Source organism: Paraburkholderia podalyriae (assembly GCF_014397785.1).
Taxonomy (GTDB): Bacteria; Pseudomonadota; Gammaproteobacteria; order Burkholderiales; family Burkholderiaceae; genus Paraburkholderia; species Paraburkholderia podalyriae.
In genome coordinates this window covers 1-230686 of record NZ_VZQQ01000006.1, presented here as the reverse complement: position 1 = coordinate 230686, position 230686 = coordinate 1, and the positions used below count along the sequence as shown (strand labels likewise).

The following is a 230686-nucleotide window of genomic DNA, read 5'->3' as shown; positions in this document are numbered from 1 at the left end:
TTCGTCCGCGCCAGCCGGCGAGCGGCCGGCCACGCTGCGTGTCGGTCCTGAACCGTTCGTGCCCGTCGAACTCGCGCACATGACGCAGTTATGGGGAAGCGAGTCGACAGTCAAGGCGTTGCTCGGTTCATTCGTCTCGTCGCTGCGCGACGACATCAACGCGCTTGCGACGTTGCTCGAACGCGCGGATGTGCGACGGGTGCACGAGTGGCTGCATCGTGTGACGGGAGCGGCGAACGTGCTGCAGTATCCGCCGCTCGTACAGGTACTCGAAGCCTATTGCCGCGACATTGCTGCGAAGCCCGAGCAGTTGCGTGACGGGGGGCATGCATTAATCCGCCGATGCGAGGCGATGCTCGATGGCATCGAACAACAGGCCGCATTGCTCGACTAACAAGCGGTGCGCCGTAACTTTGCGCAAATGCGCGGGCAATTCAAACGGCCTCGACCAAAAATCGGGACAAAAAAAACGCGGCCGAAGCCGCGTTAAAGATTTGGAGACATCCTTCGATGAAGGAGTCACTTCTCGCGAATCGAAGCATACCAGGAATGACCTGATTTATTCATTACGAATCGCGCAACTAACTTTTCGGTTAAATCGATTAAAACGGTCTTGCAGCAGGCCTTGCGTTTGAATTACGCCCGGTTCGAGTTAAAGCGGACTAACAAACCACCGTCCCGGCGTCACCGGCTTCAAATGAATTGCACTAGTATGTGGAAGCTCCGCACGGCCGACACTGGCGCCGCGGCGGCGCGTCAATGTCCGGAGAAGACCATGATTTCGCTGCGAAAATTGAATCTGGCCGTGGTGTTGTGGGTGCTTGCATCGGGCGCTGCGTTCGCAGACGCCGTTGCGCTAAAAGCGGATCTCGAGCCGTCGAGCGAAGTGCCGCCGCGCGTGAGTCACGGGCACGGCACACTGAATGCGACCTTCGACACGTCCACCCAATCGCTGCAGTGGACCGTTACTTACGACGGCTTGAGCGGTCCGGTCACCGCCGCGCATTTCCACGGTCCCGCGCCGGTCGGCCAGAACGCGAAGATCCAGGTGCCGATCGACAAGCATGCGCTCGCGAGTCCGATCAACGGCACGACGAAGCTGACCGAGCAGCAGGTCACCGATCTGATGGCGGGGCAGTGGTACTTCAATATTCATACCGCGCAGAATCCGATGGGCGAAATTCGCGGGCAGGTGTTGCCGGCGAACTAGGCGCGGCACTCGCGGGCCGAGCGCGCGAGCCACGGCCCACGACCACCGTCACGCGACTAGAGCCCGCCGTCCAACGGCGCCCCCGCCAACGCACGTACCATGACGGGACTTCAACGAAGGGGCATGTCCCGATGAGCTGGCAAAGCGCGCTCGCGTGCTGGTACTTGCGCAGGCAGTTCCGGCCCGAAACTCTCAAACCGTTGATCAACGTCGAACGGGCGCGCGCGCTGACCTCGACGCGCGTATGGTCGCCACGCGTGCCTCGCGGCTGGCATCTGCGCGAAACGTATGGCGTGAGCGACGCACCGCTCGTGGGCGAATGGCTGGAGCGCGTGGACGGCGGCACGGCCGGCGGCGCGGAGCCCACGGTGCTGTATTGCCACGGCGGCGGCTACTACTTCTGCTCGCCGCGCACGCATCGGTCGCTGACGTTCGCTCTCGCGCCGCGCGCCGACGCGCGGCTCTTCTCCCTCGACTATCGCCTCGCGCCCGAGCATCGCTTCCCGGCCGCGCTCGACGACGCCACCGCCGCCTATCGACAGTTGCTCGCGATGGGCATCGCACCGAGCTCGATCGTGATCGCTGGCGACTCGGCCGGCGGCGGTCTCGCGCTCGCCACACTGGTCGCGCTGCGCGACGTCGGCGCGCCGATGCCCGCCGGCGGCCTGCTGTTCTCGCCGTGGACCGATCTCGCGGCGACCGGCGCGAGCCTGCGCACCAACGACAGCGTCGATCCGATGTTCTGCGGCGCCTCGATCGAGCGCGCGGCCAAGGTCTATCTCGGCGACGCATCAGCCACGCATCCGTACGCTTCGCCGGTCTACGCGGACCTGCGCGGTCTGCCGCCGCTGTTCGTCCAGGCGGGCAGCACCGAGGTGCTGCTCGACGACGCGCGCCGCGTCGCCGACAACGCGCATGCGGCGGGTGTCGATTGCGAATGCGAGGTGTGGAATAACGTGCCGCACGTGTGGCCGATGTTCGCGCCGTTCATGCCGGAGGCGAACCGCGCGCTCGACCGCGCGGCGGCGTTCGTGCGACGCGCGACGAGCCGCGCCGCGAATCGGGCTCAGGTGTCGAGCGTGACGTCGAGCGTCCGATAGACGGCCTCGATCGTTTGCTGGCCGTATTGTCGCTCGAGCCGCCGCACGGTGAAGTGGCCATGCGCGACCTGCTGGAAGTGATCGATAAACACGGTGTTGACCATCGCGCCGAGTACCGCGCCGATTGCCGGAATCGACTTGGCCGCGATCTGTTCGCTGACCTGCACCGAAAAGCGCGCGGCGATCGCGTTGAGCAGCCGCAGCAGTGCCGCCGTGCCGTGTGTCGTGAAGCCCTTGCTGGCCACTTCGGACGACGCTTTCGACACCGCCTGCGCTAGCGCGCCACGCATGAAGAAGTAGCCGAGGTCGGCGTCGTCGTCCTCGCTCGATGTGCCGCCCATGCCGAGTACGGTCAGGCATTGCAGTTGCGTTTCGACCGAGCTCAGGTCCTCGCCCTCGCTGCGCGCGATGTCGCAGATCGAGCGGAACATCAGCGTGGTCGTGACCGGCAGCTCGACCGGCAGCGCGACCAGTCCAAACGCACCGCCGGCCGCACCAGTCGTCGCGACCGCGAATTTGTGCAGCAGGTTGTTGGGCTTGTCAGGCGCGAGCAGCTTCGCGTCGTCGCGCCGGCCGAGCGTGCGCAGTGCGATCGACAAACATTTGCGCAACGCGGCCTGCGTCGCATCGGACACCTTTTCGTTGGCGAACGCCGGGATGCGCGACAGCAGCTTCTCGATCGGCGCGCCGACGACGCTCGCGAGCTTCATCGTGAGCGCGGGGCTTTCGAGCTGGTGTTTCGCCCGCCGCAGCGCGGTGAGGTCCTGCTCCGATAAGGATGGTGCTGCAAGCGAATTCGGCTGCATGAGCCTCCCTGGCATGTCGTGTCGTCGGGTACTTCGGGTCAGTCTACCGCGTTGCAAGCCGCGTTCCGGTCACGCCTGGAGCATCGCGCCGTGATATGATCCACAATTCTTTGACACGTCAACTTTTGCTCCATCAAAAATGGCTGTCCATACCGCCGCCCCTCACTCGAGCGGGCAAGTTTTACCGTTCCGCGAATCCCTGCTGGCCATGCTCGGCATCTCGTTCGTCACGATGCTGGTCGCGCTCGACCAGACCGTGGTCGGCACCGCGCTGCCCACCATCGTGTCAGAACTCCGCGGCTTCGAACTGTATGCGTGGGTCGCCACGTCGTACCTGCTGACTTCAGTGATCACCGTGCCGGTCTTCGGGCGGCTCGGCGATTACTACGGGCGCAAGCCGTTTGTGATTGCGTCGATCGTCGTGTTCACCGGCGCGTCGGTGCTATGCGGTGCGGCCAACAACATGCTGAATCTGGTACTCGCGCGCGGGCTGCAGGGTATCGGCGGCGGTATGCTGGTCGGCACCGCGTTCGCGTGCATTCCCGATCTATTCCCTGATTCCGTCGTACGGCTGCGCTGGCAGGTGTTGATGAGCTCGGCGTTCGGCATCGCGAACGCGGTCGGGCCGTCGCTCGGCGGTTTTCTGACGCAGTACTACGGCTGGCGTTCGGTGTTCTACGTGAATCTGCCGGTCGGCCTGCTATCGCTGTTTTTCGTGTGGCGTTTCCTGCCGCATCTGCGACACGTCGAGCACACCGGCAAAATGCGCCTCGACTGGCCCGGTGCACTGCTGATCGCGATCGCGCTCGGCTCGCTGCAGCTGTTCGTCGAATTGCTGCCGAAGCACGGCATCACGCTGAGCGCGTTCGCGCTGCTCGGGCTCGCCGTCACGTCGGCCATCGCGCTGTGGAAATGGGAAAAGCGCTGCCCGACCGCAATCCTGCCCGTCGACATGTTCCGCAACCGCAGCCTCGCCGCGCTGTTCACACTGGCAGTGCTCGGCGGTTTCACGATGTTCTCGCTGCTGTTCTACGCGCCCCTGCTGTTCCAGGGCGGCTTCGGCATGTCGCCGAAAGAGGCGGGCATTGTGATCACGCCACTCGTCGTGTTCATCACGATCGGCAGTATCGCGAACGGGCGCGTCGTGTCGCGGGTGAAGAATCCGAACCTGATGCTGTACGTCGGCTTTGCAATGGTCGCGCTGTCATGCCTTGGCATCGTCGTCGCGACCCGTTCGATGCAGCAATGGGTGCTGATGTCGTTCATGGTCGTCGGCGGCCTCGGGCTGGGCTTCGTGATGCCGAACCTGACGATCTTCGCGCAGCAGACCGCGGGCCGCGAACATCTCGGCATCGCGACCGCGCTGCTGCAGTCGCTGCGGATGATCGGTGGCATGATCGGCACCGCGTTGACCGGTACGCTGGTGACTCACATGTACAAGAGCGGCGTGCGCAATGCTCTCGAAGGCGCGGGCGCGTCGCACTGGTTCGCCGATCTCGGCGATCCGCAGATCCTGATCAATCGCGATGCGCAGACCACGCTCGTCAACCAGTTGACGCACGCGGGCCACAACGGCGCGATGCTGCTCGAAAGCGCGCGCGAGGCGCTGGTCGCGGCGATTCATCTGGGTCTCGCGGTGGCCGCGGTGATCGCCGTCGTGTCGGTGTGGCAAACCCGCCGCGTACCGCCGATCAAGCTGCAGCGCAAGCTCGAGCCGGTGATTCACGCAGACTGATTTTTGGACTTGGGGTTGGACAGGCAGATTATGGAAGAACAGGACCGCGTCGCCATCATGCAGCAATTCGGCCGCACGTATCGGGCGTTTATGTCGGCATTCGAGGCCCAGGTGGGTCATCCGTTGCCACGCTGGCGCATTCTGCTCGCGCTGCACGAGCAGGCCGGCGAGTCGTCGCAGAAGCGGCTGGTCGAGCGGCTGCGCGTCGATCCGGGTGCGTTGACGCGACAATTGAAGGCGCTCGAAGGCATGGGCTGGATCGCGCGCAGCATGGATGCACGCGACAACCGCGTGACCAACGTGCGCCTGACCGAAGCGGGGCACGCCGCAACCGAGGAGAGCCTGCCGCGTCGCAATGCGTTTTTGCACGACACGATGGCCGGGTTGCCGGATGAGGCGCTCGGGGCGTTGTCGAGCGCGCTGAAAATGCTGGAGACGCGCATCGGCGAAGTGACGGCCAACGCCAGCGCCGCGAGCGTGGACGTCGCGGCGGCGCAGCAGAGCGCTGGCGACGAGGCGGCGCAACGCGTGTGATCTTCTGCTCCGGGCGGGGCGATAAAAAAGGCTGTGAGCCCAAGGGCGCACAGCCTTTTTTTTGGTCGAACAACTCGCGCTTCAATGAGCGCGGCGCAATCCAGGCCAATCAGAAGAACGTCTCGATCACTTCCTTCACGCGATACTGCGGATCGACGACCAGCACCTGCTTCCACTTGTCGAACGTCAGGCATGGATGCGAGATGTCGAACGCGATCATGTCACCCACTTTCAGATCGGCGCCAGCGGGAATCCGCAGATACGCGTGCTGATCCATCAGGCCGAAGATTTCCCAGCCCTCGCTCGCGGCGATGTCGCGCGGCGCTTGCTGGCCCGGACGATAGTGACGCGCGGGCTCCGGCATACCAGCGTCGAACGCGGAGTCGCGTTTGCCGAGGCCGATGATCGCGCGATCCGGCTCGGGAATCGACTGCACGTACGCCCACAATTGCAGCGCCGGCAGCAGCCCTTCGCCCATTTTCTTCGCGACCGGATTGCGCTTGAAGATGTCGGTCTGCGCCTTGCGATAGATGCCCACGTCATGCGTCAGATAGCAGCCCGGGCGCAGCACGACCTCGACCTTGCCGGTTTGCGTCGCCTGCGCGAACTCTTCGGCGACCACGTCGTACCACGCCGATCCCGCGCCCGATAGCACCGCCGGTGAGCGCGCGAAACGCCTTTGCTCGACCAGTTCGCGCGTTACCGCGACCGCGCCTTGCAGGAACGCGCGGACCTCGGCTTCTTCCTTCAGCACGCCTTCGTACAGTTCGACGCCCGCGAGCTTGAGCACGTCCGGATAGCGCGCGATCGCGTCCAGCACCGCGTTGCGCTGCGCTTCATCGCGCACGCCGGTGCGCCCGCCCGGCACGCCGAGTTCGAGCAGCACCTGCAGCGGCTTTTTCACCGACGTGAAGAATTCGCCGAGCTGCTCGACGCCTTCGACCGAATCGACGAGGCAGAAAAATTCGAAATCCGGATCGCTGAGCAATTCGGCGATCATCATCATGTTGCGGCGGCCGACCAGTTGGTTCGCCATCAGGATGCGCGAGACGCCGCCGTGGTACGCCGCGCGCACCTGATGAGCGGTGGCGAGCGTGATGCCCCACGCGCCGGTTTCGAGCTGACGGCGAAACAGTTGTGGCGCCATCGTGGTCTTACCGTGGGGCGCGAGCTTGACGCCGTATTCGGCGACGAACGCCTGCATCCACTTCAGGTTGTGCTCGACGCGATCCGCGTACAGCACTGCGGCCGGCAGGCTGACGTCTTCGGCGAGCAGGTTCCACTCGAGGCGCGCGGCGTCCGTCAGTTGGATGCTCGTGCCCGGAACCATGCCCAAGCCCTTGCTATAAGGATCAATCGTCGCGCCCTGATAGTTTGTAACTTTCATGTCTCCGTGCTCCATCGTCCGGGTAAATTGAGTCAGATTTGACTTTATCATGTTACCGAAAGTACGATGTCTGAAGGAATGTTATTTAGTACCATGGGTTTCGAAGGCTGCCGGAAAGGGCCGCGAAAGCCGTGCCGCGAACCCCACCGCCTGCCATGAACAGTAGCGCCGAACCGCTCGCTTTCGACATCGTCGCGCGCATCGCCGAATGCGCGCCGGAGTTGCGCTCGGCCGAACGCAAAGTCGCCGCGCTGATCCTCGACGATCTCACCGGCGCGTCGCGCGCGAGCATCGGCGCGCTCGCGCAGCAGGCCGAGGTCAGCATCGCGACCGTCACGCGCTTCGCGAAGGCGGTCGGTTGCCGCGACGTGCGCGAACTGAAGCTGCGGCTCGCGCAGGCGGCCGCGGTCGGTCAGCGTTTTCTCGAGCGCGGCGCAGCAAGTGACGCACCCGAGCCGATCGCCACGCGCGTGTTCGACGAGCTGCAAACGGCGCTCGCGCACAACCATCAGCTACTGCGCGCGGCGCCGCTCGCCGAAGCGGCGACCGCGCTGCGCAATGCGCGCATGATCTACGTGTTCGGCATGGGCGGCGGCTCGACCGCGCTCGCCGACGAAATGCGCTTTCGGCTCGTGCGCCTCGGCCGCCCGGTCGCAACCTATCAGGACGGGCTGTTGCAGCGCATGGTGGCGAGCACGGTGTCGCGCGAGTGCGTGGTGATCGCGCTGTCCGCCACCGGCCGTGTGCCCGAGATGGTCGAGAACTGCGAGATCGCGCGCAGCTACGGCGCGACGGTGGTCGCGCTGACCGCGCCCGCGTCGCCCCTGGCGAAGCTCGCCGACTGGCTGATCCCGATCGTCGCGTTCGAAACCGATTTCATTTACAAGCCGTCGTCATCCCGTTACGCGCTGATGATGGCGCTCGATGTGCTCGTCACCGAACTTGCGGTCAGTCAGGGCGACGAGAGCCGCGAATTGCTGCGCCGCATGAAGCACGCGCTCGACGCGCACCGCGGCGGCGGCGATCGACAACCGTTAGGAGATTGATCCATGCACTCGCATCCCGAAGCCGCCGATACGCTGATCGTCGGCGCGCAACTGTACGACGGCACGGGCGCGCCGCCCGTCGAGCGCGACGTGGCGATTCGCGACGGGCGCATCGCCGCGATCGGCAATCTGTCGAACTGGCTCGCCGAAGAGGTGATCGAGGCCGAGGGGCGCGCGCTTGCGCCTGGCTTCATCGACGTACACACGCACGACGACACGCACGTGATCCGCTCGCCGCAGATGCTGCCGAAGATCACCCAGGGCGTGACGACGGTGATCGTCGGCAATTGCGGCATCAGCGCGTCGCCGGTATCGCTGAAGGGCGATCCGCCCGATCCGATGAACCTGCTCGGCGAGCGCGACGTGTTCCAGTACCCGACCTTCGCCGACTATGTGAACGCGGTGGACGCCGCACGGCCGGCGGTGAACGTCGGCGCGCTGATCGGGCACACGGCGTTGCGCAATAACCAGATGGACCGGCTCGATCGCGCGGCGACTGCACAGGAAATCGAAGGCATGTGCGCGCAGCTCGAGGAAGCGCTCGCGCACGGCGCGCTCGGTCTCAGCTCGGGGCTCGCATACGGTTCGGCGTTCGCCGCGCCGACCGAGGAAGTGATGGCGCTCGCCGAGCCGCTCGCCGCCGCGGGCGCGCTGTACACGACCCACATGCGCACCGAGTTCGACGCGATTCTCGACGCGATGGACGAGGCCTATCGCGTCGGCCGTCATGCGCGCGTACCGGTCGTGATCTCGCATCTGAAGTGCGCGGGGCCGTCGAATTGGGGGCGAAGTGTCGAGGTGCTGAAGTCGCTCGAAGGCGCACGCGGCGCGCAGCCGGTCGGTTGCGACTGCTATCCGTATAACCGCAGTTCGTCGACACTCGATCTGAAGCAGGTGACGGGCGACATCGACATCACGATCACGTGGTCCGAGCCGCATCCGGAGATGGCGGGCAAGCTGATCAAGGAAGTCGCGGCCGCATGGGGCGTCTCGCAGCAGGAGGCGGGCAAGCGCCTGCAGCCGGCCGGCGCGGTCTATCACAACATGTCCGAAGACGATGTGCGACGCATCCTGTCGCATCCGGCGACGATGGTCGGCTCGGACGGCCTGCCGAACGATCCGCTGCCGCATCCGCGGCTGTGGGGCGCGTTTCCGCGCGTGCTCGGCCACTATGCGCGCGATGCCGCTTTGCTGCCGCTCGAGGAAGCGGTGCGCAAGATGACGAGCCTGTCCGCGCGCCGCTTCGGACTCGCTCAACGCGGCGAAGTGCATATCGGCTATCACGCCGACCTCGTGCTGTTCGATCCGGCGAAAGTCCACGACATGGCAACGTTCGACAAGCCGCAGCAGCCCGCTGCCGGCATCGACGCGGTGTGGGTCAACGGCGTGCTGTCGTATCGCGACGGCGCGGTGACGGGCGAGCGGGCTGGTCGGTTCGTCTCGCGCGGCGCGCCGTCGAAGGGCGATGCGCAGGGCGCGTTCTAATTTTTATCGATTGATGGTGGTACGCGCGGCGAGGGCGCCGCGCGTACCCGACTTTTTAAGGAGTGTGACGATGAAGCGATATGGCGTGGAAGGCGGAAAGGGAACGGGCGGTCAGGTTATGCCGTTCGCGCGTGCGGTCGAAGCGGACGGCTGGCTGTTCGTGTCGGGCCAGACGCCGATGGAAAACGGCGAAGTGATCAACGGCGGCATCGTCGAGCAATCGCGCAAGGCGATCCAGAACGTGTTCGCGATTCTGAAGGAAGCCGGCTATGGCGCCGAGCACGTCGTGCGCTGCGGCGTGTGGCTCGACGATGCGCGCGACTTCGCGTCGTTCAACAAGGTATTTCGCGAGTATTTTGGCGAGAATCCGCCGGCGCGCGCGTGCGTGGTGTCGTCGATGGTGATCGACTGCAAGGTCGAGGTGGACTGCGTCGCTTATAAGAAGCCGGCGGCCTGATCGCTTTGATGGCTTTCATGCGACGAGGGCGCTGCAGGCCGTGATGGCCTGCGGTGCCCTCGTCGCGTTTAACGCTGTTTTTTGTGCTGCGTTACTGCCGCGCAAGCCGCATGTTGTCCGGCATCGGCAAGTTGTAGTTGGTGCGGAACGGGTTGATGTCGAGCCCGCCGCGGCGCGTGTAGCGCGCGTACACCGCGAGCTTCAGCGGTTTGCACATCTTCATGAGGTCGACGAAGATCCGCTCGACGCATTGCTCGTGAAAGCCGGTGTGATTGCGATACGAAATGATGTAGCGCAACAGGCCCGCGTGATCGATCTGCGGCCCGGCGTAGTGGATCTGCACGCTGCCCCAGTCCGGCTGACCGGTCACCGGGCAGTTCGACTTCAGCAGGTTCGAGAACAGCGTTTCCTCGACCGGCGCTTCGTCGTGCGCCGCGCTCAAGAGTGACGCGTCCGGCTGATAGACGCTCGCCTCGAGTTCCAGCCGGTCGAGCGACAGGCCGTCGAATTCTTCCATTTTCAGCCTGCCGAATTCGTGCGGCGTGCTCAGATGTGCCGACACCGTCGCGCCGCACGACGCGGACACGTCGCGCTTGATCGTGTCGCGCACGCTCTCGGCCGAGTCGAACGCAGTCTGCGCGAACGAGCCCAGATACAGCTTGAACGATTTCGACTCGACGATGTTCGGCGAGTCGGCCGGCACGAAGAACGTCGCGACCGCGATCTGCGGTTTGCCGCGCGCGTTCAGCCACGACAGCTCGTAGGCGTTCCAGATGTCGGTGCCGAAAAACGGCAGTCGCGCGCTGATGCCGATCGCCTCGCGGGCATGGCTGCGCGCGATCGGAAACAGCAGCGTCGGATCGTATTGTTCGGTGTAAGTCGAGGACTTGCCGAGCGGGGATTGTTCGGGTGTCATGATGCGTTCACGATGCCACTCAGCACGTGCCCGGTCGCCGTTACGACGCGGGCCGATTCGCAGTGGCCGATCTGGTCGTCGAAGAAAAAGTCGGGCTCGAACTCGCGCAGAAATGCGCTTTTGTCGAGGCCGCCGAGGAACATCGCTTCGTCGATTTCGATGTTCCATGCCATCAGCGTGCGGATCGCGCGCTCGTGCGCGGGGGCCGAGCGCGCCGTGACCAGCGCCGTGCGAATGCGCATCGGCGCGGCCGCGTCCGCGAGTTTTTGCAGCCGGTGCAATGCTTCGAGCAGCGGCTTGAGCGGACCGTCCGCGAGCGGCAGATGCTTGTTGTCGATCTCGTGACCGACGAAGGCGCGCAGGCCGTCGGTCTGGAAGATGCGTTCCGCTTCGTCGGAAAACAAGACCGCGTCGCCGTCGAACGCAATGCGGATTTCGTCCGGGTACTTGCTCGCCATTTTCGCCGATTCCGGCAATACACGTGCGGACGGGAAGCCAGCGGCGAGCGCATCGCGCACGTCCTGCTGATTCGCCGACAGAAACAGCGACGCGTTCAGCGGCTTCAAATAACCGAATGGCGCGCGGCCGCGCGTGAACACGCCGCGCTCGATCGCGAGCCCGTGTTCGCGGCAGGAATGAAACGCGCGCAGACCGCTGATCGGATCGCTGCGCGACAGGATCACCACTTCGACGCGATGATCGCCGGCGTTCAGCGCGAGCAGTTTGCGGATCAGCGCAAACGCGACGCCCGGTTTCGCGGGCACGTTCAGGCGCTCACGCTGCAATGCTTCGTAGGCCTTCAGGTCGCCCGCCTCGTAGACGCAGTTTTCTTCCTCGAAGTCGAACAGCGCGCGCGACGAGATTGCGACCACCAGTTTGTCGACAAGCGAAAGCGCCATCGGTGCATTCCGGTCCGAAGAGATCACGCGAGGAAGAGGCGATAGACAGGATTTTTCGTCTCTTCCCAGCACGGATAGCCGAGCGTTTCGATGAAGCGCTCGAACGCGTGGTGGTCGCTTTCGGGCACCTGAATGCCGACCAGAATCGAGCTGTAGTCCGCGCCCTGGTTGCGGTAGTGGAACAGGCTGATGTTCCAGTTCGGCGCCATCGACGACAGGAATTTCATCAGCGCGCCCGGACGCTCGGGAAACTCGAAGCGGAACAGACGCTCATCGCGCGCGAGCGGCGAGCGGCCGCCGACCATGTAGCGGATGTGCTGCTTCGACAGTTCGTCGAAGGTCAGGTCGACGGTCGCGAAGCCGTGCGCTTCGAATGCGCCGGCGATCTGCGCCGACTCGCTGCGATTGCGGATCTGCACGCCGACGAAAATATGCGCCGAGTTCGCGTCGGCGATCCGGTAGTTGAATTCGGTGACGCTGCGCGTGCCGACCAGCTCGCAGAAGCGCCTGAAGCTGCCGCGCTCTTCGGGGATCGTCACCGCGAATACCGCTTCGCGTGCTTCACCCACCTCCGCGCGTTCGGCGACGAAGCGCATGCGGTCGAAGTTCATGTTCGCGCCCGACGTGATCGCGATCAGCGTCTGGTTCTCGATGCCTTCCCGTTCGGCGTACTGCTTCGCGCCGGCCACCGCGAGTGAGCCGGCCGGTTCGAGCACGCTGCGGGTGTCCTGGAACACGTCCTTGATCGCGGCGCACAGCGCATCCGTGTTCACGAGTAGCACTTCGTCCAGATATTCGCGGCACAGGCGGAAGGTTTCTTCGCCGACGAGCTTCACTGCGGTGCCGTCGGAGAACAGACCGACTTCGTTCAAGGTCACGCGCTCGCCTGCCTTCAACGACGCGGCCATCGCACAAGAATCATCGGTCTGCACGCCGATCACCTTGATCTCGGGGCGCACCGATTTGACGTACGCGGCGACCCCGGCCGCGAGACCGCCGCCGCCGATCGGCACGAAGATCGCGTGAATCGGCCCCTGGTGCTGGCTCAGGATTTCCATCGCGACGGTGCCCTGGCCCGCGATCACGTACGGATCATCGAACGGATGCACGAAGCTCAGGCCGCGTTCTTCCTGCAGCTTGACCGCGTGGCCGTAGGCATCGCTATACGATTCGCCAAACTGCACGATCTCGACGGTCGGCCCGCCATGCGTGCGGATCGCGTCGAGCTTGAGCTGCGGCGTCGTCACCGGCACGACGATGATCGCCTTCACGCCCATGCGTGCCGCCGATAACGCCACGCCCTGCGCATGATTGCCCGCCGACGCGGTGATCACGCCGCGTCCGAGCGCCTCGGCCGGAATATGCGCCATCTTGTTGTACGCGCCGCGCAGCTTGAACGAGAACACCGGCTGGTTGTCCTCGCGCTTCAGATAGACCGGGTTGCGCAGGCGTGCCGACAGGTTCGGCGCGCGTTCGAGTTCGGTCTCGCGCGCCACGTCGTAGACGCGCGCGGTCAGGGTCTTTTTCAGGTAGTCGTGGGAAGCCATGCGGGTGGCGCGGTGCGCTGTGTAAGACGGGAAAGCGTCAATGATAGCGCCAACGGTGCCCGCTCTGGCCGTTCCGCGCACGGCGGGGAAGGATGCCGCGCCGCTGACCCGGGCATTTCGAACCGCGTGATCGCAGTTGACCAAACCGTCCGGACGGTCAATCAGGCGGCATGCGAATCGTCGCCGGATTCCCCCGCCAAAACCCCCGAATCGCCGCCGCCGCCCCGCTTCCCGCCGTCAACGCGTGGTGGAATGATGCGGTAGAATTCCATTTTGGAATAAGGATCGGAAGATGCACTGGCAGCCTCGGATCGCCCATTTGATGCCGGTCCCGCGCGAATCGTGCCCCGCGGCGGAGCGGCATGTCCGCCACGCGCGATCGTGTAGCTGTCTCTGAGTGCCGCGAAGCGACCGCCGTGAGTTGGCCGCCGGTCGTGTTCGCTCCCCTGGAAGCCCTAGAAGATTTCAAGCATTGCGCCCCACGCGCACTGTCGGCCGACGCCTCGTGACGAGCGCGTCGGGCTGACCTACCGAGTCGTCCAAACATGAACGCACCTCAAGTTTTCGATCCGCACGGCGCCACTGCTGCGGTGGCCGCCGATCCCGAAGCGCGTCTGCGCGAAATTCCCTACAACTACACGTCGTTCTCCGACCGCGAAATCGTCATCCGCCTGCTCGGCAACGACGCCTGGGACGCGCTCGCCGTACTGCGCGCCGAACGCCGTACCGGCCGCTCGGCGCGCATGCTGTACGAAGTGCTCGGCGATATCTGGGTCGTGCGTCGCAATCCGTATCTGCAGGACGACCTGCTCGACAACCCGAAGCGCCGCGCGCTTCTGATCGAGGCGCTCAATCACCGTCTCGCCGAAATCGAGAAGCGCCGCCGCGCCGATCTGCGCGAACACGGCGACGAAGCCGGCGTCGAGCGCGCCGCGCGCGTCGAAAAGCTGGTGCAGGCCGCGCGCCGCGCGATCGACGAGTTCGCCAGCGAATTCCAGCAGACCTACGACCTGCGCCGCCGTTCTACGCGCGTGCTCGGCAAGGTCACGCAGAAAGACAACATCAAGTTCGACGGCCTGTCGCGCGTCTCGCACGTGACCGACGCGACCGACTGGCGCGTCGAATACCCGTTCGTCGTGCTGACGCCGGATTCCGAAGCCGAGATCGCCGGCATGATCAAGGCCTGCTTCGAACTTGGCCTGACCGTGATTCCGCGCGGGGGCGGCACGGGCTACACGGGCGGCGCGGTGCCGCTCACGCCGTTCTCGGCCGTCATCAACACCGAAAAGCTCGAACAGCTCGGCCCTGTCGAAATGACCCAACTGCCGGGCGTCGATCGCAAGGTGGCGACGATCTTCTCGGGCGCGGGCGTCGTCACGCGGCGCGTGACCGAGGCGGCCGAGCAGGCCGGCTTCGTGTTCGCGGTCGACCCGACCTCGCTCGACGCGTCCTGCGTCGGCGGCAACGTCGCGATGAACGCGGGCGGCAAGAAGGCGGTGCTGTGGGGCACGGCGCTCGACAACCTCGCGTGGTGGCGCATGGTCGATCCGGAAGGGAACTGGCTCGAAGTCACGCGTCTCGCGCACAACATGGGCAAGATCCACGACATAGACGTCGCGCGTTTCGAGCTCAAGTGGTTCGACGGGAACTACGCGCCGGGCGAGAAGCTGCTGCGCACCGAAGCGCTGGACATCAAGGGCCGTGTGTTCCGCAAGGAAGGCCTCGGCAAGGACGTCACCGACAAATTCCTGGCCGGTCTGCCGGGCGTGCAGAAGGAAGGCTGCGACGGGCTCATCACGTCGGCGCGCTGGGTGCTGCACAAGATGCCCGCGCATACGCGCACCGTCTGTCTCGAGTTTTTCGGCCAGGCTCGCGAGGCGATTCCGAGCATCGTCGAAATCAAGGACTACCTGTTCGAGACATCGCGCCAGGGCGGCGCGATTCTCGCGGGTCTCGAGCATCTGGACGAGCGCTATCTGCGCGCGGTCGGCTATGCGACGAAGAGCAAACGCAACGCGTTCCCGAAGATGGTGCTGATCGGCGATATCGTCGGTAACGATGCGGACGCGGTCGCGCAGGCCACGTCGGAAGTCGTGCGCATGGCCAACGGCAAGAGCGGCGAAGGTTTCGTCGCCGTCAGCGCCGAGGCCCGCAAGCGCTTCTGGCTCGACCGCAGCCGCACCGCCGCGATCGCCAAGCACACCAACGCGTTCAAGATCAACGAAGACGTCGTGATTCCGCTCGACCGCATGGGCGAGTACACGGACGGCATCGAGCGCATCAATATCGAGCTGTCGCTGAAGAACAAGCTGCAACTGGTCGACGCGCTCGAAGTGTTCTTCAAGGACGGCAAGCTGCCGCTCGGCAAGAGCGACGACGCGAACGAAATCCCGAGCGCCGAGCTGCTCGAAGACCGCGTGCAGCAGGCGCTCGATCTACTCGCGCGTGTGCGCACGCGCTGGCAATTCGTGCGCGACAAGCTCGACCTGTCGCTGCGCGAGGCGCAGCACTATCTGGTCGGCCTCGGCTACGAATCGCTCGCCGAAAAGTTCGCCGATCGCGTCGACGCGCAACCCGACGCAACCGTGTTCCACCTTGCGCAGGACCGCACGATTCGCGTGTCGTGGAAGCAGGAAATCCGCGCCGAATTGCGGCAGATTTTCAACGGCGGCGAGTTCGAGCCGATCCTCGACGAAGCCCAGGCGATCCACAAGCAGGTGCTGCGTGGCCGCGTGTTCGTCGCGCTGCACATGCACGCGGGCGACGGCAACGTCCACACGAACCTGCCGGTCAACTCCGACAACTACGAGATGCTGCAGGACGCGCACACGGCGGTCGCGCGCATCATGAAGCTCGCGCGTTCGCTCGACGGCGTGATCTCCGGCGAGCACGGCATCGGCATCACGAAGCTCGAATTCCTGACCGACGACGAGATCGGCGAATTCCGCAAGTACAAGCAGCGCGTCGATCCGCATGGCCGCTTCAACGCGGGCAAGCTGCTCAAAGGCGCGGACCTGCGCAACGCGTACACGCCGAGCTTCGGCCTGATGGGCTACGAATCGCTGATCATGCAGCAGTCCGATATCGGCGCGATTTCCGAGTCGATCAAGGACTGCCTGCGCTGCGGCAAGTGCAAGCCCGTCTGCGCGACGCACGTGCCGCGCGCGAACCTGCTGTACAGCCCGCGCAACAAGATTCTCGCTACGTCGTTGCTGGTCGAGGCGTTCCTGTACGAAGAGCAGACGCGCCGCGGCGTGTCGATCAAGCACTGGGACGAATTCAACGACGTCGCCGATCACTGCACCGTGTGCCACAAGTGCGTGACACCGTGCCCGGTGAAGATTGACTTCGGCGACGTGTCGATGAACATGCGCAACCTGCTGCGCAAAATGGGCAAGAAGAAGTTCAACCCGGGCAACGCGGCGGGCATGTTCTTCCTGAACGCGACGAATCCGCAGACCATCAACCTCGCGCGCACCGCGATGATGGGCGTCGGCTACAAGGCGCAGCGCCTCGGCAATGAAGTGCTGAAGAAGTTCGCGAAGAAGCAGACCGCGCATCCGCCCGCCACGGTCGGCAAGCCGGTGATCACGCAGCAGGTGATCCACTTCATGAACAAGAAGATGCCGGGCAACCTGCCGAAGAAGACCGCGCGCGCGTTGCTCGATATCGAGGACAATAAGATCGTCCCGATCATCCGCAATCCGAAGACGACCACCGCCGACACCGAAGCGGTGTTCTACTTCCCGGGCTGCGGCTCCGAGCGGCTGTTCTCGCAGGTTGGTCTCGCGACCCAGGCAATGCTGTGGGAGGCGGGCGTGCAGACCGTGCTGCCGCCGGGCTACCTGTGCTGTGGCTATCCGCAGCGCGGCTCGGGCCAGTACGACAAAGCCGAGCAGATCGTCACCGACAACCGCGTGCTGTTCCACCGCGTCGCCAATACGCTGAACTACCTCGACATCAAGACGGTGGTGGTGTCGTGCGGCACGTGCTACGACCAGCTCGCCGGTTACGAATTCGAAAAGATCTTCCCGGGCTGCCGGATCATCGACATCCACGAGTATCTGCTGGAAAAAGGCATCAAGCTCGATGGCGTGAACGGCGTACGCTACATGTACCACGACCCGTGTCATTCGCCGATCAAGACGATGGACCCGGTCAAGCTCGTCAATCAGCTGATGGGTTCGGAGCAGGACGGCTACAAGATCGAGAAGAACGACCGCTGCTGCGGCGAATCGGGCACGCTCGCGGTCACGCGTCCCGACATCTCGACCCAGGTGCGCTTCCGCAAGGAAGAAGAAATCCGCAAGGGCGCGGCGAAGCTGCGCGGCATCCCACTCCTCGCGGAAGCGGGCGCGAACGCGATCAATCCGGCGAATGCGTCGGCCGGCGCCGCGGGCGCGCCGAACGGTTCCGTGCTGAAGGCCGGCGACGGTCCGCAGCCCAATCACGGGAACGCGGGCGCGACCGACGTGAAGATCCTCACGAGCTGCCCGTCGTGCCTGCAAGGGCTGTCTCGCTACAACGAAGACGCGGGTACCGAGGCCGATTACATTGTCGTCGAGATGGCACGCCACGTGCTTGGCGAGAACTGGATGGCGGATTACGTTCAACGGGCGAACAATGGCGGAATCGAGCGCGTGCTGGTTTAATGGCACGACCAACGATTTTTGCCGAGGACGACGATGGACTGCGTTTTTTGCCGTGAAGACGGCGGCGATGTGCTGTGGCAGGACGACTCGTTGCGCGTCGTCCTCGCCGACGAACACGACTACCCGGGCTTTTGCCGGGTCATCTGGAATGCCCACGTCGCCGAGTTTTCGGATCTTTCGGTCGACGAGCGCGATCACGTGATGAAGGCCGTGTACGCGGTCGAGCGTGCGCAGCGACGCGTGATGCAGCCCGCGAAGATCAACCTCGCGAGCCTCGGCAACCAGGTGCCGCACGTGCACTGGCACGTGATTCCGCGTTTTTCGAACGACGCCCATTTCCCACTGCCGATCTGGGCGCCGCGCCAGCGCACGGTGTCCGAGGCGATGCTGTCGTCGCGCCGTGCGCAAGCCACGCTGCTGCGCGAAGCCGTACGGCAGGAAATCGAACAGGCGCTGCGCTGAGCGTCGCTGAAATCCGTCGCCGCGCACCGCCGGGCTCCCGTCGGCGTGTGGGGCGGCCGACCCGCCGTTATCACCCGCCGTTATCTGATGAGGCCAACATGAGCGGATTGACTCCCGAGACGCCGGTGCCGACCGGCGTGGTCGTGCATTCGAAGTCACGCGTGCTCGAACTGCAGTACGCGAACGGCGAAGCGTATCGGCTGCCGTTCGAGCTGCTGCGCGTGTATTCGCCGTCGGCGGAAGTGCAGGGCCACGGGCCCGGCCAGGAAACGCTGCAGACCGGCAAGCGCGACGTGACGATCACGATGATCGAAGGCGTCGGCAATTACGCGCTGCAGCCGACCTTCTCCGACGGACACGCCACCGGCATCTACTCGTGGGACCTGCTGTACGACATGGCAGTGCGTCAGGATGAACTCTGGCGCGCGTATCTCGCCAAACTGGCAGCGGCCGGCATCGACCGCGATACGCCGATGGTACCTGCCGCTGCTGCGCACGGGCACTGTCACTGATACGATTCGCCCCCGAACGCCGCTCGAGCGGCGCAACATTCAAGAACACGCGAAAGGACGAGCGCGATGAGCAAAACCCACTTCGGCTTTCAATCGGTCGACGAACAGGACAAGGCGCAGAAAGTGGCGGGGGTGTTCCACTCGGTGGCCGCCAACTACGACTTGATGAACGACCTGATGTCGGGCGGATTGCACCGGGCGTGGAAGGTGTTCACGATCGCCCAGGCGAACGTGCGGCCGGGCTACAAGGTGCTCGACCTCGCGGGCGGCACCGGCGACCTGTCGAAAGTGTTCGCGAAACAGGCGGGCGAGACGGGCGAGGTCTGGCATACCGACATCAATGAATCGATGCTGCGCGTGGGCCGCGACCGGCTGCTCGACAAGGGCATCATTACCCCGACGCTGCTCTGCGATGCCGAGAAAATCCCGTTTCCGGACAACTACTTCGACGTCGTGACCGTGGCTTTCGGGCTGCGCAACATGACGCATAAAGACATCGCGCTCGCCGAAATGCGTCGTGTGCTGAAGCCGGCCGGGCGGCTGCTCGTGCTGGAATTCTCGAAGGTTTGGGATCCGCTGAAGAAGGTCTACGATCTGTATTCGTTCAAGGTGCTGCCGTGGCTCGGCGAGCGCTTCGCCAAGGACGCGGAAAGCTACCAGTATCTGGCGGAGTCGATCCGCATGCATCCGGACCAGGAAACCCTAAAAACGATGATGGAACAAGCTGGTCTCGACGGCGTCAAATATTACAATTTGTCAGCTGGCGTGGTAGCTTTACATGTGGGGACCAAATACTAGGTTTCCTAACCCATCGTTTTTTAAAGGAAAGTGCGAAATGCCCGATTCGATTGTGTTATCTACTCGTAAGGTAAGGGGGGCGCTGGCGAGAAGAATCGGACTGATCGCGATGGTCGGTCTGCTCATGGCCGGCACCCTTGCCTCCCTCGACGCCGAAGCGCGCCGCATGGGCGGCGGTCGCAGCTTCGGCCGTCAATCGAATAGTCTGCAGCAGCGCCAGACGACCCCGCCAACCCAGCCGGCGCAGAACAATCAGGCCACGCAGCAGCGCGCGCAACCGGCGCCCGCGACTACGCCCACACCGCCCGCCGCGCCGAACCGTAATCGCTGGCTCGGGCCGATCGCCGGTATTGCGGCCGGCCTTGGCATCGCCGCGTTGCTGTCGCATTTCGGGCTCGGCGAGGCATTCGCCGGCATGTTCGCCAATGTGATCGTGATCGCGTTGATCGCGATGGTCGCGATCTGGCTCATCCGCCGCTTCATCGCCCGCAAACGCAATGCGGCGCAGCCGGCCTACGCGGGCACGGCGCCGTCGCTGAACGCCAACAGCACCGGGTATATGCAGGAGCCGCAGTACACCGCGCCGCCCACCGGCGCGTATCTCGAGCCGCAAGGCAATCCGTTGACCACGCCGTCCGTCGGCGCGACGCCGTCGGTGCCGGCCGGCTTCGATTCGGAAGCGTTCCTGCGTAACGCGAAGGTGTACTTCGTGCGCCTGCAGGCCGCGTGGGACGTCGGCAACGTCGAGGACATCCGCGAATTCACGACGCCGGAAATGTTCGCCGAGGTGCGCGTCGATCTCGCGTCGCGCGGCACGCAGCCGAACCGGACCGATGTCGTGCAACTGAACGCCGAGCTCCTCGGCGTCGAGGAGCGCGCGAACGAGTCCTTCGCGAGCGTGCGCTTCTCCGGTTTGATCCGCGAGGAGCCGGGCGCGGCGGCCGAGCCGTTCGTCGAGGTATGGAACCTGTCGAAGGCGAACCGCGCTGGCGAAGGCTGGCTGCTTGCCGGCATCCAGCAGGTCGAGCAACACTGACATGCCGAAGCATCGAGTCGCGTTTGCCTCGCAAAACGCTGGCCGCGGCACGGCGATTCCTGGCCTCGCGCATGGCTTAGGCCGTTCGGCATAGCAGGCCGCGAAGCGAACGGACGCTACAATGGGAACCCGCGCAAGCACCTCGCTCGCGCGGGTTTTTTCTTGCCACTTTCGATGACCCTCGCCGCCAAGCCCTTCGCTGCTGCTGTCAATCATCTGCTCGCCCGCGAATCGTGGGCCCGCGAGCGCCTCGCCCCGTACGCGGGCAAGACCGCTCACCTGTCATGTCCACCGGTTGTCCTCGCGCTGCTCGTGCAGCCCGACGGTTACCTCGGCACGCTCGACGAAGCCGATGCGCATCAGTTCGACGTGACGATCTCGGTGCCGTCCGACGCACTGCCGGCGTTCCTGCAAGGTGGCCAGGCCGCGGTGATGAAGCACGTGAAGATCGAGGGCGACGCCGAGTTCGCGACCGTGATCGCGAAGCTCGCCGAGCATCTGCGCTGGGAGCCGGAGGAAGATCTCGCGAAGTTGATCGGTGATGGGCCCGCGTGGCGCATCACGTCGCTCGTGCGCTCGGTCGGCGAGCAGGTGCAGCGCACCGGCCGCAACCTGCTCGACACCGCCGCCGAGTATCTGCTCGACGAAAATCCACAGCTGGTACGCCGCACCGCGCTCTCGGACTTCAACCTCGAGCTGGCGCGCGCACGCGATTCGCTCGCGCGCGTCGAGAAGCGGATCGAGCGTCTCGAACAGAAGGTCGAAGCCCGCGGCGCGCAAGCGCCGGGCGGCGCCGCCACGTCGCGCGGCACGCGCTAGTCACCGGGCACAGCCATGCGTTTTCTGCGTTTCCTCAAGATATTTTTTACGGTCATCCGCTTCGGCCTCGACGAAATGATGTTGAGCCGCATCAACGACCGGCGCGTGCGTCTGCTGCTGCGTATCACGACGCTCGGCCGTAAGTTCGATGCGCCGCCGGGCGTGCGTCTGCGGCTCGCGCTCGAAAGCCTCGGGCCAATCTTCGTCAAGTTCGGCCAGGTGCTGTCGACGCGTCGCGATCTTCTGCCGGTCGATATCGCCAATGAACTCGCCAAGCTGCAGGACCAGGTGCCGCCGTTCGATTCGGCGGTCGCGATCGCGCTCGTCGAGAAGTCGCTCGGCGCGCCGGTCGACGTGCTGTTCGACGATTTCGAGCGGGTGCCGGTCGCGAGCGCATCGATCGCGCAGGTGCATTTCGCGAAGGTGAAGGCCGGCCAGCATGCGGGCAAGGCGGTCGCCGTCAAGGTGCTGCGCCCGAACATGCTGCCGGTGATCGAATCCGACCTCGCGCTGTTGCGTGACATCGCTGTGTGGGCCGAGCGTCTGTGGGCCGACGGCAAGCGCCTGAAGCCGCGCGAGGTGGTCGCCGAATTCGACAAATACCTGCACGACGAGCTCGATCTGATGCGCGAGGCCGCCAACGGCAGCCAGTTGCGGCGCAACTTCCAGGGGCTCGACCTGCTGCTCGTGCCCGAGATGTACTGGGAGTTCTGCACGCCCACGGTGCTCGTGATGGAGCGCATGGTCGGCGTGCCGATCAGCCAGGTCGATACGTTGCGCGCGGCGGGCGTCGATATTCCGAAGCTCGCGCGCGAGGGCGTCGAGATCTTCTTCACGCAGGTGTTCCGCGACGGCTTTTTCCATGCCGACATGCATCCCGGCAACATCCAGGTGAGCCTCGATCCCGCGCACTTCGGCCGCTATATCGCGCTCGACTTCGGCATAATCGGCGCGCTGTCGGACTTCGACAAAAACTACCTCGCGCAGAACTTCCTCGCGTTTTTCAAGCGCGACTACCATCGCGTCGCGACGCTGCATCTGGAGTCCGGCTGGGTGCCGCCGAGCACGCGTGTCGAAGAACTCGAAAGCGCGATCCGCGCGGTCTGCGAACCGTACTTCGATCGCGCGCTGAAGGACATTTCTCTCGGCCAGGTGCTGATGCGCCTGTTCTCGACATCGCGGCGCTTCAACGTCGAGATTCAGCCGCAGCTCGTGTTGCTGCAAAAGACGATGCTGAACGTGGAAGGCCTCGGCCGCTCGCTCGATCCCGAACTTGATCTGTGGAAGACCGCGAAGCCTTACCTCGAGCGCTGGATGAACGAGCAGATTGGCGTTCGCGGCTGGTACGAGCGTCTGAAGATCGAGGCGCCGCAGTGGAGCAAGACGCTGCCGCAGTTGCCCCGCCTCGTTCATAACTTGCTGGCCGAACGTCACCATCCGGTGGGCGGCGCGAACGACGACGTGATCCGCCAGATCCTGCTCGAGCAGAAGCGCACTAACCGTCTGCTGCAAGGCCTGCTGCTGTTCGGCGTGGCGGTCGGCGTCGGCGCGATGCTGGCGCGCGCGTTCCTGGTACTGGCTTATGGTGGATAGAACCCGATGAGCGATCCGACCCAACCCTCCGGGCCCGATTTCGCGACCCGCGATCCCAACTCGCCCGAGTTCTGGGACGAACGCTTCGAGCGTCATTTCACACCGTGGGATCAGGCGGGCGTGCCGTCCGCGTTTCGCGCGTTCGCCGAACGGCACCGCCACGCCGCCGTGCTGATTCCAGGGTGCGGCAGCGCGTATGAAGCGGTATGGCTTGCGCGTCAGGGCAACCCGGTGCGCGCGATCGATTTCTCGCCGGCCGCCGTCGCGGCGGCGCGCGAGCAACTCGGCGCACAGCATGCATCGCTCGTCGAGCAGGCGGATTTTTTCACCTATATACCGCCGTTCGCACCGGCGTGGATCTATGAGCGCGCGTTCTTCTGCGCGCTGCCGCCGGCGCGCCACGCGGACTACGCGCAGCGCATGGCCGCGTTGCTGCCGGCCGGCGCGTTGCTCGCGGGCTTGTTTTTCATCGGCGCGACGCCGAAAGGGCCGCCGTTCGGCGTCGAACGCGGCGAGCTCGACGCGCTGCTCACGCCACACTTCGAGCTGATCGAAGATGAGGCGGTCGACGACTCGATCGCCGTCTTCGCCGGACGCGAGCGCTGGCTTACCTGGCGGCGTCGCGGATAACGCCACGCGCGACGCGCGCCGCGCTTGAGAGGTCCGCGGGTCGCCCCCATCTGCCGCGCTGGTGGGCGCGGCACGCGTCGGCTTCCCCGAAATGCGGGGAACGGACATCGTTTGCGGCTATAATTCGAGGCTTTGCAAGCGTTTACAAGATTTCAGTAGGGATTTGGAGTAGGAAACGATCATGCCGATCTACGCTTATCGATGCGGGTCATGCGGTTTCGGGAAGGACGTGCTCCAGAAGATGAGCGACCCCCAGTTAACGCAGTGTCCCGAGTGCGGAAAAGACACTTTTAGCAAACAACTCACCGCCGCCGGCTTCCAGTTGAAAGGCTCCGGCTGGTACGTGACCGATTTCCGCGGCGGCAAGAGCACGCCGGCCGCCTCTGAAGCGTCGGAAGCGAAGTCCGAGCCGGCCGCAGCCGCTGCCCCGGCTACATCGGCTGCCCCGGCCGCTCCCGCAGCCCCTGCCGCTGCGCCCGCCGCTGCGAGCCCGAGCGGTTCCGGCAGCGCCTAGTGGGACTGCCGCCCCGCGCGGGCGGCGTATCTACCGCGCATGGGCTTCGGCCCGCGCAGCTTTCTGGCGGTACACATGACGACGAAGAAATTCACGCTCAAATCGGTGTTTCTGACCGGCCTGCTGGTGCTGGTGCCTCTGGCCATCACACTGTGGGTGCTCGGCCTGATCATCGGCACGATGGACCAGACCTTGTTGCTGCTACCGAGCTCATGGCAGCCGGAGCGCGCGATCGGCTATCGTTTGCCCGGCCTCGGCGCGGTGCTCACGCTCGCGTTCATCTTCGTCGTCGGGCTGTTGACGCAGAACTTCATTGGGCAGAAGCTCGTGAAGTGGTGGGAACTGCTGGTCGCGCACATTCCGGTGGTCGGCCCGGTCTACACCAGCGTCAAGCAGGTGTCCGACACACTGCTGTCGAGCAGCGGCAATGCATTCCGCAAGGCGCTGCTGATCGAGTACCCGCGCCGTGGTTCCTATACGATCGCGTTTCTGACCGGCATTCCGGGCGGCGACGTGGTCAACCACCTGAAGGAAGACTACGTCAGCGTCTATGTGCCGACCACGCCGAACCCGACGTCCGGCTTCTTCCTGATGGTGCCGAAGAGTGAAGTGATCGAGCTCGACATGACGGTCGACGCTGCGCTCAAGTACATCGTCTCGATGGGCGTCGTGGCGCCGTCCGCGCCGCCGCCGGCGCCGGTGCGCCGCACCACCGTCGAGCCTCCGCTGTAATGCCGGCGCGCAACGCTTCATGCAGGATCGTCTGCGGCGCGCCGTTCAACCAATGCATAACGAAAGACAAACATCATGTCGATGAGATCTGAATACTGCGGTCTGGTGACCGAAGAATTGCTGGGCCAATCCGTCTCGCTGTGCGGCTGGGTCAGCCGCCGCCGCGACCATGGCGGCGTCATCTTCATCGACCTGCGCGATCGCGAAGGGCTCGTTCAGGTCGTCTGCGATCCGGATCGCGCTGACATGTTCAAGATCGCCGAAGGCGTGCGCAACGAGTTCTGCGTGCAGATCAAGGGCGTCGTGCGCGGCCGTCCGGAAGGCACGACCAATGCCTCGCTGAAGAGCGGCAAGATCGAAGTGCTGTGCCACGAGCTGATCGTGCTGAACGCGTCGGTCACGCCGCCGTTCCAGCTCGACGACGACAACCTGTCGGAAACCACGCGCCTCACGCATCGCGTGCTCGACCTGCGCCGTCCGCAGATGCAGCACAACCTGCGTCTGCGCTACCGCGTCGCGATCGAAGTGCGCAAGTACCTCGACGAGCAGGGCTTCATCGACATCGAAACGCCGATGCTCACGAAGAGCACGCCGGAAGGCGCGCGCGACTACCTCGTGCCGTCGCGCACGAACCCGGGCCAGTTCTTCGCGCTGCCGCAGTCGCCGCAGCTGTTCAAGCAGCTGCTGATGGTCGCGAACTTCGACCGTTACTACCAGATCACCAAGTGCTTCCGCGACGAAGACCTGCGCGCCGACCGTCAGCCGGAATTCACGCAGATCGACTGCGAAACCTCGTTCCTGTCGGAACAGGAAATCCGCGATCTGTTCGAGGCGATGATCCGTCACGTGTTCAAGACGACGATCGGCGTCGAGCTCGACCAGAAATTCCCGGTCATGGAATACGCGGAAGCGATGCGCCGCTTCGGTTCGGACAAGCCGGACCTGCGCGTGAAGCTCGAATTCACGGAGCTCACCGACGCGATGCGCGACGTCGACTTCAAGGTGTTCAGCACCCCGGCCAACACGAAGGACGGCCGCGTCGCGGCGCTGCGCGTGCCGAAGGGCAGCGAGCTGTCGCGTGGCGACATCGACAGCTACACGGAGTTCGTGCGCATCTACGGCGCGAAGGGTCTCGCGTGGATCAAGGTCAATGAAGCGGCGAAGGGCCGTGACGGTCTGCAAAGCCCGATCGTCAAGAACCTGCACGACGAAGCGCTGAAGGCGATCATCGAGCGCACCGGCGCGCAAGACGGCGACATCATCTTCTTCGCGGCGGATCGCGCGAAGGTCGTCAACGACAGCCTCGGCGCGCTGCGTCTGAAGATCGGTCATTCGGAGTTCGGCAAGGCCAACGGTCTCGTCGAGTCCGGCTGGAAGCCGCTGTGGGTCGTCGACTTCCCGATGTTCGAATACGACGAGGGAGACAACCGCTACGTCGCCGCGCATCACCCGTTTACGAGCCCGAAGGACGAGCACCTCGAGTACCTCGAAACGGACCCGGCGCGCTGCCTCGCGAAGGCCTACGACATGGTGCTGAACGGCTGGGAAATCGGCGGCGGCTCGGTGCGTATCTACCGTGAGGAAGTGCAGAGCAAAGTGTTCCGCGCGCTGAAGATCAACGCGGAAGAAGCGCAGGCGAAGTTCGGCTTCCTGCTCGACGCGCTGCAATACGGCGCGCCGCCGCACGGCGGTATCGCGTTCGGTCTGGACCGCATCGTCACGATGATGGCCGGCGCCGACTCGATCCGCGACGTGATCGCGTTCCCGAAGACGCAACGCGCGCAGGATCTGCTCACGCAGGCGCCGAGCGAAGTCGACGAGCGTCAGCTGCGCGAGCTGCACATCCGCCTGCGTACGCCGGAACCGAAGGCATAAAACCGCGGCCGCTTCGCGCGACCGGCCAGCGGGCCGGCGGCCGCAAAAAAGCCACACAAGCGAAACGAAAAGGCGCTGAGGTGATCTCCACCTCAGCGCCTTTTTCATTTTTTGCGTTACAGTGAAGCCACCGCTTTCCAGACCCTTTCGACCGTCATCCGACATGTACCGCGCGTCTCGTCGCGCCCAGTTTTGAGCCATGCCGAAACCGCCGAAAATTCCGCAGTCCGTCCTCGTCATCATTCATACGTCCGCGCTCGACGTGCTGCTGCTCGAGCGCGCTGATCATGCGGAGTTCTGGCAGTCCGTGACGGGTTCGAAAGACCGGCTCGACGAACCGCTCGCCGACACGGCGGTGCGCGAAGTCGGCGAGGAAACCGGCATCATGATCGGCGGCGCGCTAGTGCCGCGTAGCGCGTTGTTCGACTGGCAGTACTCGATCGACTACGAGATCTACCCGGAATTTCGTTACCGCTATGAAGCAGGCGTGCTCTACAACACCGAGCACTGGTTCAGCCTGCAGGTGCCCGAGCGCATCGACGTGACGCTCGCGCCGCGCGAACACACCGCTTATATGTGGCTGCCGTATGAAGAAGCCGCATCGCGCTGCTTTTCGGCGTCGAATGCCGATGCGATCCTGCAGTTGCCGCGCCGGCTCGCCGCGCGCCCGGACGACCCGCAATCCGGTTCGCTGGCTGGGGAGCGTGGCCGGTGAGCGCAGGCGGCTCGGGCCGTTTCGCGCGTCTGCGGCACACGTTGCTCGGCCGTCGCTACTGGCAGCGCTACCGCTTTACCGGTAACAACGAGGTCGAGCTGCTGCGCTCCGGCGACGATTTCTTCGACGCGCTGATCGGGCGCATCGACGCCGCCGAGCACGACGTCGCGCTCGAAACCTACATCTTCTGCGACGACGAAGCCGGCCGCGCGGTCAGCGAGGCGTTGCTGCGCGCTGCCGCGCGCGGCGTCAGAGTGCGCGTGATCACCGACGGCGTCGGCACCGCGCGCCTGAAGATGTTCGAGCAATGGCCGGCTGGCGGCATCGAGCATCGCATCTATAACCCGCATCTGTTCGGCCGCTTCGGCTTTTCGCGCACGCATCGCAAGCTCGCCGTGATCGACGATCAGATCGCATATTGCGGTGGCATCAATATCGTCGACGATTATGAGAACAACGGCGAGAAGCTGCCGTATCGGCGCTGGGACTTCGCGGTCGAGCTGCGCGGGCCGGTGGTCGCCGACGTGCGCGACGCCATCGAGGTGCAGTGGCGGCGGATTCGCGTCGGCCATCGGCCGCTCGATTCGATGAAGCCCGACTTGTCGCCGCAGGGCGCCAACTCGCTCGGCAGTCTGCGCAGGCGCCGGCGGCGGCGCAACGAAGAACGGTGGGCCGGCGGCGAGCCGTGCGTCGCGTTCGTCGCGCGCGATAACCTGATCAACCGTCGCGCGATCGAAAAAGCCTATCTGGTCGCGATCGGCCAGGCGCGCCACGAAATCCTGCTGGCCAATCCGTACTTCATGCCTGGGCGCAAGCTGCGTCGCGCGCTGGTGTTCGCGGCGCAGCGCGGCGTGCTCGTGAAGCTGATCATCGGGCGCAAGGAGTTCAAGGCGCTCGATTACGCGGTGCCGTTCCTGTACCACGCGCTGCTGCGCGCGGGCGTGCAGATCGCCGAATATGAGAAGACGCTGCTGCACGGCAAGGTCGCGGTGGTCGATTCGAACTGGGGCACGGTCGGTTCGTCGAATCTCGACGCGCTCAGCCTGATGCTGAACAACGAAGCGAACGTCGTGCTCGTGAACGATCCATCGATCGCCAAACTCCGCGACGCCATTCTCGACGCGTTCACTGACGCACGCCCGATCGATGAAGCGCACTACGAATCGCGACCGGCACGCGTGCGCGCGCTGAGCTGGATCGCGTACACGAGCTACCGCGTCGCGATGAAGCTGCTGACGGTAGGCGGCTACGACTAATACCGGTCACAAGGCGAACGCCTCTAAAAATCTGATTGATCTGATGGTCGAAAGCCGCCAAATTAAAACGCGGTTAGAAACCGGTTTCTAATAAAGTGCTTGTTTCGCGGACGGCAAGCACTCAATAATAGTACGGCCGTTCGATTTTAAATTCGGTCACGTTAGAACAGTAAAACAGCTATGCGAAAAGGCGAACAAACCCGAGCCGCGATTCTCGATGCAGCACTCGATCTGGCAAGCCGGGACGGACTGGAAGGTCTGACCATTGGGTTGCTGGCCGAGCGCATGCAGATGAGCAAGAGCGGTGTGTTCGCGCATTTCGGGTCGCGCGAGGATCTCCAGCTCGAGGTCGTGCGCGAATATCACCGCCGTTTCGAAGACGAGGTGTTTTTCCCGAGCCTGCGTGAGCCGCGTGGTCTGCCACGCTTGCGCGCGATGATCTCCCGCTGGTACGAGAAGCGCATCCAAGAAGTCACGACCGGATGCATCTACATCAGCGGTGCCGTCGAATACGACGATCGCGCGGACAGCCAGGTGCGCGAGCAACTGGTGTCGAGCGTGACGATGTGGCGCGCGGCGCTCATGCGCGCGATTTCGCAGGCAATGGAAGAAGGGCACTTGCGTGCCGATACCGATCCGCAGCTGATGCTGTTCGAACTGTATAGCGTCACGCTCGGCCTGCATCACGACGCGCGCTTCCTGCATCTGCCGGACGCGGTGCGTCTCACGTGGGCCGCGCTGGAAAAACTGATTAATTCGTACCAGAGCGAAAGCCGTTAGCGGCGTCGCCGGAACCTACCGGAAGCGCGCGGCGCAGAAGGTCCGACCACGGACCCGGCCAACGGCCAGGCCTTTTGTCAAAACAGGGAGAGAGAGTCATGGGACAGTACGCCGCGCCGCTGCGCGACATGCAATTCGTGTTGCACGAACTGCTCAACGTCGAGGCCGAACTTCGGCACATGCCGAAGCACGCCGAACTCGACACCGACACGATCAACGCGGTGCTCGAGGAAGCCGGCAAGTTCTGCTCCGAAGTGCTGTTCCCGCTCAACCACAGCGGCGACCAGGAAGGCTGCACGTATGCCGGTGACGGCGTCGTGACCACGCCGAAGGGCTTCAGGCAAGCCTATAGACAATACGTCGAAGCCGGCTGGCCGGCGCTCGGCTGCGACCCGCAATACGGCGGCCAGGGACTGCCCGCGTTCGTCAACAACGCGCTCTACGAAATGCTCAACTCGGCGAATCAGGCGTGGACGATGTATCCGGGCCTGTCGCACGGCGCTTACGAATGCCTGCACGCGCACGGTACGCACGAGCTGCAGCAGCGCTATCTGCCGAAACTCGTCGCGGGCGTCTGGACCGGCACGATGTGCCTGACCGAGCCGCATTGCGGCACCGATCTCGGCATTCTGCGTACCAAGGCAGAGCCGAACGGCGACGACTCGTACTCGATCAGCGGCACGAAGATCTTCATCTCGAGCGGCGAGCACGATCTGGCGGAGAACATCATTCACCTCGTGCTCGCGCGTCTGCCGGATGCGCCGACGGGCACCAAGGGCATTTCGCTATTCATCGTGCCGAAGTTCGTCCCGAACGATGCGGGCGAGCCCGGCGAGCGCAATGGCGTGAAGTGCGGCTCGATCGAGCACAAGATGGGCATCCACGGCAACGCGACCTGCGTGATCAATCTCGATAACGCGAAGGGCTGGATGGTCGGCGAGCCGAACAAAGGCCTGAACGCGATGTTCGTGATGATGAACGCCGCGCGTCTCGGTGTCGGCATGCAGAGCCTCGGTCTCACCGAAGTCGCGTATCAGAACTCGCTCACGTACGCGAAAGAGCGACTGCAGATGCGTTCGCTGACCGGTCCGAAGGCGCCGGAGAAGGCCGCCGATCCGATCATCGTGCATCCGGACGTGCGCCGCATGCTGCTCACGCAGAAGGCCTACGCAGAAGCCGCCCGCGCGTTCTCGTACTGGTCGGCGCTGCAGATCGACAAGGAGCTGTCGCACGCCGACGAAGCCGAGCGCAAGCAAGCCGCCGACCTCGTCGCGCTACTCACGCCGATCCTGAAGGCGTTCCTGTCGGACAACGCGTTCGAAAGCACCAATCACGCGATGCAGATCTACGGCGGTCACGGCTTCATCGCGGAATGGGGCATGGAGCAGTACGTGCGCGACGCGCGCATCAACATGCTCTACGAAGGCACCAACGGCATCCAGTCGCTCGATCTGCTCGGCCGCAAGGTGCTCGGCGACATGGGTGCGAAGATGAAGAAGTTCGCCAAGCTCGTCGCCGAATTCGTCGAAGCCGAAGGCATCAAGCCGGAGATGCAGGAGTTCGTGAACCCGCTCGCGGACATCGGCGAAAAGGTGCAGAAACTGACGATGGAAATCGGCATGAAGGCGATGCAGAACCCCGACGAAGTCGGCGCCGCGGCCGTGCCGTATCTGCGCACGGTCGGCCACCTGGTGTTCTCGTACTTCTGGGCGCGCATGGCTCGTATCGCACTCGACAAACAGGCGTCGGGCGATCCGTTCTACAAGGCGAAGCTCGCGACCGCACGTTTCTACTTCGCGAAGCTGCTGCCCGAAACGGCGATGACTATCCGCCAGGCGCGCGCCGGTTCGAAGCCGATGATGGACGTCGAAGAAGCGTTGTTCTGACGCTCGCACATCGAGCGAGGCCACACACATCGCGCGAAGCATGGCTGACGCTTCGCGCCATCGCACTACTCCCCGGAGAAACGACGTGAGCAATCTGATCATTCGCAAGGTAGCCGTGCTCGGCGCCGGCGTGATGGGCGCGCAGATCGCCGCGCACCTGATCAACGCCAAGGTGCCCGTGCTGCTGTTCGACCTGCCCGCCAGGGAAGGCCCGAAAAACGGGATCGCGCTGAAGGCGATCGAGAATCTGAAAAAGCTGTCGCCGGCGCCATTCGGCGTGAAGGACGACGCGCAATACATCCAGCCCGCGAACTACGACGACGACATCGCGAAGCTCGCCGAATGCGACCTCGTGATCGAAGCGATCGCCGAACGCATGGACTGGAAGCACGACCTGTACAAGAAGGTCGCGCCGCACCTCGGCCCGAACGCGATTTTCGCGACCAACACGTCGGGGCTGTCGATCACCGCGCTGTCCGAAGGTTTCGCGGACGACCTGAAGGCGCGCTTTTGCGGCGTGCACTTCTTCAATCCGCCGCGCTACATGCATCTGGTCGAACTGATCCCGACCGCGACGACGCGTCCGGAAATTCTCGATCAGCTCGAAACCTTCCTGACCAGCGTGGTCGGCAAGGGCGTCGTGCGCGCGAAAGATACGCCGAACTTCATCGCGAACCGCGTCGGCGTGTTCTCGATCCTTGCGGTTATTGCCGAAGCCGCGAAGTTCGGCCTGCGTTTCGACGAAGTGGACGACCTGACCGGCGCGCGCCTCGGCCGCGCGAAGTCGGCGACGTTCCGCACCGCCGACGTGGTCGGTCTCGACACGATGGCGCACGTGATCAAGACGATGCAGGACACGCTGCCGGACGATCCGTTTCTGCCGGTCTACGAAACGCCGGCCGTGCTCGCCGAACTGGTGAAGAAGGGCGCGCTCGGCCAGAAGACCGGCGGCGGCTTCTACCGGAAGGAAGGCAAGGCCATCAAAGTGCTCGACCCGCAGACGGGCGAGTATGTCGACGGTGGCGCGAAGGCCGACGAAATCGTCGGCCGCATCCTGAAGCGTCCGGCCGCCGAGCGGCTGAAGCTGTTGCGCGAAACGCAGCATCCGCAGGCACAGTTCCTGTGGTCGATCTTCCGCGACGTTTATCACTACATCGCCGTGCATCTGGAATCGATCGCCGACAATGCGCGCGACGTCGATCTCGCGATCCGCTGGGGCTTCGGCTGGAGCGAAGGCCCGTTCGAAGGCTGGCAGACGGCCGGCTGGAATCAGGTCGCCGAGTGGGTCCAGGAAGACATCGCGGCGGGCAAGGCGCTCGCCAACGTGCCGCTGCCATCGTGGGTGCTCGAAGGCGCGGTTGACGAGAAGGGCGGCGTGCATACGGCTGAAGGCTCATGGTCGCCGGCCACTAAGACCTTCGTGCCGCGCTCGTCGCTCGACGTGTACCGCAAGCAGGTGTTCCGCGCGCCGCTCGTCGGCGAAACCGGCGCCGATCCGAAGACCTACGGCAAGACGCTGTTCGAGACCGATGCGGTGCGCGCATGGGTAGACGATCGCGCGGGCGAGAACGACGTGCTGATCGTGTCGTTCACGAGCAAGATGAACACGATCGGACCGGCGGTGATCGACGGTCTGACGCAGGCGATCGAATTGGCCGAGAAGGACTACAAGGGCCTCGTCGTATGGCAGCCCACATCGCTGAAGCTCGGTACGCCGGGTGGTCCGTTCTCGGCGGGCGCGAACCTCGAAGAAGCGATGCCCGCGTTCATGATGGGCGGCGCGAAGGGCATCGAGCCGTTCGTGAAGAAATTCCAGCAGGGCATGCTGCGCGTGAAGTACGCGAACGTGCCGGTGATCTCGGCGATCTCGGGCATCGCGCTCGGCGGCGGCTGCGAACTCGCGCTGCATAGCGCGAAGCGCGTCGCGCACATCGAGAGCTATCTGGGTCTCGTCGAAGTCGGCGTGGGTCTGGTGCCGGCGGGCGGCGGCCTGAAGGAAGCGGCACTGCGCGCGGCCGAAGCGGCGAGCCAGGTCGGCGCCACGAACGACCTGCTGAAGTTCCTGCAGAAGTCGTTCGAGAACGCGGCGATGGCGAAGGTGTCGGCCTCCGCGCTCGACGCCCGCGCGATGGGCTACCTGAAGCCGTCCGACACGATCGTCTTCAACGTGTTCGAACTGCTCGACATCGCGAAGAAGGAAGCGCGCGCGCTCGCCGCGGCGGGCTACCGTGCGCCGCTGCGCGCGACCCAGGTGCCGGTCGCGGGCCGCTCGGCGATCTCGACGATCAAGGCGTCCCTCGTCAACATGCGCGACGGCCGCTTCATCAGCGAGCACGATTTCCTGATCGCGAGCCGCATCGCGGAAGCGGTGTGCGGCGGCGACGTCGAAGTGGGCAGCCTCGTCGACGAAGAATGGCTGTTGCAACTCGAGCGTCGCGCGTTCGTCGAGCTGCTCGGCACGCAGAAGACGCAGGAACGGATCATGGGCATGCTGCAGACCGGCAAGCCGGTGCGCAACTAAGCGGCTTGCCGACAAAGGAGATTCCCAAATGGCAAAGCAATTGCAGGACGCATATATCGTCGCCGCGAGCCGTACGCCGATCGGCAAGGCGCCGCGCGGCGTGTTCAGAAACACGCGTCCGGATGAGCTGCTGGTTCACGCGATCAGGTCGGCCGTCGCTCAGGTGCCCGGCCTCGACACCGGCGTGATCGAAGACGCGATCGTCGGTTGCGCGATTCCGGAAGCGGAGCAGGGTCTGAATGTCGCGCGGATCGGCGCGCTGCTCGCCGGACTGCCGAACACGGTCGGCGGCGTCACGGTGAACCGCTTCTGCGCGTCGGGTCTGACCGCGCTCGCGATGGCCGCGGACCGCATCCGCGTCGGCGAGGCGGATGCGATGATCGCGGGCGGCTGCGAATCGATGAGCATGGTGCCGATGATGGGCAACAAGCCGTCGCTGTCGCCGCATATCTTCGATCGCGACGAAGACGTCGGCATCGCGTACGGCATGGGCCTGACCGCGGAGAAAGTCGCCGAGCGCTGGAAGATCAGCCGCGAAGCGCAGGACGCGTTCTCGGTCGAATCGCACCGCCGCGCGATCGCCGCGCAGCAAGCCGGCGAATTCAACGACGAAATCGCCGCGTACATGCTCACCGAGCGTTTCCCCGATCTCGCGACCGGCGAGATCAGCGTGAAGGCGCGCGAGGTGAAGCTCGACGAAGGTCCGCGCGCGGACACGTCGATGGAGGGCCTCGCGAAGCTGCGCGCGGTGTTCGCGAACAAAGGCTCGGTCACGGCCGGCAACAGCTCGCAGACGTCGGACGGCGCGGGCGCGTTGATCGTCGTGTCGGAAAAAATCCTCAAGCAGTTCAACCTGACGCCGCTCGCGCGCTTCGTCAGCTTCGCGGTGCGCGGCGTGCCGCCGGAAATCATGGGCATCGGCCCGAAGGAAGCGATTCCGGCCGCACTGAAAGCCGCGGGCCTGGAGCAGGACGACCTCGACTGGATCGAGCTGAACGAGGCGTTCGCCGCGCAGTCGCTCGCGGTGATCCAGGACCTCGGCCTCGATACATCGAAGATCAACCCGCTCGGCGGCGCGATCGCACTGGGCCATCCGCTCGGTGCGACCGGCGCGATTCGTGCGGCGACTGTGGTGCACGGCCTGCGCCGCCGCAACTACAAATACGGCATGGTGACGATGTGCGTCGGTACTGGCATGGGCGCGGCGGGCATCATCGAGCGTCTGTGAGCCGCTGATCGAACGGGGGATCCTTCTGTGATCCACCAAGGACCGCGCAACGGTTCGCAGGCCGCGCGGCTTGCGAACCGTTTTTTGCATTCAGCAGGAGCACAAGGAGATGAACGGGATGACGACGGATATTCTGGTCGAGCGCGCCGACGCGGTACTGACCATCAGCTTCAACCGGCCCGGCAGGAAAAACGCGATCACGGCCGCGATGTATCAGACGATGGCCGACGCGCTCGTAGAAGCGCAGGGCGACGCGTCGGTGCGCGCGATCCTGATTCGCGGCAGCGCGGGCATGTTCAGCGCGGGCAACGATCTCGAGGACTTCATGAAGTCTCCGCCGGTTGGCGAAACCCCGCCGGTGTTCCAGTTCCTGCGCGCGCTATGTTCGGCGGAAAAACCGGTGGTGGCGGCGGTCGCGGGGCCGGCGGTCGGCGTCGGCACGACGCTGCTGCTGCATTGCGATCTGGTCTACGCGGCCGACACCGCGAGCTTTTCGCTGCCGTTCACGCAGCTCGGGCTGTGCCCGGAGGCAGCGTCGAGCCTGCTGCTGCAGCGCGCGGCGGGCTATCAGGCGGCGGCGGAAAAGCTGCTGCTCGGCGAGGCGTTCGACGCGGCCGAAGCGCACCGCATGGGCTTCGTGAATCGCGTGCTGCCGGCGGGCGAAGTCGACGCGTTCGCGGCGTCGCAGGCCGCGAAGCTGGCGGCGCTGCCGGCGTCGTCGTTGCGCGTCACGAAGAGCCTGATGAAGCGCGCAAGCCAGCAGGAACTGCAGACGCAGATGACCGAGGAAGCGGTGCACTTCGGCAAGATGCTGCTTGCGCCCGCAGCGCGCGAGGCGTTCAAGGCGTTCTTCGACAAGCGCAAGCCGGATTTTCGGCAGTTCGACTAGCGGCGGGCGGCGCAGGCGGGATTCGGGTGCGTTGCCGGTGAATCGCCGCTGCGCAGCTTCAATCGCTTAAACCTGCGGCTGCCACGTGTCGTAATCGACGTAGCTGCCTTCGCGGCAGAAGCTCACGAGCCGCACGCCTGCCTCACGCGCGATCGCAATCGCGAGCGACGACGGCGCCGAGATCGTCGCGACCATCGGCACGTCGACGCGCGCGGCCTTGCGTACCAGCTCGTAGCTCGCGCGGCTCGATAGAAACACGAAACCGTCGCGCGTATCGGCGCGGTCGAGCACGAGCTGGCCGATCAGCTTGTCGAGCGCGTTGTGGCGGCCGACGTCCTCGAATGCATAGTGGATCGCGCCTTGCGCATCACACCACGCGGCCGCGTGCAGGCCGCCCGTCAAACGAGTGAGCGCCTGGTGCTCGGGCAGCGCGCGCGCGGCGCGTGCGATCGCATCGGGCGCGAGCCGCTGCAAGAAGCCAGTGTCGGGTACACGCTGCGGTTTCAGATCCAGCAGATCGATGCTTTCGATGCCGCACACGCCGCAGCCGGTGCGCCCGGCGAGCGCGCGGCGCCTTTCCTTCAAACCGGCGAACGCCTGCTGCACGACCTGCAACTGCACCTCGGCATGCGGCAACTCGCCGTGCTCGTGCAGTTCGACCTCGATGTCCTGAATGTCGCTGCCGCGCTCGACGATCCCCTCCGAAATCGCGAAGCCGACCGCGAACGCTTCGAGATCGCGCGGCGTGCACATCATCACCGCGTGCGAGATGCCGTTGAACACGAGCGCGACCGGCCACTCCTGGCCGACGTGATCGGTGGCGGTTTCAACCACCGCGCCGCGATGGCGGCGCACTTCGAGTTGCACCGCGCCGGGTTGTTCGTCGGTGTCGAGGGCGTGGGGCTGATCGTTCGCCCGCCCGGTCTGGCGCCCGTTTTGCTGTCCGTTCAAGCTGCTTCACTCCTGTACCATGCCGCGCGTTCAAGTGCCCGCCGGGCTCGCCGTATGCTCTGCGGCGGCCGTCGCGCGGGCCGCCGTCGCGCGAATAAGGTTCTAAAATACCTCAAGCGACGCCCGCACGCTGTCCGCCATCGACAAGGAGCACTGACATGGGACTCAACGAAGCACCGCTTCTGTTCGACTTCGAAGTCGCGTCTTCGGAGAATTTCACTTATATCCCGATGTCGGTGCGCTTCAATCTCGACCGTTTCGGGCTGCGCATCACGCTCGCGCAATGGCAGCAGCTGCCGCTCGAAGACCGCAAGCTGCTCGCGCGTTTCCCGGTCGAAGACGATACGCAGATCGAGCCGAATTTCGATCACGCGCTGTTCGAAATGCTGCGCACGCACGCGAACGTCGAACCCGAGTGGTTCACGCCGGAGGAGTCGCCGGCCTGGCGTCAAACCGACAGCGTGCCCGACGGTGTCGCGCATCAGGCGGGGCTGGCCGGCCTCGCCGCGCCGAGCGTCGTGCGCTGGGCCGAGCTCGATCCATTCAAGCGCTATGTGCTCGCGAAGCTGTCGCGCAAGCCCGAGGCGAACCACGATTTCGTGCCGGCGATGAAGGAATTTGGAGCGGCCGGCTAGGTGCGGCCGGCTAGGCGCGGCCGGCCAGGTGCGGCCGGCCAGGCGCCCCGGAACTACGTGCAGCCTTTCCCCAATCCTCAGTTTTTTTCACGCCGACCCTCAACCCGCTTCCGATCGCTGCCGATATCCAAAGGTTGGCGCGTAAAAGAATTGCATCGATGCGGCCCGACGCACCGACCGCGAGCGCGCGCTCCCGCCCTCGGAACGATTGAACGTTCGGAACCCATGATTCCTTATTTTTCGAAGCGGCTGCTGATCAATATCGCAGTCGTGGTCGTCGCGGTCGGTGCGAACGCGTTCGTCGCGTACACGCAGATTCGCGGGCAGCGCGACGCCGATGCGCGCCTGCAGCGCTCGACCAGCGTGCACCAGAACCTCGATGCGTATCACGCCGCGCTCGCTAATGCGCTAGCCGCGCTGCACCGCCTGAAGGCATCGGGCAAGCCGGTGCCGCCCGACGCGGCCGCTTCGATGACGGAAACACTCGCGAGCCGCGAGCGCGCACTGCGCGACGAACTCGCGAGCGAGCCGTACATGTCGGCGGCGCTCGCCAGCCTGAGCGCGGCGCGGCACGGGTTGCAGGACGATATCGAGCACGCGCTGCGCAGCGACGCGAGCGGTGTGCGCGGCGCCGCCGGCGCGGCGTCGGACGCGGCCCCTTTCGACGCGCCATTCGACGCATCCGTCGACCGCTCCGTCGACACCGCGCCGCCAGATTCGCATCTCGGCCTCGCGCTCGAGCGTGTCGAAGTCGCGCTCGCCACGTTGCGCAGCGAGGAAAACCGCTCGTTGCAGACCTCGCTCGCGGCATCGGCGAGCGACAGCGAGCGCGCGATGTTCGTGCTGCTCGTGACGATGCTCACCGGCAGCGCGCTACTGTTCCTGACCGTCGGCGCGCGCGAGAACAGCGCTCGCGAGAAGCTGCGCAGCGCCCGCGCGCTGGTGCGCAACGACGAGCGTTTTCGCAGCCTGTTCGACGATCACACGGTGCCGATGTACATCATCGATCGCGACACGCTGCGCTTTCTCGCCGTCAACAAGGCCGCGATCCAGCAATACGGCTACACGGAAAGCGAGTTTCTCGGCATGACGATCCGGGCGATCCGCCCGAACTCCGGAATCGGCCGCCTGGAGACGCATCTGCACCGCAGCGCCGACCTCCGTCAGAGCCACACGATGGCGGGCGTCTGGCGGCATCGGCGCAAGGACGGCTCGATCTTCAGCGTGAACGTGTCGTATCACGCGCTGAACTTCATGGGCCGCGACGCCTCCTTCGTGCTGGCGGACGACGTGACCGACCAGATCAACGCCGAAGCAGAAGCGCAGCGCTCGAATCAGATGCTCGAAGCGGTGATCGACAACATTCCGCAGCGCATCTTCTGGAAGGACCTGAACTCGCGCTATCTCGGTTGCAACATGGCGTTCGCGCGCGATGCGGGGCTCGCGTATCCCGAGCAGGTGGTCGGCAAGACCGACGCCGATCTGGCGTGGCGCGCGTTCGCCGATCTGTTGACCGGGCACGATCGCGAAGTCGTGAGCACCGGCGTGCCGAAGATGAACTTCGAGGTCGACTTCGTGATCGACGGCGTGCATCGCACGACGGTCACGAGCAAGCTGCCGTTCACCGACGGCGACGGCCAGGTGATCGGCGTGCTGGGCTCGTACACCGACATCACCGAGCGCAAGCGCGCCGATCTCGCGCTGCGTCTGCAAAGCCGTGCACTCGACGCGAGCGTCAACGCGATCCTGATCACCGCGCCGTCGCCGTCGGGCAATCTGATCGAATACGTAAATCCGGCGTTCATGCGCATCACCGGCTACGATCCCGCCGAGGTGATCGGCCACGACTGCCGCGTGCTGCAACGCGACGACCGTGACCAGGAAGGCGTCGCGTTGATCCGCGAGGCGCTCGCGGCGAATCGCGAGGTCAGCGCGGTGGTGCGCAACTATCGCAAGGACGGCGCGCTGTTCTGGAATCAGCTGTTCATCGCGCCGGTGCCGAACGCGGAAGGCGTGATCACGCATCATATCGGCGTGATCAACGACGTGACCGAGCTGATCCGCTATCAGGAACAGCTCGAATACCAGGCCAACTACGACGGCCTCACGCGGCTGCCGAATCGCAACCTGCTGCGCGACAGACTCGAACATGCGCTCGTCGTCGCGCAGCGGCACCATACGGGCGTCGCGGTCGTGTTCCTCGATCTCGACGGCTTCAAGAACGTCAACGACAGCCTCGGCCATAGCGTCGGCGACCGGCTGCTCGGCGTGGTCGCCGAACGGCTCGCGCGCTGCTCGCGCACCAGCGACACGGTTGCGCGCCACGGCGGCGACGAGTTCGTGATCGTGATGACCGACACCGTCGACGAGCAATCGCTGATCACGTGGATGGAGCGCGCGCGTGCGTCGATCGCCGAGCCGGTGTGGCTCGACGGCACCGAGCTGTACGTCGGCTGCAGCATGGGCGCGAGCCTGTTCCCACAGGACGGCGAGGATGCCGAAACGCTGATGAAGAAGGCCGACGTCGCGATGTACCGCGCGAAGGACATGGGACGCAACACTTTCCAGTTCTATCAGCCGGAGATGAACGCGAGCGCGGGCGCGCGCCTGAATCTCGAACGACGCCTGCGCCGCGCGCTGCGCGACAAGGAGTTCTTGTTGCACTATCAGCCGCAGGTCGATATCGGCAGCGGACAGATCGTCGGTATCGAGGCGCTGGTGCGCTGGCACGATCCCGAGGTCGGGCTCGTGCCACCGTCGTCGTTCATTCCGCTGGCCGAGGAAAGCGGGCTGATCGGGCCGCTGTCGGAGTGGGTGCTGCGCGAGGCATGCCGCCAGAACAAGGCGTGGCAGGATCAGGGCTTGCCGCCGGCACGCGTGTCGGTGAATCTGTCCGCGCGCGTGTTCCAGCAGCGCGATATCGCGAAGCTCGTCATGCAGGTGCTCGACGAGACAGGGCTCGAACCGAAGTATCTCGAACTCGAGCTGACCGAAAGCACGATCATGCGCAACGCGGAAGAAGCGGTGTCGATGCTCAACGAGCTGCACGCGCTCGGCATCGGTCTCGCGATCGACGACTTCGGCACCGGCTATTCGAGCCTCAGCTATCTGAAGCGCTTCCCGGTGGACCGGTTGAAGATCGACCGCTCGTTCGTATCGGATATCGGTGTGTCGGGCGACGACGAGACGATCACGTCGGCGATCATCGCGCTCGCGCATTCGCTGAAGCTGCAGGTGATCGCCGAGGGCGTGGAAACGTCCGCGCAACTCGAGTTCCTGAAGGAACGCGCGTGCGACGAAATGCAGGGCTTCTATTTCGCCAGGCCGCTATCGACGGAAGCGATTTCCGAGCTGCTGCACGGCGGGTTGGTGCGGGAGCTGGAGCCGGCGTGAGGCGAGCGTGACGTGCGGTGCCCGGTGTCGCCGCCGGGCGCCGCGTGGTGCCGCGTGGTGCCGCGTGTTGCATTAGCCGCCGGTCACTCCGCCGGTGTGTCCTTGAACACTGGCAGGCTTTCCGCGAACGCGGAAAACTTCTCGAGCCGCGGATGATCGTCCTTGCTGACCGTCTCCGGCAGCATCATGTGCGTGAACTGCCATGCGACGGCGACGGCCACGTCCGCCGCGCTGAACTGCTGCTGTGCATCGGGCAGTGGCCCTTCTCCCAACTCGTGTTCGAGTCCGGCATAGGCGGCGAGCAGTTGCGCGCGCACGCGCTCGACCCACGGTTCATGCTGCTTCTCCTGAGGCCGCAGATTGCGCTCATAGACGATCTGCACGCTCTTTTCGCACGCGGCGAGCGCGAGACCCGTCAGACGCGCGGCGCGCAACGCCGCGTCGGCTTGCGTCGGGAACAGCTGGGTGGGACCGGCGAGCGTCGCCAGATACTGCAGGATCACCGTCGAGTCCATCAGGATTGCGCCGTTTTCGGCGACGAGCGTCGGCGCCTTGACGACCGGGTTGATCTTCGCGAATTGGTCGTAGGTGCGGAATACCGAAATCGACTGGTGTTCGAAGTCGAGCGCGAGCAGCTTCATGCAGATGGCGACGCGCCGCACGTAGGGCGAGTCGAGCATTCCGATCAGTTTCATCTCGTTTCCATTAGAAGAGCGACTATGGGGCGCCCGGGCCTCGTGCGCTGATCGGCTGAAACGGCTAGCGGGTGGCGCGGCGCGTGACGCGTGGAACCGCTAGCTTAAGCATCCTCGCAGACTCAGTCCAGCACGGGCAGCGCGCGCGGACGGCGGTCGCTGTCGGTGGCGACGTAGGTGAGGATCGCTTCCGTGACCTTGACGACTTCCTGCGAGAGCCTCATTCGCTGCGCGTAGACCTCGACCGACACCGTCACCGACGTATTGCCGGTCTTCACGATGTCCGCGTAAAAGCTGAGCAGATCGCCGACGAACACCGGCTGCTTGAACAGGAAAGAATTGACCGCGATCGTCGCGACCCGCCCATTCGCGCGACGGCTTGCCGGAATCGAGCCGGCGATGTCGACCTGTGCCATGATCCAGCCGCCGAACACGTCGCCATGAATGTTCGCGTCCGATGGCTGCGGCATCACGCGCAGCGCGCACGGCTTGGACGGAAGTTGAAGAAGATCGGTCATCGGGACATCCTTGGGAAACGTATTCGACCGTGGGCCATGAAAAGCGGCACCAGCCGGCTTCTGCGACAATACGAAGATCAGGAATTGTACGGGAAAGCGCCCAGCGAAGCGCGCGAGCCGCGCGCCGCTGCGAACTCTGGCAGTTCCACACTCTCCTCACGATTTATGCGCCGCACGCCTTCGTCCGAACCCTCGCCGATTTCCACCCAACCCCGCAACGACTGGCAGACGATCCTGTCGCTGCTGCCGTATCTCGCGACCTACAAATGGCGGGTCGGCTTCGCGCTCAGCTGCCTGATCGGCGCAAAGGTCGCGAACCTCGGCGTGCCGATCGTGATGAAGCGTATCGTCGACAGTCTCGCGTCGGTCCGGCATCTGACCGCGCTCGGCCGCGCGCAGGACGCGCCCGGCATCGTACTGCTCGGCGGCGTCGGGTTGCTGGTGGTCGCGTATGCGGTGGTGCGGCTATCGACGTCGCTCTTCACCGAGTTGCGCGAAATGCTGTTTTCGAAAGTGACCGAAAGCGCGGTGCGCCAACTCGCGCTGAAGGTGTTCCGCCATCTGCACGGGCTGTCGCTGCGCTTTCATCTGGAGCGGCAGACGGGCGGCATGTCGCGCGATATCGAACGCGGCACGCGCGGCATCACGCAGCTGATTTCCTATTCGCTGTACAGCATCCTGCCGACGCTCGTCGAAGTCGGTCTCGTGCTCGGCTTTTTCGTCGTCAAATACGAGGCCTATTACGCGATCGTCACGTTCGTCGCGCTCGCGGTGTACATCGCGTTCACGGTGAAGGTCACCGAGTGGCGCACGCACTTTCGCCGCACGATGAACGAGCTCGATTCGAAGGCGAATTCGCGCGCGATCGACTCGCTGCTCAACTACGAGACCGTCAAGTACTTCGGCAACGAGGAGTGGGAAGCGAGCCGCTACGACGAAAACCTGAAGCGCTATCGCGCGGCGGCGATCAAGTCGCAGCGCTCGCTGTCGGCGCTGAACTTCGGGCAACAGGCGATCATCGGCACGGGGCTCGTGTTCATCCTTTGGCGCGCGACGCAGGGCGTGATGGCCGGGCGTCTGACGCTCGGCGACCTGGTGCTGATCAACACCTTCATGCTGCAGCTGTATATTCCGTTGAATTTTCTCGGCGTGGTTTATCGCGAGCTGAAGCAGAGCCTGACCGACATGGACCGCATGTTCTCGCTGCTCGGCGCGCCGCAGGAAGTGCCCGACGCGCCCGACGCGGTGGCCTTGCAGGTCAGCGGCGCGCAGCTGCGCTTCGACGATGTGAGTTTCGCGTACGAGCCTGCGCGGCAGATTCTGCACGGCGTGAGCTTCACGATCGCGGCCGGCACGACGACGGCGGTGGTCGGCCATAGCGGCTCGGGCAAGTCGACGCTCGCGCGGCTGCTGTTCCGCTTCTACGATCTCGACCGCGCGACGGGCGGCGCGATCCGGATCGACGGGCAGGATATTCGCGACGTCACGCAGGATTCGCTGCGCGCGTCGATCGGCATCGTGCCGCAGGACACGGTGCTGTTCAACGATTCGATCTACTACAACATCGCGTACGGGCGGCCGTCGGCGACGCGCGACGAAGTGATCGCGGCGGCGCGCGCCGCGCATATCCACGAGTTCATCGAGAGTCTGCCGAAGGGCTACGACACGCCGGTTGGGGAACGCGGACTCAAGCTCTCCGGCGGCGAGAAACAGCGCGTCGCGATCGCGCGGACAATACTCAAGAATCCGCCGATCCTGCTGTTCGACGAAGCGACGTCCGCGCTCGATTCGCGCTCCGAGCGCGCGATCCAGCATGAGCTCGACCTGATTGCGCGCGAGCGCACGACGCTGATCATCGCGCACCGGCTGTCGACGGTCGTGCATGCGCAGCAGATCATCGTGATGGACAAAGGGCGCATCGTCGAGCGCGGCACGCACGCCGAGCTGTTGCGCGCGAACGGTCTGTTCGCGCAGATGTGGGCGTTGCAGCAGCGCGCCGCGCAGACACCGGAGGTGGTGGAAGGGGCGGAAGCCGTCGGCGCGAGCGAGAGCCCGGCGAAGTGAAGCTCAGCGCGAGCGCAACAGCCGATCGAGCACTTCCAGCTGCGCCTGCGTGCCGACGTTCTCCCACACGCCTTCATACAGCTCGCCGCTCGCGAGCCCACGCGCGATGGTCCCGCGGTAATACGGGCTCAGCGCGCGCCGCGTGCCGCGCGGCAGATGCCGGAACATGCGCGTGTCGTACAGCCCGAAACTGCCGAACGTGACGCGCGGCTGCGCCTCGAGCGACAGCATGCCGTCGACGAGACCAAAGTCGCCGTTCGGGTGAAACGCCGGATTCGGCACCATCACCAGATGCATGCCGGGTTCGGGCAGCGCCTTCAGCTGGCCGGCGCGTGCGTGCAGCGCGGCGTAGTCGTACTCGCTGTACACGTCGCCGGCCACCGCGACGAACACGTGGTCCGCGCCGTCGTCTGCTAGTAGCGGCAGCGCCTGCGCGATGCCGCCCGCGGTCTCCAGCGCCTCGTGCTCGGGCGAGTAGCGCAACTCGACGTGCCAGCGCGAACCGTCGCCGAGCGCGGCTTCGAGCTGCGCGCCGAGCCACGCATGATTAATCACGATGCTGCGGATGCCGGCGCGCGCGAGCCGTTCGATCTGCCACACGATCAGCGGCTTGCCGCCCACTTCGAGCAAGGGCTTCGGGCACGCGTCCGTCAACGGACGCATGCGCTCGCCGCGGCCCGCGGCGAAAATCATCGCTTTCTTTACGGACATCGTCATCGGTCAGAAGGTGTAGCCGATTTCCTGCGCGCGGCCTGCGAGGTCGTCGAGCAGTTTCGCGAACCCGCGCAGCGGCGCGTAACGCTCCGCCACCTTGCGTGCATAGCCGATGAAGCGCGGCAGGTCGTTCATGTAGTGCGCCTTGCCGTCACGGTAGTTGATGCGGCAGAACAGGCCGAGCACCTTGATGTGCCGCTGCAGTCCCATCCATTCGAGCTGGCGGTAGAACTCGCCGAAATCGGCATCGACCGGCAGGCCGGCTTTTTTCGCGCGCTCCCAGTAGTACGCGAAGCAGTCGAGCTCGAACGCCTCGTCCCAGCTGAGGAACGCGTCGCGCAGCAGCGATACGACGTCGTACGTAATCGGTCCGTACACCGCGTCCTGGAAGTCGAGCACGCCGGGGTTCGCCGGGTTGGGCGCCGAGGCGATCATCAGATTGCGCGGCATGAAATCGCGCAGCATGAAGCTTTGCGGCTGCGCGCGCGCGCTCGCGATCAGCAGCGCGAACGTGCGATCGAGCTGCGCGCGCGTGGCGGCGTCGACCTCGCGGCCGAGGTGCCGGCCGATGAACCACTCGGGCATCAGCTCCATCTCGCGGTGCAGGAACGCTTCGTCGAACGGCGGCAGCACGTCTTCGCGCGACGTGAGCTGCCAGCGGATCAGCGCGTCGAGCGCGTCGCGCATCAGCGTGCGAGCCGCGCGCGTGTCGCACGCGGCCTGCGCGTCGGTTAGCGCGCCGAGGTACGACGCGGTGCCGAGATCGGTGACGAGCATGAAGCCCGCGTCGAAGTCGACCTCGAGCACGCGCGGCACGTGTACGCCGGCGGCCTCGAGCAATTGCGCGATCTGCGCGAATTCGCGGCATTTTTCGGGCGGCGGCGCGTCGACGGCGATCAGCGTGGCCGCGCCATTGCCTTGCGCCGCCTTACCGGCGAGCCGGAAATAACGGCGGAAACTGGCGTCGGACGAGGCCGGAACGAGGGTGTCGGGCTCGAGCGCATGGCGCGCCGCGTGGCCTTGCAACCAGGCCTTGAGCAGGGAGAGACGGGTGTCGGTGAAGTCTTGGGTGGAAGGCAGCGTCATGAAAAGCGGCGGCAAATTCTTGGGGACAACGTCTTGCCATATAATACCCCACGACTTTTTTGACGCGACTCACACGCCAGCTTTCGCGTGCTCCGTTTCACCGCCCGCCTTATCACTCGGCAAATTGGGAATCCAGACATGCAGCCGACTCTTCGGGTCGCGGTGTGCAGGCGGTGGATCGTGACGGCGGAAGCTTGCGCACGGGTCGACTCGCCAAACGATACATGCCGCCTAGACAGCTTTCCGATACCACTCCTTCCTGTGCAGTAGTGCCGCGCAAAAGGCGGCTCGTCGCGGCGTTGATCGCCGTTCCGGGTCTGATGCCCGCGCTTGCGCACGCCCAGTTGACGGGGGAAGCTGCGCAACCGCAAGCGGTCTACCCGCCGTGGGGCATGCAGCTTGCCCCGCAGCTCGAAGAGCATCCGTTGCAAACGGGCCAGCGGCCGGCCACCTTCGTGCTCGGCGACCACGCGAGCGGCACGATCGACCAGGATCTGGCCGCCAAGGGCTCGGCCGAAGTGCGCCACAACACGGCCGTGATCAAGGCCGACGCGCTGCACTACGACCAGGACACGGACATGGCCGATGCGTACGGCAATGTCCACGTGATCAATACCGGCAATACCTTCATCGGACCCGAAGCGCATCTGCGCGTCGATTCGACCGAAGGCTTCATGACCGCGCCGAAGTATCGCTTCACGCTGACGGGCGGCTCGGGCAGCGCGCAGCGCGTCGACCTGCTCGACGCCGAGCGCTCGGTGTTCACGAAGGGCACCTACACGGCGTGCGCGTGCACGGACAATCCGGCCTGGTACATCAAGGGCAGCGAGTTCGATTTCGACACCGGCGCGGACGAAGGCGTCGCCTATAACAGCGTGCTGTTCTTCCAGGGCGTGCCGGTGTTCGCGTCGCCGTGGCTGTCGTTCCCGCTGTCGGGCGATCGGCGCAGCGGCCTGTTGCCGCCCACGTTCTCGCTGAGCTCGACGAACGGCTTCGAGCTGTCGGTGCCGTATTACTTCAACATCGCGCCGAATCGCGATCTGACGGTCACGCCGCGTCTGATCTCGAAGCGCGGTGTGCAGTTGCAGAGCACGTTCCGCTATCTGTCGCCGACGTATTCCGGGTCGATCACCGGTGAATTTCTGCCCGACGATCACCTGACGAAGACCAACCGCTACGCGCTGTACATCCAGCACAACCAGAATTTCGGTAACGGCTTCGGCGGCTACATCTATTACAACAAGGTTTCGGACAACACCTATCCGGAAGACCTGTCGTCGTCGGTCAACCAGTTCATGAACGGCACCCAGCTCCTGTATCAGCAGGAAGCCGGGTTGACCTACAACAACGGACCGTGGTCCGTGCTCGCGCGTGAGCAGCACTGGCAGACGCTGCAGCCGTCGGTCGCGCCGTACGGCCGCGAGCCGCAGTTGAACGTGAAGTACGCGAAGTACAACATCGGCGGCTTCGATTTCGGCGCCGAGGCCGACTACACGAACTTCCGCATCACCACCGCGGATCTGAGCGAAGGCCAGCGGGTGCTGTTCAACCCGTACCTGTCATATTCGGTGGTGGGGCCGGGCTACTTCGTCACTCCGAAGGTGCAGTGGCACTTCGCGTCGTACAACCTGAACAACATCGGCACCGATCTGGCGAACGTGCCGGGGGCGCAGAAGAATTTCACCGAGTCGATCCCGACCTTCACGTTCGACACGGGACTGATCTTCGAGCGCTCGGTGCGCATTTTCGGCGCGGACTATATCCAGACGCTGGAGCCGCGCCTGTACTACGTGTACACGCCGTACCGCAACCAGAACAACGCGCCGCTGTTCGATACCGCCGAATCCGACTTCGGTCTCGCGGAAATCTTCACGCCGAATACGTTCGTCGGTAACGACCGGATCGCCGACGCGAACCGCGTGACCGTCGGTCTCACGACGCGCTTCATCAACCCGTCCACCGGCGACGAACGCGCGCGCTTCGTGATCGCGCAGCAGTATTACTTCCAGGATCAGCGCGTCACGCTGACGCCGACCCAGACCAGTACCCAGGCCACGCACTCGGACCTGATCGCGGGTGCGTCGATCAAGCTGGGCGCCGGTTTCGCTTCGGAAACGGCGTTCCAATATAATGCGGACAATAACCAGCTCACGAAAACGAGTGTCGGTTTCGGGTTCAGTCCGGAGAGCGGCAAGGTCATCAACGTCGCATACCGCTATACGCGCGCCAACACCACGCTCGACAACCAGCCGATCAATCAGGTGCTGATTTCGGGCCAATGGCCGCTGTCGCACCGGATGTACGGGGTCGGCCGGTTCAATTACGACCTGGGTGGCCACCGTGTCGTCGACGGCCTGATCGGCCTCCAATACGACGCGGACTGCTGGACGCTCGGCGCCGGCATCCAGCGCTATGCGAACGGCCTGAACACGTCGGGACAGAATCAGTCGAGCACGCGGTTTCTGGCGCAGTTGACGTTCAAGGGCTTGTCGAGCGTCGATAACGGGCTGATGACCGCGTTCCGCAGCAGCGTGGCCGGCTATACACCGCTGCCGCCGCCGCCGCCGCCGGAGTCGCGGTTCACCAACTACGAATGACGGTCGCCCGGTCATTCACGGCTTGCGAAAAGACGGGCGAAGCGCCCGACATCATTGGAGTATCTGTGGCAATCATGAAACAGCTTCGCTTGGCAATACTCGCGGCGGGTCTCGCCGCCGCGGCGTCCTTCGTTCCAGTTGCGTCGGTACAGGCGCAGGCATTGGGCGGCAATAGCGGCCAGACGGTCGATACCATCGCCGCGGTGGTCAACAACGGTGTCATCACGCAGCGCGAACTCGACGAACGGGCCGGCCTGATCGCGCACCGGCTGAACCAGCAGAACGCCCCGGTGCCGCCGGCGGACCAACTGCGCCAGCAGGTGCTCACGCAGATGGTGCTCGAGCGCATCCAGCTGCAAAAGGCCAAGGAAGACGGCATCACCATCGACGACGCAGCCGTGCAGCGCACGCTCGAGCGTCTCGCGCAGGCGAACAACATGTCGGTCCAAATGTATCGCGCGCGCATCGAGGCGCAAGGCGTGCCCTGGACCACCTTCTCGAACGACGCCCGCACGGAGCTGACGCTGTCGCGTCTGCGCGAGAAGGAAGTGGATAGCAAGATCACGGTGACGGACGCCGAGGTCGCGAACTACATCGCCAGCCAGCGCGGCCCGGGCGTCGGCCAGACGAACGACCTGCACGTGCAGCACATTTTCGTGAAGGCGCCGCTGAACGCGTCGGAGACCGACATCGAGGCGGCGCAGAAGAAGGCCGAAGGGCTGCTCGCGGAAGCGAAGGGCGGCGCGGATTTCGAAAAGCTGGCGAAAGCCAATTCGCAGGCGCCGGACGCGTCGAAAAACGGCGGCGATCTCGGCTTCCTCGCGCCGTCGAAGCTGCCGCCCGAGTTCGTGAAGGCCGCGTCGGCATTGCGTCCGGGTGAGGTCAATCCGGATCTGGTCCGCACCAACGACGGCTTCGAAATCGTGCGCCTCGTCGAGCGCCGCGCCGGCCAGGGCAACAGCTCGGACGCGCCGAAGCTCGTGCAGACGCATGTGCGCCACATTCTGCTGCGCGTCGGCGACGGTCTATCCGAACCGCAGGCACGCCAGAAGCTGCTCGACATCCGCAACCAGATTGCCGCGGGCGGCGACTTCACGAAGTTCGCGCGCACTTACTCGCAGGACGGCTCGGCGTCGCAAGGCGGTGACCTCGGCTGGATCAGCCCGGGCGAGACGGTGCCCGAGTTCGAGCGCGCGATGAACTCGCTGCAGGACAACCAGATCAGCGAGCCGGTGCGCAGCGAATACGGCTACCACCTGATCCAGGTGCTCGGCCGCCGCGATGCGGAAGGCTCGGTTGCGCAGCAGATGGATCTCGCGCGTCAGGCCATTGGCCAGCGCAAGGCGGAACAGGCTTACGCCGACTGGCTGCGCGAGCTGCGCGACACCGCATACGTCGAAGTGAAGCCGACCACGGCGAGCGTGCAGTAACGGAGCGAAGGCCATGACGAGCGCTACCCAGTCCACCCTCCGCCCGCTGCAGATCGCGATCACGACCGGCGAGCCCGCCGGCGTCGGTCCCGAGCTGACCGCGCAGGCGCTGGCGGGCGCGGCGGCGCATTGGCCTCACGCGCAGTTCACCGTGCTCGGCGATGCGCGGCTACTCGCTGAGCGGGCGGGCGCGGTCGGCGTCGATTGGGCCGCGTTGCTCGCTCAGGGTCCGCGCGTGCGGCTCGAGCATCACGCGCTCGGCACACCAGCGCGGGCGGGCAAGCTCGACGCCGCGAACGGCCGCTATGTGCTCGATCTTCTCGATGCGGCGATCGACGGCGCGGTGGCCGGCACGTTCGACGCGATCGTCACCGCGCCGCTGCAAAAAAGCACGATCAACGACGCCGGAGTGCCGTTCACCGGACACACCGAATATCTGGCCGAGCGCACCCATACGCCGCGCGTCGTGATGATGCTCGCGGGCATCGGCAAGCGGCCGCTGCGCGTCGCGCTCGCGACCACGCATCTGCCGTTGAAGGACGTGTCGGCCGCCCTGACGATCGAAAGCCTCGTTGCAACGCTGCGCATCATCGATCACGACCTGCGTCACCACTTCGGCTTGCCCGCGCCGCGCATCCTCGTGACGGGGCTCAATCCGCACGCGGGCGAAAACGGCTATCTGGGCCGCGAGGAAATCGACGTGATCACGCCGGCGTTGCAGCAGGCGAACGGCGAGGGCATCGACGCGCGCGGTCCGTATCCGGCTGACACGCTGTTCCAGCCGCGCTATCTCGACGAAGCCGACTGCGTGCTCGCGATGTTCCACGACCAGGGCCTGCCGGTGCTGAAATTCGCGACGTTCGGCGAAGGGATCAACGTGACGCTCGGCCTGCCGATCATCCGCACGTCGGTCGATCACGGCACCGCGCTCGATCTGGCCGGCACCGGCCGCGCCGACGCGGGCAGCCTGATGGCCGCGATCGACACGGCGGTGTCGATGGCGCAGCATCGTCGCGCGGGCTGACGCGAGGGTGATGTGAGCGGGTGCGGCGCGCGTGACGCGCCGCGCGGCGATGGGTTCCCTCCGGTACGTCTTTCATTCTCAAGCAGTTTTCTTTCTAGCGTTTCTTCGATGTCCACCAGCAGACAGCAAGGCCGGCACCAGGGCCATCTCGCACGCAAGCGTTTCGGTCAGAACTTTCTGGTCGACATGGGCGTGATCGATTCGATCGTCAACGTGATCCGGCCGCAGCGCGGCGAGCGCATGGTCGAAATCGGTCCGGGCCTCGGCGCGCTGACCGAGCCGCTGATCGAGCGGCTCGCAACCCCCGAGTCGCCGCTGCACGCGGTTGAACTCGACCGCGATCTGATCGGCCGTCTGAAGACGAAGTTCGGCGACCTGCTCGAACTGCACGCGGGCGACGCGCTCGAGTTCGACTTCGGCTCGCTCGCGGCACCCGGCGACAAGGCGTCGCTGCGCATCGTCGGCAATCTGCCGTACAACATTTCGAGCCCGCTGCTGTTTCATCTGGCGACGTTCGCGGAGCGCGTGATCGATCAGCACTTCATGCTGCAGAACGAGGTGGTCGAGCGGATGGTCGCGGAGCCGGGCACGAAGGCGTTCGGCCGCCTGTCGGTGATGCTGCAATACCGCTACGTGATCGACAAGCAGCTCGATGTGCCGCCCGAGTCATTCCAGCCGCCCCCGAAGGTCGATTCGGCGATCGTGCGGATGATCCCGTACGAGCGGCACGAACTGGCGGTGGTCGATGAAAACGTGCTCGGCGAGGTGGTGACGGCGGCGTTCTCGCAGCGTCGCAAGATGCTGCGCAACGCGCTTGCCGCACTGCGCGATACCGTCGATTTCGATGCGCTCGGCTTCGATCTGCAACGCCGCGCGGAGGACGTGCCGGTCGCCGAATACGTGAGCGTGGCGCAGGCGGTGGCGGCGCACTCGGCGGCTGCGGCTGCGCCGGAATAAGCGCGGCGCCGCGCTCAAGCCGCTTGCCGCTTCGCCGGCGCATTGACCAGCGCGATGCCGGCCAACACGAGCAGCGCGGCGATCAGAAAGCGCGCGCTGAACGACTCGCGCAGAAGCAGTACGCCGAAGGTCACGCCAAAGAGCGGCGTCAGAAACGAAAACACCGACAGACGCGACGCAATATAACGCGTGAGTAGCCAGAACCACAGCAGATAGCTGACGAACGCGACGATCACTGCCTGATACGCGAGACTCGCGAGCGCGAGCGGCGTCACGTTTTCCACGCGCACCTGGCCGAGTCCGAACGCCAGTGCGAGCAGCACCACCGCCGACACCATGAGCTGATAGAACAGGGTCTTGCTCGCGCTCGTATGCGCGAGCCGCGAACCGCGCACCACGACGGTAGTCGCGGCCCATGCGATGCCGGCGAGCACACCGAGCGCATCGCCGGCGGCGCCCGCGAGCGTCGAGCCGTGAGACGCGCTTGCGCCCGGACCTGCGCCAGGACCGGCGTGTGGACCGGCATGCAGGAAGCCGTCCGCGAACGCGAGCGCCATCCCGGCAAACGCGACGATAATGCCCAGCCACTGAATGCGGCGCATCCGTTCGCCGTCGACAAACCAGTGCAGGCCGAGCGCCGTGAAGCACGGTGCCGTGTAAAGAAACACCGCCATGCGTGACGCGCTCGTCAGCGTCAGGCCGAGAAAGATGCAAATGAATTCGGTTGCGAACAGCATGCCCGCGAGCAGGCCCGCGCCGAGCGTGCCGTCGTCGCGAAAGAGCGGTGTGCCGCGCGAGCGCGCCCACGCCCACACGAGCACCGCCGCGATCGTCGAGCGCAGCCCCGCCTGAAAGACCGGCGGCACCGCCGCATTGGTGGTCTTGATCGCGACCTGCTGAAGTCCCCAGATGGCACAGAGGCCGACCATCAGGAGGATCGCAAAGCTATCCGGGGCGCGGCGCGTGGGCAGGACGGTGGTGGTGCTCATGGACGATGTGGTGGCGATGCGGCGACGTGAAGAGGGCGCGGCGAGCCGGCGGGTCCGGTGCGCGACGCAGGCCATACGATAGCAAGCACCGGCGGTCAAAGTCGATCGCAGCGCGACTCCTGCGCGCCACCGGGCATCAGTCGACGCGTCCCTTCTTCTGGATCAGCTCGATCTTGTAGCCGTCCGGATCGGCGACGAACGCGATGACCGTCGTGCCGTGTTTCATGGGTCCCGCCTCGCGAGTCACCACACCCCCGCGTTTCTTCACTTCATCGCACGCCGCATACGCGTCGTCGACCTCGAGCGCGATGTGGCCGTAGCCGGTTCCGAGGTCGTACTTGCTCGTGTCCCAGTTGTGAGTGAGTTCGATCGCCGCGCCTTCCGATTCGTCCTCGTAGCCGACGAATGCGAGGGTGAACTTGCCGTCCGGATAGTCGCTCTTTCGAAGCAGGCGCATGCCGAGAACTTCCGTGTAGAAACGGATCGACGCGTCCAGATCACCGACTCGAAGCATGGTATGCAAGATTCGCATGAATAGTCCTTTAGTGGTTGGTCGATAAATGCATTGACTTGCGGCAATTGTAAATGATTGCCTCAAACCTCGGCGCGAAGCGGCGCGGCGCGGCCGTCCCGCGGATTCCGGCACCACGCTCCGCATCCCTGCTTCGGTCCGACATATTCGGACAAAAAAGAGGCGGCAATAGGGGTTGTGTCCAGTTGCCCGATTGATATTCGTGCCCAAAACTCATCTTCAATCCGATTTGTCAGATCGTGGTCTGATATATCGGACAACCCAGCGTGACCCGGCGAGTTTCGAGCGTGCCGAAAGGCGCTGAAGCCGATTCGTCCGCTCCGGAATACTCCTCTGCGCTTAGGACCCTGCACATGAAACTTGCCCAACGAGGCGCCAAAGCCGCCTTTCCGTTCGCAATCGCTGGCTTGCTGGCAATCACTGGCTGCACCAAGGTCTCCACGCCGGAGCAGAGCGCAGCGGCATCGCCGTCGACGCTTCAGGCCGTGTTGCAGCGGGGCACGCTGCGCGTCGGCGACTGTCTGACGTTCGCGCCATTCGGGTTCTATAACAAGGACGGCCAACCGGACGGCTATGACGTGGACCTCGCGAAGGAACTCGCGAAGCAGATGGGGGTGAAGCTCGAGGTCGTGAATACGACGAGCGCGAACCGGATTCCGAACCTGCAGACCAGCAAAGTGGACGTCGTGTTCTGCAATTTCACGCGGAATCTGGAGCGCGCGAAGGTGATCGAATTCACGGCCCCCTACGTGGTGGCCAGCGAAGCGCTGCTGGTCAGAAAAAATAGCGGCGTTCAGTCGGTCAAGGACATGGGCGGTCGCACGATTGCGACGGTCAAGGGCTCGACCAACGGCGACGAAGTTCGCTCGCTGAATATCCCGATCAAGATCCAGGAGTACGACAGCTCGCAGGCCGCGATTCTCGCCGTCAAGCAGGGGCAGGCCGACGCGATGATCGAGGACAACAACTTCCTTGCGTATCAGGCCAAGCTCGACCCTGAGCTCGCGGTGACGAACGAAGCGCTGGTGCCGCTCGAATACAACGCGTTCGGGGTCAAGGCCGGTGATCAGGAATGGCTCAATTACCTGAATCTGTTCCTCTTCAACATCAATGCATCGAAGCTGAACGCGCAGCTCTACAACAAGTGGTTCGGCACCGATCCGCGCTACCCGCTCAATCCGCAATTTTAACGAGCGGCAGATGCCGATATCTGACGAAGCCCGAACGGTGGAGAGTACGCGATGAGTTACGAGTGGCTGACTTTGTGGGGCTACGTACCCGAGTTCCTGAGCGCGAGCTGGCTGACCTTGCAGGTGACCGTGCTGGCATTCGTCCTGGCGGTACTGCTTGGTTTGCTGACCGCGCTCGCCAGTGCTTCTCCGCTCGCGCTGATTCGGTGGATTGCTCGTGGCTACGTTGAGATCATCCGCAATACGCCTGTGCTCCTGCAGATCTTCATCGTTTTCTTCGGCTTGCCATCGGCGGGTATTTCGCTCGACGCATACTGGGCGGGCGTCATTGCACTCGGCGTGAACGTTGGTGCCTACCTGTCGGAAGTGTTCCGCGCCGGCATACAGTCGGTGCCGCGCGGCCAACTCGAGGCCGCCGGCATTCTCGGACTGGAGCCCGCGCAGATCTTCGCCGAGGTCGTGCTGCCGCAGGCCACCCGCGCGGTCTATCCGGCCATCGTCAACTACCTGATCCAGTTGCTGCTCGGTACCTCGCTGCTGTCCGCCATTGCGTTGCCGGAGTTGACCGGCACGGCGACCGTGATCAACTCGCGCACGCTTCTCTACCTTCAGACGTTCAGCGTGACGCTCGTCGCGTATCTCGTGCTCAGTAACGTACTGTCCTGGCTTGCGGGCCAGCTCGGAGCGCGGATCTTTCATCCTCCCCTCGCGATGCCGGCGCGCACCGGTTTCGGCGGAGGTTTCATGCGCCGGACGAAGCGGGCCTGATTACCGGATTGGAGTTGGATCATGTCAGTCGAATTGCTGAAAACCAGTTTCTCCATCCTGCTGCAAGGTCTGTTGATGACGCTGCTGCTCTCAGTTACGGCCATCGTGGGCAGCACGCTGATCGGCCTTTTCGCCGCGGTATTGCGCTCGTTCGGACCGTGGGGCACGTCCCGCATCGCCCGACTCTATACCGAGCTGTTTCGTGGCACGCCGGTACTCATCACGCTGATGTTCATCTATTTCGGCGTGTCGTACTTCGGTTATGCGATCGACGTGTTCGCAGCTGGCGCGATCGGCTTGAGCGTGTACCAGGGCGCGTACATCGCCGAAGTCTTCCGCTCAGGGATCGAGTCGGTACCCAAGGGCCAATGGGAGGTATCGCAAATCCTTGGCTTGACGCGGGCTCAGGCGTTCTCGTTCGTCGTGCTGCCGCAGACCGGCAAGATCGTGCTGCCGCCGCTCGTCGGTCAGTATCTGTCGCTGATCAAGGACACGTCGATCGTCAGCATGATCGGCATGTCCGAGTTGATGCACGGTGGCCAGGCCATCGTCGACCGGATCGGAAAGCCCGTCGAAATCTACGGACTCGTCGCGCTCGTTTACTTCGCCGTGTGCTTCCCGCTCTCGCAATGGGTACGCCACCATGACCGCAGGAGATTGTCGTGAGTAACCAAAGCCAACCCAGACCCATCATTTCACTGACGGGCGTCAGTAAAGCATTCGGTTCGACCCGCGTGTTGAACGAAATCAACCTCGAGGTGCGCTCGGGTGAAGTGCTGGTGCTGATCGGCGCGTCCGGCTCGGGCAAGAGCACCGTGCTGCGCATCATGGCGGGACTGGAGACGACCGACTCCGGTGAGGTCTGGGTCAACGAGGTGCCGTTGCATGATCCGCGTCGGGCACGGGAGATTCGTGGCCACGTCGGCATGGTCTTCCAGCAGTTCAATCTGTTTCCTCACAAGACCGCGCTCGGCAACGTCACGCTCGCGCTGATCAAGGCGCGCCGCATGCGTCCGGCCGACGCGCGCAAGCGCGCGATGGACGCGCTCGAGCGTGTCGGGCTCGCGGACCGCGCGGAACATTATCCGAGCCAGCTGTCGGGCGGTCAGCAGCAGCGCGTGGCAATTGCGCGAGCGCTCGCGGTCGAGCCCGGCATCATGTTCTTCGACGAGGCGACGTCCGCGCTGGACCCGGAACTGGTCGGCGAGGTCACCGAGGTGATGCGCGGACTCGCGCGCGACGGCATGACGATGGTCGTCGTCACGCATGAAATGGGCTTTGCCCGCAAGACCGCCGACCGTGTGGTGTTCATGGACAAGGGCGTCATCGCCGAGCAGGGCGACCCGGAGCAGATCTTCGTCAATCCCGCGAACGAACGCACCCGGCAGTTTCTGCATAGAGTTCTCGACCATTGACCAGCGCGGTGTGAAAGTCGCTTTCGCGGGTCTGCCGCGCGATAGACTCACGTCGCTTGAAAGACAACCGGTCGAATGAACGCGTTACGGAGTGAATGCATGGCTGTTACAGAATCGTCACGGGCGAGAGGCGTGGACCGCGTCATCGCGATGTTCAGGCAATTGCATATCGCCCAACGCCCACTGACGATGCGCGAGTTGATTGAGGCGACCGGTGCACCGCGTTCGAGCATCTACGAGCTCGTTGCGATTCTCGCGGAGGTGGGCTGGCTCGAAACGGCCGCGGATGGGAGCGTGTTCTTCGGGCGTGAGATGCACTACTACGGGTCCGACTATGCAACGCACAACGATCTGATTAGCCGCGCGCATCAATCCATTCTGGCATTGGTGAGGAAGTACGACGAGACCGCGCAGCTGTGCATGCTGGAAGGCAACAAGTACACGGTCGTGTTGTCCGAGAACAGTGCGCGGCCATTCAACATCAGTTCGGACATCGGCGTCAGAGTGCCGATTCCATGGACCGCCACCGGACGTCTGCTGCTAGGTCACCTGAACGCCGACGAGATTCGCGCACTGATTCCGGCCGAAGATTTCATCCTCGACAACGGGGTGAATATCGAATTCGACGAATTCCTGAAGGACGTGCAGGCCGCCAAAGAACAGGGCTATTGCTGCACCGAAGGACTCTCGAATGCGTTCAGGCTTTGCATGGCGGCGCCGATTCGCGATCGCGCGAGCCTGCCGATTGCGGCGCTGTGTTTCATGACCGGCCGCGACACGAGCCCGGACAGACGCGGTGCGATGCTCGACGATCTTTTGCAGTCCGCGAAGGCGCTCTCGCAGCGATAGCGGGTTGCGTTCATGTGCGGGTGAGCGGGCGGGCGGTTTGCTGCCCGGCCTCAAAGCGTCGGCAACAACTCCGGCGGATGCGACTTCAGTGTCTGCCGCGCCTCGCGGAATTCCGGAAAAATCGATTCGACCGTCTGCCAGAAGCGCGGACTGTGATTCATCTCGCGCAGATGCGCCAACTCGTGCGCGACAACGTAATCGATGATCGGCAGCGGGAAGTGAATCAGCCGCCAGTTCAGGCGGATCTTGCCGTCGCTCGAACAACTGCCCCAGCGAGTCGCCGCCGAAGACAACGCATACGCGCGATAGTCGACGCCGAGCTTCTGCGCGTAAAACGCCAGACGCTCGCCAAACAGCCGCTTCGCTTCGCCTTGCAGCCAGCCCTGCACACGATCCTTGATCTGCTGCTGATCGGCTTGCAACGGTAGCGGCAATTGCAGCGACCCGTGTTCGGCGCTGAACGCGAGCATGCCTTGCGGCGCGCCGAGCGTCACGCGCACCGGCTGACCGAGGTAGGGCACTTCGGCGCCGTTTTTCCAGTCGATCTTCGGCAGCGCGCGCCGCTCGACGCGCGTTTGCCATTCGATCAGCTTCGTAAAAATCCAGCGCTGTTTTTCGGTGATCGCGGTTTCGATATCGGCGAGCGTGACCCAGCGCGGCGCGGTGATCGTGAGGCCGCTGCTGTCGATCGCAAAGCCGATCGAGCGGCGCGCGGAACGCTTGAGCGCGTAATGCAGCGTGCGTGAGCCGATGGAGAGACTGCGCAGCTTGCTGCCGTCTGGCGCAAGCGGCGCGGCGGGCGGCAGGGCCGGCGCTGAGCCTAATGAACCCGGTGCGGAAGGTGAAGGAGACGACGACGTCGACCCCGGCTCGGCGAAGAGCGGGAGATCGAGCTGCCGGTTTTCGAGCGCCGCGGCGGGCTGCGGCGTGGGAGACTTCTGCATCGGCTTCGCTTCGCGCAATACGCCTTCGGGCTTCGAGGGCGGCGCGTCAGATGGGAGCGGCGGCGGAACCATTGGCCGCCGCGCTATAGGCAGTCGGATCGATGCGGCGCATCTCGGCTTCGATCCACTGCTCGACGCGCGTGTTCACTTCGTCGGGCGTGAGCCCCGTCGTGTCGATCGGCTTGCCAATCGACACCGTGACTATACCCGGATATTTAAGAAACGAGTTGCGCGGCCACACGCGGCCCGCGTTGTGCGCGATCGGCACGACGGGCGCACCGGTCGCGATCGCGAAGCGCGCGCCGCCGGTCTTGTACTTGCCCTGCTTGCCGGTCGGCGTGCGCGTGCCTTCCGGAAACATGATGACCCATGCGCCTTCGGCCATGCGGGCCTTGCCCTGGTTCGTGACCGATACGAACGCGTATTTGCCTTCCTTGCGGTTGATGTGAACCATCTTCAGCATGCCGAGCGCCCAGCCGAAGAACGGCACATACAAAAGCTCGCGCTTGAACACGTAGCACAGCGGGCGCGGCATGATTGCCGGAAACGCGAGCGTTTCCCACGCCGACTGATGCTTCGACAGCAGCACGGCGGGCCCGTTGGGCAGGTTCTCGAAACCTTCGATACGGTAGCGGATGCCATTGAGGTAGCGCACCGCCCACAGCGTGAGGCGACACCAGCCGGCCGCCATCCAGTAGCGGTTTTCCGCGCGCAGGAACGGGAAGGCGATGAAGCACGCGGTCGCGTATGGCACCGTGACCACAACGAAATAGATCAGCAGCAGCAGGGAGCGGATAAAGCGCATCGGCGTGGTCGGAGAGGGTTGGGAGCGCGGTGCGCGCGTTTATTCCTGAGCGTCGGCGAGAAAGTCGAGCGCGAACGCGCGCAGGTCGTCGTGAACGATCGTGCCTTCGGGCAGGCCGCCCGCGGCGAGGGTCTTGCGACCCTTGCCGGTCAGCACCAGATGCACCGGATGACCGAGCGCCGCGCCCGCCTGCAGATCGCGCAGAGAATCGCCGACCGTCGGCGTATGCGCCGGATCGACCTCGAACCGCTCGGTGATCATCTTCAGCATGCCGGGCTTCGGCTTGCGGCATTCGCAGTGATCTTCCGCCGTGTGCGGGCAGAAGAACACCGCTTCGATGCGCGCGCCGACCGCTGCCGCCATCCGGTGCATCTTCAGATGCATCGCGTTCAGCGCGTCCATGTCGAACAGACCGCGGCCGATGCCCGACTGGTTCGTCGCGATCGCGACGCGATAGCCCGCCTGGTTCAGTCGCGCGATCGCTTCCAGCGCGCCGGGCAGCGGGACCCATTCGTCCGGCGACTTGATGAACGCGTCGGAGTCGACGTTGATCACGCCGTCGCGGTCGAGGATCACCACTTTCTTAATCGGCATGGCGCGGTGCTCAGGCGGCGAGTCGGGAAATATCGGCGACGCAGTTCATCTGCTGATGCAGCGCGCCGAGCAGAGCCAGGCGGTTCGCGCGCAACGCCGGATCTTCGGCGTTGACCATCACGTCATCGAAGAACGTGTCGACCGGCTCGCGCAGCGCGGCCAGTGCGGTCAGCGCGCCGGTGTAGTCGCGCACGGCCAGTTGCGATTGCACGCGCGGCGTCACCTGTTCGAGCTGCGCGTTGAGCGCCTTCTCCGCTGCTTCGGTGAACAATCCAGGCTGCACGGCGCCGTTCGTCACGCCTTCCGACTTCTTCAGGATGTTCGAGATACGCTTGTTGGCCGCCGCCAGCGATGCCGCTTCAGCGAGCAATGCGAATTCGCGCACCGCGTCGAGGCGCGCGACGAGGTCGTCGAGCCGGGTCGGGTTCAGCGCGAGCACCGCGTCGATTTCGCCCGCCGCATAGCCGCGTTCGCGCAGCAGGCCGCGCAGGCGGTCCATGCTGAACTCGTAGATCGCGTCGGTCGAATCGGCGACGTTCGGCACGCTGGCGAATTGCGCATAAGCGGCGCGCAGCAGCTCGACGTAGTCGACGTTCAATTGCTTCTCGACCAGAATGCGCAGCACGCCGAGCGCATGACGGCGCAGCGCGAACGGGTCTTTCTCGCCGGTGGGTTGCAGGCCGATGCCCCAGATGCCGACCAGCGTTTCGAGCTTGTCCGCGAGCGCGACGACGGTGCCGGTCGCGGTGGTGGGCAAAGCGTCGCCGGAGAAGCGCGGCTGGTAGTGTTCCGAGCACGCCAGCGCGACTTCTTCCGGCTCGCCGTCGTGGCGTGCGTAGTACGTGCCCATCGTGCCTTGCAGCTCGGGGAATTCGCCGACCATGTCGGTGATCAGGTCGGCCTTCGCGAGGCGCGCGGCGCGCTTCGCGAGCGCGACGTCGGCGCCGATCAGTGTCGCAATCGCGCCGGCCAGTCCTTCGAGCCGCTCCACACGTTGCAGCGCCGAGCCGAGCTTGTTGTGATAGACCACGTTCGCGAGCAGCGGCACGCGATCCGCGAGCGGCTTCTTCTTGTCCTGCGTGAAGAAGAACTTCGCGTCGGCGAGACGCGGACGCACCACGCGCTCATTGCCTTCGACGATCTCGACCGGCGTCGCGGTCTCGATGTTCGACACGATCAGGAAGCGCGAGCGCAACTTGCCGTTCGCGTCGGTCAGCGCGAAGTACTTCTGGTTCGTTTGCATCGTCAGGATCAGGCATTCCTGCGGCACCTGCAGGAATTCGTCCTCGAAGCGGCACTCATAGACGACCGGCCATTCGACCAGCGACGTCACTTCGTCGAGCAGCGCTTCGGGCATCACGACCTTGTCTTCACCGGCTTGCGCGAGGAGTTGCGAGCGGATCGCTTCCTTGCGCTTCGCGAAGCTCGCGATCACGCGGCCCCTGTGTTCGAGCGTTTCGGCATACGACCGCGCGTGCTGGATCTGCACGAAGCCTTCGGACAGGAAGCGGTGGCCGAGCGTGGTGTCGTCGGCGTCGATGCCGAGCGCGCTGACCGGCACGATTTCCTCGCCGTGCAGCGCGGTCAGACGATGCGCCGGACGCACGAACTGCACGCTCGAACCGTCCGGACGCTGATAGGTCATCGGCTTTGCAATCGGCAGCTTCGCGAGCGTCTCGTCGAGCGCGCCTTGCAGGCCATCGGCGAGCGTCGCGCCCGGCGCCGCGTAGCGCAGGAAGAACGCTTCGGCCTTGCCGTCCGGCGCGCGTTCGAGGTCGCCCACCGTGAAGTCGGCGAAGCCGAGCGCGGCGAGCTTTTTCGCGAGCGGCGCGGTGGGCTGGCCGTCTTTGTCGAGCGCGACGGAAACGGGCAGCACTTTTTCGCGCACGTGTTTTTCCGGCGCGACCGCGCGCACGTTGTGAATCGTCACCGCGAGGCGACGCGGCGTCGCAAAGCGTTCGAACGACGGCTGCTCGCCTTCGATCAGGTCGCGCGCCGCGAGGCGCTGCGCAATGCCTTCGGCGAAGGCGTCGCCGAGACGCGCGAGCGCCTTCGGCGGCAGTTCTTCGGTCAGCAGCTCGACGAGCAGGGTAGCGTGTTGAGATTGAGTCATTGGTTGAAGTTCTCGTCAGTCCTGGTCGATCTTGCGTTCGACTTTCAGCGGCGGCGCCCACGCGGGCATCGCGGCGTCCTGCGCGTCGGTGGTGAGGCCGGGCACACCGTGCACCGGATTGCCGAGCATCGGAAAGCCGAGCTTTTCGCGCGAGTCGTAATAGGCCTGTGCGACCACACGCGACAGCGCGCGAATCCGGCCGATGTACGCCGCGCGTTCCGTGACCGAAATCGCGCCGCGCGCGTCGAGCAGGTTGAACGTGTGGCCGGCCTTGAGTACGAGTTCATAGGCGGGCAGCGCGAGCTGCGCATCGATCATGCGCTTCGCTTCCGCTTCGTAGCTGTTGAAGAACGTGAACAGCAGATCGACGTTCGCGTGCTCGAAGTTATACGTGGACTGCTCGACCTCGTTCTGGTGATACACGTCGCCGTAGGTCAGGCGGCGGAGTTCGGGGCCGTTCGGGCCTTGTTCTTCCCACTCGGTCCAGACGAGGTCGTAGACGTTCTCGACCTTCTGCAGATACATCGCGAGGCGTTCGAGACCGTAGGTGATTTCGCCGAGCACCGGCTTGCAGTCGAGACCGCCGACCTGCTGGAAATACGTGAACTGCGTCACTTCCATGCCGTTCAGCCACACTTCCCAGCCGAGACCCCATGCGCCGAGCGTCGGGTTTTCCCAGTCGTCCTCGACGAAACGCACGTCGTTCTGCTTCAGGTCGAAGCCGAGCGCTTCGAGCGAGCCGAGGTACAGGTCGAGAATGTCTTCCGGCGCGGGCTTCAGCACCACCTGGTACTGGTAGTAGTGCTGCAGACGGTTCGGGTTCTCGCCGTAGCGGCCGTCCTTCGGGCGGCGCGACGGCTGCACGTAGGCGGCGCGCCACGGCTCGGGGCCGATCGCGCGCAGGAACGTGTGGACGTGGGACGTGCCCGCGCCGACTTCCATGTCGATCGGCTGGAGCAACGCGCAGCCCTGCTTGTCCCAGTAGGACTGCAAGGTCAGGATGATTTGCTGAAACGTGAGCATGAAGTGCCTTTCGGGCATGGGGCCGTGCCGCGTGCGCGTAAGCGCGCGAGGGGGCCGTGGAGCGAAGTGCTAAGCCCGAGATTTTAACGGAAAGGAAGGGGGGCGGCCCGTTTTGCGGGTCGGACGGGCCGCGATGCGGCTTTTGGGCGACAGGCGGCGCGGCAAGCCGCCGCGCGTACGCTCAGCTCGCCGCCAACTCCGCCTTCGGCGAGAAAGAATCGCTTTGCGCGATCGGCCAGTACGTCTCGAACAGCGTATAGCGATAGTTGCCGTTGAGCAGATCGTTCGGTTCGAGATACTTGAGCAGATCCGACATCAGCCGCACCTCATGCGAGGACACGCGCCGCACGATGTGATGCGCGCGCAGTTCCGCCGGATGCCGGAGCCCGGCGGCCTGGATGATTTCCCGTAACGCGTGTAGCGTGTTGTGGTGGAAGTTGTACACGCGATCGGCCTTGTCCGGCACGACGAGCGCGCGCTGGCGCACCGGGTCCTGGGTCGCGACGCCGGTCGGGCAGCGGCCGGTATGGCAGGTCTGCGCCTGGATGCAGCCCACCGCGAACATGAAGCCGCGCGCCGCGTTGACCCAGTCCGCGCCGATCGCGAGCGTTTTCGCGATATCGAACGCGGTGATCATCTTGCCGCTCGCGCCGATGCGGATGCGCTGCCGCAGACCGATGCCGACCAGCGTGTTGTGCACGAGCAGCAGCCCTTCCTGCAACGGTACGCCGACGTGATCGGTGAATTCGAGCGGCGCCGCGCCGGTGCCGCCTTCCGCGCCGTCGACGACGATGAAGTCCGGCAGGATGCCCGTTTCCAGCATCGCCTTCGCGATACCGAAGAATTCCCAGGGATGCCCGATGCAAAGCTTGAAACCGGTCGGCTTGCCGCCCGACAGCGTGCGCAGCCGCTCGACGAATTCGAGCAGCTCGCGCGGCGTCGAGAACTCGGAATGTGTCGCCGGAGAGATGCAGTCGCGGCCCATTGGCACGCCGCGCGTCTCGGCGATTTCGGGCGTGATCTTCGCGGCCGGCAGCACGCCGCCGTGACCGGGCTTTGCGCCCTGCGACAGCTTCACCTCGATCATCTTTACCTGCGGTTCGGCGGCCTGCCTGGCGAATTTTTCGGCGTTGAAGCTGCCGTCGTCGCTACGGCATCCGAAATAGCCGGACGCGATTTCCCAGATGATGTCGCCGCCATGTTCGCGGTGATATTTCGACATCGAGCCTTCGCCGGTGTCGTGCGCGAAGTTGCCTTTCTTCGCGCCGAGATTCAGCGCCATGATCGCATTGGCCGATAGCGAGCCGAAGCTCATCGCCGACACGTTGAAGATCGACATCGAATACGGCTGCGCGCGATCGGGTCCGACGACGATGCGAAAGTCGTGACCGTCGAGCGTGGTCGGCGCGAGCGAGTGGCTGATCCATTCGTGCGCGACCGCCTTCACGTCGATCCGCGTGCCGTATGGGCGGCTGTCGACATCGTTCTTCGCGCGCTGATAGACGATGCTGCGTTGCGCGCGCGAGAACGGTTTCTCGTCGGTATCGTCTTCGACGAAATACTGACGGATCTCGGGACGGATGAATTCGAAAATGAAACGCAGGTGGCCCCACAGCGGGTAATTGCGCAGGATCGCGTGGCGCTGTTGCGTCAGGTCAAACACGCCGAGCGCGACGAGCGCGGCCGGCACGATGATCCAGAACCACGACAGACGATGCGTCGCGGCGAGCGCGGCACATACCGCGGTGAGCGCGATGGCGCACCACATGGCCAGATAGCGTCGAGAAAACATGGGGACTCCAGTGCGGTGAAGATCATTGCGGCGGGCTCGTCTGCGCGAGGGGCGCGGACGGAATCCGTCGCGAAGGGAAACTGGCGGCCGCAGGTCGCGGCGTGACGCGGAGCGGGGAAGCCCGAAGATAAGGCCTGAGAATGAAGGCCAGCGTTGCACGCGAAGGTGAAGCGTGTGTGACTGCATCGAGTGGGGGGCGCGAGGCGAATGGCGTGTGCAGCGCGCGCGTGTCGGCGTGGTGCGACCCGCCGCGCTCGCCGTGATGCATCGCTCAACGCGCGCCGAGCAGCGCCGCTTTTTGCCGCGGGGTTTGAGGCTCGTCCTGAGATGGGCCCTGCGGCTGCTTTGGCTTGTGCGCCTGCTTGCGACGCTGCGCGCGGGTCTGTTTCGGCGCCTGATCCTGCGGCAGCTCGGCCGGCTGCCCGGTTATCGCGCGTTCGATGATGCCGCCGCCGAGGCACACGTCGCCGTCGTACAGCACCGCCGATTGCCCCGGCGTGACGGCCCATTGCGCGGCGTCGAAGGTCAGCTCGAACAGGCCTTCGCCCGAACCGCCAGCCGTCGCGGCGTTGAACGTGCATCGCGCGTCGGCCTGCCGGTAGCGCGTCTTCGCGCCGCACACGAAGCCGTCGGCCGGCGGCTCGCCCGCGACCCAGCTCGTGTTGCCCGCCGACAGCGTATCGCACAGCAGCCACGGATGATCGTGCCCCTGCGCGACGTACAGCGTATTGGTCGGAATGTCCTTGCCGGCGGCGAACCACGGCTCGCCGCTGCCGTCCTTGCTGCCGCCGAGCCCGATGCCCTTGCGCTGGCCGAACGTGTAGAACGCGAGGCCGATGTGTTCGCCGACGATCTTGCCGTCGATGGTCTTCATCGGCCCCGGTTTGGTCGGCAGATAGCGGTTCAGGAAGTCGCGGAAAGGCCGCTCGCCGATGAAGCAGATGCCGGTCGAATCCTTCTTCTTCGCGTTGGGCAAGCCGATCTGCGCGGCGATCTCGCGCACTTTCGTCTTGGGAATTTCGCCGAGCGGGAACAGGGTTTTCGACAACTGCGCCTGGTTCAGCCGATGCAGGAAGTACGACTGGTCTTTCGTATGATCGAGCGCCTTCAGCAGCTCGAAGCGGCCGTCGTTCTCGCGCACGCGCGCATAGTGGCCGGTCGCGATGGTCTGCGCGCCGAGCGATATCGCGTGATCGAGGAAGGCCTTGAACTTGATTTCGGCGTTGCACAGCACGTCCGGGTTCGGCGTGCGGCCGGCCGAATATTCGCGCAGGAACTCGGCGAACACGCGGTCCTTGTACTCGGCCGCGAAGTTGACCGCCTCGACGTCGATGCCGATCAGATCCGCCACCGACACCACGTCGATCCAGTCCTGGCGCGTCGAGCAGTATTCGCTGTCGTCGTCGTCTTCCCAGTTCTTCATGAACAGGCCGACCACGTCGTAGCCCTGTTCCTTCAGCAGCCACGCGGTAACCGACGAATCGACGCCGCCCGACATGCCTACTACGACTTTACGCTTGCTCATAAGGTACTCACTGGGTGCTGCATGACTGCATGGATCTTGGGGGCCGCTAGTGACGGCCTTACCGCTTCGGCCCGACCGAATGCGTATGCACGAAGTCGAGCGGGAAACGCCGGCCGGCCAGGTAATCGTCGATGCACTGCATCACGAGCGGCGTGCGATGCCGATCGGGGCACGCGCGCAACTCTTCGGCGCTCATCCACAGCGTGCGGACAATGTCCGCATCGAGCGAGCTCGCCGGGTCCGGCTCGCCGCCCGCGCCGCAAAAGGTGAAGCGCAGGTAAGTGGTGCCCGCGCGGTCCGGTCGCTCGATGTGGGTCATGTACATGCCGACGAGCGCCTCGGGCGCGAACGGATGGGCGGTTTCCTCGAGCGTTTCGCGGACCACCGCTTCCAGCAGCGTTTCGCCCGCCTCGAGGTGGCCGGCGGGCTGGTTCAGGCGCAGGCCGGCGGTGGTGTGTTCCTCGACCAGCAGGAAGCGCCCGTGACGCTCGACGATCGCCGCGACGGTCACGTGCGGCACCCAGGTTTCCGGTTTCATGGGTGCGCATTTTACCGGTTATGCGCGCCGGCTGCCGGGCGGCGGGCGGGCGCTGGGGCGGGGCGGCGACCACTGGTGGCTAGCAACAGGTTCACACCGGGTTCACAGCAGGTTCAGAGCAGGTTCAGAGCAGGTTCACACCGGATTCGCGGCCGGTTCGCGGCAGATCGGCAACAATTTGGCGGTCTACCGCGCATTCGCATCGACCCCGATTTCTGCGCCGTGGCGGTTTCGGTTAAAGTGAGGCCCTGCATTAGCCGTTGCATCTGCAAGCCGGCGAGCCTCGTCGGCGGATCTGCCGTCAAACAGGAAGTCGAGGAGGAACCACGATGCACATCGGAGTGCCAGCCGAGACGCGCGCGCATGAAACCCGCGTTGCCGCGACGCCCGAAACGGTCAAGAAGTACGTGGCGCAAGGGCACCGGGTCACGCTCCAGAGCGGCGCGGGCGCCGGCGCGAGCTTTCCCGACGACGCCTATACGGCCGTGGGCGCGGAAATCGTCGATGCCGCCACCGCGTTCGGCGCCGATCTCGTCCTCAAAGTCCAATCCCCCACTGATTCCGAACTGCCGCTTCTGAAGCGCGGCGCGACGCTCGTCGGCATGCTCGACCCGTTCAACGCCGACAATACGGGCAAACTCGCCGCGGCCGGCGTGACCGCGTTCGCGCTCGAAGCCGCGCCGCGCACGACACGCGCGCAGAGCCTCGACGTGCTCTCGTCGCAGGCGAATATCGCCGGCTACAAGGCGGTGCTGCTCGCGGCGACCCTTTATCCGCGCTTCATGCCGATGCTGATGACCGCGGCCGGCACCGTGAAGGCCGCGCGGGTGCTGATTCTGGGCGCGGGCGTGGCCGGCTTGCAGGCGATCGCGACCGCGAAGCGCCTCGGCGCCGTGCTGGAGGCGTCCGACGTGCGCCCAGCCGTCAAGGAGCAGATCGAATCGCTCGGCGCGAAGTTTCTCGACGTGCCCTATGAAACCGACGAAGAACGCGACGCCGCGCAGGGTGTCGGCGGCTATGCGCGGCCGATGCCGCCGTCGTGGCTCGCGCGCCAGTCGGCGCTGGTGCACGAGCGTGCAAAGCAGGCCGACATCGTGATCTCGACCGCGCTGATTCCGGGCCGCCCGGCGCCGACGCTGCTGTCGGTCGACACCGTGCAGGCGATGAAACCAGGCTCCGTGCTGGTCGACCTCGCGGCCGGCCGCGGCGCGGAAGTCGATGGCCGGCGCGGCGGCAATTGTCCGCTGACCGAGGCGGACCAGGTGGTGGTGCGCCATGGCGTGCAGATCGTCGGCTATACGAATCTCGCCGCGATGGTGCCCGCCGACGCGTCGTCGCTGTACGCGCGCAACCTGCTCGACTTCCTGAAGCTGATCGTCACGAAGGAAGCCACGCTGAACATCGATCTCGCGGACGACATCGTCGCGGCCACGCTGCTGGCCCGCGACGGCCAGGTCACGCGCAAAGCCTAGGAGGCAACGGCGATGGAAGTCATCAATCACACGGTGATCAATCTGATCACCTTCGTGCTGGCGATCTACGTCGGCTATCACGTGGTCTGGAACGTCACGCCCGCGCTGCATACGCCGCTGATGGCCGTGACCAATGCGATCTCGGCGATCGTGATCGTCGGCGCGATGCTTGCGGCGGGGCTGACGGTCGGCGGCGCGGGCAAGATCTTCGGCACGGTCGCGGTCGCGCTCGCGGCGGTCAACGTGTTCGGCGGCTTTCTCGTCACCCGGCGCATGCTGGAGATGTTCAGGAAGAAGGAACCCAGGAAGCTGGAATCCAAACCCATGGCTGGCGGCAAGGAGGGTACGTAAATGAGCCTGAACGTCGTCACGCTGCTGTATCTGGTCGCGTCGGTCTGCTTTATCCAGGCGCTCAAGGGACTATCGAATCCAAAGACCGCGCGCGTTGGCAATACCTTCGGCATGGTCGGCATGGCGATCGCGATTCTGACGACCATCGCGCTGATCTCGCGGCAGGCCGAAGCGCTCGGCTCCAATCTCGGTCTCGGTCTCGGCCTGCTGCTGTTCGGGCTCGTGATCGGCGGCGCGATCGGCGCGTTCGTCGCCGCGCGCGTCGAGATGACGAAGATGCCCGAGCTCGTCGCGGCGATGCACTCGCTGATCGGTCTCGCGGCCGTGTGCATAGCGTATGGGGTGGTGTCGGAGCCGGCCGCGTTCGGCCTCGTCGATCCCGACGTGCCGATCGAGGGCTTCCTGCCGTACGGCAATCGCATCGAGCTGTTCATCGGCACGTTCGTTGGCGCGATCACGTTCTCCGGTTCGGTGATCGCGTTCGGCAAACTGTCGGGCAAGTACAAGTTCCGGTTGTTTCAGGGCGCGCCGGTCGTCTACGGCGGCCAGCATCTGATCAACCTGATGCTCGCGCTCGCGATGTTCGGCTTCGGCATCCTGTTCTTCCTCACGCAGTCATGGCTGCCGTTCATCATCATGACGATCATCGCGTTCGTGCTCGGCGTGCTGATCATCATTCCGATCGGCGGCGCGGACATGCCGGTCGTCGTGTCGATGCTGAACTCGTACTCGGGCTGGGCGGCGGCGGGCATCGGCTTTTCGCTGAACAATCCGATGCTGATCATCGCCGGCTCGCTGGTCGGTTCGTCGGGTGCGATCCTGTCATACATCATGTGCCGCGCGATGAACCGCTCGTTCTTCAACGTGATCCTCGGCGGCTTCGGCAACGAGCCGGGCGCGGGCGCGGCCGCGGGCGGCGCGGCCGAGCAGCGTCCGGTGAAATCGGGTTCGGCGGACGACGCGTCGTTCATGCTCGGCAACGCCGAGACAGTCGTGATCGTGCCGGGCTATGGGCTGGCCGTGGCGCGCGCGCAGCATGCGCTGAAGGAGCTGACCGACAAGCTGGTCGAGAAGGGTATCGAGGTGAAGTACGCGATTCACCCGGTGGCCGGCCGCATGCCGGGTCACATGAACGTGCTGCTCGCCGAGGCCGAAGTGCCGTACGACATGGTCTACGAGATGGAGGACATCAACGGCGAGTTCGGCCAGGTCGACGTGGTGCTGGTGCTTGGCGCGAACGACGTGGTGAATCCGGCGGCGAAGAACGATCCGCAGTCGCCGATCGCCGGCATGCCGATTATCGAGGCATACAAGGCCCGCACCGTGATCGTCAACAAGCGCTCGATGGCGGCGGGCTACGCCGGGCTCGATAACGACCTGTTCTACATGGACAAGACGATGATGGTGTTCGGCGACGCGAAAAAGGTGATCGAGGATATGGTGAAGGCGGTCGACTAGTTCGTTAGCGCTGAACAACCTAAGATCGCGGTGTGTCGCCGCCGCGATCCTTTTCATCTTTTCGGCCTCGCGTCCACATGCCGCAGCAAATCCGCGAGCCGCCTGCCTTCCTGATCCGGATAAGTGTCGAGCACTTCGAGATCGCGCATCTTCTCCAGTCCGAAGTTGCGGAAATCGCCGCGCAGTTCGCACCATGCGCCGAGCGTCCAGCGCGCGCCCCAGTACGCGAGCGCGAGCGGCCAGACGCGGCGCTCGGTGTCGGCGCCGTTCGCGTCGGTGTAGGCGAAGCGCACCACCTGGCGCGTATCGATCGCGCGATGCAGCGTGTCGAGTTGCGTCGAAAAATCTCCCTTGATGTGAAACGACGGCGCAAAGATGGCGAGCCGTTCGAGCGCCGCGCGCTTGTCGGCGGGCATTGCCGACGCGATTTTGGCCAGCGCGCCACGCGCGCCGCTCGCGAAGCCCGCGCCGCCCCACGACTCGAGCATGCGCGCGCCGGCGGCGAGCGCGGCGAGTTCGTCGGCGGTGAAGGTGAGCGGCGGCAGACTCGCCGAGCGCGACAGCCGATAACCGATGCCCGCTTCGCCTTCGATCGGCACCCCTGACAATTGCAGATCGCGCACGTCGCGATAGACCGTGCGCGGCGAGATGTTCAGCCAGTCGGCCAGTTGCTGAGCGGTGGTCAGGCGCCGGCCGCGCAGCAGTTCGGCGATCTGGAACAGGCGGTCGGCGCGGCGCGTCATCGTGGGCGTCGGGTAGAGGAGGAGGGGGACGGTCCCGCGATGATAGCGCCGCATGGCGGCCTTCGGTTGGGGCGCGGCGGCTTCAGGCGCGCTTAGCCGTTGGTGCGCGAATGCAGACCGACGCGGTTGCCTTCGGTATCGGTGAAGAACGCGATATAGCCGATGTCCTGCGGCAGCTTGATCACCGGGCCGTCGGTCTTGCCGCCCGCACGTTCGATGCGCGCGAGGGTCGCGTCGACGTTGGGCAGCGCGTTCAGGTAGACGGTGACGCCGTCGGCGCCGGGCGTCATCGACGGATTGTGGACGATCGCGCCGCCGGTCGCGGGCTCCTCGTAGCTGAATACGGCGATCGGCTGGCCGCCGATCTCCTGGCGATTCAGCGGGGCGTCGAGCGCGGCTTCGTAGAAGCGCACCGCGCGATCGAAATCGATCGACGGGATCTCGAACCAGGCAACGAGTTTGGGCAATGCGGACATGACATTCTCCTTCGGTTGGCAGTAGGCCGTTCAAGCGCCGGATGGCGTGGGAAGGAGTGTGCGGGGGTGCTGCTGACAGCGTGGTGGCAGTAGGGTGGGAAGACGCCGCGACGACAGGGCAACCACAGGGCGACGACAGCGCGCGCCGCCCGCTAGAAACTACCTCAAGCCGCCGGCGTATCGCCCTGCGGACGCTGCCGCACGCTGCCAGCAATCAGATCGAAGCGGAACAGCCGGCATTCGAGCGCGCCGTTGAACAGCGGGGTCTTCGTCGATTCGCGCAGCCGCAGTTGACCCGGTAGCTTGCGATCCGATGTCAGGATAAACGCATGCCATCCGGCAAAGCGCTGCTTCAACGCATTGCCGAGCAACTGGAAAAATTCGCTGTCCGGCACTTCTTCCTGAACGCGGCGGAAGCCGTCGTCGTCGCGATTGCCGCGGCCTTCGCGAAGCTCGCCGCGCGCATTGCGGCCGCGCACTTCGATCCGCTCGCCATACGGCGGATTCGCGACGAGGATGCCCGGCGTCGATGTCGGCGGCGTCATGTCGCGCGCGTCGAGCTGCTTCAGCGCAATGGCCGGCAAGCCGGCGCGCTCGAAATTCGCGCGTGCTTTTTCGAGCATGTCGCCGGAGATATCGCTGCCGAAAATCTGCAGATCCGTGCCGCGCGAGCCGCGTGCCGCGTTTTTCGCTTCGAGCGCGGCGCCCTTCAGCGCTTGCCAGATCCGCGCGTCGAACTGTTTGAGCTTTTCGAAGCCGAAGCGCCGCTCGACGCCCGGCGCGATGTTCAGCGCGACCTGCGCCGCTTCCGCGAGAAACGTGCCGCTGCCGCACATCGGATCGTAGAGCGGCGTGCCGGCCTGCCAGCCGGTCAGTCGCAGGATGCCCGCGGCGAGATTTTCGCGCAGCGGTGCCGCGCCCTTGTCCAGGCGCCAGCCGCGCTTGAACAGTGGATCGCCCGAGGTATCGAGGTATAGCGTGCAGTCGGTCGCGGTCACGAACGCGAACACGCGCACGTCGGGCATCGCGGTGTCGATGTTCGGTCGCGCGCCGCTCTTTTCGCGCAGACGATCGCAGATCGCGTCCTTCACGCGCAGCGTCGTGAACTCGAGGCTGCGCAGCGGCGACTTGATCGCGGTGACGTCGACGCGCAGCGTCTCGTGCGCGGAGAACCACTGCTCCCAGCGCTGTTCGAGCGCGAGCGCGTAGATGTCCTGCTCGCCACGATAGGGCCGCTGCGCGATTTTCAGCAGCACGCGGCTCGCGAGACGCGAGTGCAGGTTGGCCGCCATGCCGGCGGCCCAGCCGCCGCTGAAATGCACGCCGCCCGGCACCTGGACGCCGGCCGTGAATGCGGCGCCGTTCAGATGTTCGGCGGCAATTTCGGCGAGTTCGGCCGCGAGCGAAGCTTCGAGCCCGCGCGGGCAAGGAAGGAAGAAATCGAAGGACATTGAGGTTGCCGCAAGGCGTTGGATAAGGCGCTATTGTACGCGGTCAGGGTCGGCGGGCCGGCGCGATTGGCGCGCCGGCCCACGGCGCGACCCGTAGGAACACACGTGTGCACGCGCGCACCGGGCTGCCGCCGGCCAGGCCCTGTCAGGCGCCGGCTCCCGTGGCCGTTTCCGCGGAAGGACAGGGCGGCACGACCGGCGCCGCGGCCGGTCTGGCGGAAGGCGAAGTCCGGCCCGTTGTGGCCGTGGTAACGACGGCCGCGGCCGCCATCGCGCGAACCCCGATCGCGATCTGCGTCGACACTTCCGCAAGCGCGCGCCGATGTCCATCGACGAGCGCGTCGTACCCGCCGCCAACCGTTTCGCCGACCACGCTGCGACACGTCATCACCGCATTGCTGCGCACGGCCCGCACGCTCCACACCGCGTCGATCAACGCATGTGAGCCGGGCCACGACTCGAAGCGCTGCACGTTCATCGCGATCCGGTAGACGGCCACGTCGTCGGGGTGCGCGGTGCCGAACGTATCGAGGGTGCCGAGCTGCTGCGTCAGATTCGTCGACAGCGCGCGGCGGATTTCATCGCCGGGCAGCGACGCCCAGCGTTCCTGTTCGAGCAACTGCACCTGAGTCGGCCCGCTCTGCACGACCAGCTGATTTCTCGCTACCTGCGGCGGCACGTTGACCGGCGCGACTTCGATCAGCCACGCGGGCGCGGCGCCCGTGCGCGCGACGGCCGACGCGGCGCCATTCGCGCCGGCCGCTGCGCTATCCGCGCCGCCCAGCGTATAGAAACGGCTCGACGGCGACGAGCACGCCGCGATGGCGAGCGCCGCGGCCAGCGCGGTGCCATACACGACGCCGCGTACGGCGGCGCGCACGAGCGCGCGCGGCGGACGGGGGAGCCGGGCAAACATCATGGTTTATCTCCTGATTTACCACGCAACAGCGATTCGGGATGACGTTCCAGGTAGTCCGACAGCGCGTTCAGCGACTGCAACGTGCGCGTCAGTTCCTGCAACGCCTGATGAACGTCGGACTGCATCGGCGAATCCTGCTGCAAGGTTGCCTGGGCCGAACTGAAGGTCTGCTTCGCGGCCGTCAGCGTGTCGCGCGCCTGCGGCACGACTTCCTTGTCGAGACGCGAGAACAGTTGGTCGGCGTTCTTCAGCGCGGTGTTCAGGTTCGCGCCGATCTGGTCGAACGGCACCTTGTCGAGCTTCTTCGCGATGTCGGCGACCTGCAGCTGCAATTCGTCGAGCGTGTTCGGAATGGTCGGCAGCTCGAGCGGATCGGTCGTCACGTCGACCTTGGCCGGCGGCGCTTTCGGGAAGATATCGAGCGCCACGTACAGCTGGCTCGTGATCAGGTTGCCGGTGCGCAACTGGCCGCGCAGTCCGTGCCTGACGAGTTCCTGCAGCAGGTTCTCGCCGGCGAGCGTGCCCGCCTGCGGCGCGCTCTCGCGGAAGCGCTTGCCGAGGCGGTCCGGGTACAGGTTCATCGTGACCGGCATGGTGAAGCTCTGAGTCTTCGGATCGTAGTCGATGCCGATATTGGTCACCTGGCCGAGCACGATGCCGCGGAAGTCGACCGGCGCGCCGATCGACAGCCCGCGCAGCGACTGGTTGAAGTTCATCACGACGCGCAAGGGGACGCCGTCCGGTTCGCGCATCGCGTCCCCTTCGTCCGAGCCGAGGCGGAACGTCTGGTCGTTCGGCGCCTGCGGGCCCATGTTCTGTCCCGGTGGCGACTGGAACGACAGCCCGCCGACGATCACCGTCGCGAGCGACTGCGTATTCAGCTTGAAGCCGCTCGAATCGAGCCGCAGATCGACGCCGCTCGCATGCCACCAGCGGGTGTTGGTGCCGACGTACTGGTCGAACGGCGCGGACACGAACACCCGCATCGTGACGCCGGTGCCGTCCTTGTCGAGCGAGAAGCCGACCACCTGACCGACCTGCACGCGCCGATAGAAAATCGGCGAGCCGATGTCGATCGAGCCGAGCGAATCGCCGTGCAGCGTGTACTGACGGCCTTTTTTATCGCCGGTAACGGGCGGCGGCGTTTCGAGGCCGACGAAGTCGCTCTCGCTGTCGGTCGAGCGGCCCGCGTCGGCGCCGATGTACGAGCCCGACAGCAGTGTGGTCAGACCCGACACGCCGCTTGCGCCGACGCGCGGACGCACCACCCAGAAGCGCGAGTCCTTGACCGCGAACTTTCCGCCTTCCTTGGTGAGCTGCACCTGCACCAGCACGTGCGACAGATCCGGCGCCAGCGTGATCGTCTTCACCGCACCGACATCGACGTCCTTGTACTTGACCTTGGTCTTGCCCGGCTCGAGCCCTTCCGCGCTGACGAAGCTGATCGTGATCACCGGCCCGCGCTCGGTCACCGACCTGACCACGAGCGCGATGCCGATCAGCGCGGCAATCAGCGGAATTACCCAGACGAGCGACGGCAGCCAGCGGCTGCGTGGTTCGATGTCGGGGTCGGGCAGTTGGGGCGGCAGTCTGGGTCCGTTCGAATCGTTGCGCGGCGCGTCATCGGAAGCGGGCGTCGGTTCTTGCGGGCTAGTCATGATCGAGATCCTGAGGTGTTGGGGTACTGCTTTCCACGGGGTCCCAGATGAGTCGTGGATCGAATTGCATGGAGGCCAGCATCGTCAGGATCACGACCGAGCCGAACGCGATAGCGCCTGGCCCGGCCGTGATCACGGCCAGCGATTTGAAACGCACGAGCGCCACGGTGAGCGTGACGACGAAGACGTCGAGCATCGACCAGCGGCCGATCCGCTCGACCATCCGGTACAGTGTCGTGCGCTGTTGCGGACGCCAGTGCGAGCGGCGCTGCGCGCTGACGGTGAGCAGCACGAGCACCGAGAGCTTCAGCATCGGCACCATGATGCTGGCGATGAACACGATCATCGCGAGCGGCCAGTCGCCGGAGGTCCAGAAATAGACGACGCCGCTCATGATGGTGTCGTCCTCGGAGCCGAGCAGCGACGACGTGTGCATCACCGGCAGCAGGTTCGCCGGAATATACAGCAGCGCCGCGGCGATCAGCAGCGCCCATGTGCGCATCACGCTGTCGGGGTTGCGCGAGTGCAGACGCGCGCCGCAGCGGCCGCAGTGCTGCGGCGTGACCGAGCGGATGCGCGGTTCGACGCGACCGCACGAATGGCAGGACAGGAGGCCCGCGCGTTTCGCGGTGACGTATTTCATCGCGGGCTCATCGTTCGCGCCCCGTGGGCGGCAAGCCGGGCGAGGTGCTGCCCGCTGGGCCGTGGGTTGAGTCACCCGCGGTGCCACCGGCGGTGTCACCGGTCGAGGCCGCGATGCTGGCGGACGGCGCCGGCGGACCGGCGAGTGAGCCGACCGCGACCGCCGCGCTGTCGGCCGACGTGCGCGGCAACGGCTGGTCGCCGCGCGCGTCGAGCTCGTCGGCGACATCCCACAGCACGCGCGGATCGAATGTGACGACGACCGCCAACATCAGCGTCAGCGCGCCGAACGCGAACAGCGCCGCCTCGGGAATCACGCGCGCGATGCTCACCATCTTAACGATCGTGATCAGCACGCCGAGCATGAACACTTCGATCATGCCCCACGGCCGCACGAACTGGATCGCGCGCAGCACGCGATTGAAGTGCGCGGGCACGTAGCCCGCGCGCAGCGGCACCAGCACGTATAGCAGCGCGACGAGTTCGGTGAGCGGAAAGAGGAGGGTCGAGCAGAACACCATCACGGCGACGATCTCCATGTCCTCGCCCCACAGCGCGATGAGAGCGCCGAACAGCGTGGTCTGCGACGTGATGCCGTTGGTTTCGAGTTCGACGATCGGAAAGCCCTGCGCGATCAGGAACGTAAACAGCGCGGCGAGCGTCAGCGCGCAGATCGCGTCGAGCTTGCGCGAGACGCCGCGATAGAGCGTCGCGCCGCAGCGCGGACAGCGCGCGGCGACGCGCCCGACAAGCCGTGGCTTGCGGAACAGCGTATCGCATTCATGGCACGCGATCAGGTTGTCATGTTCCATGCGGCAGATGGGCTAACGACGTAGTAGCGGCGTGCAAGGCCTGCTCTTTACGAGGGGTCGGGCGGCGGTGAGCAGCAATAGTACCAAACGCGGCCTCGCGACCGACGCGAGCCGCGCGCGGCGCGGGGCGTGGCGCCGTCCCCGCCGCGCGCTGGTCCGGGCCTGAGATGGCGTCGCTTCGGGGCTTTCCGTCCCCGAATCGTTCAACGCAAGGGCGGTGACGCGACGCCTTGGGGCCATTGCAGCGCAAAATTCGGGCCCGTTCCGCCGACGCGCTCCAGCCAGCTTTTCGCGCTTGGGGTAGCATGGCGCCCGTGGCATGCCCGGCGGCCTTTTGTGGCGATGATGTCCGCCGCATCGGCCGCGCGCGCCGCGCCGATGCGCGGCGGCGATCGCGGAATAGCTGGCCGCGGCGCGCCGTTAACTTCTAACTGCCTGCGTTGATCTGTCATGACACTCAATCCATCGTTCGGTACCCGGGAGTCGTACACGCGGACCGCCATCGCGTTTCACTGGCTGATCGCACTGCTGATCGTCTGCGGCTTTGCGCTCGGCTGGGTGATGACCGACATCCCGGGCTTCACGCCCACTAAGCTGCGCTATTTCTCGTGGCACAAATGGATCGGCGTGACCGTGTTCGCGCTCGCGATCGTGCGCATCCTGTGGCGCGCGACCCACGCCTCGCCGCCGATGCCGCGCCGCATGCCCACCTGGCAACGTGGCGCCGCGCATGTCACACATCTGTTGCTGTACGTGCTGATGATCGTGATTCCCGTGTCCGGCTATCTGTATAGCTCGGCGGCGAACGTGCCGGTCGTCTACCTCGGGCTGATTCCGCTGCCGCGAATCATCGCGCCCGATCCGCACCTGAAGGAAGTGCTGAAGAACCTGCACATCGCGTTGAATTACACGTTGCTCGTGCTGGTCGCGCTACACACCGCGGCGGCGCTCAAGCATCAATGGTTCGATCGCGACGGCCTGCTGTCTCGCATGCTTCCTTTCCTCAAATAAGGACATCCATGAAGGTTTCGTTTTATCGCTACATGCTCGCCGCGTTCGCGGCGGCGTCGTTGAGCACCGCGGGTGCGGCGCTCGCGCAGGTCGACGTCGCGAAGAGTTCGGTGATGGCTACCTCGAAGCAGATGAACGTGCCGGTCGAAGGCAAGTTCAACAAGTTCACGGCGCAGGTCAGCTTCGATCCGGCCAAACCGACGGCCGGCAGTGCGCAGCTCAACATCGACGTCGCCAGCTACGATCTCGGCGACGAGAGCTACAACGAGCAGGTGCGCGGCAAGGAATGGTTCGACGCGAAAACCTTTCCGAGCGCGACGTTCGTGTCCAGCGCGATCGCGCCGGCCGGCGGCAACCAGTTCAAGGTGACCGGTAAGCTGACCATCAAGGGCAAGTCGGAGACGGTCGTGGTGCCGGTCACGGTCGGCCAGCAGGGCGCGATGCAGACCTTCGACGGCGCGCTGCCGATCAAGCGCTCGCAGTTCGACATCGGCACCGGCGAATGGAAGGACACATCGGTCGTCGCCGACGAGGTCGTGATCAAGTTTCATATCGTCGCCGCGCACTAGTAACGCGCGCGGCATTCGCGATGTGCGCCGCGCCACGTGGGGCGCGGCCGTTTTCCCACCGCAGGTTGCACCGCGATTTTCAACACAAAACAGGAGCACGAATTGAAAACGTCCATGTTGATCGCTGTTGGCGCGCTGGCTTCGTCGCTGTCGCTTGGCGCCTTCGCCGCCGATACCTATTCGCTTGATCCGATGCATACGTTTCCGAGCTTCGAGGCCGATCACTTCGGCGGTCTGTCGATCTGGCGCGGCAAATTCACGAAGACCACGGGAACGGTGACGCTCGATCGCGCGGCCAAAACCGGCACCATCGACGTCACCGTCGATCCCGCTTCGGTGCAGACCGGCAACCCGAAGCTCGACGATCACCTGAGGGCCGCCGAGTTCTTCGACGTCGAGAAGTATCCGACCGTGACCTACAAGGGCACCGAGATTAAGTTCGACGGCGACAAGCCCGTCGAGGTGATCGGCACGCTGACGATTCGCGGCATCACGAAGCCGGTGAATCTGAAGATCGATTCGTTCAAGTGCATGCAACACCCGGTCCTCAAGCGCGAAGTATGCGGCGTCGAGGCAAGCACCGAATTCAATCGCGCCGATTACGGCATGGAGTTCGGCGCGAAGTACGGCTTCAGCATGCAGACGCGCCTGCATATCCAGTCGGAAGGTATCAAGCAGCAGTAAGCGCGTTCGCGCTGCGCCGCAGCCAGAAAACCGCTTCGGTCGTTCACCGACGAAGCGGTTTTTTATCGCCTGTTGCGAACGCCGCGGCCATGCGTGGCAGCCATCGGCCCATCTGGCGCTCGCTTCATTTTTATTTTTTCAGTTAAATAGAGCGCATCGAGTCATGCCGGCGGTGCGCGCGTTGCCGGGGTGGCCAGCGCGGGCGCCAGGCGTTCGCGTCGATAAATATCTCGCGCGGGACAGGAGATCTGGATGAATTCAACGACAGCAGCAAGCGTCGCGGGAAGCCGGCAGAATTCGTGGCGCGCGGTGGTGGCCGCCTCGATCGGCAACGCGCTCGAATGGTTCGATCTCGTGGTGTACGGCTTTTTCGCCGTGACCATCTCCAAGCTGTTTTTTCCGGCCGGCAACGAGACCGTATCGCTGCTGCTCACGCTCGGCACGTTCGGCGTGTCGTTTTTCATGCGGCCGCTCGGTGCGATCGTGATCGGCGCGTACTCGGACCGCGCCGGGCGCAAGGCGGCGCTCACGCTCTCCATCTTGCTGATGATGAGCGGCACGCTGATCATCGCGATTCTGCCGACCTATCAGAGCATTGGCCTCGCCGCGCCGTTGATCCTCGTGCTCGCACGGCTGATGCAGGGCTTCTCGGCTGGCGGCGAGTTCGGCAGCGCGACCGCGTTTCTCGCCGAGCACGTGCCGGGGCGGCGCGGCTTCTACGCGAGCTGGCAGATGGCGAGCCAGGGTCTGACGACGCTGCTCGCGGCAGGCTTCGGCGCGTTGCTGACTGGCCAACTGTCGCCCGAGCAAATGGCGTCGTGGGGCTGGCGCGTGCCGTTCTTCTTCGGTCTGCTGATCGGGCCGGTTGCGTTCTACATCCGCACCAGGCTCGACGAGACGCCCGAATTCCTGGCCGCCGAAACGACGCAGACGCCGCTGCGCGATACGTTCGCGACGCAGAAGCTGCGGCTCGTGATCGCGATGGGCGTGGTGATCCTCGGGACCGTGTCGGCTTATCTGATGCTGTTCATGCCGACCTATGGTGTGCGGCAACTGGGGCTCGCGCCGTCGGTCGCGTTTGCGGCGATTGCGGTGACGGGCCTGATCCAGATGGTGTTCTCGCCGGTGGCCGGGCATTGGTCGGACCTGCATGGACGCACGCGCATCATGCTGAGCGCGGCGGTACTGCTGTTCGTGCTCGTCTATCCTGCGTTCGCGTTGCTGATCGCGCATCCGAGCTTCGGCACGCTGATCGTGTGGCAGATCGTGTTCGGCTTTCTCGTCAGCGGCTACTTCGGCGCGACGCCGGGGCTGCTGTCGGAGATGTTCCCGGTGCAGACGCGCACGACCGGCATGTCGCTCGCGTATAACATCGCGGTGACGATCTTCGGCGGCTTCGGGCCGTTCATCATCGCGTGGCTGATCAGCGCGACCGGCTCGAAGGCCGCGCCGAGCTACTACGTGATGTTCGCCGCGCTGCTGAGCATCGCGGCGCTGATCGGCGCGCGGCGCAAGCTGGGGTTCCGCTAGGAATGAGGCGGTAACGACGGTGTAGGTAAACGCAAAAGGCCGGTTCGTAATGAACCGGCCTTTTTTATTTGCGCAATCCTCAGCGACTACGCGCGCATCAAACCTGCGCGCCCGCGTTCGGATCGCCGGGGTCGTGGCTTTCCTTCTTGTCCTTCAGCAGGTCTTCGCGTTTGACGCCGAACCACATCGCGAGCGCCGCGGCGACGAACACCGACGAGTAGATACCGAACAGAATACCGACCGTCAGCGCGAGCGCGAAGTAGTGCAGCGTCGGGCCACCGAACAGGAACATCGACAGCACCATCATCTGCGTACAGCCGTGCGTGATGACGGTTCGCGACATCGTGCTGGTGATCGCGTGGTTGATCACTTCGATCACGGTCATTTTGCGTTCGCGGCGGAAGGTCTCGCGAATCCGGTCGAAGATAACGACCGACTCGTTGACCGAATAGCCGAGCACCGCGAGCACCGCGGCCAGCACCGACAACGAGAACTCCCACTGGAAGAACGCGAAGAAGCCGAGAATGATCACGACGTCGTGCAGGTTGGCGATCACGCCGGCTACCGCGTACTTCCATTCGAAGCGGAACGACAGGTAGATCACGATACCGGCGACCACGCACGCGAGCGCGAGCAGACCGTCGGTGGCGAGTTCCTTGCCGACCTGCGGGCCGACGAACTCGACGCGCTGCAACTGCACTTGCGGGGTGTCGGCCCTCAGCGCGCCCATCACCTGCTCGCTCTGCTGCGCGGACGTGTAGCCGGCCTTCAGCGGCAGACGGATCAGCACGTCGTGCGAGGAGCCGAAGTTCTGCACCTGCGCGTCGGCATAGCCGAGCTTGCCGAGCGTATTACGCACCGGGTCGAGCGGCACCGCGCCCGGATACTGCACCTCGATCACGGTGCCGCCGGTGAATTCCACCGACAGATGCAGCCCCCGATGCACGAGGAAGAACACGGCGGCGAGGAAGGTGATCAGCGAGATCGCGTTGAAGATCAACGCGCGCTGCATGAACGGAATGTCTTTACGGAAACGGAAAAATTCCATGGTCTAGTTCTCCGGGACTCAGCGGGATGAACCCGGTTTCTGCGGCGTCGAGTCATTCGACGTCGGCGTACCTGGCGAATTGCGACGGCGCACGGTCGGCTTGGCGCGACCCTGCGCGCCAGGCGCGGCCGGTGCCTTTCGGCTAGCCTTCGCGCTTGCCTTCGCCGTGGCGATGGCCTGGGCGGTGTCGGTCGCGGCGTCGTTGCCGCCGAGGCTGTTGCCAACATACGCGGCCGAGCCTGCCGCCGCCGTTTGCGGACGCCACACCTGGCCGATCGACAGCGACTTCAGCTTCTTCTTGCCGCCGTACCAAAAGTTGACGATGCCGCGCGAAAAGAACACCGCCGAGAACATCGACGTCAGAATGCCGATACAGTGGACGATCGCGAAGCCGCGCACCGGACCCGAGCCGAACGCGAGCAGCGCGAGGCCGGCGATCAGCGTGGTCACGTTCGAGTCGAGAATCGTCGCCCATGCATGCGCGTAGCCGTTCTGGATAGCCAGTTGCGGCGGCGCGCCGTTGCGCAGCTCTTCGCGCACGCGCTCGTTGATCAGCACGTTCGCGTCGATCGCCATACCGAGCGCGAGCGCGATAGCGGCGATACCCGGCAGCGTGAGCGTGGCCTGCAGCATCGACAGCACCGCGACCAGCAGCAGCAGGTTCACGGACAGGCCGATCATCGAGATCACGCCGAACAGCATGTAATACGCGATCATGAACACGGCGATCGCCGCGAAGCCCCACACGACCGAGTGGAAGCCCTTCTTGATGTTGTCGGCGCCGAGGCTCGGGCCGATCGTGCGTTCCTCGATGATTTCCATCGGCGCGGCGAGCGAGCCGGCGCGCAGCAGCAGCGCGAGGTCGGCGGCCGCTTGCGGGGTCGGCTGGCCGGTGATCTGGAAGCGGTCGCCGAGTTCCGATTGGATCGTTGCGACCGTCAGCACTTCGCCCTTGCCGCGTTCGAACAGCACCATCGCCATCGGCTTGCCGATGTTGTCGCGCGACACTGCGCGTACCGCGCGGCCGCCGGCCGAGTCGAGACGGATGTTGACCGACGGACGCTGATGCTCGTCGAAGCCCGCCGACGCGTCGATGATGCGGTCGCCGGTGAAGATCACCTGCTTGCGCAGCAGCACCGGCGCCTGGTTGCCTTGCGTGAAGAGTTCATCGCCCGGCGGCACCGGGTCGTTCGGATTCGGATGCGTGTTGACCGGGTCGGCGAGACGCGCTTCGAGCGTGGCCGTACGGCCGATGATGTCCTTCGCCTTCGCGGTGTCCTGCACGCCCGGCAGTTCGACCACGATGCGGTCCGAGCCCTGTTGCTGGATCACCGGCTCGGCCACGCCGAGTTCGTTCACACGGTTATGCAGCGTCGTGATGTTCTGCTTGAGCGCGGCGTCCTGCACCTCGCGCTGCACGGCCGGCGTGAAGGTACCGACCAGCTGCACGCCGCCGTCCGCGCCGGTGTTCGGCTGCGACGCCCACTGAAGTTCGGTGACGCTGCGGCCGAGCAGCTTGAGTGCCGCGTCCGCCGTGGCCTGGTCGGCCAGATTCACCACCACCGACTGGTTCACGCGATTCACGCCGCCGTCGCGGACGTTGTTGTCGCGCAGCAGCGTGCGTACGTCCGAAGCGTCCGAATCGAGCTTCTTGTTCAGGGCGCCGGCCATGTCGACCTGCAGCAGGAAATGCACGCCGCCGCGCAGGTCGAGACCGAGGTACATCGGCAGTGCGCGCAGCGCGGTCATCCAGGTCGGCGACGCGCTTTGCAGGTTCAGTGCGACGATGTACTGCGGATCGTTCGGGTCGCTATTGAGCGACTTCTGCAGCAGATCCTTGACGCGCAGCTGCGTGTCCGTGTCCGTCAGGCGCACGCGGATGTTCGCGTTGGTCTGCGAGTTGTCGAACGTGATCGCGGTCGGCTTGATCTGATTGTCCGCGAGCGCGGCTTCGACCGACGCGAGCGTGGTGGCGTCGAGCTTGACCGTTGCCTTGCCGCTCGACACCTGCACCGCCGGCGCTTCGCCGTACAGATTGGGCAGCGTGTACACGAGACCGATGACCAGAGCCACCAGCATCACGGCGTATTTCCAGAGGGGGTAGCGATTCATGAGTGGTCCAACGGGAAGGTTGGCTTGGATGCGATGCGTCCGGCGATGAGCGCGGGCTGTTCAGCGAAGTGCATGAACTGCCGGCGAGGCCGCACCGGACGCGAGGAGTGCAGGCCTTACAGCGACTTGATCGTGCCCTTCGGGAGAATCGTCGTGACCGACGCCTTTTGCACGGTGATTTCCGTGCCTTCCGAAATTTCGATGCCGACGTAGGCTTCGCCCACCTTTGTCACCTTGCCGACGATGCCGCCGTTCGTCACGACTTCGTCGCCCCTGGCCATCGCTGCGAGCATGTTGCGATGTTCCTTCTGGCGCTTCATTTGCGGGCGAATCATGATGAAGTACAGCACGCCGAACATCAGGATCAGCGGCAGGAAGCTCATCAGGTTGGATTCGATACCGCCTGCTGCAGCGCCTTGCGCGAAGGCATTGGAAATGAACGACACGTTGGTCTCTCCGTTATCAGTCAAACGAACAAAAAAATCAGCCGGTTATTCTACCACCGGCCAGATGCGCGCCGGCGCGGCGAATCGGCTTTGCGATCAACCGTTTAAAGCTCCGATTCGGCACAAATTCACTGGCCGGCGAAAGTGAATTGTAAGTTGTCGGCGTGTGGCACGCGAAATCCGCCTGCCGGGGCCGTCAGGAGGACGGTTCGACGCCGCGCGCGCGGTCTTCGTGGAAGCGCTTGCGGAATGCGTCGAACAGCTTCGCCTCGATCGCATCGCGCATTTCCTGCATCAGCTCCAGGTAGTAGTGCAGGTTGTGGATCGTGTTCAGCTGCGCGCCGAGGATTTCGCCGACGCGATGCAGATGGTGCAGATAGCCGCGCGTGAAGTTGCGGCAGGTGTAGCAGCCGCATTGCTCGTCGAGCGGGCGCAGTGAGTTCCTGTGCGTCGCGTTGCGGATCTTGACGTCGCCAAAGCGCGTGAACAGCCAGCCGTTGCGCGCGTTGCGCGTCGGCATCACGCAGTCGAACATGTCGACGCCGGCCGCGACCCCGGCCACCAGGTCTTCCGGCGTGCCGACGCCCATCAGGTAGTGCGGCTTGTCGGCCGGCATCCTGGGGCCGATGTGGTTCAGGATCCGCATCATATCTTCCTTCGGTTCGCCGACCGACAGACCGCCGATTGCGAGGCCGTGGAAGTTTTTTTCGGCGAGGCCGGCGAGCGACTCGTCGCGCAGATCCTCGAACATGCCCCCCTGCACGATGCCGAACAGCGCATTCGGATTGCCGAGGCGCTGGAATTCGTCGATCGAGCGTTGCGCCCAGCGCATCGACATGCGCATCGATTCTGCCGCTTCCTTGTGCGAGGTCGGAATGTTGTTGGTCGCATACGGCGTGCATTCGTCGAACTGCATCACGATGTCCGAGTTCAGCACCTTCTGGATCTGCATCGACACCTCCGGCGACAAGAACAGCCGGTCGCCGTTGATCGGCGACGCGAATGTGACGCCGTCCTCGGTGATCTTGCGCAGATCGCCGAGCGAGAACACCTGGAAGCCGCCCGAGTCGGTCAGGATCGGCTTTTTCCAGCCCATGAAGCCGTGCAGGCCGCCGTGCGCGTCGATCGTTTCGAGGCCGGGGCGCAGCCACAGGTGAAACGTGTTGCCGAGGATGATCTGCGCATGCATTTCCTCGAGCTCGCGCGGCTGCACCGCCTTCACGGTGCCGTACGTGCCGACCGGCATGAAGATCGGCGTTTCGACCACGCCGTGATTGAGCGTGACGCGGCCGCGGCGCGCGGGGCCGTCGGTGCCGAGCAGTTCGAATTTGAGGCCGCTGATGTCGTTTCGGGGGTGCTCGTGGCCTGGCTGTTGCGAGGGATGACCAAAGGTCATGGGGATCACTCCTGTGCTACCGGAAAACAGTCCGGCGCAATCAATGAAAACCGCCACGAGCGATCGCAGCGGCTAGGAAAATTGCCAATACCTTGAAACGGTGCCCGCACTGGGTTAGGCATCGCGCCGCGTGAGCAGCATCGCGTCACCGTAGCTGAAAAAGCGATAGCGCTCGTCGATCGCATGACGATACGCGGCGCGAATCGTCTCGACGCCCGCGAATGCCGACACCAGCATCAGCAGCGTCGACTTCGGCAAATGGAAGTTCGTGACCAACCGGTCGACCACACGAAACCGGTAACCCGGCGTGATGAAGATGTCGGTTTCCGCGCTCGCCGCGGCGAGCGGATGGCCGGCGGCTTCGGCGTCGCGCGCGGCGGCTTCGAGCGCGCGCATCGAGGTCGTGCCGACCGCGATCACGCGGTTGCCGCGCGCTTTCGTCGCGGCGATATTGTCCGCGAGCGCTTGCGGCAGGTAATACCGCTCGCTGTGCATCTTGTGCTCGGCGATGTTCTCGACCCGCACTGGCTGGAACGTGCCCGCGCCGACGTGCAGCGTCAGCGTTGCGCGTTCGACGCCATGTGCGTCGAGCCTGGCGAGCAGTGCGTCGTCGAAGTGCAGGCCGGCGGTCGGCGCGGCGACCGCGCCCGGATTCTGCGCGAACACGGTCTGATAGCGGGTTTCGTCGGTCGCGTCGGGGTCGTGCTCGATGTACGGCGGCAGCGGCAGACGGCCGTACTGCTCGATCAGCGTCAGACAGTCGTCGGGGAAATGCAGCGTGTAGAACTGATCGACGCGCTCACCGACGGTGACGTCGAACGCATCGGCGAGACGGATCGTCGTGCCCGCCTGCGGGCTCTTGCTCGCGCGGATCTGCGCGAGCACGCTGCGCTCGCCGGTCAGGCGCTCGACCAGCACTTCGATTCTGCCGCCGCTCGCTTTCTGGCCGAAGAATCGCGCCTTCAGCACTTTGGTATCGTTGAAGACCAGCAGATCGCCCGGCGCGACGCACTCGGGCAGCTCGGTGAAGCGGCGGTCGGTCAGGCGCGCGGCGCCGTCGGCGGCGCCTGCGGCGTCGACGTCGAGCAGACGGCTTGCGCTGCGCTCGGGCAACGCGACTTGCGCGATCAGCTCGGGCGGCAGATCGAAATCGAAATCGGAAAGCGTAAACATGCGAACGACTGGAAGCGGGTTGGGACTGATTTGGGACTGAATCGAGCCGAAGCCGGAGCCGGGCGGCTATGATGGCGGGACGCCGAAGCGGCCCGCGCGCCCCTAGAGCCGCGTCCTGCCCACGCTGGATGCGCGATGCGCGGCACGACTTTTTTCGACAGAAGCCGATATTGTACTTGCGAAGCAGCCCATGCCTTTGTCCGACCGCCGATCGTCCGTTGCCACCCTCGAAGCGGGCGCCGAACCGCGGCGCCGCGGCGCGCGAGCGGAGGCGAGGCAACGGGATCAGGCGCAAGGGGGCGCGCATGGCGACATGACGGCGGCTGGTCACGATGTCGGGCGCGACGGCGACCACACCGGAGCGGCCGCGGGCGACCCGCCGGATGAATTCGCGGCCGACCACGCGAGCGACGACAAACCCGCGCCCAAAACCAGAGCCACGGCGAAGGCCGCCGCCAAACCCGCAGCCAAAGCCCCCGTCAAAACCGCCGACAAGCTCGCCAAGCTCGGGCTCACGCGCGACATCGACCTCGTGCTGCATCTGCCGATGCGCTACGAAGACGAAACCTCGCTGACGCCGATCGCTCACCTGCTGCCCGGCGGCATCGCGCAAACCGAGGGCGTGGTGTTCGACAACGAGATCGCCTATCGCCCGCGTCGGCAGCTCCTCGTGAAGCTGCGCGACGCCGAAGGCGACGAGCTCGTGCTGCGCTTTCTGAATTTCTACGGTTCGCAGGTCAAGCTGATGGCGCCCGGCGCGCGCCTGCGCGTGCGCGGCGACGTGCGCGGCGGCTTTTTCGGCATGGAGATGGTGCACCCGACCGTGCGCGTCGTCGATGAGGACACGCCGCTGCCGCAGGCGCTGACGCCGGTCTACCCGAGCACAGCGGGCGTATCGCAGGCGTATCTGCGCAAGGCGATCGACAACGCGCTCGCGCGCACGTCGCTGCCGGAGCTGCTGCCCGCGCCGGTCGCGCGCGCGTTTCTCGAGCCGCTTGGCGTGCCCGCGCTGATGGACGCGGTGCGCACGCTGCATCATCCGGGCGCGCAGTCGGACGAAACGGCGCTGATCGACGGCACGCATCCGGCCTGGGTGCGCATCAAGTTCGAGGAATTGCTCGCGCAGCAGATGTCGCTCAAGCGCGCGCACGACGAACGTCGCACGCGCGCCGCGCCGGCCATGCCGCGCCGCAAGCTCGGCGACGAGTCGGCGCTGGTCGCGCGTCTGCTGAAGGCGCTGCCGTTTTCGCTGACGGCCGCGCAGCAGCGTGTCGGCGGCGAGATCGCGCTCGATCTGACGCAGCCGCATCCGATGCAGCGGCTGTTGCAGGGCGACGTCGGCAGCGGCAAGACGATCGTCGCGGCGCTTGCTGCCGCGCAGGCGATCGACGCCGGCTACCAGGCCGCGCTGATGGCGCCGACCGAAATCCTCGCCGAGCAGCACGCGCGGAAGTTGCGCGGCTGGCTGGAGCCGCTCGGCGTGAACGTCGCGTGGCTCGCGGGCAGTCTGAAGACCAGGGAGAAGCGCGCCGCGATCGAAGCTGCCGCGCTCGGCACCGCGCAGCTCGTGATCGGCACGCACGCGATCATCCAGGACGCGGTCGAGTTCGCGCGCCTCGGGCTCGTGATCGTCGACGAACAGCATCGCTTCGGCGTCGCGCAACGGCTCGCGCTGCGAGCGAAGGCGCAAGGCGCCGCCGACGGCGCGCCCGACTTCCAGCCGCATCAGTTGATGATGTCCGCGACGCCGATTCCGCGCACGCTCGCGATGACCTACTACGCGGACCTCGACGTTTCCACGATCGACGAATTGCCGCCCGGCCGCACCCCGATCCTTACGAAGCTCGTGTCCGACGCGCGCCGCGAAGAGGTGATCGGCCGCGTGCGCGAGGCGGCGCTGACGGGGCGCCAGGTGTACTGGGTGTGTCCGCTGATCGAGGAAAGCGAGACCCTGCAGCTGCAAACCGCGGTCGAGACCTACGAGACGCTCGTGGCCGCGCTGCCCGAGCTGAAGGTCGGGCTCGTGCACGGGCGCCTCGCGCCCGCCGAAAAGGCCGCGGTGATGGACGCGTTTTCGCGCAACGAGATCCAGCTGCTGGTCGCGACCACGGTGATCGAGGTGGGCGTGGACGTGCCGAACGCGTCGTTGATGGTGATCGAGCATGCGGAACGCTTCGGTCTCGCGCAGTTGCATCAGTTACGCGGACGGGTGGGGCGCGGCAGCGCCGCGTCGGTTTGCGTGCTGCTGTACACCGGTCCGCTGTCCATGACCGCCCGCGCCCGCCTGCAAACGATGCGCGAAACTACCGACGGCTTCGAGATCGCCCGCCGCGACCTCGAAATCCGCGGGCCCGGGGAGTTTCTCGGCGCCCGTCAGTCGGGCGCGGCGATGCTGCGTTTCGCCGACCTGCAGAACGATCAGCACCTGATCGAGCCGGCGCGCGAAGCCGCCGCGACGCTGCTCGACCAGTATCCGGACGTCGTGATCCAGCATCTGGCGCGCTGGCTCGGCGCGCGCGAGCATTATCTGAAAGCCTGAGCGCGAGCCTGCGCCGCAAGTGGAACGGCTAAAAGGTTGGCGAACCGACCCTATCGGTGTATAACTAGAATCTATCAAATCCCTCATACTGATTGATCCCCGAATGACGCTCACCGAATTGAAATACATCGTGGCGGTGGCCCGCGAGCGGCACTTCGGCCGGGCCGCCGAAGCCTGTTTCGTCAGCCAGCCCACGCTGTCCGTGGCCATCAAGAAGCTCGAAGACGAGCTGAACGTGCAGATTTTCGAGCGCGGCACCAGCGAGGTCAGCGTCACGCCGATCGGCGAACAGATCGTCACGCAGGCGCAACGGGTGCTCGAGCAGACGCTTGCGATCAAGGAAATCGCCAAGCAGGGCAAGGACCCGCTGGTCGGTCCGCTGCGCCTTGGCGTGATCTACACGATCGGGCCGTACTTGCTGCCGACGCTCGTCAAGCAGATGATCCGGCGCGTGCCGCAGATGCCGCTGATGCTGCAGGAAAACTACACGCTGAAGCTGATCGAGCTGCTCAAGCAGGGCGAAATCGACGTCGCGATCATGGCGCTGCCATTTCCCGAAACCGGTTTGATGCTGCGCCCGCTTTACGACGAGCCATTCGTCGTCGCGCTGCCGTCTGGTCACGCGTGGGAAAGCCGCCCGAAGATCGACCCCGACGATCTGAAGCAGGAAACCATGCTGCTGCTCGGCAGCGGCCACTGCTTCCGCGATCATGTGCTCGGCGTGTGTCCCGAACTGATGCGCTTTTCGCAGAACGCGGACGGCATCCAGAAGACCTTCGAGGGCTCGTCGCTCGAAACGATTCGTCATATGGTCGCAAGCGGCGTCGGCATTACCGTGCTGCCGCGCATGTCGGTGCACGAGGTCAAGCCGCATGCGGGCGGGATCGACGCGGGCCTGCTCAGCTATGTCGCGTTCGACGAGCCGGTGCCCGATCGCCGTGTCGTGCTGGCATGGCGCAAGAGCTTCACGCGCATGCCCGCGATCGACGCGATCTGCGACGCAGTCGCCGCCTGCGACCTGCCCGGCGTCAACAAGCTCGATCTGCCTGCCGCCGTCAACTGAGTCGCCGTCGTCCCCCAGCCGCCCCAGACACCGGGGCGGCCTGTCGCAACAAGGGCGCAAGTCCTATCGAATAGATTAAATTAATCAAATACGATTATTCGATAGCTGTTGCTATAGTTTCCTCCACGGATCGCCCGATCCCCTTATTCGATTAAGGCTCAGCGCCCAGACCCCGAGTCAGGGCGCGAGACAGGCCAGGAGGAAAACACCATGCAAACGGATTCACAGCCCATCCACGCTTTTCCTGCACAAGCGGCCACGACTGCGGCCGCGCCGAGTATCCATACGGTTGCCATGTCGTTGCTGGCCGACCGGGTGCTGGCCGCCTGACGCGCCTACCCGTGACGGCGTCCGGCACGCACGGATGCCGCGCGCTTTCCCTTTGATTCGATAAAAACCACGCAGGAGTGCCCATGTCCGAACGTAAGCTCACCCATGCCGCCGGCGCGCCCGTCGCCGACAACCAGAACTCGATGACCGCCGGCCCGCGCGGCCCGGTCGTGCTGCAGGACGTCTGGCTGCTCGAAAAGCTCGCGCATTTCGATCGCGAAGTGATTCCCGAACGTCGCGTTCACGCGAAGGGTTCGGGTGCGTTCGGCACGCTGACGGTGACGCACGACATTTCGCGCTACACAAAGGCGAAGGTATTTGCGCAGCCTGGCAAGGAAACGCCGCTTTTCATGCGCTTTTCGACGGTGGCCGGCGAGCGTGGCGCGGCCGACGCCGAGCGCGACGTGCGCGGCTTCTCGATCAAGTTCTACACGGAAGAAGGCAACTGGGACGTGGTCGGCAACAACACGCCGGTGTTCTTCATCCGCGATCCGCTGAAGTTTCCGGACTTTATCCATACGCAGAAGCGTGATCCGTACACGAATCTGCGCAGCAATGTCGCCGCGTGGGATTTCTGGTCGCGTCATCCAGAGTCGCTGCATCAGGTGACGATTCTGATGAGCGATCGCGGCATTCCGAAGAACTACCGGCAGATGCATGGCTTCGGCTCGCACACGTACTCGTTCATCAACGCGAACAACGAGCGTTTCTGGGTCAAGTTCCACTTCAAGTCGCAGCAGGGCATCGAGAATTTCACCGACGCCGAAGCCGCGCAGGTGGTCGCCAATGACCGCGAAAGCGCGCAGCGCGATCTGGTGAACAGCATCGACGCGGGCCACTTCCCGAAGTGGCGCTTCGCGATTCAGGTGATGCCCGAAGCGGATGCGTTGAATTACCGCTTCAACCCGTTCGACATCACGAAGGTGTGGTCGCAGAAGGACTATCCGTTGATCGACGTCGGTACGATCGAGCTGAACCGCAACGCGGCCAACTATTTCGCGGACGTCGAGCAGGCGGCGTTCACACCCGCGAATGTGGTGCCGGGTATCGGCTTTTCGCCGGACCGTCTGTTGCAGGGGCGTCTGTTCTCGTACGGCGATACCCAGCGTTACCGGCTCGGCATCAATCACCACCAGATTCCGGTGAATGCGCCGCGCGCGCCGGGCGCGCATGCGTTCCATCGCGACGGCGCGATGCGCACCGACGGCAATCTCGGCGGCAACGTGAATTACGAGCCGAATCGCTTCGGCGACTTCGCGCAGGACGCCAACGCGTCGGAGCCGCCGCTCGCGGCGGGCGCGGTCGAGCGTTACCCGCATCGCGAGGACGACGACTACTACACGCAGCCGCGCATGCTGTTCGCGCTGTTCGACGACGCGCAGCGCGAGCGTCTGTTCGGCAATATCGCGCGACATATCGACGGCGTGCCGCAGCAGATCGTCGCGCGTCAGATCGAGCATTTCCGCCGCGCCGATCCGGCTTACGCGCAAGGGGTGATCGCGGCGCTCGCCGCGTTGCAGGAAGGCAGGAATCGTTAGGCGTCACGATACGCACCGGGAGTACGATCATGATTCAGATGGTGATGGCAAGCATCGGTGGTTCGGCCGCGACGCGAAGCATGCTGGCGCAACGGCGGGCGTTCATGCTGCGTAAGGTGGTGGGTTTTGCGATCGTCGCGAGCGGCTTCGCGGTGATCGCCGCGCAGGCGTTGCAGCATGCGCTGGGCGGCTGAGCGCAGTGCCGCCGGAATCGCCGCGCAGCAAGGCTTCCGGGCACCTGTTGCGCAAACGTTGCGGCATTTCACGCTACACTGTCGAACGTTTTATTTTTGTTTCCGCAGACCGTTATCTGCCGACCGGTTCGTATCACTCTTCGAAGGAGTCATCATGGCCAAGAAAGAAGCCGCTGCCGTACAGCACGTCAACATCGGCATCAGCGACAAGGATCGCAAGAAGATCGCGGAAGGGCTGTCGCGTCTGCTCGCCGACACGTACACGCTATACCTGAAGACCCACAACTTTCACTGGAACGTCACGGGTCCGATGTTCAACACGCTGCACCTGATGTTCGAAACGCAGTACAACGAACTCGCGCTCGCGGTCGACTCGATCGCCGAACGCATCCGCGCATTGGGCGTGCATGCGCCGGGCAGCTATAAGGATTTCGCGAAGCTGTCGTCGATCCCCGAAGCGGACGGCGTGCCGCTCGCCGAAGACATGATCCGCCAGTTGGTCGAAGGCCAGGAAGCCGTGGTGCGCACCGCGCGCGCAATCTTCCCGTCCACGGAAGCCGCCAACGACGAGCCGACCGCCGACCTGCTCACGCAACGCATGCAGACGCACGAAAAGACCGCGTGGATGCTGCGCTCGCTGCTCGCTTGATTTGCCGTGACTGAGCCGGTCGAGTCAGGTCCGATGCCGGCGCGGGCAACGCCCACGCCGTGCTAAAAACGCACAAGCCTCCCTGCACGGGGGGCTTTGTTTTTTGCGCGGCCGTGCGAATCCGGGCGCGCCGTGTGCTTCCCGTAAAATAGGTGCACCGTGTTCGCACTTCACCGAATTCGTCCCATGTTCGCCCGACTTCCCCTGTATCTGCGCCTCGTGCGCATGGATAAGCCGATCGGCAGCCTGCTGCTGCTGTGGCCGACCCTCAACGCACTGTGGATCGCATCCGGCGGTCATCCGTCGTGGCAATTGCTGGTGATCTTCACGCTCGGCACGGTGCTGATGCGCTCGGCCGGCTGCGCGATCAACGACTATGCGGACCGCGATTTCGACCGTCACGTGAAGCGCACCGAAAACCGGCCGCTCACGTCCGGCAAGATCAACGCGTGGGAAGCGGTTTTGCTGGCCACGGTCCTGTCGTTGATCGCGTTTGCGCTGATCCAGCCGCTCAATGCGTTGACCAAGGCGTTGTCCGTGGTGGCGCTATTCGTCGCCGGCACGTATCCGTTCATGAAGCGCTTCTTTGCGATTCCGCAGGCGTACCTGGGCATCGCGTTCGGCTTTGGCATTCCGATGGCGTTCGCCGCGGTGCAGGATCACGTGCCGCCGCTCGCGTGGGTGATGCTGATCGCGAACATCTTCTGGGCCGTTGCGTACGACACCGAATACGCGATGGTCGATCGCGACGACGACATCAAGATCGGCATCCGCACGTCGGCGCTGACGTTCGGCCGCTTCGACGTGACCGCGGTCATGCTGTGCTATGCGGTGACGCTCGGGATTTACGTCGGCATCGGCGTGACGCTCGGGTTCGGTCTGCTGTACTGGCTCGGCTGGGCGGTCGCAGTGGGTTGCGCGATCTATCACTACACGCTGATCCGCCATCGCGAGCGCATGCCGTGCTTCGCCGCGTTCCGTCACAACAACTGGCTCGGCGGCGCGTTGTTCGCCGGGATAGCCGCGCATTACGTGCTGGCTTCGCTTTAATTCGCGTCAGCGCTTTGCGGGCTTCAGACCGCTGCTGTTTCCGCCGTTTCTTTTCGACGCCGGTTCGCGTTACTGCTTGCCGAACTCGTCGCCCATTTCGCGCGCCCGCGCGTCGGCGGCCAGCGCGCCGCGCACGATTGCATCCTTGATACCGCTCGCGTCGAACGAGGCGAGCGCCGCCGCGGTCGTGCCGCCCTTCGATGTCACGCGCTCGCGCAACACGCTCGGCGGCTCGTCGGAATTGGCCGCGAGTTGCGCGGCGCCCGTGAACGTCGCGACCGCGAGCGCGCGGCCTTGCGCTTCGTCCATGCCGAGCTGGCGCGCGGCTTCCTGCAGCGCTTCGATGAAATAGAACACGTAGGCCGGCCCGCTGCCCGAGATCGCGGTCACCGCGTCGATCTTCGCTTCGTCATCGAACCAGACGGTTTCGCCGACCGCGCCGAGCACCTGCGACGCGAGCGCGCGACCCGCTTCGTCGACGCTGCCGCTTGCGACCAGACCCGTCACGCCCATGCCGATCAGCGCCGGCGTATTCGGCATCACGCGCACGATGCGGCTGTGGCCGTCGAGCCAGCGCGACATGTCGCCGATGCGAATGCCCGCGACGATGCTGACGATGAGTTGCGACGCGCGCAGATGCGGCGCCACCGTCCCGGCGACGCTCTTCAGGATCTGCGGCTTTACCGCGAGCACGACTGCGTCGTAATCAGCGAGCGCGCCGTCGGCGGCCACGCCGGTGCGGATGCCGAACTGTTGCTGGTTGCGCTGGCGCGCGTCTTCGTTCGGATCGACCGCGTACAGGTCCGAGGGCGCCACGCCCCGCTTGATGAGGCCGCCGATCAACGCCGCGGCCATGTTGCCGCCGCCGATAAACGCAATTTTCATGATGGTCAGGACAGGTTCAGTTGAGATGCGGAAATGCGGTGAGGGCGTCGCGCGGCCAGGCTCGCGCGACGCCCGTGCAAATGCTCAGCGCGAGTAATCGCGCGCGCCGAAGATCGCGGTGCCGATGCGGACGATCGTCGCGCCTTCGAGCACGGCTGCTTCGAGATCGGCCGACATGCCCATCGACAGCGTATCGAGCGCAAGTCCGTCGACACGCAAGCGCTCGAACAGCACGCGCAATTGGCGATGCGGCGCGCGTTGCGCGTCCAGATCGCCGAGCGGTTCGGGGATCGACATCAGTCCGCGCAGCTTCAGCTTCGGCAGCGCGGCGATCTGTTGCGCGACGGCGGCCGCGTCGCCGACCGTGACACCGCTCTTTGACGCTTCACCGCTGACGTTGACCTGCAGGCACACGTTGAGCGGCGGCAGGTCGTCGGGGCGCTGTTCCGACAGTCGCTGCGCGATCTTCAGCCGATCGACCGAATGTACCCAGTCGAAATGCTCGGCGACGGCCCGCGTCTTGTTCGATTGCAGCGGCCCGATGAAGTGCCATTCGAGCGACGCGCGCAGATCGGCGAGCGTCTGGATCTTGTCGAGCGCTTCCTGCACGTAGTTTTCGCCGAATGCGCGCTGACCGGCCGCACGAGCGGCGCGCACCGCATCAGCGCGAAACGTCTTGGAGACCGCGAGCAGCATCACGGACTGCGCGTCGCGGCCGGCCGCTTGCGCGGCTCGGGCGATGCGCTCGTGAACGTCGGCGAGATTGAGAGCCAGGTGCTCGGCGAGACGGTGAGGCAGATCGGACATGGAACGAACCGGTGTTCAGCGAAGACGATGTCCCGATTATACGGACAGCATGTGCTCGACCAGTTCGATCCAGTGCGCGACCGGCGTCGACGTGCCGCTTTGCAAATGCGCGATGCAACCGACGTTCGCCGACAGGATCACCTGCGGCTCCTGCGCCTGCAAACGCTCGAGTTTCTGATCGCGCAGCGCGTACGACAGGCGCGGCTGCAGCAGCGAGTAGGTGCCGGCCGAGCCGCAGCACAGATGGCTGTCGGCGGGCAGGCGCACTTCGAGGCCGAGCGCGCCGAGCAGTTGCTCGACCTTGCCGCGGATCTGCTGCCCATGCTGCAGCGTGCAGGGCGGATGAAATGCGACCGTGTGCACGGCCCGGCGGCGCGTGATCGCGACAAGCTGCGCCTCGAACTCAGGCAGGATCTCGCAGACGTCGCGCGTCAGTTCGACGATGCGGCGCGCTTTCTCCGCATAGTTGGGATCGTGGCGCAGCAGGTGCGCGTATTCCTTGACCGTCGCGCCGCAGCCCGACGCGTTCATCACGATCGCTTCAACGCCCTGTTCGACGTAGGGCCACCATGCGTCGATGTTCGCGCGCAGGTCGTCGAGCGCCTCGTCGTGGTAGCCGAGGTGCAGGCGGATCGCGCCGCAGCAGCCGGCTTCGGGCGCAACCAGCGTTTCGATGCCGAGCGCGTCGAACACGCGCGCGGTCGCGATGTTGACGTTCGGCATCATCGACGGCTGCACGCAGCCCGCGAGCATCAGCACCTTGCGTTCGTGTTGCGCGCTCGGCCATTCGAGCGGGCGTTGACGCGCGGGCACCTTGTCGCGCAGTTTCTTCGGCAGCAGGCCGCGCACGTGCTGGCCCAAGCGCATCGCGGGCGTGAAGATCGCGCTGTTCGGCAGCACGCTCGCGAGCAGGCGCCGCATCAGCCGCTGATTGAGCGGACGCTTGACTTTCTCTTCGGTGAGCTTGCGGCCGATTTCGACGAGCCGCCCGTATTGCACGCCCGACGGGCAGGTCGACTCACAATTGCGACAGGTGAGGCAGCGGTCCAGGTGAACCTGCGTGCTGCGCGTGACCGGCGCGCCTTCGACCATCTGCTTGATCAGATAAATGCGCCCGCGCGGGCCGTCGAGCTCGTCGCCGAGCAGTTGATAGGTCGGGCAGGTGGCCGTGCAGAAGCCGCAATGCACGCACTTGCGCAGGATGGCGTCGGCTTCGTTGCCATCGGGCGTATTGCGAATGAAGTCCGCGAGGTTGGTTTGCATCGCATCGCTCAGAAGTCGGGGTAGAGACGGCCGCGGTTGAATATGCGGACCGGGTCGAATGCGTGTTTGAGGCCGCGATGGATTTTCATCAGCGGCGCGGGCAGCGGTGTGAATACGCCGGCGCTGCGGTCGTAGCCTTGGCCGCTGCGGAAGATCGTCGCGTGGCCGCCGGCCTGCTTCGCGCTGATGCGCACGGTTTGTGCGTCGGTGTCGGTGATCCACCAGCGCTGGCCGCCGCCCCATTCCATCAGTTGCGCGCCGGGCAGTTGCAGCGGCTCGGTGATCGACGGCAGCGCGAGACGCCACAGCGCGGCCTTCGGCGGAATGCCCGCAAAAAACGAATCGGTCTGTTCGCGCAGTCCGGCCCAGAAGCGTTCGGCTTCGACCGCATCGACGACTTCGCCGCCGAGCCCGGTGCGCGCGGACTTGACCGCGGCTTCCGCGCCGCCCAGGCGCACCGCGAGCGTGCCGTTGCGCCATGCGCTCGCGGTGATCGGCAGCGGCCGGCCACCCCATTCGTTGAGCTTGCGTACCGCGTCGGTGCCGTTCATGTCGAACTTCAGCGTGGCTTCGGCCTGCGGCCGCGGCAGCACTTTGACCGATAGCTCGAGGATCAACCCGAGCGTGCCGAGCGAGCCCGCGAGCAGCCGCGACACGTCGTAGCCCGCGACATTCTTGACGACCTGGCCGCCGAAGCGCAGCACCTGGCCCTGGCCGTTCATCACGACGGCACCGAGCACGAAGTCGCGCGCGGCGCCGACGGCCGGCCTGCGCGGCCCCGAAATACCCGCGGCGATGCAGCCGCCGAAGGTGGCCTGCGGACCGAAGTGCGGCGGCTCGAACGGCAGCATCTGGTCGTGCTCGGCGAGCGCGGCTTCGATTTCCAGCAACGGTGTCCCCGCGCGCGCGGTGATCACGAGCTCGGCCGGATCGTACGCGATGATGCCGCGATAAGCGCGCGTGTCGAGGATCTCACCTTCCAGCGTCTGACCATACCAGTCCTTGGTGCCGCCGCCGCGGATGCGCACCGCGCCTCCCTCGGCGCTGGCCGAACGCACGCGTTCGGACCATCCGGCGACGATGTCGTCCTCTTCCATGGTGTCCTGCTCGTTGTGTGTCGTTTGATTGTACCGGGCGGCGGCTCGCTGGCAAGCCGGAGCGCACCCGCATGACGGGGCGCGGAGCATCGGTCTGAAGGGGACGGAGCGAGGCGCCGCGCACGCCGCGCCAGCATCAGCGCGCGCGGCGTGCGGCGGATGCGCAATGCCGACGCCAGCCGCTAGAAGCGAGGCAGCTCCGGATGCGGCAGCAGCCCGCCGCGCACGTGCATCTTGCCGTATTCGGCGCAGCGCGCCCGTGTCGGGATGCCCTTGTCGGGGTTCAGCAGGCCGGGCGCGTCGAAGGCCCGCTTGACCGCGTGGAACGTATCGCGCTCCTCGGGCGAGAACTGCACGCACATCGAATTGATCTTCTCGATGCCGACGCCATGCTCACCCGTCACCGTGCCGCCCAGCTCGACGCAAGCTTCGAGGATGTCGCAACCGAACAACTCGGCGCGGTGCCACTCGTCCTTGTCGTTGCCGTTGAACAGGATCAGCGGATGCATGTTGCCGTCGCCGGCATGGAACACGTTGATGCAGCGCAACTGGTACGTTTTTTCCATCTCCTCGATGCGCGCGAGCAGCGGCCCGATACTGCGGCGCGGCACGGTGCCGTCCATGCAGTAATAGTCCGGCGAGATGCGGCCGGCGGCCGGAAACGCGTTCTTGCGCCCGGACCAGAAGCGTAGGCGCTCCGCTTCCGTGCGCGAAATCTGGATACGGGTCGCGCCGTGCTCGCGCAGCACCGCGGTCATGCGTACGATCTCGTTCGCGACTTCCTCGGGTGTGCCGTCCGATTCGCACAGCAGGATCGCCGCCGCGTCGAGATCGTAGCCTGCGTTGACGAACTCCTCGACCGCGCGCGTGGCGGGCTTGTCCATCATCTCGAGGCCGGCCGGAATGATGCCCGCCGCGATGATGCCCGCGACCGCGTCGCCGCCTTTGACGACGTCGTCGAAGCTGGCCATGATGACCTGCGCCGTTTGCGGCTTCGGGATCAGCTTGACGGTGACCTCGGTGACGATCGCGAACATGCCCTCGCTGCCGATCAGCACCGCGAGCAGATCGAGCCCCGGCGCGTCGGGCGCGAGCGAGCCGAATTCGACGATTTCGCCTTCCATCGTCACCGCTCGCACGCGCAGTACGTTGTGCACGGTGAGGCCGTACTTCAGGCAATGCACGCCGCCCGAATTCTCGGACACGTTGCCGCCGATCGTGCACGCAATTTGCGACGATGGGTCGGGCGCATAGTAGAGGCCGTACGGTGCCGCGGCCTCGGAGATCGCCAGATTGCGCACGCCCGGTTGCACGGTCGCGATGCGCGCGTACGGGTCGACCTCGACGATCTTGCGAAAGCGTGCGAGCGACACCACCACGCCGAGCCGGATCGGCATCGCGCCGCCGGACAGCCCGGTGCCCGCACCGCGCGGCACGATGGGCACCTCGAGGCGATGGCAGATCTGCACGATGCGCTGCACCTGTGATTCGGTTTCCGGCAACGCGACCGCGAGCGGCAGACGCCGGTACGCGGCGAGGCCGTCGCAGTCGTACGCGACGGTGTCTTCCTCGCGATACAGCAGACAGTGGGTCGGCAACACGGCCATCAGCGCCTGCACGACTTCGCGCTGACGCTGCGCGAGGACTTCGGCCGACAGTTCAGCGGGTGCGTTCATGTGAGTTGTCTCCTCGTGGCTTGCCGCGGCCAGCCTTCGCAACGTCGGTCAGGCCGCCGCCCACGCGAAGATCTTGCCCGGGTTCATCAGATTGCGCGGGTCGAGCGCGTGCTTGATCGAGCGCATCGTGTCGACCGCGACGTCGCCATGCTCCTCGAGTAGAAAGCCCATCTTGTGCAGGCCGATGCCATGCTCGCCGGTGCAGGTGCCGTCCATGCGCAGCGCGCGCTGCACGATGCGATGGTTCAGGCGCTCGGCTTCCTCGAGTTCCTCGGGCTTGTTCGGGTCGATCAGGATTGCGACGTGGAAGTTGCCGTCGCCGACATGGCCGACGATCGGGCAGGGCAGCGGCGAGGCCAACAGATCCTGCTCCGTTTCGACCACGCACTCCGCGAGACGCGAGATCGGTACGCAGACGTCGGTGGTCACCGCGCGCGAGCCGGGCTTCAGTTGCAACATCGCGAAATAGGCGTTGTGACGCGCGTTCCACAGACGGCTGCGGTCTTCGGGGCGCGTCGCCCATTCGAAGCCTTCACCGGCGTTCTGCGCGGCCAGTTCCTGCACGAGCTGGGCCTGTTCCTTGACGCCCGCCTCGGTGCCATGAAATTCGAAGAACAACGTGGGTGCTTCGCGCAGCGTCAGATTCGAATGGCGATTGATCGAGCGGATCGCCAGCGAATCGACGAACTCGACACGCGCGATCGGCACGCCGATCTGGATCGTCTCGATAACCGCGCGCACCGCATCGCCCATCGACGGGAACGTGCACACCGCGGCCGACACCGCCTCCGGCTGCGGATACAGGCGCACCGTGATTTCGGTGATCACGCCGAGCGTGCCTTCCGAGCCGACGAACAGGCGCGTGAGGTCATACCCCGCCGACGACTTGCGCGCGCGCGAGCCGGTCTTGATCACGCGGCCATCGGCGAGCACCACCGTCAGGCCGAGCACGTTCTCGCGCATCGTGCCGTAGCGCACGGCGTTGGTACCGGACGCGCGCGTGGCCGACATGCCGCCAATGCTCGCGTCCGCGCCCGGATCGATCGGGAAGAACAGGCCGGTGTCGCGCAGTGCTTCGTTCAGTTGCTTGCGTGAGATGCCGGGCTCGACGGTGACGGTCAGGTCTTCGGCGTTGATCGACAACACGCGGTTCATTTCCGACAGATCGATCGACACGCCGCCTTGCACCGCAAGCAGATGTCCTTCGAGCGACGAACCATTGCCGTACGGAATGATCGGCACATCGAACTGGCCGCACAGCTTGACCGCGGTTTGCACGTCTTCGGTCGTGCGCGCGAACACGACGGCGTCAGGCAGTTGCGGATCGAATGGCGATTCGTCGCGGCCGTGATGCGCACGCACGGCTTCGGCAACGGAGACCCGATCGCCGAAAGCGGCTTTGAGCTGGTTCAGCAATCCGGCGGGAAACGGCCGGCGCAGCGGTGCCGGCGGCACGGGATGGTTCACGCATGTCTCCTGTGTCGACCGGAGTTAGCGCTACAGCGCTTACTCCGGTCCCATGCTTTAGCTCGATCGGTTTAGCGCTACAGCGCTTGCTCCGGTCTCGTGAAAGTTGCTTTAGGTGCAGCCTGTTTGCAGCAGGTGTTTCATTTTACGCCGCCAGCCGGCGCGGCGCCGACTAGCGCTCATATAATGGCGGCGATTTCGCGATGCGAGCAATATGGATAAACGTGGTGGCCGCATCGCCACCGAATGCATGGGAGATATCATGGGCAATCGCCTCAGCAAGATCGCCACTCGCACCGGCGACGACGGCACCACCGGTCTCGGCGACGGCCGCCGCGTGCGCAAGGACAGCACGCGCATCGCCGCGATCGGCGACATCGACGAACTCAATTCGAATCTGGGCGTGCTGTTGTGCGAGAAGCTGCCCGAGAACGTGCGCGCGGCGCTGGTCGCGATCCAGCACGACCTGTTCGATCTTGGCGGCGAGCTCTGCATTCCCGGCCACACGATGCTTACCGACCAGCATCTCGCACAGCTCGACGGCTGGCTCGCCGACTACAACGCCGCGCTGCCGCCGCTGAAGGAATTCATTCTGCCGGGCGGTTCGCGCGCGGCCGCGCTCGCGCACGTGTGCCGTACCGTTTGCCGCCGAGCGGAGCGCGCGATCGTCGCGCTCGGCGAACACGAGGCGCTGAACGCGGCGCCGCGTCAATACGTGAACCGGCTGTCCGATCTGTTGTTCGTGCTGGCGCGCGTGCTCAATCGCGCGGACGGCGGCACCGACGTGCTGTGGCAGCACGATCGCGGCGCGCCGTGAATGGCGACGCGCATGCGCGTATCGACACGCACGGTGCTCTGCACGAGCCGACGCTCAACCGACGGCGAGCGTGACCGGCTTGCCGATACGGCTGAGCATTTCCACGAGCGTGTCGATCGTGAACTTGGTGGTTTTCTTGTTGACGACGTCGGACACGCGCGGGCGCGACACCATCAGAATTTCAGCCGCCTCGGCCTGCCTCAGATGATGCTGTTCGATCCACGTGGACAGCTCGGTCATCAGCTGTTCCTTGAGCAGCCGCGTGTCGTTGATCTGTTTTTGCGACGCCGCGTGAAGACGCTTCGCTTCCTCGGCGGAAAAACCGAGTTCGACAAACACGTTCGCGCCGGCTCGCGTTACGTGACGAATGTTGGTGTCGATCGTCATGGCTGGGTGGTCCTGTAATGGATGATGGCGCGGTAGCGCGTTTCGACAATTTTTCTGTCGTGCGGGCCGAGCTTCTGCGTCTTCTTCTGAAAGCAATGCAGCACGTACAGCGCTTCGGCGTATTTGGTCACGTACATCACGCGAAAAATGCCGTCTTCGTCTCTGATGCGAATTTCGCGCGTTCCCGCGCCGATCGAGTCAATCGGTTTCCAGTCGTCGGGGTCGAGTCCTGACTGAATCTTGTGAAGCTGAAACCCTGCGAGACGACGCGCTTCGTCGGGAAAAGCGAGCAAATCACGGTAGCTGGAGCCTAACCAGCGAATTTCCTTTTGCTGCTCCATCGCCACCTCATGTATAAAATCTTATACGCATCCTCCAACCCGGTCAAGTCGTGCGAACGACCAGGCAACGAGCTATGACGATAGCGAGGCGGCAGGCTCAGTACCGTTCGTCCGACTGGCCAATAAAAAACCCGGTTCGAAATCGAACCGGGTTTTTTCTACCAACTGCAGACAAGTCGCCGAAGTGGCGACGGGGCGAGTGTTCAGTTGCCGCTGCCGCGCGCGACGCGGCGCTGCCTGACCGCTTCGGCAAGGCCTTCGAGCACGGCGACGCTTTCATCCCAGCCGATGCATGCATCGGTAATGCTCTGCCCGTACGTGAGCTCGCAGCCTTCCTGCAGATCCTGGCGACCCGCGACGAGGTGCGACTCCACCATCACACCGACGATCCGCTCGTCACCCGCGGCGATCTGACGGCCGACGTCCGCGCACACCGGAATCTGGTTCTCGTGCTTCTTCGAACTGTTCGCGTGGCTCGCGTCGATCATCAGACGCGCGGCGAGACCCGCCTTGCCGATGTCCGCGCAGGCCGCGTTGACGCTGTCGGCGTCGTAGTTCGGCGTTTTGCCGCCGCGCAGAATGACGTGGCAGTCCTCATTTCCCGCGGTCGATACGATCGCCGAGTGGCCGCCCTTCGTGACCGACAGGAAATGGTGCGGCTGCGAGGCCGCCTTGATCGCGTCGACGGCGATCTTCACGTTGCCGTCCGTGCCGTTCTTGAAGCCGACCGGGCACGACAGTCCCGACGCGAGCTCGCGATGCACCTGCGATTCGGTCGTGCGCGCGCCGATGGCCCCCCACGAGATCAGGTCCGCGATGTACTGCGGGCTGATCATGTCGAGGTACTCGGTGCCGGCCGGCAGGCCGAGTTCGTTGATGCGCAGCAGCAGCTCGCGCGCGGTGCGCAGGCCTTCGTTGATCTTGAAGCTGTTGTCCATATGCGGGTCGTTGATGAGACCCTTCCAGCCCACCGTCGTGCGCGGCTTTTCGAAGTACACGCGCATTACGACTTCGAGTTCGCCGGCAAAGCGCTTGCGCTGCTCGATCAGACGCCCCGCGTATTCGATCGCGGCCTTCGGATCGTGAATCGAGCACGGGCCGATCACGACGATCAGACGGTCGTCCATGCCGTGCAGAATCCGATGCATCGCGGTGCGCGAGTCGTAGATCACGTTGGACACCGTCTCGTCGCACGCAAATTCGCGGATCAGGTGAGCGGGCGGCGTGAGTTCCTTCAATTCGCGGATGCGGACATCGTCGGTATTGTGCGGGGGCATGTGGTTCTCCTGAATCGGTTCGTAGCGTGTTCGGGTCAAAAGCGTGAGACGAAAAAAAACCGCCAGGCTGGCTGGCGGTTTTTCGTGAATTCCTGGTGTCCTGCGTGCACTAACACCCCTCTCGATCCGCCAGCGGTCTGAGATACCAAAAAAAGTAAAAATAAAATTTGGCGGACATGGCGAAGTGAAATGCGTCGCTGATCAAAAAAGGTGAGTGCCTTTATAACCCGGTACAAGCTCGGCTGACAAGCCGGGGCATCGAAAAATGCGGAAAATCCGCACGCTTCGCGACTTGCGTGCGCGAAGCGTGCATCAGTCGCGCAATCAGGCCGTACCGCCGACCGTCATCCGCTCGATGCGCAGCGTCGGCTGACCGACGCCCACCGGCACGCTCTGGCCTTCCTTGCCGCACACGCCGACGCCGGAATCGAGCTTCATGTCGTTGCCGATCATCGTGACGTACTTAAGCGATTCCGGGCCGCTGCCGATCAGCGTCGCGCCTTTGACGGGATACGTGATCTTGCCGTTCTCGATCATGTACGCCTCCGAGGCCGAGAATACGAACTTTCCGTTCGTGATGTCGACCTGACCGCCGCCGAAATTCACCGCATACAGGCCGTTCTTCACGGACGCGAGGATTTCTTGCGGGTCCTTGTCGCCGTTGAGCATGTACGTGTTGGTCATGCGCGGCATCGGCAGCGCCGCGTACGATTCGCGCCGTGCGTTGCCGGTGACCGGCATTTTCATCAGACGCGCATTCAGCGTGTCCTGGAGGTAGCCCTTCAGGATGCCGTCCTCGATCAGCGTCGTGCACTGCGTCGGATTGCCTTCGTCGTCGATATTGAGCGAGCCGCGGCGGTTCGGCAGCGTGCCGTCGTCGACCACGGTGACGCCCTTCGCGGCGACCTGCTCGCCGATGCGTCCCGCGAATGCCGACGACCCCTTGCGGTTGAAGTCGCCCTCGAGCCCGTGGCCGATCGCCTCGTGCAGCAGCACGCCGGGCCAGCCCGGCCCGAGCACGACGGTCATTGCGCCGGCCGGTGCCGGGCGCGCGTCGAGATTGACGAGCGCGGCGTGTACCGCGTCGTCGACGTAGCGCGACAGCACTTCATCGGTGAAATAGCCGTAGTCGAAACGCCCGCCGCCGCCGCCGCTGCCGATTTCGCGGCGGCCGTTCTGCTCGGCGATCACCGTCACCGACACGCGCACCAGCGGCCGGATGTCGGCCGCGAAGCCGCCGTCGCTGCGCGCGACGAGCACCACGTCGTATTCGCCGGCAAGACCCGCCATCACCTGCTGGATGCGCGGGTCGCGGCCGCGCGCCATCTGCTCGATGCGCTCGAGCAGCTTGACCTTCGCGGTGGCGTCGAGCGAATGCAGCGGATCGGACGGCAGGTACAGATCGCGCCCGGCGATGCCGGTCAGCGACGACGCCACCTTGATCTTCTGCTTGCCGCCGCCCGCCCTGGCGATCGCGCGCGTGGCGATGGCCGCCTGGCGGATCGCTTCGGGCGACAGGTCGTCCGAGTACGCGAACGCGGTGCGCTCGCCCGACACGGCGCGCACGCCGACGCCCTGATCGATGCTGAAGCTGCCCGACTTCACGATGCCTTCCTCGAGACTCCACGCTTCGCTGCGGGTGGCCTGAAAGTAGAGGTCCGCGTAGTCGACGCGGTGCGTGAAGATTTCGGCGAGCGTGCGCGTGAGCAGCGACTCGTCGAGACCATAGGGCGTGAGGAGGATGTCCTTGGCGGCGGCGAGATTACGGATACCGGGTTCGATGATGTTCATGCGAAGTATGTTCTGCTCGATACGGAGGGGTCGGGGAGCGCCTGCGTCGCTATATGCGTGGCAGGCGCCGCAGTTTCAATGTCGGTTTCAGCTCAGCACGCGATGACGCCATGCCGGCAGGCTCTGCCGCACTTCGTCGATGCGCGCGCGTTCGAGGTTGCCCGCAACCACGCCGGCGCCCTCGTCGCGCACCGCGACGATCTCGCCCCACGGGTCGATCAACATGCTGTGGCCCCAGGTGCGGCGGCCGTTCTCGTGTTTGCCGCCTTGCGCCGCGGCGAGCACGTAGCACTGATTTTCGATCGCGCGGGTGCGCAGCAGCAGCTCCCAATGCGAGCGGCCGGTCGTGTAGGTAAACGCGGACGGCACCACGATCAGCGCGCAGTCGCCCAGGCGCCGGTACAGCTCGGGAAAGCGCAGATCGTAGCAGACCGACAGGCCGACCCGGCCGAACGGCGCCTGGAAACCTTGCACCGCGGTGCCGGGCCGAATCGTGCGCGCTTCGTCGAACGATTCTTCGCCCTTTTCGAAGTTGAACAGGTGGATCTTGTCGTAGCGCGCGGCTTCGTTGCCGAGCGGGTCGAACACGAGCGTCGTGTTCAGCACGCGCGATGCCTCCGGCGCATTCAGCGGCAGCGTGCCGCCGATCACCCAGATCTGGTGGCGGCGCGCGGCGTCGGCGAGAAAGCGCTGGATCGGGCCATCCCGATGCGGCTCGCGCACGGCGAGCTTGTCGGTGTCCTTGAAGCCCATGAAGCAGAAATACTCGGGAAGCAGCACGAGTTGCGCGCCGTCGGCGGCGGCTTCGGCGATTAGGCGCTGTGCGTCGGCGAGATTGCGATCGCGATCCGGCGTGCTGACCATCTGCAGCGCGGCGACCCGGAAGGAGCTGGCCAATGGCCCGCCCGATGCATCGGCGGGCGGAGAAGGAGAGATGTGTGTTTCGCTCATGAGCGTGTCGAAAGGCTCCCGGCAGGGCGGCGGCGCGATGCGCGGCGCCGCATGCATGATTGTGGGCTGGCTCGGCCCAGTTGGCGCATTGATTCGACGAAGTGGCACGAGCGGCCGCGTAATTCGCGATAGCGGCGCCGGGAAACCAAAGCTCAGTGCGCTTCCACGGACGAAGCCGGAGCGTCAATCTTACCCCGTTCGGTCGTCACCCGCTGGACGTGCGGTTTCGACCACGAGCCGGTGATCGCGTAGTCGCGTGCGAACACTTGCGACACCCCGTGCGTGAGCGCGAGATCGGCGATCAGTGCGCCGAGGCCGATCAACGGATTGACGATCGCCGCCGCGATCACCGCCGAGCCGGCGCTGACGGTCGGCACCACGTGCAGGTGCAGATCCTGGCTCTTCTGCGCGATGTCGACCGAGCCCACCATCTCGGCGCGCGCCGGCGCGGTCACCATTCTGAAGTCGTCGATGCGGGCGATGCCGTCATGAATCTGCGCGGTCCCGGTCACGCTCGAAAACGGCAGGCCCTCGCCGATCACGTCGCGGAAATCGAGCGTGGCGATGCGTGCGAGGCTTTGCAGGCTCAGCACGCCGAGCAGTGTCGCGACGCCTGGATCGACCTTCAGGATCTGGCCGTGGCGCAGATCGAGCGCGAGATTGCCGTTCAGCGTCGAATAGTCGATCGTGGTCGGGCCGCCTTGCCACACCGCCTTGCCGGCGATCGAGCCGCTGCCGCTCCTGAGCGTCCTCGGCAGACCGAGGCGATCCAGCATTGCGCCGGCATCCTTGATGTCGAGCTTGAAATCGAACACGGTGCGGCGCGGCGTGGCTTCGTCGGCCGAGGTGGCCAGCCCGGTCGACGTGCGCCAGTTCGCGGTCGCGGTGAGCGTCGCGGTCGGGTTCGTCACATCGAGCTTGTCGAGCTGCCAGACCGGCACGCCGTTCTCGTCGAAGTTGTGAGCGTCGACCTCGAGCCGGCCCACGTTGCGATCGTGCACGATCAGCTCGTCCACGACCATATCGATCGACGGCATGTTCAGCGCCGGCGCCGACATCGCCGGGCCGAGCAGGTCCTTGTCCGCGACCGACGGAATCACGAGGCGCGCAAAGCGCGCCTGCAGCTCGCCCGGCGATTCGCGGGTCGCGCCCGGCAGCCACGACACGTGGCCGGACACCTGATTCGACGCGATGTTCGCCTGCCACGTGCGGTCCGCGTGCGACGCACCGACGATCACGTTGTCCCAGTGGCGCTTGAGCAGCGTCAGCGTGTCGATGTGCAGCGCGAAGCGATTCGGCAGGAACTGCGTGAGCATCGGATTGGGCGCGGCGGCGGGGGTGGCCGCGTTGCTCGTGTTGGTGGCGCCGCTGGCGGTACTGCCGCCGTTCGCCCCGCCGTTCACGCCATTCGCCCCGGCCGCGCCCCCGCGCAACTGCGCGGCGAGCGCGCGCCAGGCGTCGGCATTGAACTCCTTGACGTCGACCACGGCCACCACGCCCTCGGACGGCAGATCGGCCGGCCGGTTCACGCCGATCGCGCCGCGCACGACGGCCGGTGGCGTATTCGGCTGCACCTTCGGCTGATAGCGCAGCAGATACGCGGCGGCGACCGGCCCGAACGTCAGGTCGGCGCGTTCGAGGCCGGCTTCGCCGGGCGCCGTCGACGGATTGACCGAGAAGTGCAGCGGCATCGGCGTGCCGACCGGCTTGTTGAACGGTGCGGGAAAATCGAGCGCGAGGCCGCTCAGATCCGAGTTGGCGCTGACTTCCGGCAGGCGGCCCCTCGCGCCGCTGACGTTCAACGCATACGGCGCGCTGCCGCGCATGTGCGTGAGCACCTGCGCGGCCGGGCCATGCAGATGCAGCTCGCGCGCGGCATCGACGGCGATGTGGCCGTTGAGCGCGAGCGCGTACGCGCCGTCCTGACGCAAGCCGCCGTTCGCGTGCACGTCGCCGCCGAGGAACCGGCCGGACAGCCGGTCGGTCTCGGCCGTGTGCTCGGTGAAGCGCACCCGGCCGGTCAGCTGCGACAGCGGCGGCACGTTGTTCACGCTCAGGCGATTGTTCTGAAAGCCGAGCGCGCCTTCGACACCGACGTGCGGCTTCGGCGTGCGCGGGATCGTCAGCTTCAGCGCGAGCGCCGCGGCCCCTTCCGCGCGGATCTTTTCGGTCTGGTGCCGCGCCATGATGCCGAGCGAGCTGCCGTTCACGTAGTCGAGCATGTCGGCGAGGGGGCCGCGGCCGTTGCCCTGAATGACCAGGTTCGACGCTTTGGTGCCGAGGTCGTCGATGTGGCCGTTGACGTCGGTCAGTGCGATGCGCTTGTAACGCCCGCGGTCGATGTCGAAGCGCAGCACATTCTGCTTGAGTTCGAACACGCCGTCGATGCCGTCGAGCGGCGGCCAAACGTTTGGCGTGCCGTTGCGCATATTGCGCGGCGGAAACGGCGTTGGATCGAACTTGCCGCCGGTGAACGGCGCGACGATGTGGAAGATGCCGGCGTCGGGGTCGCGCGCGTAGGGGAACTTGGTCAGGTCGCCGTGCACTTCGATCGTGCCGCCACGCGACACGCCAGCCTGCAAGCCGTGGCCCAGATAAACGCGCAGCTTTTCGCTGACCGCGGTCGGCAGATAGCGGGCGATGTGTGTCACCTGCGCGCGCTTGAAGTCGGCTTTCAGGTCGAGCGAGCCGCGGCCGTGGCCGGGATTACTGTAGCTCGCGGTCGCGGTCGCCTCGACGTCGGGGTCCGATATCCCGAAATCGTTGAGCTTGATCGCGAACGCGGGCCGGGTGTCGCCCGGCGCCTTCGCGCCCACCGTCCAGTCGGCGCGGCCGTGCAGACGCGCGAGCGTGAGACGCGGATCGTCGAACACGCCCGGCAGCGTGATCGCCACGTTGGTCGTATCGAGGTTCGCGTGGCCACCTTTTTCATCGGCGTCGACGTTGCCCCACAGGTTTTCGATGCCGGGAACGCCGGCGCGCGGGTGGCCGCGCGGCGTCAGGCCCGGCCCCGGCTCCTGGGCGGCGAAGCTGATGCCCTGTAGATCGCCCTTGAAGCGATAACGCTCGATCGGTTCAGCACCCGTCGGCCGACGGTCGCTGCCCACTTCTCCGGATTCCGGCTTGCCGCGCTCGACCTCGATCACGTAGTTCGCGACGAGCCCGCGCGGATTGATGCGCACGAGTTCATTGAGAAAGTGCCGCGGCAGCGGCAGCGCGCGGCTGAATTCGGCGAGGATGCCGAGATCGACGCGATCGCCGCTGATGCTCAAAAGCTGCCCATGCTGCTGCGACGCCATCCGGTAGCGGCTGTCAAGGGTCCGGAAGCGCAGGATGCGCGTGAGCGGCGTGCCGTCTTCGAGCGGCGGCTGGCCGAGCTCGGCCCGCAGGTCCGACAGCTGCAGCCGGTACTCGGCTTCGTTTGCCTCGACGCGCCACAGAAAGTGGGTGATCGGCACGAGCAGCTTTGGCTGGGTCGGGCGCACGCGCATCGCGACGTCGTAACCGCTCAACTGGCCGGTCGCCCGGGTCATGCGGCCTTCGCTGAAGTCGATCCAGATTGCATTGTCGATGCGGCCGGCGAACGTCTCGATCGGGAACTGGATGTAGCGCGCGAGCGTCGGCAGATCGACCGGGCCCGTCGACATGTACACCTGCCCGCTCCAGTTTATCGGCTTGCCGAGCGCCGAGAGCGGCGCGTGGCGGAAGTGCGTGCGGAAGTCGAGCGGGCCTTTCAGCACCTGGCCGTCGGGTGGCGCCTGCAGCGCCATGCGGTGATCGCGGCCGTCATTGAGGATCGCGATGCGGATGTCGCGCAGCGCCAGTTCGGGTTCGTTGCGCATCGCGTCACGCCAGCGCAGCACGCCGCCGCGCACGACGATCGCCTGCTGGCGCAACAGCCAGGTGGACAGCGCGTCGTTGCCGCTGTGGCGCGTCGGCACCGGCACGCCCGCGACCGACAGCACGCCGTCCTCACTGCGCGACACCAGCACGTCCGGCTGATCGACGATCAGGCTCGACAGCGCGGGATGAAACTGCCACAGCGAGCGCCAGGATACCGTCGCGGTGGCGTGCGGAATCGTCAGCGCGGGTCGGCCGTCGTGGTCGCGGATAACCAGATTCGTAACGTCGAGCCCCGGCTGGAAGCCGCTCCAGTGCGGCGCGAGCCGGCCGATCGTGAACTGGGTGCGCAGCTTGTCGGAGACCGCGGCTTCGATGCGTGGGCGGAACGAGTCGGCGCGCGGCAGCACCACGTAGCGCAAACCCAGAAACAGTCCGGTCGCGATGAAATAAAGGACGAGTGCGAGCGTGACGAGCACGCGCAACGTCCGACGCAGCACGATGTGGTCGCTTCCGCTCACATGCCGGACCTGCGATGGGGCTTGCGGGTCGGTGGATTCGTTTCGCTCGGACATGCTGCGGCGACTGGGCGTATGGTAGTTTTGCGAGTTAACGACGAAATGTAACACACGGGAAAGCGTCGGCGGACCTCCTGCAAACCCTGTCCGACAGCCTGCGACGGCGTTTGGCGAAGCCGTCCGGCACCGCGTTCGGCACGGGTTCGGCACGCGTGTCGCCGTGTGCCGATGGCGCAACGGAACGGCACGACAACGACCCCGGAACGACACCCGTCAGATACCGCCGCACCCAATTCGATCAAGCAACGAGCGAGCCAGATTTTTGATGACTGACGCCACCCTCCTGAGTTCCAGCTATTCGCACTATGCCGCGCGCGCCGCCGCGGCCCGCCCGCAACTCGTCGCGCATGTCAGCGCGCTGGCCGATGAACCGCTGACGCGGGAGCGCATCGACGCGCGTCTCGACGCGCTGTGCGCCGAGGCGGCGGGCCCAGCCGGTGCGCCGGTCAACGAAGATGCGCTGAAGCGCGCGCTGCGCCAGCTGCGCACCGAAGTCTTCTGCGCGGTGATGGAGCGCGACCTGGCTGGCGAGGCCGATATCGCCGAAGTCACCGGCGCGATGACCGATCTGGCGGAAACGACGATCCAGCGCGCGCTGACGGTGCTGAGCGCCGAGCTCGAAGCGTTGTATGGCGAGCCGCGCGGCCAGCAGGGCGAGCGGCTCACGCTCGGCGTGGTCGGCATGGGCAAGCTCGGTGGGCGTGAGCTGAACGTGTCGTCGGATATCGACCTGATCTTTGTTTACGAGGACGACGGCGAGACCGTCGGCGGCCAGCGCTCGCCGCTCGCGACCCAGGAGTTCTTCACGCGCCTCGGCAAGCGGCTGATCGGCGCGCTCGCCGAAGTCACCGCCGACGGCTATGTATTCCGCGTCGATATGCGTCTGCGGCCGAACGGCGATTCGGGGCCGCTCGTTTGCAGCCTCGGCATGCTCGAAGAGTATTTCTACGTACAGGGCCGCGAGTGGGAGCGCTACGCGTGGATCAAGGGCCGACTCGTGTCCGAGGGCACGAGCGCGTCGGCGCAGCGGCTGCGCAAGCAACTCGACGCGATCGTCACGCCGTTCGTCTATCGACGCTATCTGGATTTCGGCGTGATCAGCGCGATCCGCGCGCTGCATCTGCAGATCCGTCAGGAGGCGCAGCGCCGCGCGTCGATGCGCCCGGACAAGGCCGACGACATCAAGCTCGGCCGTGGCGGCATCCGTGAAATCGAATTCAGCGCGCAGGTGTTCCAGCTGATCCGCGGCGGCCAGGACGCCGGCTTTCGCGTGCGGCCGACGCTCGCCGTGCTGCGCCACGCGACCACGCATGGGCTGATGGACTCGTCGGTCTGCGTGAAGCTGTCGCAGGCGTATCGCTTTCTGCGTGAGCTCGAGCATCGTTTGCAATATCGCAACGACGCGCAGACCCACGCGATGCCCGTCGATGCCGAAGACCGCATGGCGCTCGCGCGCGCGATGGGCTGCGACGACTACCCGCAACTGATGACGAAGCTCGACGCGCATCGCGAGTTCGTGGAACAGCAGTTCGACCAGATTTTCGCCGACAAGGTGAACGGGCGCGACGGCTGCGGCGCGCCCGAGGACGGCGCGGCCGCGTGGGTATGGAGCAGCGCGCTCGCCGACGACAGCGCCGACGACGCGCTGCGCGCGCGCCTCGTCGAGCTGGGTATGGCCGAGCCCGGCGAGCTGCTCGCGCGGCTGCGGGGGGTATGGCGCTCGTCGCGCTACACGGGCCTGAACGAGCGCAGCCGGCAGCGTTTCGACATCGTCGCGCAGCGCGCGCTCGATGCCGCGCGCACGCTGGAGCCGGCTGCGCGGCGCGCCGATACGGTCGCGCGCTTTTTCGATCTGCTCGAAGCGGTGAGCCGGCGCGGCGCGTATCTCGCGCTTCTGACCGAATATCCGCAGGCGCTGCACCAGGTGCTGTCGGTGTTAGGCGGCTCGCGCTGGGCGGCGGGCTATCTGATCCGCCATCCGCAGCTGCTCGACGAACTGCTCGACGGTGAGGTGATCAACAGCCCGTTCGACTGGGCCGAATTCAAGCGTACCTTGCGTTTGCGGCTCGCGGCCGCCGATGGCGTCGAGCAGCAGATGGATCTGCTGCGTCACGCGCATCAGGCCGAGGTGTTCCGCATTTTGCTGATCGATCTGGCCGGCAAGCTGTCCGTCGAGCACGTCAGCGACCGGCTGTCCGAACTCGCCGACGCGGTGCTCGACGTGACGATCGAAGCCGTGTGGAAGCAGCTGGCCAAACGTCACCGCGACGCGCCGCGCTTCGCGGTGATCGCCTACGGCAAGCTCGGCGGCAAGGAGCTCGGCTACGCGTCGGACCTCGACCTGATCTTCCTGTACGACGATCCCGACGATGCCGCCGCCGACGTCTACGCCACCTACACGCGGCGCCTGATCACGTGGCTGACCACCGCGACCGGCGCCGGCACGCTGTTCGACATCGACCTGCGACTGCGGCCCAACGGCGAGTCGGGCCTGCTCGTCACCGATCTCGACGCGTTTCGCCGTTACCAGCTGCGCGAGGGCGACGCGGCGAATACCGCGTGGGTGTGGGAGCATCAGGCGCTGACGCGCGCGCGTTACTGCGCGGGCGATCCGGAGATCGGCGCGAAGTTCGAGGCGATCCGCAAACAGGTGCTGACGATGCCGCGCGAAGCGCCACCGCTCGCGAAGGAGATCGTCGAGATGCGCGCGCGTGTCGAGGCGGGACATCCTAACCAAACGCCGGCGCTGTTCGATCTGAAACACGACCGCGGCGGCATGGTCGATATCGAGTTCACGGTGCAGTACTGGGTGCTGCTGCATGCGGCGCGCGATCCCGAGCTGATCCGCAATACCGGCAACATCGCGCTATTGCGCGAGGTGTCGCGTTTCGGGCTGATGAGCGAGGCGGAAGCGGAGACGGTCGGTGCCGCGTATCGACGGTATCGCAAGTTGCAGCACACGCTGCGGCTCGATGGGATGGAGAAGGCGCGGGTCGATCCGGCGCTGGTCACGACCGAGCGCGAGGCGGTGCTGGCGTTGTGGAACAGGGTGTTTGGGTGATGGCGCTGACACACTTCGCGTAGCGCATCATGCGTGGCCGGGATCGTTGTGACGTCCCGGCCGACCCGACTCGGGCCGTATGCGGCGGACCAGGCTCGGCGCAAACTCAAGCGGCCAGCATTTCCTTCGCGTGCTTGCGCGTGGTCGCCGTGATTTCGAGGCCGCCGAGCATCCGCGCGACTTCCTCGATGCGGCTTGACTTGTCAAGCGAGGTCACGCTGCTGAGCGTGCCGCCGTTGCCGTTGCTCAACTTTGCGACCTGGAAATGATGATCGCCGCGCGCGGCGACCTGCGGCAGATGGGTCACGCACAGCACCTGGCGCGCCTCGCCGAGCTGATGCAATAGCCGCCCGACCACTTCTGCCACGCCACCACCGATGCCGGTATCCACTTCGTCGAAGATCAGCGTCGGTGTCGGGCTGGCCGCGCTCGCGATCACCGCGAGCGCGAGACTGATACGCGCGAGTTCGCCGCCCGACGCGACCTTCGCGAGCGGCCGCAGCGGCACGCCGGCATGACCGGCGACGCGGAACTCGATCTGTTCGAGTCCATGCGCGCCGCCTTCAGGCAGCGGTACCAGCGCGACTTCGAAGCTGCCGCCTTTCATCGACAGTTCCTGCATGCCGGTCGTGACCGCTTCGCCGAGCGCCCTGGCTGCTTTGGCGCGTGCTTTCGACAGTTTTTTCGCCTCGCCGACGAACACTTCCTTCGCTTGTGCCTCGGCGGCGCGTAGACCGTCGAGGTCGGCGGCGGCGTCGAGCGCGGCCAGTTGCTGGCGCCGCGCCGCGTGTTCTTCCGGCAGCATCCCGGGTTGCAGGCGGAACTTGCGCGCGGCCGAGTGCAGCGCGTCGAGGCGTTTTTCGACCTGCGCGAGCCGCTCCGGATCGAGCTCGAGTTTCTGCGCGTAGTGGCTCAGCGAATGCGCGGCTTCCTGCAACTGGATTTCGGCCGGTTCCAGCGCGGCGAGCACGTCGTTCAGCGCCGGGTCGATGTCCGCGAGGTCGCGCATCTTCGACGCGATCGAGCCGAGATGCGTGATCATCGCGTCGTCCGATTCGGACAGCGCGCCGAGCACGCCCTGCACGCCGTCGATCAGATTCGCGGAATGCGACAGCCGCCGATGCTCGGTGTTGACCTCTTCCCATTCGCCCGGCTGCGGCGCGAGCTTGTCGAGCTCGGTGAGCTGCCACGCGAGTCGCTCGCGTTCGAGTTGCAGCTCGCGATCGCGCGTCTGCGCGTGCTCGACCGCCTGCGCCATGTCGCGCCACGTGCGCCAGGCGCGCGTGACGGCGCCGGCCATGTCGGACAGGCCCGCGTGCGTGTCGAACAGCTCGCGCTGCGCGTCCGGGCGCATCAGCAACTGGTGCGCGTGCTGGCCGTGAATGTCGACGAGCATTTCGCCGACCTCGCGCAGCTGCGCGAGCGTGGCCGCCGTGCCGTTGATGAACGCGCGCGAGCGGCCGTTCGCGTCGACCAGCCGCCGCAGCATCACGGTGCCGCCGTGCGGGCCGTCGTCGGCCGCGCCGAGCGCCTGCGCGTCGAGCCATTGATCGACCTGCGCGTGCGTTTCGAACTCCGCGGTGATGTCGGCGCGACTCTCGCCGGTGCGCACGACGCTCGCCTCGGCGCGCGCGCCGAGCGCGAGCGCGAGCGCGTCGATCAGGATCGATTTGCCGGCGCCGGTTTCGCCCGAGAAAACGGTGAAGCCGCTGTCGAATTCGAGGTCGAGCGCGGCGACGATGACGAAGTCGCGTATCGAGAGGTGGCGAAGCATGGGAGTCTTCGGGTGAGCTTGGGATTCGGGTGGCGGCCGCGGCGGCGTGCGCAATTCAAAGCGCCGCTTAAGGCCTCGGGTCTTCTTCGTGCGACGGGTACTCGTGCCAGTGCAGCTTCTTGCGCAGCGTCGCGTAATAGCTGTAGCCGACCGGATGCAGCATCGGCACCGTGTGGCGCGAACGGCGCACCTCGATCGTGTCGCCGAGCTCCAGCGACGTGAACGACTGCATGTCGAAATTGACGTTCACCTCGCGCCCGGAAACGATCTGGATGCTGACCTTCGATTCGTCCGGCAGCACGATCGGCCGGTTCGACAGCGCGTGCGGCGCGATCGGCACGAGCACGATGCCCTGTAGTTGCGGATGCAGGATCGGCCCCTGCGACGACAGCGCGTACGCGGTCGAGCCGGTCGGCGTCGCGACGATCAGGCCGTCCGAGCGCTGGTTGTACATGAAGCGGCCGTCGACCGACACGCGCAGCTCCGCCATGCCCGAGAAGCCGCTGCGGTTGACCACCACGTCGTTGAACGCGAGCGCGTGGTAGATCGGCGTGCCGTCGCGCACGATGCGCGCTTCCAGCAGCACGCGCTCCTCGCGCTCGAAATTGCCGGACAGCATTTGCGGCACGATCTCGCGCATGTCGGAGATCGGAATGTCCGTGATGAAGCCGAGCCGTCCGTGGTTGATGCCGATCAACGGCGTGTGATACGGCGCGAGCTGGCGGCCGATGCCGAGCATCGTGCCGTCGCCGCCTAGCACCACGGCGACGTCGGCACGCGCGCCGATCTGGGCGGGATGCAGCGCCGGATATTCGATCACGCCGATTTCGGCGGCGGTGTCGGCTTCGAACACGACTTCGAGGCCGAGCTTCGCGATGCACGCGGCGAGCGCGGTCAGCGGCTCGCCGATGCCTGGCGTATTGCTGCGCCCGACGAGCGCGACGGTCTTGAACTGGCTGGTCACTTGCATGCCGGCATTACACCATAGGTAGGGCCTGAAAAGAACCGCCGACCAACCCGGTTGTGGGCCGGCGCACGCAGGGCGTCAGCGCATGTCGCGATTATCGTTAGAATGGTGAAGACCCGATGACATGCGAGCCCGCCGAAGGCGGCGCATTCGCCGGGGGCGGGCGCCGCGGGCGCTCGCGGCTGCGGTGCCATTGAGCTAAAATTTTTCGTCATGCTAGATCCTCGCGCACAAACCCTCCTCAAAACGCTGATTGAGCGCTACATCGCCGAAGGTCAGCCGGTCGGCTCGCGCACGCTGTCACGTTATTCGGGCCTCGAACTGAGCCCGGCCACGATCCGCAACGTGATGTCGGATCTCGAGGATCTGGGACTCGTGATCAGTCCGCATACGTCGGCGGGGCGCATTCCGACGCCGCGCGGCTACCGTCTGTTCGTCGACACGATGCTGACGGTCGAGTCCGCCGCCGACGAGGAAGCGGTGATGCGCACCGTCAAGACCACGCTGCAGGTGAGCGAGCCGCAGAAGATCGTCGCGGCGGCGGCGAGCGTGCTGTCCAACCTGTCGCAGTTCGCCGGCGTCGTGCTCACGCCGCGCCGCAGCCACGTGTTCAAGCAGATCGAATTCATGCGCCTGTCCGATCAACGCATTCTGCTGATCATCGTGACGCCCGAAGGCGACGTGCAAAACCGCATCCTTGCCACCCAGCGCGACTTTTCGCCTTCGCAACTGGTGGAAGCCTCCAATTACATCAACGCGCACTTCGCGGGCCTGTCGTTCGACGAAGTGCGCCGCCGCCTGCGCGAGGAAATCGACGAGCTGCGCGGCGACATGACCTCGCTGATGCACGCGGCCGTCACCGCAAGCACCGACGAATCCGACACCGGCGAGACCGTGCTGATCTCGGGCGAGCGCAATCTGCTCGAAGTCGCCGATCTGTCGTCGGATATGGCGCGCCTGCGCAAGCTGTTCGATGTGTTCGACCAGAAGACCAGCCTCCTTCAGTTGCTCGACGTGTCGAGTCATGCGGCGGGCGTGCAGATTTTCATCGGCGGCGAATCGAATCTGGTGCCGATCGAGGAAATGAGCGTCGTCACCGCGCCGTACGAGGTGAACGGCAAGATCGTCGGCACGCTCGGCGTGATCGGGCCGACCCGCATGGCCTATAACCGCGTGATTCCGATCGTCGATATCACCGCGCGGCTGCTGTCCTTGACGCTCAGCCAGCAGTAGCCCCCGCGCTCCCCGGAACCGTCATCGCAACTCGTGCCGGCCATGATGCGCGAACCCGCGGCGTCTGCCAATCGTCCGAATGGCCAGGGGTGTCTGGCGGCGCCGGGCAGGACCCGCGCCGCTATAATGAATCTCCACTGAATCGACTCGCCGCGTAAAGCGGTGATTTCTGCTGCCTATGCGCTTCGACCTCGAGCGGCCTTCACAGAACGCCACGTCGCATCGCGTCGCCGTATTGCTGATCAATCTCGGCACGCCGGACGCACCGACGCCGCGTGCGGTGCGCCGCTACCTCGCGCAGTTCCTGACCGATCCTCGCGTGGTCGAAATTCCGGTGCTGTTGTGGCAGTTGATTCTGCGTCTGCTGATTCTGCCGTTTCGCGGCCGCAGCTCCGCGAAAAAATACGCCGCGGTCTGGATGCCCGAGGGCTCGCCGCTGCGTGTCCATACGGAGAAGCAACTGGAGGGTTTGCGCCACCTGCTGCAACTGAACGACTACACGGTACTGGTGGACTACGCGATGCGCTACGGCACGCCCGGCATTCCGGCGATGCTCAATCAGCTGAAGCTCGCGGGCGCCGAGCGCGTGCTGCTTATGCCGATGTATCCGCAATATTCGGCATCGACCACCGCGACTGCTTTCGACGAAGCTTTTTCCGCACTCAAGCGCATGCGCAACCAGCCGGAAATCCGCACCGTGCGCCAGTATGCCGATCACCCGGCGTACATCGCGGCGCTCGCCGCGCAGGTGCATCACTACTGGCATCAGCACGGCCGCCCCGACTTCGCGGCGGGCGACAAACTGGTGCTCAGTTTCCACGGCGTACCCAAGCGCACGCTCGACCTGGGCGACCCGTACCACGAGCAATGCCAGCAGACCGGCGCGCTGCTGATGCAGGCGCTCGGGGTGACGCCGGTCGAATGCCGCATCACGTTCCAGTCGCGCTTCGGCAAGGCCGAATGGCTGCAGCCCTATACGGCGCCGACGTTGAAGGAGCTCGGCGCGGCAGGCGTGCGGCGTGCTGACGTGTTTTGTCCGGGTTTCATCGCCGACTGCCTCGAAACGATCGAGGAAATCGGCATGGAAGTACGCGACGAATTTCTGCGGGCGGGTGGCAAGGAGTTTCACCGGATCGCCTGTCTGAACGCGTCCCAGCCGTGGGTTGCCGCGCTCGGCGAAATCGTCGCGCAGCATCTGCAGGGCTGGCCGGTGCAGGCAGTGCCGGTGCCGCACACGACATGAGCTTGAATACGCAGATGAACTACCGCATTTCAACCGAACCGGGCGCGAAACTGCGCATCGACAAATGGCTGTGGGCCGCGCGCTTTTTCAAGACGCGTTCGCTGGCCGCGGAGGCGGTCGAGAAGGGGCGGGTGCGCATCGGCGGCGCGGCCGTGAAACCGGCGAAGGACGTGCGTGTCGGCGATCTGGTCGAGATCGAGATCGAGCGGTACGTGTGGCGGGTGGAGGTGCTGGGCCTGTGCGAGGTACGCGGTCCGGCGAGCGTCGCGCAGACGCTTTATGTGGAAACCGCGGACAGCAAGGCGAAGCGGCAGGTCGAGCAGGAGCGGCGCCGGGAGTATCACGAGCCGGCCGCCGCGCTGCACGGGCGACCGACCAAACGCGACCGGCGCACTATCGACAGATTTTCAGGTGGGGATTGAAAAACTGCTCCATCGTGGCGTGCACGCCGCCGTACTCGGTGGTGTGGTCGTTGACCGCACCGGACATGCAGATGGTCGTGGTGCCCGCGATCAGTACCAGTGCGACCACCCCGATTGCAAAGGTCAGTTTCACGGTACTCCCTTGGGAAGGTGATGAGCTGAAACAGGCTTTCGGAAAGACTGTCAGGCGTTGGTAAGGCTTACGTCGGATTAGGGTTAACGTGCGTTGCCGCGCCATGACTGGAGAATAGGTCAGTTGCGGGCCGCACTCAATGCCTATCTGATCGCGCCACGTTAATGCTTGTTACGGCGCATTTCGCCTGCACGACGGTGGTGCGAAAAAACCCTCGGAGCCGCTTGAAACGGCTCTTGCAGGCCCCATCTGGGGTCGGGACTGGCGGTTCGGCGCGAAGACGCGTGGCGCGATTTTGCAAAGTACAGATCGCCGCGTGTCGGAACGGCTTTCACCGCCTTTGGCTTTTACTTTTTAACGACTTTCAGCGACATGGAAAACACGCAAGAGAACCCGACGAGCCAGAATTCCACGCCCGCCGACGAAGCCGCGCGCCAGGCCGCCGAGGCCGCTGCTCAACAGCAGGACACCGGCGCGCAGGTCGAACCGGCCCAGGGTGCCGACGACCAGGCGCTGGCCGAGGCTCAGGCGAAGATCGCCGAACTGCAGGAAAGCTTCCTGCGTGCGAAAGCCGAAACCGAAAACGTGCGGCGTCGCGCTCAGGAAGACGTCGCCAGGGCGCACAAGTTTGCGATCGAGAGTTTCGCCGAGCATCTGCTGCCAGTGGTCGACAGTCTCGAGGCGGCCATTGCCCATTCATCCGACGACGTGCAGAAGGTCCGCGAAGGCGTCGAGCTCACGCTGCGTCAGTTGAGCGGCGCGCTCGAGAAAGGCCGCGTCGTCGCCATCAATCCGGTCGGCGAAAAGTTCGACCCGCATCGCCATCAGGCCATTTCGATGGTGCCGGCCGATCAGGAGCCGAACACCGTCGTCGCGGTGCTGCAAAAGGGCTTCGTGATCGCGGATCGCGTGCTGCGTCCCGCGCTCGTGACCGTCGCGGCGCCGAAGTAAGCGCGGCGACGCACGCCCGGCATCGTCGCTTGGCGTGGCGAAAGATCCCGTCGATTCAGGCACTTACGGCGAGCCACGCCGGGGCGTCGCGCAGGCTGACGGAGCGGGCTCGCAGCGAAGATTCAGGCGCCCGTCGCGTGATTGAAAAAAATTAAAGACCGCATCGCAAAAGAGGTCTTGAAAACGATGTGGCCGCACTTACTTTCAGTGCAGGTATGAATTGAGAGCGGAACGTCCCGCCGCCAGATGGGCCAACCGGGCGCTTTCCGCAGCGATCAAAGTCAGGAGATTTGTAAAAATGGGCAAAATCATCGGCATCGACCTCGGCACGACCAACTCGTGCGTGGCGATCATGGAAGGCAATTCGGTCAAGGTCATCGAGAACTCGGAAGGCGCGCGCACCACGCCGTCGATCATCGCTTACATGGAAGACAGCGAGATCCTGGTCGGCGCGCCGGCCAAGCGTCAGTCGGTCACGAACCCGAAGAACACGCTGTTCGCGGTCAAGCGCCTGATCGGCCGCCGCTTCGAAGAGAAGGAAGTGCAGAAGGACATCGGCCTGATGCCCTACAAGATCATGAAGGCCGACAACGGTGACGCATGGATCGAAGTGCGCGACCAGAAGCTTGCGCCGCCGCAAATCTCCGCCGAAGTGCTGCGCAAGATGAAGAAGACCGCTGAGGACTACCTCGGCGAGACCGTCACGGAGGCCGTGATCACGGTGCCGGCGTACTTCAACGACAGCCAGCGTCAGGCAACCAAGGACGCCGGCCGCATCGCCGGTCTGGAAGTCAAGCGGATCATCAACGAACCGACCGCAGCCGCATTGGCATTCGGCCTGGACAAGGCTGAAAAGGGTGACCGCAAGATCGCCGTGTTTGACCTCGGCGGCGGCACGTTCGACATCTCGATCATCGAAATCGCGGATGTTGACGGTGAAATGCAGTTCGAAGTGCTGTCCACGAACGGCGACACGTTCCTCGGCGGCGAGGACTTCGACCAGCGCATCATCGACTACATCATCGGCGAGTTCAAGAAGGAGCAGGGCGTCGATCTGTCGAAAGACGTGCTCGCGCTGCAGCGCCTGAAGGAATCGGCTGAAAAGGCGAAGATCGAACTGTCGTCGAGCCAGCAGACCGAAATCAACCTGCCATACATCACGGCCGACGCATCGGGTCCGAAGCACCTGAACCTGAAGATCACGCGCGCCAAGCTCGAAGCGCTGGTTGAAGAGCTGATCGAACGCACGATCGAGCCGTGCCGCGTCGCGATCAAGGACGCAGGCGTGAAGGTCGGCGAAATCGACGACGTGATCCTGGTCGGCGGCATGACCCGTATGCCGAAGGTGCAGGAAAAGGTGAAGGAATTCTTCGGCAAGGATCCGCGCCGTGACGTGAACCCGGACGAAGCCGTGGCCGTTGGTGCTGCGATCCAGGGCCAGGTTCTGTCGGGCGACCGCAAGGACGTTCTGCTGCTCGACGTGACCCCGCTGTCGCTCGGCATCGAAACGCTCGGCGGCGTGATGACGAAGATGATCAACAAGAACACCACGATCCCGACCAAGCACGCGCAGGTCTACTCGACGGCTGATGATAATCAGGGCGCCGTGACGATCAAGGTGTTCCAGGGCGAACGCGAAATGGCAGCGGGCAACAAGCTGCTGGGCGAGTTCAACCTCGAAGGCATCCCGCCGGCACCGCGCGGCGTGCCGCAGATCGAAGTGAGCTTCGACATCGACGCGAACGGCATTCTGCACGTCGGCGCGAAGGACAAGGCGACCGGCAAGGAAAACCGCATCACGATCAAGGCGAACTCGGGTCTGTCCGAAGCCGAAATCGAGAAGATGGTGAAGGACGCCGAAGCGAACGCGGAAGAAGATCACAAGCTGCGTGAGCTGGCCGACGCCCGCAACCAGGGTGACGCGCTCGTCCACAGCACGAAGAAGGCGCTGACCGAGTACGGCGACAAGCTCGAAGCCGGCGAGAAGGACAAGATCGAAGCCGCGTTGAAAGACCTCGAAGACACGCTGAAGAGCAACTCGAGCGACAAGGCCGCGATCGAAGCGAAGATCGAAGCGGTGGCCACGGCCTCGCAGAAGATGGGCGAGAAGATGTACGCCGACATGCAGGCTACGCAAGGTGCCGATGCGGCAGCGGGCGCGGCGGGCGGTGCCGGTGCATCGGCGGGCGCGAGCCAGCAGGCCGACGACGTGGTCGACGCGGACTTCAAGGAAGTGAAGAAGGATTAAAGCCAGGTCGGCATCCGACCGTAAAGCCGTGCACAGCAATGTGCGCGGCCCGGCTGCACGAGAACGGCGCCTCTGGGGCGCCCAAAGTGCAAGAGCGGTTTTCGCGCCTGGCGAGCCTTTTTGGGCTCTCCGGGCACGTTCGTTTTATGGAGGGCGTTGTTTTGAACCGTGCCCTGGCGCGGCGCAGGCAGCGGCCGCACGAGTCGTTAGACTCCACAGCATTCACAAGGAGCTACCGCGTCGCTTTGCGCGGCGGCGTTGAACCGATATGGCGAAACGGGATTACTACGAGGTTCTGGGCGTCGCGAAGAACGCGAGCGACGACGAAATCAAGAAGGCTTATCGCAAGCTCGCGATGAAGCACCACCCCGACCGCAATCCGGGCCACAAGGATGCGGAAGAGCATTTCAAGGAGGTGAAGGAAGCCTATGAAATGCTGTCGGATTCGCAAAAGCGCGCCGCGTACGATCAGTACGGTCACGCGGGCGTCGATCCGAACATGGGTGGGGCCGGCGCACAGGGCTTCGGTGGCTTTGCCGATGCATTCGGCGACATCTTCGGCGACATCTTCGGCCAGGCGGCCGGCAGTGCACGCGGAGGTGGCCGCGCGGGTCCGCAGGTATATCGCGGCGCCGATCTGCGCTACAGCATGGAAATCACGCTCGAACAGGCCGCGCACGGCTACGACACGCAGATTCGCGTGCCGAGCTGGGTCTCGTGCGAAGTCTGTCACGGCTCGGGCGCGAAGCCGGGCACCAAGCCGGAAACCTGCCCGACCTGCAGCGGCTCGGGCTCTGTGCGCATGTCGCAGGGCTTCTTCAGCATCCAGCAGACTTGCCCGAAGTGCCACGGCACTGGCACCTACATCCCCGAACCGTGCAATCACTGCCACGGCGCGGGCAAGGTGAAGGAAACCAAGACGCTCGAAGTGAAGATTCCGGCCGGTATCGACGACGGCATGCGCATCCGCTCGGCCGGCAACGGCGAGCCGGGCATCAACGGCGGTCCGTCGGGCGATCTGTACGTCGAGATTCATATCAAGCAACACTCGGTGTTCGAGCGTGACGGCGACGATCTGCATTGCCAGATGCCGATCCCGTTTACTACCGCGGCGCTCGGCGGCGATATCGAGGTGCCGACGCTCGCCGGCCGCGCGAGCTTCACGGTGCCGGAAGGCACGCAGTCGGGCAAGACGTTCCGTTTGCGCGGCAAGGGTATCAAGGGGCTGCGTTCGAGCATCGCCGGCGATCTATACGTGCACGTGCAGGTCGAAACGCCGGTCAAGCTCACCGAAGCGCAGCGCGATCTGCTCAAGCAGTTCGAAAAGGCGCTCGTGGAAGGCGGTTCGCGGCATAGTCCGCAAAGCAAGAGCTGGTTCGATCGCGTGAAGAGCTTTTTCGATTGATCTGATGTGGCGGTCAGTATGACGGTGGACAGGCGCGGCGCGATGTTCGCGCTGCTCGACGATTGCGATGCAACGGCGGCGCGCCCGTCGAGCCGCTTGTACACGGGTTTAGTGCGCGAGCGGGTCTGCACGGAGGCCGCGCAGCTCGAAGCTGTGTGCGACAACGTCGCGGCGGATGCCCGCAACGGTCTGCACGCTGTCGTGCTCGCCGACTATGAATTTGGCCGCGAGCTGATGGGTTTCGATGCGCGCCGGTCTACCGAAACGCAGCGTGGCAATGCCGCGCTGCGTTTTTTATTGTTCGAACGCTGCGCGAAGCTTTCGCGCGACGAGGTCGACGCGTGGCTGATGGCGCGTGACGATGGTGCGCCCGAACCCTCGGTCGCGGGCACGGCGAACGTGCGCGAGAGCGTCGACCGCGCGCAGTTCGACGCGGCGATCGACGCGATTCATGCCGCCCTGCGCGCGGGCGATTCCTATCAAGTCAACTACACATACCGGCTCGGCTTCGACGTGTTCGGTTCGCCGCTCGCGTTCTATCGGCGTTTGCGCGTGCGCCAGCCGGTGCGGTTCGGCGCGCTGATCGCATTGCCGGACGCTGCGTGGGTGCTGTCGTGTTCGCCTGAACTATTCGTCGAAAAACACGGCGCGACATTGCGCGCGCGGCCGATGAAGGGCACGGCGCCGCGCTCGCAAGATGCTGCCACCGACCGGAGCAACGCCGAGTTCCTCGCCAACGACCCGAAGAACCGCGCCGAGAACGTGATGATCGTCGATCTGTTGCGCAACGATCTATCGCGGGTCGCGCAGATCGGGTCGGTCAACGTGCCCGCGCTGTTCTCGGTCGAGCCGTATGCGTCGGTGTGGCAGATGACCTCGACGGTGGAGGCGACGTTGCTCGGCGGCACCTCGTTCGCGACGATCCTGCGCGCGCTGTTTCCATGCGGCTCGATTACCGGTGCGCCGAAGCATCGCACGATGCAGTTGATCGACGAACTGGAAAGCACGCCGCGCGGGCTTTATACCGGCGCGATCGGCTGGCTCGATGCGCCCGGCGATAATCACGATTGCGGCGACTTCTGCATGTCGGTCGCGATCCGCACGCTGACATTGACTGCGTCGACGGCGCAAGCCGGCGGCACGGACGGTCTGCGCGGCAGCATGGGCATCGGCGCGGGCATCGTGCTCGACAGCGTGGCCGCCGACGAGCACGAGGAGTGTCGATTGAAAGGACGTTTTCTGACGGGCGCCGAGCCGGGTTTCGAACTGTTCGAAACGATGTACGCCACGCGGGAAGATGGCGTGCGGCACGTCGAGCGGCATCTGCGGCGCCTGTCGTCGAGCGCCGCGACGCTTGGCTTCGGGTTCGACGAGAAGCGCGTTCGCGAGGAATTTTCAGCGCGGTGCGCCACGCTGCCGGCGCAGACGCCGCATCGTATGCGTCTTGCTTTGAGCAAGAGCGGCGCGACGCAGATCACCGCCGCGGTACTTGCGCCGTTAGCGGATGCGATCGTTGGCGTTCTGCTCGGCTCCGAAGCCCGCTTCGCGCCGACCCGCGCCGCCGATCCGCTGCTGCGCCACAAGACCACGCGCCGCGCCGACTACGACCGCGGCTGGCGCGAAGCCGAAGCGAAGGGCGCCTTCGATACGCTGTTCTTCAATGAACGGGGCGAGCTGACCGAAGGCGGCAGGTCGAACGTGTTCGTCAAGCTCGCGGGACAATGGTGGACTCCGCCGCTCGCGTCAGGCGTGCTGCCTGGTGTCATGCGAAGCGTGCTGCTCGACGACGCGTCGGGCCTGCGGGCAGGTGAAAAAGTGCTGACGCGGGCGGATGTGCTGAACGCCGAAGCGCTGCTCGTGTGCAACGCGTTGCGCGGCGCGGTGCCGGCACGGGTTGTTGGTTAGAGCGCGGAAACAAACGTGAATGCCGCGCGCTCGCGCGGCAATAAAGCATCAGAACGTGTGCTCGGCGCCGGGAAACGTCCCGTCCTTCACCGCTCGCACATACGCCTCGACGGCCGCCTGAATGTTCGGCTGCCCCTGCATGAAATCCTTCACGAAGCGCGGCCGCTTGCCGGGAAAAATCCCGAGCATGTCATGCAGCACCAGCACCTGACCCGAGCAATCGAGGCCCGCGCCGATCCCAATCGTCGGAATGCGCAGCAACTGCGTGACCTCGTCCGCGAGTTGCGACGGGATCGCTTCCATCACGATCAATTGCGCGCCGGCTTCCTGCACGGCGAGCGAATCGCGCAGCAGCTGGCTCGCGCCCGCTTCGGTCTTGCCCTGCACCTTGAAGCCGCCGAACGCATGCACCGACTGCGGCGTGAGACCCACATGCGCGCACACCGGGATCGAGCGCTCGACCAGAAACCGCACCGTGTCCGCGACCCATTCGCCGCCTTCGAGCTTGACCATCTGCGCGCCCGCGCGCATCAGTTCGACCGAGCTCCTGAATGCGTCTTCGCGCGTGCCGTACGTGCCGAACGGCAGGTCAGCGACGATCAGTGCCGACGGCTTCGCGCGCGCGACGCTCGCCGTGTGATACACGATGTCGGCAAGCGATACCGGCAGCGTGGTCGGCTGGCCTTGCAGCACGTTGCCGAGCGAGTCGCCGATCAGCAGCACGTCGACGCCCGCGCGCTCGAGCAGTGCGGCGAAGCTCGCGTCGTAACAGGTGAGCATCGCGATCTTCTCGCCGGCGTCGCGCATTGCCTGCAGTTTCGGCACGGTGATCGCGCTCCGGCTCGCTTCCTGCAAATAAGTCATGGTCAATCCAGTGAGAAAGAGAGTTGGCCGCGCCGCTTACAGCGACGTGCCTTTGACGAAGAATTCCTTGCGGCCGCGCATCGTCTCGATGCGTTCGACGAGCAGCGCAAGGTCCGCGTCGGAGTCGAACGGGTTCAGGTGTTCGGCGTTGACCGTCAGCACCGGCGTGCGGTCGTAGTGGTAGAAGAATTCGTTGTATGCGTCGCACAGCGCGCGCAGATACGCATCGGAAATCTGCAGTTCCATTGGCACCGCGCGCTTCTGGATGCGCGCGAACAGCACCTCGGGGCTCGCCTGCAGGTAGACGACGAAGTCAGGCGCCGGCGCGCTGACGTCGAGGCGGGCGGCAAGCGCGCGGTACAGTTGCCACTCGTCGTCCTGCAAGATCAGACGCGCGAAGATGTCGTTTCGCTGCGTGATGAAGTCGGCGATCAGTGGCGTGCCGCTCGCCTGCGCGGCGTTCACTTCCTGCGCCTGCTGCGCGCGTTGCAGCGCGAAATGCAGCTGCACGGGCAGCGCATAGCGCGTGGTGTCGCGATAGAAGCGTTCGAGAAACGGATTGTCTTGCGAGCGCTCGAACAGTTCGTGCATCGACCAGCGCTGCGCGAGGCGCCGCGCGAGTGAGGTCTTGCCGACGCCGATCGGCCCCTCGATCGCGATATAGCCGAACGGCGGGCGCAGCTGCGGCGCGGTGACCGTGAGCGGCGTCGAACTCATTCGCAGCGGCCTTTTTCGGCGGAAGTGCCGCTCAGCGCATTGAGCATCGGGCACTGGCAAAGCGACTTCACCTTCTCGATGCGCTGCTCGCTGACGCTGTCGAGCAGCGCGGCGGCCCGGCCATGTTGCGGTATGACGATCGCCGCGTCGATCTCGACGAGCGGCACCAGCGCAAACGCGCGCTCGACGAGGCGTGGATGCGGCACGATCAGATCGGCTTCGTCGATCGATTGATCGCCATACAGCAGGATGTCGAGATCGAGCGTGCGCGGCGCATTGCGGAACGGCCGCTCACGGCCGAACTGATGCTCGATCTTGTGGCACAGCGCGAGCAGATGCCGCACGGGGAGCGTCGTTTCCAGTTTCACGACGCAGTTGAAATAGTCGTCGCCGCCCGCGTCGATCGGGGCGGTACGATACAGGCTCGATTTGGCGAGCACGGTGATGGTGTGCTGTTGTGCGAGGCACACCACCGCGTCTTTCAGGGTCTGGCGCGCGTCCCCGAGGTTCGCGCCGAGGCCAAGATAAGCAACCGTCATGGCATAACTTCCTGCAACTATCGGTTTGACGGCTTTTCCGCGAACGCCGGGTCAGTCTTCGTGCGAGCCTTCAAGGCCCGCGTCGTTGTCCGTGCGTTCGGCGGACGAGCCGCCCTCCACTCCGTCACCTGATTTGCGGCTTCTGGCGCCACCGCGCCGCCGTCGTTTTCTTGGGCTCCGGTCCTTCCCGCCTTGCGTGAGCAATGTTTCGCGCGCGACGGAGTCTCCTTCGATGAACTCCGTCCACCACGCACCGACCGACTCGTCGAGTTCGCCCGATGCGCAGCGCAACAGGAGGAAATCATACCCCGCTCTAAATCTTTGGTGTTCGAGCAGCTTCAGCGCGCTGCGGCCCGAGCGTTTTTCGAGGCGCAGTTGCAGGCCCCAGATCTCGCGCATGTCGGCCGAAAAGCGCTTGTGAATCGCGAGCTTTTCGGTCTGCATGTCGAGCACTTCGTCCATCGCGCGATGCAGCGCGGGCACTGGATACTCGCCTTCGGCCTCGAACTTCTGCCAGCGCTGCTGCACGTCGTGCCACAACAGCGTCGCGAACAGGAAACCCGGCGAGACCGGCTTGCCGGCGAGCACGCGTGTGTCGGTGTTGGAGAGTGCCAGCGAAATGAATTTTTCGCCGGTCGGCTGTTCGAGCACGACGTCGAGCAGCGGCAGCAGCCCATGATGCAGGCCTTCCTGGCGCAGCCGCTTCAGGCACGCGAGCGCGTGGCCCGACAGCATCAGCTTCAGCATTTCGTCGAACAGTCGCGCGGCCGGCACGTTGTTGATCAGATCGGCCATCTTCTCGATGGGTGCGCGCGTGGCGTCGTCGATGTCGAAGTCGAGTTTGGCGGCGAAGCGCACGATGCGCAGCAGGCGCACCGGATCCTCGCGATAGCGCGTGGCCGGGTCGCCGATCATGCGCAACAGGCGCGCGCGCATGTCGGCCATGCCGTTGTGATAGTCCAGCACGGTTTGCGTGGCCGGATCGTAGTACATCGCGTTGATCGTGAAGTCGCGGCGCGTGGCGTCCTCGTGCTGCTCGCCCCACACATTGTCGCGCAGCACGCGCCCGCTTGCATCGACCGCATGGGTGCGGCGGTCGAGCTCATCACGCTTCAGGCGCTTCGGCGGCGGCGCGTCGGCCGCGGGCGGATCGACCAGCGCGCGGAACGTCGAGGTTTCGATGATTTCCTGGCCGAACTGCACGTGCACGATCTGGAAGCGCCGGCCGATGATGCGCGCGCGGCGGAACAGCTTCTGCACCTGTTCGGGCGTCGCGTCGGTCGCGACGTCGAAGTCTTTCGGCTTCACGCCGAGCAGCAGGTCGCGCACCGCGCCACCGACGATGAACGCGCGGAAGCCCGCCTGTTGCAGGCCCTCTGTCACGCGGATCGCGTTGCGCGAGATCAGCGTGGGATCGATGCCGTGCACGTCGTGCGGAATGATGACGGGGACGTCCGGTTCGCGCGGCGCTTGCGCGGCGGCGGCACCGGCGGGCTTGCGACGCGGCCGCGCGGTTGTGCCGGAAGCGGTCGTGCCGGAAGCGGACTTGCGGCGCGCCGGCGGATTGCCATTAGCGTTGCTGTCGGCGCTGGCCTCGGCATGGGGGTCGGCGGAGAGCGTGTCGTCAGCGGTCGCCGAGTCCTGGCCGAATAGCTTGCGGATGAGTTTCTTGATCACGAGGGTTGGAAAAGTTCGAGGATGCGCCAGCCTTTGGCCTGCGCATGGGCACGCAACGTGTCGTCCGGATTGGTCGCGATGGGATCGGTGACTTTATCGAGCAGCGGGATGTCGTTGTGCGAATCGCTATAGAAATAGCTGTGCTCGAAGTCGCTCCAGCTCTTGCCGAGCGACGCGAGCCACATTTCGGTGCGCACGATCTTGCCCTCCTTGTAGCTCGGCGTGCCGGTCGGGCGGCCGGTGTAGGCGCCGTGCGGCTCGCCGCCGACGGTCTCCGCCTCGCACGCGATCAGCGTGTCGACGCCGAACGCTTGCGCGATCGGCCGCGTGATGAACTCGTTGGTCGCGGTGACGACGCAGCACAGGTCGCCCGCTTCGCGATGCTGTTTCACCAGCTCGAGTGCCACCGGCTGAATGGCCGGCGTGATGACCTCGTGCATGTACTGCGCGTGCAAGTCGGCAAGCTGCGCGCGGGTGTACTTCGCGAGCGGCGTCAGCATGGCGATCAGATAAGCGTGAATGTCGAGCTTGCCGGCCTTGTAGTCGGCGTAGAAGCGGTCGTTGTCACGGGCGAAATTTTCGGCGTCGACCATGCCTTTTTTCACCATGAAGCGGCCCCATTCGTGGTCGCTGTCGGTGGGAATGAGCGTGTGGTCGAGATCGAAGAGTGCAAGATTAGCCATGGGGGCCTATTTTACTTGAAGCGGGAAGGGCGGCGTATGAACCCGGCGCGGCGGCGGGATCGGGCGACGCGAGCATCGTGCGCAACAGCGGCAGCGTGACCGCGCGCTTCTGTTCGAGCGAGAAGCGGTCGAGCGCGTCGAGCAGCGCCATCAGGCTCGGCATGTCGCGGCGAAAGTGCGTGAGCAGGTAGGCCGGCACGTCGTCGGCGAGCATGATGCCGCGCTCGCGCGCCGCGCGTTTCAGCACCGCGGCCTTCGCGTCGTCGGGCAGCGGCGCGAGATGAAACACGAGACCCCAGCCGAGGCGCGTGCGCAAATCCTCGCGCACGGTCATGCCGATCGGCGCCGCGTTGCCCGCGGCGACGAGCGCGGTGGTGGGATGCGCGCGCACTTCGTTGAACAGGTTGAACACGGCGATCTGCTGCGCGGCAGACAGCGCGTCGCAGTCGTCGATCGCATAGAGCGCGACGCGCGGATCGAAGCCGAATGCGGCGAGGCTGCTCTGCGGACCGGCAAAGCGCGCATGTCCCGGCGGCGCTTCGTGGACGAGCGCCTGCAGCAGGTGCGTGCGGCCGCTGCCGGCTTCGCCCCAGATGTAGAAGGTGCGATCGGCGACCGGCCCGGCGGCGAGCGCGTTGTCGAGCTCACGCAGGCGCGTGACCAGCTCGGCGTTCGCGCCGGCGAAGAAATTGTCGAATGTCGATGGCGGCGGGGTGCCGAGATCGAGCGTCAGTTGACGAAGCACAGTAGGTTAATGCCGAAAATGAGGCTCAGGCCGCGAATGGCCCGACCTCGGCGCCTGGAACGTCGCCAGGCGGTCAGTTGTCGTAAAACGTGCTCGCCGGAACGTGAGGCCGCGCGTCGCGAAGCGCGGCGGACGGAATTTCGCGGGTAGGCGACGCCGGAATCGGGGGCGTGCTGCAAAGTCGTTTCCAGGATCCCGTCGGAACGCGCGAATTCCAGCCAGCCGGCCAGCATCGGGTAAAATCGCATTTTACCGACCTTCGAGCGTTTCCCCATGAATCAACCGAAATCCGCCCAGCATTCAACCGATTCGGCCCAAGGTTTGTCGTATCGCGACGCCGGCGTGGACATCGATGCGGGCGACGCCCTCGTCGACGCCATCAAGCCCTTTGCCAAGAAGACCCTGCGCGACGGCGTGCTGGGCGGCATCGGTGGATTCGGCGCGCTGTTCGAAGTGCCGAAGAAGTACAAGGAACCAGTGCTGGTGTCCGGCACCGACGGCGTCGGCACCAAGCTGCGTCTCGCGTTCCAGCTTAACAAGCATGACACGGTCGGCCAGGATCTGGTCGCGATGAGCGTCAACGACATCCTCGTGCAGGGCGCCGAGCCGCTGTTCTTCCTCGACTACTTCGCGTGCGGCAAGCTCGACGTCGGCACGGCGGCGACCGTCGTGAAGGGCATTGCGCAGGGGTGTGAGCTGTCGGGCTGCGCGCTGATCGGCGGCGAAACCGCGGAAATGCCGGGCATGTACCCGGACGGCGAATACGATCTGGCTGGTTTCGCGGTCGGCGCGGTCGAAAAGAGCAAGATCATCGACGGCAGCAAGATCGCTGCGGGCGACGTGGTGCTCGGTCTCGCGTCGAGCGGCATCCATTCGAACGGCTTTTCGCTGGTGCGCAAGATCATCGAGCGCGCCAATCCGGATCTGAACGCGGACTTCGACGGCCGGCCGCTCGCCGACGCGCTGATGGCGCCGACGCGCATCTACGTGAAGCCGCTGCTCGCGCTGATGCAGCAGATCGAGGTCAAGGGCATGGCGCACATCACGGGTGGCGGCCTCGTCGAGAACATTCCGCGCGTGCTGCGCGAAGGTCTGACCGCCGAGCTCGATCATCGCGCGTGGCCGCTGCCGCCGCTGTTCTCGTGGCTGCAGAAGCACGGCGGCGTTGCGGATGCGGAAATGCACCGTGTGTTCAACTGCGGTATCGGTATGGCGGTGATCGTGTCGGCGGCGGATGCCCAAGCGGCGATCGGTCTGCTGTCCGCGGCGGGCGAGCAGGTCTGGAAGATCGGCACGGTCCGTGAAAGCGCGGCGGGCGAAGCGCAGACGGTCGTGGTCTAAAGATTGAAGGGTTCGCGTGGCGTGCCGCAACGGTGCGCCGCGCGAGCTTCGAGTCCCTTGCTTTACAGCCACGCTTCACAGCCACGCTTCAAATCCACCGCTTTAAATCCCCGTTCCACACCCTCTGATTCGCCCACGCTGATCGGCGCCTCAAACCAGCGTCTCGATCAACTCCATCACCCGCGCCGTTGCGTGCGGATCGCAGCAATCCACCACCTGTCTTTCCGGCATGCTGCGCAGCCACGTGAGCTGCCGCTTGCAGAGTTGCCGCGTCGCGAAGACGCCCTTGTCGCGCATGGTCCGATAGTCGACCGCGCCATCGAGGTATTCCCACACCTGCCGATACCCGACGCAGCGCATCGACGGCATGTCGGGCAGCAGGTCGCCGCGCGCGCGCAGCCGCACCACTTCATCGACGAAACCGTGCGCGAGCATCGAATCGAAACGCTGCTCGATGCGCGCGTGCAGCACGCCACGCTCGGACGGCTCGAGCGCGACCGGCACGAAGCGCCAGGCCGACGCGGCGTCGGTGCGCGCGGGCGCGGCGAGCAGCGTCGACATCGGCTGGCCAGTCAGCATCAACACTTCGAGTGCGCGCTGGATGCGCTGCGAATCGTTCGGCGCGAGACGCGCGGCCGTGACCGGATCGAGCGCGGCGAGCCGCGCGTGAAGCGCAGGCCAGCCGTCGCGGGCGGCGTCGGCGTCGAGTGTCGCGCGTACTTCGGCATCGGCGGCGGGCAGGTCATTGAGTCCCTGTGTGAGCGCCTTGTAATACAGCATGGTGCCGCCGACCAGCAGCGGCAGTCGCCCGCGCGCATGAATCTCGCCGACGAGCCGCAGCGTATCGGCGCGAAACTGCGCGGCCGAGTACGAGTCGGCCGGATCGACGATATCGATCAGATGATGCGGCGCTATCGCCCTTTCTTCCGCTGTCGGCTTCGCGGTGCCAATGTCCATCTCGCGATAGACGAGCGCCGAATCGACGCTGATGATTTCGACCGGCCGCCGCGCGGCCAGCGCGAGCGCGGCGGCGGTCTTGCCGGACGCGGTCGGGCCGAGCAGGCATGGGACGGGGGTAGGGCGAGACGTCATGGGCAAGCGGGCGCGTGGGGCGCAACGGAGTGATTCAACGCGGCGCGTTACTGCCCGCGCATGAATAGCCGATCGAGATCGGCCAGCGTCAGCTGATACCAGGTCGGACGCCCGTGGTTGCACTGATCGGCGCGCTCGGTCGCTTCCATCTGGCGCAATAGCGCGTTCATTTCGTCGAGCGTCAGACGCCGGTTCGCGCGCACCGCGTGATGGCACGCGAGCGTGCCGAGCAGTTCGTGCTGACGCTCGGTCAGCACGCGCGAGCCGCCAAACGCGTGCAGATCGGACAGCACCGCGCGCGCGAGCGCTTGCAGGTCGGCGTCCTTCAGCAATGCGGGGACCGCCCGGATCGCGAGCGTGGTGGGCGACAGCACCGCGAGGTCGAAGCCGAGCGCATCGAGTGTGTCGCGCTCTTCTTCGACCGTGCCGATTTCGACCGGGTCGGCTTGCATCGTCTGCGGGATCAGCAGCGGCTGCACGGCGATCGCGCGGTCGGCGAGCGCGTTCTTGAATTGTTCGTACAGGATGCGCTCGTGTGCGGCATGCATGTCGACGATCACGAGTCCGTGCCGGTTCTGCGCGAGCACATAGATGCCGTGGACCTGGCCGAGCGCGAAGCCGAGCGGCTGGTCGTCGGTGGCGTCGAAAGCGGGGGGCGTCGGGCGCGACGCGAACGGCGCTGCATCGTACGGCGAGGTCGTGTCGGTTGCAGAGTCGCGTGCCTCGAACAGCGACGCGCCTTCGACGCGGCCGGCCAGCGGATCCTTGCGGCCGAACAGCGCGTCGTAACCCGCTAGCGGTTGCGCAACCGGCAGCGTGCCTTGCGTCATGCGCGCCTCGCGCATCCACGTGTTGCCCGGCTGCGAGCCGCCGAAGCCGCTGAATCCGCTGCCGCTGCCAAAGCCGCTACGGCTTCCCGCGCCGCTCGAAAGACCCGCGCCCGCACCCACGCCGTCGCCTACGCCGCTCGTGCCACCCAGCGGCGTCGAACCGAATGAAGCCGGTCCGCCGGCCGACGGCTCCAGATGCGCGGCATGCCCGCCCGCCGTCGTTTCCGGCGACGCGCCCGCATGCCGCGCGAGCGCGCGCTGCACCGCATGGAATACGAACTGATGGATCGAGCGCGAATCGCGGAAACGCACTTCGATTTTCGACGGGTGCACGTTCACGTCGACGCCTTCGGCCGGCAGATCGAGAAACAGCACGTACGATGGAAAGCGTTCGCCATGCAGCACGTCTTCGTACGCGGCGCGCACCGCGTGAGTGAGCAGCTTGTCGCGCACGAAGCGGCCGTTGACGAAGAAAAACTGCTGATCGGCGCGGCCGCGGCTCGCGGTCGGCAGACCGGCGCAGCCGTAGATCGCGAGCGGACCGGCGGCTTCGTCGAGCGGCAGATGGGCGGTCGCGAACGTCTCACCGAGAATCTTCGCGACACGCGCGGGCGGCTCGCTCGCGTTCCAGTGTTCGACGGCCTTGCCGTTGTGCAGCACCGAAATCGCGACGTCGGGCCGCGCGAGCGCGGCGCGGCGGATCTGTTCGAGGCAGTGGCCCAGTTCGGTTTGTTCACTCTTCAGGAATTTGCGGCGCGCGGGCGTGTTGAAGTACAGCTCGCGAACTTCGATCGTCGTGCCTTGCGTGCCGGCCGCGGGGCTCAGCACGCCGGTCTGCGCGTCGATGCGCACCGCGTGCGGCACGTCGGCGGTGCGGCTCGTGATGCTGATCTGCGCGACCGACGCGATCGACGCCAGCGCTTCGCCGCGGAACCCGAGTGTCGCGACCGCTTCGAGCTCAGCAAGCGAGCGGATCTTGCTGGTCGCATGGCGCGTCAGTGCGAGCACGAGTTCGTTCTCGGGGATGCCGCAGCCGTCGTCGGTGATCGAGATGCGTTTGACGCCGCCTTCGTCGAGCAGGATGCGCAGCGTCTGCGCGCCCGCGTCGAGCGCATTCTCGAGCAGCTCCTTGACCACCGACGCCGGCCGCTCGACCACTTCGCCGGCGGCGATCTGGCTGATCAGTTGATCGGGGAGGGGCTGGATTGCGCGCATCGGACGCGGCACGGGCGCCGCGCTGGGGGCGTCGGACGATGCGGCCGCGGCGCCCGCAGGCGTTTCGGAGAATTCGGACATGGCGAAATTATAGCGACTCGGCGCACGCGGCCCGCGCATGCGCCTCACCAGTACATTTTTAATCGATCCGAGGCACTTTCTGTATCATGTCGCGGTCAGTTCGCAGCGGTCGACCCGCCGCTTGCTGCCCCTGTTCCAGGGGCGCCCGTCGGCCGTTTTCCCTCTACGCATACACTGGTCTAAAAGGACGTTCCTTGGATACGTTGCTACATTTCGCCAACCTTGTCCTGCACATCGACAAGTTTCTCGGGGACTTCATTCATATCTACGGCGCCTGGGTCTACGCGGTGCTGTTCGTGATCGTGTTCGCCGAAACGGGGCTCGTGGTTCTGCCATTTTTGCCGGGCGATTCGCTGCTGTTCATCGGCGGCGCGTTCTGCGCGACCGGGCAGATGCATCTCGGACTGCTGATCCTGTTGCTGCTGGTGGCGGCGGTCGTCGGCAATACGACCAACTATCTGATCGGCCGTGCGATCGGAGCGCGCGTGTTCAATTCGCACATTCCGGTGCTCGAGCGCTTTCTCGATCGCGCCGCGCTGCAGAAGACTCACAACTTCTATGAGAAACACGGTGGCAAGACGATCGTGCTCGCGCGTTTCATCCCGGTCGTGCGGACGTTTGCGCCGTTCGTCGCGGGCGCGTCGTCGATGACGTGGAGCCACTTCCAGATGTTCAACGTCGTCGGTGCGCTGTTGTGGGTGCTGCTGCTGACGCTGCTCGGCTACTTCTTCGGCAACATCCCGTTCATCCGTCAGTATCTGAACGTGATCGTGCTGGTCGGTATCGGCGCGGCGATCGTGCCGGTCGTGCTCGCCGCGCTGTGGAAGATGCTGCGCAAGAACGACGCGAACACGAGTACGCGTTGACGACCGGTCGTTTGCCGTATTCCGAGCCTTGAAAACACCAAGGCGTCGCGAATCTCGCGACGCCTTTTTTAATGCCGCCGTGCCGACGCGGGCCGGGCCCGCGCGGAGGTTCGATCCGATCAATCGCGCGTGATCGCGCGCGGCGCGAGCGGCGTTTCCGGCGTCGGATAGCCGGCTTCCTTGAAGGTCTGCACGATCGCGCGATTGGTATCGAAGTAGACCTGCCAGTAGTTCTGGTTGGACGAGTAAGGGCGCACGCACAGCAGCGGTCCTTCTGGCGTGAAGCTCAAGACCTCGATATCCGGCGCGGGTTTTTCGGTCACGTTCGGAATCTTCGCGACGGCGGCTTTCAAACGCGCGATCGCATCGGTCGGATCGACGCCATTGGCGATCTTGGCGGTTAGCTCGACGCGCCGGAACGGCAGCACGCTGTAGTTCGAGATCGTGTCGGAGAAGATCTTGTTGTTGCCGATGATGGTCGTCACGTTGTCCGGTGTCACGATCGTGGTGCCGAACAGGCCCAACTCCGTGACGGTGCCGGTGACGCCCGCGGCCATGACGAAATCGCCGACCTTGAACGGCCGCAGCACCTGCATGAACACGCCGGCCGCGAAGTGCGCGAGCAGGCCGCCCCACGCAGTGCCGATCGCGAGGCCGAGGCCGGCGAGCAACGCGGCGAACGACGTCGTCTGCACACCGAAGATTTGCAGGATCGCGAGGACGAGCAGCAGGTTCAGCAACCCGGCGAGAATCGACGCGAGGTAGTGGGCGAGCGTCGGGTCGACCCGGCCGTTGCGTGCGAGCATCTTGCGCAACAGGCGGGAGATCAGCCCGATGACCCAGCGGCCGACGATCCACAGCACGATTGCGCCGATGACCTCCGTGCCGATGTCGATGCCGCGGGTCATGACGAATGCACGTACGGTTTCGATATCCAAGATGTTTCCTCGTTATAGGTTGTCATCAACGGATTGAACGACGGTGGTGCCATGACCCACAGCGCGCGGTCTTCGGGAGTTATAGCCGACGGCGCCCGCATGCGCAAGGACCGTTCCTGCCCTGCTCGCGGCTGGTGATAGGTGGATTTGGCTTTACGGGGTATCGATGCGATACACACGCATTGCGTTGTCGTGCCACACCGCGCGAGCCGACGACTCATCGAGCTGTGCCAGCGCCTCGGCGAACGTCTGAATCAGCATGGAATAGGTGACCCGCAGACTGGCCACCGGAAAGTTGCTCGCGAACATGCAACGCCGCCACCCAAAGATCGCAAGCACTTCCTGGATTATTCGAACATTCTGTGCGGTGTCCCACGCCGAGTTGCGCAGCCCGAACTCCGACAGCTTGACGAACACGTTGGGATTCTCCGCCAGCGCTGCCATACCACGACGCCATAGCGCAAGTCCCTCGTCGGTACGGTCCCACGGCAGGCCGGCATGCTCGAGAATGACCGTCACACCCGGCGAATCAGCGACCAGCGCAGCCGCCTCCTCCAGATGCCAGAACGGAAGACGCAGGTCCCACGACAGTCCGTGCACCGCAAGCCGTTCCAGAGCGGCTGACCAGCCGGGATCGCTCAAAGTGCCGTGCCCGATTGCGCGCTGATGGCCGGGGCCGCCTGTCGTCACCGGCTTGAAGCGGATTCCACGCACGAGCGGCCAGGCGGCCTGTTCCGCAAGCCGGTCGGAGGCGTCGCTCGCCAGCAGATCGACCCAGGCAACGATCGCCGAGGGCAGTCCGTCGCGGGCCACCGCGTGCAGCCATTGCGTTTCCGCGAGCGCCTGCGATCGGGCACACTCCGCCTCCACATGAACACTGGCGACAACGGGCGCGGGTTGAGTGACCTGGCGAAACGCCGCGACATCGAAATCGTTGCGCAGCGCCTGGTACGATCCCAGCATGAAGCGGTTCGGATCGTAGGCATCCTGCAGCCATGGATACTGCACGCCCGACGAGGAGAGCCGCCACAGGTGATGATGCGCGTCGACGATCGCGTCGGGCATCCGCAACATGGTTCGTGTCGACGGATCAGACGCTGCTGAGCACATAGGACGCGTCCGGTTCACGTAGCGTTGGCAACGCCTCGACGAACTGCCAACGTTCGAGGTCGAGTTCCCGGACGAAGTCGTCCTGAAACGAGACGAACGCTGAACGACGGGCAGGGTGAAACGACAGAGCCGTGGGATTCGCAGGCAATCCGACCCGCTCCATCTCTTCGAGATGTTCGGCGTCGAACACGGAAATGGAGCGCTCGCCGGAATTCGTGAGCAGCAGCAGATCGCGCCCATCTGCGGCTTGCGTACGATAGATCCGGTTCGGATCGCTACGCGTTTTGACGCGGCGGCCGCAGGCCATCGTGGCGGTGTCGATTGCGACAAGCGTGTCGTCGCCGCGGTTCGCGACGTACAGCGTTTTCTCGTCGCTCGAAAGCGCATTTCCCTCGGGGCGCGGACCCGGCATGACGGCCACCGGAGTCACAGTCGCGTCGCGCGGATGAAACCGGGTGACCGTATTCGACAGCAGGTGAATTCCGTACGCCACGCTCGCATCGCGAGTCAGGGTCACAAGATGAGTCTTGACTCCGCCGGAAGGCAGCGCCATGTTCGGCACCTCCTGCTCGCGCGGACGATCGAATACGAGGAGCAGGTCGTCGGCCTCGCTCATCGCATACAGACGCCCCTCGCTGTCCGTCGCCATTCCGTGCGGCCGGTAGTGCGGCCACAGGTCGAGCATTCGCGTGAGCCTGCGCTCATGCAAATCGATCTCCGCTATCCGGTGATCTCCGCAGTGGCCGCGCGACCATGCGGTCTCGATCCCGAAGATGCCGACGTATGCGTAACGCTGTTCGGCATCGACGGTGAATTCGTGCGGAAAGTTGGGCAGAACAATGTGTTTGAGTGCCGCCTTGGTGGCGAGATCGTAGAAGCTGAAGGTGTGGGCGCATTTCTGTACCAGCAGCAGGATGTCGTTCATCGTGAATCTCCGTCATTTTCAAGGTTCGCCGCAGCGCACGGATTGGGCCGCCGCGCGCTCGTATCGGTCGTCGTCAAACATGCGGCGCGCGTTAGTCCTCGCAACGCCGCGGCAGCGTCAGGGACAGCAGGCCCGCCATCGCCAGCACGAAGGCGAGGCAGTACACGCCGGCGGCTGAGCTGACGTGCTGGGTCAGCAGGCCCACCGCGTAGGGTCCGCAGAAGCCACCGAGATTGCCAAGCGCGTTAATGAGGCCGCGCGCGCTGCCGGCCGTTTCGACGCTGCAGAGTTTCGGCGGAATCGCCCAGAACACGCCCGCGGCAGCCTGCAGGAAGAAGCCGCAACCGATCAGGAACGAGAACGAAACGAGCATCGTGGGGCGCGTCAGCACGGACAGCGCGAGACACGCGGCGAAGCCCACCAGCGGCAGCAGCACGAACAGGCGGCGCTTGCCGGTCAGATCGGACAGATATGACGTGGCGAACATGCCGGCGATCATCGCGACATAGGGGATCATCGCGAGCATACCGATCTTGCCCATTCCCGTGTGCGTGAGATCTTTCAGCAGCGTCGGCAACCACATCGTGTAGCCATAAATGCCGGCCTGGTAGCAGAAGTTGATCGCGATCAGCAGCCAGATCGTAGGATTGCGCAGGAGTGCGCCGAACGATGCCGCGCCCGGCGAGCCTGTCGCCTGCTTGCGCTCCTGCTCAGCGCGCAGTGCGTCGAGGATGTATGTCTTCTCCCGGGGCGACACCCAGCGAGCGGTCTTGGGACCGTCGTCGGCGAACGCGAGCCACACGCCGAGGAAAAGCACCGACAGCACCGCTGTGCTGAAGAAAAGATGACGCCAGTCGTAAGCGGCCAGAATGAAGCCGGACAGCGGCGCGGTAATGATTCCGGCCAGCGGAACGAACATGATGACCATCGCGTTCGCGCGGCCGCGCTCGCGATCGGGGAACCAGTTGCTGACCATCGTGAGCACGACGGGCAGCATGCCGCCTTCTGCGACGCCGAGCAGGAAACGGAGCCCGAGTAGTTGCCACGTGTGAGTGACCAGACCCGTGAGCGCGGAGAGCAGCGCCCAACTGACGAGCGACCACGCGATGAATGTCTTGCCGCTGCCGAGTGCCGCGCGCCGGCCCCCGGGAATCTGCAGAAACAGGTAGCCGAAAAAGAAGATGCCGCCGGCGAGGCCGGCCATCGTCGCATCCATTCCGAGGTCCGCGTTCATCCCGCCTGGCATCGCAAACGCGATGTTCACGCGGTCCATATACGAGATGATGCAGGCCAGTAGAAGCGGCGGAATCACGCGCAGCCAGCGGCGGCGAGGAATGGCTTCGCCGGCTTCATAGGGCGGATTGGCCGGGCTCAGGGTGGTCATGATGTCTCCAGTCTTTTAATGTTTGGTGTCGGCCTTCTGATGGGGACTCAGCGCCCAGTGCAGCACGAGCGGATCGAGCCGGCGTGCCGCGTCCAGCAGTCACTCCACGATCTCGAACTGGTCGAGAAACTCGGTCTTCAACGTAAGGCCCAAACCGGGCACGTCGTCGCGCAGTTGCAGAAAGCCGTTTTCGGCGACGGGCTCGCCGTCGAAAATGTAGTAGAACAGTTCGTTGCCGACCTCGACGTCGAACATCGGGAAATACTCGCTCATCGGCGAGGCCAGTGTGCTCATCGTCAGATGGTAGTTGTGCATTTGCCCGGCGTGTGGAATCACGGGGACGCTGTACGCCTCGCACAGCGCGTTGATCTTGTGCGCCATCGTGATGCCGCCGACGCGGTTCGTGTCGTACTGGACGACGGACACGGCCTTGCGGTCAAGCAACTGCTTGAAGCCGTACAGCGTGAATTCGTGCTCTCCGCCGGAGATCGGAATGCTCGTCAGGCGGTTGAGTTCGGCATAGCCGTCGATATCGTCGGCGATCACAGGCTCTTCCAGCCAGCGTGGCTGATACTTGTCGAGCTTGGGCAACATCCGTTTCGCGTACTCGAGGTTCCAGCCCATGTAGCACTCGAGCATCAGGTCGTTGTCATAGCCGATCACCTCGCGGATCGCTGCGACCGACTTGAGGTTCTCGAGCACGCCCTGTTGACCATGATTGGGCCCATAGCCGAAGCGCATCTTGAACGCACGAAAACCCTGGTCGAGATAGCGCTGCGCTTCGGCCTGCATGTCCTTCAGGTCGGAGCGGTACAGCTTCGAGTAGTAGCACGGAATGCGCTCCTTGGTTCGTCCGCCAAGAAGCTTGAAGACAGGCTTGTCGACACTCTTGCCGAGGATGTCCCAGATCGCGATGTCGATCGCCGAAATCGCCGCCATGCCGACGCCCTTGCGTCCCCATGCGTGGGTTGCGCGGTACATGCGCTGGCTCAGGTACTCGTAGTCCCAGGGATCCTGGCCCATGACAAGCGGTGCGAGATACTGATCGATGATCACTTTCGCGACGTGCGGCGCGAGCGCCACGTTGCCCAGCCCGACGATGCCGGTGTCGGTTTCGACCTCGACAACCGTCCAGGCATGGAAGCGGAAGGTGCTCATGGTTTCCTGCGGCGCGTAGAGCATATCCATCGCGTTCGAGCAGAAGTTGCCCTGCGGCGGCACCGTCTTGCCTTTCCACTCGTAGACACGGGCACGCACAGACTTGATTTTCATTCGGATGTCTCCGTTAGTTCGTTATGGTCAGAGAATCGAGAACCGCGTGCGCTCAGGCCGCGATGAAGTCGCGCCGGTGGGCGGTGCCCATGCGGCATGCGATCTGAAACGCTTGCCACGTCGCGCCGACGTCTGCACAGCCGCGTCCGGCGATGTCGTACGCGGTTCCGTGAGCGGGAGTCGTGATCGGCACGGGCAGACCGCCCTGCACCGTGACGCCGCGCGAAAAGCCCAGCAGCTTGATGGCAATCTGCCCCTGGTCGTGGTACATCGTGACGATCGCGTGATACTCGCCGGCCTGCGCCTTCAGGAAGATCGTGTCGGCCGGAAACGGCCCGTGAAAGGGCGCGTCGGTGGGCCAGGCCCTTGCCTGAAGCGCCCTTACCGCGGGAACGATCACGTCGACTTCCTCACGGCCGCAAACGCCGCCGTCGCCGCCGTGGGGGTTGAATGCCGCAATCGCCACCTTCGGCGTGCTGACATCGTTTGCGCGAAGGGACTGGTACATCAGTTCCGCTGCCTGCGTGATGCGCTCGACGCTCACGTAGCTCGCCGCATCTTTCAGAGGGATATGCGACGAGATGCGTGCGGTCCACAGGTCGCCGAGTGTGTTGAACTCGCAGAAGTAGCCGGTCACGCCGAGATACTTCGCGAAGTGATGGAGTTCGTCTTCGTGTTCCAGACCGCCTAGCTTCATTGCCCGCTTGTTAAGCGGCGCGAAGCAGATCGCGTCGACGTGGCCGGCAAGCGTGGCATCCATGCACAGGTCGAGTACGTGGAGCACGGAGCGGCCGCCCGCTGCGCGGGCTTCGCCGCTTACCACGTCGGCTGGATTCACGGTGTCGACGGCGACGAAGGCCGGCAGGCTTGTCGATGTGCGCAGGCGCGCATCGGCCAGCGAGTCGAGCGGCTCGACGTCCACTCGCACCCGCGCAATGCGCTGGCCGTCTTCCCACAGCCAGCGGTCGCCGACCAGCACGATGTTCGCGTGCGTGGTTGCATCAGGCCGGGCAAGCAGCTTCGCAATCAGCTCAGGGCCGATGCCCGCCGGATCGCCAAGCGTCAGCGCAATGACGGGGAGGCCGGAAATGGCGGTCATGCGTTGTCTCCCGCCGCAATGGACCGCGATTGCGCGGTCAGATGTTCGATTCGCATGGTGCGTCTCCTCATGGCGGCCGCGTTGCGGCCCGGTGTCGTTCAGGGTTCATACTAGGTAGACGTCACCACCCCGTAAATTGAAAACTGCTGATGAATTGATAACTGCAGGTAATCAGAATGGGTTCGATCGACAGACGGGACACGACGCCGCAACTGCTGAACCGGCTGCGAATGCGCCAGATTGCGCTGCTGCTCGCCGTCGAGGAATACTCGACGCTGCGCGGTGCCGCGGGTCAACTCGGACTCACGCAGCCCGCCGCGACGAAAATGCTGCACGAACTGGAAAGCGCCTTGGGGCAGCCACTTTTCGAGCGCGCGGGCCGCGGCTTGCGGCTCAATCCGGCGGGCGAGCGGGTACTCGGCTACTTCCGTGGAATACGCGGCAGCATGGAAGCTCTCAATCGTGAGCTGGCGGAATTGCAACTGGGCAGCGCGGGGCGACTTGCGATCGGCAGCATCATGGCGGCGACGCCTGGCCGACTGACCGAGGCGCTGGTGCAGTTGAAAGAGCGCTTTCCGCTGATGGCTGTCGAAATCGCGGTGGATACCAGCGACCGCCTGATGCCTCAACTGAACGAGGGCGTGCTCGAGGTTGTGATTGGTCGTGATGTCGGCGCAGGCAGTGAATCGCTGTTCCGCTCCGTCGATGACGAAGCCCTTGCGATCGTCGCTGGATGTGAGCATCCCCTTGCAGAGCAGCCATGCGTCGAGTTCGAGACGCTGGCTTCCTACCCGTGGATCCTCCAGCCGGCAGGCAGCCCTGCCCGCGAAGTCGTCGAGCGCGAATTTCAGGAGCACCACCGGCCGTTACCGCGCGGCCTGATCGAAACCGGCTCCATTCTGACGACGATGAGTCTCGTTGCACGCTCGCAGATGCTGGGCGTCATTCCCGCAACGGTGGCGCAACGCAACGCGGAGCACGGGCTCGTGGCCGCGATCGGCTATGCGTTCGCGCACAAGCTTCCCTCGTATGGGAGCATCGTGCGTCGCGACAGGCCATTGAGCGCGCCCGCAAGGCATTTTCTGGCGCTATTTCATGGCGATGCCTGACAGGCCCGCAGTGCCGATCGAGCGCGGCCGGCGCGGCCTTCTGTCGTTGCCCTGTTGCGAACCGATACTACGTACACCTATTTGCGTCTTAAGGCTCTAGTGCCTAGTTGAAGCGATAAGAAATGCCGACCTGCAACGTCGGATACCATCGATAAGGCGACGCCTTGTCGCGCAGTTGCTGCAATCCGGTATTGATGATCTGCTGACTCATCTGCGGTCCCGCCGCCTGCGACAGTGCCGGCGACAGCGTGTACGAGGACTTCGGAATGCCGTACGCAACACCGAGATCGACCACGAGCCCCCAGCCTTTGGCTCTCGGGTGCAAGCCATAGCCGATGCCGAGGTAGGGCATCGCGCTCGGGTATCGCGCGCTCGCCGTCGCGTATTCGCCAGGAAAGGCTGGCGAGGCTTTACCCTCGAATACGTACATGCCGTTGGTCGGAACCGAGTTGCCGCTGACTTCGTTGTCGGTTAGACGCAGGCCCGCGGTCACGCGAAAGCCGCTGCCGGACCACGGGAACAGATCGCCGTACAGACCACCCTGGCGCAGCCGTATGCCGTCTTCGTAGCGGTTGCCGCCTACGTCGAAGTTGTGCGACAGATCGATCGCGTTGAAGTCCGCGTGCACGCCGAACCACGACGTGACGCTCCACGCCGCGCCAACCCCGATGCCTAGCGTGCCGCCTTGCAGATAGACCTCTTGCGCATGCGAGGTTTCGATCAGACACGGCAACGCCACTACCCAGATCACCTTTCCAGCTTTCATGGGCACCTCCTGAGCGAGGCAGCCCGATCGTTGCGGGACGCGCTCGCCGTTTTTCTCTCTTGTTTGTTTTCAGAACGCTCTAAGGCGTCGTGAAGTGATCATGTGAGCGGAGGGCGCAGACGGTCTGTGAGGTGGCGAACCATCCGGTCAAATGAATGGGGTCGGAGGGCGTGAAGCCGAAGAGATCTTTCGCATGCGGGAGTCGCTCCGCTGTGGCGAAAATACCAAATCAGGTTTGTTTCAATTTTGACGAGTCGCGCCGTGCGTTTATACGTGCGAGGATGAAATCGTCAATGTTCCTGACGTGAAGATCCAGACTTACGGGGGCTCCATGAGTAGCATTCCGCTTATCTGGGCAGCGGTGCCGCATAACAGCGACGGTGTTGTCTTTCAGATCCGGCTTGGCCGCGGACTTCAGCGTTTTCACGTGTCGCGGCGCGTGCTTGAGGATGTGTTCGAGCTCGAACGAAGATCGTCCGATGCGCGCCAACTCGAATTCTTCTACGTGCACGAGCAGCGAATCCTCGCGCGCGCCAGCGCAAAGCGTTCGACGGCCTGCTCGGCTACCGTTTCACTACAGGCCGCCGATTTCGGCGTGTCGAACGACAGGGAGCGTTGGACGAGGCCGAGCGGCATTGCGCACGGCCTCATTTAGTCGAACCGACGATTCGCCCGCCCCTGCAGTTCGACGCGCGATTGCCGGCGCGTTCAGGTGCGACGGGCGGTATGTCGCGACGGCCTCTACCCAGCAGCGTGCAAGAAAAAACGACCTGCCGGATCGCAGGTCGTTTGTATAGACTCTACCAGCCCGTTCAGGACTTCGGCACGAGTGCGACGCCGCGCAGCGCCTGGCCATACGGCGCGGTCTGCATCACGGTGAAGCCCTTCGCCGAAGTCACCGTCGAACCGCTGATGCTGACCGTGATCTTGACCAGCTGGTTCGAGTCGGCGCCCGCATCGAACGCGGTGCCGAGGCTGTTGCCGATCGTCGAGGTCACTGCGTAGATCGTGAACGAACCGTCGCTGTTGACCTGGCCCGTGAGGTTGCGCAAGCCGTCAGGCGTGGTCGTATAGCTCGCGCCCTTCGTACCATACACGCCGGTGGTGTCCGTCACGGTGTAGGCCGTGCCGAGGTTCAGGCCCGTCGTCAGGTTGGCGAGCGGCTTCCATGTGCCGTTCTGGTTCTGATAGACCCACAGGCCACCGCTGCCGCTGACCTGGTCGCCCGCCGTGCCGTCGCCTTCGTCGGCGACGAACATGATCGACGGATTCGACGCGGGGATCCACATGCCGAACGGATACACGGTGCCGGTCACCTGGCTAGGCGACGTGAGCGCCGTCAGATTGGTCGCGAGGGCGGTCGGGAAGCCCGGCACGATCGTCGTCGCGGCGTTTTGCGGCAACTTCCCGCCATTGGCGAGCGCACCCGTCGCGCCCACCTGATACATGGTGTTCACCCCATTACCGCCGCTGCCCTTGGAGACATACATGGTGCCGTCCGGACCGACGAACAGGCCGCGGTAGTTGGCGTCCTTGCCGGTTTTGTCGGCGGCCGTTGCGGGCGTCGTCGGCAGACTGGTGATCGAGAATCCGAATTGATCGCCGGTCGAACTGCCGCCCGTGATCGAACCCATCGACGCCAGCGAGCACGCCGTTCCAGCCGGTGCGACCGTGTACGTGCCGGTGCCCGTACCCGACTGGAATGCGCCGATCACCTGCGTGAACGCGCATTGGCTGCCCGGAGCAATGCTTTGCACGCCGGTATCCATCGTCAGCATGTCGAGCTGCGCGGTAGTCGGCTTCGGATTCTTGCCCGAGTTGCCGGCATTGCCGACGATGTAGTACAAGCCGTTGACCAGCACCGCCGCGCGGCTGTTGTTGCCGGCGTAAGCGTTGGTGTTCGTGAACGACAGGCTGTTATCGGCGAAATTCAGCTGCGCGACGGTACGGTAGGTCGGCGTTGCGACGTCGGTATTCGTCGTGTCGACCACGCCCGGCGTATTCGTGTTCGAGATATCGACCTGGTCGATCGACGTGTTGTAGCCGGTGAAGGTCAGCGATTTCTGATCCAGCGACACGTTCAGCGCGAGCTCCGACTTCGAGGCGAAGCTGGTGGCGAAATTCACGTTGCTTTTCGCGGCCTGGGCGGTGACATCCAGCGTTTGCGACGGGCTCGCCGCATTCGGTGCCCATTGATCCAGATACGCTTCCGACGTCACGCCGAAGTTGGCGTCGTTCGAATCGTTGGTGAACACGTTCGGAAAGCCGCCCGGCGTGACGGCCGTCACGGGCGATGCATTGGTGGTCGTGGGCGCCGCGTTATAAGGCAGCGTGCCGCTCACGACGTACGCCGGATCATAAGCCGTGCGCGAGACCAGCAGGTTGCCCGCCGCATAGTTGCTGGTGGAGGCCGGGTATTGCAACTCGCGAGGCTACAAACCACCTGCGGCACAAACATGAATGCGAAAATACAAAAGATTAAGAATGTGGCGGCGCGTGGGTGCTTTTTGATTGCGTGTTGTGTCGTTGGAGAGGGGCTGAAAGCGCCTGGACGGAACGCCTTTTTTGGGGAGGGCAGGAAGAGGCGGGCGCCGCGCGTACCTGTTTTGCGTGCGGAAAAAGAAAAGGGCCGACATGCATTTGCATGTCAGCCCTCGAATCTTTTGGTAGGCCGTACGGGATTCGAACCTGTGACCAACGGATTAAAAGTCCGCTGCTCTACCAGCTGAGCTAACGACCCAAAAGAGAAGCAAAATTATATCGGCGCACCCATGCCCTGTCAACTCAGCAAGATCACCAGCCCAAAATGAAAAGCCCGGGCATCACTACCCGGGCTTTCCAGCGAGAGGCGCGCGTGGCTATCACTTCGGACACTGCGCGTTACTGCCAACTACATCAAAACGTGATCAATCCAACACCACGATCTACTTAATCTGCGACAGCTTGCTCTGCGCCGACTGCGCGACGTCCGAGCCGGCGTATTGCGCGACGATCTGCTCGAGCGTCTTTTTCGCCGCGGCCTTCTGACCTTGTTCGAGCTGATTGTTCGCGATCGCGAGCAGCGCTTCCGGTGCACGCGGATGCTGCGGATAGTTCTTCACGACACTTTGCCAGATCGCCGTCGAACCCTTGTAGTCGCGCATTGCATACAGCGCATTGCCGAGCCAGTATTGCGCGGTTGGCTGATAAGGGCTGGTCGGATATTTGGAGATGAAGCTACGGAACGACGTCGCCGCGTTCTTGAAATCGCCGCTGCGGAACTGCTGTGAAGCCGCGTTGAACGCCTCGGTTTCACCCGGCTGCACCTCGCCCTGGACGCCGTCCACCGTCTGTTGCTGCGGCTCGAATTTCTTCAGGCGCGTGTCGAGATCGGTGTAGTAGTCCTTCTGCTGCTTTTGCAGCGTCGTGAGCTGGTTCGCCATGTCCTCGTTCTGCCCACGCAGCGTCGCGACCTGCTGGTTCAGCTGGTCGAGACGGTTGGACTGATCGAGGATCGTGCGTTGCGCCGCCGACAGCTGGCTCGACAGACTATCGGTCTTCGAGCGCAGATCGAGAATGGCCTGGCGGGCCTGATCGTCGTCGAACATGCCCGCATGGGCGGGCACGGCCGCGAGCGCCGTGCCTGCGACGCAGGCCGCTGCGGCCAACCGCAGCCAGGAGAAACGATGCGTCATTCGGCTTACCACCCGTTGGCTTACTGTTGATACACGAGGTCAGCGCGGCGGTTCTGTGCCCACGACGCTTCGTCATGACCCGTTGCCAGCGGCTTTTCCTTGCCGAGGCTCACGGCTTCCATTTGCGAGTCCGCCACGCCCATCAGAGACAGCGAACGACGCACGGCTTCAGCACGCTTCTGGCCGAGTGCGAGGTTGTATTCGCTGGTGCCGCGCTCATCGGTGTTGCCCTGGATCAGCACGTGACGCTGCGGGTGGCTCTTCAGATACTGCGCGTGTTGTTGCAGCAGCGGTTGATAATCGTCCTTGACCGAGTAGGCGTCGAAGTCGAAGTATATGCTGCGCTTGGCAAGCGGGCTGTTCGGATCGTTCAGCGGGTCGACGTTGACCGTCGCGACGTCGTTCGGGTTCGGTTGAGCCGAGCCTGCGCCCTTGTTGGCGTTTTCGTCGAGCTTGACGCCCGAGTGACATGCGGCCAATGCGCCGACCATCACGACGGCGAATGCGAAACGAAGTTTGGACATCATTTGAATACTCTCCTTGTGTTATTGCATCAACGTTATTGCATAAACGGGCCCCAGGACGGCTCGCGTACGCTGCCGCCCTGAACGGACAGGACCTGCCGAGTGCGACCATCGGTCGATACTGCGGCCAACACGCCACGGCCGTTCACCTGAGTGGCGTAAAGAATGTACTGACCGTTCGCCGCGAAGCTCGGCGATTCGTCATGTGTCGTGTCCGTCAGGCCCGTGGCGGTTCCGCCTTGCAGGTCCTGGATGTACAGCTTGAATGCACCGCCGACGCGCGAGATGTAGGCAAGCTCCTTGCCGTCAGGACTCACACGTGGGCTGGTGTTGTAGCTGCCCGTAAACGTGACGCGTTGCGCGCTGCCCGCGCTTTCACCTTGCGCCGGCATCTTGTAGATCTGCGGTGCGCCGCCGCGGTCGCTCGTGAAATAGATCGACTGACCGTCAGGAGAGTAGGTCGGCTCGGTGTCGATCGAGCTGCCCTGCGTGAGGCGACGCAGACCGCTGCCGTCCGCGTTGACCGCGAAAATCTGCGTATTGCCGGTGCGCGACAGCGCTACCGCGAGCGTGCGGCCATCCGGTGACCACGCCGGCGCACTGTTGTTGCCCTTCTGGTCCGATACGACGATGCGCCGGCCCGTGGGCAGGTCGTGGATATAGACGATCGGCTTCTTCTTCTCGAACGACACGTAAGCGACCTTGGTGCCGTCCGGCGACCAGGCCGGCGAGATGATCGGCTCGGGGCTCGACAGCGCGATGTGCGCGTCCTGACCGTCCGAATCCGAGATCTGCAGCTGATAGCGGTTGCCCGACTTGATCACATACGACAGGCGCGTCGCGAACACGCCGCGATTGCCCATCAGTTTTGCGTAAATGTAGTCCGCGACCTTGTGCGCGCTCATGCGCAGACCGCTTTCCGGGCTCACCAGCACGAGGCCGCCGAGGCTTTCGCCCTTGACCGTGTCGTACAACTTGAAGCGCACTTCGTACTGGCCGTTCGGCAGACGGTTCACGCTGCCAGCGACGAACGCGTTGGCGCCCTTCGCCTTCCATGCGCCGAGATCGACGGAATCGGTCTCGGAGACCGGCGTCGAGCCCGCGTCGATATTCGTGAATTTGCCGCTGCGTTGCAGATCCTGACGCACGATCGTGCTGACCTGCTGCGGAGAGTTCGCTTCATTGGCGAAATTCGCCGTTGCGATGGGAAACTGTGTGGATCCGACGCCCGTCACGAGGACGTTGAGTTGTGCGTTGGCGGCGCCGCCGACGGCGATCAGGCACGTTGCCACGAGTGTTCGCAGGCCTAGCTTGGTCATCAAACTCATGCTGTATGGGTTCCTCAAAACGGTTTTACTTAAAACTCGAGACAGCAGACAGACCGGAAAACGCCTATTTCGTTCCCACCTGACCCCGCGCCGGGTGGGGCGCGGCGTTGGCTGTCGGTCGGCTGTCAGACTGCACATCAACTTGCCGGGCGCAGCGTGACAAGGAAGTAGTCGGGCGTCTTGCCATTGACGTCCCGAGGCATCGGATCGGAGGCTTTCACCGCCCGCAACGCGGCGGCGTCCCACGCGGCGTTGCCGCTGCCATGGGTAATGTTTGCGCTCAGCTGATTGCCGTCCGGCGAACAGCGCACGGCGATCACGGTCTCGAGACCTTCCGTTTCGCCGCCCCAGTTCACATGCTGAAGCACCAGCCGGCGCACCTTGTCGGCGTAACCGGGCGATGCCGCCGTGCCCCCCGAGCCACTTCCCGTTCCGTTCTTCCCGAGTCCGTTGCTGCTGGAGCTGCTGCCGCCCACGCCGCCAGCCAGACCCTGCATCTGCGCAAGCCGCGTGCGACGTTCGTTGTCGAGCTGCTTCTTCGCCTGCGCCGTCGCATCGGCTTGCGCCTTGGTCTTCGCCGCTTTCTCGGCGTCAGCCTTCTTCTGCGCTTCTGCCTGAGCCTGCTTTTGCTGCTGCTCCTGCTGTTCTTTCAGTTGCTGCTGCTTCTGCTGCTCGGCGAGCTGCTGTTGCTTGAGCTTCTCGGCCTGCTGCTGTTGCTGCTGCTGCTGTTGCGCCTGCTGCTTGAGCTTCGCGGCCTTCTGCGCCGCGAGCTGGGCCGCCTCATCTGCCGCCAGCTGTTGCTGTCGCTTCGCTTCCGCTTCCTGCTGCTCTTTCAGTTTCAGCTGGCGCTGCTGCTCGGCCAGTTGCGCGGCGCGAGCCGCTTCCTGCTGCTGGCGCTTCTTTTCCTGCAGCGCGATGTCGGCCTGCTCGTCGCGCACGGGCGGAGCAGGGGCGACCGGCGCGGGCGGCGGCGTGACGACGGGATGCGGGATCGCCGAATCCGGTACCTCGGTCCACAGTTCCGCTTGCTCGCCTTCGGGCGTGCTGTTTTGCCACTGGATGCCCTGATACAGGAAGAATCCGAGCAGCGCATGCATCACCAGCGCGAACAGAAAAGCTCGCCCGGTGCCGCGTTCACGCGGCGGCTGAAGCGGGTATTCGGAATTCTTGCGGATCATTGCGATTTGACGAGCAATCCGACGCGCTTGACGCCCCGAGCCTTCAACTCGGACATCACGTTCATCACGACTTCGTACTTCACGGTTTTGTCGGCGGCGATCACGACGGGCTGATCGGGGTGCGATTGTGCCCGATCGGCGATGAAACCGTTGAGGCCAGCCTTCGTCATGTCTTCCTGCTGCTGCGTGCCGGAGTCGTCCTTGTACTTGACGCTCATGTTGCCGTCCGCGCGGATGTTGACGATCACGGGCGGCGTCTGCTGCTGCGGCGCGGCGCCGCCGACGGTCGGCAGATTGACGATCGACGGCGCGACGAGCGGCGCCGTGACCATGAAGATCACGAGCAGCACGAGCATCACGTCGATATACGGCACGACGTTGATGTCGGCCATTGCGCGACGCGAGCGCGAGCCGCGCATGCTGGAGGAACTGGAGCCTGCCATCGTGGCCTCCTCAGTGTGCCTGGCGCTGCAGGATGTTCGAGAACTCTTCAATGAAGGTTTCGAAACGGATCGCCAGACGGTCGATGTCGTGCGCGTAGCGGTTATACGCGACCACGGCCGGAATGGCGGCGAACAGGCCGATCGCGGTGGCGGTCAGCGCCTCGGCGATGCCCGGCGCGACGTTCGCGAGCGTAGCCTGCTGCACGTTGGCGAGGCCGCGAAAGGCATTCATGATCCCCCAGACCGTGCCGAACAGACCGATATACGGGCTGACCGAACCGACCGACGCGAGGAACGCGAGGTTCGCTTCGAGCACGTCCATTTCACGCTGGAACGCCGCGCGCATCGCGCGCCGGGCGCCGTCGAGAATCGCGCCGGAATCGTTCAGGCGTTTCTCTTTGCCTTTCAGGAATTCGCGCATGCCGGATTCGAAAATCCGCTCCAGCGCGCCGATCGTGTAGCGGTTGTTCGCGGCGCTCTGATACAGCGCCTGAAGGTCGCCGCCCGACCAGAAATCACGCTCGAAACGTTCAGTTTGCGCGCGCGCCCGGCGAATCGCAAACCACTTGCGGAAGATGAAAGTCCAGGAGAGTAGCGACAGCAACAGCAGCAGAGCCATGACGGCCTGGGCCAGCAGGCTCGCGTTGAGGACGAGTGAAACGATCGACAGATCTTGTGTAGTGTTCATAAAGGTTCGTTTTAACGTCCCGGGAAGGGCGCGTCCGGCTGCAAGGCCGCTTCAAGCTTGCCGTGGGCAAAACGGAAGCTTCGGCGATATCGAAGCCGAACCATGCTTGGTGTTACCTGACCGGTATGTATTCACTGGCCCCGTAACAACGAGGCTCAGACATCGTTCGTTGACATGCCGCCGCTGTTCAGTCCGCGCTCTCGCTGACGTCCGGCCCGCGCCGCAGCGCGGCGAGGATCGAAGGTGGGATCCCGGCCGGCCGCAGCGTCGCGCGGTCCACACAACCAACCCGGACCGAGCCGGTGGCAAGCAACGTGTCTTCGCGCCACGCTTCCTGGACGAAGTCTACCGAAGCTCGGCCAAGACGTTCGATCCGGCTGACAATTTTCACGATGTCGTCGAGCCGGGCCGGCGCCCGGTAATCGACTGCGGTACTGCGCACGATGAAAATCGCATCGCTTTGTGCCGCGAGCCGATGCTGGTCGACGCCGCACGCGCGCAGCCATTCGGTGCGCGCCCGTTCGAAAAATCTCAGGTAGTTGGCGAAAAACACGATGCCGCCGGCGTCGGTATCTTCGTAGTACACGCGGATGGGCCACGTGTAGCCGATTTCCGCGCCGGGCTGGCTGGTCGACATATTCATGCGGCGCATTCTACCGGAACGCACACCCCGGGGTCTGTTTCGAAGTGTGAGTTGCGTGCGGGGGGCGTCGGCGGCGATAGTCGGCGGCGCGAGCAATCGTAGCGGCCGCCGCCGCCCGCCGTCACACTCAGCCGCGATGCACGGACAGACCGCCGAACGACTGCGCGACCGGCATCAGCTCGATCGTGTTGATGTTGACGTGGGCCGGGCGCGTGGCGATCCAGTAGATCGAATCGGCGATGTCTTCGGCCGTCAGCGGCTGCACGTTTTCGTAGACCTTGGCGGCTTTGTCGTCGTCGCCGCGATAGCGTACGTTCGAGAATTCCGTGCCGCCGCACAGACCCGGCTCGATGTCGGTCACGCGCAGCGCAGTGCCGGCGAGATCGGCGCGCAGGTTCAGGCTGAACTGGCGCACGAACGCCTTGGTCGCACCGTACACGTTGCCGCCCGCGTACGGCCAGCGGCCCGCCACCGAGCCCAGATTGAAGACATGCCCGCGATTGCGCTCGACCATGCCGGGCAGCAGCGCATGCGTGACCTGCACGAGGCCCGTGCAATTGGTCTCGATCATCGTGTTCCATTCGTCGAGGCTCGCCTTTTGCGCCGGCTCGGTGCCGAGCGCGAGGCCGGCGTTATTGACGAGCACGTCGATCGCGGCGAAGTCGGCCGGCAGCGAGCCGGGCACGGCTGCGACGGCGGCGCGATCGCGCACGTCGAGCTCGTACGGCAGCAGCGCGTCGCCGAACTCGTCGGCGAGTGCCTGCAGGCGGTCCTTGCGGCGAGCGGTGGCGACGACACGATGGCCGCCCTTGACGAACGAGCGGGCGATGGCGGCGCCGAAACCGGCCGACGCTCCTGTGACAAACACGATCATTGCAGTTCCCTGGTCGGTGACAGACAAAGGCCCCAAGCCTACTTCCAATGCCGCGCTGCGGCAAGGCTGCACGAGCCGGATCGGCGGCTGCCGCGGCGACGCGCAACGGGTGCGCGGCGCGGCGCGCGCGCTTTCGTCGGACGGTTGCGCAGCGGGGCCGCCGGTATGTCCGGAGGCCCCGCCAGCGGCGGCTGGAGCAGCCGCAAGTCGGTTGCCTATTCGGGCCTCTTCCAATACACTAACGCGCTCGACCCTGCGTGACTGGCGATAGAACCGAGTCGTCCGACTCAGCCGATTCAACCAATCGGGTTCAAGGTGGAACAACCCACCGTGAAGCGCGGGGTGCCGTTTTGCCGTTCGCCTGGGCAGCCGTGAACCGCGCGCATTAATCTGCGCTGACGGTGGCTGGCCTGCCTCGCGTATGCGGCGACTCTCCACTCGCCACGTCAGGGCAAGCCTCGCCGCCCACAGCGCTGCGTACCCCGCTGTGTACCCTCTACGCAGGATTCGGCGCACGATCCGGTCAACCTGAAAACACTCAACGGAACCCGTATGTTTGACAGAGCCCAAAGCACCATCGCCAACGTCGATCCTGAACTCTGGAAGGTCATCGAGCAGGAAAACCGCCGTCAGGAAGAGCACATCGAACTGATCGCGTCGGAAAACTATACGAGCCCGGCCGTGATGGCCGCGCAAGGCTCGCAACTCACGAACAAATATGCCGAAGGGTATCCGGGCAAGCGCTACTACGGCGGCTGCGAATACGTCGACGTCGCCGAGCAACTGGCGATCGACCGCGTTAAGCAGCTGTTCGGCGCCGAAGCCGCGAACGTGCAGCCGAACTCGGGCTCGCAGGCGAACCAGGGCGTGTTCTTCGCGATGCTCAAGCCGGGCGACACGATCATGGGCATGAGCCTCGCGCACGGCGGTCACCTCACGCACGGCTCGCCGGTCAACATGTCGGGCAAGTGGTTCAACGTGGTCAGCTACGGCCTGAACGAAGCCGAAGACATCGACTACGACGCCGCCGAGAAGCTTGCGCACGAACACAAGCCGAAACTGATCGTGGCGGGCGCGTCGGCGTTCGCACTGCGCATCGATTTCGAACGCATGTCGAAGATCGCGAAGTCGGTTGGCGCTTACCTGATGGTCGACATGGCGCACTACGCCGGTCTCATCGCCGCGGGCGTGTATCCGAATCCGGTGCCGCACGCCGACTTCGTCACCACCACCACGCACAAGAGCCTGCGCGGCCCGCGCGGCGGCGTGATCCTGATGAAGGCCGAGTTTGAGAAGCAGATCAACTCGGCGATCTTCCCGGGCATCCAGGGCGGTCCGCTGATGCACGTGATCGCGGGCAAGGCCGTCGCGTTCAAGGAAGCACTGTCGCCGGAATTCAAGGCATATCAGCAGCAGGTCGTCGAGAACGCGCGCGTGCTCGCTGAAACGCTGGTCAAGCGTGGGCTGCGCATCGTGTCGGGCCGCACGGAAAGCCACGTGATGCTGGTCGACCTGCGCGCGAAGAAAATCACCGGCAAGGCTGCGGAAGCGGCGCTCGGCGCGGCGCATATCACGGTCAACAAGAACGCGATCCCGAACGATCCGGAAAAGCCGTTCGTCACCAGCGGCATCCGCCTGGGGTCGCCGGCGATGACCACGCGCGGCTTCGGTGTAAAGGAAGCCGAACAGGTCGGCAACCTGATCGCGGACGTGCTGGACAACCCGGAGGACGCTGCGACGATCGAGCGCGTGCGCGCGCAAGTCGCCGAGCTGACCCAGCGCTTCCCGGTTTACGGCTAAGCCGTCATGCATTGCCCCTTCTGTCGCCACGCCGATACGCAGGTCGTCGACTCGCGCGTATCCGAAGACGGCGCGACGATTCGCCGGCGCCGCCGCTGCCCGGCCTGCGACAAACGTTTCACGACGTATGAGCGGGTCGAGCTGGCGTTGCCGTCGGTCGTCAAGAAGGATGGGACCCGCACGGAATTCGATCGCCGCAAGATCGTCGCGAGCATGCAACTGGCGCTGCGCAAGCGTCCGGTGGCGGTGGACGCGATCGAGGCGGCGGTCGCCCGCATCGAGTATCAGCTGCTCGGCAGCGGCGAGCGCGAGGTGCGCAGCGAGCGCCTCGGCGAACTTGTGATGAACGAGTTGCGTGCGCTCGACACGATCGCCTATGTTCGCTTCGCTTCCGTATACCGGCGCTTCGAAGACGTCTCCGAATTCGAGGACGTGATCGAGGAATTCCGCCGCGCCTCTTCCCCGCCCAAGCCTTCCCGCAAGCGCTGAGCGCACGCGTGCCGCACCTGAGCCGCGGTCGTTCGCACGCATCGCCTCGCGCATTTCGCGCTTCTTTTCACGCATTGCTTCTCCCGCCTCCGTGATCGATCGTCACGTGCATTGTTGCGCGCGCTAGCGTCTGAATGCCACCTGGCCATTCGGACGATGGTCGCATCGCTCGCAAATCGCTAGATTGACTGCATCTGTTCGAAACGCTCAGGGGTGCAGATGAAATGCAAGGGGATTCGCCGGCCGTCACGCGCCGGCTTCACGCTCATCGAAACGCTGGCGGTGATAGCGCTCGTGATGCTGACCACCGTGATGGCGATGCCGTCGTTCGCCGCATGGCATATGCGCGATCAGGTCGACGCGCGCTCGAAGGCGCTTCTATCCACGTTCGCCTACGCGCGCAGCGAGGCGCTGCGGCGCGGCACGCGCATCACGGTGTGTCGCGTCGATGCGGCGCGACTCTGTCTGCCGTCGGGCCAACCCTGCGCCGACGGCATCGGCGACTGGGCCTGCGGCTGGGCCGTATTCGCCGAGCACGGCGGCAAGCCGTCGTTATTGCGCGCGCAGCCGGCGCTTGCGGCAGTGAGCATCACCGGCGTGCAGACGGACATGACGTTCACACCGCCGGCTGGGCAACTGATCGGCTCGTTTCGAAGTTTCGATATAGCGCCGCGAAGTCCATCGAAATCGATGCAGGGAAATCCATGGCGGCGCTGCATCAGCGTCGCGGCAGGTGGTCGCGCGCGGATCTCGGAGGGCGCGTGTGGAGCGACGTCATGAGACGGCCCGCACTCGACATCGGTTCGCATGGGCGCGCATCGGCATGCGGCGGCAGCTCGCTGATCGAGGTGATGCTGGCGGTCGTGTTGGTCGCGGTGAGCGCGCTGGGTCTGGTCGCGGCTCAGGTATGGACCGCGCGCGAGGCGCGCGCAATGACGCTGCGCGAGAGCGCCGCGTGGATAGCCGACTCGATTGCCGAAGCGACGAGCACGCCGTCTTCGGGCGATGCCGCGCTCAATCAATGGAGAGTGCGGGCGAGCGCTCTGCTACCGCACGGCGAGGCATCGATCGGCGCCAGCGGCGAGGTCGCGACGGCGCGGGTGACGTGGGCGTCCGTGCGGGACCGGCCCACTGCGGGCGACATGATTGCCCAACCAGCGCAGCCTTGCGGCGACGTCGATGCACCAGTCGGGTCGTCGTGCGTCGCGTTGGCGTTCGCGAAATGAAGCCGCCGCATTGCGCACGCGGTCATACATTGGTCGAATTCCTGATCGCGATGACCCTTGGACTGATCGTGAGCGCGGGCGCCGTGTCCCTCTACACGGCGCAGCGCAACGCGTTCGTGCAGGCAAGCAACACGAGCCGGATTCGCGAAACCGGGTTGACCGCGCTGATGCTGATCGGCCAGCAATTGCAGATGGCAGGCTTCGTCCCTGCCGATGTCGTTGGCTATAACGCGGCGCCCGCGCTGTTCGGCTGCTCGGGCGGTCGCCCGATCGGCGCCGACGACAGCCTCGCCTGCTCCACGTTGAGTAACGGTTCGGATGGCGTCGCGATCCGTTACGTCGCAGACGTCGTATCGACCTGGGCATCGTCGAGCGGGCAGGTCACCGACTGCGTCGGGCAGGCCGTTAAGAGCAGCGTTGCGGTCCTTGGCGACCAGGGCGCGCCGGTGGTCAATCGCTACTTCGCCAACGTCAGCGGCTCGACCGGCGAGCCGGAGCTTTACTGCGTAGGCAGCGGCAATGCCGGATCCGCGCAGCCGCTGGTCGAAGGCGTAGAACGCGTGCGGTTGCGCTACTGGCTGGACGGTGCCGCGGATACGGTGGATGCATCGGCCGTGTCGGCGGATCAATGGACGAACGTCGTCGCGGTCGATGTCTGCGTGCTGGTGCGCGGCGCGCCGCAAGGGCAGCGGTCGAAGTACGTCGATTGCGACGGCGTGAGTACGCTCGGCACCGACCTGCGGCCCCGGCAGGTGTTTTCGCGCAGGGTTGCGCTGCGCGATCGCGTGGCGGGGTCGTCATGATGGACCGTGACGCAGCAACGCGATGCCGCCGCGCATACGATCTATGCGGCGGGGCAGACAGAGAACCGAAATACTTAGGCAAGCGGAATTGTCGGAGCGGTGCACGACGGGCGGATCAACGCGGTATCGTCCTCGCGATCGTGCTGTTGATCTCGGCCATGATGCTCGCCACGTCCGCGATCTGGTTCGAAACATCGCTCGCCGCGGCTCGCGCGGCGACCAATGTGCGCGACTATCTGCAGGCTTTCCACGCGGCGGATTCGGCGCTGACCTTGTGCGTGCGCAACATGCTATCGACAAGTGGCAACGCGCCCAATATGCCGCTCGCATCCGGCGAGCCGGCTCAATGGAGACTTGAAGCCGCGTTCGACGCGAGCGCCATCACGCCTGTCGCGCGATGGCCGGGATCATCACGCGGGCCGCAATGCCTGATCGAGCCCTGGCGTCTTGCGAGTCGACCCAACGCCACCGCTTATCTGCTGAGCGCGCGCGGCTTCGGGCAGAGCAGCGAGTCGCAGGTCTGGTTGCAGATGGAATTGGTGATCGAGGATGGCACGGTCGAACGTCATTGGCGGCGCGTTGCCGCAAGACCATTCTGAGGAACGAACCGACTGGATACGCATGAAAAGGCCGAATACATCCGCATTCACGCTGCTCGAACTCGTGATCGCGCTCGCGATCGGCGCCACGCTCGCCGCGTTTGCGATCCCTTCGTATCGCAGCCACATCGCACGCACACATCGCATCGATGCGGCGTCTGCGTTATATCGGGCCGCGCAATTCGTCGAGGGCGCGGCGAGCGATGGGGTGTTGGCCTTGCCACCGGGCTTCGATCAGGCGCCGCAGTTCGGCACGCCGGTGTATCGCGTGCGCATGCTGCCCGCAGACGACACGAACGGCGGCTATTCGATCGAAGCGGCGCCCGCGGAAGCGGGCCCGATGCGCGACGACCCGTGCGGCACGTTCACGCTAGATGCGACCGGTCAGCGAGGCAATAGAAACGAAGTGGGCGGCTCGACACCCACAAGCAGCGAATGCTGGAATACGGGTTAGCGGTCGTCGAAGCCCGGCGTGCGGCCTCGCGGAAGGAGGGCCCAGCGATCATGCCCAGACCCGCGGCGACGACGTCAATAGCCCTTCACATCGACTCGGTCTGAGCAGCCGCCGACTGTACCGTAGCGGAAGCCGCCGCGGCCGCCGAAGCCGCCGCCGACTCGTTCTTCATCTGTTGCCAGATCCGGAACGCTTCCCACGCGCCGAGCGCAATGCCCCCCCACTTGAGCGCGGGCTTCGCGCTCGCGAAGACGGTCGCGCGCAGCGGTTTGGCGAGCAACAGCGAAGCGATCGAGCTGATGAGCGGATACTGCTTGAGCAATGCGCCGATGGTGCCCGCGTTGAGCACGCTCGCCTTCGGCCCTCTGCCCACGCGTACGCCGCCGAAGCCCGGGATCACGAACCTGAGCCAACTGAAATGCGTGACGGCCTGGCGAAGTTCGAAGGTGGCCTGCGCGAGTTCGACGCGCTCGACGTCCGCGCGCACCAGCAGCAATTCCTTGCGCAGCGCCCGCAGATGCGGCGCGCTTAGATCCTTCGACGGATGGCGCTTGTTACGAAAGGCGGTATCGGGACGGGACTGGCTCATGGCGTGTCGGCGGCAGTGGAGTTGAGGCGATGGATCGGATGCAGACAAACTTACGCATCAGTCGCGGCTGCGGAACGCGTCGCGATCCTTTTCGAACTCGGCGATGGTCGCTTCGAATACCATCGGCGCGTTGCGCAGACCACTGCGCGCCTTCAGCGCGCAGACCAGGCCGGCAATCGCGTAGACCGCGGTGATGCCAGCGAGCGCCTGCCATCGGTAGGTGTCCCAGAAGGCAATGGCGATCAGTGCGGTCAACGCGATCAAGGCCATCGTGGCGAGCATCATCGCGGCAAGGCCGAGAAACAGCACGCCGAGCAGGCGGTCTTTTTCCTCGGCGAGTTCGATGCCCACCAGTTCGAGGCGTGTCTGCAGGATGGCAAAAACGGAACTGAGAATACGGCGCAACGGGCTGCGTTCCGCGCGCTGCGAGTGTGTTTCGGTCGTCATGGCTGTGGGCGTTGCGCGTGAGGGCCTGGCTAGCGCGCACGCGCGCCAGCGGAAGCGGACCGGCGAGGCTCGCGCCGGCCGGTCCGCCCGTGTCGCCGGTGCGCCGGACATGCCTGCTCCGGCGGCCTACCGGCCTTTACCTGCGATTGATCAGCAGACCGACCACCACGCCGATGCCGGCGGCGATGCCGATCGACGCCCACGGATGTTCGTGCACGTAATCGTCGGTGGCGCGGGCGGCCTTCTTGCCCTTTTCGACGACCACGACCTGAACGTCGGCTGCTTTTTCTTTCGCCTGCTTCAGGCGCGTCAGCGCGGTTTCGCGCAGTTCCGACGCGCGTTCGCCGGTAGCGCTCGCGGCCTGTTTCAGCAGGTCTTCAGCGTCCGCGAGGACGGTTTTGATATCCGACATCAATCTCTCCTTGTTGACTTCCGACATTGACAGCTCCCTTTGTCTCACGCTGCGCGTAAATCGTAACCAAAGAAACGGTCGCTGGCGAGCGTAGTGCCGGTTACATGCCGCCGCTGCACAATCCGTTCCCGGCAGCGCGTGTGGCGTCAAGACACCCGTTTGAGGGCACTCTGCTCCAGACCGGTATCGAATTGAGTTGATCTGTCCCGCAAAGTTTCCGTCAAACGCGAGAAAATTACAAAAACGCATAAAGTACTGACGCGATGTTGGTTCGCCATATACCACCGCAGCCTTATGCTTTATCGTGACGGGCCGCCGCGGGCACACGCCCGCGACCTTATCCGGATACCTTCCGAATACCTACAGGAGATGCACTATGAGTCTACGTCTTGGCGACATTGCGCCGGATTTCGAACAGGAGTCGAGCATTGGCCGCATCCGGTTTCACGAGTGGCTCGGCCATAGCTGGGGCGTGCTGTTCTCGCATCCCGCCGACTTCACGCCGGTGTGCACGACTGAACTGGGCCTGACCGCGAAGCTCGCCGGCGAGTTCGAAAAGCGCAACGTGAAGACGATCGCGTTGTCGGTCGACAGCGCGGAGTCGCACAAGGAGTGGATCAAGGACATCAACGAGACGCAGGCCGCCAACGTCGGTTTTCCGATTCTCGCGGACGGCGATCGCAAGGTGTCCGCGCTGTACGACATGATTCATCCGAACGCGAACGAAACGTTCACCGTGCGCTCGCTGTTCGTCATCGATCCGAACCGGAAGGTGCGCCTGATCATCACGTATCCGGCGAGCACCGGCCGCAACTTCGACGAAGTGCTGCGCGTGATCGATTCGCTGCAACTGACCGACAGTCACTCGGTCGCGACGCCGGGCAACTGGAGGCAGGGCGATGACGTCGTCATCGTGCCGTCGCTGAAGGACGAGGAAGTCATCAAGCAGAAATTCCCGAAGGGCTACAAGGCGCTGCGTCCGTATCTGCGCCTGACGCCACAGCCGAATCGGTAAGCGGCGCGGCATAAACCAACAAGCCGGTCCCAAGGGACCGGCTTGTTGGCATTACCGATACATCAGCATCGGAATCAGAAGAACGCCTGAATACCCGTCTGCGCCCGCCCGAGGATCAACGCGTGAACGTCGTGGGTGCCTTCGTAGGTGTTGACGACCTCGAGGTTCACCAGATGACGCGCGACGCCGAACTCGTCCGAAATGCCGTTGCCGCCGAGCATGTCGCGCGCGAGGCGGGCGATGTCGAGCGCCTTGCCGCACGAATTGCGCTTCATGATCGAGGTGATTTCTGCAGCGGCCGTGCCTTCGTCCTTCATGCGGCCGAGGCGCAATACGCCTTGCAGCCCGAGCGTGATTTCGGTCTGCATGTCGGCGAGCTTCTTCTGGATCAGTTGGTTCGCGGCGAGCGGCCGGCCGAACTGCTTGCGATCGAGCACGTACTGACGCGCGGTGTGCCAGCACGCTTCAGCCGCGCCGAGCGCGCCCCAGGCGATGCCGTAGCGCGCCGAGTTCAGACACGTGAACGGCCCGCGCAGACCGCTCACGCCCGGCATGATGTTCTGTTCCGGCACGAACACTTCGTCGAGCACGATTTCGCCGGTGATCGACGCGCGCAGACCCACCTTGCCGTGGATCGCTGGCGCCGACAGACCCTTCCAGCCCTTCTCCAGAATGAAGCCGCGGATGTTGTCCTTGCCGTCTTCCTCGAGCTTCGCCCACACGACGAATACGTCGGCGATCGGCGAATTCGTAATCCACATCTTCGAACCCGACAGCGAATAGCCGCCGTCGACCTTCTTCGCGCGCGTGACCATGCCGCCCGGATCGGAGCCGTGGTTCGGCTCGGTCAGACCGAAGCAGCCGATCCACTCGCCGCGCGCGAGCTTCGGCAGATATTTTTCCTTCTGCGCGTCGGAGCCGAATTCGTAGATCGGCACCATCACCAATGACGACTGCACCGACATCATCGAGCGATAGCCGGAGTCGACGCGTTCCACTTCACGCGCGATCAGCCCGTACGCGACATAGTTCAGACCGGGGCCGCCGTATTGTTCGGGAATCGTCGGACCGAGCAGGCCGAGCTCGCCCATTTCGCGAAAGATCCCGATATCGGTCTTTTCGTGGCGAAACGCCTCCAGCACGCGCGGCAGCAGCTTGTCCTGCGAGTAAGCCGCAGCGGCGTCGCGCACCATGCGTTCGTCTTCGGTGAGCTGCTGATCCAGCAGCAACGGGTCTTCCCAGTGAAACTGCGCGGCTACGGCCATCACGTATCTCCTGATCTCTCGCCCGGAACAAGCTTGACTTGAGTTCCGCGTTGCGAAACAATGTTTTGCAAAACGACGCCCGAGTGTATCACCCTATGACGCTGCCATCCACTTTCTCCGCTCCGCTCGACGAACGCAAATTCGTCGTTGCCCTTGCTCGCGGGCTGGACCTGTTGCGCGCGTTCCGGCCGGGCGAGACGATGCTCGGCAATCGCGATTTCGTCGAACGCACGGGTTTGCCGAAGGCAACCGTAAACCGTCTCGCCTACACGCTGACGGTGCTCGGCTATCTGCGGCTCGACGAAACACACGGCAAATATGCGCTCGACGCCGGCGTGCTGTCGCTCGGCTTCGCGCTGCTGTCGGGCACCGACACGCTCGAACTGGCGCGCCCGCACTTGCGCAGCTTCGCGCGCGAGGTCGGCGCGGCGGTCTCGCTCGGTTGCCGCGACGGGCTCGACATGGTGTATCTGGAGACGATCCGCAGCGACACCGCGCTGACGCTCGGCCTCGCATCCGGCTCGAAACTGTCGATGCTGACCAGTTCGATGGGCCGCGCCTATCTCGCCGTGCAGCCGCTCGACGCCCGTACCGCACTACTCGCGGATCTGAAAAAAGCGGCCGGCAAGGCGGGGGCGATGCTCGTCGCCGAAGCCGAAAAGGAGATCGCCGCGTTCGCGACCGCGCGCTGCTGCTACTCGTTTCGCGCGTGGCATGACGACGTGAACGCAGTCGCGGTGCCGTTTCGCGAGCCGCGCGAACAGCGCTGGCTCGTGCTCAGCTGCAGCGGGCCGGCGTCGTCGATGGGGAAGGAGGTGTTTCGCGAGAATGTCGCGCCGCGCCTGAAGGCGCTCGCGGCGCGATTGGGGGAGCCGGGCTGAGGTCATGCCCGGGCAACCCGGCTAACCGGGCCTGCAACGTGTCACGCCGCCCAGTCGTGATAATGCGCGTTGAACAACGGTCCCTGCACGAATCGCACGTCGTACTGCTGTAGCGCGGAGAACTGTGCCTCATCCGTCACGTGACTGAAAATCAGCGGCACCCGCAGCCGGCCCGCGTAGCCGACGAGCGGCTTCACGGTCGCGTCGCGCAAGGCGACCACCGCATCCATCTTGAGGAAGTCGAGCCGCGCGGTTTCCGATACCGACAGAATCTGCCCCGCGTTCGACAGATTGCCCGCCACCTTAAAACCGTAGTGCTGATAGCTGCGCGTCAGATAGCCGAGAAATGTCTTGTGCGCGACCGCCGCCGCCGGCAGCTCGATCACGATGCGCGCCGGGCTTAGATTGAACGACGTCAGCACGCTCGAAAAATGCTGGCCATGGTCGTATTTCACACTCTTCAGCAGCCTCTCATGCACCCGCAAGAACAGCAGCCCATGCCGCTGCGCGCCGAAGAAGTTGATCGCGTGCAGTGCGCGCGACATGCGATCTAGCGCCACCAGCTGCTGATCGTCGGCGATCTTGTCGAACGGATCGAACACGTCGAACGGCGGCGCGTCGAGCCGGTGCGTGACCGCCTGAAAGCCGAGTTCGTCGCCGAACCGGTCGACTCCTTCCGCGCCGCATGACAGCGACTGCGCGAGCGCGTGCACGCTGATGTCGAAGATCGGTTCGTAGGCGCTCGTGAGCTCGATGCCGTCGAAGTGCCCGAGCGCGATGCCGGCGTGCGCGCCTTGTCCCAGTGCGAGATGCTCGCCGAGAAACGGGTGATCAGCGGCACGGGCGATCAGATTGGGGATGGTCGGCGAAATCATGAAGGCGAATGAAAGGCGACGATGAGCGCGCACCGGGCGCGTGGCAACGCGACGCAATGGCCGCTTTCGTTGATGGTAGCAGTAGGCGCCGTGCGCAGATTAACAAAATCTTCATAACGTTATTGGCCGCACGCTTATCGGCCGGGGCTGAGCGCGGAATGACGAGCTTGGCGCATGCAATTCCAAGGGTATACGTTAGTTTCACTATTCGTAATTAGTTTTACCATTCGTAAAATGCCAGCCTGAGCGCAAAGATCACGGATCAACGGGAAAGAACAGAGCAACTCGCGGAGAACCTTGTATGGAAATCTCAACACGTACGCCGGCTGACGAACACCTGCGGCCCGATATCGAACCCGGCTATCAGTCGGGTTTCGCGAACGAATTCGCGACCGAGGCGTTGCCGGGCGCGTTGCCGACTGGCCGCAATTCGCCGCAGCGCGTGGCCTATGGTTTGTATGCCGAACAGATTTCGGGCAGCGCATTCACGGCGCCACGCGGTCATAACCGTCGCTCGTGGCTATATCGGATACGCCCGGCGGCCATGCACAAGCAGTTCACGTCGATGCCGTCGGAGCGGCTCGTCGCGAACTTTGCCGAGGTGCCGCCGACGCCCCCGAACCAGCTGCGCTGGGACCCACTGCCGATGCCGGGCGCGCCGACCGATTTCATCGACGGCTGGGTCACGATGGCGGGCAACGGCTCGGCTGAAGCGATGAGCGGTTGCGCGATCCATCTGTACGCGGCGAATCGCTCGATGCAGGAGCGCTTTTTCTACAGCGCCGATGGTGAACTGCTGATCGTGCCGCAACAAGGTCGCCTGCAGATCGCGACCGAAATGGGGCGCGTCGATATCGAGCCGTTCGAGATCGCGGTGATTCCGCGCGGCGTGCGTTTCGCGGTGAGCCTGCCGGATGGCAGCGCGCGCGGCTATATCTGCGAGAACTTCGGCGCGCTGCTGCGCCTTCCCGAACTGGGGCCGATCGGCTCCAACGGTCTCGCGAATCCGCGCGATTTCCTGACGCCACACGCCGCGTACGAAGACCGCGAGGGCGCGTTCGAACTCGTCGCGAAGATGAACGGCAATCTGTGGCGCGCGGACATCGGTCATTCGCCGCTCGACGTGGTCGCGTGGCATGGTAACTACGCGCCGTACAAGTACGACCTGCGCCGCTTCAACACGATCGGCTCGATCAGCTTCGACCATCCGGATCCGTCGATCTTCCTCGTGCTGCAATCGCAAAGCGACACGCCGGGCGTCGACACAGTTGACTTCGTGATCTTCCCGCCGCGCTGGCTCGCCGCCGAAGACACGTTCCGCCCACCCTGGTTCCATCGCAACGTCGCGAGCGAGTTCATGGGTCTCGTGCATGGCGTCTACGACGCGAAGGCCGAGGGTTTCGTGCCCGGCGGCGCGAGCCTGCACAACTGCATGACAGGCCACGGCCCGGACGCGGACACGTTCGAGAAAGCGTCGCATGTCGATACCTCGGTGCCGAAGAAGGTCGACGACACGATGGCCTTCATGTTCGAGACCCGCACGCTGATCAAGCCGACGCGCTTCGCGCTCGAAACCGCGCAATTGCAGGCGCATTACTACGAGTGCTGGCAAGGCCTCAAGAAACACTTCAATCCGGAGCAACGATGAACGCGGTGAATGATCTTCCGTCGACGTTCGATGCGTCGCGCAAGAGCTGGATCGAGTCGGCCAACGACCCGCTTGGCGATTTCCCGATCCAGAACCTGCCGTTCGGCATTTTTAGCGACCGTGACAACGACACGCGGCGCGTGGGTGTCGCGATCGGCGATCAGATCGTCGATCTCGCCGCGTTGCAGGCCGCGGGCCTGCTGAGCGTGCCGGCGCCGAACGTGTTCGCGCGCGATGCGTTAAACGATTTCATCGCGCTGGGCCGCGACGTATGGCGCAGCGTGCGTATCCAACTGAGCCGACTGCTCGCGTGCGACACCGCGACGCTGCGCGACGATGCCGCGCTGCGCGCCACGGTGCTCGTGCGCGCGGCCGATGCGCGTCTGCATCTGCCGGTGCAGATTCCGGGCTACACGGACTTCTATTCGTCAAAGGAACATGCGACCAATGTCGGCTCGATGTTCCGCGATCCGAAGAACGCGCTGCTGCCGAACTGGTCGGAGATGCCGATCGGCTACAACGGACGGGCCTCGTCGGTGGTGGTCAGCGGCACGCCGGTTCGTCGTCCAAATGGTCAACTGAAACTGCCGGATCAGGAGCGCCCGGTGTTCGGCGCGTGCCGCAAGCTCGATATCGAGCTGGAGACTGGTTTCATCGTCGGCGCCGGCAATGCGCTGGGCGAGCCGATCGCATGCGAGGATGCGGAGGCGCACATCTTCGGCATGGTGCTGTTGAACGACTGGAGCGCGCGCGACATCCAGCAATGGGAATACGTGCCGCTCGGCCCGTTCAACGCGAAGACCTTCGCGACGACGATCTCGCCGTGGGTCGTCACGCTCGATGCGCTCGAACCGTTCCGCATCGCTCAGCCGGTGCAGGAGCCGCAGCCGCTCGCGTATCTGCGGCATCGAGGCGAGCATGCGTTCGACATTCACCTCGAAGTGACATTGCGTGCGCCCCACGCGCGGCAAGCGAGCACGATCGCGCGGACCAACTTCAAACATATGTACTGGACGATGGCGCAGCAACTCGCGCATCACACGGTAGCCGGCTGTAATACCCGGGTGGGCGACTTGATGGGCTCGGGGACGATCAGCGGGCCGACCGAGGACTCGTACGGCAGCCTGCTCGAGCTGACATGGAACGGCAAGAAGCCGCTGGAGTTGAAGGAGGGCGGCACGCGCACGTTTATCGAGGACGGCGATGAATTGTCGCTCGTCGGCTGGTGTCAGGGCGATGGATACCGCGTGGGGTTTGGCGCGTGTACCGGGGAGATTCTGCCGGCGCTAGCGTGAGCGCGCGGCAGTTGCGACGACCGAGTGCGCACCGTGTCGCGATGACCCGGCTCGCCGTCCGCTTCATCCACCCAGCAACCCGAACACCGCTACCCCATTCGTCGTGCCGACATACACCTTGCCATTTGCGATCATCGGCGTAATGAACTTGTTGCCCGCGCCGAACTGATCGCGCGTGCCCATCTGATTGCTGTTGTACAGCTCGTTGAGCGTGACCGGGTCGAACGCATGCAGCGCCGCGATGGTGCCGTTTTCGGCGGCCCACACGATGCCGTTCGTGGCGCCACTCGCCGAGATGCTGGGTGTGGTGCCGGGATAAGCGAACGTCATCGCGCTTTGCGCCGTCGGTGTGATCGACAGCTTCGCATTGGTCACGGTGAACGCCTTCAGATGATCGCCGACCGAGCCGAAATACACGCGCCCGTTGAAGTAAGCGGGCATGCCGAACTCGCCGCCGGCCAACTGCGCGGGAATCTCCTGATAGATGTTGTCGGCCGTCGCATTGAACTTGCCCATCGAGTCGCGATTCAGCACGTAGATGGTGCTGTCCTTGCCCGCGCCGAGCGTCAGATGCTGTACGGCGCCGCTCGCATCGGTCAGGTCCGGCAGCACGAGTGCGCCGCCGGAGCCGAGGTCGATGTCGTCGTTGGCCTCGTGCACGACGTTCGTCATCGCGAAGTAGTCCGCGACCGACAGACCACCCGACGTGCCCAGCTTCAGGAACGTATTGCCGAAGTCATTGCTGGCCGGAAAGCCGTTCGAGGTCATCGTGGTGTCGAAGGTGCCGTTGGCATCGAGCAGATAGATCGACGAGCCGTCCGACGCCGGTCCCGCGCCGCTCATCCAGATCGCGCCGCCGATGCCGTTGGGCGTCACGTTGAGCACGGTGGTCTGCTTCAACGTGTCGGCGGCGTAGCCCATGATCCAGCCCGTGTAGCCGCCGTCGTCGCAGTGCGAGGTCCACGTCGTATAGACGGTGTTGCCGAGCAACAGCAGCCCCGCGCGCTCCGCATACAACGACGGTGTGAACGGCAGGACCCCGTTCGTATTGCCCGCGCCTTGGCCCCGATAAGAGGCGGCGATTTCGGTTGGACCGTTCAGCAACTCGGCGCCGGTCGCGAGGTCGAGCGCGTGAATGCGATGATGGTAGCCGCCGGCCGTGTCCTTCGACATCGCGACGACGTAGATCGTGCCGTGCGTGCCGCGCGAACGGTCGATCACCGGTGTCGACGTGATGCCGATGACGTTCATGATCTGCGTGCAGCCGAGGTCGTCGCTCGGGGTTTCGCCGGTGCCGAGCGTGCTGACCTGCCACAGTGTCGCGCCGGTGTCGGCGTCGAATGCGAACACACTGTCGTTCTCGGTCGCGACGTACAGCACGTTGTGCGTGCCGCCCGCGATCGCCAGTGCGCCGACGAATAGCGGCTGTGCGTCGACCTTGCCGTCGACGGTGAAGAAGCCGACCTTGCCGAACTTCGAGGCCGTCACGTTGGCGGGCGTCAGCGTGGTTTCGCCGAGGTTCTGGCCGGTGCGCGCGATGTCGTCGTGATAAGTGAGCACGTCCTGCACGGCTGCCGTCGATGTGCCGCTCGTCGGCGTGCCCGAGCCGCTGCCCGAGGTACCGGTGCTGCCGGCGGTGGCGCCGCCGCTGGTGGTGCTGCCGCCGCTCGCCGCGCTCGGACTCGATGCGCCCGATGCGCCGCTACCGCCGGCGCCGACACTGGTGCCCGTCGGGGTACTGCTGTTTCCGCCTCCGCCGCCTCCACAGTTCGCGGCGACGATCGCGGCTACCGTGATCGCCGCGCCCAACAGGCTGACACGGAGCAACAGTGGCATCGACACCATGGCGGACTCCCCGTTGCTTGCGGCGGCGCCACAAAAATATGGGCCGTTTGTCGAGTGCCCGCGCAACGTGGGTTGAGAGTATCACCCTGCGTATAGATCGTAAAAGCCAGCAACTAGCGTCTAATCGTCAACTCGCCGCGCGCGCAGCAGCGCCCATAGCCACAGGTTCGCGGTGCGCTCCATCAACGCGGTAGCGCCAATCGCGGGTGAACGACTTTCATCGGCGGGGGAGGCTACTACGGGCAGAATTTTGATTCGATATCCGAGGATTTCCTGCGCCGCGGCGCAAGCGTGAGACCGTGCAGACGGATCTGCGCGAGGCGGTTGTCGTCAGCGACGCCGATCGCGAGCGCTGCCGCAACAGCGTACCAGTGAGACGCGGCGCCCCACGACAGGACGCGGCAAGCTTACCCCGCCACCGCCATCCGGCGCTCGATCGACACCGACCACAGCGTCAGCATCAGCGCGCCGAGCGCGGTCACGACGCCGACCCACGGCAGCGTCGTCAGCGGCGCGCCCGCGCCGATCGCCATGCCGCCGAGCCACGCGCCGGTCGCGTTGCCGAGATTGAACGCCCCCTGATTCAGCGTCGACGCAAGATTCGGCGCGTAACTTGCCCGATCGACGATCAGCATCTGCAGCGGTGGCACGATCGCGAAGGCGAGCACGCCCCACACGAACACGGTCAGCATCGCCGGCATGCGCGCGTGCATCGTGCCCGCGAATACGCACAGGATCACGACGATCGCCATCAGAAACGCGATCAGCGACGGCATCAGCCGCCAGTCCGCGAGCTTGCCGCCCAACGTGCTGCCGACCGTCAGGCCGAGGCCGAACAGCAGCAGCACCAGCGTCACCGCGTGCGGCGTGAAGCCGGTCACCTCCTCGAGGATCGGCGTGATATAGGTGAAGGTCGAAAACAGGCTCGCCGACGCGAGCACGCTGATGCCGAGCACCATCAGCACCTGCGGATTCTTCAGCACGCTGAATTCGCGCACGAGGCTCGCCTTGTGCATTTCGATCTTCGCGGGCAGGCATACCGCGAGCGCGACGGCCGCCAGCACGCCGATGCCGGTCACGGCCCAAAAGGTCGCGCGCCAGCCGACCGCCTGGCCGAGCGCGGTGCCGAGCGGCACGCCGAGCACGTTGGCGAGCGTGAGGCCGGTGAACATCAGTGCGATGGCCTGCGCGCGGCGATGCGGCGCGACCAGCCCCGCCGCGACCACCGAACCGATGCCGAAAAACGCGCCGTGGCAGAACGCGGTGACGATGCGCGCGGCCATCAGCACTGCGTAGCCCGGCGCGATCGCGCACAGCAGATTGCCGACGATGAACACGCCGATCAGGCTCATCAGCGCCTTCTTGCGCGGCATGTTGGCGACCGCGATCGCGACGATCGGCGCGCCGATCGTGACGCCGAGCGCATACGCGGACACCAGCATGCCGGCCGCCGGAATCGACACGGACAGATCGCGCGCGACGTCGGGCAACAGCCCCATGATGACGAACTCGGTGGTACCGATTCCAAACGCGGCAACGGCAAGGGCAAGCAGAGGCAAAGGCATGGCGATGATGGAGTGTGACGCATGAAGCAGCGCGAAAAAACGGGCGCCGGGCGCGCGATCCCGAAGGCGGGGAACGCTGTCGCCGGATAGGGAGAAAACAGTAGGGGATTCTACCTAAGCCAATTCAGGCTTGCTGACTGGCGGGCAAGGTGTTGTTTTTTGTGGAAAGCAACGCGCGGCCGGCGTCGCGACGAGCGATTGCAAGCCAGTCAACGATCGCGCGGCGCCGCGTTGTCCGCGTCGAACGTGTCGCCATGACGGCCGGCGCCGGACGCAAAGCGCGCCGCGCCCGCGATGCCCTCGGCGAAGACGGCCGCGTAGCCGCCCGCGCCTTCGCGCCGCAACGCCTGCGCGAGATCGTCGAGCGCGCTGTTCTCGAGCGCGGAGCGGCGATCGGCGAGCAGCGCCGCCTGCGGAAAAGCGGCGAGTTCCGCGGCCAGTTGCTCGGCGGCCGCGCGCGCTTCGCCGTGCGGCACCACGCGGTTGGCGAGCCCGAACGCGAGCGCTTCGCGCGCATCGACCGCGCGGCCGGTCAGGATCAGATCGAGCGCGCGCGACAGACCGATCAGTCGCGGCAGCCGGATCGTGCCGCCGTCGATCAGCGGAATGCCGACACGCCGGCAGAACACCCCAAGCACCGCGTCTTCCTCGACGACGCGCAGGTCGCACATCGCGGCAAGTTCGAGTCCACCCGCGACCGCATAGCCGGCAATCGCGGCGATCACCGGCTTGCTGAAGCGCATGCGCGTCGGTCCCATCGGACCTGGGCCGCCGCCGTCCGGGTGCAGTTCATTGCGACGCGCGCCGTCGGCGAGCGCGCTCAGGTCCGCGCCAGCGCAAAACGTGCCGCCCGCGCCGAACAGCACGGCCGCGCGCCACGCGGGTTCCCCCTCGAAGCGGCTGAACGCGGCGCTCAACGCGTCGGCCACCTGGCGATCGACGGCGTTGCGCCGCGCGGGCCTATCGAGCACGATCGTGGCGACTCCCTGGTCGTTATTCGACTCGATTCGCACATGGTGATTGAAATGCTCGGTGGCTATCATCGTCATAAACTTGAAGGGTATCTGAGGCTCGCTGCCTGCCTGTCGATCCGCCGATGTTGGACCACGCTCATGCAGCGTAAGTAATCCGGTGGGCTGTCATGTTTCCGTCACATCTGGCTCGTAGCGTGAGCGCTCTATTGATGCGCTGGTGTCCTGTCGCCGGCTTGCCGAGTGTGCCTTTGTCCTTGCCTTTGCCCAATTCATCGCCGGCCTGCGCGCCGGGCTGCGCCGACACGGTCTGGATCGTGCCGTTGAGCGAGCATTCATGGTACGACCATGTGCGCCTGAAACGCGTATTCGTCACCGACGGCACACGTCACCAGGTCGTGCTCGTCGATCTGCGCAAGCTGCTGCAATGCGCGGATCGCGACAACACCGATTACGTGCTGAAGCCAGTCGCCGAATGGCACGCGGGCAAGGTCCGCGGCATTCGCGAGTTTCTGGATCCCGAAAGCCCGCGCGTTCCACAGATGCCCTACGTGACGATCTCCACGCGTCGCGCGCCGGGACTGCTCGGGTGGATCGGCATCGAGCGCGAGGGAGTGGTGGCGTTTCGCAACGGCCAGCATCGCGCCCGCTATCTGGCCGACGCGGGCGCGCGCTGGTGTCCGGTCGAAGTGCACGAGCGCGAGGCGATATTGCTGCGCGAAATATGCGGCGCTACCGATGACGCCCGCACCGCGATTCGCGCGACCTCGGCGGGCGGCGAGAACGACGTCTAGTTCCCGCGGTCCGCGGTCATTCGCGGGCGCCGCGGTTATCACAGCTACCCCGCCTGCACGACGTTGCGTGGCGTGCCCGCCTGCCACGCCGCGATGTTCGCAAGCGTGGTCTGCGCGATCTCGGTCATCGCCTCGCGCGTGAAGAACGCTTGGTGCGCGGTGACGATCACGTTCGGGAACATCAACAGACGCGCGAGCACGTCGTCCTGTAGCGGCAGGTTCGAATGATCCTCGAAGAAGATGCCGCCTTCTTCCTCGTAGACATCGAGTCCGAGATGGCCAAGCTGGCCTTCCTTCAACGCGGCGATCAACGCATTCGCCTCGACGAGCCCGCCGCGCCCGGTATTGATCAGCATCGCGCCGCGCTTCATCTTCGCGAGCGCCGCGCTGTCGATCAGGTGATAGGTGTCGGGCAAGAGCGGGCAATGCAGACTGACGACGTCCGACTCGGCGAGCAGCGTATCGAGCGGCACATAGCGCGCGCCGAGCGCGAGCAGTTCGTCGGCGGGCGTGCCCGGATCGTAGGCGAGCACCTGCATGCCGAAGCCGGCCATGATGCGCGCGAATACCCGGCCGATGATGCCCGTGCCGATCACGCCGACCGTCTTGCCGTGCAGGTCGAAGCCGAGCAGCCCATGCAGCGAGAAGTCGCCTTCGCGTGTGCGCGCGACCGCGCGCGGCAGGCGCCGGTTCAGCGCGAGGATCAGCCCGACCGCATGTTCGGCGACCGCGTACGGCGAGTAGGCCGGCACACGCGCGACCGGCATGGCGAGCCGCTCGGCCGCCGCGAGGTCGACGTGATTGAAGCCCGCCGAGCGCAGCGCGATCATCCGCGTGCCGCCCGCATTGAGCCGCTCGAGCGTCGCGGCGTCGACGTGGTCGTTGACGAACGGGCAGACGACGTCGTAGCCATGCGCGAGGATCGCGGTCTCGCTGTCGAGAGGGGATTCCTGGAAATGCAGTTCATAGCCTTGCGCGGCGTTGGCCTCGGTGAATGTATCGACGTCGTATTGACGACTGCTGAACAGGATTATGCGCATGTCAGGCTCCGAAGAAGCGTGCTCCAGACGTGTTTTTGCGAGGCAAACAGCAGATTATCTTTCTCACGATGTTAGGCGACTTCGCGATGAAAGAGTAACTGTCGGTGCTCGGTGGTGAACGGCGGTGCCGCTCGCGCGTGAGGGCGGGCTAGCCTGGCCAAAAAACTTGCGCAATCGCACGGTTCAGTGAATGATCGGACGAACGGCCTCGAGCGGCGTACCTGCCGCGAGGCCGTTCGTTCCTCTGCGCTCCACATTCACACACCGATCATGCCGACTTCAACTTCCACCACCGTTGCTTCGTCTGTCCCCTGTCCGATCGTCGAATCGCTCGACGCGATCCTTCCCGAAGAACCGCTACTGATGATGGGTGCCGGCCCCGTGCCGATTCCCGCCGCGGTCGCGAAGGCCAATGCGATCGTGATCAACCATCTCGGCGGCACGATGGCGAAGGTGGTGAACCAGGTGAAGACGATGGCGCGCTACGTGTTCCAGACCCAGTCGAAGTGGGTGCTCGGCGTCGCGGGACCCGGATCGGGCGCGATGGAAATGGCGATCTGCAATCTCGCGTGGGAAGGCACGCGCATGCTGTGCATCAAGAACGGCTTCTTCAGCGACCGCATGGCCGAAATGGGCCGGCGCGTCGGCGCGCGCGTGAGCACGCTCGAAGTCGCGGACCGCACGGTCGCGAGTCTCGACCAGGTCGCCGAGGCGCTGCGCCGCGAGCGTCCCGAGGTTGTCACGGTGGTGCAGGGCGAGACGTCGAACACTGTGTGGAACCACCATCTGAAAGACATCGCCGCGCTCGCGAAGGAAGCTGGCGCGCTCGTGATCGTCGACGCCGTCTGCACGCTGAGCACGATGCCGCTCGAAATGGACACCTGGGGTATCGACGCGGTGATTACCGGCGGCCAGAAGGGCTTGTCGTCGATTCCGGGCGTGTCGCTGATCGCGTTTTCAGACGCGGCGTGGGCGCGCGTCAAAGGCCGCACGGTGCCCAATACGCACTGGTGCCTCGATGCGTCGCTGGCGGAAAACTTCTGGCACAACGCCGGTTATCACTATACGGCGCCTGTGTCGGGCGTGCTCGCGCTGCACGAGGCGCTGCGGCTCGTCTGCGCGGAGACGCTGGAGAAGCGCTTCGCGCGCCATCTGAAATGCTCGCTCGCGTTGCAGCAGGGCGTCACTGCGATGGGCCTGCGGCTATATGCGCCCGAGAATTGCCGCCTGAATTCGGTGGTCGGCATCGAAGTGCCGGACGGCCTGAGTCCCGCCGACGTTTGCGCGCATATCTCGCGGCAGCATCAGGTGGAAATCTCCGGCTCGTTCGGTCTGCCGATCGTGCGTATCGGCCAGATGGGCGAGCAGTGCCGCGAGCACAACCTGTTTCGCACCGTGCATGCGCTCGGCCGCACGATGGTCGATCTCGGCGTCAAGGTGGATTTGCCGGCGGGTGTCGCGGCGCTCGAGCGCGGCTTGAGCGAAGGTAAATAAATGTATTTCAGGACGCGATGCGAATAGCATTCACAGCGCGTCTATTTTGTGCGGTCCAGCATTTTACAACCCGGTTAGAAAGTATTTTTCCGCCATTATCGCGTTGTAATAAATTAATGCTTCGCAAGGTTTTTACATACTAATGGCGGCCTCTGCGAAACCCTTACGGAATAAGGCTCTCCGCCTTTCGAAAGGGTTTTTTCCTTCCTGCTTTCTATTGCTCTCTGTGCGCCGGCGCACGTATCGAGATCAGGCGGAAACGTAAAGTAGGTCACGGCGAGAGCAGCGCAATGCTCACGCTGCGGTAAATCGCAAGACCATGATTCGACACACGGCGCGTGCCAGGACGCGCCTGCCGCGCTCATGCACGCTTTCCGCCGAAACACAGCTTTAACACCGAAGCGCCCCCGCGAGGCGACAAAAAGGTTTTCTACCCAATTCGATAATTCGATCGCGTGGAGTCTCGGGGCTGGTCTTCGAGGGTGCACGCACGTACGGAGCAAGGAAATCGATACTATGGCGAGCGCATACGACTCAGGTCAATCGGCAGGAGTTATTGTTGGAGCAGAGTTGAACGGACTGGGGGTGGCGCGATCGCTCGCGCAGGCCCATGTTCCGGTTATCGCAGTCGATACGAGGACCCGCGCGGCGTCGTGGTGCCGACACGTTCACGCGTATCAGGTAAAGAGTTTTGCCGGGAAAATATTTGTTGATGAAATGATCGAACTCAGCAAGCGGTTCGATCGTCCACCGGTTCTGATTCTGACCGACGAAGACGCGGTGCATGCGGTGTCGGAAAATCGGACGGCACTGTCGCACTGGTATCGCTTCCGCCTGCCGACCGACGACACCGTCAACATGTTGTCGAGCAAGACGCGCTTTCACGAATTCGCGCAGCGGCATGGCTTTCCGGTGCCGCGCTCGGTCGTGCTCGACAGGCTTGCCGACATCGAACGGCTGTCCGAATTGCGCTACCCGTGCGTGCTGAAACCGGACGACAAGCGCAACGTGCTGCGAGGCGAGAAAGAACGCGCGGTGCGGGTCGATACGCTGCAGCACGCACGCGATCGCGCGGTTGCGATGCTCGCGACGCCGGGCGGCATCATCGCGCAGGAGTGGATCGAGGGGCCTGACAGCAATATCCACTTCACGCTGTTCTATCGTGGCGCCGACGGCAACATGGTCAGCATGTTCACCGGCCGCAAGGTGTTGAGCTCGCCGCCGGGCATCGGCAATACCGCGATCTGCGTGGCTGCGCCTGAAGCGCGCGGGACGCTCGAACCGCTGACGCGGCGATTCGCCGAGCTGGCCGATTTCGACGGCATGGGCAGCATCGAATACAAGTGGGACGACAACTACGGCGAGTTCGTGATGGTCGAGCCGACGGTTGGCCGCACGGACTGGCAGGAGGAGATCGCGACGCTGTGCGGCGTCAACATTCCGCTTGCCGCGTACCGCCATGAACTCGGCCTGCCGCCACCCGCCGAGCGCCCGAGCCGTGTGCCGGTCGCGTGGCGCGCAACCTTTTCCGATCACCTGCCGCCGGAACTGCTGAGCGAGCGCACGAAAATTTTCGATGGCTATTTCCGCTGGAGCGATCCGCTCCCGGCGTTGCAGCACTATTTGGTGATGAATCCGCTGCGACGCATGAAGCGCAGCTGGAAAAAAGCGATCAGGGCACCCGAATCGCGGCAGGCCAAAGCCTGACGCGTGGCGACGAAAGACGTTCCCCCTGGAGACCAGCAATGTCTTTGACCGATACCATAATCATTGGCGCGGGGCCCTACGGGTCATCTCTTGCCGCGCATCTGAGGGCCGCCGGCATGGATTACCAGATCCTCGGCGAACCGATGGGCGCGTGGCGCAACTTGATGCCGCCCGGCATGCTGCTGCGCTCCGAGGCGTTCGCGTCGAGCCTGCATGCACCGCGCAGCGGCTTTACCGTCGAAGACTACTGCCGCCTCAAAGGGCTGCCTTATCGGCCGCTCGGCATGGCGCTGCCGCTCGAAACGTTCGTCGAGTATGGGCTGTGGTTCCAGTCGAATCTGGTCGGCGAGATCCAGCCGGTCGACGTGCTCGCATTGCGTCGCGTCGGCGATCAGTTCAAGCTGTCGCTGAGCGACGGCCGCTCGCTCGCCGCGCGCAAAGTCGTGGTCGCGCTGGGCCTGAAGGGCTTCGCGCAAACGCCGCCGGCGCTGCGGGGTTTGCCGGAGCAGTATGTGACGCATTCGGAGCTGTACGGGAACCTCGAGTGGGCGCGTGGCAAGGACATCGCGATCGTCGGCGGCGGGCAGTCGGCGCTCGGGCTGTCCGCGCTGCTCAACGAGCTCGGCGCGCGCGCACACGTGCTGATGCGCGAGAGCAGTGTGGTGTGGCACGAGCGGCCGCAGGGCGGCCGCCACATCCTGTCGCGCATCAAGGGACCCGACGCGGGACTGGGGCGCGGCTGGCGGTCGCTGTTCCTGTCCGAATTTCCCGGCGTATTCCACATGCTCGACCCGAAACGCCGCAAGCAGATCATGGAGCACACATACGGCGCGTCCGGTGCATGGTGGCTGCACGATCGCGTCGTCGGCAAGGTGCAGATCTCGCATCGCACCGAGGTGCGCTCCGCGGCGATCGAAAACGATCGCGTCGTGCTGAACGTGCTGACCGACGGCAAACAGGCGCGGGTGAGCGCCGATCACGTGATCGCCGCGACCGGTTTCAAGACCGACATGCGGCAGCACGCGTTCCTGTCGAAAGATCTGGCGGATGCGATTTCGAACCAGGGCGGCATGCCCGATCTGACGTCGCACTACGAAACGCGCGTGCGCGGCCTCTATGTGGTCGGACCCGCGTGCGCGCACAGCTTCGGGCCCGTGATGCGTTTCGTCTACGGCACCAAGCACGCGTCGCCGACCGTGGCGCGGCACATCGTCGGTTCGTTGAAGGCGGGTGCGCGGCAACGCGCGTGGCCGATCGCTCATGCACCCATGCCGGAGCGCTCAGGTGAATAAGACCCATGCAATGGGCGCACGCTCGCGCCTGTCCGATAGCTATCGCGGGCGCCGCATGAAGCGCTTCAAGGCGCTCGTGAAGGAGATGCTTGCGGGCCTGATCGTGATCGCGGGGCTCGCGTGGCTCACGCGCAAGCTGCTGTGGCGCGACCGCGTGGCCGTGCTGCTTTATCACGATCCCGATCCCGCCACGCTCGACCGTCACCTGACCTATCTGCGCAAGCTGTGCGAATTCGTACCGTTGACCGACGTCAGCGCACCCGGCCGCGGCCGCCCGCGCGTCGCGATCACGCTCGACGACGGCCACGCGGGTAATGCGCAGCTGTTGCCGGTGTTCATCAAGCACAACGTGCGGCCGACGATCTTTCTGTGCAGCCGCATCGTCGGACGGCCACGCAGTCACTGGTGGCTGCATCCGGGTTCGTTGCGCGTCGGCCACGAACGTCTGAAGCGGATGACCAACGACGAGCGCCTCGCCGCACTGGCGGCGCAAGGCTACCAGCAGGACGGCGATGACCGGCCCACCGGCCTGTCGATCGAACAGATGCAGGCGATGCGCGAGCACATCGACTTCCAGGCGCATACGCGCTTCCATCCGATTCTCACGCATTGCAGCGACGCCGAAAGCGCGGCCGAAATCAGCGACAGCCGCCATGAGATCGCGGCGCTGCTGCAGCAGCCTTGCGAGCACTTCGCCTATCCGAACGGCAATTACGGCGATCGCGAAGTGGAGTTCGTGCGGGCGGCGGGCTTCAAAACCGCGCGCACCTGTGACATCGGCTGGAACGATCAGCACACCGATCCGTACCGGCTGCGCACGATCATCATCGACGATGCGGCGTCGACGCTGCGTTTCGCCGCGCAATTGAGCGGCATTGCGCTGTTTCTCCATTATCTGCGCGAGGGTGGCGGCTGGCGCGGCAAGTTTCCGCAGTTTTGAACACAAGGAGCGCCCGGACGAAGCGATCCGTCCGGGCAAGCCGTCCGGGTCTTTCGCGAGACGGCACGAGGGGCATACGACAGGAGGGGCACATGCAGCGCTGCAGAGTACTGGTGATCAACGATTATGTGCAGATGGGCGGCGCGGAAGTCGTCTATCAACAATCGGCCGAGCTGTTGAGCACGCTGCCCGGCGTCGAGGTCGAACGTTTCGACGATAGCCAGTTTTCCGCGCGCTCGACGATGCTGTCGCGCTCCTGGAACGCGACCGCCGCGCGCGCGCTCGAAAAGACGCTGCACCGCTTCCGGCCGCATCGGCTGATGGTGCACAACTACCACAACGTGCTGTCGCCTTCGATCCTCAGCGTGATCGCGCGACAGCAACGCCAGCTCGGTTACCGCGCATATCACACCTGCCACGACTACCACCTCGTCTACTACAACCCGTCGCTGCAGTACTTCGACAAGGACAGGCATCCGATCATCCTGCCGCTCGACGTGCTGCGCACGCGCGCAGCCTTGACGTTGCGGCCGACGCCGAAGGGCCTCGTGCACGACCTGATGACGAAGGCGTGGTGGCACGCGATCCGCTCGGCCTACCATCCCGCGCGCGTGTTCGACAGGATTCTGTGCCCGAGCCTGTTCATGGAGCAAGCGCTGCACCGCGTCGGCATTAAAAACACGGTCATCGTGCACAATCCGTCGGCGGTGCCGATCGCGATGCCGTGCGTCACGGCGCGTAACAAGGAGCGCTTCAACCTTGCCTTCGTCGGACGGATCTCGCCGGAGAAAGGCCTGCTGCAATTTCTGACGCTCTGCGAAGCGGCGGGCTTCGAGCGCATCAATTGCATCGGCGTGTACGGCGATGGCCCGGATCGCCGGGCGATCGAGCAGCGCTACGCGTCGCTGATCGCCCAGCGCAAGCTGATTCTGTTCGGCACCATGCCGCAGCAACAACTGTTTCCCGCCATACGCGAGTTCGCCGATGCGGTGGTGGTGCCGTCGGTGGGCGCGGAGAACGCGCCGCTCGTCGTGATCGAGGCGGCGATGCTCGGTCTGCCGGTGCTGGTTCGCGATGGCGGCAGCATGGCGGTGACCGCGGAAGCGGTCGGCAACAAGATCAAGTTCATGTTCGATCCGCACAGCCTGAAACGGGCGTTCGGCGAACTGGCTATTCATCTTGCCGATGAGCACAGAAAGTACGACGTCGACGAATACCTTCCCGAGCATTACGCGCGGCGTCTCGCCGAAATCATGCACATCGGCGAACGTCCGGCGCACTTCGCGCTGTCGCGCCGGCGTGCGCGTTATGCAGATAATCCGCGTCCGGCGCCGTGAAAATAATCGGCGCTGATGGCGACAAACGGCATGTATAACAGCGCCGTTATCATGATTTTAAAAGCGCGTTTTTTTATCGCCTGTCTTGTCTGAAGCAATCCGTAGCAATCGGCTTTTGTGTGCGCTGCCGAACGTTGAAAGACCCGCTCTCTGAATACTATGATCGCCAAGGAAAGGCATTTTATCGAGCGCTGAAGCGCACGGTTTGACAGAGTAAACGAGGCCGCGGTGACGGCACAGAGCTGGCGATGATCGGCTTAATGGCCGACGCAAGGCCAGACACTTTAGAACAAAAGCATGTGCATGTCGTGCGCGTTTGCGGAAATCGGCGGACGAGACGCGGCTAATCGGGGAAACATCACTACCGGCCCGACAGTCAGTTCAACCAAACAGGAATGTGGCCGCAAGCGGCCACATCGCGAGCCGGGGAATCCAGACCGTGATGCGCTTCAGTTCAGCGCGCGCTGTATGGATCGGAGGTGTCGGGAGACGCGTAGGTCTGGTCTGAATTCCACAAATCGTTGCCGTAGGGGTCCGCTGAATTCTTCCCGCGGACATGCTGCGTAACGCTTGAACGTTTATGTTTCGGAAGGCTGGTTTTCGTTTCGGTGTACACGTTGGGCGCGACATAGCGGTTCTTTTTAGCGTACGTGAAATCCGACGGCGAGCCGTAGAGCGTAGTGGAACTGGCGGCATGCGGCGTCATCGCGTCGAGTTGCGAGTGTTTGGCGACATATCGCGGCGCATAAGCGGAAGAGGCCGCGGACACGATGCTCTGGGCGTAGGTCAGCTGGGCGGTCAGCAATACCGGCAATACGGCGGCAAAAAGTATTTTCATTTCGGTCTCCATAAGAAAGCGTGTGGTGCGATGTTAGGGAAAAGAGCCGAACTCGCATAGGCGCTGTTACACACAAAGGTAGCCGATGTGGCGTAAATCAGCTACCCCGTCCGATCGAGCCGGTCAACTCGATGGATACAGGCGTGACGCAATGCGGCGACGTGCTGATCCGGCGCCGGGAAGAAGTGGCAAACCGTCGAGACTTTGGGAGAACCCGCATGAACCAAAGCAGTGCACCATTCGATAGCCGGAACAACAACAGCGAACATCCGCCGGCGGGCTTCGCGAATTATCTGGATGCGCTGTACGACAATCGCAAGCTGATTGCCATCACGACGGCCATCGCGGTCGCGCTCGGCATCGGTTATTCGGTTTTCTCCCAACCCGTGTATCGCGCGGACCTTCTCGTGCAGGTCGAGGAAAACGCGGGTACTTCGTCCAAGAGCGTAATCGGCGACGTATCCGCGATGTTCGATGTGAAGACCGCGGCGTCCGGCGAGGCGCAGGTGATCGGCTCGCGCATGGTGGTGGGCCAAGCGGTCGACAAGCTCAACCTGGACATCCAGGCGACGCCGCGCTACTACCCGCTGTTCGGCAGCTGGCTCGCCCGCCATTCGGATCATCTGTCGACGCCGGGACCGCACGGCTACGTGTACGGCAACGAGCGCATCGACGTGTCGAAATTCGACGTGCCCGAAGAGCTGTTCGACCGTCCGTTCGTGCTGAAGAAGGGCGAGGGATCGAGCTACGAGCTGCAATACGGCAAGCTGAAGCTCGAGGGCACGGTCGGCCAGCCGCTGAACGCGACGACCAACTACGGGCCGCTCACGCTGGTCGTCGACCGGATCGAGGCGGAGCCGGGCGCGACCTTCGAGGTGCGGCGCCAGTCCGAGCTGACGACGACCGAAAAGCTGCGCAAGGAACTGACGATCTCGGAAAAAGGCAAGGAATCCGACATCCTCGGCGTGTCGCTCGAGGGCAGCGAGCCGAAGAAGATCAGCGCGATTCTCGCGACCATCGCGGGCGAATACGTGAGCCAGAACCTGAAGCGCAAATCCGAGGAAGCGGAGCGTTCGATCCGTTTCCTCGAACTGCAGCTTCCGGAAATGCGCCAGCAGCTTTCCGATTCGGAAACGCGCTTCAACGACTTCCGCGCGAAGCATGGCACCGTCGATCTCGGCGAGGAAGCGACCAACCTGCTGCAACTGTCGGTTCAGGCGCAGACGCGGCTCGCGGAACTTCAGCAGAAGCGCAATGAACTGCTGTCGCGCTTCACCGACCAGCATCCGGCCGTGCAGTCGGTCAACGCGCAGTTGCATGCGACGCAACAGGAAGCGAAAGATCTCGCGAGCCGGACGCAATCGCTGCCGCCGCTCGAACAGAACGTGCTGCGCCTGCAGCGCGACGTGCAGGTCGGCACCGAACTCGACACGTCGCTGCGCAATACGCTCGAACAGCTGAAGCTGATCAAGGCGGGCAAGGCCGGCAACGTGCGCATCGTCGATGGCGCCGTCGCGCCCGACACGCCGGTGCGGCCCAAGCCGCTTCTGATCATCACCGCGGCGCTGATGCTGGGCGTGTTCGTCGGCGTGGTGATCGCGCTCGTGCGTCAGCGTCTGTTCGACGCGATCGACGATCCGTACGAAGTCGAGCTGTGCACCGGTTTGCCGGTCTATGCGAGCGTGCCGTTCAGCCGTCAGGAAGAGCGGTTCGCGCAAAGCCGTCGCCGTCCGGAATCGAAGGCGCTGGTGCTCGCGGGCGAAGCGGTGATCGATCCGGCCATCGAAAGTCTGCGTGGCTTTCGCACCGCGCTCGAATTCACGATGACCAAGGCGCGCAACCACATCGTGCTGATTACGGGCCCGACGCCGGGCATCGGCAAGTCATTCGTGTCGTTGAATCTCGCCGCGGTGATCGGCGCGACCGGCAAGCGTGTGCTGCTGATCGACGGTGATCTGCGGCGCGGTTTCCTGCATCGGCATCTCGGCGGCGATCGCGGTCCGGGCCTGTCCGATCTGATCCAGGGTGCGTACCGCCCCGACGAACTGATTCGCGCGACCCGTTTTCAGGGCGTCGACTTCATCGCGAGCGGCCGCCAGGTCGCGAGCCCGAGCGACGTGCTGTCGAACACACGGCTCGATGCGGTGCTGCGCCAGGTCGCGACCGGCTACGACGTCGTGCTGCTCGACGGACCGCCGGTGCTGCTCGCCTCGGATGCGGTGCGGCTCGCCTGCGTGGCCGGTACGACCTTCTTCGTCGCGCGTCAGGGTGTCACGGGTATCGGCGAGCTGCGCGAGTCGGTCCGCCAGATGCAGAAGGTCGGCCTGCCGGTGCGCGGCGTGATCATGAACGGACTGCGGATGCGGCCGGGACGCTATAGCTACGGCTATGGACGCTATCGCTACGCAGCCTACATCTACAAACCGTACGACAGATAAGCCCGGGCGCTTTGTTCGCTACGCGCCCGCGGTGCGGGGCGTAGCGCGCGAATGGACCGATCACAAGACCAATATGCGATGCGAAGGGATCTTACGGCCGCGCTTGCCGAGCGCGTACCGTACAGGCAAGGGACTACTCGGATGAAACAGCTATTTGTCACGCCTTTTCTGCCCCAGAAAAACGCGCCGCAAGCTGGCCACCGTCTGGCCTACGATTACCTGATCAAATTGAGCTCGGAATCGGAGCTCGACGTGCTGATCGTGTCGCGCGTGCCGGTCGACGAAAAGGACGTCGAGTTCCGCGCGAACGTTCGCAACGTCTACGTCAAGTACGTGAGCCGGTTCGACCTGGTTCCGTCGTTCCTCGCGAATCCGCTGATTTTTTCGCCACGCCTGTGCTCGCGCTATAAACCCGCGATCGGCAAATTCATCTGCGAGCTCGTCGAGAAGAACCGTTATGACACGGTGCGACTCGAGTTCTCGCAATCCTTTGCGTATGCGCAGAATCTGCGCGACCGTTTCCACGACGGCGTGAAGATCGTGATGTGCGCGCATGACGTGCAGATCCAGGCCATGTTGCGCGTCAAGTCCATCGAGGGATGGCTGTTTACCCGGCAGACTTTCGTGCTCGAGCAGCGTCTTCTGAAGCTGGCCGACAAGGTGCTCGTGCTGTCCAGCAAGGACGCGCAGCTGATCAACGGCTTGTACCCCGGGGTCGGCACGTTGCAGGTCGTGCCGATCTCGCTGCCGGCGTTTCTGCAGGACGTGCGGCGCTCGAAAGACACGGTGAAGAAAGGCAACATCCTGTTCTGGGGGGCGATGCAACGCCGCGAAAACGAAGAGGCGCTGCTCAATTTCATCGACACGATTTTTCTGCCGCTGCGCCGCCGCGGCCTTGACCTGAAGCTGTTCGTGGTCGGCTCCGATCCGAGCGAGCGCGTGAAGCGCCTGAATTGCGACGATATCTGCGTGACCGGCTTCGTCGAAAATCCGGGCAAGTACTTCGAGTCCGCCGATATCGGCGTGGTGCCGCTGCTGTCGGGCGCCGGCGTCAAGCTGAAGACGCTCGAGATGCTCGCGGCGAAGCTGCCGGTCGTCTCGACGCCGCTCGGCGCGGAAGGCGTCGAGTACGACGGCACCTTGCTCAACGTGTGTGAGATCGACGCGTTCCCGGACGTGATCGAGCGCATCTATCGTGGTGAGCCGGTCAACGCACACGCCTGCGTGGCGTATCAGGCCTGACGCCATGATCGCCACCATCGCCTATCTGCTTGCCGTCGTGCTGTGCGCCACGCGCGGCGTTCTCGAGTACCTGATCGGCAAGGACGCCGCCTATCTCATTCAGGTCGGCGGCATCGTCGGTCTGCTCGTGTGGTACATCTCGCCGACGGCGATTGCCGCTTACTTCCGCGACGAAGGACGTCTGTCGTTCGGCTTCGTGGTGGGCATGCTGTTCTCGGTGGCGCTGTCGATCGTCGCGACGCTCGAAGTTACCGATCAGCTCGGGCGGTCCTATCTGCTCGTCTTCGTCTTCACGCTGTTCGTCTATTTCTACGCGATCTCGAACTATCAGAAGCGTTTCGTGCGGCCGCGCATCGCGTATGCGGGGCTCGTGCTGATCGCGCTGATCGAGGCGGGCGTCGCACTCGCGCAGCAGCAGAACGTGTTCCCGATCGATCTGCCCGGCGCGACTTACGGCTTCGACAATCTGCGCGCGCCGGCGCTGACCGGCAGTTATCTGCATTACCCGCTGTTCGCCGCGATTGCCGCGTCGCTGTGCGGCGTCGATTATCTGGTGCGCAAGAACGTGCTGTCGGGCCTCGCGTGCGCGGTGCTCAGCTTCGCGATTTTCTCGGCGCTGTCGCGCAGCGGCATGCTGATCATTCTCGGCACCTTCGGGCTCGCGTTCGTGCAGGGGCCGATCCAGTTCATCACGAGAAACGCGAAATTGATCGTCGCCACCGTGTTCGCGACGATGGCGATCCTGATCTTCGGCGTCGCGGTGAGCAGTCAGAACGATAGTGTCGTCAACGCCGGCACCGAACGGATCATGGGTGCCACGAATCTGGAGTCGGACGGCAACGACGGGCGCACCGAAGCATGGGACAAGGCGAGGGCGCTCGCATTGCCGGCCAACGTAATCGCCGGCACCTACTTCGGGCTCGTCACCAACTCGGCACCCGACCCGGTGAAACAGGAGTTCGGCGTCGTCGAATCGAGCGTGCTGCAGCAGATCCTGAACATCGGCCTGATGGGCGCGATCTTCTATTACGGCGTGCTGGTATCCGTGACGAAACTTGCAAGCAGCGAAAGCCGGATTTCTCTGTGCGTGTGGGCCGCGTTATTTCAAACGTTCTTCTATCAATCGATCGAAGTGATCCCGTTTGTCTTCATCCTGATGACATTGCCAGTGTTCGATTACGTGGGCGGACCGCGTCGAAACAGCACGTAGCGAACGCAAGGCAGTGCGTGCCGGATCGTTTGCCTCGCGCAGACGAGTAGTGGGGAGTCGGTAGTGCGCGCGAAAGGCGCGCAGCAAAGGTGCAAGAACAAAGATGCCGTGTTTGGGGGTATTCCACGAACACCTGATGTAAAGCAGGAGGTGGGGATGAACCTGAAGGGAACGTTTAGCGTTGTGATCGTCAATTACAACACGCCAAAACTGGTCAGAAATTGCGTGCGCTCCGTGCTCGAACTTTCGATTGCGGATAAGGAGGACATCGTCGTGGTGGATAACGCGTCACCCGACAATTCGTTTTCCTATCTGAGGGAGACGCTTCCGACGGGAGTCAGACTCGTCAGAACGTCGATCAATCGCGGCTTCGGGGCCGGCGTCAATTTCGGCATGGTCGGTTGTCTGCGCGAGCTCGTGCTCGTGCTGAATCCGGACACCTATTTCGTCGATGCTTCGCTCGAAAACGCAGTGAAGCTGTTCAGAACGGAGATGGATGTAGGCTTGATCGGTCTCGATCTAATCTATCCGGATGGCGAGCGGCAGTTTTCCGCCCGGCGCTTCTATTCACTGCTCGACATACTCGGCCGGCGTTCGCCGCTCGGGCGGCTCGAAGCGTTCAAGCGCCGCATCGACAACCACATGATGCGCGAAGCGTGGGGCGCGGGCACGCCGTTCGAAGCCGACTGGGTGGTGGGCACCGGCTTTATCGTGCGGCGCGCGCTGTTCGGCGAACTCGGCGGCATGGACGAGCACTTCTTCCTCTACATGGAGGACGTCGATTTTTGCGCGCGCATCTGGCAGGCGGGCTACCGCGTGCTGTGCGTGCCCGGCGCGCGACTCACGCACGAGCATCAGCGCGCGTCGGCAGCGGGCGTCCTGAGCAAGGCGGGGCGCCGGCATATGAACAGCTTGTGGCGCTTCAGCCGCAAGTATCGTGTGCCGCTGTTCAGACCGCCAGGCGTCCAGGGCCTGATTCGCGGCGCGAAGGCGCGTGCGGTGCCGGTCCCGGTGACGGTGAGCGCGCGTCCGTCGGCCGCCGAGCAGGCGCAGAGCATCACGGTGGAGTGACGCCTGTCGACGTGTCGACTTGAGAAAAGAAGGGAGTCATGCCATGGGAGAGGGGTAGATGAAGACCCGGCGACAGGCGCTCAAGACGTTCCTGCTCGGCGGCCTGGCCGGGGCCAGTGCAAGCTCGGCCGATCTGGGCATCGCGCGCGCGACGGGGCACGCGCTGCGCGAGCGCGGTGCGTTCGCGAGTATGGGTAACGGCGCGGGCGACGGCGCGGGCGGCATCCTGCGCGTCGCCGCGTCAGTGCCCGAGCGCGCCGCATCGGAACCGGTTGCGCCGAGCTATCTGAAGACGCTCAGCGACATCGTCGCGGGACAGGAGGTCAGCGTCGCGCGCTTCGTCGATCCGCACAGGCTGGCGGCGATCCAGCGCGGCGCGTCCGGCTACGATTGCGGCGCCGAGCTCAGGCAGGCGTTCGCGAGCGGTGCGCGCGGGCTTTATCTGCCGCGCGGCATCTGGCGTTACACCGGCGACCTGACCACGGCGAACGGCTCGCAACTGCGCGGCGACGGCGGCGGCGAATACGTGACGATCACCGACATCGCGATGGGTGCGACCGTGCTGGAGCGACAGGACACCGGCGGCCCGAAGTCGGCGGCGCTGACTCTGGGCGAGGCGGCGTTCGTCGAGCATGTGCAGGTACGGCCCGCGCATTACGACAAGGTCATCTACCACCTCGCCAACTATCCGGTGCATACCGGCAACACGGCGATTGGCATCCATTTCGGCACGTCGGCCGGCGCGCGTCGTTGCACGGCGATCGGTTTTTCGCGCGCGGGCTACGAGCTCGGCACGACGTCGACACTCGAGCGCTGCTATGCGTACATGTGCGAGCGCGGCTTCTACGCGACCGAGCACACCGACGGCTCGCTGATCAATTGCATCGGCATGTTCTGCCACACGGCCGGCGCGGATATCGTCGACAACTTCTGGCAGGTGATCGGCGGACGCTGGGAATGGAACGCGCGTCACGGCGTGATTCTGGGCGCGGAGTCGCTGATCGTCGGCGCGGTGTTCGATCGCAACGGCTTTGCCGGCGTCTGTATGAAGAGCGGCAACTGGGGCAAGGTGGTGAACGGCAATTACTTCTCGCGCAACGGTTGCGGCGGCGACGGCAAGATCGGCCGCTGGAAGTTCTCGACGCGCGGCCATCCGTCGTACGTCGACGTACCGCCCGGTCAGAGTTGCCATATCCAGATCGATTACCAGCAGGCGGCCACGATCGTCGGCAATCGCTATCGTCCGGGCCAGGACGACGAGAACGCCGGCTGTGAAGGTCCGCAGTTCGTCTACGGCAGTTCGACCACGCCGGGAAGCACGCCGCTGAACGGCATCACGATTCAGGGCAATTTCGGCGATCGCGCGGGCGATTCGATCGTCGGTTACGCGAAGGCGTATCCGGGCGGCGGCGCGATTGCCGGCGGCAAGGATTCGAGCCTCGTGCACGCACTGAATCTAGGCGTCGGCTATGCGCGCGGCGGCATCGCGGCGGCGCTGCATAGCGGCGACCAGACGGTGTCGCCCGAAACGACGCGCATCTCGGTCAACGTGCTGCGCTCGACCTCGGGCCGCGTGGTGTTGCGTGCGGCCACACGCGGCCATGCGCTACTCGCCGAAATCCTGTTCGCAACCGATGCAAGCGACGCCAACTACAAGACCGTGGTCAGCAATCTGATCGGCAATGCGGTGAAGAGCGCGGTGTTGAGCGCAAACGGCGAAGACGATCGCTACAACAAGATCGACATCGCGCTAAGCGAACCTTCTTTCGTGTCGTATTCTGTTTTTTCGACTTGAGTTCTTAACCGCCTACTGGAAACCGGACGATTGTGTCGACGAGAAACGTCATCATCGCGTTGTATTCGGTGTACGCGCTGAACTACGTGCTGCCGCTCGTTACGTTGCCGTATCTGTCGCACGTACTTGGGCCGGCCGGGTTGGGCGTGATCGGTTACGCGCAATCGATTGCGCAGATTCTTCTCATCATCGTCGACTTCGGCTTCGGCCTGTCCAGCGCGCGCAAGGTGGCGGTGCACATCGACCAGCCTGAGGTCGTGAACCGCATCTACTGGTCGACCACGATCGGCCGGGCGATTCTCGCGTTGCTGTGTTCGCTGGTGCTGGTCGGCTGGGCGTTCGCCGCGCATATGTCGCCGCAGGAACGCGGTGCGACGCTGCTCGGCTCGCTCGTGATCTGGGGCGGCGTGGTGACGCCCGGCTGCTTCTACGAAGGCACGCAGCGCCTGCCCGTGCTCGCCGGCACGCTGCTCGCCGCGCGCGTGGGTCTGCTGATTCCGCTGTTCCTGTTCGTGAAGACGCACGACGACGTGATGCTCGCGGCCGCGCTGCAATATGCGCCGACCTTCGTGTGCGGCCTGATCCTGACGGGCGCGCTGATCTGGAAGCGCGAGATTCTGCTGACCGTGCGGGTCGGCTGGCGCGACGTGATGGCCGAGGCGAAAGAGGCGTATCACATCTTTCTCGGCTCGGCGCTCACGTCCGTCTACATGTACGCGAACGTGATCATGTTGCGCATGATCAGCGGTCCTGGCGCGGTCGGCTATTACGTCGCGGCCGAGCGGCTCACCAATGCGCTACGCGCGTGCACGGCGCCGGCCATCCAGGCGTTCTTCCCGAAGATCTGCGTCGCCTACGAACGCAACGACTTCGCCTATATCCACAAGGTCAACCGCGGCTTCATGCTGGCGTTCGCGGCGTCGGCGGTGCTGATTCTGGTCGGCTTCACGGTGCTCGGCGAATGGTTCGTCGGACGTTTTCTCGGCGAGGCGTTCGGCGAGACGTTCCGGATTTTGCGCATCCTCGTGTTCGTGCCGGCGATCGTCGGCATGACGACGACCCAGGTGATGCTGACGATCATCGCGTCGGGCAATCAGTCGTTGCTCAAGCGGATCTATATCTACGGCGTGCTGTTCCATCTGGTGCAGGCGCCGATCAGCATTTACTTCTGGGGCGGTGTCGGCACCGCGTGCTCGGTGGCCGCGACCGAGCTGTTCATGCTGATCGGCGTGTACAACGTGTCGAGCAGGATCAATCACGGACAGATCGCGGTGCGCCCGCAGACGACGATCAAGCGGGAGATGGCGGCGGAGCGAGATTAGCCGCCCGGACGGACAGCGGGAGTGAAGGGCCGCGGCGCGCGTTGTGAAAACATCGCGCGTCGCGGCCTTTTTTGCGTCAGCGCCGCGCGCTCATTTGCGTATTCATTGCGCGGTGGACAGGCTGGTCGGTTTCGCGTTGCGCAGATACAGCACCGTCGACAGCACGACCGCCGCGGCTGCCGCGATCGCGGCAAACAGGAACACCGAGCCGTAACCGAACTCGCCGGCGATATACCCCGCCAACGGCCCGGTAATGCCGAGCGACAGATCCAGAAACACCGAATACGCGGACAGTGCCGCGCCGCGGCTCGCCGGCGGCACGAGCCCGACCGCCTCGACGCCGAGCGCCGGGAACACCAGCGCGAAACCGAAGCCGGTCAGCGCCGCGCCCGCGAGCGCGATAGGCGGCTCGGGCGCGAGCCACAGCATCAGCAGTCCCGCGCATTCGAACGAGAACGACGCGATCGCGACGCGAAAGCCGCCGTAGGTCTTGATCGTGTTCGCGAACAGCAGGCGTGCGCCGATGAACAGCGTGCCGAACACCGTCAGCGACAGCGCCGCGTTCGGCCAGTGCTTCGCCGCGTAGAACAGCGTGATGAAGGTCGCGATCGAACCGAAGCCGGCCGAGCCGAGCGCAAGCCCCATGCCGTGCGGCAGCACACGCGTCAACACGCTGCGGTACGACATCCGCTCGCCGTGCACGACCGGCACCGGCGCGATCAGACGCGCGAGGTAGTAGCCGAGCGCCGCGAGCGCGATCACCAGAATACCGAGCGCGGTAAAGCCGATGGAGCGCGAGATCATCACGCCGAGCGGTGCGCCGATCGCGAGTGCGCCGTAGGTCGCGATGCCGTTCCACGAAATCACGCGGGCGTTGTTGGACGTGCCGACCCGGCCGATTCCCCACAGGATCGCGCCGGTGCCGCACAGACTCTCGCCGAAGCCGAGCACGAGGCGGCTGCACACGAGCAGCGCGAGGCTCAGCCCCGGCCAATGACCCGTCAGCGCGGCGAGCAGCAGCAGTACGCCGCTCGCGCCGCAGCCGAGCAGACCGATCGACACCGTGCGCTTCGGCCCGAGCGTATCGGCCGAGCGGCCCGCGAGCGGCCGCGACGCGAGCGTCGCGAGGTACTGCACGCTGATCGCCGCGCCGGCCAGCACCGCGCTGTAACCGAGCTCGGCGTGCACGTAGCCGGGCAGCACCGCGAGCGGAATGCCGATCGTGAGGTAGCAAATAAAAGTGAAAAAGACGACCGGAATGATGTGCAGGGTCGTCGCAAATTCGCTGCGGGCGGGCGCGGAGTCGGTGGACATCGGGAAAACGAGACTTGAAATCGGCAGGAAAGCGTGATTCTCCCATGGAACCGATTCCCTTGCAGAGTTTGCTTAAAAAATGGCACGAATCAATGGCGGGTCATATCGCGCGAACAATATGTCCCCCATGCGATTCAGGCTATGGGTTAGGTTTATTGACGGTGATAGCTTTCGAACCATCAACGCGGCGCGTTCGCGCGCACCCAGAACAGACGAGAGCAACGACACATGACTGAGCCGATTCGTTTCTATCACCGCAACGCGATCCGCGAAATCCAGCACGCGCCCGTCACCCGGACGGTGCTGCAGTATCTGCGTGAGGACGCGCATTGCACCGGCACCAAGGAAGGCTGTGCCGAGGGCGACTGCGGCGCCTGCACCGTCGTGATCGGCGAGCGCAACGCGGCGGGCGGCGTCGACTTCAAGGCGGTCAACGCCTGCATCCAGTTCACGCCGACACTCGACGGCCGCGCGCTCTTCACGGTCGAAGACCTGCGCCAGCCGGACGGCTCGCTGCATCCGGTGCAGCAGGCGATGGTGGACTGCCACGGCTCGCAGTGCGGCTTCTGCACGCCGGGCTTCGTCATGTCGATGTGGGCGCTCTACGAGAAGCATGGCCACGAGCATCGCTGCGCGAACCGCACGGTGCCGTCGCGCGAGGCGATCGGCAATGCGCTGACCGGCAACCTGTGCCGCTGCACCGGCTACCGGCCGATCGTCGACGCGGCCGAACGCATGTTCGAGGCGCCGGCGCCGCGGGCGCCGGTCGACGTCAAGGCGCTCGCCGACACGCTCGCGGCGCTCGAACGGCGCGACACGTTTCAGTATGAGCACGCGGGCCAGCGCTTCGCCGCGCCGCGCACGGTCGACTCGCTCGCGCGGATCAAACAGGAAGAACCGGCCGCGCGCCTTCTCGCGGGCAGCACCGACATCGGCCTGTGGGTCACGAAGCAGATGCGCGAGCTCGGCAACCTCGTCTATGTCGGGCAGATTGCCGAGTTGCAAAAGCTTGAAACCAATGACGACTGGATCGAGATCGGCGCGGGCGTCAGCATCGAAAAAGCGTATGCCGAAATCTCGAAGCAGTACCCGGAGCTGACCGAAATGTGGCAGCGCTTCGCGTCGCTGCCGATCCGCAACGCCGGCACGCTCGGCGGCAACATCGCGAACGGCTCGCCGATCGGCGATTCGATGCCGGGGCTGATCGCGCTCGGCGCGCGCGTGATCGTGCGTGGCGGCGATATCGAGCGCGAGATGCCGCTCGAAGACCTCTACCTCGGGTATCAGAAGAAGGACATGGCCGAGCACGAGTTCGTCGTCGGCCTGAAGGTGCCCACGCGCGGCGGTGCGCGCGTGAACCTGCGCTTTCGCACCTACAAGCTGTCGAAGCGTTTCGATTCGGATATCTCAGCGGTCTGCGCGGCGTTCTCGTTCATCGCCGACGGCGGCGTGATCCGCGAGCCGCGCATCGCGTTCGGCGGCATGGCCGCGACGCCGAAGCGCGCGCTCCAGGCCGAAGCCGTGCTGCGCGACGCCGAATGGCACGAGGCGACCGCGCAGGCCGCGATGCTCGCGCTCGGCACTGACTACGCGCCGCTCACCGACATGCGCGCGAGTAGCGACTACCGCCTCGAATCGGCGAAGAACACGCTGTACCGCTTCTGGCTCGAAACGCGCGCGCATCAGCCGCTGCCGAAGTGCGCGCTCGACGTGCGCGCGGTCGCGCCGGCCGGCGCGAGCGCCTGAGCGCCGCGCGTCCCCGAGGATACGGAGAACACAACCATGAACCAGCAAGCCGAACCGTTCCTGCAAGAGGTTCAGGATCTCGACGACTTCACCCAGGTCCACGTGTCGCGTCCGCACGAGTCCGCGCATCTGCACGTGAGCGGCCGCGCGACCTACACCGACGACATCCCCGAGGCGGCCGGCACGCTGCACGCGGCGCTGGGGCTGTCGGCGAAGGCGCACGCGAAGATCGTGTCGTTCGCATTCGACCAGGTGCGCGCGACACCCGGCGTCGTCGCGGTCTTCACGGCCGACGACATACCCGGCGTCAACGACGTCGGCCCGATCATTCATGGCGACGATCCGATCCTCGCCGACGGCGTCGTGCAATACGTCGGCCAGCCGATGTTCATCGTGGTGGCGACGTCGCACGAGGCGGCGCGTCTCGGCGCGCGGCTGGCCGACGTGGTCTACGAAGAACTGCCGGCGGTATTGACCGCACAGCAGGCGCGCGCCGCGAACCAGTACGTGTTGCCGCCGATGAAGCTCGCGCGTGGCGACGCCGGGACGAAGATCGCGCAAGCCACGCATCGCGAGACCGGTGAGATGCTGCTCGGCGGCCAGGAGCAGTTCTATCTGGAAGGGCAGATCTCGTACGCGGTGCCGAAAGACGATGACGGCATGCACGTCTACTGCTCGACCCAGCATCCGACCGAAATGCAGCATCTGGTCGCGCACACGCTGGGCGTGGCCTCGCACAACGTGTTGATCGAATGCCGGCGCATGGGCGGCGGTTTCGGCGGCAAGGAATCGCAGTCGGCGCTGTTCGCCTGCTCCGCCGGACTCGCCGCGTGGAAGCTGCTGTGCCCGGTCAAGCTGCGCCCGGATCGCGACGACGACATGATGGTGACGGGCAAGCGCCACGATTTCCACTACACGTATAAAGTGGGCTACGACGAGCAGGGCTGGATCGAAGGCGTCGCGGTCGACATGACCTCGCGCTGCGGCTTTTCCGCGGACCTGTCGGGCCCGGTGATGACGCGCGCGCTGTGCCACTTCGACAACGCGTACTGGCTGTCCGACGTCTCGATCGAAGGCTTCTGCGCCAAGACCAACACCCAGTCGAACACGGCGTTTCGCGGCTTCGGCGGCCCGCAGGGCGCGTTCGCGATCGAGTACATCCTCGACAACGTCGCGCGCTCGTGCGGCATCGATGCGCTCGACGTGCGCCGCCGCAATCTGTACGGCAAGAACGAGCGCAACCAGACGCCCTATGGCCAGGTGATCGAAGACAACGTGATTCACGAGCTGATCGACGAACTCGAAGCGACCAGCGACTACCGCGCGCGCCGCAAAGAGATCGACGAATTCAATGCGAACAACGAGATCCTGAAGAAGGGCATGGCACTCACGCCGGTCAAGTTCGGCATCGCGTTCAACGTCACGCACTTCAACCAGGCCGGCGCGCTCGTGCACATCTACACGGACGGCTCGGTACTCGTGAACCACGGCGGCACCGAAATGGGCCAGGGGCTGAACACGAAGGTCGCGCAAGTCGTCGCGCATGAACTGGGCGTCGCCTTCAAGCGCATTCGCGTGAGCGCGACCGATACCAGCAAGGTCGCCAATACGTCGGCGACGGCCGCGTCGACCGGCTCGGATCTGAATGGCAAAGCCGCACAGGACGCCGCGCGCCAGCTGCGCGAGCGGCTCGCCGCATTCGCCGCCGAACGTTTCGGCGCGGGCAGCGTGAACGCGCGGGACGTGCGCTTCGCGCACGACCGCGTGGTGGTCGGCGAGGTCGCCGTTCCGTTCGAGGAAGTGGTCGCGAAGGCTTATCTCGCGCGTATCCAGCTTTGGTCCGACGGCTTCTACGCGACACCGAAGCTCTACTGGGATCAGTCGAAGCTGCAAGGCCGGCCGTTCTACTACTACTCGTATGGCGCGGCGGTGTCGGAAGTCGTGATCGACACGCTGACCGGCGAACTGCGCGTGCTGCGCGCCGATGCGCTGCACGACGTGGGCGCATCGCTGAATCCGGCGCTGGACGTCGGCCAGGTGGAAGGCGCGTTCATTCAGGGCATGGGCTGGCTCACCACCGAGGAACTGTGGTGGAACGCGGGCGGCAAGCTGATGACGCACGCACCGTCGACGTACAAGATCCCGACCGTCAACGACGTGCCGCCGATCTTCAACGTGAAGCTGTTCAAAAACCGCAACGCGGAGGACAGCATTCATCGTTCGAAGGCGACCGGCGAGCCGCCGCTGCTGCTGCCGTTCTCGGTGTTCTTCGCGGTGCGTGACGCGGTGTCGGCGGTGGGCGGCCACAAAGTCAATCCGCCGCTCAATGCGCCCGCAACCAGCGAGGAAATCCTGAAGGCGGTCGGCGCGGTGCGGGCCGCGACGGCGGCCGCGCGGCAGGCGTGACGGCGAGCGGCAAACGAGTGGGAGCGCACTATGGAAGCACGCCTGAATTATTGTCCGGGCGGGACCGGACCCGAGCTTGCGCCGCGACCGGCGCCGATGCATATCGTGCTGTTCGGCGCGGGACACGTCGGCCATGCGCTCGTGCAACTGCTCGGCAGCCTGCGGTGCGTGGTCCAATGGGTCGACGAACGCGACGAGTTGTTCCCCGACGAAACGCCGCCCAACGTGCAGGTCGAAGCGACCGACACGCCCGACGCGATCGTCGACGCGGCGCCGCCCGGCGCGTGGTTTCTGGTGATGACGCACAATCATGCGCTCGATTTTTCGCTCGCCGCGCGCATCATGCGACGGCGCGATTTCAGCTACTTCGGCATGATCGGCTCGAAGACGAAGCGCGTGAAGTTCGAGCGGCGTCTGCTCGCGCGCGGCGTCGAGCTGGAGCGGCTCGCGGAAATGACCTGTCCGATCGGCGTGGAGGGGATCGTCGACAAGGCGCCGGCGGCGATCGCGATCGCGGTGTGCGCGCAATTGCTGGTTATCGCTTCGCGCGCGGCGTCCTGCGCGCGACCAGCTCACGCGACACCTCGGACATCAACGTCCTGAGCCAGCCGATATCGCTCGGCCGATCCGGCTGCGGATGCCACAACTGATAGCAGCGGATGCGCGGGAACGCGATCGGCACGTCGACGACCGCGAGCGGCAACATGCTCGCGTAGTGCATCGCGAAGCGCCGCGTCGTCGTGAAGATCAGATCCGATTGCAGAAGCGTCTGCGCGACGAGCCCGAAGTAGGGCAGCGTCGCGACGATGCGCCGGCTCGCCTTCGCACGCGCGAAGCCGGTATCGATCGCGCCGCCGCGCGCGCCGCTGTAGGGTGTCGGCGCGAGATGCGGCGCGGCCAGATAGGCGTCGCGTGTGAGCGGCTCGCGTGTCAGTGGATGGTCCGCGCGCATCATGCACACGACGGTATCGGCGAACAGGTCGCTGCGCTCGAAGCGCGGATCGGGCTTCGGCCAGTTGCCGATCACGAGATCGAGGTCGCCGGCGTCGAGCGCGGCCGAATGATCGAGCAGCGGCCCCAGCGATCCGATTTCGAGCCGCGCATGAGGCGCCGCTTCGCGAAACCGCGCGATCACGGTCGGCATGAAGAAGTCGTTCAGATAGTCGGGCGCGGCGACGCGAAACGTGCGGCGCGAGCGGCCCGGGTCGAAATCGCCGTGCGGCGTCGCGACGAAATCGACGTCGCGCAACACGCGCTGCGCGGCCGCGAGCAGCGACTCGCCGTATTCGGTCGGCACCATGCCCGACTTGCCGCGCACCAGAATCGGATCGCCGAGCGTTTCGCGCAACTTGCGCAGCGCGGTGCTGATCGCCGGCTGGGTCTGGTTCAGCCGCAACGCGGTCTGCGTGACGCTGCGCTCGACCAGCAGCGTGCGCAACACGCGCACGAGCCAGATATCGAGTGAGGCGGCGGTGTCGTCCATGATCGAAGCGTGGTGGCGCGGGCGCAGATAAGCTCGCCGCGCGGCGCGCGGGTGGAGTGCAAACGCCTATAACCTTAGGCCCGTTTGCGCTTCGCCGGCATAGGGGGCGCGCTATGGCCGGCATCAGCGCCGCGCCTGCCGGCGTGGATTCTTCCGCGCGGGCCGCAAGCAACGCGCGGCCGGCCGCGGCTGCCGTGTTATGCCGGCTTGTCCGCCAGCCCCCACGGCAGCGAACTGATCCGCTTCACCTCGCGTGATTCGAGCCAGTTCGGCGTGCGCGCGCAGTAAAGCACCATCGGCAGCGCGTCCTCGCCCCAGAACAACTGATCGTTCAGACGAAACGTCGGCACGCCATAGACGCCCAGACCGATCGCATCGGCGGTATTGCGTTGCAGTTGCGCCTTCACGGCTTTTTGCCGGATCAGCTCCGGGCCGTCCGATTTGCCGACGCGCTCGCACAGTTCGGCGAACGCTTCGTCGCTCGACGGGTCGCGCCCCTCGCGCCAGATGAAGCGGAAAATCTCGCGCACGAATTGCACGTCGCCGTTCGCGGCGGTCGCGAGCAGCAGCGGCTTCATCGAATCGAACGGATGGGCGGGCGGCATTTTGTACGGAATGCCGAGCTGCTCCGCGCGAAACAGCGCGTGCCGGTACATGAAGGTGCGCTTGGCGGGCACGCTGTACGCGGAGCGCTGGCCCCAGTGGCGATACAGATCGTTCAGCACGACCGGCGTGAACGCGAAGTCGAAGCCGGGCCATTTGTCGTATTGCTCGAGCAGCAGATAGGTGAACGGAGAGACGAAATCGTAAAACCACTGCCGCTGTTGGGCGTCGATGCCAACGGTCATAAATGTCTCCCGGATTGCCTGTGTCGGACGACGCGGAGGCTGCGTCCGTTATCTGATCAAAATTGTAGCGATCTTACGCGGTCGTGGCTTGCACCGGTCGATATCCCCTGGTGGTGGGCGTTGGGTGTGAGTCTCTGGCGGTGTCGTCAGGGCGCTCAGCCTTTGACTTTATCGGTCGCCTGCTCGTCGGCCATCTCCAGCCCGCCCTGCGTGTCGCGGCTTTCCGCGAGTCGCCGCCGCACGAATCCGATGTGCTCGCGCAGCACGTAGAACTGGTCCGCATACGCGAGCGGCATCTTCATGCCGTTGACCGACTCTTCGATCGTGTCGAGCCGCCCGATCAGCGACGCGCGTTCGGCCGACGAATGTTCGCTGAGCGCGCTGCGCTCGATCGCAATCAGCGAGCCGTACCAGCGATAGATGCGCGACTTGACCCGCCACGCGTACAACCCCGGCACGACGCGCAGCGCCGGCACCAGCAGCACGATCAGCGGCACGACGATCACCAGCAGGCGGTCCGCGAGACTCGCGATCCAGAACGGCAGCGTCCGGTACAGGAAGCTCTTGCCCGACTTGTAGTAGCGTGCGGCGTCGTCGGAAAGCGGGAAGTCGTGCGCGAGCGGCGCGGGGAATTCGCCGGCGCGCTGCATCGTCGTTGCGCCGCCGTGCACCTCGCGGGCGGCTTCGATCAGCAGATCCGACAGCGCCGGATGCAGTGAATCGCGCGCGACCAGCTCGGCGGTCGGCGCGACGATGTTGATCGAGTTCGCCGGCAGGTTCTTGCCGAGGTCGAAGGCGCCCATCGGCACCTTCAGCTGCGTCAGGTACGGAAAGCGGCGCGTGTACGCGTCGGCCTGCGTGAAATCGTAGAAGCGCACGTTCTGCGTGCGGTAGAGCTTGCCCATCACGGCCGGCTGCGCCGAGTCGCCGGCGAGGAAGGTCGCGTCGATCGTTCCGTCGATCAGCGCGTTGGCGGCGGCGTCGCCCGTCAGCGGCAGCAGTTGGGTCGGACCGCCCGGCACGATGCCGTTGGCCTTCAGCAGCGCGAGCGTGAGCTCGCGCGTGCCGCTGCCCTCGGGGCCGATCGCGAGGCGCTCGCCCTTGAACCCGGACAGCCAGTCGACCGGTGCGCCACGATAGAAGATCGCGAGCGGCACGTAAGCGACGCTGCCGAGCGACATCAGGTTTTTGTCCTTGTCCACCCCGGCTGGCGCGATGCCGCCCTGCACGAAGCCGACGTCGACGTTCGCGTTCGGGTCCAACAGCCGCTTCAGATTTTCCTGCGAGCCCTGCGAGGCCAGCACGTTCACTGTAATGCGGTTGCGCGCAAGGATCGTCTTGTACTTCTGCGCGGCGATCCAGAAGGTGCTGCCGACGGGACCGGCGCTAATCGTCAGCGTATTCGGCGGGGCGGGCTGGATCAGCCGCACGGCGGCCCAGATCGCGACGATCACGAGCAGCACGAGCGGGCCGAACGAGACCGCCAGGTCGCGCCACGAGATCGCGACAAAACGGGCGACGAGGCGGGTAGGGCGGGTGCGGCCGGTGTCAGGCTTCATCGGATCATCTGGGAGCGGCGGTCGATAGGGCTCGAATGCGCGGCGGGGCGGCGGGGCGGCGCGCCAGCACGCGTCGCGCCGATGGTACCTGAGATTGGCGCGGCCGCGAAACGCGCGGCCGCCCGTCGCGCTGACAAACGCGTAACAAATGGTGAACGCCGGGTGGACGTCGCGGTCAACGCCGCAACGAACGCCCGCTGTCGGCGCGCGACGCCGCGTGGTAAACCCTTTGCGCTTCTGTGCCGGCTAGATTAAATTGTGCATCGCTACCGCGATCCAACGTTTGCGGCGCGATCCCGGCAAGACGGACAAGAACCGGGTGCGTCGGCGGACTTCGCGGTTTGCCGATTGCCGATTGCCGGTAATCAGCCTCTCTCGCCTCTTGCACATCGTGTCACAGCCGTTGCCGGCCGTCGCTCACGCGCGCGTTCGCGCGATGATGGCCGCCCGTTGTCGTAACGAAGCCGCTTATTGATGCGGTCCAATGTAGAACCAAGGAGAAGAGAGCTATGAAGACGGTCGGTTTTCTGAAAGCACTGGGTCCGGTTGTGGCAATGGTGGTGGCGTGCAACGTCTACGCGCAGACGAACGCTCCGGCAACCGATACGGCGTCGGCGGCAGCCTCCGTCAAGGCCGGCAAGCACGCGAATCACGAACTCGGCCGCAAGGTGCGCGGCGCGCTGGCCAAGACCCAGGGTCTTGACGTATCGAACATCGCCGTGCGCGCGCGCGGCGGCGCGGTGACGCTGACCGGCACGGTGCCGAGCCAGGATCAGATCGATTCGGCCGGCGAGGCCGCGAAGGGCGTTGCGGGTGTGACGTCGGTGTCGAACAAGCTGACCGTGATGCAGCAGTAAGCGATGGGCGGGCGCGGCGCCGCAAGGGCCGCGTCGCGAGACCTATCTATCGATTCGGAAGCTCCGACATGATTGCCGGGGCTTTTTTTTCGCCGCTGGTCTTGGAGCGTGGTACTTCGCCAGATTTTTGCGGGACCGCAGCAATGCGGCTTGCCGCACGCACGGGTCCTGATGACGGCGCGGCCGCCGCGGATTCGTGCGCTGCGACACATTGATGACGTAGCGCGGGGCGTACTGTGACGAGGAGGAACCGGGAGCCAAGGTCATGGGAACCACGCTGTTTCGCTATATCGATCTGCCGATCGGCGATCGCGCGGCATTCGAACTGGTGTGCGCGCGACACGGTTTCGCGCCCGCGCATTTCGACATCAGCGCGAGCGCGGCACCGGATGAGCCGGCGCACGAGCGGGTCGTCACGGTGCGGCGCGGCAGCTGGTCACAGTCGTATCACGACCGCCACGGCCAGTGGGTCCGGCAGTTCGAGGCGGATCTGACTTGTCGTTTTTTCAAATAGAGAGACGGGGTGCGCGGGCGCTGCGCGCGGTTCACGTGTCGTCAGCGGATCACGCCAACACCAGCCGCACGCCGACCAGCGTCAGCGTCGCCGCGAGCAGATTGCGCAGCAGCGCGTCGGGCGCGCGCGACGCCAGAAAGCTGCCGATCGCGATGCCAGGCAGCGATCCCACCAGCAGCGATACCAGCATCGACCAGTCGACCGAGCCGAGCAGCCAGTGTCCGGCGCCAGCAAGCAAGGTCAGCGGCACCGCGTGCGCGATGTCGGAGCCGACGATGCGCGTCGTCGGCAGCATCGGATACAGCAGCAACAACACCGTCACGCCGATCGCGCCCGCGCCCACCGACGTCAACGACACCAGCACGCCGAGCACCGCGCCGGTCAGGATCGTCAGCCCGAGCGTGCGTGCCTGGCTCGGCGCGCGTTGCTTGCGTGCGCCGAGCGCCGCGAGCTGCGGACGGAACACCAGCGCAACCGCGGTAATCAGCAAGGCCGCACCGAGCACGACCTGGATCAGCCGGCTCGCGCCCGGCGTGTCCATCCCGTAGCGATGCAGCAGGATCAGCGTGATGGTCGCCGCGGGCACGCTGCCGGCCGCGAGGCGCAGCGTGACCTGCCAGTCGACCGAGCCCTTCAGGCCGTGCACCAGCGTGCCGGTTGCCTTGGTGGCGGCCGCGTACAGCAGGTCGGTCCCGACCGCGGTGGCAGGGTGCACCTTGAACAGCAGGACGAGGATCGGCGTCATCAGCGAGCCGCCGCCGACGCCCGTCAGCCCGACCAGAAATCCGACGAACAGGCCGGAGACGGAGTACAGCAGATCGATGTGGGGTAGAGCCATTTAGCGGACAGCTGACGCAGCGCGGGTGAAGGGTTGGGCGGCAAAGCCGGCGTGTGCGCCGGGGCGGGTGGGTGCCGCGGCGCGCGGTGCGCTGCACGGTCGTGTCGACCGTCGCCGGTGCGGCGAAAGGCGCTATTGTCGCAAAACTGCCGCGCCTGCGTGCGGCCGTTGCTCAGGGCGAGCGCGTCGCGGCATGCGCCGGGCCGTGTTCGGCGTGTGCGGCGCGGGTGTGTCGCATGGCGTGCGAGGTGGCGTTCACAGCGCGCGGCGGATTTCGACGACGCCGAACGCCGCGAGCGTAAAGCCGACCACGCGATCGATCGCGACGCGCAGCCTGCTGCCGATCGCGTGACGCGCGAGCGACACCGCGCTCACCAGACAACACCACCACGCGATCGAGCCGGCGAACACGCCGCCGACCGTCGTCAGCGCGATGGCCGGCGAGAACGCGCCGCGCGGCGCGAGTGTCGTGAACAGCGCCGCGAACATGATGACGGTCTGCGGATTGGTCAGCGTCAGCAGTAGTGCGCTCGCGTACGCACGCAGCGCGCCGGCGCGGCCGATCTGCGCGAGCTTGCCGTTGCCGTTGCCATTGCCGTCGGCGGGTTCAGCGGGCGGCTTCTGCAGCAGCGCTCGCACGCCGAGATACAGCAGGAACAGCCCCGCGAGCAGATGCAGCGGGCGGTCATACGCGAGCATGAATTGCGAAATGCCGACGAGGCCGAGCGCCGCGATCAGCCCGTAGGCCGCGTCGCCGCTCGCGATGCCGAGGCCGATCGCAAGTCCCGCTCGCGGGCCGCCGCTCAGCGTTCGGCGGATGCACAGCATGCCCATCGGGCCGACCGGCGCGGCGATCGCGAGGCCAACGCCGGCGGCGGTGAAAAACAGACTGGCGGTGGACATGGGCTGGTTCTCGAGCGGTTGTTTCGGGTGCGGCGGTCGCCTGCGGGCAGCGGGCGCACCCGCCAGCATAGCCAGACCGGAAATCGCGAGCAAGGGCGGGGTGGGTGAGACGCGCGGTTCGATGATCTTCTCAGCGGCAATGCCGCCTTTTATGTTGGACGGTGATATCGGAAAGATGCGCCTGAAAATGAGATAGCCAGAGCAATTGTGAATATCTGTCAAAGCAGCTTTGACTCAAATTAAACTCGTTGACCGTGACCCGTTTAAATGGTTTATTCGATGGGTGTTTTCTGGAAAATCAGAAGAGGTCAAATGGGACAACAGAAACAAGGTGATACCGTGGGCAAAGAAGAGTGCGAGCTTGCCGCATCACCTATTCAATATACTCAAACTTCCCACCAATGCCGTCCGCAATGGCGCTGAACGCCGAAACCGGCGAATGGTTTCCGTTCGATCGGCTGAAGTCGTATTCAAACGGTTACGACATGGCCGAAGCGCTGGGTTACGCATGGGCGTGTAATTGTCGCGAGCACAAGGCAGCGTCAGCGCTGACGCCGAAGGTTGGCACTCACGACGAGTATTACGTGCTCAAAGATAGCAACGGTCAACCGCTCGCTAATGTGCGTTACCGGATCGTCGTTGACGATGAGCGGGTGATAGCTGGAACCACAAGCAATACCGGACACACCGTGCGCGTAGTTGCGCGTGGAACAGCTAGTCTTAAACTTCAATTGGAGAAGTAGGAATGCCGGACAGTACGGATTGGCTAACGATTCACGACACCGCATGTACGAGCACAAACCCGGATTCATGCGTTGAAGTTAGGATTGCAGCGAACCTGTTGTCGTGGAATATTCCAGACAACAATTTCGGCGACAAGTTGCCTGTCATTTCCTCGTCCTCGCGAGCGTTGGGCGGGAAGATTCTCTACCATCTGACTATCCAAGCCACAGTGAAAAGTCGTCGAACAGATTCGGTTTTCGGGCGAACCCTATCGATCAGGAGCAGCCGTCCGAGCGACACAATACAGATTTCGGGTCCGACCGATTTAGATGGTTGCGCGACGGTGATTCTAGAATCGCGCGAATCAGGAGACTTGACACTTACGGTAGCCGACGAAGATATAACGGCGGTTCCTCTGCGCATAACGCTGGCGCAAGCATGGTACGAAACTGGTTTTGAGGTTACGCATTACATCATTGCAGACGAACGTGATGCGCACGGCCCAATGGCTCAGGCGCCTGGCGTGTCCGGAAGTCATCGGCAAGACTTCCTATATGGTGCAGCCGGCGTACCAATGCAGGGAACAGGCGAGACCCTGGATCATCGTTTCGTCCGGTGGAATGGCGGCGGCGGATGGCATAAAAATGCAGCCGGACATCCGGATATCCTTAACAAGCCTGCACAAGCGCGCCTCAGTGAAACTGACGCCGCACATGGTTGCTTTGCTGATGTAGTGGCGAATCGTTCGATAGCTATTGATCCTACCGTTATTCCCGGGCGCTCGCGGGTTTATATTGCCTCTAGCGACGGTAGACGAGTAGTTGGCGAGCGATCTGCCGATGATACGAGCGGTGGCATTCGCGGCGCACATATCGACCACTTCAGTGGTCCCGGAAGCGCAGCGACGCGCGCATGGCAAGGATCGGGAGGGGATCTCCAGAACGCCCGTGTCAAATTCCTGGGCTATTAAATGAAAAAAGCTTTTTTTCTCTTGTTGTTTTTTCCGTTTGTCTCCTTTGCGCTAGATGGGACGGGGTCGGTCGATTTTTATTCGACAATCATTCCGCTATTGAATAAAAACGCAGTCTTGAGAGAGCTGGTGCTTTGCAACTTCGATATCGTTGGCGATCCAATGGGGACGCGAATCGGCGACATTCAATCGAAGGCGCTAGGAGGAGATCGAATTGGGCCTTACTCAATGTGGGCAAATTGGCACGGGAATTCAGGTGTAAAGCCGGTGATTCTCACTATCAATACGCACACTGATTTTGTCGACGCGCACGGAAGGAAGGTGGGAGGCGATTTGCAAAAGGCGGTTCGCATTGAAGAATACATCGAGAGCGTAACGATAGAGCCGCCGGAAAAAGACCAGTCGGAATCTGTGCCCGGTGGACTAAAGCACAGTATCGAGCCACAGACGTGCTCGGCAAAAAACGGCCAACGCGGCAGATAGCGCGATGCTGCCTCGTTCAGGCGGGGCTCCGCGCAGCCGGGTCACGCAAACCAGCACCGCCATTGAGAAATAGAGTTATGGCTAAACGACGTTTAGCGCAGGCACTCAGCGCCTGGTTGTTCTGTACCTTGCTGGTTCCGATCGCCTACGCAGAAGGGGCGATTAGCTTCACCGATAACATCATGCCGATGCTGAAGGATCGTCCGCAATTCAAGGAATTTATATTGCAATCGTTTTCGGTCACAGATACCGGGTGGGGAGTACGAGTAGATAGTCTGACAATGCCCCATATGGGCGGCGCGCGAATGGGGCCATACAGGTTCCAGGCTATCTGGCATAGTCCGCAAGGCGACACTCCCGTTACCCTTGTAATCGATACTAAAACAGAGTTTTTTGATAGCCACCGTCGGCAAATAACCGGCAGTGATCTACGCAGAACCACTTCAATTACGGAAACACTGGACTGTATCGAAGTCGAGCCACCCGAAGCACAATAGCTTCGAAGCTTCGAACCGTACTACTGCAATAGTCGCCCCGTTTCGCTGTGCTTTCCATTTGAGCGTCAAGCGTGGGAAGCATGAGCGCCCGCAGGTGCGCTTCGTTGATGCGTGGCCGGGATACGTTCAATTCAGATGAATTTGCGGAAAAGTAGATTTGGTAATCTGATGAAAAAAATTATTTTATCCGTTTTTTTTGTATTCTCTTTTGCCATGTCGCGGCAAGTGATCGCTTGTACCGTATCAGAAGATTTGACCGAAAGCGTTCCACTGAACTACCAGGGAATTCCAAATTCCTACCGTCTAAAAATGGTGGGCATGGTATTGAATGCCCGGCAATGGCCCGATGTTGAGATTCAAGCCCAAATCGTCGCAAACGCTTACGTTGGGGAAACCAATGCTAAATAACTGGCAGAATCGCGGGGTAAGCAACTAAAAGAATTTTTGATTCAACTTCGTATAAAACCGCAATATATATATGTTGATACTCATCTGGAGACGTTGCCTTATCCAGAAGATAGTACTGGGCGCAGTGGATATTTACAGCTTAGCGTGGGTCTCATGCCGTTATGCAAGGGTGGCTGCCAGCGACTGTGCGACGATCCGCGCGTGACGCCGACAAGCAAGGCAATCAAATAATCGAAGTCGAGCCAGCGAAGCACAGCTTCCAGGTAACAAGGCGACCTGGAATGACAGCCTGGACGCGGCGGGGGAAGCCTGTTACGCTGCGTCCGCTTCCAATCCGATACCAGGGGCGACGCATTATTACAGCCCTGATGCGCAGGCCCAGCTACATAAAAAAATCCGAAGATGTATCCAGCGGTGCCCCGCTTTCTTACACCGGATGCTATACAAGTCCCAAATCCTTCAGGGGTTTTCGAACATGACCTCAAGTTTTACAAGAACGTGCGCTAGCATCATTCTGCCGTGTTTGGCTACTGTCAGCTACGCTCTCCCTTTGGCGGCATATGGTCCAGATAAGCCTGTCAATGATCTGCATCGAGGTCCCGCTGGATGGGCGATATCCATGAAATGCAAGCACAACGGAGCGTCCGATGATTGTGTTGTCTCTGCGTTAAAAAACGGAAAACCAACACAGACAATCATCAAGACATCAGTCCGACCGGGAATTCAATGGTACGGAGACATCGCAATGATGCGGTTCCCTTGTGGTACTGGCTGCCGCAACGATATGTTTTTCAGTCCGCCGAACAAGGTTGACGGGCATGAGTTAGTCGCGCAAGACGCGATTGACATCAAGCGCCGTCTGGTTGTTAGTGTGGCGTCTAACCCGCTCGAGGTTTTTAGACTTTTTGCGGGCAAGGCACCTGTGGCAACACTGCACCTTGCGACTTCGTACACTCGACCGGACGTTGAAAGACTTCGCTGGGAACGTGATCGCCTCGATGTCTGGTATCGAGACGATTCGGGGGCGTTGAAACGAGCGTCGGTCGCAATTCCGCGAAACTAATCTGCCGGCTCGCGATGGCTGCTAAAGACGTCGCGATCAACCATAATTCCCCCCACCCCCAACCCAGAATCCACTGCGCCGATGTGGCAAATCGATCAGGTGACACTGCGCTTGTTCATCGCCGTATGCGAGGAAGGCACGATCGCGCGCGCGGCCGAGCGCGAGTTCATCGCGCCGTCGGCGGTCAGCAAGCGACTCGCCGATCTCGAAGCGCTTGTCGATGTCGCGTTGCTGTCGCGCAGCCAGCGCGGCGTGCGCACGACCGCCGCCGGCGAAGCGCTGTTGCGCCACGCGCGGCTCATCATGCGCGGCCACGAACGCCTGCAGGCCGAACTCAGCGAATATGCAGCCGGCGCGCGTGGGCATGTGCGCGTGCTCGCCAACGTGTCGTCGATGGTGGAGTTTTTGCCCGAGGCGTTGTCGGCGTTTTTGCGGGCGAATCCGGCGATTCGGGTCGACGTCGAGGAGCGCGTTAGCGCTGACATCGTGCGTGGGCTCGAAGAGGGCGTCGCCGATCTGGGCATCTGCCGCGACACGGTGCCGCTCGGCAGTCTCGACACGTTGCCGTATCGCGCCGACCATCTCGCGCTGATCGTGCCGCGTGCGCATCCGCTCGCGGGCGAGACGCAGATCGGCTTCGAGCAGACGCTGTCGTTCGATCATCTGGGCCTCGCATCGAATGCGTCGGTCAACGCGCTGATGCAGCGCATCGCGCTGGAGAAGGGCAGCGAGTTGAATTACCGCACCTATGTGTCGACGTTCGATGCCGCATATCGCTTCATCCAGGCGGGTCTCGCGGTCGCGATCCTGCCGCGTGAGGCACTCCCGCGCCATGCCGCCGACGAATACGGCATCGTCGCCGTGCCGTTGCGCGACGCGTGGGCCGAGCGGCGCTTCGTGATCTGCATGCGCGATCGCGCGGCGTTGACGCTGGCGGCCACGCGTTTGCTCGAGCATCTGCTGGGCATGATGTAGGACGGGCGACGCGCGTCGTCACCCGCGCCTTCGCCACGTCCCCAGACAAACCCCTAGGCATTTCACCCAGGCAAGCGTCAAAGCCCGCCTCATCGGCCTGAGCGGCCATCGCGAGCGGCGATGGTGTGCGTCGTCAAAGCAGACTTTGCCGCGCCCCAGCACGCGGGCACGCTGTGATCCAGTTAGCGCATCACTTCTATCCAACGGGCCGCCCTGGCCCGCGTCCACGATCAGGATTCAAACCGATGAATGACACCCGCGAGCGCGTCGTCGTGACCGAAGTCGGTCTGCGCGACGGTCTGCAAAGCATTGCCCGCATCATGTCCACCGACGACAAGCGGCGCTGGATCGACGCCGCCTACGCGGCCGGCGTGCGCCACATGGAAGTCGCGTCGTTCGTGCCGGCGAAGCTGCTGCCGCAGATGGCCGATGCCGCCGACGTAGTCGCGCACGCCCTCAGCTACGACGATCTGAGCGTGACCGCGCTCGTGCCGAATCTGAAGGGCGCGCAGCGCGCGCTCGACGCCGGCGTGCAGCGCATCGTCGCGCCGATTTCGGTGAGCGCCGCGCATAGCGCCGCGAACGTGCGCAAGACACCCGCGCAGATGATCGACGCGTTCGCCGCGATGCGCGCGCTGATCGATGGCGCGTCCTCGACAACTGGGCGCCGCGTCGAGTTGATCGCCGGTTTGTCGACGGTGTTCGGCTGCACGCTGCAGGGCGCGGTGCCCTACGCGGATATCGCCGCGATCGCGCGCGCCGCGGTGCAGGCCGGCGCCGACGTGATCGCGCTCGGCGACACGACCGGCGAAGCGACCCCGCGCCAGGTCGCCGAGGTCATCGAACTGGTGCGCGGCGTCGCCGGCGACAGGCTGCGCTCGCTGCATTTCCACGACACGCGCGGCCTCGGTCTGGCCAACACGCTGGTCGCGCTGCGTCACGGCATCCGCGAGTTCGACGCGTCGCTGGCCGGTCTCGGCGGCTGTCCGCATGCACCGGGCGCGACCGGTAACGTCAATACCGAAGACCTCGTGTTCATGCTCGAGAGCATGGGCTACGACACCGGTATCGACCTCACGCGGCTGCTCGCATCGCGCGCGGTGCTGGCGCAAGCGCTGCCGGGTGAGCCGCTGTACGGCTATCTCGCGCGAGCGGGATTGCCGAAGCAGTTCGCGCACGCGCAAGCGGGTGCGCGCGAATCCGACGAGTACTCCGAATCTTTGCGTCGTTCCCATTCTTCCGTTCCGCAGGTGCCGCAATGACTCCGCATTCTTCCACCACCTCCGCTTCGTCTTCGTCGTCAACGTCTTCGCGGCAGCCGGGCGCGTTGCCGCTCGCGGGCATCCGCGTGATCGAGTTGTCGCATATGGTGATGGGTCCGACCTGCGGCATGATTCTCGGCGATCTCGGCGCCGAAGTGATCAAGGTCGAGCCGCCGCGCGGCGACAGCACTCGCCGGCTGCTCGGCACCGGCGCGGGCTTTTTCCGGACCTTCAATCGCAACAAGAAGAGCGTCGCGCTCGATCTCGACAGCGAAGCCGGTCTCGCCGCGCTGAAGCAACTCGTCGATAGCGCCGACGTATTCGTCGAAAACTTCAAGCCCGGCCGCATGGCGAGTCTCGGCCTCGATTACGCGACGCTGCGCGAGCGTAACCCGAAGCTGATCTATGTGTCGCACAAGGGCTTTCTCAATGGTCCTTACGAACATCGTCTCGCGCTCGACGAAGTCGTGCAGATGATGGCGGGGCTCGCGTACATGACCGGGCCGGTGGGCCGTCCGCTGCGCGCGGGCAGCTCGGTCAACGACATCATGGGCGGCATGTTCGGCGCGATCGGCGTGCTGGCGGCGCTGCACGAGCGGCACGCGAGCGGCCGCGGCAAGGAGGTGCAGAGCGCGCTGTTCGAGAACTGCGTGCTGCTCTGCGCGCAGCACATGCAGCAGTTCGCGGCGACCGGCGTGGCCGCCGCGCCGATGCCGGAGCGCATCAGCGCCTGGGCCGTCTACGACGTGTTCACGCTCGCGCACGGCGAGCAGATGTTCATCGCCGCGACGGGCGACGCGCAGTGGCGCGCGCTGTGCGCGATTCTCGAACGCGACGATCTGCTCGCCGATGCGCGCCTCGCGACCAACAACGACCGCGTGCTCGCGCGCGGCTGGCTGCTGCAGACGCTCGGCGAAAGCCTGAGCCGTCTCGACGGCGCGACGCTCGTGCCGCTGTTCGAGCGGAATCACATTCCGTTCGCGTCGATCACGAAGCCCGAAGAACTGTTCGAGGATCCGCACCTGAACGCGAGCGGCGGCCTCGTGCCGCTGACGCTCGAGGACGGCAGCGAAACCGCGATGCCGTTGCTGCCGATTTCGATCGACGGTGCACGTCTTGGGCCCCGTCGGCCCATCGCGAGAATCGGCGAGCACACCGTCGACGTGCTGCGCGAACTCGGCTTTGACGACGCGCGGATCGCGGAGCTAGGCGGCGACATGCAAGCGCGGCCGCGCGCGGCCGCGTGAGCGTCGTGCCGCGCTGCATTCGCTCGAACCGGCAATAGACCAAAAATTCTGGAGACAGACGATGAAATCGTCGAATCAGGCGGTATACGCATCGGCGCTCGGCGACGCCGGTGCGCTGGGTGACTCACGCACGGACGCGGGCGCCGATGCGGCAGGCTCGGGCCGCGCCGGCGCGATCGCGCTCGACGGCGCGCGCATTTCCGCGCGGCTCGACCGGCTACCCGCGACTCGCACGATCTGGCAGCTCGTGATGCTGCTGAGCTTCGGCATGTTCTTCGAACTCTACGACCTGATGTACTCCGGCTATATCGCGCCGGGACTCGTGCACAGCGGGCTGCTGACGGCCACGACGCGCGGCCTGTTCGGCACGAGCGGCGTCGCGAGTTTCATCGCCGCGCTGTTCGCGGGACTTTTCATCGGCACGGCGGCCTGCGGCTTTCTCGCCGACCGCTTCGGCCGGCGCGCGATATTCACCTGGTCGCTGCTGTGGTACACGGCCGCCAACATCGTGATGGCGTTCCAGCACACGGCGCTCGGCTTGAACTGCTGGCGCTTTATCGCGGGAATCGGCATCGGCGTCGAGATCGTCACGATCGGCACATATATTTCCGAACTCGTGCCGAAGCACATTCGCGGCCGCGCTTCGGCGTGCTCGCAAGCAGTCGGCTTCTGCGCGGTGCCGATCGTCGCGTTCCTGTCGTATCGGCTGGTGCCGCAGCACGTGTTCGGCCTCGACGGCTGGCGTGTGGTCGTGCTGATCGGCGCGCTCGGCGCGATCGTGGTGTGGTGGATTCGCCGTGGCTTGCCGGAGAGCCCGCGCTGGCTCGCGCAAAAAGGCCGCCTCGACGAAGCCGACGCGGTGATGACGCGTCTCGAAGCACGCGTCGCGCGCGAATATCAGCGCCAATGCGGCCTGCCGTTGCCCGAGCCCGCGCGGCCCGAACCGGTGCGCGCGCGGGCGGCGTTTCGCGATCTGCTGGTGCCGCCGTATCGCAAGCGCACGCTGATGCTGATCATCTTTCACGTGTTCCAGACGATGGGCTACTACGGCTTCGCGAACTGGATTCCGACGCTGCTGATCAAGCAGGGCATCACGGTGACGACGAGTCTGATGTACGCGAGCATCATCGCGATCGCGGCACCGCTCGGGCCGTTGCTCGGGTTGCTGATCGCCGATCGCTTCGAGCGCAAGACCGTCATCATCTGCATGGCGGCGGTCAACGTCGTATGCGGAGTTGCGTTCAGCCAGGCGCGTGAGACGGTGCTGCTGGTGAGTCTCGGCGTGTGCCTCGTGCTCGCCGGCAACATCATTTCATATAGCTATCACGCGTACCAGGCGGAACTGTTTCCGACCGGCATCCGGGCGCGCGCGGTCGGCTTCGTTTATTCGTGGAGCCGGATTTCGGCGATGTTCTCGGCGTTCGTGATTGCCGCCTGCCTCGGTCGCTTCGGCGTGAACGGCGTGTTTATGTTCATCTCCGGCGCGATGGCGATCGTGATGGTCGCGATCGGTACGCTGGGACCGAAGACGCGCGATGTCGCGCTCGAGGATATTTCGAAGTAGCCAGGATTCGAAGCAGCTAGGAGTCCCGGCGGGTCTCGTCGTTGCTCGACAGCCGGTCCGATACGTTGCCGAGCAGGAGCGCGAGCAGCACCATGCCGATCATCGCGAACAGCAGCCCGCCGATTATCGTGGCAAGTATCAGCGTGGCCCATGAAATGCCGTTCATGTGTGCGGTTCCAGCGCGTTTGTCGGGGGCATCGTAAACCGTTCAAGCTTGACTTCTCTGTGCGCTTGCCCGCCGTAAACCTGTCAGTCGACGCCGAATTCTCGCCGGATCGTGCCATTGCGCGGCGCATTCTGATCGGGCGTCATCATCGTTGCCTAAGGCGATGGCGGACTTCGTCCGCTATGCGCAACCCGCCTGGCGGAAACTTCATAGCGCATTTCCGCAACCGGGTTGGCGGAATGGGACCCGGTCCATCCGACATATTCCGCCATTCGCCCGCCTATTGCGGGGCACGCTAAAGTCGTCCGATATCGATGTTTCAAGTTTGAAACGTCAATCGCCGCGTTTATATTCCAGATGGCAATAAAAAATGGATTAAATAATTTTTTCAGGCGCGTCGAATGCTTATTTGGACGCCGGAAGGATCAGTTGGACCGCGCTGCCGGCACTGTCAGTGAAAGTTTTCGATCAGGCCCGAGTATGCCGGGGAGGACGGGGGTGACTTCGACTCATCGAACCGGCGTTCTCGCAAAAAATAACTTTCAAAATACGCGCCAGCGGGTGGATAAGGCGAAGGGACGCCGTTTTTCGAGTGCCCCGCAGTGTGCGGTGGCGTACGCATTCAATTCCCGAATTGCATTAAGCTTCGCGAGTGCATATTCAACCATATGCGGATAGACGATTAATCCATTCAAAAGGCGGTCATTCGGTATTGCGCCGAATTGCACTGGCCGATCACGTAGTCATAGTGCCAATATGTCTGCACTTTCGGACACGGCGGCGGAGTGCTGGAGGCCGTCGCTATGATGCACTGCGCGGAGTTCGCATTGTGCGTGATCGTAAAAGGTGTAGTAGATCGTTTTCTGTCGAGAGGATGACTATGACCTGCGCGAGTCTCGAGTCTGCAATGCTGCGCTGGGTGCATGCGCCGAACAAGGGCGTGCGTCGTGTGGCGATTCTGATGTTCAACGACTGCTCGCTGCAGGGGGCGGGAGTTATCGCCGAGGTGTTTCAGGCTGCCAACGAACTTGCCACTTCCGGTTCGGGCGCGTGGCTCTACGACGTGTCGTTCCTGTCCGCCGACGGCGGCATGGTGACTTCATCGTCGGGTTTGCGCGTATGGACCGACGGCCTCGACGCGCGCCATTACGGCGGCTTCGACGCGCTCTATGTGGCGGGCGGCAAGGGCGCCGCATCGGCGGCGCGCGATGAGCGGCTGCTCGGGTGGCTGCGGCGCGTACGTCGCAACACCGCGATGATCCGACCGATCGCCGAAGGGCGCTCGGTGCTCGATGCGGCGTCCCTGCCCGAGGACAAGGACGCGAGCAGCGCGCGCCAGCCAACCCTGGCCACGAATGGCGGGCGCGCGGCGGAGCAGGGCGTCGTCGAAGTCAGCGACCGGCTCGAATCGATGCGCAGCGCGCTCGCGATGATCAAGCGCGATCTCGGCAACGCGACCGCACGCTCGGCTGCCGAACGGCTGCTGTCCGACTCGTCGACGAACCTCGCGCCGTTGCTCGGCGAAGACGGCGGCATGAGTCCTGGCGACAAGGTTCGCGCGGCGGCGCGCTGGCTGCAGGAAAACTGCCAGCAGGCGATTTCGATTGCGGATGCCGCGCAGTTCGCGGCGATGAGCGAGCGCAACTTTCTGCGCCGCTTCAAGTTGGAAATGGGTATCACGCCGTCGAGTTTCCTGCTGCACGAGCGCCTCGCGGTGACGTGCAGCCTGTTGACCGAATCGGAATTGCCGGTCGACAAGATCGCCCGCCGCACCGGGATGGGCAACGGCGACCGGCTCGCGAAAGTGTTTCGCAAGCGGATGAGGATTTCGCCGACTGAGTTCAGGATTCAAAGCCGCCGCATGGCGGGCGAGTAGCGCATACGGGGCCAATCAGGCAGCCGCGCAGCACAGGCGGAGGCCGGGCCCGTTGTTTGTCGTACCGTGCAGAACGATGAGGATGCCCGATATGTTGACGCAGGCAGGTGTGAGCGCCCGATCCGTCGAGCCGAACGGCGCAAGCGCCGGGGTGGCTGGCGCGCGCTGCGCGCACATCGTCCCCGTCATTCTCGCGGGCGGCTCGGGCACGCGGCTTTGGCCGGTGTCGCGCGAAAACTTTCCGAAGCAGCTGATCGACGTGGTCGGCTCCGACTCGCTGCTGCAGGCGACTGCGCGGCGGCTCGATGGCTTCCCCGCGGGCTGGAGCGTCGACGCATCGCCGATCGTCGTGTGCGGCGAGGAGCATCGTTTCGTGATCGCCGAACAACTGCACGAGAACGGCGTCGACGCGCGTCTGATCGTCGAGCCCGCGCGCCGCGACACGGCGCCCGCGCTGACGCTTGCGGCATCGCTCGCGTGCGCGGGCGGCGACGACGCAATCCTGATCGTGATGCCGGCCGACCACGCGATCGCCGACGTGCCCGCGCTGCAGCGCGCGCTCGTGTGCGCGGCGCATCACGCGAGCGAGGGCGCGATCGCGACGCTCGGCGTGCCGCCGACGCGTCCCGACACCGGCTTCGGCTATATCCGCATCGGCGCGGCATTGGCCGCCGGGGGCCATGCGATCGACGGTTTCGTCGAGAAGCCCGCCGAGGAAATCGCGACGCAGTACGTTGCGGCGGGCACCTACTGGTGGAACAGCGGCATCTTCATCGTGCGCGCGCGCGTGTGGCTCGACACGCTCGCGTCTCTGCGGCCCGACATGCATGCGCCGTGCGCAAGCGCGTTCGCGAGCGGCCGCCAGGACGGCGACGTGTTCCGGCCGTCGCACGACGGCTTCCTCGACGTGCCCGCCGATTCGATCGATTACGCCGTGATGGAGCGTCTGGCCGAGGAGCCGTCGGCCCAGGGCGACAGCGCGAGCAAGCTCGAAACGCCAGCCGCGGCACCGACCGATGCGCAGGCTCAAAGCCCGGCCGCGGCCATGCCCGCCGGTGTCGTGGTCCCACTCGAAGCCGGCTGGTCCGACCTCGGCTCGTGGGACGCGGTATGGGCCGCAATGGAGAAGGACCCGAATGGCAACGCCGGCCGCGGCCGCGTGACGTTCGAAGGCGCGGTGTCCTGCTATGCGCATTCGGAAGGGCGGCTGGTCGCGTGCGTCGGCACCGCGAACGTCGTCGTGGTCGAGACCGCCGACGCGGTGCTGGTGGTGGATCGCTCGCACGTGCAGGACGTTAAGGGGCTGGTGTCGCGCATCAAGGCGCAGCACGCGCCGGAGGCCGACGCGCATCGCAAGGTGCGGCGCCCGTGGGGCTTCTACGACTCGATCGATCGCGGCGAGCGCTTCCAGGTCAAGCGCATCGTCGTGACGCCTGGCGCACAGCTGTCGCTGCAACTGCATCATCACCGCGCCGAGCATTGGGTGGTGGTGCGCGGCACCGCGCTCGTCACGCGCGGCGAAGAGCAGTTCCTGCTCAGCGAAAACGAATCGACTTACATTCCGCTCGGCACACGTCACCGGCTGGAAAACCCCGGCAAGGTGCCGCTCGAAATCATTGAAATCCAGTCGGGTACCTATCTCGGCGAAGACGACATCGTGAGGTTCAACGACAACTACGGCCGCTGCCCTTAGGCAGCCCATGCACGCCCCATTTGCGAACAGGAACGGCAGAACGAGGTAAGTGAAATGCGCAAGTTTCAGGATCTGCTGGCGCGGATTTTCGATGTCGCTTTGGTATTGACGGGTGCGACCGTGGCGTCGCGCATCCGCTTTGACTATCTCGGCCAGTCGGGTTTCTACTGGGCGCTGGCGATGTTTTCGGCTGCGTTCGCGCTCGCTATCTTCCCCGCTTTCGGCGTCTACGAATCGTGGCGCGGCCGCTCGAAGCTCGGGCTCGCCGGTCAGGTGTCGCTCGCGTGGCTGATCGTGCAGGCCTGCGCGCTGGTGCTGATGTACTCGCTGCATCGCATCGACATCGTGTCACGGTTGTGGTTCTCGTACTGGACCGCGACGACGGGCGGTCTGCTGATCTCGAGCCGGGTGATCACGCACGCGCTGCTGGCGCGGGCGCGCGGCGCGGGCATGAACCTGCATCAGGTCGCGATCGTCGGCAGCGGTTCGCAGTGCGATGCGATACTGCGCCGCATCGAGTCGGCGCCGGGCGCGGGTTTTCGCGCGACCGCCGTCTACAACACGCGCCCGGACGACTCCGGCGTGACGAATCCGCGCGTGCCGGTGTTCGATCGCGTCGATCTGCTGGCGGACTACATTCGCACCAACGACGTGCACGAGTTATGGCTGATGCTTTCGCTGTCCGAGGAGCCGCTGATCTGCGCGCTGATCGACGAGTTTCGCGATGACCTCGTGAATATCCGTTTCATGCCGGACGTGCGCAGCCATGCGCTGTTCGAAGGCAGTGGCGTCGTCGATCTGCTCGGCGTGCCGGCGATCAATCTGGTCGCGTCGCCGCTGTCGGCCAACGCGATGCTGAAGAAGGAAATTTTCGACCGGCTGTTCGCGGCGGTCGCGCTTTTCGCCCTCGCGCCACTGCTGATTGGCATCGCGATCGCGGTCAAGCTGTCCTCGCGCGGACCGGTGCTGTTCAAGCAGAAGCGCAAGGGCGCGGACGGCCGTGTGTTTACGATCTACAAGTTCCGCTCGATGCGCGTGCATACCGAAGCGAAGGGCACCTTGAGCCAGGCGACGCGCAACGACAAGCGCGTGACGAAGGTGGGCGCGTTCCTGCGTCGCACGAGCTTCGACGAGCTGCCGCAATTTTTCAACGTGTTGCGTGGCGACATGTCGGTCGTAGGACCGCGTCCCCATGCGCTCGAGCACGACGACCTCTATCAGAAGGTGGTCGCGGGCTATATCAATCGCTACCGGATCAAACCGGGAATCACGGGCTGGGCTCAAATCAACGGCTTCCGTGGCGAGACCGACCGCATCGAGAAGATGGAGCGCCGCGTCGAACATGACCTGTACTACCTGGGTCACTGGTCGTTCGCACTCGACATGCGGATCATCGGCGCGACGATTGTCGCCGGACTGGTGCATCGAAACGCTTACTAGAAGTCGATAACAACGCCTCGGGGCGAAGGAGGAAAGATCATGAGCTCGCTTGGTTTTCGCACAGGAAGTCTTGTGGTTTTCATTACAGCAGCACTGCTTTCCGGATGCTCGATCGTACCGGGACAACGGATGATCACGCCGGCCACGATTCAGGACACGGGGGGCGAATTCAGTACCGAAGCTGCGCAGCAGAAGCAGATTCCGATTACCGATATCAATCTGGAACTGCTGAAGAAGATGAGCGCCGACCAGAAGGCCTCGGTGCTGCCGCCGGGGACGACGTCGCTGTTCGGCAAGCCGGCCGTCTACCGGGCCGGCCCGGGCGACGTGCTGCAGATCGTCGTGTGGGATCACCCGGAACTCGCTGCCGCGCTCGGCCAGCCGCCGAGCAACTCGCGCATCTCCGATGCGATGCCGGGCTTTCTGATCGACGAGAAAGGCGACATCCAGTTTCCGTATGCGGGCAACCTGCACGTCGCGGGCAAGGACGCCGCGACGATCCAGCGCGAGCTGTATGCGCGGCTGAGCAAGGTCTATCAGAAGCCTGAAGTGACGGTGCGCGTCGCGTCGTTCCGTAACGCGACGGTGTATATCGACGGCGAAGTGCGCACGCCGGGCACGCAATCGATCAACGACATTCCGATGTCGCTGACCAACGCGATCGGTTTGAGCGGCGGCTTCACGACGACCGCGGATCGCAGCCGCGTCGATCTGATCCGCAACGGCACGACCTATTCATTGAACATCGACGACCTCGTCAAGCGCGGCCACAATCCGTCGGATATCTATCTGCAGCCCGGCGATACCGTGCGCGTGAACGCGCGCGAAGACAGCGGCGTCTACGTGATGGGCGAAGTCAACAAGCCGGCCACCGTGCTGCCGTTGCGCAACGGCTCGCTGACGCTGTCGCAGGCGATCTCCGACGGCGGCAGCTTCGACTCGAACACGGCGGCGGGGCAGCAACTGTTCGTGATCCGCGATTCGACCAGCCAGTCGCCACAGATCTATCACCTCGATGCGACCTCGCCGGTGGCGATGCTGCTCGCGAACCAGTTCGAGCTGCAGCCGAAGGACATCGTGTACGTCGGTCAGGGCGGTCTGGTTCGCTTCAACCGTGTGCTGAACCTGCTGTTGCCTGCGATCAACGCGGCGGTGACGGGAGTCGTCGTGTCGAAGTGACGCATGCGTGACGCGATATCTGAACCGGCAGGCCTTGTTGGGTGAAAACATGGCAATCAATTACGAAAACCGTTACGCCGGCGTGTATGAACCGGGGCAGTCGCACCTGTCGGACTACGTGCGCACGATCGTGCGCGGTTGGCGCACCATCGTGACGGTGACGCTGATCGCGCTCGCGCTCGGTTGCGCGTACGCGTTCCTCACGCCGCCGGTCTATCGCTCGGACGTGCTGTTTCGCGTCGAGGACAGAACGGCGAACGCGGCCAACGTCAATGCGAACGGCCGGGATGCGGGCTCGCCGCTTCCCGGCGCGTACGATTCGAAGCCGTCGACCGCGGCGCAGATCGAGCTGCTGAAGTCTCGTCTCGTCACCGAAGAAGCGGTTCGTGCGCTGCATCTCGACATCACGGCGAAACCGCGGTATCTGCCGGTGATCGGTAGCAGGATCGCGGGACTCGTGAACGGGCACTGGTGGTTCCGGGTGCCGTCGTTCGTCGACCTGCGCGGCTTCGCGTGGGGCAACGAGAGCATCGCGGTGTCGCGCTTCGACACGTCGAAGGACTTGTATGGCGAGACCTTCACGCTGGTCGCGGGCGCCGGCAACACCTACATGCTGCGCGATCCTCACGGCAGCGCGATTCTGTCGGGGCGGGTCGGCGAGACCGTGCAGACCGATACCGCGGTCGGCCCGATCACGCTGCACGTCGACACACTGGTCGGGACGCCCGGCTCGCGTTTCGAGCTGACGCGCGCGTCGACGCTCGGCACGGTGGAGCGTTTGGCGAAGACGATGGTCGTGCAGGAAGCGGCGGAGGACTCCGGCGTGATCCGGGTGAGCCTCGAAGGCGCCGACCCGGCGCTGACCGCGGCGATCGTCAACAACGTGGCGCGTCAGTTCGTGCGGCAGGATCTCGCGAGCCGTTCGACCGAGTCCGAGCACACGCTCGCGTTTCTCGAGCAGCAACTGCCCGACGCGCGCAAGGCGCTCGACGACGCGGAAGAGCGCTACGGCAAATTCCGCAATACGCATGGCACCGTCGATCTCGGCGAAGAAAGCAAACTACTGCTGCAGCAGATCGTCGACAACAAGACCAAGCTGCTCGATCTGCAGCAGCAGCGCGCGGACATGTTGCAGCATTTCACGCCGAACCATCCGATGGTCGCCGCGCTCGATGCGCAGATCGCCGCGTTGCAGGGCGCGCAGAGCACGATGAACCGCAGCGTCTCGACGATGCCCGACACCGAGCAGACCGCGCTGCGTCTGCAGCGTGACGTGCACGTGAACACCGAGCTGTACACGAACCTGCTCAACGGCGTGCAGCGACTGCGGGTGGCGCAGGCCGGCCAGGTTGGCGGCGTGCGCGTGGTGGACTTCGCCGAAACGCCCGACGATCCCGTGCGGCCGAGGCGCATGCTCGTGATCCTGATCTCGCTCGGCGGGGGCCTCGGGCTCGGCTTGCTGCTGATCTTTCTGCGGCGCGCGATGCGCGGCGGCGTGGAGCGCCCGGACGAACTCGAGGGGATGCTCGGCGTGCCGGTATTCGCGGTGGTGCCGCGCAGCCAGACGCAATTGCGGCTGCAGGAGAAGGTGTCGCTGCGCCAGCTCGGGCAGCATGTGCTCGCGCAGCAGGCGCCCGAGGATATCGCGGTGGAAGGCGTGCGCAACCTGCGCACCTCGTTGCAGTTGTCGCTCGATCACGCGGCCAACAACGTCGTGATGATCACCGGCTCGCGGCCCGATGCGGGCAAGTCGTTCCTGTCGGTGAATCTGGCGACGCTGGTCGCGTCGGCGCACAAGCGGGTGCTGATCATCGACGGCGACATGCGGCGCGGCGACGTGCATTCGCATTTCGGCGTCAGCCATCGGCCGGGATTGTCCGACGTGCTGTGCGGCGGCGATCTCGACGCGATGATCCAGCGCGACGTGCTGCCCGGCCTCGACGTGCTCGCGAAGGGCACGCTGCCCACGCACCCGGCCGAGCTGCTGATGAGCAAACGCTTCGAAGCGATGCTGGAGGTGCTGAAGCCGCAATACGACGTCGTGATCATCGACACCCCGCCGGTGCTCGCCGTGACCGACTCGACGCTGATCGGCAAATACGCGGCGACGACGCTGCTCGTCGTGCGGCATGGACGTCAGCCGCTGCACGAGATCATCGAAACCGCGAAACGGCTGCGTAACGGCGGCGTCGGCCTGCGCGGCGTGCTGCTCACCGACGTGCCGCAGGAAGCCGCGTTCCTCGGCTCGGGGTATCAGGGCGGCTATTACGGCTACGACAGCATCGCCGGCTGACACTGCTGCCCGCGCGGCGCGTCCGTGGTGCCGCCGTCCCGCGAGATACCTCGAAGTCCTTAGTGATGACGCAGCAGATCGCGCAGATCGCCCTGATCGCCCTGATCGCGCAATTCGCGCGACTCTTGCAGCGGCGGCGGTAGGGTTTGCCACGCCGACTCCTGCGACGCGAGCGCGACGAGCCGCTGCGCGGCCTTACTGCTCGAATCGATCCGCAACGCTTCGTTTGCGTTGTGCGACGCGCACTCCCAATGTCCGATGGTGCTGCAGCCGCGCGCGAGACTCAGCAACGCGTCGCGTTGCTGCTCTAGCGTGCTCACGTGGGCGCGCATGCTGCGCGCGTCGCGATTGTCCGGCTGTGCGGTGATTGCCGCCGCGAGGCGCGCTTTGGTCGCCGACAGATTGCCTCGTTGCAGATAGCCGTGCGCGGCTTTCAGATGACGCTCGGCGTCGGCGCGGAGCTGGTCGGCTCGAGTGAGCGTGGCGGCCGTCGTGTTGGTGCCGGTGTTGATCGACGCGACTGCCGTGCCGCGCGGCGTGGGCGCGGCGATGGCAGCACTCGATTTCGTCGTTGGCGCTGCGGTGGGCGTGGCCGCAACGACGGGCGGTGACAGTCGCGCTGCGGTGGGCGTGGCCGCAACGACCGGGGGTGACGATGGCGCGGCACTCGGCGCAGTCGCCAGGACGCGCGATGACGATGGTACTACCGCGGGCGCGGTCGCCACGACGGGTGGTGTCAATGGCGCGGTGCTCGGCGCAGTCGTAACGACGGGCGGCGACGATGGCGCGATCGCGACGATCGGGGGTGCCGGTGACGCGACGGGGGCCGCGGGCGCGGGCGCCGGTTGCTGCCGCGCGACGACAACGGGACGCGGCGGTTGGGCGACGCTCGACGCGGGCTGCGGCGCGGCCGACTGCGCCGCCACGGCGACAGACGGCGCCGCATTCGGCGCGACGTTCTGCGCAGGCTTCTCCGAGTGCACCGTGCCGAAAGCCGTGACCGGCGTGTCGACGCTCGCATCGTCGCCGTTGACAAGAACGAAGCCGACATACGCGGCGCCCAGCGTCGCGAGCGCGAATGCGGCCAACGCGAGCGGGTGCCGCCGTCGACGGCCGCTGGGCTCGAAGGTCGCTTCGTCGACCAGATCGTAGGGGCTCATCTTCGTTTGCGCGGAGCGTCGCGACGAACGGTCCGCGGGCAAACTCGCGGCTGCTGGCAGCGGTTCGAACTGCGTGCCTGGTACGCTCAGCGCTCGGGATCGCGCGGTGCGCTCGCCGGGCTTGTCGGCCGAATCGAACGAATCAATCGGCAGCGCATGGCACGCGGGACACGGCGAAAAGCGGCCCGGCAGCGGCACGCCGCAGCATGCGCAGTGGTGAAAGAATGGCTGATCGGAGGTCGTGTCGCGCGGCATGGCCGTGTCGCTCCACTGGCGCCGAAGGCCGGCGCCATCAAAGAAAGAGAATGAATGCAACGACGCTCGCAGGCGGCGTCGCCCGGACTACTGGACGACGTAACCGCGCGCCTGCATGCACGCGCCGTAGGCGGCCCAATAGCGCGTCATCGGCGGCTCGGGCGCGGGCAGCGGCGGCAGCTTCACGTTCGATGCCGCATTGGCCTGCATCGAAGCGGCCGCCCCATCCGACGCGCCGGGTGCCGCGCTCGCGCTGGCGCCGGCCGCAGCTTCGTTCACGGGTTTCGCCGACGATGCGCCGCCAGGCGCTTGCTCGCCCGCCATCGGCGCGCTCGCGGCTTCGGGCGCGCTCGCGCTCCACGGCAGCGGCGCGGCTGAGAAGGAACTGGGTGGAAGCGGCGGCTTCGACGGTACGCCGGTCGACGCACCTTTGGCCGCCGGCGGCCGACGCTGCGGAATCTGCGACTCGTGGGCCATGTTGACCCCGGTCGACCGGTTCGCCTCGGCGTAGCACATCGCGTTGTCGACGCCGCGCTCGTAAGGGCTCTGGCTTCGAATCGGATAGGTGACGGGCCGCCACGCGAATGCGGCAGTGCTCATCACCAACAGCGTCAGTACGGTATATGTTCTAAATGCCATCGCAGTCACTCCCGCAGCGATGTCTCGCCTTTTTGTGTTTGATTTCGTGTCGTGCTTTCGTTATGTGCTTGTTGCGCGTCCGGTTCGAGCTGGTTGTTCGCCCCCGGACGGGCACGTCGCGAATGCTGCTTCAACGAGCGTAGCACCGCGGCTTGACCACGCGATGCATCCGATAGCGCGCGAAAACGCCATCGTGCAGTGCAATCAGGACACAATCAGCGAGGCGGCGTTGAAGATCGGGACAATCCCTGGTCGCCACGAAGGATCGTCAGGAGTCGAACATGAAGAACCTATCGTATCGCTACCGGCCGTTTTGCGCAGCGCTCTGTCTGTCGATGCTGTCGCTCGCCGCGCCGCTCGCGAACGGCGCGAGCAACGCCGACATGAGCGCGGAGACAGCGGGCGAGCGCGCGAGCTTCGCGCAGGCGTTCTGCGACGTGTCGCCCGAGCGCATCGGCGCCTACAAGGAGCGGCTCCGAAGGGTACTGACGGGTGTGACGGATTTCGATCAGCATTGGGACACGGGCTGGCAGCGCGCCGACAAGACCAATAGCCAGATGAACGCGCTGCGTGAGCGCGATCCGCAGGAATTCGCGGCGCGCATCAAGGTCAACTGCGAACGGCTCAAGTGGATGGCGGGTAATGCGTTGCACCCGCGCGCGCAGAAGTGAGTTGGGAAGTGAGCTGAGCGGGACGAACCGGTTGTTGTCGCGGCTCGTTGGACCTTGCAGGCTTATGCTTAATCAGGTGAGGGTTTCCCCCGGGGATGGGAAATCCGTCGACACGGATTGCCGTGCACGGCTGACGTTTGGCTGCGGTATTGCCCCTTTGCGGCCCGGCGTCAATCGTTGAATCTCGTCGCAAGTGTTTGTTTTTGCTGGAATCGCTGCCGGCGCCCACGACTGCGCCGCGGCGCGCGCGTAGCCCCGGTCGCGGCAAAACCTCGCCAGCTGTCGAGATTCATTTAATTTTGAATTGGTCATGCCGCTTTGATAATGCTTTCGGGGCGTACTGCTCAGCCAACTCTGAACCTGCGGTTCACTTAAGTTTGAACTATCTGGAGTTTGGTTCGCTTAACTCTGAACTTTCTGGAGCGCACCTGAAACTATAACGGCCAACGACCAATATCGGCGCATTAGTCCTGAGTGGCCACATCGGGAGCGTCGGTCTGCATCAGTGCGCGCACGAGCAGGTACACAGTTGGCAAGCTGTCGTCGTCACGTCGCCAGTCGACGGGTTCGTCGAGATCCATCCCGGACAAACGACTGTCGCAAAATCGGACAAACGTCGAGCGCACTTTCTCGTTGTGCCTCGCCGGAAGCCCCGATTCTCAAAGACCTGTTCGTCGATTGTCAGCGGCGTCCGCCAGGTCGGCAATTGCGCGCCGCTTTAGTTTTAGTAACGGTGACGGTCATTGTTGAGGTAACGACTTGCGACCGTTGCAATGATCTGTTGGAGATCCAGCGACGCGCTGCGGAGTACGCGTTCGAGGGAGACAGGATTGATATCGTGGACATCCATATCAATCACAGAGTCGTTAATCATTCTGTTATCTGCCGGAAGATTCGCAGCAACTCGCATCATCAAGGTTGACGCTTCAACAATGCCTGGTTTCGCGGTTCCAGCAACTGTCGGATCTGGGCAAGATAGTTATCACCGACCGTGCAGTCTTCAACAGGCCGGCTATGTTGATGAGGATTTGGTGGACGTACTCCGAGATAGCGGCACACCGCAGACAGGTACGGTTTGCCGTTGCCTGCCAGATGTCGCGCAGCAGCAGCCACGCGCACGTCTCCGACATGCTTGCGCAACCACGCAAGCGTTTCGCGGTCACCGTCGTTCAAGATGCGGATGAGCTGGTTCATGACCGATCCTGTATATAAAAACAGTACTGTTAATTTATACAGTATTTGATCGCAATGCAAGTCAATTCGCAGGATGTTGACCACCCATCTGCCGGTCATGTGCAACCGCTGCGACGAAGCGCCCTGCATGCGGGTGGGCGGCGACGTCATTCGCAAACGCGCCGACGGCATCGTCATCATCGATCCGGACAAGGCGCGGGGCCGGAAGGACATCGTGAAGTCCTGCCCGTACAAGGCGATCGTCTGGAACGATGAGTTGCAACTGCCGCAGACCTGGATTTTCGATGCCCATCTGTTCGACCAGGGCTGGCCCCAGCCGCGTTGCCAGCAGTCATGTCCCACCGACGTCTTCGAGACGGTCAGGCTCGATGACGCAGCGATGGCCGAGAAGGCCCAGCGCGAGGGACTCAAGGTACTGCGGCCAAACCTGGGTACGAAGCCGCGCGTGTGGTACAGCGGCCTCGAGCGTTGGGAAACCTGCTTCATCGGGGGAAGCGTCAGCGCCCGGGTGGGAGACATGGTCGAATGCGTCACGGATGCGGTCGTCGCACTTTACGTCGGTAATCAGAAGGTAGGCGAAACCGTGTCCGACCACTTCGGCGATTTCCGGTTCGACGGTCTCGTGAAGGACAGTGGCGGCTACCGGGTCGAAATCCATCACGCCCTCGGCAACGCGTGGCGCAAGTGCGAATTGGGCGAAAGCGTTTACCTTGGTGAGGTCAGCCTCGCCAAGTCGACAAACAGCATGGAGGTCGCGTAATCATGAGCACAGCGACGAAGCTGGATGCGTATCCAATCCTGAACAGAACGAATGAAGCCTGCGTGCTGTCAGGAACACGGAAGCCCCGCATGCGCCGCTCGCGTTCTCGGGTAGGCTGGTGGCTATTCTCGGCTCTTGTTGTTCACCCGAGCGCTGGCTTTGACGAACACGTGCCTGACGTTTGCCAATTCGGGGATCTCCGCCTTGGCGGCCGGATAACTGCGCAACTGATCGGTGACGATCTTGCGTGGCACTTCGCCACATGAGGTGAGTACGCGTTTGAAGAAGCGCTTCGCTGCACTCTTGTCGCGCCGCTTCTGTAGCAGTATGTCGAGTTCAATGCCGTGCTGATCGACAGCGCGCCATAAAAGGTACGGCTCGTTCGCCACCCCGCGTCACGTACATTTCGTCGAGGTGCCTTATGGTACCGGGCTTGCGACGGGCAGCTTTGACCAGATGCGCGAAGCCGTTGCCAAATTTGTCGCACCAGCGGCGGATCGTTTCATAACTGACGACAATCCCGCGCTCGAATAGCAGCTCCTCGATGTCGCGGAGGCTGGTTTGGCGCTCACCTCCTGGCATTGGCCCCGGCGCCGACTGGCTCCTTGTCCACATGTAGTCGCGAGGATCTTTCTACCTACACGTTCACATATCCGCCTCCCGTGCGGACAACGCCTTTCCGGTCAGGAGAGCGGTCATGGACGAAGGTGTCAGCTTCCCGCAGATCTCGAACGATCACAGTCTGCGGGGTCGCCAACGTAATGGCCGCTGCACGCAACCGCTTGAGAATGTCGAACAGCAGGTCGCTCTTCGTATCAGCCGTTACCCTGGGGCTGCGAACGTAGCCGGTGACACTCAATGTGATGCCGTCGGCGGCGAGCTGACTGAACATGACCGACGGTGCCGGATGATCAAGTATCGACGGGTGCGCTTCGTACGCCGCGAGCAGCAGATCGCGCACCTGTTCGGGATCGATGTTCAACGGGAAGGTGAGCGTGAGGGTCGTGACACCCTGGGTCCGGTTTCCCATCGTCACATTGCGCAGGTTCTGCGAGATGAGGTGGGAGTTGGGAACGATGACCGTGGACCGGTCGGCGAGCTGGATTTCGGTAGCGCGAACGTTGATGCGGCGGATGTCGCCCTCGACGCCCGCAATACTGACCATATCCCCGACCTTGACCGGGCGCTCGGTCAGCAGGATCAGCCCGGAGATAAAATTCTTGACGATTTCCTGAAGCCCGAAGCCGATGCCAACCGACAGCGCGCTGACGATCCATGCGAGGCTGGTCCACCGCACACCCAGTATCGACAGCGTCAGCAGCGTGATCAGCACGCGGCCCGTGTTGACTAATAGCGCGAGGAGGGTGGCTCGCATGCCGGCGCTCATACCGGTTTTGGGCAGCAACTCCTGATCCAGCCATTTGCGCACGGACCGAAGCAGGTACAGGCCAATACCCAGAGCGAGGAGCGCGTTGAGGATGTGATCCGGAACGATGTTCAGCCCGCGCAGCCGGTTGCCGCCGACGATCTCGAGGATGCTGCTAGCCAGGCCGGCGGGCGTGGTGCCGAAGCCGCCGGTCAGCAGCGCGACGACCGCGACCGCCAGCAGCAGGCTGCGGCCCACCGCGGACATCACCGTCGAAGCCTGTTCGAGGTGAATGTCGTCCAGCCCGAATAGCTGCCTGATCGTTTGCCCGCTGGCGTGGCGCGCCGAGAAGAGGTTTTCGCAGATGTCCTGGGTTAGCCTGCTCAGCAGGTAGAAGCTGCACAGGACGAGGTCGACCCAGACGAGTTCATAGGTCAGGAATCGAGCAACCGAAATGTAGCCGGTCAGCAGCGAAAACAGCGCGCCCACGACGGCAATGGCGACACCGGCGTGGATCAACCCGGCGACGGTCGAGCGGGCCTCCGGCGGTTCTCCTGCGGCGGCCAGCGCACTACGCACGCGGTTCGCCCGCAGCAGGGCAGCGCCGATGGTCAGTGCGACCACCAGCGACACCAACCCGCGACCGAGCAGCGTCATCTGCAGACTGGTATCGACTGTTCTGTTGAACTGCTCCACCGTGCCGGAGAGCATGAGCAGGGCGGCAAGTATCCTGGGAAATGGCTGGATGGCGCGCGCCACGGGATCGGCCATGCCTATCAGGCGCCACGAGGGCCGCTCACTGCACAGCAGCGCCCGGCCCAGTCCCGCGATCATCGCGCAGGTCAGGGCGAGCGTAATCAGTTCGCTGGCGAAATCCTGCAGGTTGGCGTTGAGTGGCTGGTGATGAGTCAACGCAAGATAGAAGAGCCGGACTGCGCATGCAGCGGCAGCCACGCTGGTGAGCGTGGTTGACAGCGCGATCGCGCTGCGTCGCAAACGGCCCTCGGGAAGGCGGTGCAGGCAAAACCATACCAGTGCCCGTTCGAGCAGATGGGCGCCTGCTGTCCACGTTCCGAGCGCGAGCAGCAGCATCAGTACGATCGTGAGCCGCTCGCCCGGTTGCCACGCCGACTGCAGTTGACCGGTAATCAGCGAATTGAATACCTTGAGCCGTTCAAGGTCTGTCGGTTCGGTCTGTAACAGCGGTGCCCAGAACCGGGCGCCCAGAATGCTGCCGGAGCGAAAGGCGAGCTGGTTCTTCAGATGGTCATGCTGCAGCCGGCCAATCTGGGTAGTCAGCTTCGGCAGGTTCTCCCTGATGGTTTCCGCCTGCCTGAATTCGGCGTCGAGCCGCGCCCGCTGTGCCGCCATAGTGAGGCGCTGCTGGGCGACCGCCGGTATTTCGACACTGGTGCCCGCAGCCGGCGCAGGACCGAGCACGTCAAGCTGGGCCTGTAATTTCGCGCGCCCCGGCACCAATGACGTGGCCAAAAGATTGTCCACCCGAGCTGAAAGCTGCTGGATTGCTGTCTGCAGCTCGACGAATTGCGCGTCGCTTGCCGCCGTTGATGCCCGCTGCTTGATCTGGTCCTGTTGAGTCTGCAGCTTCCCCAGGATTGCCAGGGTCTCAGTGTCATCGCCAGGCGATGCCAGAGGCGCAATTGCGATGAACTCCGACGGAGTGGCTGCCCAGACTGTCGGGAGAATCAGGCTAAATAGTGCCAGCAGGGCAAGACGAAAGACGAAGTACGGTACTTTGCGCATGATGGTGGACCCGGCAAGGGCACGTAATTGGGTATGGGGTGCGATGGCTCAGGCCTGTGGCGTGCAGCCGCGCTGTCGCGACTGCGCCCAGCCTCGCGCATCCTCAGCGATGCGGCCGGCCAGGCTCGCAATGGCGAGTTGCTGAGCGCGCACCAGGTCCGCGTAACCACCCGGCGCCGCCTCCTGCAGCTGCGTATGGCAGGCCAGGCGGGCACCGTTGGGGTCTTGCGCGAAACCGAGGCTCCAGTCAGCCTCGAGCTGCACCGCGTGCC

202 protein-coding genes, 1 tRNA gene, 1 pseudogene and 1 riboswitch (1 of these 205 cut by a window edge) are annotated in these 230686 nt (G+C 64.6%); of the genes and pseudogenes, 108 read left to right on the top strand and 96 right to left on the bottom strand.

What is annotated here, in order from left to right; translation table 11 throughout:
* The 3 genes from F6X42_RS09490 to F6X42_RS09480 all read left to right on the top strand — a co-directional run.
* A protein-coding gene (locus F6X42_RS09490; RefSeq protein ID WP_246530028.1) for an ATP-binding protein crosses the window boundary here: on the top strand, nt 1-394 show its end. 4019 nt of this gene lie to the left of the window's left edge; only the last 394 of its 4413 coding nucleotides appear in the window; the start codon falls outside the window, past its left edge; it ends in the stop codon at nt 392-394.
* Between the two features lie 381 nt (nt 395-775).
* Nucleotides 776-1210 carry a CHRD domain-containing protein gene (locus tag F6X42_RS09485; protein ID WP_187633961.1) on the top strand — a complete coding sequence of 145 codons (435 nt, stop codon included), beginning with the start codon at nt 776-778 and terminating at the stop codon, nt 1208-1210.
* 131 nt (nt 1211-1341) lie between these two features.
* A complete protein-coding gene (locus F6X42_RS09480) occupies nt 1342-2310 on the top strand; it encodes an alpha/beta hydrolase (protein WP_187633960.1) in 969 nt (322 codons plus the stop codon).
* Here F6X42_RS09480 and F6X42_RS09475 read toward each other — a convergent pair.
* The gene (locus tag F6X42_RS09475) at nt 2277-3116 is read right to left on the bottom strand and encodes an EcsC family protein (RefSeq protein ID WP_187633959.1); all 840 of its coding nucleotides are present in this window, start codon (nt 3114-3116) and stop codon (nt 2277-2279) included. The two genes, F6X42_RS09480 and F6X42_RS09475, sit on opposite strands and share 34 nt — an antisense overlap.
* Before the next feature lie 139 nt (nt 3117-3255).
* Here F6X42_RS09475 and F6X42_RS09470 point away from each other — a divergent pair, with 139 nt between their 5' ends.
* Entirely contained in the window at nt 3256-4851 is a 1596-nt protein-coding gene (locus F6X42_RS09470; protein ID WP_187633958.1) for an MDR family MFS transporter, read from the top strand.
* Nucleotides 4852-4881: 30 nt separating this feature from the next.
* Complete coding sequence (locus F6X42_RS09465; RefSeq protein WP_187634026.1) at nt 4882-5385, top strand: MarR family winged helix-turn-helix transcriptional regulator; 504 nt, start codon at nt 4882-4884, stop codon at nt 5383-5385.
* 109 nt (nt 5386-5494) lie between these two features.
* On the opposite strand, the gene F6X42_RS09460 is transcribed toward F6X42_RS09465, so the two are convergent.
* The gene (locus F6X42_RS09460; protein WP_187633957.1) at nt 5495-6772 is read right to left on the bottom strand and encodes an amino acid deaminase; all 1278 of its coding nucleotides are present in this window, start codon (nt 6770-6772) and stop codon (nt 5495-5497) included.
* 155 nt (nt 6773-6927) lie between these two features.
* On the opposite strand from F6X42_RS09460, the gene F6X42_RS09455 reads away from it, so the two are divergent.
* The 3 genes from F6X42_RS09455 to F6X42_RS09445 all read left to right on the top strand — a co-directional run bounded on the left by F6X42_RS09455 (nt 6928) and on the right by F6X42_RS09445 (nt 9760).
* Nucleotides 6928-7818, top strand: a complete 891-nt coding sequence (locus F6X42_RS09455) for a MurR/RpiR family transcriptional regulator (protein ID WP_187633956.1) — start codon at nt 6928-6930, stop codon at nt 7816-7818.
* 3 nt (nt 7819-7821) lie between these two features.
* Nucleotides 7822-9303, top strand: a complete 1482-nt coding sequence (locus F6X42_RS09450; protein WP_187633955.1) for an N-acyl-D-amino-acid deacylase family protein — start codon at nt 7822-7824, stop codon at nt 9301-9303.
* A 70-nt stretch (nt 9304-9373) separates the two neighbouring features.
* Nucleotides 9374-9760 carry a RidA family protein gene (locus F6X42_RS09445; protein ID WP_187633954.1) on the top strand — a complete coding sequence of 129 codons (387 nt, stop codon included), beginning with the start codon at nt 9374-9376 and terminating at the stop codon, nt 9758-9760.
* Between the two features lie 91 nt (nt 9761-9851).
* On the opposite strand, the gene queF is transcribed toward F6X42_RS09445, so the two are convergent.
* The 3 genes from queF to ilvA are packed head-to-tail and all read right to left on the bottom strand — an operon-like array spanning nt 9852 to nt 13164.
* Nucleotides 9852-10676 (bottom strand): NADPH-dependent 7-cyano-7-deazaguanine reductase QueF, encoded by an 825-nt coding sequence (gene queF / locus F6X42_RS09440; protein ID WP_187633953.1) that lies wholly within the window; start codon nt 10674-10676, stop codon nt 9852-9854.
* Nucleotides 10673-11575: a 5'-nucleotidase gene (locus F6X42_RS09435; protein WP_187633952.1), complete on the bottom strand. Its 903-nt coding sequence runs from the start codon at nt 11573-11575 to the stop codon at nt 10673-10675. The genes queF and F6X42_RS09435 overlap by 4 nt, the downstream gene beginning before the upstream one ends.
* A 23-nt stretch (nt 11576-11598) precedes the next feature.
* A complete protein-coding gene (gene ilvA / locus F6X42_RS09430; protein WP_312892594.1) occupies nt 11599-13164 on the bottom strand; it encodes a threonine ammonia-lyase, biosynthetic in 1566 nt (521 codons plus the stop codon).
* A 503-nt stretch (nt 13165-13667) separates the two neighbouring features.
* Here ilvA and F6X42_RS09425 point away from each other — a divergent pair.
* From F6X42_RS09425 to F6X42_RS09340, 18 genes are all read left to right on the top strand, one after another.
* The gene (locus F6X42_RS09425) at nt 13668-17774 is read left to right on the top strand and encodes a DUF3683 domain-containing protein (RefSeq protein ID WP_187633950.1); all 4107 of its coding nucleotides are present in this window, start codon (nt 13668-13670) and stop codon (nt 17772-17774) included.
* A 33-nt stretch (nt 17775-17807) separates the two neighbouring features.
* Nucleotides 17808-18236 (top strand): HIT family protein, encoded by a 429-nt coding sequence (locus tag F6X42_RS09420; protein WP_187633949.1) that lies wholly within the window; start codon nt 17808-17810, stop codon nt 18234-18236.
* A gap of 98 nt (nt 18237-18334) precedes the next feature.
* A complete protein-coding gene (locus tag F6X42_RS09415; RefSeq protein ID WP_187633948.1) occupies nt 18335-18748 on the top strand; it encodes a gamma-butyrobetaine hydroxylase family protein in 414 nt (137 codons plus the stop codon).
* Between the two features lie 66 nt (nt 18749-18814).
* Entirely contained in the window at nt 18815-19546 is a 732-nt protein-coding gene (gene ubiE, locus F6X42_RS09410; protein ID WP_187633947.1) for a bifunctional demethylmenaquinone methyltransferase/2-methoxy-6-polyprenyl-1,4-benzoquinol methylase UbiE, read from the top strand.
* Nucleotides 19547-19583: 37 nt separating this feature from the next.
* Nucleotides 19584-20582, top strand: a complete 999-nt coding sequence (locus tag F6X42_RS09405) for a Tim44 domain-containing protein (RefSeq protein WP_187633946.1) — start codon at nt 19584-19586, stop codon at nt 20580-20582.
* Nucleotides 20583-20756: 174 nt separating this feature from the next.
* Nucleotides 20757-21401, top strand: a complete 645-nt coding sequence (locus F6X42_RS09400; protein WP_187633945.1) for a ubiquinone biosynthesis accessory factor UbiJ — start codon at nt 20757-20759, stop codon at nt 21399-21401.
* A gap of 15 nt (nt 21402-21416) precedes the next feature.
* Nucleotides 21417-22994, top strand: a complete 1578-nt coding sequence (gene ubiB, locus F6X42_RS09395) for a ubiquinone biosynthesis regulatory protein kinase UbiB (protein WP_187633944.1) — start codon at nt 21417-21419, stop codon at nt 22992-22994.
* Between the two features lie 6 nt (nt 22995-23000).
* On the top strand, nt 23001-23624 hold the full coding sequence (locus F6X42_RS09390; RefSeq protein ID WP_187633943.1) for a methyltransferase domain-containing protein: 624 nt from the start codon (nt 23001-23003) through the stop codon (nt 23622-23624).
* Between the two features lie 181 nt (nt 23625-23805).
* A complete protein-coding gene (locus F6X42_RS09385; RefSeq protein ID WP_187633942.1) occupies nt 23806-24138 on the top strand; it encodes an FmdB family zinc ribbon protein in 333 nt (110 codons plus the stop codon).
* 75 nt (nt 24139-24213) lie between these two features.
* Entirely contained in the window at nt 24214-24870 is a 657-nt protein-coding gene (locus F6X42_RS09380) for a DUF502 domain-containing protein (RefSeq protein ID WP_187633941.1), read from the top strand.
* A gap of 75 nt (nt 24871-24945) precedes the next feature.
* Nucleotides 24946-26745: an aspartate--tRNA ligase gene (aspS, locus tag F6X42_RS09375; RefSeq protein ID WP_187633940.1), complete on the top strand. Its 1800-nt coding sequence runs from the start codon at nt 24946-24948 to the stop codon at nt 26743-26745.
* A gap of 199 nt (nt 26746-26944) precedes the next feature.
* Entirely contained in the window at nt 26945-27460 is a 516-nt protein-coding gene (nudB, locus tag F6X42_RS09370) for a dihydroneopterin triphosphate diphosphatase (protein WP_187633939.1), read from the top strand.
* Entirely contained in the window at nt 27457-28716 is a 1260-nt protein-coding gene (clsB, locus tag F6X42_RS09365; protein WP_187633938.1) for a cardiolipin synthase ClsB, read from the top strand. The genes nudB and clsB overlap by 4 nt, the downstream gene beginning before the upstream one ends.
* A gap of 180 nt (nt 28717-28896) precedes the next feature.
* Complete coding sequence (locus F6X42_RS09360) at nt 28897-29496, top strand: TetR/AcrR family transcriptional regulator (protein WP_187633937.1); 600 nt, start codon at nt 28897-28899, stop codon at nt 29494-29496.
* Nucleotides 29497-29594: 98 nt separating this feature from the next.
* The gene (locus tag F6X42_RS09355; protein ID WP_187633936.1) at nt 29595-31382 is read left to right on the top strand and encodes an acyl-CoA dehydrogenase C-terminal domain-containing protein; all 1788 of its coding nucleotides are present in this window, start codon (nt 29595-29597) and stop codon (nt 31380-31382) included.
* Nucleotides 31383-31467: 85 nt separating this feature from the next.
* Nucleotides 31468-33903, top strand: coding sequence for a 3-hydroxyacyl-CoA dehydrogenase/enoyl-CoA hydratase family protein (locus F6X42_RS09350; RefSeq protein WP_187633935.1), 2436 nt, complete (start codon nt 31468-31470; stop codon nt 33901-33903).
* 28 nt (nt 33904-33931) lie between these two features.
* Nucleotides 33932-35131 (top strand): acetyl-CoA C-acyltransferase, encoded by a 1200-nt coding sequence (locus F6X42_RS09345; RefSeq protein ID WP_187633934.1) that lies wholly within the window; start codon nt 33932-33934, stop codon nt 35129-35131.
* Nucleotides 35132-35249: 118 nt separating this feature from the next.
* A complete protein-coding gene (locus tag F6X42_RS09340) occupies nt 35250-36020 on the top strand; it encodes an enoyl-CoA hydratase (RefSeq protein ID WP_187633933.1) in 771 nt (256 codons plus the stop codon).
* A 66-nt stretch (nt 36021-36086) separates the two neighbouring features.
* Here the strand turns inward: F6X42_RS09340 and fdhD are convergent, their stop codons facing one another.
* Entirely contained in the window at nt 36087-36971 is an 885-nt protein-coding gene (gene fdhD / locus F6X42_RS09335; RefSeq protein WP_187633932.1) for a formate dehydrogenase accessory sulfurtransferase FdhD, read from the bottom strand.
* 158 nt (nt 36972-37129) lie between these two features.
* Here fdhD and F6X42_RS09330 point away from each other — a divergent pair, with 158 nt between their 5' ends.
* Together F6X42_RS09330 and F6X42_RS09325 are read left to right on the top strand one after the other, a co-directional pair.
* The gene (locus F6X42_RS09330; protein WP_187633931.1) at nt 37130-37606 is read left to right on the top strand and encodes a nitrate reductase associated protein; all 477 of its coding nucleotides are present in this window, start codon (nt 37130-37132) and stop codon (nt 37604-37606) included.
* Between the two features lie 225 nt (nt 37607-37831).
* Nucleotides 37832-40999 carry a sensor domain-containing protein gene (locus tag F6X42_RS09325; RefSeq protein WP_187633930.1) on the top strand — a complete coding sequence of 1056 codons (3168 nt, stop codon included), beginning with the start codon at nt 37832-37834 and terminating at the stop codon, nt 40997-40999.
* Between the two features lie 83 nt (nt 41000-41082).
* Here F6X42_RS09325 and F6X42_RS09320 read toward each other — a convergent pair whose 3' ends face one another.
* On the bottom strand, nt 41083-41694 hold the full coding sequence (locus F6X42_RS09320) for a glutathione S-transferase family protein (RefSeq protein WP_187633929.1): 612 nt from the start codon (nt 41692-41694) through the stop codon (nt 41083-41085).
* Nucleotides 41695-41816: 122 nt separating this feature from the next.
* Nucleotides 41817-42212, bottom strand: coding sequence for an acyl-CoA thioesterase (locus tag F6X42_RS09315; RefSeq protein WP_176109558.1), 396 nt, complete (start codon nt 42210-42212; stop codon nt 41817-41819).
* Nucleotides 42213-42377: 165 nt separating this feature from the next.
* Here F6X42_RS09315 and F6X42_RS09310 point away from each other — a divergent pair, with 165 nt between their 5' ends.
* Nucleotides 42378-44276, top strand: coding sequence for an ABCB family ABC transporter ATP-binding protein/permease (locus F6X42_RS09310; protein WP_187633928.1), 1899 nt, complete (start codon nt 42378-42380; stop codon nt 44274-44276).
* 3 nt (nt 44277-44279) lie between these two features.
* On the opposite strand, the gene murU is transcribed toward F6X42_RS09310, so the two are convergent.
* Together murU and F6X42_RS09300 are read right to left on the bottom strand one after the other, a co-directional pair.
* A complete protein-coding gene (gene murU, locus F6X42_RS09305; protein ID WP_187633927.1) occupies nt 44280-44993 on the bottom strand; it encodes an N-acetylmuramate alpha-1-phosphate uridylyltransferase MurU in 714 nt (237 codons plus the stop codon).
* 3 nt (nt 44994-44996) lie between these two features.
* Nucleotides 44997-46076 (bottom strand): aminoglycoside phosphotransferase family protein, encoded by a 1080-nt coding sequence (locus F6X42_RS09300; protein WP_187633926.1) that lies wholly within the window; start codon nt 46074-46076, stop codon nt 44997-44999.
* Between the two features lie 224 nt (nt 46077-46300).
* On the opposite strand from F6X42_RS09300, the gene F6X42_RS09295 reads away from it, so the two are divergent.
* The 4 genes from F6X42_RS09295 (at nt 46301) to rsmA (ending at nt 52084) form a co-directional block, all read left to right on the top strand.
* The gene (locus tag F6X42_RS09295) at nt 46301-48673 is read left to right on the top strand and encodes an LPS-assembly protein LptD (RefSeq protein ID WP_187633925.1); all 2373 of its coding nucleotides are present in this window, start codon (nt 46301-46303) and stop codon (nt 48671-48673) included.
* 65 nt (nt 48674-48738) lie between these two features.
* Entirely contained in the window at nt 48739-50103 is a 1365-nt protein-coding gene (locus tag F6X42_RS09290; RefSeq protein WP_187633924.1) for a peptidylprolyl isomerase, read from the top strand.
* Nucleotides 50104-50116: 13 nt separating this feature from the next.
* Nucleotides 50117-51127 carry a 4-hydroxythreonine-4-phosphate dehydrogenase PdxA gene (gene pdxA / locus F6X42_RS09285; RefSeq protein WP_187633923.1) on the top strand — a complete coding sequence of 337 codons (1011 nt, stop codon included), beginning with the start codon at nt 50117-50119 and terminating at the stop codon, nt 51125-51127.
* A 108-nt stretch (nt 51128-51235) separates the two neighbouring features.
* The gene (gene rsmA, locus F6X42_RS09280; RefSeq protein WP_187633922.1) at nt 51236-52084 is read left to right on the top strand and encodes a 16S rRNA (adenine(1518)-N(6)/adenine(1519)-N(6))-dimethyltransferase RsmA; all 849 of its coding nucleotides are present in this window, start codon (nt 51236-51238) and stop codon (nt 52082-52084) included.
* A 14-nt stretch (nt 52085-52098) separates the two neighbouring features.
* Here rsmA and F6X42_RS09275 read toward each other — a convergent pair whose 3' ends face one another.
* Both F6X42_RS09275 and gloA read right to left on the bottom strand, forming a co-directional pair.
* On the bottom strand, nt 52099-53073 hold the full coding sequence (locus F6X42_RS09275) for a DMT family transporter (RefSeq protein ID WP_187633921.1): 975 nt from the start codon (nt 53071-53073) through the stop codon (nt 52099-52101).
* A gap of 136 nt (nt 53074-53209) precedes the next feature.
* Complete coding sequence (gene gloA, locus F6X42_RS09270; protein WP_187633920.1) at nt 53210-53605, bottom strand: lactoylglutathione lyase; 396 nt, start codon at nt 53603-53605, stop codon at nt 53210-53212.
* Between the two features lie 353 nt (nt 53606-53958).
* Between gloA and F6X42_RS09265 the strand changes: the two genes are divergently transcribed.
* The 5 genes from F6X42_RS09265 to F6X42_RS09245 all read left to right on the top strand — a co-directional run bounded on the left by F6X42_RS09265 (nt 53959) and on the right by F6X42_RS09245 (nt 57827).
* Nucleotides 53959-54795, top strand: coding sequence for an ABC transporter substrate-binding protein (locus F6X42_RS09265; RefSeq protein ID WP_187633919.1), 837 nt, complete (start codon nt 53959-53961; stop codon nt 54793-54795).
* A 51-nt stretch (nt 54796-54846) separates the two neighbouring features.
* Nucleotides 54847-55563: an amino acid ABC transporter permease gene (locus F6X42_RS09260; RefSeq protein ID WP_187633918.1), complete on the top strand. Its 717-nt coding sequence runs from the start codon at nt 54847-54849 to the stop codon at nt 55561-55563.
* Between the two features lie 21 nt (nt 55564-55584).
* Nucleotides 55585-56229, top strand: coding sequence for an amino acid ABC transporter permease (locus F6X42_RS09255; RefSeq protein ID WP_187633917.1), 645 nt, complete (start codon nt 55585-55587; stop codon nt 56227-56229).
* Nucleotides 56226-56978, top strand: a complete 753-nt coding sequence (locus F6X42_RS09250; RefSeq protein ID WP_312892583.1) for an amino acid ABC transporter ATP-binding protein — start codon at nt 56226-56228, stop codon at nt 56976-56978. The genes F6X42_RS09255 and F6X42_RS09250 overlap by 4 nt, the downstream gene beginning before the upstream one ends.
* A gap of 99 nt (nt 56979-57077) precedes the next feature.
* Entirely contained in the window at nt 57078-57827 is a 750-nt protein-coding gene (locus tag F6X42_RS09245; RefSeq protein ID WP_187633916.1) for an IclR family transcriptional regulator, read from the top strand.
* A gap of 50 nt (nt 57828-57877) precedes the next feature.
* Here the strand turns inward: F6X42_RS09245 and F6X42_RS09240 are convergent, their stop codons facing one another.
* The 8 genes from F6X42_RS09240 to F6X42_RS09205 all read right to left on the bottom strand — a co-directional run bounded on the left by F6X42_RS09240 (nt 57878) and on the right by F6X42_RS09205 (nt 67161).
* Nucleotides 57878-58771, bottom strand: a complete 894-nt coding sequence (locus tag F6X42_RS09240) for a M48 family metallopeptidase (RefSeq protein WP_187633915.1) — start codon at nt 58769-58771, stop codon at nt 57878-57880.
* A gap of 46 nt (nt 58772-58817) precedes the next feature.
* Entirely contained in the window at nt 58818-59576 is a 759-nt protein-coding gene (locus F6X42_RS09235; RefSeq protein ID WP_187633914.1) for a lysophospholipid acyltransferase family protein, read from the bottom strand.
* A 39-nt stretch (nt 59577-59615) separates the two neighbouring features.
* Nucleotides 59616-60170, bottom strand: coding sequence for a D-glycero-beta-D-manno-heptose 1,7-bisphosphate 7-phosphatase (gene gmhB, locus F6X42_RS09230; RefSeq protein ID WP_187633913.1), 555 nt, complete (start codon nt 60168-60170; stop codon nt 59616-59618).
* 10 nt (nt 60171-60180) lie between these two features.
* Entirely contained in the window at nt 60181-62283 is a 2103-nt protein-coding gene (gene glyS, locus F6X42_RS09225) for a glycine--tRNA ligase subunit beta (protein WP_187633912.1), read from the bottom strand.
* Between the two features lie 15 nt (nt 62284-62298).
* A complete protein-coding gene (gene glyQ / locus F6X42_RS09220; protein WP_187633911.1) occupies nt 62299-63306 on the bottom strand; it encodes a glycine--tRNA ligase subunit alpha in 1008 nt (335 codons plus the stop codon).
* A gap of 181 nt (nt 63307-63487) precedes the next feature.
* Nucleotides 63488-65098: an FMN-binding glutamate synthase family protein gene (locus F6X42_RS09215; protein ID WP_187633910.1), complete on the bottom strand. Its 1611-nt coding sequence runs from the start codon at nt 65096-65098 to the stop codon at nt 63488-63490.
* Between the two features lie 271 nt (nt 65099-65369).
* Entirely contained in the window at nt 65370-66623 is a 1254-nt protein-coding gene (mnmA, locus tag F6X42_RS09210) for a tRNA 2-thiouridine(34) synthase MnmA (protein ID WP_187633909.1), read from the bottom strand.
* 58 nt (nt 66624-66681) lie between these two features.
* Nucleotides 66682-67161, bottom strand: coding sequence for an NUDIX hydrolase (locus F6X42_RS09205; RefSeq protein ID WP_187633908.1), 480 nt, complete (start codon nt 67159-67161; stop codon nt 66682-66684).
* Between the two features lie 329 nt (nt 67162-67490).
* Here F6X42_RS09205 and F6X42_RS09200 point away from each other — a divergent pair, with 329 nt between their 5' ends.
* The 3 genes from F6X42_RS09200 to F6X42_RS09190 are packed head-to-tail and all read left to right on the top strand — an operon-like array spanning nt 67491 to nt 70442.
* Entirely contained in the window at nt 67491-68633 is a 1143-nt protein-coding gene (locus F6X42_RS09200) for a Re/Si-specific NAD(P)(+) transhydrogenase subunit alpha (protein ID WP_187633907.1), read from the top strand.
* Nucleotides 68634-68645: 12 nt separating this feature from the next.
* Nucleotides 68646-68984, top strand: coding sequence for an NAD(P) transhydrogenase subunit alpha part 2 (locus tag F6X42_RS09195; RefSeq protein WP_187633906.1), 339 nt, complete (start codon nt 68646-68648; stop codon nt 68982-68984).
* Nucleotides 68985-70442 carry an NAD(P)(+) transhydrogenase (Re/Si-specific) subunit beta gene (locus tag F6X42_RS09190; RefSeq protein ID WP_187633905.1) on the top strand — a complete coding sequence of 486 codons (1458 nt, stop codon included), beginning with the start codon at nt 68985-68987 and terminating at the stop codon, nt 70440-70442.
* A 53-nt stretch (nt 70443-70495) separates the two neighbouring features.
* Here F6X42_RS09190 and F6X42_RS09185 read toward each other — a convergent pair whose 3' ends face one another.
* The 7 genes from F6X42_RS09185 to F6X42_RS09155 form a co-directional block, all read right to left on the bottom strand.
* Nucleotides 70496-71239, bottom strand: a complete 744-nt coding sequence (locus F6X42_RS09185; protein WP_187633904.1) for a helix-turn-helix transcriptional regulator — start codon at nt 71237-71239, stop codon at nt 70496-70498.
* A 38-nt stretch (nt 71240-71277) separates the two neighbouring features.
* Nucleotides 71278-71661: a VOC family protein gene (locus tag F6X42_RS09180; protein ID WP_187633903.1), complete on the bottom strand. Its 384-nt coding sequence runs from the start codon at nt 71659-71661 to the stop codon at nt 71278-71280.
* Between the two features lie 164 nt (nt 71662-71825).
* Nucleotides 71826-73112, bottom strand: a complete 1287-nt coding sequence (locus F6X42_RS09175; protein ID WP_187633902.1) for a THUMP domain-containing class I SAM-dependent RNA methyltransferase — start codon at nt 73110-73112, stop codon at nt 71826-71828.
* A gap of 145 nt (nt 73113-73257) precedes the next feature.
* Nucleotides 73258-74031 carry a PqiC family protein gene (locus tag F6X42_RS09170; protein ID WP_187633901.1) on the bottom strand — a complete coding sequence of 258 codons (774 nt, stop codon included), beginning with the start codon at nt 74029-74031 and terminating at the stop codon, nt 73258-73260.
* Nucleotides 74028-75689, bottom strand: a complete 1662-nt coding sequence (locus tag F6X42_RS09165; protein ID WP_187633900.1) for a PqiB family protein — start codon at nt 75687-75689, stop codon at nt 74028-74030. Before F6X42_RS09165 ends, F6X42_RS09170 begins: the two co-directional genes overlap by 4 nt.
* A complete protein-coding gene (locus tag F6X42_RS09160) occupies nt 75682-76332 on the bottom strand; it encodes a paraquat-inducible protein A (protein ID WP_187633899.1) in 651 nt (216 codons plus the stop codon). Before F6X42_RS09160 ends, F6X42_RS09165 begins: the two co-directional genes overlap by 8 nt.
* Nucleotides 76333-76339: 7 nt before the next feature.
* Nucleotides 76340-77143: a paraquat-inducible protein A gene (locus F6X42_RS09155; RefSeq protein WP_187633898.1), complete on the bottom strand. Its 804-nt coding sequence runs from the start codon at nt 77141-77143 to the stop codon at nt 76340-76342.
* Nucleotides 77144-77593: 450 nt separating this feature from the next.
* Here F6X42_RS09155 and F6X42_RS09150 point away from each other — a divergent pair, with 450 nt between their 5' ends.
* From F6X42_RS09150 to F6X42_RS09135, 4 genes are all read left to right on the top strand, one after another.
* The gene (locus F6X42_RS09150) at nt 77594-78154 is read left to right on the top strand and encodes a cytochrome b (RefSeq protein WP_187633897.1); all 561 of its coding nucleotides are present in this window, start codon (nt 77594-77596) and stop codon (nt 78152-78154) included.
* Between the two features lie 8 nt (nt 78155-78162).
* Nucleotides 78163-78723, top strand: coding sequence for a YceI family protein (locus F6X42_RS09145; RefSeq protein WP_187633896.1), 561 nt, complete (start codon nt 78163-78165; stop codon nt 78721-78723).
* Between the two features lie 114 nt (nt 78724-78837).
* The gene (locus F6X42_RS09140; RefSeq protein ID WP_187634024.1) at nt 78838-79407 is read left to right on the top strand and encodes a YceI family protein; all 570 of its coding nucleotides are present in this window, start codon (nt 78838-78840) and stop codon (nt 79405-79407) included.
* A gap of 252 nt (nt 79408-79659) precedes the next feature.
* Complete coding sequence (locus tag F6X42_RS09135; protein ID WP_187633895.1) at nt 79660-80937, top strand: MFS transporter; 1278 nt, start codon at nt 79660-79662, stop codon at nt 80935-80937.
* 97 nt (nt 80938-81034) lie between these two features.
* On the opposite strand, the gene secF is transcribed toward F6X42_RS09135, so the two are convergent.
* From secF to queA, 5 genes are all read right to left on the bottom strand, one after another.
* On the bottom strand, nt 81035-81985 hold the full coding sequence (gene secF / locus F6X42_RS09130; RefSeq protein ID WP_187633894.1) for a protein translocase subunit SecF: 951 nt from the start codon (nt 81983-81985) through the stop codon (nt 81035-81037).
* Between the two features lie 18 nt (nt 81986-82003).
* Complete coding sequence (secD, locus tag F6X42_RS09125) at nt 82004-84097, bottom strand: protein translocase subunit SecD (protein ID WP_187633893.1); 2094 nt, start codon at nt 84095-84097, stop codon at nt 82004-82006.
* A 116-nt stretch (nt 84098-84213) separates the two neighbouring features.
* The gene (yajC, locus tag F6X42_RS09120) at nt 84214-84543 is read right to left on the bottom strand and encodes a preprotein translocase subunit YajC (RefSeq protein ID WP_018419452.1); all 330 of its coding nucleotides are present in this window, start codon (nt 84541-84543) and stop codon (nt 84214-84216) included.
* A gap of 196 nt (nt 84544-84739) precedes the next feature.
* On the bottom strand, nt 84740-85939 hold the full coding sequence (gene tgt / locus F6X42_RS09115; protein WP_187633892.1) for a tRNA guanosine(34) transglycosylase Tgt: 1200 nt from the start codon (nt 85937-85939) through the stop codon (nt 84740-84742).
* Nucleotides 85940-86053: 114 nt separating this feature from the next.
* Nucleotides 86054-87112, bottom strand: a complete 1059-nt coding sequence (gene queA / locus F6X42_RS09110; RefSeq protein ID WP_187633891.1) for a tRNA preQ1(34) S-adenosylmethionine ribosyltransferase-isomerase QueA — start codon at nt 87110-87112, stop codon at nt 86054-86056.
* A 190-nt stretch (nt 87113-87302) separates the two neighbouring features.
* On the opposite strand from queA, the gene recG reads away from it, so the two are divergent.
* From recG to ubiA, 6 genes are all read left to right on the top strand, one after another.
* Nucleotides 87303-89651: an ATP-dependent DNA helicase RecG gene (gene recG, locus F6X42_RS09105; RefSeq protein ID WP_187633890.1), complete on the top strand. Its 2349-nt coding sequence runs from the start codon at nt 87303-87305 to the stop codon at nt 89649-89651.
* 103 nt (nt 89652-89754) lie between these two features.
* Entirely contained in the window at nt 89755-90714 is a 960-nt protein-coding gene (locus F6X42_RS09100) for a LysR substrate-binding domain-containing protein (RefSeq protein ID WP_187633889.1), read from the top strand.
* 413 nt (nt 90715-91127) lie between these two features.
* On the top strand, nt 91128-92582 hold the full coding sequence (locus tag F6X42_RS09095; protein WP_187633888.1) for a catalase: 1455 nt from the start codon (nt 91128-91130) through the stop codon (nt 92580-92582).
* 29 nt (nt 92583-92611) lie between these two features.
* Nucleotides 92612-92776: a hypothetical protein gene (locus F6X42_RS09090; RefSeq protein WP_187633887.1), complete on the top strand. Its 165-nt coding sequence runs from the start codon at nt 92612-92614 to the stop codon at nt 92774-92776.
* A gap of 154 nt (nt 92777-92930) precedes the next feature.
* Nucleotides 92931-93425, top strand: coding sequence for a Dps family protein (locus F6X42_RS09085; protein ID WP_187633886.1), 495 nt, complete (start codon nt 92931-92933; stop codon nt 93423-93425).
* A 186-nt stretch (nt 93426-93611) separates the two neighbouring features.
* Nucleotides 93612-94475, top strand: coding sequence for a 4-hydroxybenzoate octaprenyltransferase (ubiA, locus tag F6X42_RS09080; RefSeq protein ID WP_187633885.1), 864 nt, complete (start codon nt 93612-93614; stop codon nt 94473-94475).
* A gap of 69 nt (nt 94476-94544) precedes the next feature.
* Here ubiA and proC read toward each other — a convergent pair whose 3' ends face one another.
* The 6 genes from proC to F6X42_RS09050 form a co-directional block, all read right to left on the bottom strand.
* Nucleotides 94545-95360 (bottom strand): pyrroline-5-carboxylate reductase, encoded by an 816-nt coding sequence (proC, locus tag F6X42_RS09075; RefSeq protein ID WP_187633884.1) that lies wholly within the window; start codon nt 95358-95360, stop codon nt 94545-94547.
* Nucleotides 95361-95444: 84 nt separating this feature from the next.
* Nucleotides 95445-96167, bottom strand: coding sequence for a YggS family pyridoxal phosphate-dependent enzyme (locus F6X42_RS09070; RefSeq protein ID WP_187633883.1), 723 nt, complete (start codon nt 96165-96167; stop codon nt 95445-95447).
* Nucleotides 96168-96203: 36 nt separating this feature from the next.
* Nucleotides 96204-97430, bottom strand: coding sequence for a glycolate oxidase subunit GlcF (glcF, locus tag F6X42_RS09065; RefSeq protein ID WP_187633882.1), 1227 nt, complete (start codon nt 97428-97430; stop codon nt 96204-96206).
* A gap of 8 nt (nt 97431-97438) precedes the next feature.
* On the bottom strand, nt 97439-98527 hold the full coding sequence (gene glcE, locus F6X42_RS09060) for a glycolate oxidase subunit GlcE (protein WP_187633881.1): 1089 nt from the start codon (nt 98525-98527) through the stop codon (nt 97439-97441).
* Nucleotides 98528-98709: 182 nt separating this feature from the next.
* Entirely contained in the window at nt 98710-100203 is a 1494-nt protein-coding gene (locus tag F6X42_RS09055) for an FAD-linked oxidase C-terminal domain-containing protein (protein WP_187633880.1), read from the bottom strand.
* 48 nt (nt 100204-100251) lie between these two features.
* On the bottom strand, nt 100252-101670 hold the full coding sequence (locus F6X42_RS09050) for an FAD-linked oxidase C-terminal domain-containing protein (protein ID WP_187633879.1): 1419 nt from the start codon (nt 101668-101670) through the stop codon (nt 100252-100254).
* Nucleotides 101671-101932: 262 nt separating this feature from the next.
* Between F6X42_RS09050 and F6X42_RS09045 the strand changes: the two genes are divergently transcribed.
* On the top strand, nt 101933-102487 hold the full coding sequence (locus F6X42_RS09045; RefSeq protein ID WP_187633878.1) for a cob(I)yrinic acid a,c-diamide adenosyltransferase: 555 nt from the start codon (nt 101933-101935) through the stop codon (nt 102485-102487).
* Nucleotides 102488-102541: 54 nt separating this feature from the next.
* Here the strand turns inward: F6X42_RS09045 and F6X42_RS09040 are convergent, their stop codons facing one another.
* The 6 genes from F6X42_RS09040 to F6X42_RS09015 all read right to left on the bottom strand — a co-directional run bounded on the left by F6X42_RS09040 (nt 102542) and on the right by F6X42_RS09015 (nt 111649).
* Nucleotides 102542-102874 carry a helix-turn-helix domain-containing protein gene (locus tag F6X42_RS09040; protein WP_187633877.1) on the bottom strand — a complete coding sequence of 111 codons (333 nt, stop codon included), beginning with the start codon at nt 102872-102874 and terminating at the stop codon, nt 102542-102544.
* On the bottom strand, nt 102871-103215 hold the full coding sequence (locus F6X42_RS09035; RefSeq protein ID WP_187633876.1) for a type II toxin-antitoxin system RelE/ParE family toxin: 345 nt from the start codon (nt 103213-103215) through the stop codon (nt 102871-102873). The genes F6X42_RS09040 and F6X42_RS09035 overlap by 4 nt, the downstream gene beginning before the upstream one ends.
* 203 nt (nt 103216-103418) lie before the next feature.
* A complete protein-coding gene (gene aroG, locus F6X42_RS09030) occupies nt 103419-104492 on the bottom strand; it encodes a 3-deoxy-7-phosphoheptulonate synthase AroG (RefSeq protein ID WP_187633875.1) in 1074 nt (357 codons plus the stop codon).
* Between the two features lie 324 nt (nt 104493-104816).
* The gene (gene tldD / locus F6X42_RS09025; RefSeq protein WP_187633874.1) at nt 104817-106283 is read right to left on the bottom strand and encodes a metalloprotease TldD; all 1467 of its coding nucleotides are present in this window, start codon (nt 106281-106283) and stop codon (nt 104817-104819) included.
* Between the two features lie 87 nt (nt 106284-106370).
* On the bottom strand, nt 106371-107234 hold the full coding sequence (locus F6X42_RS09020) for a carbon-nitrogen hydrolase family protein (protein ID WP_187633873.1): 864 nt from the start codon (nt 107232-107234) through the stop codon (nt 106371-106373).
* A 152-nt stretch (nt 107235-107386) separates the two neighbouring features.
* Complete coding sequence (locus tag F6X42_RS09015) at nt 107387-111649, bottom strand: YhdP family phospholipid transporter (protein ID WP_187633872.1); 4263 nt, start codon at nt 111647-111649, stop codon at nt 107387-107389.
* A 268-nt stretch (nt 111650-111917) separates the two neighbouring features.
* Here F6X42_RS09015 and glnE point away from each other — a divergent pair, with 268 nt between their 5' ends.
* On the top strand, nt 111918-114713 hold the full coding sequence (glnE, locus tag F6X42_RS09010) for a bifunctional [glutamate--ammonia ligase]-adenylyl-L-tyrosine phosphorylase/[glutamate--ammonia-ligase] adenylyltransferase (RefSeq protein WP_187633871.1): 2796 nt from the start codon (nt 111918-111920) through the stop codon (nt 114711-114713).
* A 106-nt stretch (nt 114714-114819) separates the two neighbouring features.
* On the opposite strand, the gene recN is transcribed toward glnE, so the two are convergent.
* A complete protein-coding gene (gene recN, locus F6X42_RS09005) occupies nt 114820-116487 on the bottom strand; it encodes a DNA repair protein RecN (protein ID WP_187633870.1) in 1668 nt (555 codons plus the stop codon).
* A gap of 67 nt (nt 116488-116554) precedes the next feature.
* On the bottom strand, nt 116555-117457 hold the full coding sequence (locus tag F6X42_RS09000) for an NAD kinase (RefSeq protein WP_187633869.1): 903 nt from the start codon (nt 117455-117457) through the stop codon (nt 116555-116557).
* A 210-nt stretch (nt 117458-117667) separates the two neighbouring features.
* Between F6X42_RS09000 and hrcA the strand changes: the two genes are divergently transcribed.
* The 3 genes from hrcA to F6X42_RS08985 all read left to right on the top strand — a co-directional run bounded on the left by hrcA (nt 117668) and on the right by F6X42_RS08985 (nt 120352).
* Nucleotides 117668-118687 (top strand): heat-inducible transcriptional repressor HrcA, encoded by a 1020-nt coding sequence (hrcA, locus tag F6X42_RS08995; RefSeq protein ID WP_187633868.1) that lies wholly within the window; start codon nt 117668-117670, stop codon nt 118685-118687.
* Between the two features lie 178 nt (nt 118688-118865).
* Nucleotides 118866-119930: a ferrochelatase gene (hemH, locus tag F6X42_RS08990; RefSeq protein WP_187633867.1), complete on the top strand. Its 1065-nt coding sequence runs from the start codon at nt 118866-118868 to the stop codon at nt 119928-119930.
* A 14-nt stretch (nt 119931-119944) separates the two neighbouring features.
* The gene (locus F6X42_RS08985) at nt 119945-120352 is read left to right on the top strand and encodes an Hsp15 family ribosome-associated heat shock protein (protein ID WP_187634023.1); all 408 of its coding nucleotides are present in this window, start codon (nt 119945-119947) and stop codon (nt 120350-120352) included.
* Here F6X42_RS08985 and F6X42_RS08980 read toward each other — a convergent pair.
* Nucleotides 120324-120485 (bottom strand): hypothetical protein, encoded by a 162-nt coding sequence (locus F6X42_RS08980; protein WP_162842037.1) that lies wholly within the window; start codon nt 120483-120485, stop codon nt 120324-120326. The two genes, F6X42_RS08985 and F6X42_RS08980, sit on opposite strands and share 29 nt — an antisense overlap.
* Nucleotides 120486-120857: 372 nt before the next feature.
* On the opposite strand from F6X42_RS08980, the gene grpE reads away from it, so the two are divergent.
* From grpE to pabB, 4 genes are all read left to right on the top strand, one after another.
* The gene (gene grpE / locus F6X42_RS08975; protein ID WP_187633866.1) at nt 120858-121436 is read left to right on the top strand and encodes a nucleotide exchange factor GrpE; all 579 of its coding nucleotides are present in this window, start codon (nt 120858-120860) and stop codon (nt 121434-121436) included.
* Nucleotides 121437-121734: 298 nt separating this feature from the next.
* Entirely contained in the window at nt 121735-123684 is a 1950-nt protein-coding gene (gene dnaK / locus F6X42_RS08970; RefSeq protein ID WP_187633865.1) for a molecular chaperone DnaK, read from the top strand.
* A 268-nt stretch (nt 123685-123952) separates the two neighbouring features.
* A complete protein-coding gene (gene dnaJ, locus F6X42_RS08965) occupies nt 123953-125089 on the top strand; it encodes a molecular chaperone DnaJ (RefSeq protein WP_187633864.1) in 1137 nt (378 codons plus the stop codon).
* Between the two features lie 18 nt (nt 125090-125107).
* Nucleotides 125108-126994: an aminodeoxychorismate synthase component I gene (pabB, locus tag F6X42_RS08960; RefSeq protein WP_187633863.1), complete on the top strand. Its 1887-nt coding sequence runs from the start codon at nt 125108-125110 to the stop codon at nt 126992-126994.
* A 48-nt stretch (nt 126995-127042) separates the two neighbouring features.
* On the opposite strand, the gene panB is transcribed toward pabB, so the two are convergent.
* Genes panB through hda form a run of 6 tightly spaced genes read right to left on the bottom strand, consistent with a single transcriptional unit; the run spans nt 127043 to nt 132219 of the window.
* Nucleotides 127043-127858: a 3-methyl-2-oxobutanoate hydroxymethyltransferase gene (gene panB, locus F6X42_RS08955; RefSeq protein WP_187633862.1), complete on the bottom strand. Its 816-nt coding sequence runs from the start codon at nt 127856-127858 to the stop codon at nt 127043-127045.
* 36 nt (nt 127859-127894) lie between these two features.
* Entirely contained in the window at nt 127895-128575 is a 681-nt protein-coding gene (locus F6X42_RS08950) for a deoxynucleoside kinase (protein WP_187633861.1), read from the bottom strand.
* Nucleotides 128572-129114: a 2-amino-4-hydroxy-6-hydroxymethyldihydropteridine diphosphokinase gene (gene folK, locus F6X42_RS08945; RefSeq protein WP_187633860.1), complete on the bottom strand. Its 543-nt coding sequence runs from the start codon at nt 129112-129114 to the stop codon at nt 128572-128574. Before folK ends, F6X42_RS08950 begins: the two co-directional genes overlap by 4 nt.
* Nucleotides 129115-129165: 51 nt before the next feature.
* Nucleotides 129166-130791, bottom strand: a complete 1626-nt coding sequence (pcnB, locus tag F6X42_RS08940) for a polynucleotide adenylyltransferase PcnB (RefSeq protein ID WP_187633859.1) — start codon at nt 130789-130791, stop codon at nt 129166-129168.
* A complete protein-coding gene (locus F6X42_RS08935; RefSeq protein WP_187633858.1) occupies nt 130788-131474 on the bottom strand; it encodes a histidinol-phosphatase in 687 nt (228 codons plus the stop codon). The genes pcnB and F6X42_RS08935 overlap by 4 nt, the downstream gene beginning before the upstream one ends.
* Nucleotides 131467-132219 (bottom strand): DnaA regulatory inactivator Hda, encoded by a 753-nt coding sequence (gene hda / locus F6X42_RS08930; RefSeq protein WP_187633857.1) that lies wholly within the window; start codon nt 132217-132219, stop codon nt 131467-131469. Before hda ends, F6X42_RS08935 begins: the two co-directional genes overlap by 8 nt.
* Nucleotides 132220-132492: 273 nt before the next feature.
* Between hda and purM the strand changes: the two genes are divergently transcribed.
* Nucleotides 132493-133560, top strand: a complete 1068-nt coding sequence (gene purM, locus F6X42_RS08925) for a phosphoribosylformylglycinamidine cyclo-ligase (RefSeq protein ID WP_187633856.1) — start codon at nt 132493-132495, stop codon at nt 133558-133560.
* Nucleotides 133561-133710: 150 nt separating this feature from the next.
* Here purM and miaA read toward each other — a convergent pair whose 3' ends face one another.
* Both miaA and mutL read right to left on the bottom strand, forming a co-directional pair.
* The gene (gene miaA / locus F6X42_RS08920; protein WP_187633855.1) at nt 133711-134652 is read right to left on the bottom strand and encodes a tRNA (adenosine(37)-N6)-dimethylallyltransferase MiaA; all 942 of its coding nucleotides are present in this window, start codon (nt 134650-134652) and stop codon (nt 133711-133713) included.
* Nucleotides 134653-134699: 47 nt separating this feature from the next.
* Entirely contained in the window at nt 134700-136778 is a 2079-nt protein-coding gene (gene mutL / locus F6X42_RS08915; protein ID WP_187633854.1) for a DNA mismatch repair endonuclease MutL, read from the bottom strand.
* Nucleotides 136779-136972: 194 nt separating this feature from the next.
* Between mutL and F6X42_RS08910 the strand changes: the two genes are divergently transcribed.
* On the top strand, nt 136973-137644 hold the full coding sequence (locus tag F6X42_RS08910) for a VTT domain-containing protein (protein ID WP_187633853.1): 672 nt from the start codon (nt 136973-136975) through the stop codon (nt 137642-137644).
* Between the two features lie 119 nt (nt 137645-137763).
* Here the strand turns inward: F6X42_RS08910 and F6X42_RS08905 are convergent, their stop codons facing one another.
* From F6X42_RS08905 to F6X42_RS08880, 6 genes are all read right to left on the bottom strand, one after another.
* Nucleotides 137764-138582: a mechanosensitive ion channel family protein gene (locus tag F6X42_RS08905; RefSeq protein ID WP_187633852.1), complete on the bottom strand. Its 819-nt coding sequence runs from the start codon at nt 138580-138582 to the stop codon at nt 137764-137766.
* 153 nt (nt 138583-138735) lie between these two features.
* Complete coding sequence (locus F6X42_RS08900) at nt 138736-139692, bottom strand: amidohydrolase family protein (RefSeq protein WP_187633851.1); 957 nt, start codon at nt 139690-139692, stop codon at nt 138736-138738.
* Entirely contained in the window at nt 139673-140617 is a 945-nt protein-coding gene (locus F6X42_RS08895) for a YncE family protein (protein WP_187633850.1), read from the bottom strand. The genes F6X42_RS08900 and F6X42_RS08895 overlap by 20 nt, the downstream gene beginning before the upstream one ends.
* 91 nt (nt 140618-140708) lie before the next feature.
* Nucleotides 140709-142001 (bottom strand): MFS transporter, encoded by a 1293-nt coding sequence (locus F6X42_RS08890; RefSeq protein WP_187633849.1) that lies wholly within the window; start codon nt 141999-142001, stop codon nt 140709-140711.
* Nucleotides 142002-142100: 99 nt separating this feature from the next.
* Nucleotides 142101-143273 carry an L-rhamnonate dehydratase gene (locus tag F6X42_RS08885; RefSeq protein ID WP_187633848.1) on the bottom strand — a complete coding sequence of 391 codons (1173 nt, stop codon included), beginning with the start codon at nt 143271-143273 and terminating at the stop codon, nt 142101-142103.
* A 52-nt stretch (nt 143274-143325) separates the two neighbouring features.
* The gene (locus F6X42_RS08880; protein WP_187633847.1) at nt 143326-144372 is read right to left on the bottom strand and encodes a 4-hydroxythreonine-4-phosphate dehydrogenase PdxA; all 1047 of its coding nucleotides are present in this window, start codon (nt 144370-144372) and stop codon (nt 143326-143328) included.
* A gap of 176 nt (nt 144373-144548) precedes the next feature.
* On the opposite strand from F6X42_RS08880, the gene F6X42_RS08875 reads away from it, so the two are divergent.
* A complete protein-coding gene (locus tag F6X42_RS08875) occupies nt 144549-145481 on the top strand; it encodes a LysR family transcriptional regulator (protein ID WP_187633846.1) in 933 nt (310 codons plus the stop codon).
* Nucleotides 145482-145584: 103 nt separating this feature from the next.
* On the opposite strand, the gene F6X42_RS08870 is transcribed toward F6X42_RS08875, so the two are convergent.
* Entirely contained in the window at nt 145585-146247 is a 663-nt protein-coding gene (locus tag F6X42_RS08870; protein WP_187633845.1) for a hypothetical protein, read from the bottom strand.
* A 331-nt stretch (nt 146248-146578) separates the two neighbouring features.
* Here F6X42_RS08870 and F6X42_RS08865 point away from each other — a divergent pair, with 331 nt between their 5' ends.
* Nucleotides 146579-146902: a hypothetical protein gene (locus F6X42_RS08865; protein WP_187633844.1), complete on the top strand. Its 324-nt coding sequence runs from the start codon at nt 146579-146581 to the stop codon at nt 146900-146902.
* 157 nt (nt 146903-147059) lie between these two features.
* Here F6X42_RS08865 and F6X42_RS08860 read toward each other — a convergent pair whose 3' ends face one another.
* The 10 genes from F6X42_RS08860 to ydfG all read right to left on the bottom strand — a co-directional run bounded on the left by F6X42_RS08860 (nt 147060) and on the right by ydfG (nt 155599).
* Entirely contained in the window at nt 147060-148670 is a 1611-nt protein-coding gene (locus F6X42_RS08860; protein ID WP_187633843.1) for a hypothetical protein, read from the bottom strand.
* A 241-nt stretch (nt 148671-148911) separates the two neighbouring features.
* Nucleotides 148912-148987: transfer RNA gene (locus tag F6X42_RS08855), tRNA-Lys, on the bottom strand.
* A gap of 184 nt (nt 148988-149171) precedes the next feature.
* Nucleotides 149172-149921, bottom strand: a complete 750-nt coding sequence (gene ybgF, locus F6X42_RS08850) for a tol-pal system protein YbgF (protein ID WP_187633842.1) — start codon at nt 149919-149921, stop codon at nt 149172-149174.
* 20 nt (nt 149922-149941) lie between these two features.
* Nucleotides 149942-150448, bottom strand: a complete 507-nt coding sequence (pal, locus tag F6X42_RS08845) for a peptidoglycan-associated lipoprotein Pal (protein WP_187633841.1) — start codon at nt 150446-150448, stop codon at nt 149942-149944.
* A gap of 32 nt (nt 150449-150480) precedes the next feature.
* A complete protein-coding gene (gene tolB / locus F6X42_RS08840; RefSeq protein WP_187633840.1) occupies nt 150481-151773 on the bottom strand; it encodes a Tol-Pal system beta propeller repeat protein TolB in 1293 nt (430 codons plus the stop codon).
* A 137-nt stretch (nt 151774-151910) separates the two neighbouring features.
* Nucleotides 151911-152951 carry a cell envelope integrity protein TolA gene (tolA, locus tag F6X42_RS08835; RefSeq protein WP_187633839.1) on the bottom strand — a complete coding sequence of 347 codons (1041 nt, stop codon included), beginning with the start codon at nt 152949-152951 and terminating at the stop codon, nt 151911-151913.
* Complete coding sequence (gene tolR, locus F6X42_RS08830; RefSeq protein ID WP_187633838.1) at nt 152948-153394, bottom strand: protein TolR; 447 nt, start codon at nt 153392-153394, stop codon at nt 152948-152950. Before tolR ends, tolA begins: the two co-directional genes overlap by 4 nt.
* Nucleotides 153395-153404: 10 nt before the next feature.
* Nucleotides 153405-154082 carry a protein TolQ gene (tolQ, locus tag F6X42_RS08825; RefSeq protein WP_187633837.1) on the bottom strand — a complete coding sequence of 226 codons (678 nt, stop codon included), beginning with the start codon at nt 154080-154082 and terminating at the stop codon, nt 153405-153407.
* Nucleotides 154083-154269: 187 nt separating this feature from the next.
* Nucleotides 154270-154734: a tol-pal system-associated acyl-CoA thioesterase gene (gene ybgC, locus F6X42_RS08820; RefSeq protein ID WP_187633836.1), complete on the bottom strand. Its 465-nt coding sequence runs from the start codon at nt 154732-154734 to the stop codon at nt 154270-154272.
* A gap of 118 nt (nt 154735-154852) precedes the next feature.
* The gene (gene ydfG, locus F6X42_RS08815; protein WP_187633835.1) at nt 154853-155599 is read right to left on the bottom strand and encodes a bifunctional NADP-dependent 3-hydroxy acid dehydrogenase/3-hydroxypropionate dehydrogenase YdfG; all 747 of its coding nucleotides are present in this window, start codon (nt 155597-155599) and stop codon (nt 154853-154855) included.
* Between the two features lie 247 nt (nt 155600-155846).
* A riboswitch (ZMP/ZTP riboswitch) is annotated at nt 155847-155973 on the top strand.
* A 178-nt stretch (nt 155974-156151) separates the two neighbouring features.
* On the opposite strand from ydfG, the gene glyA reads away from it, so the two are divergent.
* The 7 genes from glyA to F6X42_RS08780 all read left to right on the top strand — a co-directional run bounded on the left by glyA (nt 156152) and on the right by F6X42_RS08780 (nt 160970).
* Entirely contained in the window at nt 156152-157399 is a 1248-nt protein-coding gene (gene glyA, locus F6X42_RS08810; protein ID WP_187633834.1) for a serine hydroxymethyltransferase, read from the top strand.
* Between the two features lie 6 nt (nt 157400-157405).
* Entirely contained in the window at nt 157406-157888 is a 483-nt protein-coding gene (gene nrdR / locus F6X42_RS08805) for a transcriptional regulator NrdR (RefSeq protein WP_008919734.1), read from the top strand.
* 219 nt (nt 157889-158107) lie between these two features.
* The gene (locus F6X42_RS08800) at nt 158108-158668 is read left to right on the top strand and encodes a GspH/FimT family pseudopilin (protein ID WP_187633833.1); all 561 of its coding nucleotides are present in this window, start codon (nt 158108-158110) and stop codon (nt 158666-158668) included.
* Nucleotides 158665-159114, top strand: coding sequence for a hypothetical protein (locus F6X42_RS08795; protein WP_187633832.1), 450 nt, complete (start codon nt 158665-158667; stop codon nt 159112-159114). Before F6X42_RS08800 ends, F6X42_RS08795 begins: the two co-directional genes overlap by 4 nt.
* Entirely contained in the window at nt 159111-159917 is an 807-nt protein-coding gene (locus F6X42_RS08790) for a PilW family protein (RefSeq protein ID WP_187633831.1), read from the top strand. The genes F6X42_RS08795 and F6X42_RS08790 overlap by 4 nt, the downstream gene beginning before the upstream one ends.
* Nucleotides 159917-160516 (top strand): pilus assembly PilX family protein, encoded by a 600-nt coding sequence (locus tag F6X42_RS08785; RefSeq protein ID WP_246530029.1) that lies wholly within the window; start codon nt 159917-159919, stop codon nt 160514-160516. The genes F6X42_RS08790 and F6X42_RS08785 overlap by 1 nt, the downstream gene beginning before the upstream one ends.
* A 22-nt stretch (nt 160517-160538) precedes the next feature.
* The gene (locus F6X42_RS08780) at nt 160539-160970 is read left to right on the top strand and encodes a type IV pilin protein (RefSeq protein WP_187633830.1); all 432 of its coding nucleotides are present in this window, start codon (nt 160539-160541) and stop codon (nt 160968-160970) included.
* An 85-nt stretch (nt 160971-161055) separates the two neighbouring features.
* On the opposite strand, the gene F6X42_RS08775 is transcribed toward F6X42_RS08780, so the two are convergent.
* The 3 genes from F6X42_RS08775 to F6X42_RS08765 all read right to left on the bottom strand — a co-directional run bounded on the left by F6X42_RS08775 (nt 161056) and on the right by F6X42_RS08765 (nt 162445).
* Entirely contained in the window at nt 161056-161559 is a 504-nt protein-coding gene (locus tag F6X42_RS08775; protein ID WP_187633829.1) for a DUF3318 domain-containing protein, read from the bottom strand.
* A 57-nt stretch (nt 161560-161616) separates the two neighbouring features.
* On the bottom strand, nt 161617-162006 hold the full coding sequence (locus F6X42_RS08770; protein ID WP_187633828.1) for a phage holin family protein: 390 nt from the start codon (nt 162004-162006) through the stop codon (nt 161617-161619).
* Between the two features lie 136 nt (nt 162007-162142).
* A complete protein-coding gene (locus F6X42_RS08765; protein ID WP_187633827.1) occupies nt 162143-162445 on the bottom strand; it encodes an ElaB/YgaM/YqjD family protein in 303 nt (100 codons plus the stop codon).
* Nucleotides 162446-162794: 349 nt separating this feature from the next.
* Here F6X42_RS08765 and F6X42_RS08760 point away from each other — a divergent pair, with 349 nt between their 5' ends.
* A complete protein-coding gene (locus F6X42_RS08760; RefSeq protein ID WP_187633826.1) occupies nt 162795-163433 on the top strand; it encodes a peroxiredoxin in 639 nt (212 codons plus the stop codon).
* A gap of 74 nt (nt 163434-163507) precedes the next feature.
* Here the strand turns inward: F6X42_RS08760 and F6X42_RS08755 are convergent, their stop codons facing one another.
* Nucleotides 163508-164698: an acyl-CoA dehydrogenase gene (locus tag F6X42_RS08755; protein WP_187633825.1), complete on the bottom strand. Its 1191-nt coding sequence runs from the start codon at nt 164696-164698 to the stop codon at nt 163508-163510.
* A 95-nt stretch (nt 164699-164793) separates the two neighbouring features.
* On the opposite strand from F6X42_RS08755, the gene F6X42_RS08750 reads away from it, so the two are divergent.
* A complete protein-coding gene (locus F6X42_RS08750) occupies nt 164794-165579 on the top strand; it encodes an IclR family transcriptional regulator (protein ID WP_187633824.1) in 786 nt (261 codons plus the stop codon).
* Nucleotides 165580-165620: 41 nt separating this feature from the next.
* Here the strand turns inward: F6X42_RS08750 and F6X42_RS08745 are convergent, their stop codons facing one another.
* Nucleotides 165621-166454: an EAL domain-containing protein gene (locus tag F6X42_RS08745; protein WP_187633823.1), complete on the bottom strand. Its 834-nt coding sequence runs from the start codon at nt 166452-166454 to the stop codon at nt 165621-165623.
* 301 nt (nt 166455-166755) lie between these two features.
* Between F6X42_RS08745 and hmgA the strand changes: the two genes are divergently transcribed.
* Nucleotides 166756-168102, top strand: a complete 1347-nt coding sequence (gene hmgA, locus F6X42_RS08740) for a homogentisate 1,2-dioxygenase (RefSeq protein WP_187633822.1) — start codon at nt 166756-166758, stop codon at nt 168100-168102.
* On the top strand, nt 168099-169397 hold the full coding sequence (fahA, locus tag F6X42_RS08735) for a fumarylacetoacetase (protein ID WP_187633821.1): 1299 nt from the start codon (nt 168099-168101) through the stop codon (nt 169395-169397). Before hmgA ends, fahA begins: the two co-directional genes overlap by 4 nt.
* A gap of 63 nt (nt 169398-169460) precedes the next feature.
* Here the strand turns inward: fahA and F6X42_RS08730 are convergent, their stop codons facing one another.
* From F6X42_RS08730 to F6X42_RS08720, 3 genes are all read right to left on the bottom strand, one after another.
* On the bottom strand, nt 169461-171242 hold the full coding sequence (locus F6X42_RS08730) for a PQQ-binding-like beta-propeller repeat protein (RefSeq protein ID WP_187633820.1): 1782 nt from the start codon (nt 171240-171242) through the stop codon (nt 169461-169463).
* A gap of 407 nt (nt 171243-171649) precedes the next feature.
* A complete protein-coding gene (locus F6X42_RS08725; RefSeq protein ID WP_187633819.1) occupies nt 171650-172807 on the bottom strand; it encodes an MFS transporter in 1158 nt (385 codons plus the stop codon).
* A gap of 209 nt (nt 172808-173016) precedes the next feature.
* A complete protein-coding gene (locus F6X42_RS08720; protein ID WP_187634021.1) occupies nt 173017-173850 on the bottom strand; it encodes a crotonase/enoyl-CoA hydratase family protein in 834 nt (277 codons plus the stop codon).
* Nucleotides 173851-173990: 140 nt separating this feature from the next.
* Between F6X42_RS08720 and F6X42_RS08715 the strand changes: the two genes are divergently transcribed.
* Nucleotides 173991-174572 (top strand): plasmid fertility inhibition factor family protein, encoded by a 582-nt coding sequence (locus F6X42_RS08715; RefSeq protein ID WP_376776341.1) that lies wholly within the window; start codon nt 173991-173993, stop codon nt 174570-174572.
* Between the two features lie 44 nt (nt 174573-174616).
* Here F6X42_RS08715 and F6X42_RS08710 read toward each other — a convergent pair whose 3' ends face one another.
* Complete coding sequence (locus F6X42_RS08710) at nt 174617-175612, bottom strand: 2-hydroxyacid dehydrogenase (protein WP_187633817.1); 996 nt, start codon at nt 175610-175612, stop codon at nt 174617-174619.
* Between the two features lie 270 nt (nt 175613-175882).
* Between F6X42_RS08710 and F6X42_RS08705 the strand changes: the two genes are divergently transcribed.
* The 5 genes from F6X42_RS08705 (at nt 175883) to F6X42_RS08685 (ending at nt 182382) form a co-directional block, all read left to right on the top strand.
* Nucleotides 175883-177106, top strand: coding sequence for a pyridoxal-phosphate-dependent aminotransferase family protein (locus F6X42_RS08705; RefSeq protein WP_187633816.1), 1224 nt, complete (start codon nt 175883-175885; stop codon nt 177104-177106).
* Between the two features lie 717 nt (nt 177107-177823).
* The gene (locus F6X42_RS08700; protein ID WP_246530027.1) at nt 177824-178813 is read left to right on the top strand and encodes a carboxylate--amine ligase; all 990 of its coding nucleotides are present in this window, start codon (nt 177824-177826) and stop codon (nt 178811-178813) included.
* Between the two features lie 38 nt (nt 178814-178851).
* Entirely contained in the window at nt 178852-180105 is a 1254-nt protein-coding gene (locus F6X42_RS08695; RefSeq protein ID WP_187633814.1) for an FAD-dependent oxidoreductase, read from the top strand.
* A gap of 55 nt (nt 180106-180160) precedes the next feature.
* On the top strand, nt 180161-181045 hold the full coding sequence (locus tag F6X42_RS08690) for a polysaccharide deacetylase family protein (protein ID WP_187634020.1): 885 nt from the start codon (nt 180161-180163) through the stop codon (nt 181043-181045).
* A gap of 92 nt (nt 181046-181137) precedes the next feature.
* A complete protein-coding gene (locus tag F6X42_RS08685) occupies nt 181138-182382 on the top strand; it encodes a glycosyltransferase (RefSeq protein ID WP_187633813.1) in 1245 nt (414 codons plus the stop codon).
* Between the two features lie 454 nt (nt 182383-182836).
* Here the strand turns inward: F6X42_RS08685 and F6X42_RS08680 are convergent, their stop codons facing one another.
* Complete coding sequence (locus tag F6X42_RS08680; protein WP_187633812.1) at nt 182837-183220, bottom strand: hypothetical protein; 384 nt, start codon at nt 183218-183220, stop codon at nt 182837-182839.
* Nucleotides 183221-183438: 218 nt separating this feature from the next.
* On the opposite strand from F6X42_RS08680, the gene F6X42_RS08675 reads away from it, so the two are divergent.
* The 6 genes from F6X42_RS08675 (at nt 183439) to F6X42_RS08650 (ending at nt 192298) form a co-directional block, all read left to right on the top strand.
* A complete protein-coding gene (locus F6X42_RS08675) occupies nt 183439-185658 on the top strand; it encodes a GNVR domain-containing protein (protein WP_187633811.1) in 2220 nt (739 codons plus the stop codon).
* Between the two features lie 141 nt (nt 185659-185799).
* Nucleotides 185800-186900: a glycosyltransferase gene (locus F6X42_RS08670; RefSeq protein ID WP_187633810.1), complete on the top strand. Its 1101-nt coding sequence runs from the start codon at nt 185800-185802 to the stop codon at nt 186898-186900.
* A 4-nt stretch (nt 186901-186904) separates the two neighbouring features.
* Nucleotides 186905-188110, top strand: a complete 1206-nt coding sequence (locus F6X42_RS08665; protein ID WP_187633809.1) for a hypothetical protein — start codon at nt 186905-186907, stop codon at nt 188108-188110.
* 156 nt (nt 188111-188266) lie between these two features.
* A complete protein-coding gene (locus tag F6X42_RS08660) occupies nt 188267-189181 on the top strand; it encodes a glycosyltransferase family 2 protein (RefSeq protein ID WP_187633808.1) in 915 nt (304 codons plus the stop codon).
* A gap of 58 nt (nt 189182-189239) precedes the next feature.
* Nucleotides 189240-190976: a hypothetical protein gene (locus F6X42_RS08655; RefSeq protein WP_187633807.1), complete on the top strand. Its 1737-nt coding sequence runs from the start codon at nt 189240-189242 to the stop codon at nt 190974-190976.
* Nucleotides 190977-191008: 32 nt separating this feature from the next.
* Nucleotides 191009-192298 carry an oligosaccharide flippase family protein gene (locus tag F6X42_RS08650; protein ID WP_187633806.1) on the top strand — a complete coding sequence of 430 codons (1290 nt, stop codon included), beginning with the start codon at nt 191009-191011 and terminating at the stop codon, nt 192296-192298.
* A 102-nt stretch (nt 192299-192400) separates the two neighbouring features.
* On the opposite strand, the gene F6X42_RS08645 is transcribed toward F6X42_RS08650, so the two are convergent.
* Nucleotides 192401-193612: an MFS transporter gene (locus F6X42_RS08645; protein WP_187633805.1), complete on the bottom strand. Its 1212-nt coding sequence runs from the start codon at nt 193610-193612 to the stop codon at nt 192401-192403.
* Nucleotides 193613-193840: 228 nt separating this feature from the next.
* Between F6X42_RS08645 and xdhA the strand changes: the two genes are divergently transcribed.
* Genes xdhA through xdhC form a run of 3 tightly spaced genes read left to right on the top strand, consistent with a single transcriptional unit; the run spans nt 193841 to nt 198367 of the window.
* Nucleotides 193841-195358, top strand: a complete 1518-nt coding sequence (gene xdhA / locus F6X42_RS08640) for a xanthine dehydrogenase small subunit (protein ID WP_187633804.1) — start codon at nt 193841-193843, stop codon at nt 195356-195358.
* A 36-nt stretch (nt 195359-195394) separates the two neighbouring features.
* The gene (gene xdhB / locus F6X42_RS08635) at nt 195395-197764 is read left to right on the top strand and encodes a xanthine dehydrogenase molybdopterin binding subunit (RefSeq protein ID WP_187633803.1); all 2370 of its coding nucleotides are present in this window, start codon (nt 195395-195397) and stop codon (nt 197762-197764) included.
* A 30-nt stretch (nt 197765-197794) separates the two neighbouring features.
* A complete protein-coding gene (gene xdhC, locus F6X42_RS08630; RefSeq protein WP_187633802.1) occupies nt 197795-198367 on the top strand; it encodes a xanthine dehydrogenase accessory protein XdhC in 573 nt (190 codons plus the stop codon).
* Here xdhC and F6X42_RS08625 read toward each other — a convergent pair.
* From F6X42_RS08625 to F6X42_RS08615, 3 genes are all read right to left on the bottom strand, one after another.
* Nucleotides 198300-199247, bottom strand: coding sequence for a LysR substrate-binding domain-containing protein (locus F6X42_RS08625; protein ID WP_187633801.1), 948 nt, complete (start codon nt 199245-199247; stop codon nt 198300-198302). The two genes, xdhC and F6X42_RS08625, sit on opposite strands and share 68 nt — an antisense overlap.
* Before the next feature lie 197 nt (nt 199248-199444).
* Entirely contained in the window at nt 199445-200095 is a 651-nt protein-coding gene (locus F6X42_RS08620) for a 2-hydroxychromene-2-carboxylate isomerase (RefSeq protein WP_187633800.1), read from the bottom strand.
* A 155-nt stretch (nt 200096-200250) separates the two neighbouring features.
* Entirely contained in the window at nt 200251-201654 is a 1404-nt protein-coding gene (locus F6X42_RS08615; protein ID WP_187633799.1) for a TAXI family TRAP transporter solute-binding subunit, read from the bottom strand.
* Between the two features lie 509 nt (nt 201655-202163).
* On the opposite strand from F6X42_RS08615, the gene F6X42_RS08610 reads away from it, so the two are divergent.
* Both F6X42_RS08610 and F6X42_RS08605 read left to right on the top strand, forming a co-directional pair.
* Nucleotides 202164-202511: a BON domain-containing protein gene (locus F6X42_RS08610; RefSeq protein ID WP_187633798.1), complete on the top strand. Its 348-nt coding sequence runs from the start codon at nt 202164-202166 to the stop codon at nt 202509-202511.
* A gap of 265 nt (nt 202512-202776) precedes the next feature.
* Entirely contained in the window at nt 202777-203025 is a 249-nt protein-coding gene (locus tag F6X42_RS08605; protein ID WP_187633797.1) for a hypothetical protein, read from the top strand.
* Nucleotides 203026-203074: 49 nt separating this feature from the next.
* On the opposite strand, the gene F6X42_RS08600 is transcribed toward F6X42_RS08605, so the two are convergent.
* Both F6X42_RS08600 and F6X42_RS08595 read right to left on the bottom strand, forming a co-directional pair.
* The gene (locus tag F6X42_RS08600) at nt 203075-203863 is read right to left on the bottom strand and encodes a sulfite exporter TauE/SafE family protein (protein WP_187633796.1); all 789 of its coding nucleotides are present in this window, start codon (nt 203861-203863) and stop codon (nt 203075-203077) included.
* 255 nt (nt 203864-204118) lie between these two features.
* Nucleotides 204119-204766: a LysE family translocator gene (locus F6X42_RS08595; protein WP_187633795.1), complete on the bottom strand. Its 648-nt coding sequence runs from the start codon at nt 204764-204766 to the stop codon at nt 204119-204121.
* A gap of 413 nt (nt 204767-205179) precedes the next feature.
* Between F6X42_RS08595 and F6X42_RS08590 the strand changes: the two genes are divergently transcribed.
* The 9 genes from F6X42_RS08590 to F6X42_RS08550 all read left to right on the top strand — a co-directional run bounded on the left by F6X42_RS08590 (nt 205180) and on the right by F6X42_RS08550 (nt 213958).
* Nucleotides 205180-205509: a hypothetical protein gene (locus F6X42_RS08590; protein ID WP_187633794.1), complete on the top strand. Its 330-nt coding sequence runs from the start codon at nt 205180-205182 to the stop codon at nt 205507-205509.
* Between the two features lie 2 nt (nt 205510-205511).
* On the top strand, nt 205512-206459 hold the full coding sequence (locus F6X42_RS43420) for a 3D domain-containing protein (RefSeq protein ID WP_222945525.1): 948 nt from the start codon (nt 205512-205514) through the stop codon (nt 206457-206459).
* Nucleotides 206460-206942 (top strand): hypothetical protein, encoded by a 483-nt coding sequence (locus F6X42_RS08580; RefSeq protein ID WP_187633793.1) that lies wholly within the window; start codon nt 206460-206462, stop codon nt 206940-206942. It abuts the gene before it with no gap.
* 77 nt (nt 206943-207019) lie between these two features.
* Entirely contained in the window at nt 207020-207439 is a 420-nt protein-coding gene (locus F6X42_RS08575; protein WP_187633792.1) for a hypothetical protein, read from the top strand.
* Nucleotides 207440-207607: 168 nt separating this feature from the next.
* On the top strand, nt 207608-207847 hold the full coding sequence (locus F6X42_RS08570; protein ID WP_187633791.1) for a hypothetical protein: 240 nt from the start codon (nt 207608-207610) through the stop codon (nt 207845-207847).
* A 1144-nt stretch (nt 207848-208991) separates the two neighbouring features.
* Entirely contained in the window at nt 208992-209885 is an 894-nt protein-coding gene (locus F6X42_RS08565; RefSeq protein ID WP_187633790.1) for a LysR family transcriptional regulator, read from the top strand.
* 245 nt (nt 209886-210130) lie between these two features.
* Nucleotides 210131-211147 (top strand): hydroxymethylglutaryl-CoA lyase, encoded by a 1017-nt coding sequence (locus F6X42_RS08560; protein WP_187633789.1) that lies wholly within the window; start codon nt 210131-210133, stop codon nt 211145-211147.
* Nucleotides 211144-212394 (top strand): CaiB/BaiF CoA transferase family protein, encoded by a 1251-nt coding sequence (locus F6X42_RS08555; RefSeq protein ID WP_187633788.1) that lies wholly within the window; start codon nt 211144-211146, stop codon nt 212392-212394. The genes F6X42_RS08560 and F6X42_RS08555 overlap by 4 nt, the downstream gene beginning before the upstream one ends.
* Before the next feature lie 61 nt (nt 212395-212455).
* Complete coding sequence (locus F6X42_RS08550; RefSeq protein WP_187633787.1) at nt 212456-213958, top strand: MFS transporter; 1503 nt, start codon at nt 212456-212458, stop codon at nt 213956-213958.
* A 16-nt stretch (nt 213959-213974) separates the two neighbouring features.
* Here F6X42_RS08550 and F6X42_RS08545 read toward each other — a convergent pair whose 3' ends face one another.
* Entirely contained in the window at nt 213975-214124 is a 150-nt protein-coding gene (locus F6X42_RS08545; protein WP_187633786.1) for a hypothetical protein, read from the bottom strand.
* Nucleotides 214125-215004: 880 nt separating this feature from the next.
* Here F6X42_RS08545 and F6X42_RS08540 point away from each other — a divergent pair.
* The 5 genes from F6X42_RS08540 (at nt 215005) to F6X42_RS08520 (ending at nt 222605) form a co-directional block, all read left to right on the top strand.
* Nucleotides 215005-216000, top strand: a complete 996-nt coding sequence (locus tag F6X42_RS08540; protein WP_187634018.1) for a GlxA family transcriptional regulator — start codon at nt 215005-215007, stop codon at nt 215998-216000.
* Between the two features lie 91 nt (nt 216001-216091).
* Nucleotides 216092-217693: a sugar phosphate nucleotidyltransferase gene (locus F6X42_RS08535; RefSeq protein WP_187633785.1), complete on the top strand. Its 1602-nt coding sequence runs from the start codon at nt 216092-216094 to the stop codon at nt 217691-217693.
* 54 nt (nt 217694-217747) lie between these two features.
* A complete protein-coding gene (locus F6X42_RS08530) occupies nt 217748-219133 on the top strand; it encodes an undecaprenyl-phosphate glucose phosphotransferase (protein WP_187633784.1) in 1386 nt (461 codons plus the stop codon).
* Between the two features lie 39 nt (nt 219134-219172).
* Complete coding sequence (locus tag F6X42_RS08525) at nt 219173-220312, top strand: polysaccharide biosynthesis/export family protein (protein ID WP_187633783.1); 1140 nt, start codon at nt 219173-219175, stop codon at nt 220310-220312.
* Nucleotides 220313-220361: 49 nt separating this feature from the next.
* The gene (locus F6X42_RS08520; RefSeq protein WP_187633782.1) at nt 220362-222605 is read left to right on the top strand and encodes a polysaccharide biosynthesis tyrosine autokinase; all 2244 of its coding nucleotides are present in this window, start codon (nt 220362-220364) and stop codon (nt 222603-222605) included.
* A gap of 59 nt (nt 222606-222664) precedes the next feature.
* Here the strand turns inward: F6X42_RS08520 and F6X42_RS08515 are convergent, their stop codons facing one another.
* Nucleotides 222665-224020: a hypothetical protein gene (locus F6X42_RS08515; RefSeq protein WP_187633781.1), complete on the bottom strand. Its 1356-nt coding sequence runs from the start codon at nt 224018-224020 to the stop codon at nt 222665-222667.
* 87 nt (nt 224021-224107) lie between these two features.
* Nucleotides 224108-224659, bottom strand: a complete 552-nt coding sequence (locus F6X42_RS08510; RefSeq protein WP_187633780.1) for a hypothetical protein — start codon at nt 224657-224659, stop codon at nt 224108-224110.
* A gap of 281 nt (nt 224660-224940) precedes the next feature.
* Between F6X42_RS08510 and F6X42_RS08505 the strand changes: the two genes are divergently transcribed.
* A complete protein-coding gene (locus tag F6X42_RS08505; RefSeq protein ID WP_187633779.1) occupies nt 224941-225330 on the top strand; it encodes a hypothetical protein in 390 nt (129 codons plus the stop codon).
* 464 nt (nt 225331-225794) lie between these two features.
* Here F6X42_RS08505 and F6X42_RS45850 read toward each other — a convergent pair whose 3' ends face one another.
* Nucleotides 225795-225956 carry a DUF2471 family protein gene (locus F6X42_RS45850; protein ID WP_512699619.1) on the bottom strand — a complete coding sequence of 54 codons (162 nt, stop codon included), beginning with the start codon at nt 225954-225956 and terminating at the stop codon, nt 225795-225797.
* Nucleotides 225957-226242: 286 nt separating this feature from the next.
* Nucleotides 226243-226524 carry a CppA family protein gene (locus tag F6X42_RS08495; protein WP_187633778.1) on the bottom strand — a complete coding sequence of 94 codons (282 nt, stop codon included), beginning with the start codon at nt 226522-226524 and terminating at the stop codon, nt 226243-226245.
* A 73-nt stretch (nt 226525-226597) separates the two neighbouring features.
* Between F6X42_RS08495 and F6X42_RS08490 the strand changes: the two genes are divergently transcribed.
* Nucleotides 226598-227284, top strand: a complete 687-nt coding sequence (locus F6X42_RS08490; RefSeq protein WP_246530026.1) for a 4Fe-4S dicluster domain-containing protein — start codon at nt 226598-226600, stop codon at nt 227282-227284.
* Nucleotides 227285-227339: 55 nt separating this feature from the next.
* Here the strand turns inward: F6X42_RS08490 and F6X42_RS08485 are convergent.
* The 3 genes and pseudogenes from F6X42_RS08485 to F6X42_RS08475 all read right to left on the bottom strand — a co-directional run.
* A pseudogene (locus tag F6X42_RS08485) lies at nt 227340-227848 on the bottom strand (IS6 family transposase); the annotation flags it as partial.
* A gap of 73 nt (nt 227849-227921) precedes the next feature.
* Nucleotides 227922-230414: a DUF3772 domain-containing protein gene (locus F6X42_RS08480; RefSeq protein WP_187633777.1), complete on the bottom strand. Its 2493-nt coding sequence runs from the start codon at nt 230412-230414 to the stop codon at nt 227922-227924.
* Between the two features lie 48 nt (nt 230415-230462).
* Nucleotides 230463-230686 (bottom strand): ABC-type transport auxiliary lipoprotein family protein (locus F6X42_RS08475; RefSeq protein ID WP_187633776.1); only part of this gene is annotated, 224 nt, incomplete at its 5' end.

Bases quoted from the DNA above. Each gene is read 5' to 3' on its own strand.
- F6X42_RS09485 (WP_187633961.1), top strand. From the start codon at position 776: ATGATTTCGCTGCGAAAATTGAATCTGGCCGTGGTGTTGTGGGTGCTT.
- F6X42_RS09480 (WP_187633960.1), top strand. From the start codon at position 1,342: ATGAGCTGGCAAAGCGCGCTCGCGTGCTGGTACTTGCGCAGGCAGTTC.
- F6X42_RS09475 (WP_187633959.1), bottom strand. From the start codon at position 3,116: ATGCAGCCGAATTCGCTTGCAGCACCATCCTTATCGGAGCAGGACCTC.
- F6X42_RS09470 (WP_187633958.1), top strand. From the start codon at position 3,256: ATGGCTGTCCATACCGCCGCCCCTCACTCGAGCGGGCAAGTTTTACCG.
- F6X42_RS09465 (WP_187634026.1), top strand. From the start codon at position 4,882: ATGGAAGAACAGGACCGCGTCGCCATCATGCAGCAATTCGGCCGCACG.
- F6X42_RS09460 (WP_187633957.1), bottom strand. From the start codon at position 6,772: ATGAAAGTTACAAACTATCAGGGCGCGACGATTGATCCTTATAGCAAG.
- F6X42_RS09455 (WP_187633956.1), top strand. From the start codon at position 6,928: ATGAACAGTAGCGCCGAACCGCTCGCTTTCGACATCGTCGCGCGCATC.
- F6X42_RS09450 (WP_187633955.1), top strand. From the start codon at position 7,822: ATGCACTCGCATCCCGAAGCCGCCGATACGCTGATCGTCGGCGCGCAA.
- F6X42_RS09445 (WP_187633954.1), top strand. From the start codon at position 9,374: ATGAAGCGATATGGCGTGGAAGGCGGAAAGGGAACGGGCGGTCAGGTT.
- queF (WP_187633953.1), bottom strand. From the start codon at position 10,676: ATGACACCCGAACAATCCCCGCTCGGCAAGTCCTCGACTTACACCGAA.
- F6X42_RS09435 (WP_187633952.1), bottom strand. From the start codon at position 11,575: ATGGCGCTTTCGCTTGTCGACAAACTGGTGGTCGCAATCTCGTCGCGC.
- F6X42_RS09425 (WP_187633950.1), top strand. From the start codon at position 13,668: ATGAACGCACCTCAAGTTTTCGATCCGCACGGCGCCACTGCTGCGGTG.
- F6X42_RS09420 (WP_187633949.1), top strand. From the start codon at position 17,808: ATGGACTGCGTTTTTTGCCGTGAAGACGGCGGCGATGTGCTGTGGCAG.
- F6X42_RS09415 (WP_187633948.1), top strand. From the start codon at position 18,335: ATGAGCGGATTGACTCCCGAGACGCCGGTGCCGACCGGCGTGGTCGTG.
- ubiE (WP_187633947.1), top strand. From the start codon at position 18,815: ATGAGCAAAACCCACTTCGGCTTTCAATCGGTCGACGAACAGGACAAG.
- F6X42_RS09405 (WP_187633946.1), top strand. From the start codon at position 19,584: ATGCCCGATTCGATTGTGTTATCTACTCGTAAGGTAAGGGGGGCGCTG.
- F6X42_RS09400 (WP_187633945.1), top strand. From the start codon at position 20,757: ATGACCCTCGCCGCCAAGCCCTTCGCTGCTGCTGTCAATCATCTGCTC.
- ubiB (WP_187633944.1), top strand. From the start codon at position 21,417: ATGCGTTTTCTGCGTTTCCTCAAGATATTTTTTACGGTCATCCGCTTC.
- F6X42_RS09390 (WP_187633943.1), top strand. From the start codon at position 23,001: ATGAGCGATCCGACCCAACCCTCCGGGCCCGATTTCGCGACCCGCGAT.
- F6X42_RS09385 (WP_187633942.1), top strand. From the start codon at position 23,806: ATGCCGATCTACGCTTATCGATGCGGGTCATGCGGTTTCGGGAAGGAC.
- F6X42_RS09380 (WP_187633941.1), top strand. From the start codon at position 24,214: ATGACGACGAAGAAATTCACGCTCAAATCGGTGTTTCTGACCGGCCTG.
- aspS (WP_187633940.1), top strand. From the start codon at position 24,946: ATGTCGATGAGATCTGAATACTGCGGTCTGGTGACCGAAGAATTGCTG.
- nudB (WP_187633939.1), top strand. From the start codon at position 26,945: ATGCCGAAACCGCCGAAAATTCCGCAGTCCGTCCTCGTCATCATTCAT.
- F6X42_RS09360 (WP_187633937.1), top strand. From the start codon at position 28,897: ATGCGAAAAGGCGAACAAACCCGAGCCGCGATTCTCGATGCAGCACTC.
- F6X42_RS09355 (WP_187633936.1), top strand. From the start codon at position 29,595: ATGGGACAGTACGCCGCGCCGCTGCGCGACATGCAATTCGTGTTGCAC.
- F6X42_RS09345 (WP_187633934.1), top strand. From the start codon at position 33,932: ATGGCAAAGCAATTGCAGGACGCATATATCGTCGCCGCGAGCCGTACG.
- F6X42_RS09340 (WP_187633933.1), top strand. From the start codon at position 35,250: ATGACGACGGATATTCTGGTCGAGCGCGCCGACGCGGTACTGACCATC.
- F6X42_RS09330 (WP_187633931.1), top strand. From the start codon at position 37,130: ATGGGACTCAACGAAGCACCGCTTCTGTTCGACTTCGAAGTCGCGTCT.
- F6X42_RS09325 (WP_187633930.1), top strand. From the start codon at position 37,832: ATGATTCCTTATTTTTCGAAGCGGCTGCTGATCAATATCGCAGTCGTG.
- F6X42_RS09320 (WP_187633929.1), bottom strand. From the start codon at position 41,694: ATGAAACTGATCGGAATGCTCGACTCGCCCTACGTGCGGCGCGTCGCC.
- F6X42_RS09315 (WP_176109558.1), bottom strand. From the start codon at position 42,212: ATGACCGATCTTCTTCAACTTCCGTCCAAGCCGTGCGCGCTGCGCGTG.
- F6X42_RS09310 (WP_187633928.1), top strand. From the start codon at position 42,378: ATGCGCCGCACGCCTTCGTCCGAACCCTCGCCGATTTCCACCCAACCC.
- murU (WP_187633927.1), bottom strand. From the start codon at position 44,993: ATGACGATGTCCGTAAAGAAAGCGATGATTTTCGCCGCGGGCCGCGGC.
- F6X42_RS09300 (WP_187633926.1), bottom strand. From the start codon at position 46,076: ATGACGCTGCCTTCCACCCAAGACTTCACCGACACCCGTCTCTCCCTG.
- F6X42_RS09295 (WP_187633925.1), top strand. From the start codon at position 46,301: ATGCCGCCTAGACAGCTTTCCGATACCACTCCTTCCTGTGCAGTAGTG.
- pdxA (WP_187633923.1), top strand. From the start codon at position 50,117: ATGACGAGCGCTACCCAGTCCACCCTCCGCCCGCTGCAGATCGCGATC.
- rsmA (WP_187633922.1), top strand. From the start codon at position 51,236: ATGTCCACCAGCAGACAGCAAGGCCGGCACCAGGGCCATCTCGCACGC.
- F6X42_RS09275 (WP_187633921.1), bottom strand. From the start codon at position 53,073: ATGAGCACCACCACCGTCCTGCCCACGCGCCGCGCCCCGGATAGCTTT.
- gloA (WP_187633920.1), bottom strand. From the start codon at position 53,605: ATGCGAATCTTGCATACCATGCTTCGAGTCGGTGATCTGGACGCGTCG.
- F6X42_RS09265 (WP_187633919.1), top strand. From the start codon at position 53,959: ATGAAACTTGCCCAACGAGGCGCCAAAGCCGCCTTTCCGTTCGCAATC.
- F6X42_RS09260 (WP_187633918.1), top strand. From the start codon at position 54,847: ATGAGTTACGAGTGGCTGACTTTGTGGGGCTACGTACCCGAGTTCCTG.
- F6X42_RS09255 (WP_187633917.1), top strand. From the start codon at position 55,585: ATGTCAGTCGAATTGCTGAAAACCAGTTTCTCCATCCTGCTGCAAGGT.
- F6X42_RS09245 (WP_187633916.1), top strand. From the start codon at position 57,078: ATGGCTGTTACAGAATCGTCACGGGCGAGAGGCGTGGACCGCGTCATC.
- F6X42_RS09240 (WP_187633915.1), bottom strand. From the start codon at position 58,771: ATGCAGAAGTCTCCCACGCCGCAGCCCGCCGCGGCGCTCGAAAACCGG.
- F6X42_RS09235 (WP_187633914.1), bottom strand. From the start codon at position 59,576: ATGCGCTTTATCCGCTCCCTGCTGCTGCTGATCTATTTCGTTGTGGTC.
- gmhB (WP_187633913.1), bottom strand. From the start codon at position 60,170: ATGCCGATTAAGAAAGTGGTGATCCTCGACCGCGACGGCGTGATCAAC.
- glyS (WP_187633912.1), bottom strand. From the start codon at position 62,283: ATGACTCAATCTCAACACGCTACCCTGCTCGTCGAGCTGCTGACCGAA.
- glyQ (WP_187633911.1), bottom strand. From the start codon at position 63,306: ATGCTCACGTTTCAGCAAATCATCCTGACCTTGCAGTCCTACTGGGAC.
- F6X42_RS09215 (WP_187633910.1), bottom strand. From the start codon at position 65,098: ATGTTTTCTCGACGCTATCTGGCCATGTGGTGCGCCATCGCGCTCACC.
- mnmA (WP_187633909.1), bottom strand. From the start codon at position 66,623: ATGAGCAAGCGTAAAGTCGTAGTAGGCATGTCGGGCGGCGTCGATTCG.
- F6X42_RS09205 (WP_187633908.1), bottom strand. From the start codon at position 67,161: ATGAAACCGGAAACCTGGGTGCCGCACGTGACCGTCGCGGCGATCGTC.
- F6X42_RS09200 (WP_187633907.1), top strand. From the start codon at position 67,491: ATGCACATCGGAGTGCCAGCCGAGACGCGCGCGCATGAAACCCGCGTT.
- F6X42_RS09195 (WP_187633906.1), top strand. From the start codon at position 68,646: ATGGAAGTCATCAATCACACGGTGATCAATCTGATCACCTTCGTGCTG.
- F6X42_RS09190 (WP_187633905.1), top strand. From the start codon at position 68,985: ATGAGCCTGAACGTCGTCACGCTGCTGTATCTGGTCGCGTCGGTCTGC.
- F6X42_RS09185 (WP_187633904.1), bottom strand. From the start codon at position 71,239: ATGCGGCGCTATCATCGCGGGACCGTCCCCCTCCTCCTCTACCCGACG.
- F6X42_RS09180 (WP_187633903.1), bottom strand. From the start codon at position 71,661: ATGTCCGCATTGCCCAAACTCGTTGCCTGGTTCGAGATCCCGTCGATC.
- F6X42_RS09175 (WP_187633902.1), bottom strand. From the start codon at position 73,112: ATGTCCTTCGATTTCTTCCTTCCTTGCCCGCGCGGGCTCGAAGCTTCG.
- F6X42_RS09170 (WP_187633901.1), bottom strand. From the start codon at position 74,031: ATGATGTTTGCCCGGCTCCCCCGTCCGCCGCGCGCGCTCGTGCGCGCC.
- F6X42_RS09165 (WP_187633900.1), bottom strand. From the start codon at position 75,689: ATGACTAGCCCGCAAGAACCGACGCCCGCTTCCGATGACGCGCCGCGC.
- F6X42_RS09160 (WP_187633899.1), bottom strand. From the start codon at position 76,332: ATGAAATACGTCACCGCGAAACGCGCGGGCCTCCTGTCCTGCCATTCG.
- F6X42_RS09155 (WP_187633898.1), bottom strand. From the start codon at position 77,143: ATGGAACATGACAACCTGATCGCGTGCCATGAATGCGATACGCTGTTC.
- F6X42_RS09150 (WP_187633897.1), top strand. From the start codon at position 77,594: ATGACACTCAATCCATCGTTCGGTACCCGGGAGTCGTACACGCGGACC.
- F6X42_RS09145 (WP_187633896.1), top strand. From the start codon at position 78,163: ATGAAGGTTTCGTTTTATCGCTACATGCTCGCCGCGTTCGCGGCGGCG.
- F6X42_RS09140 (WP_187634024.1), top strand. From the start codon at position 78,838: ATGTTGATCGCTGTTGGCGCGCTGGCTTCGTCGCTGTCGCTTGGCGCC.
- F6X42_RS09135 (WP_187633895.1), top strand. From the start codon at position 79,660: ATGAATTCAACGACAGCAGCAAGCGTCGCGGGAAGCCGGCAGAATTCG.
- secF (WP_187633894.1), bottom strand. From the start codon at position 81,985: ATGGAATTTTTCCGTTTCCGTAAAGACATTCCGTTCATGCAGCGCGCG.
- secD (WP_187633893.1), bottom strand. From the start codon at position 84,097: ATGAATCGCTACCCCCTCTGGAAATACGCCGTGATGCTGGTGGCTCTG.
- tgt (WP_187633892.1), bottom strand. From the start codon at position 85,939: ATGACCTTTGGTCATCCCTCGCAACAGCCAGGCCACGAGCACCCCCGA.
- queA (WP_187633891.1), bottom strand. From the start codon at position 87,112: ATGTTTACGCTTTCCGATTTCGATTTCGATCTGCCGCCCGAGCTGATC.
- recG (WP_187633890.1), top strand. From the start codon at position 87,303: ATGCCTTTGTCCGACCGCCGATCGTCCGTTGCCACCCTCGAAGCGGGC.
- F6X42_RS09100 (WP_187633889.1), top strand. From the start codon at position 89,755: ATGACGCTCACCGAATTGAAATACATCGTGGCGGTGGCCCGCGAGCGG.
- F6X42_RS09095 (WP_187633888.1), top strand. From the start codon at position 91,128: ATGTCCGAACGTAAGCTCACCCATGCCGCCGGCGCGCCCGTCGCCGAC.
- F6X42_RS09090 (WP_187633887.1), top strand. From the start codon at position 92,612: ATGATTCAGATGGTGATGGCAAGCATCGGTGGTTCGGCCGCGACGCGA.
- F6X42_RS09085 (WP_187633886.1), top strand. From the start codon at position 92,931: ATGGCCAAGAAAGAAGCCGCTGCCGTACAGCACGTCAACATCGGCATC.
- ubiA (WP_187633885.1), top strand. From the start codon at position 93,612: ATGTTCGCCCGACTTCCCCTGTATCTGCGCCTCGTGCGCATGGATAAG.
- proC (WP_187633884.1), bottom strand. From the start codon at position 95,360: ATGAAAATTGCGTTTATCGGCGGCGGCAACATGGCCGCGGCGTTGATC.
- F6X42_RS09070 (WP_187633883.1), bottom strand. From the start codon at position 96,167: ATGTCCGATCTGCCTCACCGTCTCGCCGAGCACCTGGCTCTCAATCTC.
- glcF (WP_187633882.1), bottom strand. From the start codon at position 97,430: ATGCAAACCAACCTCGCGGACTTCATTCGCAATACGCCCGATGGCAAC.
- glcE (WP_187633881.1), bottom strand. From the start codon at position 98,527: ATGGAAGAGGACGACATCGTCGCCGGATGGTCCGAACGCGTGCGTTCG.
- F6X42_RS09055 (WP_187633880.1), bottom strand. From the start codon at position 100,203: ATGAACGCACCCGCTGAACTGTCGGCCGAAGTCCTCGCGCAGCGTCAG.
- F6X42_RS09045 (WP_187633878.1), top strand. From the start codon at position 101,933: ATGGGCAATCGCCTCAGCAAGATCGCCACTCGCACCGGCGACGACGGC.
- F6X42_RS09040 (WP_187633877.1), bottom strand. From the start codon at position 102,874: ATGACGATCGACACCAACATTCGTCACGTAACGCGAGCCGGCGCGAAC.
- F6X42_RS09035 (WP_187633876.1), bottom strand. From the start codon at position 103,215: ATGGAGCAGCAAAAGGAAATTCGCTGGTTAGGCTCCAGCTACCGTGAT.
- aroG (WP_187633875.1), bottom strand. From the start codon at position 104,492: ATGCCCCCGCACAATACCGACGATGTCCGCATCCGCGAATTGAAGGAA.
- tldD (WP_187633874.1), bottom strand. From the start codon at position 106,283: ATGAACATCATCGAACCCGGTATCCGTAATCTCGCCGCCGCCAAGGAC.
- F6X42_RS09020 (WP_187633873.1), bottom strand. From the start codon at position 107,234: ATGAGCGAAACACACATCTCTCCTTCTCCGCCCGCCGATGCATCGGGC.
- F6X42_RS09015 (WP_187633872.1), bottom strand. From the start codon at position 111,649: ATGTCCGAGCGAAACGAATCCACCGACCCGCAAGCCCCATCGCAGGTC.
- glnE (WP_187633871.1), top strand. From the start codon at position 111,918: ATGACTGACGCCACCCTCCTGAGTTCCAGCTATTCGCACTATGCCGCG.
- recN (WP_187633870.1), bottom strand. From the start codon at position 116,487: ATGCTTCGCCACCTCTCGATACGCGACTTCGTCATCGTCGCCGCGCTC.
- F6X42_RS09000 (WP_187633869.1), bottom strand. From the start codon at position 117,457: ATGCAAGTGACCAGCCAGTTCAAGACCGTCGCGCTCGTCGGGCGCAGC.
- hrcA (WP_187633868.1), top strand. From the start codon at position 117,668: ATGCTAGATCCTCGCGCACAAACCCTCCTCAAAACGCTGATTGAGCGC.
- hemH (WP_187633867.1), top strand. From the start codon at position 118,866: ATGCGCTTCGACCTCGAGCGGCCTTCACAGAACGCCACGTCGCATCGC.
- F6X42_RS08985 (WP_187634023.1), top strand. From the start codon at position 119,945: ATGAACTACCGCATTTCAACCGAACCGGGCGCGAAACTGCGCATCGAC.
- grpE (WP_187633866.1), top strand. From the start codon at position 120,858: ATGGAAAACACGCAAGAGAACCCGACGAGCCAGAATTCCACGCCCGCC.
- dnaK (WP_187633865.1), top strand. From the start codon at position 121,735: ATGGGCAAAATCATCGGCATCGACCTCGGCACGACCAACTCGTGCGTG.
- dnaJ (WP_187633864.1), top strand. From the start codon at position 123,953: ATGGCGAAACGGGATTACTACGAGGTTCTGGGCGTCGCGAAGAACGCG.
- pabB (WP_187633863.1), top strand. From the start codon at position 125,108: ATGACGGTGGACAGGCGCGGCGCGATGTTCGCGCTGCTCGACGATTGC.
- panB (WP_187633862.1), bottom strand. From the start codon at position 127,858: ATGACTTATTTGCAGGAAGCGAGCCGGAGCGCGATCACCGTGCCGAAA.
- F6X42_RS08950 (WP_187633861.1), bottom strand. From the start codon at position 128,575: ATGAGTTCGACGCCGCTCACGGTCACCGCGCCGCAGCTGCGCCCGCCG.
- folK (WP_187633860.1), bottom strand. From the start codon at position 129,114: ATGACGGTTGCTTATCTTGGCCTCGGCGCGAACCTCGGGGACGCGCGC.
- F6X42_RS08935 (WP_187633858.1), bottom strand. From the start codon at position 131,474: ATGGCTAATCTTGCACTCTTCGATCTCGACCACACGCTCATTCCCACC.
- purM (WP_187633856.1), top strand. From the start codon at position 132,493: ATGAATCAACCGAAATCCGCCCAGCATTCAACCGATTCGGCCCAAGGT.
- miaA (WP_187633855.1), bottom strand. From the start codon at position 134,652: ATGACGTCTCGCCCTACCCCCGTCCCATGCCTGCTCGGCCCGACCGCG.
- mutL (WP_187633854.1), bottom strand. From the start codon at position 136,778: ATGTCCGAATTCTCCGAAACGCCTGCGGGCGCCGCGGCCGCATCGTCC.
- F6X42_RS08900 (WP_187633851.1), bottom strand. From the start codon at position 139,692: ATGTGCTCAGCAGCGTCTGATCCGTCGACACGAACCATGTTGCGGATG.
- F6X42_RS08895 (WP_187633850.1), bottom strand. From the start codon at position 140,617: ATGAACGACATCCTGCTGCTGGTACAGAAATGCGCCCACACCTTCAGC.
- F6X42_RS08890 (WP_187633849.1), bottom strand. From the start codon at position 142,001: ATGACCACCCTGAGCCCGGCCAATCCGCCCTATGAAGCCGGCGAAGCC.
- F6X42_RS08885 (WP_187633848.1), bottom strand. From the start codon at position 143,273: ATGAAAATCAAGTCTGTGCGTGCCCGTGTCTACGAGTGGAAAGGCAAG.
- F6X42_RS08880 (WP_187633847.1), bottom strand. From the start codon at position 144,372: ATGACCGCCATTTCCGGCCTCCCCGTCATTGCGCTGACGCTTGGCGAT.
- F6X42_RS08875 (WP_187633846.1), top strand. From the start codon at position 144,549: ATGGGTTCGATCGACAGACGGGACACGACGCCGCAACTGCTGAACCGG.
- F6X42_RS08870 (WP_187633845.1), bottom strand. From the start codon at position 146,247: ATGAAAGCTGGAAAGGTGATCTGGGTAGTGGCGTTGCCGTGTCTGATC.
- F6X42_RS08865 (WP_187633844.1), top strand. From the start codon at position 146,579: ATGAGTAGCATTCCGCTTATCTGGGCAGCGGTGCCGCATAACAGCGAC.
- ybgF (WP_187633842.1), bottom strand. From the start codon at position 149,921: ATGACGCATCGTTTCTCCTGGCTGCGGTTGGCCGCAGCGGCCTGCGTC.
- pal (WP_187633841.1), bottom strand. From the start codon at position 150,448: ATGATGTCCAAACTTCGTTTCGCATTCGCCGTCGTGATGGTCGGCGCA.
- tolB (WP_187633840.1), bottom strand. From the start codon at position 151,773: ATGAGTTTGATGACCAAGCTAGGCCTGCGAACACTCGTGGCAACGTGC.
- tolA (WP_187633839.1), bottom strand. From the start codon at position 152,951: ATGATCCGCAAGAATTCCGAATACCCGCTTCAGCCGCCGCGTGAACGC.
- tolR (WP_187633838.1), bottom strand. From the start codon at position 153,394: ATGGCAGGCTCCAGTTCCTCCAGCATGCGCGGCTCGCGCTCGCGTCGC.
- tolQ (WP_187633837.1), bottom strand. From the start codon at position 154,082: ATGAACACTACACAAGATCTGTCGATCGTTTCACTCGTCCTCAACGCG.
- ybgC (WP_187633836.1), bottom strand. From the start codon at position 154,734: ATGCGCCGCATGAATATGTCGACCAGCCAGCCCGGCGCGGAAATCGGC.
- ydfG (WP_187633835.1), bottom strand. From the start codon at position 155,599: ATGATCGTGTTTGTCACAGGAGCGTCGGCCGGTTTCGGCGCCGCCATC.
- glyA (WP_187633834.1), top strand. From the start codon at position 156,152: ATGTTTGACAGAGCCCAAAGCACCATCGCCAACGTCGATCCTGAACTC.
- nrdR (WP_008919734.1), top strand. From the start codon at position 157,406: ATGCATTGCCCCTTCTGTCGCCACGCCGATACGCAGGTCGTCGACTCG.
- F6X42_RS08800 (WP_187633833.1), top strand. From the start codon at position 158,108: ATGAAATGCAAGGGGATTCGCCGGCCGTCACGCGCCGGCTTCACGCTC.
- F6X42_RS08795 (WP_187633832.1), top strand. From the start codon at position 158,665: ATGAGACGGCCCGCACTCGACATCGGTTCGCATGGGCGCGCATCGGCA.
- F6X42_RS08790 (WP_187633831.1), top strand. From the start codon at position 159,111: ATGAAGCCGCCGCATTGCGCACGCGGTCATACATTGGTCGAATTCCTG.
- F6X42_RS08785 (WP_246530029.1), top strand. From the start codon at position 159,917: ATGGACCGTGACGCAGCAACGCGATGCCGCCGCGCATACGATCTATGC.
- F6X42_RS08780 (WP_187633830.1), top strand. From the start codon at position 160,539: ATGAAAAGGCCGAATACATCCGCATTCACGCTGCTCGAACTCGTGATC.
- F6X42_RS08775 (WP_187633829.1), bottom strand. From the start codon at position 161,559: ATGAGCCAGTCCCGTCCCGATACCGCCTTTCGTAACAAGCGCCATCCG.
- F6X42_RS08770 (WP_187633828.1), bottom strand. From the start codon at position 162,006: ATGACGACCGAAACACACTCGCAGCGCGCGGAACGCAGCCCGTTGCGC.
- F6X42_RS08765 (WP_187633827.1), bottom strand. From the start codon at position 162,445: ATGTCGGAAGTCAACAAGGAGAGATTGATGTCGGATATCAAAACCGTC.
- F6X42_RS08760 (WP_187633826.1), top strand. From the start codon at position 162,795: ATGAGTCTACGTCTTGGCGACATTGCGCCGGATTTCGAACAGGAGTCG.
- F6X42_RS08755 (WP_187633825.1), bottom strand. From the start codon at position 164,698: ATGGCCGTAGCCGCGCAGTTTCACTGGGAAGACCCGTTGCTGCTGGAT.
- F6X42_RS08750 (WP_187633824.1), top strand. From the start codon at position 164,794: ATGACGCTGCCATCCACTTTCTCCGCTCCGCTCGACGAACGCAAATTC.
- F6X42_RS08745 (WP_187633823.1), bottom strand. From the start codon at position 166,454: ATGATTTCGCCGACCATCCCCAATCTGATCGCCCGTGCCGCTGATCAC.
- hmgA (WP_187633822.1), top strand. From the start codon at position 166,756: ATGGAAATCTCAACACGTACGCCGGCTGACGAACACCTGCGGCCCGAT.
- fahA (WP_187633821.1), top strand. From the start codon at position 168,099: ATGAACGCGGTGAATGATCTTCCGTCGACGTTCGATGCGTCGCGCAAG.
- F6X42_RS08730 (WP_187633820.1), bottom strand. From the start codon at position 171,242: ATGGTGTCGATGCCACTGTTGCTCCGTGTCAGCCTGTTGGGCGCGGCG.
- F6X42_RS08725 (WP_187633819.1), bottom strand. From the start codon at position 172,807: ATGCCTTTGCCTCTGCTTGCCCTTGCCGTTGCCGCGTTTGGAATCGGT.
- F6X42_RS08720 (WP_187634021.1), bottom strand. From the start codon at position 173,850: ATGATAGCCACCGAGCATTTCAATCACCATGTGCGAATCGAGTCGAAT.
- F6X42_RS08715 (WP_376776341.1), top strand. From the start codon at position 173,991: ATGCGCTGGTGTCCTGTCGCCGGCTTGCCGAGTGTGCCTTTGTCCTTG.
- F6X42_RS08710 (WP_187633817.1), bottom strand. From the start codon at position 175,612: ATGCGCATAATCCTGTTCAGCAGTCGTCAATACGACGTCGATACATTC.
- F6X42_RS08705 (WP_187633816.1), top strand. From the start codon at position 175,883: ATGCCGACTTCAACTTCCACCACCGTTGCTTCGTCTGTCCCCTGTCCG.
- F6X42_RS08700 (WP_246530027.1), top strand. From the start codon at position 177,824: ATGATCGAACTCAGCAAGCGGTTCGATCGTCCACCGGTTCTGATTCTG.
- F6X42_RS08695 (WP_187633814.1), top strand. From the start codon at position 178,852: ATGTCTTTGACCGATACCATAATCATTGGCGCGGGGCCCTACGGGTCA.
- F6X42_RS08690 (WP_187634020.1), top strand. From the start codon at position 180,161: ATGAAGCGCTTCAAGGCGCTCGTGAAGGAGATGCTTGCGGGCCTGATC.
- F6X42_RS08685 (WP_187633813.1), top strand. From the start codon at position 181,138: ATGCAGCGCTGCAGAGTACTGGTGATCAACGATTATGTGCAGATGGGC.
- F6X42_RS08680 (WP_187633812.1), bottom strand. From the start codon at position 183,220: ATGAAAATACTTTTTGCCGCCGTATTGCCGGTATTGCTGACCGCCCAG.
- F6X42_RS08675 (WP_187633811.1), top strand. From the start codon at position 183,439: ATGAACCAAAGCAGTGCACCATTCGATAGCCGGAACAACAACAGCGAA.
- F6X42_RS08670 (WP_187633810.1), top strand. From the start codon at position 185,800: ATGAAACAGCTATTTGTCACGCCTTTTCTGCCCCAGAAAAACGCGCCG.
- F6X42_RS08665 (WP_187633809.1), top strand. From the start codon at position 186,905: ATGATCGCCACCATCGCCTATCTGCTTGCCGTCGTGCTGTGCGCCACG.
- F6X42_RS08660 (WP_187633808.1), top strand. From the start codon at position 188,267: ATGAACCTGAAGGGAACGTTTAGCGTTGTGATCGTCAATTACAACACG.
- F6X42_RS08655 (WP_187633807.1), top strand. From the start codon at position 189,240: ATGAAGACCCGGCGACAGGCGCTCAAGACGTTCCTGCTCGGCGGCCTG.
- F6X42_RS08645 (WP_187633805.1), bottom strand. From the start codon at position 193,612: ATGTCCACCGACTCCGCGCCCGCCCGCAGCGAATTTGCGACGACCCTG.
- xdhA (WP_187633804.1), top strand. From the start codon at position 193,841: ATGACTGAGCCGATTCGTTTCTATCACCGCAACGCGATCCGCGAAATC.
- xdhB (WP_187633803.1), top strand. From the start codon at position 195,395: ATGAACCAGCAAGCCGAACCGTTCCTGCAAGAGGTTCAGGATCTCGAC.
- xdhC (WP_187633802.1), top strand. From the start codon at position 197,795: ATGGAAGCACGCCTGAATTATTGTCCGGGCGGGACCGGACCCGAGCTT.
- F6X42_RS08625 (WP_187633801.1), bottom strand. From the start codon at position 199,247: ATGGACGACACCGCCGCCTCACTCGATATCTGGCTCGTGCGCGTGTTG.
- F6X42_RS08620 (WP_187633800.1), bottom strand. From the start codon at position 200,095: ATGACCGTTGGCATCGACGCCCAACAGCGGCAGTGGTTTTACGATTTC.
- F6X42_RS08615 (WP_187633799.1), bottom strand. From the start codon at position 201,654: ATGAAGCCTGACACCGGCCGCACCCGCCCTACCCGCCTCGTCGCCCGT.
- F6X42_RS08610 (WP_187633798.1), top strand. From the start codon at position 202,164: ATGAAGACGGTCGGTTTTCTGAAAGCACTGGGTCCGGTTGTGGCAATG.
- F6X42_RS08605 (WP_187633797.1), top strand. From the start codon at position 202,777: ATGGGAACCACGCTGTTTCGCTATATCGATCTGCCGATCGGCGATCGC.
- F6X42_RS08600 (WP_187633796.1), bottom strand. From the start codon at position 203,863: ATGGCTCTACCCCACATCGATCTGCTGTACTCCGTCTCCGGCCTGTTC.
- F6X42_RS08595 (WP_187633795.1), bottom strand. From the start codon at position 204,766: ATGTCCACCGCCAGTCTGTTTTTCACCGCCGCCGGCGTTGGCCTCGCG.
- F6X42_RS08590 (WP_187633794.1), top strand. From the start codon at position 205,180: ATGGCGCTGAACGCCGAAACCGGCGAATGGTTTCCGTTCGATCGGCTG.
- F6X42_RS43420 (WP_222945525.1), top strand. From the start codon at position 205,512: ATGCCGGACAGTACGGATTGGCTAACGATTCACGACACCGCATGTACG.
- F6X42_RS08580 (WP_187633793.1), top strand. From the start codon at position 206,460: ATGAAAAAAGCTTTTTTTCTCTTGTTGTTTTTTCCGTTTGTCTCCTTT.
- F6X42_RS08575 (WP_187633792.1), top strand. From the start codon at position 207,020: ATGGCTAAACGACGTTTAGCGCAGGCACTCAGCGCCTGGTTGTTCTGT.
- F6X42_RS08570 (WP_187633791.1), top strand. From the start codon at position 207,608: ATGAAAAAAATTATTTTATCCGTTTTTTTTGTATTCTCTTTTGCCATG.
- F6X42_RS08565 (WP_187633790.1), top strand. From the start codon at position 208,992: ATGTGGCAAATCGATCAGGTGACACTGCGCTTGTTCATCGCCGTATGC.
- F6X42_RS08560 (WP_187633789.1), top strand. From the start codon at position 210,131: ATGAATGACACCCGCGAGCGCGTCGTCGTGACCGAAGTCGGTCTGCGC.
- F6X42_RS08555 (WP_187633788.1), top strand. From the start codon at position 211,144: ATGACTCCGCATTCTTCCACCACCTCCGCTTCGTCTTCGTCGTCAACG.
- F6X42_RS08550 (WP_187633787.1), top strand. From the start codon at position 212,456: ATGAAATCGTCGAATCAGGCGGTATACGCATCGGCGCTCGGCGACGCC.
- F6X42_RS08545 (WP_187633786.1), bottom strand. From the start codon at position 214,124: ATGAACGGCATTTCATGGGCCACGCTGATACTTGCCACGATAATCGGC.
- F6X42_RS08540 (WP_187634018.1), top strand. From the start codon at position 215,005: ATGACCTGCGCGAGTCTCGAGTCTGCAATGCTGCGCTGGGTGCATGCG.
- F6X42_RS08535 (WP_187633785.1), top strand. From the start codon at position 216,092: ATGTTGACGCAGGCAGGTGTGAGCGCCCGATCCGTCGAGCCGAACGGC.
- F6X42_RS08530 (WP_187633784.1), top strand. From the start codon at position 217,748: ATGCGCAAGTTTCAGGATCTGCTGGCGCGGATTTTCGATGTCGCTTTG.
- F6X42_RS08525 (WP_187633783.1), top strand. From the start codon at position 219,173: ATGAGCTCGCTTGGTTTTCGCACAGGAAGTCTTGTGGTTTTCATTACA.
- F6X42_RS08520 (WP_187633782.1), top strand. From the start codon at position 220,362: ATGGCAATCAATTACGAAAACCGTTACGCCGGCGTGTATGAACCGGGG.
- F6X42_RS08515 (WP_187633781.1), bottom strand. From the start codon at position 224,020: ATGCCGCGCGACACGACCTCCGATCAGCCATTCTTTCACCACTGCGCA.
- F6X42_RS08510 (WP_187633780.1), bottom strand. From the start codon at position 224,659: ATGGCATTTAGAACATATACCGTACTGACGCTGTTGGTGATGAGCACT.
- F6X42_RS08505 (WP_187633779.1), top strand. From the start codon at position 224,941: ATGAAGAACCTATCGTATCGCTACCGGCCGTTTTGCGCAGCGCTCTGT.
- F6X42_RS08495 (WP_187633778.1), bottom strand. From the start codon at position 226,524: ATGAACCAGCTCATCCGCATCTTGAACGACGGTGACCGCGAAACGCTT.
- F6X42_RS08490 (WP_246530026.1), top strand. From the start codon at position 226,598: ATGTTGACCACCCATCTGCCGGTCATGTGCAACCGCTGCGACGAAGCG.
- F6X42_RS08480 (WP_187633777.1), bottom strand. From the start codon at position 230,414: ATGCGCAAAGTACCGTACTTCGTCTTTCGTCTTGCCCTGCTGGCACTA.